At 42.6% G+C, this 230,686-nt stretch carries 118 protein-coding genes and 2 pseudogenes (1 of these 120 cut by a window edge); 64 read left to right on the top strand and 56 right to left on the bottom strand.

All coding sequences use genetic code 11. From position 1 onward, the window contains the following. Positions 1–169, top strand: the final stretch of a protein-coding gene (locus tag I2I13_RS03155; RefSeq protein ID WP_195648741.1) for an AraC family transcriptional regulator. It extends 698 nt beyond the left edge of the window; the window shows 169 of its 867 coding nt (coding positions 699–867); the start codon falls outside the window, past its left edge; the stop codon is at positions 167–169. A gap of 6 nt (positions 170–175) precedes the next feature. On the opposite strand, the gene I2I13_RS03150 is transcribed toward I2I13_RS03155, so the two are convergent. The 9 genes and pseudogenes from I2I13_RS03150 to I2I13_RS03115 form a co-directional block, all read right to left on the bottom strand. Beyond that, positions 176–2,746 (bottom strand): glycoside hydrolase family 2 protein, encoded by a 2,571-nt coding sequence (locus I2I13_RS03150; protein WP_195648740.1) that lies wholly within the window; start codon positions 2,744–2,746, stop codon positions 176–178. Between the two features lie 871 nt (positions 2,747–3,617). Next, complete coding sequence (locus I2I13_RS03145) at positions 3,618–6,134, bottom strand: glycoside hydrolase family 31 protein (protein ID WP_195648739.1); 2,517 nt, start codon at positions 6,132–6,134, stop codon at positions 3,618–3,620. Between the two features lie 177 nt (positions 6,135–6,311). Beyond that, positions 6,312–8,090, bottom strand: a complete 1,779-nt coding sequence (locus I2I13_RS03140) for a glycoside hydrolase family 66 protein (RefSeq protein WP_195648738.1) — start codon at positions 8,088–8,090, stop codon at positions 6,312–6,314. Positions 8,091–8,104: 14 nt separating this feature from the next. Then, positions 8,105–9,619 (bottom strand): SusF/SusE family outer membrane protein, encoded by a 1,515-nt coding sequence (locus I2I13_RS03135; RefSeq protein WP_195648737.1) that lies wholly within the window; start codon positions 9,617–9,619, stop codon positions 8,105–8,107. 36 nt (positions 9,620–9,655) lie between these two features. Further along, complete coding sequence (locus I2I13_RS03130) at positions 9,656–11,119, bottom strand: RagB/SusD family nutrient uptake outer membrane protein (protein WP_370540795.1); 1,464 nt, start codon at positions 11,117–11,119, stop codon at positions 9,656–9,658. A gap of 42 nt (positions 11,120–11,161) precedes the next feature. Next, positions 11,162–14,161 carry a TonB-dependent receptor gene (locus I2I13_RS03125; RefSeq protein ID WP_148367766.1) on the bottom strand — a complete coding sequence of 1,000 codons (3,000 nt, stop codon included), beginning with the start codon at positions 14,159–14,161 and terminating at the stop codon, positions 11,162–11,164. Positions 14,162–14,372: 211 nt separating this feature from the next. Continuing rightward, the gene (locus I2I13_RS03120; RefSeq protein ID WP_148367767.1) at positions 14,373–16,022 is read right to left on the bottom strand and encodes a DUF6377 domain-containing protein; all 1,650 of its coding nucleotides are present in this window, start codon (positions 16,020–16,022) and stop codon (positions 14,373–14,375) included. Between the two features lie 219 nt (positions 16,023–16,241). Next, positions 16,242–16,367, bottom strand: a pseudogene (locus I2I13_RS24405) (ISAs1 family transposase); the annotation flags it as partial. A 201-nt stretch (positions 16,368–16,568) separates the two neighbouring features. Continuing rightward, on the bottom strand, positions 16,569–18,530 hold the full coding sequence (locus I2I13_RS03115; protein ID WP_195648735.1) for a sulfatase: 1,962 nt from the start codon (positions 18,528–18,530) through the stop codon (positions 16,569–16,571). A 239-nt stretch (positions 18,531–18,769) separates the two neighbouring features. Between I2I13_RS03115 and I2I13_RS03110 the strand changes: the two genes are divergently transcribed. From I2I13_RS03110 to I2I13_RS03065, 10 genes are all read left to right on the top strand, one after another. After that, entirely contained in the window at positions 18,770–20,668 is a 1,899-nt protein-coding gene (locus I2I13_RS03110) for a hypothetical protein (RefSeq protein ID WP_195648734.1), read from the top strand. Positions 20,669–20,705: 37 nt separating this feature from the next. Next, the gene (locus tag I2I13_RS03105; protein ID WP_148367770.1) at positions 20,706–24,743 is read left to right on the top strand and encodes a two-component regulator propeller domain-containing protein; all 4,038 of its coding nucleotides are present in this window, start codon (positions 20,706–20,708) and stop codon (positions 24,741–24,743) included. A 12-nt stretch (positions 24,744–24,755) separates the two neighbouring features. Beyond that, positions 24,756–25,877, top strand: a complete 1,122-nt coding sequence (locus tag I2I13_RS03100; RefSeq protein ID WP_148367771.1) for an aldose epimerase family protein — start codon at positions 24,756–24,758, stop codon at positions 25,875–25,877. Between the two features lie 29 nt (positions 25,878–25,906). After that, positions 25,907–26,350, top strand: coding sequence for a cupin domain-containing protein (locus I2I13_RS03095; protein ID WP_148367772.1), 444 nt, complete (start codon positions 25,907–25,909; stop codon positions 26,348–26,350). Positions 26,351–26,597: 247 nt separating this feature from the next. Next, complete coding sequence (locus I2I13_RS03090; protein ID WP_148367773.1) at positions 26,598–29,804, top strand: TonB-dependent receptor; 3,207 nt, start codon at positions 26,598–26,600, stop codon at positions 29,802–29,804. 23 nt (positions 29,805–29,827) lie between these two features. Then, positions 29,828–31,594 carry a RagB/SusD family nutrient uptake outer membrane protein gene (locus I2I13_RS03085; protein WP_195648733.1) on the top strand — a complete coding sequence of 589 codons (1,767 nt, stop codon included), beginning with the start codon at positions 29,828–29,830 and terminating at the stop codon, positions 31,592–31,594. Between the two features lie 172 nt (positions 31,595–31,766). Then, positions 31,767–33,056 (top strand): DUF4995 domain-containing protein, encoded by a 1,290-nt coding sequence (locus I2I13_RS03080; RefSeq protein ID WP_148367775.1) that lies wholly within the window; start codon positions 31,767–31,769, stop codon positions 33,054–33,056. 20 nt (positions 33,057–33,076) lie between these two features. After that, positions 33,077–35,074, top strand: coding sequence for a heparin-sulfate lyase HepC (hepC, locus tag I2I13_RS03075; protein ID WP_148367776.1), 1,998 nt, complete (start codon positions 33,077–33,079; stop codon positions 35,072–35,074). Positions 35,075–35,086: 12 nt separating this feature from the next. After that, positions 35,087–36,694, top strand: coding sequence for a sulfatase (locus I2I13_RS03070; protein WP_195648732.1), 1,608 nt, complete (start codon positions 35,087–35,089; stop codon positions 36,692–36,694). Positions 36,695–36,812: 118 nt separating this feature from the next. Beyond that, entirely contained in the window at positions 36,813–39,419 is a 2,607-nt protein-coding gene (locus I2I13_RS03065; protein WP_195648731.1) for a DUF4962 domain-containing protein, read from the top strand. A gap of 772 nt (positions 39,420–40,191) precedes the next feature. Here I2I13_RS03065 and I2I13_RS03060 read toward each other — a convergent pair. The 5 genes from I2I13_RS03060 to I2I13_RS03040 all read right to left on the bottom strand — a co-directional run bounded on the left by I2I13_RS03060 (position 40,192) and on the right by I2I13_RS03040 (position 48,014). Next, positions 40,192–40,653 carry a hypothetical protein gene (locus I2I13_RS03060; protein ID WP_148367780.1) on the bottom strand — a complete coding sequence of 154 codons (462 nt, stop codon included), beginning with the start codon at positions 40,651–40,653 and terminating at the stop codon, positions 40,192–40,194. A gap of 778 nt (positions 40,654–41,431) precedes the next feature. Next, positions 41,432–43,636 carry a glycoside hydrolase family 2 protein gene (locus tag I2I13_RS03055; RefSeq protein ID WP_195648730.1) on the bottom strand — a complete coding sequence of 735 codons (2,205 nt, stop codon included), beginning with the start codon at positions 43,634–43,636 and terminating at the stop codon, positions 41,432–41,434. 5 nt (positions 43,637–43,641) lie between these two features. Beyond that, the gene (locus I2I13_RS03050) at positions 43,642–45,309 is read right to left on the bottom strand and encodes an arylsulfatase (protein WP_167511915.1); all 1,668 of its coding nucleotides are present in this window, start codon (positions 45,307–45,309) and stop codon (positions 43,642–43,644) included. Then, entirely contained in the window at positions 45,306–46,436 is a 1,131-nt protein-coding gene (locus tag I2I13_RS03045; RefSeq protein WP_148367782.1) for a family 43 glycosylhydrolase, read from the bottom strand. Before I2I13_RS03045 ends, I2I13_RS03050 begins: the two co-directional genes overlap by 4 nt. Positions 46,437–46,466: 30 nt before the next feature. Then, complete coding sequence (locus I2I13_RS03040; RefSeq protein ID WP_195648729.1) at positions 46,467–48,014, bottom strand: sulfatase; 1,548 nt, start codon at positions 48,012–48,014, stop codon at positions 46,467–46,469. A 358-nt stretch (positions 48,015–48,372) separates the two neighbouring features. Here I2I13_RS03040 and I2I13_RS03035 point away from each other — a divergent pair, with 358 nt between their 5' ends. Continuing rightward, the gene (locus tag I2I13_RS03035; RefSeq protein WP_195648728.1) at positions 48,373–52,383 is read left to right on the top strand and encodes a hybrid sensor histidine kinase/response regulator transcription factor; all 4,011 of its coding nucleotides are present in this window, start codon (positions 48,373–48,375) and stop codon (positions 52,381–52,383) included. Positions 52,384–52,459: 76 nt separating this feature from the next. After that, the gene (locus tag I2I13_RS03030) at positions 52,460–53,836 is read left to right on the top strand and encodes an ATP-binding protein (protein WP_195648727.1); all 1,377 of its coding nucleotides are present in this window, start codon (positions 52,460–52,462) and stop codon (positions 53,834–53,836) included. A 132-nt stretch (positions 53,837–53,968) separates the two neighbouring features. Here the strand turns inward: I2I13_RS03030 and I2I13_RS03025 are convergent, their stop codons facing one another. From I2I13_RS03025 to I2I13_RS02980, 10 genes are all read right to left on the bottom strand, one after another. Then, positions 53,969–54,871, bottom strand: coding sequence for a BT_3987 domain-containing protein (locus I2I13_RS03025; RefSeq protein WP_195648726.1), 903 nt, complete (start codon positions 54,869–54,871; stop codon positions 53,969–53,971). 29 nt (positions 54,872–54,900) lie between these two features. Beyond that, positions 54,901–56,697, bottom strand: a complete 1,797-nt coding sequence (locus I2I13_RS03020) for a RagB/SusD family nutrient uptake outer membrane protein (protein ID WP_195648725.1) — start codon at positions 56,695–56,697, stop codon at positions 54,901–54,903. Between the two features lie 25 nt (positions 56,698–56,722). Further along, positions 56,723–59,809, bottom strand: coding sequence for a SusC/RagA family TonB-linked outer membrane protein (locus I2I13_RS03015; RefSeq protein WP_195648724.1), 3,087 nt, complete (start codon positions 59,807–59,809; stop codon positions 56,723–56,725). 22 nt (positions 59,810–59,831) lie between these two features. Further along, positions 59,832–61,718, bottom strand: a complete 1,887-nt coding sequence (locus tag I2I13_RS03010; RefSeq protein WP_148367789.1) for a RagB/SusD family nutrient uptake outer membrane protein — start codon at positions 61,716–61,718, stop codon at positions 59,832–59,834. Between the two features lie 20 nt (positions 61,719–61,738). Beyond that, positions 61,739–64,924, bottom strand: a complete 3,186-nt coding sequence (locus I2I13_RS03005; RefSeq protein WP_148367790.1) for a TonB-dependent receptor — start codon at positions 64,922–64,924, stop codon at positions 61,739–61,741. Between the two features lie 140 nt (positions 64,925–65,064). After that, a complete protein-coding gene (locus I2I13_RS03000; RefSeq protein WP_195648723.1) occupies positions 65,065–66,051 on the bottom strand; it encodes a glycoside hydrolase family 43 protein in 987 nt (328 codons plus the stop codon). A gap of 33 nt (positions 66,052–66,084) precedes the next feature. Then, positions 66,085–67,716: a DUF1735 domain-containing protein gene (locus I2I13_RS02995; protein ID WP_195648722.1), complete on the bottom strand. Its 1,632-nt coding sequence runs from the start codon at positions 67,714–67,716 to the stop codon at positions 66,085–66,087. A gap of 21 nt (positions 67,717–67,737) precedes the next feature. Continuing rightward, positions 67,738–68,142, bottom strand: a complete 405-nt coding sequence (locus I2I13_RS02990; protein WP_148367793.1) for a hypothetical protein — start codon at positions 68,140–68,142, stop codon at positions 67,738–67,740. Positions 68,143–68,163: 21 nt separating this feature from the next. Next, complete coding sequence (locus tag I2I13_RS02985) at positions 68,164–69,822, bottom strand: hypothetical protein (RefSeq protein WP_148367794.1); 1,659 nt, start codon at positions 69,820–69,822, stop codon at positions 68,164–68,166. Positions 69,823–69,935: 113 nt separating this feature from the next. Next, positions 69,936–71,462: a sulfatase-like hydrolase/transferase gene (locus I2I13_RS02980; protein ID WP_148367802.1), complete on the bottom strand. Its 1,527-nt coding sequence runs from the start codon at positions 71,460–71,462 to the stop codon at positions 69,936–69,938. 308 nt (positions 71,463–71,770) lie between these two features. On the opposite strand from I2I13_RS02980, the gene I2I13_RS02975 reads away from it, so the two are divergent. Further along, positions 71,771–73,630, top strand: a complete 1,860-nt coding sequence (locus I2I13_RS02975) for a BACON domain-containing protein (RefSeq protein WP_195648721.1) — start codon at positions 71,771–71,773, stop codon at positions 73,628–73,630. Between the two features lie 134 nt (positions 73,631–73,764). On the opposite strand, the gene I2I13_RS02970 is transcribed toward I2I13_RS02975, so the two are convergent. Beyond that, positions 73,765–74,535, bottom strand: a complete 771-nt coding sequence (locus tag I2I13_RS02970; RefSeq protein ID WP_195648720.1) for a hypothetical protein — start codon at positions 74,533–74,535, stop codon at positions 73,765–73,767. Between the two features lie 30 nt (positions 74,536–74,565). Further along, complete coding sequence (locus tag I2I13_RS02965) at positions 74,566–76,014, bottom strand: hypothetical protein (protein WP_195648719.1); 1,449 nt, start codon at positions 76,012–76,014, stop codon at positions 74,566–74,568. Between the two features lie 261 nt (positions 76,015–76,275). On the opposite strand from I2I13_RS02965, the gene I2I13_RS02960 reads away from it, so the two are divergent. The 13 genes and pseudogenes from I2I13_RS02960 to I2I13_RS02900 form a co-directional block, all read left to right on the top strand. Then, positions 76,276–80,352, top strand: a complete 4,077-nt coding sequence (locus tag I2I13_RS02960; RefSeq protein WP_195648718.1) for a hybrid sensor histidine kinase/response regulator transcription factor — start codon at positions 76,276–76,278, stop codon at positions 80,350–80,352. A gap of 565 nt (positions 80,353–80,917) precedes the next feature. Beyond that, a complete protein-coding gene (locus tag I2I13_RS02955) occupies positions 80,918–84,067 on the top strand; it encodes a TonB-dependent receptor (protein ID WP_195648717.1) in 3,150 nt (1,049 codons plus the stop codon). A 12-nt stretch (positions 84,068–84,079) separates the two neighbouring features. Further along, entirely contained in the window at positions 84,080–85,690 is a 1,611-nt protein-coding gene (locus I2I13_RS02950) for a RagB/SusD family nutrient uptake outer membrane protein (RefSeq protein WP_148367671.1), read from the top strand. 47 nt (positions 85,691–85,737) lie between these two features. Further along, on the top strand, positions 85,738–88,578 hold the full coding sequence (locus I2I13_RS02945) for a beta-glucosidase (RefSeq protein WP_195648716.1): 2,841 nt from the start codon (positions 85,738–85,740) through the stop codon (positions 88,576–88,578). A 5-nt stretch (positions 88,579–88,583) separates the two neighbouring features. Continuing rightward, positions 88,584–90,965: a glycoside hydrolase N-terminal domain-containing protein gene (locus tag I2I13_RS02940; RefSeq protein WP_195648715.1), complete on the top strand. Its 2,382-nt coding sequence runs from the start codon at positions 88,584–88,586 to the stop codon at positions 90,963–90,965. Positions 90,966–90,973: 8 nt separating this feature from the next. Further along, positions 90,974–92,224, top strand: a complete 1,251-nt coding sequence (locus I2I13_RS02935) for a glycoside hydrolase family 88 protein (protein ID WP_195648714.1) — start codon at positions 90,974–90,976, stop codon at positions 92,222–92,224. A 60-nt stretch (positions 92,225–92,284) separates the two neighbouring features. Further along, positions 92,285–93,496 (top strand): alginate lyase family protein, encoded by a 1,212-nt coding sequence (locus I2I13_RS02930; RefSeq protein WP_148367675.1) that lies wholly within the window; start codon positions 92,285–92,287, stop codon positions 93,494–93,496. A gap of 174 nt (positions 93,497–93,670) precedes the next feature. Then, complete coding sequence (locus I2I13_RS02925; protein ID WP_195648713.1) at positions 93,671–95,086, top strand: alpha/beta fold hydrolase; 1,416 nt, start codon at positions 93,671–93,673, stop codon at positions 95,084–95,086. A 186-nt stretch (positions 95,087–95,272) separates the two neighbouring features. Continuing rightward, positions 95,273–96,415: an MFS transporter AraJ gene (gene araJ, locus I2I13_RS02920; RefSeq protein WP_148367677.1), complete on the top strand. Its 1,143-nt coding sequence runs from the start codon at positions 95,273–95,275 to the stop codon at positions 96,413–96,415. Between the two features lie 65 nt (positions 96,416–96,480). Further along, positions 96,481–97,584, top strand: coding sequence for a redox-regulated ATPase YchF (ychF, locus tag I2I13_RS02915; RefSeq protein ID WP_195648712.1), 1,104 nt, complete (start codon positions 96,481–96,483; stop codon positions 97,582–97,584). Between the two features lie 47 nt (positions 97,585–97,631). After that, entirely contained in the window at positions 97,632–98,540 is a 909-nt protein-coding gene (locus I2I13_RS02910; RefSeq protein WP_195648711.1) for a ketopantoate reductase family protein, read from the top strand. A gap of 49 nt (positions 98,541–98,589) precedes the next feature. Further along, positions 98,590–99,423, top strand: a complete 834-nt coding sequence (gene lgt / locus I2I13_RS02905) for a prolipoprotein diacylglyceryl transferase (protein WP_148367680.1) — start codon at positions 98,590–98,592, stop codon at positions 99,421–99,423. A gap of 36 nt (positions 99,424–99,459) precedes the next feature. Next, a pseudogene (locus I2I13_RS02900) lies at positions 99,460–99,582 on the top strand (CatA-like O-acetyltransferase); the annotation flags it as partial. 68 nt (positions 99,583–99,650) lie between these two features. Here I2I13_RS02900 and mutS read toward each other — a convergent pair. Then, complete coding sequence (gene mutS / locus I2I13_RS02895) at positions 99,651–102,239, bottom strand: DNA mismatch repair protein MutS (RefSeq protein WP_195648810.1); 2,589 nt, start codon at positions 102,237–102,239, stop codon at positions 99,651–99,653. 385 nt (positions 102,240–102,624) lie between these two features. Then, on the bottom strand, positions 102,625–103,506 hold the full coding sequence (locus I2I13_RS02890) for a DMT family transporter (protein ID WP_148367681.1): 882 nt from the start codon (positions 103,504–103,506) through the stop codon (positions 102,625–102,627). A gap of 129 nt (positions 103,507–103,635) precedes the next feature. Between I2I13_RS02890 and I2I13_RS02885 the strand changes: the two genes are divergently transcribed. Further along, positions 103,636–105,387, top strand: coding sequence for an AAA family ATPase (locus I2I13_RS02885; protein ID WP_195648710.1), 1,752 nt, complete (start codon positions 103,636–103,638; stop codon positions 105,385–105,387). A 58-nt stretch (positions 105,388–105,445) separates the two neighbouring features. Further along, complete coding sequence (locus tag I2I13_RS02880; protein ID WP_195648709.1) at positions 105,446–106,363, top strand: HEPN domain-containing protein; 918 nt, start codon at positions 105,446–105,448, stop codon at positions 106,361–106,363. 334 nt (positions 106,364–106,697) lie between these two features. Here the strand turns inward: I2I13_RS02880 and I2I13_RS02875 are convergent, their stop codons facing one another. Further along, positions 106,698–109,268 carry a family 78 glycoside hydrolase catalytic domain gene (locus I2I13_RS02875; RefSeq protein WP_195648708.1) on the bottom strand — a complete coding sequence of 857 codons (2,571 nt, stop codon included), beginning with the start codon at positions 109,266–109,268 and terminating at the stop codon, positions 106,698–106,700. A 689-nt stretch (positions 109,269–109,957) separates the two neighbouring features. On the opposite strand from I2I13_RS02875, the gene leuS reads away from it, so the two are divergent. The 4 genes from leuS (at position 109,958) to I2I13_RS02855 (ending at position 115,316) form a co-directional block, all read left to right on the top strand. Beyond that, entirely contained in the window at positions 109,958–112,792 is a 2,835-nt protein-coding gene (leuS, locus tag I2I13_RS02870; protein ID WP_195648707.1) for a leucine--tRNA ligase, read from the top strand. A 103-nt stretch (positions 112,793–112,895) separates the two neighbouring features. Then, positions 112,896–113,813, top strand: a complete 918-nt coding sequence (locus I2I13_RS02865) for a YitT family protein (protein WP_148367686.1) — start codon at positions 112,896–112,898, stop codon at positions 113,811–113,813. 47 nt (positions 113,814–113,860) lie between these two features. Next, positions 113,861–114,442 (top strand): non-canonical purine NTP diphosphatase, encoded by a 582-nt coding sequence (locus tag I2I13_RS02860; RefSeq protein ID WP_195648809.1) that lies wholly within the window; start codon positions 113,861–113,863, stop codon positions 114,440–114,442. 31 nt (positions 114,443–114,473) lie between these two features. Further along, positions 114,474–115,316 carry an OmpA family protein gene (locus tag I2I13_RS02855; RefSeq protein ID WP_195648706.1) on the top strand — a complete coding sequence of 281 codons (843 nt, stop codon included), beginning with the start codon at positions 114,474–114,476 and terminating at the stop codon, positions 115,314–115,316. A gap of 68 nt (positions 115,317–115,384) precedes the next feature. Here the strand turns inward: I2I13_RS02855 and I2I13_RS02850 are convergent, their stop codons facing one another. The 8 genes from I2I13_RS02850 to I2I13_RS02815 form a co-directional block, all read right to left on the bottom strand. Next, positions 115,385–117,592: a GH92 family glycosyl hydrolase gene (locus tag I2I13_RS02850; RefSeq protein ID WP_195648705.1), complete on the bottom strand. Its 2,208-nt coding sequence runs from the start codon at positions 117,590–117,592 to the stop codon at positions 115,385–115,387. 10 nt (positions 117,593–117,602) lie between these two features. Beyond that, the gene (locus I2I13_RS02845; RefSeq protein WP_229128555.1) at positions 117,603–119,789 is read right to left on the bottom strand and encodes an alpha-galactosidase; all 2,187 of its coding nucleotides are present in this window, start codon (positions 119,787–119,789) and stop codon (positions 117,603–117,605) included. Positions 119,790–119,792: 3 nt separating this feature from the next. Further along, on the bottom strand, positions 119,793–121,727 hold the full coding sequence (locus I2I13_RS02840) for a sialate O-acetylesterase (protein ID WP_195648704.1): 1,935 nt from the start codon (positions 121,725–121,727) through the stop codon (positions 119,793–119,795). A 28-nt stretch (positions 121,728–121,755) separates the two neighbouring features. Continuing rightward, complete coding sequence (locus I2I13_RS02835; protein WP_195648703.1) at positions 121,756–123,768, bottom strand: alpha-galactosidase; 2,013 nt, start codon at positions 123,766–123,768, stop codon at positions 121,756–121,758. 144 nt (positions 123,769–123,912) lie between these two features. Beyond that, complete coding sequence (locus tag I2I13_RS02830; protein WP_195648702.1) at positions 123,913–127,971, bottom strand: hybrid sensor histidine kinase/response regulator transcription factor; 4,059 nt, start codon at positions 127,969–127,971, stop codon at positions 123,913–123,915. A gap of 93 nt (positions 127,972–128,064) precedes the next feature. Further along, on the bottom strand, positions 128,065–130,827 hold the full coding sequence (locus tag I2I13_RS02825) for a GH92 family glycosyl hydrolase (protein ID WP_195648701.1): 2,763 nt from the start codon (positions 130,825–130,827) through the stop codon (positions 128,065–128,067). An 81-nt stretch (positions 130,828–130,908) separates the two neighbouring features. Continuing rightward, on the bottom strand, positions 130,909–132,570 hold the full coding sequence (locus I2I13_RS02820; protein WP_195648700.1) for a RagB/SusD family nutrient uptake outer membrane protein: 1,662 nt from the start codon (positions 132,568–132,570) through the stop codon (positions 130,909–130,911). Positions 132,571–132,591: 21 nt separating this feature from the next. Continuing rightward, positions 132,592–135,591, bottom strand: a complete 3,000-nt coding sequence (locus tag I2I13_RS02815; RefSeq protein WP_195648699.1) for a TonB-dependent receptor — start codon at positions 135,589–135,591, stop codon at positions 132,592–132,594. A gap of 301 nt (positions 135,592–135,892) precedes the next feature. On the opposite strand from I2I13_RS02815, the gene I2I13_RS02810 reads away from it, so the two are divergent. Together I2I13_RS02810 and I2I13_RS02805 are read left to right on the top strand one after the other, a co-directional pair. Further along, complete coding sequence (locus tag I2I13_RS02810; protein WP_195648698.1) at positions 135,893–138,292, top strand: glycoside hydrolase N-terminal domain-containing protein; 2,400 nt, start codon at positions 135,893–135,895, stop codon at positions 138,290–138,292. 8 nt (positions 138,293–138,300) lie between these two features. Further along, positions 138,301–139,983, top strand: coding sequence for a right-handed parallel beta-helix repeat-containing protein (locus tag I2I13_RS02805; RefSeq protein ID WP_195648697.1), 1,683 nt, complete (start codon positions 138,301–138,303; stop codon positions 139,981–139,983). A gap of 51 nt (positions 139,984–140,034) precedes the next feature. Here the strand turns inward: I2I13_RS02805 and I2I13_RS02800 are convergent, their stop codons facing one another. Then, a complete protein-coding gene (locus I2I13_RS02800) occupies positions 140,035–142,356 on the bottom strand; it encodes a GH92 family glycosyl hydrolase (protein ID WP_195648696.1) in 2,322 nt (773 codons plus the stop codon). A gap of 272 nt (positions 142,357–142,628) precedes the next feature. Then, positions 142,629–143,567: a quinolinate synthase NadA gene (gene nadA / locus I2I13_RS02795; RefSeq protein WP_195648695.1), complete on the bottom strand. Its 939-nt coding sequence runs from the start codon at positions 143,565–143,567 to the stop codon at positions 142,629–142,631. Positions 143,568–144,068: 501 nt separating this feature from the next. Here nadA and I2I13_RS02790 point away from each other — a divergent pair. Beyond that, on the top strand, positions 144,069–144,596 hold the full coding sequence (locus I2I13_RS02790; protein WP_115483856.1) for an RNA methyltransferase: 528 nt from the start codon (positions 144,069–144,071) through the stop codon (positions 144,594–144,596). Positions 144,597–145,038: 442 nt separating this feature from the next. Here I2I13_RS02790 and I2I13_RS02785 read toward each other — a convergent pair whose 3' ends face one another. Then, positions 145,039–146,991, bottom strand: coding sequence for an NPCBM/NEW2 domain-containing protein (locus I2I13_RS02785; protein ID WP_195648694.1), 1,953 nt, complete (start codon positions 146,989–146,991; stop codon positions 145,039–145,041). Between the two features lie 333 nt (positions 146,992–147,324). Here I2I13_RS02785 and I2I13_RS02780 point away from each other — a divergent pair, with 333 nt between their 5' ends. From I2I13_RS02780 to I2I13_RS02765, 4 genes are all read left to right on the top strand, one after another. Continuing rightward, positions 147,325–148,605 carry a hypothetical protein gene (locus tag I2I13_RS02780; protein ID WP_229128554.1) on the top strand — a complete coding sequence of 427 codons (1,281 nt, stop codon included), beginning with the start codon at positions 147,325–147,327 and terminating at the stop codon, positions 148,603–148,605. 200 nt (positions 148,606–148,805) lie between these two features. Then, entirely contained in the window at positions 148,806–150,617 is a 1,812-nt protein-coding gene (locus I2I13_RS02775; protein WP_195648692.1) for a glycoside hydrolase family 105 protein, read from the top strand. A gap of 35 nt (positions 150,618–150,652) precedes the next feature. Further along, entirely contained in the window at positions 150,653–154,285 is a 3,633-nt protein-coding gene (locus tag I2I13_RS02770) for a hypothetical protein (RefSeq protein ID WP_195648691.1), read from the top strand. A 35-nt stretch (positions 154,286–154,320) separates the two neighbouring features. Next, positions 154,321–157,569, top strand: a complete 3,249-nt coding sequence (locus I2I13_RS02765) for a glycoside hydrolase family 2 TIM barrel-domain containing protein (protein ID WP_195648690.1) — start codon at positions 154,321–154,323, stop codon at positions 157,567–157,569. Positions 157,570–158,238: 669 nt separating this feature from the next. On the opposite strand, the gene I2I13_RS02760 is transcribed toward I2I13_RS02765, so the two are convergent. From I2I13_RS02760 to I2I13_RS02745, 4 genes are read right to left on the bottom strand one after another with little or no spacing between them, the layout of a single operon-like run. Further along, entirely contained in the window at positions 158,239–159,876 is a 1,638-nt protein-coding gene (locus tag I2I13_RS02760) for a glycoside hydrolase (RefSeq protein ID WP_195648689.1), read from the bottom strand. Positions 159,877–159,880: 4 nt separating this feature from the next. Beyond that, entirely contained in the window at positions 159,881–161,647 is a 1,767-nt protein-coding gene (locus I2I13_RS02755) for a hypothetical protein (protein ID WP_148367696.1), read from the bottom strand. A gap of 2 nt (positions 161,648–161,649) precedes the next feature. Beyond that, a complete protein-coding gene (locus I2I13_RS02750) occupies positions 161,650–163,260 on the bottom strand; it encodes a RagB/SusD family nutrient uptake outer membrane protein (RefSeq protein ID WP_148367697.1) in 1,611 nt (536 codons plus the stop codon). 18 nt (positions 163,261–163,278) lie between these two features. After that, entirely contained in the window at positions 163,279–166,341 is a 3,063-nt protein-coding gene (locus I2I13_RS02745; RefSeq protein ID WP_195648688.1) for a TonB-dependent receptor, read from the bottom strand. 413 nt (positions 166,342–166,754) lie between these two features. On the opposite strand from I2I13_RS02745, the gene I2I13_RS02740 reads away from it, so the two are divergent. Both I2I13_RS02740 and I2I13_RS02735 read left to right on the top strand, forming a co-directional pair. Next, the gene (locus I2I13_RS02740) at positions 166,755–169,034 is read left to right on the top strand and encodes a GH92 family glycosyl hydrolase (protein ID WP_195648687.1); all 2,280 of its coding nucleotides are present in this window, start codon (positions 166,755–166,757) and stop codon (positions 169,032–169,034) included. Continuing rightward, on the top strand, positions 169,034–169,948 hold the full coding sequence (locus I2I13_RS02735) for a DUF4380 domain-containing protein (RefSeq protein WP_229128553.1): 915 nt from the start codon (positions 169,034–169,036) through the stop codon (positions 169,946–169,948). The genes I2I13_RS02740 and I2I13_RS02735 overlap by 1 nt, the downstream gene beginning before the upstream one ends. Before the next feature lie 33 nt (positions 169,949–169,981). Here I2I13_RS02735 and I2I13_RS02730 read toward each other — a convergent pair whose 3' ends face one another. Continuing rightward, positions 169,982–170,560: a DUF4294 domain-containing protein gene (locus tag I2I13_RS02730; protein WP_195648686.1), complete on the bottom strand. Its 579-nt coding sequence runs from the start codon at positions 170,558–170,560 to the stop codon at positions 169,982–169,984. Positions 170,561–170,705: 145 nt separating this feature from the next. On the opposite strand from I2I13_RS02730, the gene I2I13_RS02725 reads away from it, so the two are divergent. From I2I13_RS02725 to I2I13_RS02680, 10 genes are all read left to right on the top strand, one after another. Then, positions 170,706–172,754, top strand: a complete 2,049-nt coding sequence (locus I2I13_RS02725) for a helix-hairpin-helix domain-containing protein (RefSeq protein WP_195648685.1) — start codon at positions 170,706–170,708, stop codon at positions 172,752–172,754. Between the two features lie 44 nt (positions 172,755–172,798). Beyond that, positions 172,799–173,308, top strand: coding sequence for a sigma-70 family RNA polymerase sigma factor (locus I2I13_RS02720; RefSeq protein ID WP_148367703.1), 510 nt, complete (start codon positions 172,799–172,801; stop codon positions 173,306–173,308). A gap of 32 nt (positions 173,309–173,340) precedes the next feature. Next, on the top strand, positions 173,341–174,474 hold the full coding sequence (locus I2I13_RS02715) for a FecR family protein (protein WP_148367704.1): 1,134 nt from the start codon (positions 173,341–173,343) through the stop codon (positions 174,472–174,474). A 132-nt stretch (positions 174,475–174,606) separates the two neighbouring features. Beyond that, complete coding sequence (locus I2I13_RS02710; protein WP_148367705.1) at positions 174,607–177,957, top strand: SusC/RagA family TonB-linked outer membrane protein; 3,351 nt, start codon at positions 174,607–174,609, stop codon at positions 177,955–177,957. Between the two features lie 16 nt (positions 177,958–177,973). After that, the gene (locus I2I13_RS02705) at positions 177,974–179,497 is read left to right on the top strand and encodes a RagB/SusD family nutrient uptake outer membrane protein (RefSeq protein WP_195648684.1); all 1,524 of its coding nucleotides are present in this window, start codon (positions 177,974–177,976) and stop codon (positions 179,495–179,497) included. A gap of 9 nt (positions 179,498–179,506) precedes the next feature. Further along, a complete protein-coding gene (locus I2I13_RS02700; protein ID WP_148367707.1) occupies positions 179,507–180,187 on the top strand; it encodes a DUF4843 domain-containing protein in 681 nt (226 codons plus the stop codon). 16 nt (positions 180,188–180,203) lie between these two features. Then, positions 180,204–181,871 (top strand): PKD-like family lipoprotein, encoded by a 1,668-nt coding sequence (locus I2I13_RS02695; RefSeq protein ID WP_195648683.1) that lies wholly within the window; start codon positions 180,204–180,206, stop codon positions 181,869–181,871. Positions 181,872–181,886: 15 nt separating this feature from the next. After that, positions 181,887–184,229 carry a zinc-dependent metalloprotease gene (locus tag I2I13_RS02690; protein WP_195648682.1) on the top strand — a complete coding sequence of 781 codons (2,343 nt, stop codon included), beginning with the start codon at positions 181,887–181,889 and terminating at the stop codon, positions 184,227–184,229. A gap of 31 nt (positions 184,230–184,260) precedes the next feature. Continuing rightward, positions 184,261–186,375 carry a DUF5117 domain-containing protein gene (locus I2I13_RS02685; RefSeq protein WP_148367710.1) on the top strand — a complete coding sequence of 705 codons (2,115 nt, stop codon included), beginning with the start codon at positions 184,261–184,263 and terminating at the stop codon, positions 186,373–186,375. 117 nt (positions 186,376–186,492) lie between these two features. Then, the gene (locus I2I13_RS02680) at positions 186,493–187,266 is read left to right on the top strand and encodes a radical SAM protein (protein ID WP_148367711.1); all 774 of its coding nucleotides are present in this window, start codon (positions 186,493–186,495) and stop codon (positions 187,264–187,266) included. A gap of 72 nt (positions 187,267–187,338) precedes the next feature. Here the strand turns inward: I2I13_RS02680 and I2I13_RS02675 are convergent, their stop codons facing one another. After that, positions 187,339–191,310 (bottom strand): hybrid sensor histidine kinase/response regulator transcription factor, encoded by a 3,972-nt coding sequence (locus tag I2I13_RS02675; RefSeq protein ID WP_195648681.1) that lies wholly within the window; start codon positions 191,308–191,310, stop codon positions 187,339–187,341. Between the two features lie 98 nt (positions 191,311–191,408). Beyond that, positions 191,409–192,842: a sialate O-acetylesterase gene (locus I2I13_RS02670; protein ID WP_148367713.1), complete on the bottom strand. Its 1,434-nt coding sequence runs from the start codon at positions 192,840–192,842 to the stop codon at positions 191,409–191,411. A gap of 267 nt (positions 192,843–193,109) precedes the next feature. On the opposite strand from I2I13_RS02670, the gene I2I13_RS02665 reads away from it, so the two are divergent. Genes I2I13_RS02665 through I2I13_RS02635 form a run of 7 tightly spaced genes read left to right on the top strand, consistent with a single transcriptional unit; the run spans position 193,110 to position 205,763 of the window. Continuing rightward, complete coding sequence (locus I2I13_RS02665; protein WP_195648680.1) at positions 193,110–196,382, top strand: TonB-dependent receptor; 3,273 nt, start codon at positions 193,110–193,112, stop codon at positions 196,380–196,382. A 29-nt stretch (positions 196,383–196,411) separates the two neighbouring features. After that, complete coding sequence (locus tag I2I13_RS02660; RefSeq protein WP_148367715.1) at positions 196,412–198,223, top strand: RagB/SusD family nutrient uptake outer membrane protein; 1,812 nt, start codon at positions 196,412–196,414, stop codon at positions 198,221–198,223. Between the two features lie 20 nt (positions 198,224–198,243). Next, positions 198,244–200,058, top strand: a complete 1,815-nt coding sequence (locus I2I13_RS02655) for a heparinase II/III family protein (protein ID WP_195648679.1) — start codon at positions 198,244–198,246, stop codon at positions 200,056–200,058. Positions 200,059–200,079: 21 nt separating this feature from the next. Continuing rightward, a complete protein-coding gene (locus I2I13_RS02650) occupies positions 200,080–202,011 on the top strand; it encodes a heparinase II/III family protein (protein ID WP_195648678.1) in 1,932 nt (643 codons plus the stop codon). A 14-nt stretch (positions 202,012–202,025) separates the two neighbouring features. Next, positions 202,026–203,207, top strand: a complete 1,182-nt coding sequence (locus I2I13_RS02645; RefSeq protein ID WP_148367718.1) for a glycoside hydrolase family 88 protein — start codon at positions 202,026–202,028, stop codon at positions 203,205–203,207. A gap of 12 nt (positions 203,208–203,219) precedes the next feature. Then, positions 203,220–203,693 (top strand): hypothetical protein, encoded by a 474-nt coding sequence (locus I2I13_RS02640; RefSeq protein WP_195648677.1) that lies wholly within the window; start codon positions 203,220–203,222, stop codon positions 203,691–203,693. A gap of 30 nt (positions 203,694–203,723) precedes the next feature. Next, positions 203,724–205,763, top strand: coding sequence for a fimbrillin family protein (locus tag I2I13_RS02635; protein ID WP_195648676.1), 2,040 nt, complete (start codon positions 203,724–203,726; stop codon positions 205,761–205,763). Positions 205,764–206,544: 781 nt separating this feature from the next. Here I2I13_RS02635 and I2I13_RS02630 read toward each other — a convergent pair. After that, positions 206,545–208,224, bottom strand: a complete 1,680-nt coding sequence (locus I2I13_RS02630) for a SulP family inorganic anion transporter (protein WP_148367720.1) — start codon at positions 208,222–208,224, stop codon at positions 206,545–206,547. Between the two features lie 247 nt (positions 208,225–208,471). Here I2I13_RS02630 and rbr point away from each other — a divergent pair, with 247 nt between their 5' ends. Further along, positions 208,472–209,050, top strand: coding sequence for a rubrerythrin (gene rbr, locus I2I13_RS02625; RefSeq protein WP_148367721.1), 579 nt, complete (start codon positions 208,472–208,474; stop codon positions 209,048–209,050). Positions 209,051–209,249: 199 nt separating this feature from the next. Here the strand turns inward: rbr and I2I13_RS02620 are convergent, their stop codons facing one another. From I2I13_RS02620 to nadB, 8 genes are all read right to left on the bottom strand, one after another. After that, entirely contained in the window at positions 209,250–213,203 is a 3,954-nt protein-coding gene (locus tag I2I13_RS02620; RefSeq protein ID WP_195648675.1) for a hybrid sensor histidine kinase/response regulator transcription factor, read from the bottom strand. A gap of 118 nt (positions 213,204–213,321) precedes the next feature. Then, positions 213,322–215,025, bottom strand: a complete 1,704-nt coding sequence (locus I2I13_RS02615) for a hypothetical protein (protein WP_195648674.1) — start codon at positions 215,023–215,025, stop codon at positions 213,322–213,324. 59 nt (positions 215,026–215,084) lie between these two features. Beyond that, positions 215,085–216,638, bottom strand: a complete 1,554-nt coding sequence (locus I2I13_RS02610) for a RagB/SusD family nutrient uptake outer membrane protein (protein ID WP_148367723.1) — start codon at positions 216,636–216,638, stop codon at positions 215,085–215,087. 24 nt (positions 216,639–216,662) lie between these two features. After that, positions 216,663–219,731 (bottom strand): TonB-dependent receptor, encoded by a 3,069-nt coding sequence (locus I2I13_RS02605; protein ID WP_148367724.1) that lies wholly within the window; start codon positions 219,729–219,731, stop codon positions 216,663–216,665. A gap of 17 nt (positions 219,732–219,748) precedes the next feature. Continuing rightward, the gene (locus I2I13_RS02600; protein WP_195648673.1) at positions 219,749–221,482 is read right to left on the bottom strand and encodes a hypothetical protein; all 1,734 of its coding nucleotides are present in this window, start codon (positions 221,480–221,482) and stop codon (positions 219,749–219,751) included. Then, positions 221,466–222,728 carry an MFS transporter gene (locus I2I13_RS02595; protein ID WP_148367726.1) on the bottom strand — a complete coding sequence of 421 codons (1,263 nt, stop codon included), beginning with the start codon at positions 222,726–222,728 and terminating at the stop codon, positions 221,466–221,468. Before I2I13_RS02595 ends, I2I13_RS02600 begins: the two co-directional genes overlap by 17 nt. Then, positions 222,728–223,786: a glycoside hydrolase family 130 protein gene (locus I2I13_RS02590; RefSeq protein ID WP_148367727.1), complete on the bottom strand. Its 1,059-nt coding sequence runs from the start codon at positions 223,784–223,786 to the stop codon at positions 222,728–222,730. Before I2I13_RS02590 ends, I2I13_RS02595 begins: the two co-directional genes overlap by 1 nt. A 365-nt stretch (positions 223,787–224,151) precedes the next feature. After that, entirely contained in the window at positions 224,152–225,723 is a 1,572-nt protein-coding gene (gene nadB, locus I2I13_RS02585) for an L-aspartate oxidase (protein WP_148367728.1), read from the bottom strand. Positions 225,724–225,829: 106 nt separating this feature from the next. Between nadB and I2I13_RS02580 the strand changes: the two genes are divergently transcribed. The 4 genes from I2I13_RS02580 to dacB all read left to right on the top strand — a co-directional run bounded on the left by I2I13_RS02580 (position 225,830) and on the right by dacB (position 230,412). Then, positions 225,830–226,282, top strand: coding sequence for a PH domain-containing protein (locus I2I13_RS02580; protein ID WP_148367729.1), 453 nt, complete (start codon positions 225,830–225,832; stop codon positions 226,280–226,282). Between the two features lie 41 nt (positions 226,283–226,323). Beyond that, positions 226,324–227,667 (top strand): dihydrolipoyl dehydrogenase, encoded by a 1,344-nt coding sequence (lpdA, locus tag I2I13_RS02575; protein ID WP_195648672.1) that lies wholly within the window; start codon positions 226,324–226,326, stop codon positions 227,665–227,667. A gap of 89 nt (positions 227,668–227,756) precedes the next feature. After that, positions 227,757–228,959 (top strand): TlpA disulfide reductase family protein, encoded by a 1,203-nt coding sequence (locus tag I2I13_RS02570; protein ID WP_148367744.1) that lies wholly within the window; start codon positions 227,757–227,759, stop codon positions 228,957–228,959. 46 nt (positions 228,960–229,005) lie between these two features. Further along, a complete protein-coding gene (dacB, locus tag I2I13_RS02565; protein WP_195648671.1) occupies positions 229,006–230,412 on the top strand; it encodes a D-alanyl-D-alanine carboxypeptidase/D-alanyl-D-alanine-endopeptidase in 1,407 nt (468 codons plus the stop codon). The last annotated feature ends 274 nt before the right edge of the window (positions 230,413–230,686 follow it).

Here is a 230,686-nt window from a genome sequence, read left to right as displayed (position 1 = left end):
AGCCCGTGCCTGTCAGATGCTGACTGAAACATCACACACGGTAGCAGAAATCTGCTACTCGTGCGGATTCAATAATTTATCAAACTTTATCCGGATATTCAAAAAGAAGAAAGGAAACACACCTAGTGAATACCGTACGATTCTGCAACAGATGTTGATTAAGTATTAAGCGCCTTTAATACCCATCGACCAACGATTTGATTTTCAGCTGTCGGGAGAAGTCAGTATGTGAGACTCTGGTACGTACTTTCACTATTTTATCTTTTCCCGGCATCATATCAAAATAATTATCTTCAAAGAAATTATCAATTCCATCAAGAGACAAGTATACAGCTCTTGCAAAACGGTCTGCTTTTAAAGTCAATTCATATCCGTCAGGCAGTGACTTTAACTGATACGATATATTCACTTTCGGATATAACATCTCTTTTTGCTTTACCAAGAAGTAATTATTCGTATAAACCTCTCCTTTGAAATCGGTAAGGGTCGCAGAAATCACTATCTGATTTTCCGGCTGTGATTTTATGAATGAATCCAACTTATAAGACACAACAACCTTACTTTCATTGGCAGGAATAGTCACTGATTTTCTGGTCGAATTAACAAGAGTTCCTCCCATGTCACAGACTTCCAGTTCAAGTGTAGCCGCAGTTTTCCCTAATCTATCAGATACTATATATACATCAAGCCTGCCATTATTGACTATGAGAGATACAAGCACGTCCCGAAAAGCTGTTCTGGCAAAATAATGCTGTGCTTTCCAACGTCCATAGTAATCACGGCTCGACCACGAAGCAACCGGCCAACAATCGTTATGTTGCCAGAACAATGTTCCCATACAGTAAGGCATATCCCTGCGATGTGCTTCAATAGCTGTTTTAATAGCATCCCCCTGCAATACAAGGTTCATATACAGAAATGATTCGAAATCTTTAGGTTTACGATATTCATTCAGCAAATAGTCTTCAATCAGTTTATTCGCGAACTCACCTCCTCGTTGATGAGACATCATTACCTCGGAAGTTATTTCCCAGTCTTCAGGGTGTGGAGCGTACATTTTGACTGACTCAAATTCGGGAAAAGATTGAAAACCATATTCACTGAAGAAACGACTACGCACCTTATTATATTCGGAGATCGGCTTTTTTGCATGCCATACAGCCCAATAATGTGTATCTCCTTTATTATTCTCGGAAACTCCATCATAACGGCTGAAGGGCGATGAAGGCCAATAAAATGTTTCAGGGCTGTTTTCAGTCACCACATTCGGTAGCATTTTATGAAACAGGTCTTCGTACTGCTTCCAGATAATTCGGGCATACTCCGGATCCTGCTTCGCATAGTTTTCTTTCCAATTCCAACCAAACCAAGCTTCCAGACATTCATTATTTCCACACCATAAAGCAAGAGAAGGATGATTGCGCAAACGACGGACATTATCAATTGCTTCCTGACGAATATTTTCCAACAATTCACCTTCGGAGGGATATACGCTGCAAGCAAACATAAAATCCTGCCACACAAGAATACCATATTTATCACATAATTCGTAGAAATAATCATCTTCATAAGTCCCTCCACCCCACACACGCAAAGTGTTCATATTAGCATTGACAGCATCCAAGATCGTTTTCTCATACAGTTCCTTCGTCACACGAGGCAGAAAATTATCACAAGGGATATAATTAGCCCCTTTGGAGAATACAGGTATTCCATTAAGCTGAAAATAGAATGATCTTCCCTCTTTATCCTCCTTACGTATAACTTTTAATGAACGTATCCCCGTAGAAGTTATAAGACAGTCCGAATCCTGTCCGTTTGCTTTTACTTCAGTCCTGAATTCATATAGATTGGCTTTTCCAAGTCCATTGCTCCACCACAAATTCGGATTCTTTATAAAGAAGTTTACAGCAATCTTATTCAATCCTTTTGTCAGGCAAGTAGTAGTAGCACCATAAATCTTTCCAGTTTCATTATCCCTGACTGTAACTTCAGCCTTCTCAATATCTTTATCGGCTAGTATTTCTACAATATTACTAATGTCGGCTTGTTTATAAGAAACCTCTTTTTGCCGGATAAACACATTTTCTATCCGAAAATCATCCCATGCTTCTAATAAAACAGGCCTCCAGATGCCAGAAGTTACCAAGCGAGGTCCCCAGTCCCAACCATAATGATAACCTGCCTTACGGGCAAAAACACTAACCTTTTTATTAAATATTCCTCCATTCTCCGACTGGTCGTTGATTGCCTCATAGTGAAAAGGCAGTGCATCCCATTTAGGCATATCCCGTTTAATAGGAGAATGGAAGTATATCCTCAATTTATTATCCTTTGCTTTCAGTTTATCTTTTACAGGAAGTTTCCATTCACGAAACATATTGTCTGCTTCCAATATCTTTTCTCCATTCAAATAGACGTCCGCATAAGTATCAAGTCCCTTCAAATAAAGCCGTATATTGTTTTTATTCATCAATTCGGATTCTACATCGAAGGTTGTTTCATAAATCCAATCCTCCTTATCAACCCACTGTACACCTCTTTCATTTAAGCGATAAAAAGGATCTTCAATGATTTTATTATCAATCAAGTCAGTGTGTACTACCCCCGGAACTGTAGCAGGATACCAGTTTGAAAGACGAGCTTGTTTAAACCTCCATCCCGAATGGAGTTCTTTCTGAAGTGTATTGGCGGATATATTACCATTCAGAGTGGAAAATGTAGTGACTATAGCTAGTGCAACCATCTTTAAATAAATTATTCTTGTTGATTTTCTCATAACAACTTTATTGTGTATTAGATTTCCATTTAAAATAACGTTGCAAACATAGGCAATTGCCAATCAATATTTTAATACTATATTACTTAATCATTGTACTTTCTTGAAAAGGTTAATATGAATTTATTTGATTTAAATAGACAACTGCTTATCGACTTGATAATATATACCTTTCAATGTTCTATTTTTAATATTCTACAAGGAAATAGCTAATTAGAAAATAATGAACCAGAAAATAAACTGCATAAATAAATGCATGAGCATACAGAAAGATGCCTAATATTGCATAAAAGCAAACAGAATATGCATCTTTCTCTATTCAGAAACCGTTCATTGCTTTAAAACCAATGAAGTGTTCCTCGGTGTGCATCGACTTGTTCTTCACCGAGGAAGCTATCGCTCCTCGGTGAAGAAGATAAAAATGGACTATTAAGAAGCATTTTTTCTCTAGTTTACCATAATATATCGGAAAGGAAAAAACAATAAAATGATTAGTTATTCGGGCATCTACTCGCCAAATAACAAAAATAATCAAAAATCTACCGCAGCTCGATTGGTATATTTTCGAAACAGCAGAAATAAAAAATCGTGTAATTACAAATGCTGGACATTTTCCGGCTTTTCTTTACCAAACTGCAATTCACGTACTTCTCCAATGATTAAATATTCCTTTTTTAAGAATCATCATTTTTTAAGAAGGCTACTGATTTCTTCAGAAGGCTCCTTCAACTTTTATCCTTCAATAGTTCTTTTGTCTTATCCGCCAGTGCGAATCAACACATTACCCATATAAAACGAAAGAAAAACGCTGGATATTAGCTTGCCAACAGCTCCCTGTTTATTTAAAAGTAATCATCAACTGTTCATCACCCCCCTTATCAGGTATTCGCACACTACATACACCGGTTTCTTTATCCCAACTCCATAATATAGATTCCGTATCATTCTCTAAATTTTCTTCCAAGCGTTCCGGTTTTACCTTTTTTATCTTCTTTCCTTTAACAGTTACCTCTTTCGGAGCTTTCGCAGAATAAATACGGAATAATAGATTTCTCGGACCAGGGACAGTGTAACCTTTTCCTTCACGGGCAGAGACAGTCAATTCATATCCATTCGCCAAAGTATTACAAACAATCGGCGTTTTGACAAATTCATCACGCTGATATCCTAAGTCTTCCCCTTCATCCTCGTAGAGAGTAAAAATAGCCTGTGCACCTTCCTGTGCAGGAAAGACTTCAAAAGTAAGTGGATATACCGGTTTCTCATAAGTGTAGTTCATCACCGGCATGGTGGGGATGATAGAACCTTGCTTCACAAACATAGGAACAGAAGACAAGGGAGCATCAACCGTAGTCCACTGCTCTCCGGTGTAGACTGTCTGCTTGTTGTTGTAGTCTATCCATGTACCTTCGGGAAGATACACGTTCTTTGTGCGGGCACCTTTCTTCACCACAGGGGCTACCAGTAATTCACGACCGAACATAAATTGAGCATCCGTAGAAAAAGTTTCCATATCCATTGGATATTCGAGAAACAGAGGGCGCATGATAGGCAATCCTGCATCATAAGCTTCACGGGCATAAGTATAGATATAGGGTAATAAACGATATTTCAACTCGATAGCCGCCTTTGCGTTCTTTTCTGCTTCGGGACCGAAAAGCCACGGTTCCACCGGATTATCTCCCTCATGGTGAATACGGCTCAAAGGATTGAATGCCCCGAACTGTATCCAACGGGTATAGAGTTCCGCCATAGCCGGATAATCCTCAATATCTCCACAGTAACCGGTAATATCACAGGAAGAAAACGGTATCAATCCTAATCCGGCGGAAAGCATTACAGGAATCTGATTGGCTAACTGTCCCCAACCTTGCAGTACATCGTCTCCGTTTCCGCTATCACCCGTCCAGCCGAACGTATAACGTTGCAGCCCTGCATAAGCAGCACGAGTCATTTGGAACACACGACGGTCCGGATTCCTCTTTTCAAATTGTTCTTTCACCACTTTATCCCAAGTCAATCCATAGACATTATGGATTTCATCGTGCATACCCAGATGGTGTTTCATGACGAGACGTTCCGTCTGCTCTTCGTTACTCCAGGCAGGTTCGCCCATGTCCGTCCAGAAGCCGGAGATACCATCGTCAATCGGTTTCTGCTGATAGGTTCCCCACCAGTCGGCTACGGCAGGCAGGGTGAAATCCACTACTCCACAGTTACCACCCCAAGGCCAGGGCATATCGTAGCTTTTACCGTTCGTACTGTCCTTTACAAAATATCCCAAACGATCTGCTTCTTCCCATTGCTTTTTGTTGGCTTGTGCAATTACCGGATCTTGAGATACAACTACCTTAAAACCCATCCCTTTCAAATCCGAAAGCATCTTCTTCGGGTTCTCATAGTTTCCCTTGCGCCACTCGAAATCCTGCAAGTATTCCGTCCAGCCGATGTCCTGATAGATAATATCACAGGGGATTCCACGTTTCCGGTAACCCTCGGCTATTTCGCGGCTTAGTTTTTCGCTTGTCAGCAGACCACGGCATTGAGCAAAACCCAGCGCCCATTTCGGCGGCATGATAGGTTTGCCCGTCAGCCCGACGTATTGGCTGATAATCTCCTTATAGTCCTTGCCGAAGATAAAATAGTAGATCATTTCACCGTTCGGAGCTTCAAAGCTGTAATAGTCACGACTTTCCGTACCGAACTTAAATTCCGTTTTGTACGTATTATCAAGAAAAATACCATACCGATAGCTGCTCATAAAGAAAGGAATACTCTTGTAGAGCGGATCTTCCACTATACTGTAACAGGGCTTGTCACTATTCCACATCTTATAAGATTCGCCACGACGGTCCATTTTTCCTGTCTTTTCTCCCAGTCCGAAGAAATGCTCGTCACGACGGAGCACTTTATATTCCGTCTTCTTTGTTCCTTCACTCACATGCCCCTTGTCGGCATAATCACTAAACAGGAGTTTCTGATACTTATCAAATATCTGAAGACTCAACGGAGATTTATTTACCCGAATACGCAATTTCGGAGTAAAGATCTCATAACAGGCTGCCTGTTCGTCTACATGGACGGTTCCTACATCTTCCAACTCTTCATTAATCACTGCGAAAGAAGCATTCTTTCGTTGCAGTTGTCCATCGGGCGAAAACCAAACTTTGACTACCGAAGGACTACAAAGCTGTAACTGCAACGCAGCACTGTCCGTCAGGTGAAAAGTCACCTGACGGCCTTGTTGTGTAAAAGAAGTGCATGTGCGCGCTGCACTTTCCGCCCACACCAATGTCGGGAATACCAAACACAACGCCCATACCCAGAATTTATATCTCATCTTCATACTTATCATTTTAGTTATTCTATCTACAGCCGCTTCATGCATTATTGCTCATATAGTAAATTAAGGCACGGATTACACGGATTAACGCTGTTGTTTTACATACTCCATCATTCTAAAAACCGTGAAATCCGTGTAATCCGTGCCTAATAATATAAGATTAGTTTGCTAGAAGACTTACAATCATTTTTATTCAGCCACAACCATTGTCCAGTATTTCAGAGACGGCAATGTGAAAGAAACAACTCCGTTCTCCTGCGTAAAAGCCAGTTCCTGCAAAGCGCCTCCATGTATATCCGGAGAGGCTACCCATAACTTATTCACTTTGGCCGGCAGATTCATTTGTAAAGCAGCTTTCGTAATCAAGGTCGGTTCCGGCATCGTGCCGTCCACATCTCTCCAGCTAAGGCTGTTTGCCTGCGAGAAGTTAAGAAGATGTATCACCTGCTTGTTGCCTACCTGCTTGGTATAAGTAGTGACCGAACCTTGTTGGGGAGGCCATACATTCAGACTCATTTCCCCGTTGATACAATTCATGGTGATACTATTCTCCGTACCTCCGTCACGAAGCAGATTCTGATAAGAAGTCAGGAAGTCATAATAATGAACCATCGCTGTTTTCAGCTCTTCGCTCATTGTCAGATTCTCATTCGGGAAGTACTCTTTGCACAACATGTGATCGCCTCCCAATTCCAGATGCGAACCGCCCAAAGCAAACATAACAGCATCCGTCAGCAGAATACCCGGCGTATTAAATTCCCCCCGGTTATCCGCCTTGTTATAATTCATATAAGCTGCAAAAACCGTATTCAACTGATAATCGCCATATACTCCATTTTCATAAAGAATAGCTTTCAGATCGGTAAAATCAGCCTCATCCGCCCATACTTCATTATAGAAGAAATCCACTTTATCCGTCTCCCCTATCTGACGGGCACCGTAACGGCTCACCGCATTCATCACCAAACTCTTGTCCGGATGCACCTGCTTCATTACATCTATAAAAGAGGCATATCCCTCACGCAAGTTAACAGGAATACCACTATAATTATAAAGCGTGCTACGTCGTCCCAACTGGTCTATCTGATAACCGTCGAAAGCAAAGTTTGCATATACATCGTCATTCCTTTCGCCCAGATATTTCTGCCATTCCTTGTTAGAAGGGTCTACCAGATAGATATTACTTTTCCATCCGCCCGGCAAGTCATGGCTATCCTTAGTAGTGTGAGAAGCATCCTTAAACAGATACCATTCCTCCTTCACTCCATCCGCAGCAGCATCCTTCAACGCTCCGAAACAAAGATTATAAAACATAGACTTCATACCGAAACGATGCTGCGCTTCAATGTAATTCTTCACCGAACTTGTATAAACCTCCCGGTTAGCGATATCCATATATACCTCATCCAACTGTGCACGTGTACCGCCCAACGGCCAGTGATGTTTATTATGCCAATCCTGAAACTGCACCCAGTTGATATGATGACGGTTCAGATACTCCATCTCTTCCTGTGTCTTTTCGGCTGTCTTCTCCTGACTGAAATCAGCGACAAAACCATAACGCGGGAAACGTGCCGGATCACTGGATACATCTACCGCAATCGTACCGACTATTACATCCGTTCCGTTCTCCTGACGATAAAGCTCTGCCATGTACCCTTTAAAATCAGTGGTAGGCGGTTGCCATGTCCAGCTCGTACCATTTACCGATTCTTCTCCCACCGTTTCACCCGAAAGGCGATAACGTACTTTAGTTCCGGCAGGCAGAGCGTCATCCACTGTAAACACCACTTTCTCTCCCGGTTTGTAGAAAGCCTTGTCTGTCGACAGGTCTACACTCAAATCCGATGTTACCGGAGTCACTTCGGTGACACCGCCCGAAGCTCCTCCATTCTGTTGGTTCGACTCATTATCATCACTGCAAGCCATACACAGGAAAGCAGCTACCAGATATATTATTTTTTTCATCTTGAATTCTTGTTTTATTGTTTCACAATCGAGATCGTCTCTTTCAACTGGTCAATCGTAATCTGATAAGAACCGGCCTCCTGAATATTCCACTTATAGTCCAGACCACCCAAATCTGCATCCGGATACATACTGCTCAACTCTGCATCCGATTTAGTGACAAACAAAGCTGTTTCCACTTCACCCGTCGGAGTTTTATCGTTCTTATCCGCCATAAACCAGTCTCCGTTCCAGTCAGACTGCTTATCGCAGGAAATCTTCATCTCACCGGCTTTCAGTGTACCGCTCCATGTGAAGATATAAGGACTGTCGACACTCTTAGTCATCGGCGTAGCATTGTCCAAACTCCATCCGTTCGGAGTCGCCTCACCCACCAGATACAATCCTGCGTAAGGAGTGAACGGACGCATCAGCATCTTTTCTTTTCCTTTGCCTGTATAGAAGCATACTTTATAAGGTTTGCCACATTCAGCCTCTTTCATTTGCCATTTATTATCGTCGCCTCCAAGCACTACTGACGTCGAAGTGTACGGAGCATTTGCTACGGCAGGATGGAAGAAAGCATCCGACTGGCCGAAGTCCGCCACAGAGCTAAACTTAAATTCTCCGTCTGCTTCCCAAGGAATCACAGCTCCATAATGGAACAAATCCATCTGAACAGCATCTTTAGACAGTGCCTCAAATCCCCAGCCACCATTTCCGGTGAACGAACCGACAATGAAGAACTCGTCAAATCTCCAACCGATATCTTCCGTTTCAGTCAGTGTCAACGTCAGATTGAGCAGATCTACTTTTACAATATAGGTTGCCCCTTCATCGATTACAAACGGCTCATCCGGCTGGTCACCCGATGTACGGTAAGTCAGCTGGAGTGCTTCCCCGGCAGTGGCGTCACGGTTGTACGACGGCAAGAATTGTCCCAATGTCGTTATAAATTTCAATGATCCGGCGTTCAGTTTTCCTGTCCATGTAAACTGTCCGTTATCCGTACGCTCCATCGCTGTCGCATTGTCGGCAGCCCATCCATTCGGAGCAGCCTCACCGATCAGGTAAAGCGTAGTAGTAACCGGCTGGTATGTAGTCACTGTAAAAGCAGTCGTCGCACTTTGTTTCTGCTCTTCCATTCCGGCAACAACCGCTGTGATACGTGCCTCCAACTCCGCTTTCACAGCATAACCGATACCGAACTGTGTATTCAGGAATTGGTTGAGTTCTTCCACTTTCTTAGTCCATTGATACGTTCCCGTACCTAAATCCAACGAATAAGCATTTGCAAAGTCCGTTCCGGCTTTTGCCAGCTCCAGCGTATAAGAGATACGGTTACCACTTCCATAATTCGTTCCGGTAGTCCATGAGAGAGCGAGTGCTTCCTGACTATGGTTCTTTTCGTTCAACACCAAGTCCTGCTGATTCACCGAAAGAGTGAGGGTATCATGTCCTTTATTTGTCTCCATATAATCTTCGGCACAGGCAACCATCGTTCCGCCGATGAAAAGAGAGCATAACAACTGATATATATATTTCTTCATGATATTATTTATCTAAATGAATGATTATAAAACAGATTAATAACCGGGATTTTGAGTCATCAGATGATTGGAGTCCATCTCTGTCTGCGGAATAGGCAACAGGAGACGTTCCTTGGTCACATTATTCTTGCCGATGGATTTCAGGAATGTCAATGCATAATTTCCATTATCCACACGGATCATATCAAACCAGCGGTGTCCTTCAAAGGCAAGTTCCATCCGGCGCTCATGAATAATCTTCTCCCTCATTTCAGTCTGCGTCAGAGTAGTCGGCACATCTGCCAGTCCGGCACGTTTACGGACGATATTCAATGGTTCGGCAGCCTGGTCGGGATGTCCCTGCTCGTTCAATGCTTCCGCTTTCTTCAATAGAACATCTGCATAGCGATATACTACGAAGTTGTTGGGATTGGTATTATACTCCGGAGAAACAGTCTTCGACACAAGGAACTTGCGCACATTATAACCTGTATTCGACCAGGAACGTCTGTATTCCATACCGTCAAAAGCAGGACAACCTTGATACAAGACAGTTACGTCTTTCCGCAAATCACCGTCCTCATATTGCTTGAAAAATTCTTCCGTAGGCAGGTTCCATCCATAAGCACCGGCCACCAGACTTGAGTTACGAGGTCCCATAAAAGTCGACAGCCAGGATGATTGGTTATCACCGCCCCAGAAATCATATTCCGTACTACCGGAATATTGTACTTCGAAGAGAGATTCTGCACCATTATTGATCGTAGCATTAAAGTTATCGGCATAATTGCATTGAGTCAGATCATATCCCATTGCAGCAATGTTGTCACACAGAGTTACTACTTCATTATAGTATTCGCGATGATTGGGCGCCAGTGTCAGATAAATATCCGCCAGCATAGCCATTGCAGCTTCTTTGCAGGCACGTCCTCTATCGCTGTCTCCATAACTGCTTTTCGGAGGAAGCATGTTTACCGCATTTTTGCAGTCAGAAAGAATCCGGGCATATACCTCATCTACCGTATTACGGGCAATATCCGTAGATTCTCCCGGTTCAAACGGCGTTAAGCGCAAAGGCACACCTCCATACAGACGAACCAGAATATAGTAGTAATGTGCACGCAGGAAATAAGCCTCACCCATGCAACGAGTCTTTACCTCATCGGAGATAGCTGCCGAAGGCAGATTGGAAAGCACAATGTTACAACGTCCGATACCTACCCACGGAGAACGCCATACGTACAAAGCAAAGCCATTATCACTCTGGGCTATGAAATTGGAAGCCTGCACAGTTTCCAGTCCGTCGGTTCCCCCTCCGGCGCCTACCTCACTGTTACCTGCGATAATATCGAGGCTCCAGATACGCTGATTATACATATTGGATGACTGAAGAGTCTTGTAGCAGGCAGTAGTCAGTGCCACGGCAATCTCGTTCGTTACTTCCGATTCGGGATCGACGCCATATTTAGGATATTTATCTAAGAAATCGTTGCATGAGGTCAATGCCAATATGGCAAACATCATTACCAAAGTTGTTATCTTTTTCATATTCTTCCTCCTGATTTAAAAGTTAAAGTTCAAACCCATGCTGAACGTACGTGAGATAGGGTAGCGGCTACTGTCGATACCATTAACGTCAACCTCCGGGTCAAAGCCGGAATATCCGGTGATAGTCGCCACATTCTCGCAAGAGAAAGAGATGCGGGCATTTTCCAGTTGAATCTTTTGCATCCACTTTTTAGGCAGTGTATACGAAAGCGTAATGTTTTTCAGACGGAGGTAGGAACCGTTTTCCACAAATCGGTCGGATACACGGCAGTTCTGATTCGGGTCTCCCCAGATAGCACGCGGCATGGAGTTGCTTGTTCCTTCTCCCGTCCAGCGGTTCAGTACGGCTGTGGTCTGGTTGTAAGCGGCTGCCATTCCTTCGTTGTCTACATTGTTGGCATTATAAATCTTGTTTCCCGATACGCCTTGCAGGAACACGGAAAGTTCCCATCCCTTATAAGAGAAATTATTGCTTAGAGAGAAGAACCAGTTCGGGTTCGGGTTGCCGATAACGGTACGGTCTTCATCGTTAATAACTCCATCGTTATTCAAGTCCCGGAAACGGATATCACCCGGAGCAGCGCCCGGTTGGGTAGCATGGCGGTTCACTTCATCCCAGTTCTGGAAAAGTCCGTCGGTTACGTATCCGTAGAATACGTTAATCGGATAACCGGCTCTAAGCATAGTCACGTATGAGTTCCCCATCTGGTTGATAAACATCGGAGTTTCGCTGTTCAAGTCCTGAATTTCGTTCTTGTTATAAGTGGCTGTTAAGGCAGACTCCCAAGAGAAAAGCCCTTTCAAATTAATAGTACGCAAGGTCATTTCCACCCCTTTGTTGCGCATCTTGCCGGCATTGGTGAAAGTTTCGGTAGTATCTTCAAAACCGGAAGTGATAGGAATGGAAGCCTTCACCAACATATCTGCTGTCTTCTTGATATAAGCGTCCAGCGAAAGGTTGACGCGTGAATTGAACAGGCTCATGTCTACACCAAAGTTGGTCTGGCGCACTTCTTCCCAATGAATATTCGGATTGGAGAGAGTAGTAGATACCAGAGCGGTGGAGTTGTTGTTGCCGAAAGGATAGACTCCTGTGTTATAGGAAGCAACAAAACCATAGTTACCGATTTCCTGATTACCGGTCACACCGTATCCGATACGCAGTTTGAGGTCATTCACCGGGAAGTTGTCTTTCGGAAACCAGTTCTCCTGGGAGATACGCCATGCCAGCGAAACGGAAGGGAATGTTCCCCAACGGTTGTTTTTACCAAAACGGGAAGAGCCGTCACGACGCACAGTAGCTGTAAGCAGGTATTTATCTTCGTAAGAATAGTTGAGACGTGCCATCAGAGAGAGCAGTGCCCAGTCACTCTGGCTACCGCCAAGACTGTACATCTTCTCGCCGTTGTCCATTTCGTGGATATTATCAAACATGAAGATATTCTTTTGAGCATTCAGGTAATCGTAGTTATTCCACTGGGCGGAAGAACCTGCCATCACCCCTACCCGATGTTTCTGCGCAAAAGTGTGGTCGAATACAAAATAATTATCCCACAAATAGGTAAATGCTTTGTTATCGCTCTTATAGCGGGAAGATTCTTCTACCGGATTCGGTTTCCAGTTGTAAGCCGGAGTAAAGTTGTCGACAAACCAGAATTTGGCGTCATAACCGAATGTACTTTTCAACTTCAGCCATTTGGTAAAGGTGATCTCTCCGGTGATATTTGCCAGGAAGTTATATCCTTTTGTTTCATTGGTCATCATGTGCAGTGTACCGATCGGGTTACGGATGCTTCCGTACCATTGCGCCTCCTGTCCGGGACCGCTCCAACTGCCGTCCTCATTCTTCACCGGTTGGGTGGGGAGTGCTTTCATTGCATCACCGATGCTATAAGTTCCTCCTTCTTTCACGTCCGTACTGAATGTCAGGTTGGTAGTGAATTTCAGCCATTTATTAACTTGGGCATCGCTATTTGCCTGAAAGTTGAAACGACGGTAATTAACGCTTTCCACAATACCGGACTGGTCAAGGAAACCACCGGACACATAGTAATGTGCTTTTTCCGTACCACCGGAATAGCTAACCGAATAGCTTTGCTTCACTCCCGTGCGCAGCATTTCATCCAGCCAGTTCGTTCCTGTTCCCAATAAAGAAGGGTCTGCCCAATAAGGGTTTGTATTATCATCATTATTAGACAGCATATCATTGCTCAAAGCGGCATATTGCGCAGCATTCAGCATATCGGGCACTTTAGTGGCATTCTGAATCGCCCAATTAGCGTTTACCGTCACCTTTCCGGCACCCTCGGCACCCCGTTTGCTGGTAATCATCACCACACCGTTCGCACCACGCGAACCATAAATAGCTGTTGCCGAAGCATCTTTCAATACGTCCACCCGCTCTACATCGGCCATATTCAAGGAAGACAATCCCAAGTCGGTAGGTATTCCGTCAATGACAATCAGCGGGTTACTATTGTTGATTGTTCCCAAGCCACGGATTTTAATGGTGACATTATCACCCGGCTTACCGGCATCGATAATCTGCACACCGGACACCTTTCCCTGCATTGCCTGACCGATATTGGCCACCGGAGAGTCTTTAATGTCCTTCACTCCGACAGAAGATACCGCTCCGGTCAGATCGCTCTTTTTCATCGTTCCGTAACCCACTACTACAACTTCGTCCAATACTTCCGTATCTTCCTGCAAGGTTACTTTCAAAGCGTTTTTCCCGTTCACCGGAACTGTCTGCATTTTATAGCCGACAAAAGAGATAGTCAGCGTGCTGTTAGTCGGAACGCTTAATGAGAAATTACCGTCTACATCGGTAATTGTACCATTCGTTGTACCTTTTTCTACCACACTGGCACCGATCACCGGTTCGCCCGTGGCATCTACGACATGTCCTTTTATTGAAATCTGTTGTGCGAATGCACTAAGAGATAGGAACAAGCCCCACATTATTAATAAGAGGCGGCGTTCAAAGCCTTTCGACTTCATACTCTGTTTCATGTACATTAATTTAAAGTTAATATTAGGGTTACTTTTGTTTTACTCTCTGTGTCATTGCTGGAATGACCGTGAAACAAAAGTATCCACATTTCATACTGCTTCTTAAAGCAGATAGCAAAAATATAGTGATTTATACAGTATCCCACAGTATAAACCACTAAATATAAGAATGTTACAAAATAGAAGTCGGGCTAAAAAAGTAGTGGTTTTCTTATTCTTCCACCTTCCCTATTTGCATTACTTTAGCCTCAAATTCATCTCTTTCTCCCACAGCTTTGTTACGGACACGAGTCCGGTAATTATAAATGGTAGTGACGGAGTAACGAAGGAATTGCGCTATCTTAGTACTGTCCGTAATTCCAAGGCGGATGAGAGCGAAGATACGAAGTTCGGTATTCAGCAGTTCTCCCGGTTTGGGTTGCATCGGTTCGGTAAGCAGGGCATTAAAATCCTCCACAAAACTGGGGAAGAGTTGCAGGAAAGTCACATCGAAGTTCGCATAAAACTCTTTCAGTTCTTCATCAAGAAATTGCGAAGATTTAATAGCCTTATATAGTTCTTCCACCCTTCCGGCAGCAGCAATCTTATTCAGGGAACGGCGGTATAAATCCATCTTGTCGAGATAAGTGGAGCATTGGTCCATATATCTCCCGATATATTCCTCCTTGATATAGTTGGCTTCCGAAAGCGTATGATTCATTTCTTTCAGTTGCGAATTGGAATCGTGAAGTTCTTCGTTCAGTTCTTGCAGGAGCGTATTAGTGTCGATCACTTCGCGACGTGCGGCAGCAACCTTTTTCATCTGCTTGTAAACGAAGAAAATGGCGACTAACAAAAATACGGAAAGCAAACTGATACAAATCAATGAGACTTTCATCTCCTGCTGCTGACGTTTGGTTTTTAATTGATAGGCCTGGTCGATGATAGGAAAAACCTGTGAGATTTCCAGGGTACGAAGACGGGCATTGCAAAGGGTGGCATCCTCCAGGGAACATTTCAGATAGTTGTAGGCACGGTCGATGTCTCCTTCTTCATAAACAAGAGAAGCGAGTTTGCGCAAAGACACATATTCTTTTACCGCTGATTTCAAATCGGCAATGGCCGAAAGAGCCAGGTAATGTTTTTGCCCCTGCTTATCTCCTTTCAACCGATAGCCTTCGGAAATGGTATAAGTAATCATTGCCTGTGCATGATCATCTAAAGACGGTTTACTGTAATATTCCATCAGCATATCAATCGCTTCATCGTATCGGGCATGAACGATGCACTTATCTGCCATCACCAATGCGTGCCCCAGAGAGTCGGAAGCATTGATCTGTAACAGGGAATCCCGGTATAAATCCGTCATCCGGTAATATTCTTTCTTGGCTTTCTCCGTAACGGCATAATCACCCATCAATCCATAAATAGTGCGGTACAGATGATAATAATAGCCATATAGATAGTCGGGCAGTGTTTTCTTATCAATTTTCCCCAATAACTCAAGGGCTTCTTTATACATTCCGGTAGTTCCCATCACTTCCGCCATATTCATGGCAGAATCATCCAAGTAGTCCAGTTTATTTAAACGATGTGCCAGTTCCTCTTTCCGTTGGGCATAGACAAAAGACGAATCCAGATTATAAGCCCGGTATTCATCGAAAAGACGTCCGCAAAAACCATATCGCTGCTCATCGGAAGCAGCCTCAACCAACAATTTCTTCAAGTCAGCAATTCGTGCCTCCTTTTCCGCTCCATAAGTCTGGCGGTTTTTAATGATACCATCAATCTCACGAAGCAACGCATCGGTACTCTTATTATCTTTTGCATAAAGCAGACCAGAAAGGACGATTGTCACAAAAATCAGAATAACTTTTTTCATAGTGCCGTATGTATTATATCTGCAAAGATAAAAGTCTTTCAGAAACTTCCGGCTTTCAGGAGAAGATTATTGCAGGTAGAAAAAACAATCTTTTTTAAAGAGAGGGCAAAACAGATTTATTATAAACACAATAATTGTATTTATAATAATCAATATGCAGTCATTGTTAATTCTTTTATTCCGGTCACTCCTTACTAGAGAAAGTATTGAAAATTTTTATTCTCTATTATTCACTTCTTCCATGCCCTTGTTTTCCCCAAAGTATCTTTTTGTGTGATATAAATAGCATCTCGTATCCTCACTAAGATTAAACTCTATTATATCCTGGAGTGCTTCGCAATTATCTTAGGCATATAGGCAGTCTTATCCTCTATTCATTGCCTAAAAAAAATACCTGCATTCCATTGTAAGGGTAGCCATTCCCATATCAATGCGTGTGGCATATGTACTTTGCCATGTCCGAAGATGTAACTTCAGACATGGCAAAGTACATACGAAAATCAATAAAATTACTATCTCGATTACATTACATATAAATTTATTCTTTTAGTTAGGTAGCGGCACTATTGGCCTGCGACCGTAATTTAACTTCAGACCTCTTTGATAAGCTTCGGGACCATGAAGGTTGTTGATATCCATTTCACCCAAGTTTACGAGGATCCCCCGTGCCATGAGACCGGCATCTTCGTTTTCAAGGCGTGGCAAGGTTTCCGCAGCTTCTTTTAGATCCGGCAGGAAAGGACGGATACAATCGCGCATGTTAGGATCTAATGACAGGCATTCCAGTGATGAATAAGCTATTTTTCTGTCTTTTTCCAAAACGGGAGTAATCAGGCGTGAAACACCTTCTTCGGCTTTGCCCAGATAGGCAACGGCATAGGCAGCCTCAGAAGCGATGTAAGGATTGTCATCTTGGAGGAGCGCCAATAAGGTTTCCGGACAAGTCCCAATTTGTTTTTCTCTAGCAAGTTTGGCATATCCCACTACTCCCCAGAACCGCATTTCCGGCAGAGAGCTTGCTATTGCTTTCTCCAATAAAGGAAGGGAAGCGGTAGTTGCCGTTCCAGCTGTCTCGACAAGGACATACAAGTCATCCAACGGATATTTCTCTTTCCGTACTTTATCATAAAGTATATGTCCGATACGTGAGGTAGGAAGGAAAAATCCCAAGTCACAGGTAGTGCGGATATGGTCAGACAGTGCTTGGCGCATTTTAGTGAGAATTGCTGCATATTCGGGCACATCGGACAAATCATGTAATTCACCCGCGTCTTTTTCAAGATCAAACAACATTTCTGCCGGATGGGCTTCAAAAGCCTGCCCCCAATCGGGGTTGGTATTGTGTCCTCCCAACACCAGCTTGTCCCAGGCTTTATTGGATGGCATCCCCCATTGGTAATAATTGCGTAAGGCAAACTGACGGTAGGGGATATAGCTGCGGATGTACTTGAATCGTCCGTCAGTAACGGCACGTACCGGCATGAAATGATGTAGCTGGTTGGCTGCCAACGCAAATTGCATTTCACGTTTTTCTTTATTTGCAAACTTGCCGTAAAGTGCTTTGCCCTGCATCTGTTTGGGTGGCTTTATCCCTGCAAGACTAAGTACAGTAGGTCCCAAATCCGTGAAGTTGACCAAACTGTACTCTTTGCCTGGAGCCTGATTCGCCAGATGTTGCCATTTGGGTGGAAAGTAGGCTATCAAAGGTACTCTTAGACCGCTTTCGTACAAATATCCTTTACCACGGGGTACGCAACCGCCATGATCACTGAAGAAGAAGATAATCGTATTTTCATCCAATCCTCTTTCTTTCAAATCTTTCAGGAAGAGGCCCAGCCAAATATCTACGTCTTGTACTGCTTCCAGATGACCGGCATAATCGGAACGTACTTCCGGCAAATCGGGAACATAGGAGGGCAATGAAAGTAATGTCGGGTAGATACCTTCCTGCGTGTAGTCTCTTCGTCCGTCGGTGTGGAAAGTACGAATGCGTCCCATATGTGAAGTTACCGTATTGAACACGGCGAAGAAAGGTTGATCTTTTCCCCGTTTTGAACTGTTGTAGGAAGCCTTGTTGTTGCACTCGTCCCAACATATTTTATTGTCGGTGGTGGAATTATAATGTGTCTTGCTGTTGTTCGTACAATAATATCCGGCTTCACGCAATTTCTGGGGAAAGAAGATGTCGGCGGGTGTATCATAGGGTACGGGATGGATATCCATTCCGTAGGTACTCGAGTAGCATCCGGTGATAAGTGAAGAACGGGCCGCCGAACTTTGGGGAGCTACAGACCATGCGTTCATGAACTGTATGCCGCGGGAAGCAAGACTATCCGCATTGGGGGTATGTACCCCTTTGTTGCCATAGCAACCGAATTCGTATGCACTGGTATCTTCAAAGGTGAGCCAAAGAATATTTGGCCTCTCGTTTTTTTTGTCTGCTGCCTCTGTAGGTGCGGAATACAATCCGTAGAAGGCGGTACACATTAATAAAGGTAAGTGTCTCATAAAATGTTAAGTATATTTGTTTCTTTCTGCTAAAATAGCCCGTTTGTGTCTAACGGAGATTTTCTTATGTTCAAAAGTGTGTTAATATTGTCTCGGCAAATAATTTTTCAACAAAATTAATATCGATTCAACAATATTGCAAGACGCTTAAACATCTATTCATATGATATTGGATAAAAAAAGATAAGAGACCGAGGATAAAATTTTAATTTTAAATATTGAAATCTAACGCAAAAGATATGAGAAACATGTTTTTTATAATGATACTATTTTATGTATCATTTTTGTCAGGACAAGCACGAAATGTGAATGGAAATTCTTTTGATAATTCACTACGCTGTGAAGCAGATAAGCTGTTGACGAAATGGATGGACACCTTTTTGACCTATCAGTGCATCCATCCTGATTCCGCACTTGACGGAGGCGTCTTGTGCCCTGCATGTGCCCGCATGCACGGGCGAATAGGAGATGCCGTACTTCCTTTAATGTATCTGGCGGAAAAGACTGGCAACCACAAATATCTGCTCGGAGCCAAGCGCCTAATGGCGTGGATGGAGAATGTGCACCGTCCAGATGGTTCATGGATGAATGATGTACATATTTCGGACTGGAACGGTACTACGGTATTTGCGTCTATTGCCCTCTACGAGGCCTTACATTATCATGGGCACTTACTGGATGACTCGACCCGTAACCATTGGAAGCAACAATTATTGAATGCCGGTGAGTTTATAATGGACAATCCTTTTATTTATAGCCGCAAGCGGAAAGGTATGCGGAATATGAACGTCAATTATTCAGCTTCTGCAACCTATGCCTTGTACGCTATCGGTGAACTGTGTAACCGCCCTGATTTCAAGATGGAAGCCCGAGAGATAGCTGCCGGACTGAAAAGCTATTTCACGGGAAATAATTGCTTCCTATATGGTGAAGGACCGAATATCAGTTCTGAAACTAGCAACGGCTGTCGTCCGGTCGATTTACTTTATAATATAGAAGAATCCCTGCCCAATATGGCATATTATGCAGTGATGGCGAATGATACGGAATTATTGTCACTCGTAGAACGTTCCATGAATACCCATCTGGAATTTATGTTGCCCGACGGTGCTTGGGATAACAGTTGGGGCACACGCAGTTTTAAGTGGACATACTGGGGTGGACGTACCAGTGACGGATTTATGGGAGGCTATTATCTGATGGCTGCCCGTCATCCGGAATATTTGGAGGCCATTCACCGCAATATCCGTTTGCTGGATGAGGCGACTCATGGCGGTCTTCTTTATGGAGGAATGCATTATCTCGCATCCGGTATTCCTCCCTGTATTCATCATACATTTGGACACGCCAAAGCATTAGCATCTTTCTTGGAACTGCCTCCTGTGAAGATAAATTCCTCGGGTAGCCTTCCCCGGGATGCTGTTTATGGCATGAAGTATTTTAAAGATATTCGTACTTGGCTTCTGTCCCAAGGAGCTTGGCGTGCCACATTTACCGGATATGATGCTGAATATAAGGTAAAAGGGACTCATCCTATGGGAGGTGCCCTCTCTTTGCTGTGGCATGCGCAAGCAGGGCCTGTTTTTGCTGCAACTATGAATCAATATAAACTGATTGAAGCTCCTAATATGCAGAGCAATACCCGTAAATATCTGATGGGAGGTACTCCCCGAGTTGAATTAATTCAAGATGGGGTTGCATATAGTAATCTGGATGATTTGGCCACGGACATCACTTGTTTTACCGGAAACAAAATCTGCCGGTTTGATGTACAGACTCATTTGGTTGATATTAATCAACAGTCTCCGAAACAAGGAGCAGTATCTGTAGTGATGGGTTATGCGTTCTCGGAACAAGGAGTCAGCATAAGTGTGGAGCATTGCAATGAATCGGCTTATCTTATGCTGCCGGTTATCGCATCGCCTGAAGAAAAGGTGGAAATAACTGCCCGTGAAGTTTGTATAAAGAAGAACAAAGGTGTATTGCATATCACCTGCGAATCTGGAAATATACAAGTGGCACCGACCGATGGAGATGGACGAATCTTCAATCCGGTTCCCGGATTTTCTTTTATACCTTTGCAAATAATACCGAAAGGCACTGATAAGAAAATACAGATAAATATCTATTTTTGCTAATATATTTCATCTATTTGCTTCATAATGGATTAGAACTATGAAAACACTGCAATTTTTGTTAGTACTTTTAGGAGGATTGTTTCCCTGTGTGCTGAATGCCGGTGTAACCGAAGATATTTATTTCTCCCATATTGGTCTGAAAGAGGGCTTGTCACACAGTACAGTTTTTGCTATTAATCAGGATAAAGAAGGAAATTTATGGTTTGCTACGTATGATGGTGTAAATAAATATGATGGTTATAATTTTACTGTATATCGTCATCAATATACAAATTCCAGTAGCATTGCCAGTGACATCTCCCACTGCATTGCAGTAGATGATTCAGACCGGATATGGGTTGGTACTCGTGAGGGATTATCTCTCTACAACCATCAAAAGAATGCTTTCTCCAATTATTATTATAAAAAGAATGGCTTGAATGTAGCTGTAACCAATATTGTATCAATTAAAAAAGACTGGTTGATATTGGGAACTGCCGAAGGTATCTTGCTTTTTGATGTAAAGAAGGAATGTTTCCTGAATGATACATTGTCTTCTTCCTTGCATAGATTGCAACCTACTGCCTTGGTACGCCAGGACGATTGCATTTATATAGGTGCCGAAGATGGCGCGTATATTTATACTCTATCAAGCGGTGTTCTGGAGAAGCTGGTGAATATACCTGCCGGTGTGAAAATACATGCTATATTGTGCCAGATGTTTAATAAAATATGGTTGGCAACAGAGGGAGATGGGCTTTATTTATATGACGTGAAATCAAAAGAATGGAAAAATTACCGTCATGCAGATGGTAAATCCGGATTAAACTCAAACTATGTGCGTTCTTTGGCATTGGACACGGAGAATCGTTTATGGGTGGGAACTTATGGAGGATTGAATATCTACAAGGAAGGTACAGATAACTTTTCGTCTATAAAAAGTTCGGAGATTCAGGAAGGAAGTTTGTCACAGAATTCAGTCCGAAGCATTTTCAGAGATTCGCAAGGCGGTATGTGGTTGGGTACATACTGGGGAGGATTGAATTACTATCATCCTTTGTGTAACCGCTTTCAACGTATCAAGCATGTTCCGTTCTTAAATTCACTTAGTGATAATGTAGTCAGTTGTATTGTTGAGGATAATATGCATAACTTGTGGATCGGTACGAGTAATGGCGGGTTGAATTTCTATGATAATATTTCGCAACAATATAAGAATTATTTATTTAATTTGGGTAATGTGAGTGCACCTTTTAAAGATATTAAAACAGTATATGTGGATGAGGCGCAAGATAAGGTCTATGTAGGAGCACATGCCGGAGGAATGATGGCCTTGCACCGGAAATCCGGTCATGTGGAATATTATAATAGCCAGAACAGCAATTTGCCGAGTAATAATATTTATTCTATAATCTCTGATGGACACGAGGGACTTTGGGTGGCATCATTGGAGTGTTTATTCCACTTTGATATGGTTAAACACAGCTTCACGATTGTTGATAAAGATAGGAACGGGCATAAATTGCAGCAAGATAACCGTTTGTTGTTTCGGGATTCCAAGAAACGTATATGGGCCGGAGGAAAAATGGGAGTCTCGGTTTTTAATCAGATAGGTACCTCCTTACTCATTAATACAGATTTTCAAATAGTTTCTATACTGAAGCAGGCATTTGTGAATTGTTTCTACGAATCTTCTTCCCAATATATATGGATTGGAACCCGCAACGGTTTATTTGCTTTGAAAGAGGGTGACAAGCAATTTTTGCAATATACAACAGCAAACGGTTTGCCGAGCAATGTTATTTACGGTATCCTGGAAGATGCCTACGGTCGTTTATGGATAAGTACGAATCAGGGATTGAGTTGCTTGAATCTGGAAAGTGGAAAATTCCGTAATTTTACGATTATGGACGGATTACAAGGTAATCAGTTTAATGCAGGAGCTTACTGCAGAAAAGACGATGGTTATATGCTGTTTGGAGGAGTCAACGGCATTACTTTATTCCGTCCTGAAACATTGATCGATAATCCTTATACCCCTAAACCCGTAATCAATAAATTATTTGTCTATAATAAGGAGGTACTGCCGGATGATGAAACCGGTATTTTGAAAAAGAACATTGCGTACGTTGACCATATAACTTTGTCGTCATCCCAGAATTCATTTTCCATTTCGTTTGTCGTCTCCAATTATATAGCAGGTAAGCATAATACTTTTGCTTATAAATTAGAAGGGTATAATGATGTATGGTATAAGCAAAATGATATCAGTCTTGTTTCTTACTCCAATTTACCGGCAGGAGACTATACTTTCTGCATAAAAGCGGCGAACAATGATGGAAAATGGAATGAGGATCCCACTATGCTTCACATCCGCATACTGCCGGTTTGGTATTGTACTTGGTGGGCACTTACTTTATTTATTCTGTCGTTTGCCTTGCTGGTATTCGGTAGTGTACGGTTCTTTTGGTTGCGCAAAAATATGCAAGCTGAAATACGCATGGAAAGACTCGATAAGGAAAAACGGGAAGAAATCAACCAAATGAAAATCCGTTTTTATGTAAATATCTCACATGAATTACGAACCCCGTTGACCTTGATTGTTGCGCCATTACAGGAATTACTCAACCATATCAACGGGCATTGGGAACATGAGCTATTGTCCTATGTCCAGCGGAACGCCAACCGTCTACTGCACTTGGTTAATCAATTGATGGATTTCAGACGTGCAGAATTAGGAATCTTTGAACTCAGAGCTGTGTACTCCAATGCTTCTAAACGGGTACTAAACTGCTTTATGAATTATGAAAGTCTGTCTAAAAGAAAAGATATAGACTATAATTTCTATACAGAACTACAAGTTGAAAATGTGCTTTTCGACGAAAACTATTTGGATCTGATTGCAAATAACTTGCTTTCGAATGCCTTTAAATACACCAAAGTCGGCGGAAGCATAACCGTGAAACTCTATAAGGAAGATAACAACCTTGTATTACAAGTAGCCGATACTGGTATTGGCATTCCGCTCGAGAAACAGGAGAAGATTTTTGAACGTTTCTATCAGGTGGAGAATGGTTGTGAAGGAAGCGGTATCGGACTTTCTTTAATTCAGCGCTTGGTTGAACTGCATCATGGGCGGATTGTTCTTCAGAGTGAAGTAGGCAAAGGGTCCATTTTTACAATTTATCTGCCGCAGGATAAATCTGTATATACCCGGGAGGAACTGTCTGGCAGAAGTGGGGACGCAGGAGATCAACGTGTATATTCCACCAATGCAAATGACATCTATATTAGTGATGATGAGAAGTTGGAAAAGGAAGAAAATACAGATGATGAAGGCGGTAAACGCGGCACCATCCTAGTGGTAGAAGATAATAGGGAGCTGAGACAATACATAGTAAACAGTCTGTCTGCTTTCTTCAATCTCTTGGAAGCGGAGAACGGACAAAAGGCATTGTATATATTGAAAGACCAGGAAGTCGATTTGATTATTACAGATGTCATGATGCCTGTAATGGACGGTGTGAAATTATGCAAGTTAGTGAAACAGAATTTACGTACCTGCCATATTCCGGTTTATATGTTATCAGCCAAAGTGGATGTCAAGTACCAGTTGGAAGGCTTGCAGGTAGGAGCTGACGATTATATCGCCAAACCATTCTCTATGGAAGTGTTGAAGGTTAAGATACTGAATATGCTACGCACACGTTACCGCATTTTCGAGCGGTATTCCAAGATGATGGAAATTGAACCGGAAAAACTTGCGAATAATACAATGGACGAGGAACTGTTGCGAAAGGCCATTGCTGTCATTGAGAAGAACATGGATAATGTAGAATTCTCTACGGAACAGTTTGCACGTGAAATGAATATGAGCCGTTCAAATCTTCATCTCAAATTAAAAGCGATAACAGGAAAATCTGCCATTGATTTTATTCACAAGATACGGTTCAACCATGCATGCCAATTATTGAAAGAAGGAAAATATACTGTTTCCGAAATCAGCTTTATGGTAGGGTATAATACACCTTCTTATTTTGCAGCACGCTTCAAAAAATATATCGGATGCTTGCCGACAGAGTATGTAAAGAAATGATATTTATTACTTATGAAAGTACACCTTATTTTAGTTTTGACAGCAGTTTTAGTTCTATCGGTTTCGTGCAGTCAATCGGCTTCATATCAGTTGTCAGTATCTAAGAGTGATAGTATTCGGAGTGGAGACAAACTTATAGAGCTTTTCACCTTGGTAAATGGAAACGGAATGTCTGTTAAGGTGACGAATTACGCCGCTTCTCTGACTGATATTTCCGTTCCCGACAGGCAAGGAAACTTTGAACATGTAGTTCTGGGGTTTGATAGTTTGAAATATTATTTAGGAAAACATCCTAAATTAGGTGCTACGGTGGGAAGGTTTGCCAACAGAATCAAAAATGCCGAATTCAAATTGAACGGGCAGACATATCATCTGGAAAAAAACAATAAAGGCCATTCCATCCATGGAGGGGCAAAAGGATTCAATAACCGGATTTTTGAAACGGACACATTCTATACAGTAAAAGATACGGCCATCGTAATTTTTAAATATAGAAGTGCGCACCTGGAAGGGGGATTTCCCGGAAATCTGAATCTTTCAGTAGCTTATAAACTTACTAATCAGAATGAGATTATCTTGGAATATACAGCTACTACAGATCAGCCTACGGTAATCAATCTTACGAACCATAGCTATTTCAACCTGACAGGCTGTAAAGAACCGGTGTTGGACCATATTTATAGGATTAATGCAGATTCCATAACTCCGGTCGATTCTACAGGCATTCCTACCGGAGAGATACTGGCCGTAGCAGGAACTGTATATGATTACACTACTCCACAACGGGCAGAAAAACGAATACGGAAAATGGGGAAAGGATATGATGTCAACTATAAACTGAATAGGTATTCAGATTCTTTGGAATTGGCGGCTATTGTGGTAGAACCCATATCCGGCAGAGTTCTGAAAGCATACACCACTGAACCAGGTATGCAGTTTTATATTCCGAATTCGAACATGGATTATCTTGCCGGACATGACGACAAGAAGTATGGCCGGTATTATGGCTTTTGCCTTGAGATGCAGCATTTTCCAGATGCTCCTAACAATCCTCAATTTCCAACTACAAGCTTGTTTCCGGGAGAAATATACCGCCAAATGACTATTTATAAATTTGAAACTATATCAGAATAATATATTTAATCAACTAAAACTTATTAATTATGAAAATGAAAGTATGGAAGAAATGCATGTTTATAATTGGAGTGCCTCTTTTGGTGATAACGAGTTTATGTGCCAATAACAAAATTCCCGACAATTCTGTAAAGAAAACAAGAAGTGGCACTTTTATTTATGAAAAGGACAAAGCATGGGAACCCGCTGGTGAAGGCGTGACCAGGCAAATCATGGGTTACGACGGGCAACTGATGCTGGTTAAAGTTAAGTTTGAGAAAGGGGCCATAGGAACTCCCCATACCCACTATCATACGCAAACGACTTATGTAGCAACTGGTAAATTCGAATTTACGGTAGGTGATGAAAAGAAAATTGTGGAAGCAGGAGACGGTATTTATATTGAACCAGACATCTTACATGGCTGCATTTGTCTGGAACCTGGAGTTTTGATTGATTGTTTTGCTCCGATGCGGGCGGATTTTCTGAAATAAGTACTGAAAAACAACCTAAAGGGCGTGTAATCAGATACATAAATTTACTATTTGATTAAAACAACACCCTGTGTTTTAGGTATCTATAAGGCTGTTTTTGCACAAAACTATTACATGGTGAACAATATTGATATGAAAAAAGTGGAAAAATGGGGAGATTAAAAACAATACTTTTACCCTTTTTTTAGCACTTGTCGTATGTTTGTTATCGAAAAATTCTAAAGTTAAACCTTAGATTTATTTATGTATGTACAAATTAAAAGAATTATTTTTAATGTTTGTCCTCGCTTTTGTTAGTATGGCTGCATACGCACAAAGTCTGACAATAACCGGTAAGGTGGTTGATAGCGAAGGATATGAACTGATTGGAAGTAGTGTTACTATTAAAGGTGCTGTCGGGGTTGGAACAGTTACCGATATAAATGGTAACTATACTTTAAAAGTAAAAGATGCATCTAAAGATGTGCTGATTTTTTCTTATGTGGGGATGACTTCACAGGAAGTGAAGGTCAATAATCAAAGTGTAATTAACGTAACTTTAAAGGCTGATGCTGTGATGCTGGACGAAGTTGTTGCTATTGGTTATGCTACTGTAAAACGTAAGGATTTAACCGGTTCGGTAGCTTCAGTAGGCGGACAAGAACTTTCTAAAATTCCAGTTAGTGATGTAACACAAGCTTTGAGCGGACGTATGGCTGGTGTGATGGTACAACAAAGTGAGGGGGCTCCAGGTTCTACTGTTTCCATACGCGTACGTGGAGGAATTTCAATTACCCAGAGTAATGAACCACTTTATGTTATCGATGGATTTCCCAGCGAAGATGGTATGGCTAGCCTAGATCCCGCTGAAATAGAAACGATTGACGTACTGAAGGATGCTTCCGCCACAGCTATTTACGGTGCACGTGGTGCCAATGGTGTTGTAGTGATTTCCACCAAGAATGGTAGTAAATCCCACGGCAAAGCAACAGTCACTTTTGATAGTTATGTAGGCTTCAAGACTTTGGCCAAAAAGCTCGATGTACTTTCTCCTTACGAGTTTGTACGACTGGATTACGAACGCACCTTGTGGAGAATGAGTACAGGTGATGCTGGTGCTGACGGTATGACATCATGGGAGAAAAGATATGGTAAATATAGTGATATCGAAGCCAACTATGCCAATCGTCCCGGAATTAACTGGCAAGATGAAGCACTGGGACGTACAGCTTTAACACAGAACTATCGTGTTGCAGTCTCCGGAAAGACTGAAAAGATGAATTATAGTTTGGCTTATTCGTTCTATAATGAAGAAGGAGCTATGGTGTATAGTGGTACTAAGAAACACAATATCTCTTTTAACATGAATCATGAAGTTAACAAATGGCTCACGGTAAATTCTCGCATCAGTTATGACCAGAGACGTGTAGAAGGCATGGGAACTTCAGGAGATAGCGACCGTTTCAATAAGATGCAACATATCCTACAATACCGCCCCACAATCGGTATTCAAGGAACTGATGCAGAACTTCTGGCAGGTGAAGACCCCATTTTAGCTGATGACAGTGGTAATGTAATGCAGAATCCTCTAATTTCTGCTGCCGAAGAAATTAATGATAGAGAGTGGCGTACTTTCCAAGCCAATGGAGGTGCTACGATTAAATTGCTAAAAGGATTGTCGTTTCGCAGTACAGTAGGTATGCTCTATCAAACTCGTCGTAATGATGTGTTCTATGGTGCAGAATCGCAAACAGCTAAGCGTTCCAGTATCAAAGGTACTATTACGAATCTCGAAAATAATAGTTTTCAGACTTCCAATGTTTTGACTTATGCTTGGAATAACAAGATACATGATATCACTGCAATGGTTGGCCACGAGTTTATAAGCAAATGGGCACGTTCGTTCTCAGCAGGTGCTACTCAATTTCCGAATGACGAAATCGGACTGGGCGACCTTTCATTAGGAACACCAAGTACTCCTACTTCTTCTGAGAATTATGATGATAAGCTGCTTTCTTTCTTTGCTCGCGTAAACTACAGCTTGTTGGATAAGTACCTGTTTACAGCTTCAGTACGTGCCGATGGTTCTTCAAAATTCGGAAAGAACAATAAATGGGGATATTTCCCGGCATTTTCTGCTGCATGGCGTTTGAGTGAAGAAAAATTCATCAAGAATTTGAATGTCTTCTCTGATTTGAAACTCCGTGTCGGTTATGGCTTGGCAGGTAATAACCGAATCGACAGTTATCAGAGTCTGGCAATCATGAGTTCTGTTACAGCTGCTAATGGCAACGGCGCACAGGCTGGTTATGCTTCCAATCAAGTTCCTAACCCCGATTTGAAATGGGAGGCTAACAAGACGTTCAATTTAGGTATGGATTTTGGTTTCTTGAATCAACGTGTCACTTTCTCTCCGGAATTCTACATCAACCGAAGTAGTAATTTGTTGTTGGCGGCCAAATTGCCTTACTCATCTGGTTATCAGAATATGATTATTAATGCAGGCGAAACTCAAAATATCGGTATCGACTTGACTATTAATACAGTGAACTTCACCAACAAGAATTTCTCATGGAATACGACTGTTACATTATCTCATAATAAGAACAAAGTCAACAAGCTGACAGGTGAAGACGTACAGTTGTATTTGGCAAGCTTTGGTTATTCTGGTGCCGGTGCGTCCCATCAAATTGCAGTTGGACAACCCTTAGGACAGTTCTATGGCTATGTTACAGATGGTCTGTATCAGGTAAGCGATTTCGATTATGATGCAACGACTAATACTTATACCTTGAAGGATGGGGTTCCTTATCATGGAGACAAAAAACAAATTCAACCGGGTTATTGGAAATTTAAGAATGTGGATGGTAGTGAGGATAATTTGATTACGGAAAATGACAAGACTGTTATCGGTAATGCATTTCCTGATTTCTATGGTGGTATTAACAATACCTTTACTTGGAAAGATTTTGATTTGAGCATTTTTTTGACCTATAGCTACGGAGCAGAAGTACTTAATGCCACGAAACTGACTAATACAAAAACAGCTTTGACCAATAAGAACGTGTTGGCAATAGCCAATGAAGCTAACCGTTGGGTAACCGTAAACAGCAATGGAGAATTGATTAAGAATCCGGAAGAACTGGCGGCTGTAAATAGGGGAAAAAGCGTTGCTGTATTTGGTGACAACGGTTCGAACAATACATACATTCATTCGTGGGCTGTGGAAGATGCTTCCTATCTGAAACTTAGTAATATAACCATCGGATATTCATTCCCTAAAAGAATGATTAATAAGCTTGGTTTAAGCAAATTACGTATATACGCCACTGGAAACAACTTGCTGACATGGACACCTTATACAGGTTTTGATCCAGAGGTTTCTACAATGAGCGATGCTCTGACTCCGGGCGTTGATTTCGGTGCTTATCCCAGAAGTCGGTCTTTCGTATTTGGTGTTAATGTAGCATTTTAATTAGGATAAAAAAAGGGAATACAATGAAAAATAAAATGATATATGCGCTTGGCGCACTGATGGTGATAGGATTTGGTTCCTGTGATTTAACGGAAAAGCCTACTTCATATTATGAGAAAGATACTTATTTCGTGACAGAAGACAAGGCCCGAATGGCAGTTGTAGGAATCTATGACTGTTTGGAGACCGGTGAATATTACGGCCAATACATTATGCCTTTCTTCGGTTCGGATGATATGTTTATGGTAAGAGGGGTTGGTGGAGATGGAACTCGCCGTGATTTGTCTCACTATATGTATACTTCTTCGAATACATGGATTGCTTCCGTTTGGGAGTTTGCCTATCAAGGTCTTGACCGTGCCAATCTAGCAATTGCTAGTATTGAGCAGATGGAAGGATATGAAGGGAATACAGCTTTACAGGAATTAGTTGGACAGGCCAAATTTCTTCGGGCATTCTTGGCCTTCGATTTGGTAAGATTCTTTGGGGATGTGCCATTTAGCGTAGATTATACAAGCGGCTATGAACAGACTTCCAAACCTCGCATGGATCGTGAATTGATATACGATCAGATAATTGACGATTTAAACTTTGCAAAGGAACATTTGTATGTAGGAAGTGCAGTTGCTTCTTCTGAAATTCCATGTAAGGGGGCGGCTCGTGCATTATTGATGAGGGTGTATTTGCAACGGGCCGGCTATAGCCTAAGCAGCACTACCGGAAAGTTGACCCGTCCGGATGATACTACCCGCAAGAGCTATTTTGAAGCTGTGATTAGGGAATGGGAGACATTCAAGGTAGAAGGTTATCATAATTTCTATGGTGGCGGTTACGAGCAACTCTTCAAAAACTATTCTCAATTGATTCTGAATAATCAGGAAAGTTTGTGGGAGATTGCTTTTGAACCCAATCAAGGACAAACAGACAATTCTGGAATGTGGGCTACTTACAATGGCCCGATAGTAGATGCTCCGGGTAGTTATTCTGGCACGAGTTCATACATGGGACGCGCCAATGCTTTCTTTACGGTATTACCCTACTGGAAATCATTCTATGAATCGAATGCGGATGGTAGTCAGAAGGATGTACGTCGGGATGTAAATTTCGTGGATTATGCGTATGTATGGAATGCTACTACCGAAACTCAGGATAAGTCATATACGGCCAGTTCTATAGCCAAGAGTTTATATCGTTATCCGGGTAAATGGCGCAGAGAATGGATGGCTTTGGGTTTTGTGGATCCCAACAATACTGGTGTGAACTATTGTCCTTTGCGTTATGCAGATGTTGTATTAATGGCTGCAGAGGCTTATAATGAGACTAACAATGCAACAGAAGCCTGGAAGCTACTGAACGATGTACGCCAGCGTGCAGAGGCTACTCCTATTACGAGTGCCAACTATGCAAGTCTGATGAAAGCTCCTAAGGTGTATAATTTGGATTTTATTGATGATAGTGACGATGCTGGGAAATTTCGTACAGCTTTGTATTGGGAACGTGGTTTTGAACTTTGTTACGAGGGACAACGCAAGTATGACTTTCTTCGGTGGGGATGTCTGGGTGATGCTTTGAGAGCTGCACAAGCTTACATAGAATCCTGGTATCCAGATGCTAATGAATACATTAATGCAAGTACACTACAAAGTTGGGATCCTGTTTCATGGGCATCAAGCAATTATGTGGCTGGACATAACTTTGTGGATGGCAAACATGAATTGTATCCCATTCCGTTAGCTGAGATACAGTCGAATGCAGCTTTGAATGGACAGAACAATCCGGGATTTGAATAAAAACCCTCCGTAGAGTATTTCACAGGTAATAAAAAGAATATTATTCTGTCATAAAACAGACGTAATAATCTTTTTATTACCTGTGAAACTTCTTTCCATAGAATCGTGTAATGAGTTTTTGATTTGTAGGCAATTTTGCATATAGAAACAGTTATTTATAAGACATATTTTTATGAAGAATATTTTATTGTTGGGATATGTAGTTGTTACGTTATTGGAATGTTCTAGTTGTGCGTCTCCTCAGCCCGAAGAAGACTATGGTTGGCTAAAGAGTGCAATAGATACATCTGTCAGGCAATTGGAAGAAACTGTAGCTGATATAGGTGATTCTGTTTTATTGCCTCGTTCCATCTGGACTGGTTATGATATAGATTTCCTATGCAGCCAACTGCAACAGAATCCTATGACCTTTAAGGACTCCTTACGGGTAAAACCCGTGACGGAAGTATTGGGTACTCGTCGTTATTGCACTTCTATCTATGACTGGACAAGCGGATTCTTTCCCGGCAACCTGTGGCTAATCTACCAAATAACAGGCAAAGAAAATCTGAAGGACGCTGCCATACATTTTACAAATTTTCTCTATCCAGTAAGGAAATATAAAGGTACGCATGATATCGGATTCATGATGAATTGCAGCTACGGCAATGCCTATCGTTTGGCTCCTGCAGACAGTGTACGTCAGGCATTGATACAAACCGCTGATAATCTGTGCGGACGTTTTGATTCCAAGATAGGATGTATTCGTTCGTGGGACTTCGGACGGTGGAATTTCCCCGTTATCATAGACAACATGATGAATTTGGACCTTTTGTTTTATGTATATCGACTTACTGGTAATCCGCAATACAAAGAGATTGCTCTACAACATGCTCGCGTAACACAACAACATCAGTTTCGGGAAGACTATTCCTCTTATCATGTGGTGAGCTATAATGACGATCGGAGTGTAGAAGAGAAATGTACTCACCAAGGAAAGAATGACGATTCAGCTTGGGCACGCGGACAAGCTTGGGGTGTATATGGATACACATCCTGCTATCGCGAATCGAAAAATACGCTCTTCCTGCAACAAGCTAAAAACATTGCAGCAATGATAATGGACCGTGTGAAGACTGAAGACCTCATTCCTTTATGGGATTACGATGCCCCCGATACTCCTGAAACACCCCGTGATGTATCAGCAGCTTCTATTACAGCCTCGGCACTAATAGAACTTAGTACCTTGACGGAAAATGGACAAATATATCTGAATTATGCTGAAAAATTACTTCATTCACTTTCTTCAGATGCGTATTTGGCAAAAGCCGGTACCAACCAAGGATTCCTGCTGATGCATTCAGTAGGCTCACTACCTAATGGTTCGGAGATCGACACCCCACTGAATTATGCCGACTACTACTATCTGGAAGCATTGCTGCGATACATGCAGGTAAAAAGATTAGACTACGAATCGCTTTAATTGAATAGAATATTACTTTTATGAAAAATTTGAAATACATTTTGAGCATTGTTTTATTAACAGTGTCCTTTTACATTCAAGCGCAGCAACTCAAAGAAGAAGCTTTCAGCCTCTTAAATCTGGACTATCAGGGTATGCAGGAGGTTAAAGCCGCCTATGCTGCACAAAATTATGACGAAGCTGCCAAAGCACTGTTGAATTATTACCGGCATCGCACGGGAATCTTCCATCCTGATATTGATTTGAAGAACATTCAAATTTCAAAAGAAGAGCAAAAGTGGGCGGATGACGCTTTGGAACATACATTCTTTGTACATAAAGGATATCAACCTTCTTATAATTATGGCAAAGACATCAACTGGCAATATTGGCCGGTGCAAGACAATGAACTACGTTGGCAACTGCATCGCCATAAATGGTTTACTCCTATGGGAAAAGCCTATCGCCTTTCAGGTGATGAGAAATATGCCAAAGAATGGGCATACCAGTATATGGATTGGATTAAGAAGAATCCTTTGACACAGGTGGAACCGGAAGAATATGAACTGGTCAGTGCCGGTGAAGTAAAAGACAATGCGGAGAATGTACGTTTTGCCTGGCGTCCATTGGAAGTCAGCAACCGTTTGCAAGACCAGACCTTGCAGTTCTTGTTGTTTGTCGATTCACCGTCGTTCACTCCAGAATTTTTGACTGAATTTCTAGTGAATTATCATCGCCATGCACTGCACATTCTGAATAATTATTCCGCTCAGGGTAATCACTTGCTTTTTGAAGCTCAGCGCATGGTGTATGCAGGAGCCTTCTTTCCAGAGTTTAAAGAGGCTGCCTCTTGGAGGGAAAGTGGCATCAGCATTCTGAACCGTGAAATCAAAAAGCAAGTTTATCCGGATGGAGGTCAGTACGAGTTGGACCCTCATTATCATTTGGCAGCAATCAATATCTTTTGTAAAGCTTTGCGCATGGCGGATGTTAACGGTTTCCGTCAGGAATTTCCTGCTGAATATGTGAATACGGTAAAGAGCATGATCGAATTCTACTCAAATATTTGCTTCCCTGATTATAGCAATCCTTGTTTCAGCGATGCCAAACTGGGTAATCGTCCGGCAGAAATTAAAAATTATAAGGAGTGGCTCAATATTTTCCCGGATTGTGAATGGATACGCTATTATGCAACCGAAGGACGTGAAGGCACTCCGTTGCCTAATCTGTCTCATGGTGCTTTGACTTCTGGCTTTTTCACTTTCAGAAACGGGTGGAAACAAGATGCTACAGTAATGGTGGTGAAAGCAGGTCCGAAGGGCGAATGGCACTGTCAGCCCGATAACGGAACTTTTGAACTTTGGTTTAATGGCAAGAATCTGTTTCCCGACAGCGGCTCGTATGTGTATGCCGGAGATGATGAAGTGATGAAGCTTCGCAACTGGTTCCGCCAGACTTGCGTTCATAATACACTGACATTGGATGAAAAGAATCTACAAACCACGCAGTCTGTCACTAAACTTTGGAAACCAGAAGGTAATGAACAGATCCTGGTAACGGAAAATCCGCATTATGACGGGCTGAAACACAGGCGTTCCGTATTTTTTGTTGACCAGACGTATTTTGTCATTGTTGATGAGGCAGTTGGAGATGCCAAAGGAACAGTGAACCTGAACTATCATTTCTGCGAAGGAAATGTCAATGTGGATGAAAAGAATAATATACTGACCACCGCTTTTGACGGACCGAACAATGTGAAGCTGCAATGCTTTGCCGAGAAAAAAATCTCTACCAGAGAAAAGGAAGGCTGGAGTTCGATTGCTTATCGTCAACGCGTAGCCCGCACTTCCGTATCATTCGATATAGTCAAGGAAAGTCCGGCCCCGGTACGTTACATCACAGTTATTTATCCGGTGAAGGATACAGCTTCTTTCCCCTATATCAAGGCGAAATACCTGAATAAAGAATTCGATGAAAACGGTGTGAAGATAGAAGTATCTGTCAATGGTAAGAAACGCCAATTAGAGTATCATTTATAAGCGGCAGTGGTTATGAATCGACTATCATTTTTATTTTTGCCCCTCACAGCTATTGGAGTATCTGCTTGTAGTTCAGGTAAACTCAAGGAAGAGGTGAAACGGCCCAATATCATTTTTATGATGACGGACGACCATACTACACAAGCTATGTCGTGCTACGGAGGTCGTCTTCTCCAGACTCCCAACATGGATAGAATTGCCAACGAAGGTATCCGCATGGACAATTGTTATGCGGTCAATGCCCTGTCCGGTCCGTCAAGGGCTTGTATCTTAACGGGCAAATTCAGTCATGTCAACGGATTCACGGACAATGCCAGCACTTTTGACGGCAGTCAGCAGACTTTCCCTAAATTATTGCAGTCAGCAGGCTATCAGACTTCAATCGTTGGTAAGTGGCATTTGATTACAGAGCCTCAGGGATTTGATTATTGGTGTATCCTGACAGGACAGCATGAACAAGGGGATTATTATAATCCTGCTTTCAACGAGAATGGAAAGCAGATTGTAGAACAAGGATACACTACTGATATTATAACAGACAAAGCTATCGAGTATCTGGAGAATAGAGATAAGAGCAAGCCTTTTTGTATGATGTATCATCAGAAAGCGCCACACCGCAACTGGATGCCTGCTCCCCGTCATTTGGGTATGTTCAACAATACGACTTTTCCCCAACCGGCCACATTCTTTGATACCTATGAAGGCAGAGGTTCTGCAGCCAAAGAACAGGATATGTCGATTGAGCATACACTTACGGACGATTGGGACTTGAAATTGCTGACTCGCGAAGAAATGCTGAGAGATACGACCAACCGTTTGTATCAGGTTTATAAACGTATGCCTGCCGATGTACAAGACAAGTGGGATTCCGTCTATGCACAACGCATTTCCGAATATCGCAGCGGCAAACTGCAGGGCAAGGAACTTATAAGTTGGAAATACCAACAATATATGCGCGATTATCTAGCAACGGTAGTGGCTGTGGATGAAAACATCGGACGCATACTCAGCTATCTGGAAAAAAAGGGCGAATTGGATAATACAATCATTATCTACACTTCAGACCAAGGTTTTTTCCTGGGTGAGCATGGATGGTTTGATAAACGCTTTATGTATGAAGAATGTCAACGCATGCCGTTGATAATCCGATATCCGAAAGCAATAAAAGCGGGTAGTATTTCGGATGCAATTGCAATGAATGTGGATTTTGCTCCTACCTTGCTGGACTTTGCGGGAGTGGATATACCAGATGATATTCAAGGTAAATCATTGAAACCTATTCTGACCAATGGAAGCAAGACTCCTGCCGATTGGAGAAAGGCGGCTTATTACCATTATTACGAATATCCGGCAGAACACTCGGTAAAGCGGCATTACGGTATTCGCACGGCTGATTTTAAGCTGATTCACTTCTACAATGATGTGGATGAGTGGGAAATGTATGATTTGAAGAACGACCCGAATGAATTAAATAATATATTCGGCAAATTAGAGTATGCTGATAAGCAAACAGAACTAATGTCGTTACTGAAAGAGGTTCAAAAACAATATAAGGATGAAGATCCTGACGAAAAAGAGAATGAACTGTTCAAAGGTGACAGACGGTTCATAAAGAACTGATGCCTTGCAAGCATGAAATATAGTACATTTATAGGGTTTTGAGCCCCTTTTAATCAATAATAAGACAGTCAGTTTGAAAGAGTTGGTTACTTTCAACAAATAAAAATAAGATTCAAAAATGAAAAAGATATTATTAGGTTTACCTGCCTTTTGTCTGTTGATGTCATGTAACAGTTCCGGACAAACAGCCGTTATAAAAGTCGCTGAAAAAACGATGATGCACGAAGTCCGTGCAACTCCTTCACCGTTGAATGACGCACATGTTGCGGTGAATCCGCCGCGTTTTATGTGGCCGGACAAATTTCCGCATTTAGGTTCCGTTTTAGATGGTGTACCGGGGCAAGTGGACGAAAAGCCGAAAGTACTTTACCGGATTCGTATTTCCCAAGACAAAAATTTCCAAAAGGATGTTCTGACGGGAGAACGTGCCTGGGCTTTCTTCAATCCTTTCCAGTGTCTGGCTCCGGGAAAATGGTATTGGCAACATGCTTATGTTACTCCCGAAGGTAATGAAGAGTGGTCGCCGGTTTATCAGTTCTATATAAATAAAGATACACCGGAGTTTAATCCACCTGCTTTAGAGAAAGTATTGGCGGGTTACCCTTCCCATCATCCCCGTGTATTGTTAGATGCCGATGATTGGGAGGAGATCATAGCAAAAAATAAAAATAATCCGGAAGCTCGGGCATATATAGACAAGGCTGTCCGATGCATCTCGCATCCGTTGAAACATCTTTGGGAGGAGATAGATACAACGAATGTGGTTACATTGACCAACCTTGTACAGCGTAAGTCTGCCCTTATACGGGAAAGCCGTAAGATTGTGGATAGGGAAGAAGCTAACGTAGAAGCATTGGTACGTGCCTACCTATTGACGAAAGATAAAAAATATTATCGGGAAGGTATCGACCGATTGAGCGAAATTCTTTCCTGGCAAGAAAGCAAATACTTTGCAGGCGACTTTAATCTATCCACTTTATTATCTATGAGTACATCTACATATGATGGATTCTATGGCTTGCTGTCTCCTGAAGAGAAACAACTGCTATTGGACAACATTCGCAATATTGGCGATAAGTTCTATAATGAATATGTCAATCATCTGGAGAACCGTATCGCCGACAACCATGTATGGCAGATGACTTTCCGTATTCTGACGATGGCGGCATTCGCTACGGTTGGTGAGATACCGGAAGCATCAGTGTGGACAGATTATTGCTATAATGAATGGATTTCCCGCCTTCCCGGTCTGAACAAAGATGGTGCCTGGCATAACGGAGACGCTTATTTCCATGTAAATATACGCACCTTAATAGAAATTCCGGCCTTCTTCTCACGTATTTCAGGCTTCAATTTCTTTGCTGATCCGTGGTATAACAATAATGCATTATATGTCATCTACCAGCAACCTCCTTTCTCCAAATCCGGAGGTCATGGCAATTCGCATGAGGGACAGCATACTCCGAACGGAGGCCGCGTAGGATATGCTGATGCCATAGCGCGTGAATGTAACAACCCGTGGGCGGCAGCCTATGTACACGAAATCATGCAAGAAGACCCCGATATCTTCTCGAAAGCTTTCGAAACCAAACCGGCGGACCTGACGTGGTATCGTTGTATTACTAAAAAGGAAAGACCTGCTTATAGCATGCGCTTGTCGGATTTACCGGCATGCAAAATCTTCAGTCAAACGGGTACTGCTTTGATGCATACCGACATCGGACACCATACTAACAATGCGATGCTTTCTTTCCGAAGCAGTCCTTACGGTTCTACTTCTCATGCCTTAGCGAATCAGAATGCTTTCAACACCTTCTTTGGCGGTAAAGCCATCTTCTATAGCAGCGGACATCGTACCGGGTTTACAGATGACCACTGCATGTATGCCTATCGGAACACTCGTGCCCATAATTCCATATTGGTAAACGGTATGGGACAAAAGATAGGAACAGAAGGTTATGGTTGGATTCCCCGCTATTACGAAGGTGAAGAAATCTCTTACGTTGTAGGTGATGCTTCCAATGCCTATGGCAAAGTCATTTCTCCGTTATGGCTGGAACGCGGACGTTTGTCCGGCACTCGTTTTACTCCAGAAATGGGTTGGGATGAGAATAAACTGGATTTCTTCCGCAGGCACATTGTCCAATTAGGACGTTCGGGACTATTTGTCATTTATGATGAACTGACAGGTAAGGAACCTGTAAAGTGGAATTATTTACTGCATACGGTAGAACTTCCGATGGAAGTGGTTGAAGAAGGGGGTGGACTGCGTATTCTGGGAAAGAATAAGGTAGACGGAGTATCTGTAGCCCATTTGTTTTCCTCACAAAAGATGACTTACGCACAGACAGATACCTTCTTTGTGGCTGCTGTTGATTGGAAAAAACGACTTGGCAAGACACTCCCTAATCATTACCATTTCACAGCAACCACGTCTCCCAGCAATCAGGTCTGTTTTTTGAATGTGATTGATGTACATGGGAATAACCGTGCTGATGCTGTGGTGGATCGTGAAGGAAATCGCATAACTGTAAAAGAATGGGTTATTGAATGTAATTTAGATGGTGGAGAGAAAGCATTTCTCCGTATAGAAAATAAAAAGAAAGGTGTTTCGCTGAACTTTGATTATGATTTGAATAATGGTGCTACGACTATTGTAGATCAAGTCGGTGGTAAGCGTGTGGAAAAGAAACTAGTTGATACCTTACCGGATTTAGAGATATAGAAAGCATTTCTCATATTCTCATTAATTCACATAAACATCAGATAATCAAACAAATATCTTATGAGAAATACTTTTCAATACGGTATTTCTCATAAGATATTCTCTATTTTAGCTTAAATTTCAGCTTATTCTCATAACATTTCAGGGTATTTCTCATAGTCAGCTTACCCTCTCTTCCCTTTTCTTGGTTGAAGATAAGCAGTATTTCCGATTGTATTCACATATATAAATTTAGCAGTTCCTATTGCCAGTCTATTATTTAATGATTTGTCCTCCCGTATTATCCTCAATCCATCCAGCCTACTTACCTTTTGTGACAAGTCCCCATTAAACAAACGTTATACAGCTGTTATACTTCCATTATCCCATAACCATTTGTCCATTAACGTGCCGATATCGCTAACTTCCCACGGCCGTGGTAACTTCTTCCCACAGCCATGACGAGATCCTACCACGGCCGTGGGAAGATCTCGTCACGACCGTGACGAATTAAAGATACCGATACTTTAATGTAACTATACCGGTATCCCAACATAACTATACCGGCTACTCTTCCTATAAAGTCCCACTTGATTAATCTTAAAACAAGGCACTTGACAAGAAATCAAGGCTGACAATAAAAGTGCAGATGTTTTACTGTCAGCCTATTATCAGCACCTATTGTCAGGCAGTATAAAATTGATATTCAAGCACTTGAATGTCATCCTGACAGATTGACAATAAAAAGAGTACAAATCGCTAAGTATTAGCCTAAACAAAATAAGATGATTGCTCATTTCTGCATCTTTGTGGACCAATTCTGTTTTATTCTTTTGATTCTTATACACAGCTTTTTTAACGGGCATTTATAACAACTACCCCGTCCTAATTCAAGTTCTATTTCTAAATCCCGTGTCCGTTCGTTTAGCTCTATCCACATGCCCCGTAATGCATCCCGCTGTGATTTGGCTTCCCTGTACATTTCGAGTTCCTTGTCGCGTGCCCCTAAGAGAAAAGCATATGCCGAACACACTTCAGATTTACTGATGCAAAGCTGCTCCAAGACTTTCACGTATTCCGGGCTAATTCCTTTCTCCCTAATCTTCAGGAATCCACGGAGACTCTGATCGTTTACGACGGTTCTGTAATCCTTGAAATATGACATGATTACCTGCATATCCACCCAAAGTTGGATATACTCTTTTTCGATACCGTATTTCTTGGCCGCTTCTTCTATGCTAATCCATTCTGACATAGTGTTCGTTTTTTTATGTGTGATACAATGAAAGAGGGATACTCTTTTTATTATATTAGCACAACGGGCATCTACGCTTCCTGCAGTCCGGTGGCGGGGATTGGTCAGATTATATTGGGGTATTATGAATAAACCGACCGGATACAAGAAAGGCGCAGATGCTGTTGCACCATTATCCGTCTATGAGGCTTAGCAATACCCTTCGGAAGATAATGATAACAACAGACACCCACGCCAATCGTTTATATATAACACATCTCTGACGGATATGTTGATATACACCGTTCGCGTGGAGTATCTGCTGAATCACCTCTCTCCTTTAAAACTGCTAATTTTCATAGACGAGAGATAATACGCTTTTACTCTATTAAGAAATAAAACCACTTTCCACCAGTTCCATCACGCTGATGGGCGGAAAGCGTGTGACAAAGATAAATGATTTATTTGGAATATATTGGAAATAAGGCAATAAATACAAGAAGTTTTGCACTGAATGTTTATAAAATCAATGCCTTTGTGGGCATGTTCCACCATATCTAGCAGTTTTGATATAATACCAATGGCATTTGTATTTTGTATCCATTCTTTTGCGCTAAGGCAATAACTGTTCAATCCCACTTTTAATTATGTCGGATTCTACACAATTAAAAGTGGGATTGTTCAGCTTCTCCCAGATACCAAAAAATTCTACAGTGTTTCGATTCCTAAGCCAATTCGGGAAGAAGAATACAAAGGTAAGTACCTTATAATAGAAACAGACAAAAGAAAAACAATTCCGTTAATAAGCTCTCAACCCATAATCGAATCTCATCTTCTTGCTATCTTTCACTTCGATTTTCAACAGATTGCTCCCTTTCCGCAAGTAACGGCTGTAGTCACTGATATTGTATTGATTATATTGCCTGGTCTGCTTTGCTTCCTGCGCAAAGACTTCCACTCCATTCAACCACACTTTTGCTTCTCCGGCAACATTGAGCCACAAAGACAGGTGATTGAAGCCCTTATCTACATTAAAAGTTGCTTCAGATACTATTGTGGAACGAGGGGAACATTCGAAAGGCAAAGAAGTCATTTTCAGTTCCTGACCGTTCACACCGACAAGGCGGGTATTCTTGCTTCCATTCTGACTGTCCGCAATCAAAGTAACCGCATTCACGGGGGTGATTTCATACAAACGGTTGTGCATCAGGTGCAATAAGCCTTCCGGTATTTTAGTCACTTTCCGGTCATAAGTAATCAAGCCGTTCACTTCCCCTTCCACATCGGTGGTTTGTGTATAGACTGCCGCACTCAATCCCTGGGCAATCAGCGTTTCCAAATCATATAACAGGCGACCGTAGCTATCAATCAATGCCATTGCCCCGTCGATATTCTTATACCCCCAGTTTCTCATATTCGGATTCCAGATATGCTCCTTGATCGCCCAGCCATAACCGCCGAACTCTCCCAATACGGAAATACGGTTACCGTTATTCTCCGGCAGAATCATGGAAGTGACAGGATAATTATGTACGTCGTACATATCACCTACGCCTCTATCCGTCCACCCGGTCACCCCGTTTATCAGACGTGTATCGTCGTACTTAATCACTTTATTCACGATTTCCACCGTATTGTGCTGTCCCCATCCTTCATTGAATACAACCCAGGTAGTGATACAAGGATAAAAACGGAGACGGTCAATCATCTCGAACATTTCTTTTTGCCATTGGCGGGTATGTTCTTCGGGAGCATTCCAATCGGCAGTAGCCGACGGATTAACGTGTTCCTCTTTCTTCCTTGATGTAGCAAAACCGGATACCATATCCTGCCACATCATCAGACCGAGAGAATCGGCGTAATAATAATATTGTTCCGGTTCTACCTTGATGTGTTTACGGATCATATTAAATCCCATCTTCTTCAACTGCACCATGTCCCACAGCATCGCTTCCTCGGAAGGAGGAGTCAGCAATCCGTCGGGCCACCAGCCTTGATCGAGCGGACCGTATTGGAAGATGGGTTGATTATTCAGGCAAATGCGGTTATATCCGCACTCATCTTTCCGTACATCTACCTTTCTCAAAGCAAAGTAACTCTTTACCTGATCTAAAACACGCCCTCCATTGGATAAGGAAATATTCAGATGATACAGTTTCGGAGATTCGGGAGACCATAAAGCAGCATCCGGAACATCTATCTCAATCGCATCACGCAACTTCTGTTCCACCGTCCTGATTACTTTACCATCATCCAATACTTCTATTTTTACCTCTTCATTGCCTTTAGCTCCGGCTATGTCGAAATTCAGTTTTACAGACTTCTTCTCAATATCAGTGGAAGGAAGCACCTGACGGATATAAGTTTTATCTACCGCTTCCAGCCAGACTGTCTGCCAAATACCCGATACGGGAGTATACCAAATCCCTTCCTGATTGAGTTGCTGTTTGCCACGGGAAATAGATTCCGTATCTGTCGGATCGGTTACAGCTACCTCAATGCTTTGAGGCCCGCTTTTCTTCAAAAACTTAGTAATATCAAACGAGAACGGATTATTCCCTCCTTTATGCGTGCCGGCCAACCGGTTATTCACCCACACCTGACATTCATAATCCACTGCTCCGAAATGCAGGATAGTAGATTTATTCTTCCAGGAAGGATTTAGTGTGAACTCACGTTGATACCATAGTTTATCCGTAGGAAGAAATGTTTTCTGCACTCCGGACAGTGACGATTCAATCGCAAACGGAACAAGGATTTCCCCCTCAAAGGAAACATCCTTCCGGGGCGTGTTCTGATCCGTTACGGCATATTTCCACAATCCGTTCAGATTGATCCATTCTGCCCGTTGCAATTGCGGTCTGGGATAACTTTGCCACACATTTTCCGGCGTCACCTGTTCAGCCCATACTGTTTTGATTTTGTCTCCTTTAGGCTCCCATGCATGGGCAAACACCTGCGACATGGCTCCTAAAGCCAGAGTAAACAAGATTCTCTTATCCATAAGCGTTAGCGGGTTTTATATTCTTTAAAATCTTTCCGTCGATTCTTATTGTAGGTATTCCACATTTTCTGGAAATACAGGACATCGCTCTTGTCTGCCCATTCGAAATAGGCCGTTTCCAGTTCTTTTGCCATTTCAGGATATTTGCCGATCAGGTTGTGCTGCTCGGTACGGTCTTCCTTGATATTATACAATTCCCATTCATCTCCCTTAAAATTGGCCGAAACCAGCTTCCAGTCACCTTTACGCACCATGCGGTTGCCTTCATGTTCCGCATAGATATACCTTTCGGGCATCTTCTTTCCTTTCACAATCGGGAGGATGGATTTACCTGCCGTGGGCAGAATCGCTCTTCCCTGATATTCTTTCGGATAAGTGGCTCCTGCCAGTTCCACACAAGTAGACATGATATCGGAGAATTGTGCAGGCTGATGATCCAGTCCGCCTTTATTCTTCACATGATTGCCCCAGGAAATGATGCATGGGGTTGAGATACCTCCTTCGTGAGCATAATGTTTATACAGCGTGAACGGCGTGCAACAAACATTCGCCCAGCCTGTGCCGTAATGATGATAAGTTCCGGGCAAGCCCATCTGGTCGAGTTCGGCTCCCGTATGCGTATGATATTCGACTCCGGTCTGTTTGTCGAAACCAAATTCATGCCATTCGGCACAAGCTCCGTTATCAGACATAAACATGATAAATGTATTGTCCAGCTCACCGTTCTTTTTCAATTCATCCACTACCCGGCCGATATTCGCGTCCATCACATCCACCATCGCTGCAAAAATAGACATACGGCGTGCCAAGTCGGTCTGCTGATCTTTCGTCAATGAGTCCCATGCCGGCAACGGATGCGTTTCATCTTCAAACAGACTTTCGGGAACCACGCCGCGCGGACTAAGTTCCGGTTTGCCTTGCATCAGTTTCAGGTCAACAATCCGTTTCCAACGTGCGTCACGAATCTTGTCCCATCCCTGCATATAGAGAGACATATATTTATCAGTCACTTCTTTCGGTGCGTGCAAAGGAAAATGGGGAGCATTATAAGCCAGATACAGGAACAGCGGTTTCTTTTCCTGATGTGCCTGGTCGATGAAGTCAATCGCATAATCCGTTATCACATTCGTTGCATAGAAAGCCCCTTCTTCATAGTGTCTGGGGGTACGGTCTTTCGGCAAACGGGTATATACCGCCGGATTCCAGAAAGAATTGAATCCGCCCAGCAACCCGTAATACTCTTGAAAACCACGAAGAACAGGATTCGACTTGTTCCCCAAATGCCACTTTCCCGACATAGCCGTAAAATATCCGGCATCTTTCAAGACTTCCGCAATCGTGACATTATCCGAATTGGAACGGAATCCCGAATATCCCTTCGGCCATGCAGGGTGACTGCCGTCCATGTGTCCCAGTCCTGTTTGATGGGGATAAAGTCCCGTCAACAGGTTGGCACGGGACGGGCAACTGCGTGCACTGTTGTACATTTGCGTCATACGGACGCCATTCTCCGCCAGTTTATCCAATACCGGTGTATGAATCTCACCACCGAAGCAACCGAGATCTGAAAATCCCAAGTCATCAGCCAGTATAATTATAATATTCGGCTTGTCCTGCGCATAAGCCATCGGAACCAGAGCCAGACTGCCTGCTATCAATAAAGAAGTTTTCATTTGGTTTTATAATTAAAGTTGGGTTTGAATTTACCATTCTCATAGATCATCGGAATCAATCCGGGACGGCACGTCACTTTATACTCTGCCGCCTGTGCCCCGCGTGGATTGAAGAACATGGTAGCCCACCAGTTTCCAGCCTTATCCTGAAAAAGATTGTTGTGTCCTCCTCCCGTGATGGCATTGTAGCGCTCACTATATGGCCCATACACATTATCGGCTGTCGATATGATACAGTCATAACTATAACGTGTTTTCGGCGAAGTCACTCCCTTCTTCTCGATATAGGTATCTCCCTCTGCCGTACGGTGCGACCATATTGCTTGTACCAGATGATACTTGTTATCGTATTTGAAAATAAATGCTCCCTCAATATACGGTTCCGGATCGTATTTCTTTTCTTTCAACGTTTTCAGTTCCTCGGCCAATCCGCTCATATCCGGTTTCATACGGGCGATATAATGGTTGTGCCCGACAAAATAAACTGTGCCGTCCGTATCTTCAAACAAACTTCCGTCGATGTTCGGGAAGATGGCTTTCTCTTTGTTGCCTTCGATATTCTCGTACGGTCCTTCCGGTTTTCCGGTCTTACTGCGCAAAATAAAAGAACCTCTCCCGCCTGCCGACTCATTCATGCAGGCAACAATAAACCAGTTCTTCGCGCTTTTGATATAATGCATTTCCGGAGCCCACACTGCATGAAAGCGGTTGTCCATCGGATCACCGTTGATGGATTTTTTCTGATATTTCTCTCCTGCTTTATATACTTTCGGCTTCTTTTGCCAGGTGCCGTCTTTTTCCATCGACCAGATTTGTCCCATAGCTTCCCACGACTTCATATCTTTGGAACGCCACAGGTACAAACCGTCATTCCAGTCCCAGCAATGTTTCTGTCCCGGAAAATGACGATCGGGGGTAGAGGTAGTTCCTGTGATATAATAATAACCGTCAGGTCCCAACGTAGCCCAGGTGTCCCTCATCCAATAATCAAATGCCGGCTTTACAGATTTCGGAACACGTAGTTCCGGAGCGTTTGTATTTGCCGTTCCATATAACTGCGCTGATGCTGTACAGATGGAAATAAATCCTGTAAGCAAGATCAATCCTAATCGTCCAATCAATTTCATATATTCCTGTTTTATGTTTACGTATTCTTCCTATTTAAGATAATTAAACGGGTTCTGTTTAAAATGATAGCGTCTTTGCGGAAGAGGTAGTGGGTCCTGCAAACGTAATTCCCATGCCAGCAACCGGGTCAGAAGTTCCGTTTGAATTTCGCTATATTTCTTCTCGCCAAACAGATTATGAACTTCCGAAGGGTCTTTCTTCAAGTTGTAAAGTTCACCGTTTCCATAATGATTCATCACCAGTTTCCAGTCATCCTTTCTTATCATGCGTGAAGTGCCGCTTTGCGTCCAGGTGTTCAGTTCGTCAAAGTGGGCTATCTTGCCGGGAGTCAATGCGCCTTCCTGTTCGAAAGTCAGGGAAGCGTCCAGTCCGACGTCAGCCCCGCCGAAGCCTTGTTGAACCACTATACTGGAGAATTCTTCTTGGGGATAAGCCTTCCCGGTCAACATCGGCCACAAGCTACGTCCCTGAACGCCTGCCGGTATTTCGGCACCGATGGCAGAGCAGAAAGTGGGGAAAAGGTCGGCTATCGACACGTGGCTATCCATAGGTGCAGGCTGATTCTTGATCTGATAGCCCGCCCATACCATCGGAATACGTGCCAGGCTCTCGGAAAGTCCGGCTCCTTTACGGATTAATCCGTATTCTCCCCAATAATCACCGTGGTCGGAGAGTACAACAAAGATGGTATTTTCATATTGTCCGCCGGCTTTCAATGATTCGATCAATCTTTTGATCTGATCGTCTATCAACCGGATCATTCCGATATAGTTGGCACGGATTCGGGGCAGGTCCTGTTCCAGATTGGGGCAGGATGCATCTTCCAGTTCTGCCAGAATACGGTATTTCTCTCCTTTCTTTGCCAAATCCTTGCGCGATGTCTTCAATACGGGAAGTTTGTCTGGTGAGAACATGGAGTAATAGGGTTCGCATACCTGATAAGGGTTGTGGGGGTCCGGGAAAGATACCCATACGAAGAAAGGATTTTCTTTCTGCTTCTCAATCCATGCCAGTGCTTCGTTCACGATTTTGGTGGGATGCTGCTCTTCCAGGGAGATTGGAGAGGGTTCGAGCCATTGCCCTCTGGCTTGCTGATTCAGGAAACGGGCAGTTTCTTTCTCGGCGGGAGTCGCCTTTTTGTTCTTTCCCCAGTGTCCGTATTCAGACCAGAAGTCCAGGTCGGCAGGTTTCAGGTAAGCATGATTCTTGCCGACCAATGCTGTCTGATATCCGTTTTCTTTCAATACTCCTACCAAATCCTGTTGATAGAAGATGTCGGGGATATTGTGGTTCGTACGTACGTGAGTGGCAGAAGGGAAACGTCCGGTGAACATGGAGCAACGGGCGGGGGAACTGGCAGGCATCACGGTATATGCCTTGTTGAACCATACATTCTCCTGTGCTAGTTGGTCTACATAAGGAGTCACGTCAAGAGGGAACCCCTCTCTGCCGCAGAGATCGGCACGCTGCTGGTCGGTCATGATAACCACAATATTCGGTTTACCGTTCTGCGCTGTGACCGACAGAGGCAATCCCTGTATAGCTAGTCCTGTGATACAAAAGAGTGTATTTTTCATATTTGCTTATTTTAATCTTATAGTCTTTTATTCAAAACGGTGTACAATCATGGAACCGACTTCATATCATGTCCCATCGTTACAAAAATTTTCTGCATACCTTCCATATCCTTAATCGCCGCATCCGGACACACATCAAACGTGTGATCCTTTTTCTGACTTTTAGAGTTTCACCTTGCAAATGTGGTCTTTTCTATCCAAGAAAAACAGAAAAATAGTATTTAATACCTGCAATCATGTATAAAAATCAGTTGTCGGGCAACAAACTGAACATTAGTACTGTCCGTTTGAACAATCCTACGACCGTCCAAAACAAAAAAAGACGTATCTTTGGTCGTGAAAATTAATCAGAAAAGCCATGAGAACCACATCACTTAAAATCATCCTCTTATTTAGTCTCGTGCTCTTAAACATAAACCTGTCTACGGGACAGATACAATATACCAACATACGTTTCAAACAGTTAAGTATAACCGAAGGACTTCCGCATAACACCATTAATGCAATCACACAGGACAATCACGGATTCATCTGGTTTGGTACACGCAACGGCTTGTGCCGGTTTGACGGTTATAATATCAACCTGTTCGCACACAATGAAGCCGACAGTACCTCACTCTGCCATGACTTCATCACCCGTCTGTACAATGACTCACTCCGCAACGTTCTATGGATCTCTACCGATCAGGGCATCTGCAGCTATGACTACCGGACGGAAGATTTTACCCGTTACCGGATCAAAGGGAACACCAAAGATGATGTTTGTTTCCTGAACACCAGCGACGGTATGCTCCTGGCGGCCTGCAGCAACGGACTCTACCGTTACAATGAACAGGACAGCCTGTTCGTCCCTTTCCTGCTCAATGAAGAGAAGCCCCATGTGAGATACCTCGCAGAGGACGGAGACAAAACCCTGTGGATAGATACCAACAAAGGACTGATGCGATACAGTCTGGAAAAGAAACAATTCGTTTCCCTCCCTACTCTCATCCAGCCTTTTGCACAACAATGTAACAATGCTGTCCTGATCTCGTCCAACCAGCTTTTGTTGAATACTAATAGTGATTTCTTCGTCTACCACATACAAAGCAACACCCTGTGTAACCTCTCGAAAGACCTCGAAGTGAAAGATTTCCGGTGTGCGTCAACCGACTATACCGGAAATATATGGGTAGGAACGGAGTACGGCATCTTCGTGTTCAACAAACTCTACCAACTGATTGCGCACTACGAACAATCCGAACGGGATTTAAGTGCCCTGAACGATTCGCCCATTTACAGTCTTTATCAGGACAAGGCACATAATATGTGGGTGGGAACCTATTTCGGAGGAGTCAACTATTATATATTCGGCTCCGACCAATTCCAGATATATCCTTACGGAAGCAGTTTCAACCATTTGAGCGGAAAAGCTGTCCGCCAGATTATCAATGCTCCGGACAACGGCCTGTACATCGCTACGGAGGATGGCGGATTGAATTACCTGAACAGTAAAAAAGAGATTACCCGCGCCGAACGGCTTCACAAACAGATGCAAATCTACGCCAAGAACATACACTCTCTATGGCTCGACAAAGATAACAGCCTATGGCTCGGACTGTTCCTGAAAGGAGCTCTTCACTATATACCGCATCTGAACCGTACGGTGAACTATAATCTATTGTCGGAAGAGGTCTCGTCCGGCTTCTGCATCATCGAAGACAAAAACGACCACGTTTGGTACGGAGGTCCTTCAGGCTTGTTCCTGATCGACAAGAAAAAAATCAATGCCCGTCCGGAAAAGGTCTCACCGCTGCGCGTCTTCAATCTGGTACAATTCAATGACAGCATACTTTGGGCAGGAACCCGAAAAGGCAGTATGTTCCAGATAAACACCCGTACACTGAAAGTTACCTCGCTCCCTATCTTACCACACACCGATCTCTATGTAACCTATATCTACCCCGATTCGCACCAACGGATATGGATAGGGACAGACAACAACGGGCTTTATGTATCAGACCGCAACGGCAGCATCATCGCTTTTTACAGCAAAGAACAGTTGGGTTCCAACGCCATTAAAGGCATCATTGAGGATGAAATGAGTAATATCTGGGTAGGAACCGGAAACGGACTCTGCTGTATCAATCCCCAAACAAAAAATATAGACCGGTATACCACTGCCGACGGATTGCCCATCAACCAGTTCAACTACTCCTCCGCCTGCAAGAAACCTGACGGAGAACTGTATTTCGGAACCATTAACGGCATGATTTCTTTTTATCCGGAACAGGTACGCTCCGTCAATCCCCATTTCAACATTGCCCTGACTGCTATATGGAGCAACAGCGAATATATGTCACCCAATAATGAAAAGGCGTCCATCCCTTCCTCCATCTCCGAGCTGACAGAGATTACCCTGACACACGACCAGGCCCAATCCCTGCGTCTCGAATATTCCGGACTGAATTATCAATACACCTACAACACCCAATATGCCATGAAAATGGAAGGTATCGACAAAGACTGGCAGTTTGTAGGCAACCAGCATCAGGTACGTTTCTCAAACCTGCCTTCAGGAAGGTATATCTTAAAGATCAAAGCCAGCAAAGACGGCATCCACTGGGATGAAACGGGACAAAAAGACCTTGCCATCAGAATCCTTCCTCCCTGGTGGCTCTCATCGGGAGCATACCTTGCCTATGCGCTACTCTCCCTGTTAATCATTTACGCCGCATACAGATATACCAAAACACGTATCATCCTGCTCATGCGACTGAAAACAGAGCATGAACAGCGTGTCAACATAGAAAACATGAACCAACAAAAGATCAATTTCTTCACATACATCTCCCATGACCTGAAAACACCGCTAACCCTGATTCTGTCACCTCTTCAACGGTTGATCCAGCAGCCACAGATCAACAACAACGACAAAGAGAAGCTGGAAGTCATCTACCGCAATGCCAACCGGATGAATTATCTGATTAACGAATTACTGACGTTCAGTAAAATCGAAATGAAGCAGATGCATATCAGCGTCCGCAAAGGAGACATCATGCATTTTCTGGAAGAGTTGTCTCACATCTTCGACATCGTAGCCGGAGAACGGGAAATAGACTTTATTGTCAATCTGGAAGACACCGAAGAGGAAGTATGGTTCTCGCCTTCCAAACTGGAACGGATTCTTTATAACTTGCTCTCGAACGCATTTAAATACACACAACCGGGAGGATATGTCAAGTTGAGCGCCAAACTGATAAAAGAAGAAAAAGAGACATTTGTGCAAATCTCCGTGAAAGACAGTGGTAGAGGCATCCCTAAGGAAGCCCAAGAACAAATATTCGAAAGCTACTACCAGGTAGAGAAGCGTGACCACCGCGAGGGATTCGGACTAGGGCTGTCGCTCACCCGTTCGCTCATCCACATGCACAAAGGGGAAATACGGGTAGAGAGCGAAGTCAACAAAGGTTCGGACTTTATCGTCACCCTGAACGTATCGGAGGATGCCTACGCACCCGACGAACGCTCTTCCGAAAACATCACGACCGAAGAAATACAAAAATACAACCAGCGAATCAAGGAAACAATCGAACTCATCCCCGAAAAGCTGACCAACAAAGAGAAAGACTCCGGCAGAGAATCTATCATGATTGTGGAGGATAATAAAGAAATGAATGATTACCTCGCCAGTATATTCGGCGAGAAATACGACATCATACGTGCCTACAACGGAGCGGAAGCCTGCAAGAAGATAGCCAGACAACTGCCGAATCTGATTATATCGGACTTAATGATGCCGGTGATGGACGGACTGGAATTCACGGAACGCGTCAAGCAAGATGTAACGACCAGTCATATCCCCGTCATCCTCCTGACTGCCAAGACGGATGAAAACGACCATACAGAAGGCTATCTGCGGGGAGCGGACGCCTATATCACCAAACCTTTCAACGCCAAGAACCTGGAGTTGCTGGTACAGAATATCCAGAAGAGCCGGAAGCAGAATATCGAGCACTTTAAACAGGCGGAGGAACTGAACATCAAGCAAATCACCAACAATCCACGGGATGAGGTGTTTATGAAAGAACTGGTAGAGCTGATCATGGCGAACCTCACCAAGGAAGATTTTGGAGTAACTGAAATCACAGCCCATCTCCGCATCAGCCGTAGTCTGCTGCACATGAAACTGAAATCACTCACGGGATGCTCCATCACACAGTTTATACGTACCATCAAGATGAAGGAAGCCAAAACCCATTTACTGAACGGCATGAATGTTTCCGAAGCTTCATTCGCTGTCGGTATATCAGACCCGAACTACTTTACAAAATGTTTCAAAAAGGAATTTAATATCACTCCGACAGAGTTTCTCAAGCAATTGAAGTAATTCGCCGGAACTGGCACTTGTAAATCTCCTTATACTCTACAAAGTTTGAAAAAGAATATGTAACTTTGTAGTAATTATGAGTGAAAGTCAGAATATTGAATATAAGGAATCGTGGAGAGACGAATATCTAAAGTGGATTTGTGGTTTTGCAAATGCACAAGGTGGACGTATCTATATCGGTATAGACGATAACCAACAAGTGGTTGGTGTAGCAGACACCAAACGACTAATGGAAGACATTCCTAATAAGATTGTTAACTACCTGGGCATTGTAGCTGATGTAAATCTTTTGCATAAAGAGGGTAAAGACTACATCGAGATTGCCGTGCAACCGTGTAATTTGCCTATCGCTTATCACGGTATATATCATTATCGCAGCGGTTCTACCAAACAGGAGTTGAAAGGTGCAGCCTTGCAACAGTTTTTGCTTCGCAAAATGGGGCATTCGTGGGATGATATTGAAAACGAAAGAGCTACATTGGATGACATCGACCGCCAAGCTATTGATTTCTTTTTGCGTAAAGCCGTCGATGCCGGACGTATGCCAGTAGATTCATTGAATGAAACTACGGAAAAAGTACTCTCTAATCTGAATCTTATCGGTGGGGAAGGTAAGTTGCGCAATGCTGCTTTACTTCTATTCGGCAAAAATCCTGCAAAGTTTTTCACCAGTGTACAATTTCGTATTGGGAGGTTTGGTCGTGATGAAGCCGACCTGATGTTTCAAGATGTAGTGGATGGAAATATCATTCAGATGACCGATCGCGTGATAGAAGTATTGAAATCCAAGTATCTCATTTCACCTGTCCATTATGAAGGATTGCAGCGCATTGAACCTTTAGAAATTCCAGAAGATGCATTGCGGGAGAGTTTATTCAATAGTATTGTGCATAAGTTGTACACGGGAGTACATATACAAATGAAAGTGTATAATGACCGCATCCGCCTTTGGAATCCGGGGACACTTCCCGAAGGTATGACTATCGAACAATTATTAGGTGACCACGCTTCACAACCCCGGAATCGCCTTATCGCCGAAACTTTTTACCGTGCCGGATTTATTGAATCATGGGGACGAGGTATTCATAAAATTTATGAGGGTATGACGAAAGCAGGGCTCCGCAAACCGGAGTTTATAAATGAAGCCGGTGGCGTTACACTTATCATATATAGACCTAACAGAATTAAGAACGATGACCCTTTAAATGATCCTTTAAATGACCCTTTAAATGACCCTTTAAAACTATCATCATTAGAGAAAGATATATTAAAATTGATAGTAAAAGATAATCAGTCAACATATGATAATTTAGCCATATCTTTATCTGTTTCCAGTGCTACGATCAAGAGAGCATTCCGCAACTTAAAAGTGAATGGCTGCATTATTCGAAAAGGCTCGAAAAAGATAGGTTATTGGATGATAACAGAAAAAGGAAAATCTATTCTAAAGTAGAGTCGTAAGCTAATTTAAGCGATATAAATTTAACAGAATGTCTAAAAATATCACCGGTAATCAGCCTGCAACATCGTTGATTCAGCTAATTACCGGTGACAGATAGACACCTATAATCGACTAATACCTATTCTACCATTCCTGGAAGCGTAAATCGGCTTCCGGATTCTGACGACGAATCAATTCTTCATTGACTTGATAAGTAACACCGCCTTTCGTGTATTTATAAGAAAGTGTAAACTTAGGCTGTTTCCCTACAAATTCCAGTGATTCGGCTGCAGGATCTAATGTGGCGGATGCATCTGCGATAGCGACACTTCCCCCGGCCTCGATAGTCACACTTCCATCTGAATTGACTGTCAGATTCACCGATTCATTGTTTTCCAACGTTTGTCCGAAGCCCGGTCTGCGTACCTTGTTCCTGCCTAATGAAACAAAGTCGCGGGTCATATTCTGACTCAAATCCTTGTTATTGTATTCAGTCACCTGCTGGGTGGATAAGTTGGTTACTTTCCCTTTCACAAAGTAGGTGCCGTGATACTGGCTGACAAACTTGACAACTACAATACTGTAATCCTTCAAATTGCCATTCACGTCGGTACTTACTTCATCCTGATTGTGATTGACCAACCGGAAAGGGATGGCATAATGCTTATCCAAAGCGGCATCGTCATTATAAAAAGCATCGGAGAAAGTCACTTTCACATCTGCGATTGCCAGGTTCGGGTTGCTGATCGTCATCTTGTTCGGATCAGCCAACTGATAATAGTTTTCCGGCATTAGTGTCAAGCCCGTACCATCCAATAAAGACGGATCGATCTCGAACGTAGCCCAATCATCGGTATGCACTTCTCTTTTGCCGCCAATGGCCACTCCTACCTTTATCGACATATCTGTGTCGGCTACCAGTGTCCGCAAAGGTTTCTGCGAAGCAAAGTACACCGTACTCTTATCGTAGTCCTTTTCATAATCATCATAACAAGCAGTCATCAGAACGCTTATCAGCCCTATCCATAATATATTTAGTTTCTTCATTGTAAATAAGTATTTATATCAACCACATGTTATTCCCAACCCTGATTATTAATTAGATTCTTATTCTTTTCCAGCTCTGAATATGGCAGTGGAGTGAAATAGTTTTTCACTTCATATTTCCGTTGCTCCACCTTCTGTACTTTGAAGCTGAATGTACCGTCTTCATTGCGGGTGACGGCAACTCCTTCCACCTCTTCGTTCAACGGCAATACCCAGCGCCGCATATCAAAATAGCGATGATTCTCGAAAGCAAACTCCAAGCGGCGTTCATTCTGAATCAGCTTTCTGAACGAATCCTTACTTTGAGCTACTTCATCCAGATAAAGATCAAAGTTAATACCTCCTGCCTGCAAACGGATCGTTTTCATTATTTCATAAGCAGAATACAGACATCCCTCCCCTTTCACCGTCGGGTTGCCCCATGCCTCATTGGCAGCTTCGGCAAAGTTAAGAAGAACTTCCGATTTCCGTAATAAAGGATTGTAATGAACCGAACTTAACGTCTGGATCGGATTCAGCATAGCCGATTTCTTAGATACGAATTTAGCCAGGTAATAACCGGAACGTGTAGCATTCTCACTAAACGACGGAGAATCTTTTCCACCCTCGGACATATCCAGTGACTGACCGGAATCACCAAATGTAGCACTGTGGTAATAAACATTCAATGCAAAACGATTATCCAGTATGGCATAAAGCTGCATCATATCAAAGTCTGGATCAGACAAGTCGATACCCGAACGGACGTCAGTTGCCGGATAACCGTTCTTCGTATAAAAAGCCTTTACCAGATTATGAGAAGGAGTGGCACGGGCACTTCCATAATAGAACGGCGGGAAATGAAAACCTTCCAGCAGGTTATTATTAAAATACCTGCGGAAAGCATAATCGGAACTTTCCGTCTGAACATCGGCTATGGAAGAAGCCGTGACAGGAACAAAAGTACCGAAACCTTCCATACCCAGAATCTTATTAATCTCTTTAGCTACCGCTTCCCATCTTGCCTGATAAACTGTAGGGTTCAGTATTTCGAATTGTCCCATACCGGTAATCTTCGTCACGTCATCATCCTGCATGGCTGGGCTGGCGCTATATAAAAGCGCACGGCTTTTCAGAACAGCCGCAGCAGCTTTCGTGGCACGCCCGATTTGTGTATTACCAAACTCCAGGTCATCTCCCTGATATGCGTTCGGCAACAGTTCGATGGCATTATTCAAATCGTTTACAATAAAATTGACTGTTGCCTGATATGTAGGACGGAGGAACTCACCATTCTGCGCAGCTTCTTCCTGCGAGATAAAATGATCTGCCAACGGAATACCCAATGCTTTTCCGTTCTTACCCTTTCCACCGTACATCTTCAATAGTTCGAAATGCCACCATGCACGCAGGAAATACGATTCACCTTTCAGACGTAACTTGATTTGCTTGTCCACTTCCGGATCGGTACGGTTGTACTGCACCTGGTCGGTCAAGCCGTTTTCGAGGAAAGAGTTTACATAATTCAGCATGTTGTATGCATTGCTCCAGTTTCCAATCGGATTGTTAAACGCTGTCATACCGCCCATGCTTAATTTATAGACAGAAGAGCTACGCAAATTGGTCATTGCATTATCAGTAGCACAATCCAGAAAGTTATCTTCGAAGCAATCCGGACGGTTGGCTATGCCATTATAAGCTTTATATAGTACGCCTTGAGCAAGCTCCGGAACTCTCCATGTATCGGAGTCTCCGATCTGCCACGTCACCTTGGTATCCAATGTGTCGTCACAAGCACAAAAGAAAAACAGACCTGCTAAAACGCAACTTCCTAATATATGTTTCATATTGCCATCTATTAATTGTTCAAAATTAAAATACAAAAGAGACTCCACCTGTAAAGCTACGTGTCACCGGATAGTTGGTCACACCGGCATTCAGCAGTTCAGGATCCAGATCCTTCACGGAAGAAAGCACGAACAAGTTGGCACCACGGGCAAAAACCTTGATCTTTTTCACCACCGAACTCGGAGAGAACTGATTGAACGTATAGCTCAACTCGACATTCTTCATACGGAAGAAACTTGTATTCTCCAGCCAAAAGGAAGAATTACGGAAGTTGTTCTCACCGGCAGTTGTTGTCAGACGAGGATAGCTTCCGGTCGGGTTGTTTACCGGATGGTAACGGTCTAATGCCAGTTTGGAGTATTTACTTTCTCCGTTGTTCCAATAATAGGCATTCGTTGCCCAAGTGTGAACACCCAGTTCGGAGTATCCCTGAAGATACAGCCCCCAACCTTTGTAGCTTACGCTGAAGTCAATACCCAGTGTAGTACGCGGGAATGAGTTTCCAAGTTCTTTCACATCACGACCATCGATAACCTTATCACCGTTCAGATCCCGGTAGGCAATGTCGCCCTCCTGATAATCGGCAAATGTCTGGGTTGCATGTCCGTTGATAGCTACGTCCTTACCAAATAATCCTTCGGCAACCAATCCCATCATAGCATCGGTAGAGCGTCCTACGGTGTAGCGGTATTCTTCACCATGTTTCACCTGATTCCATTTCAATACTTTGTTCTTTGACCATACGAAATTGGCTCCTACCGAATAAGACCAGTCGTTGACGCGGTCGCTCCAGGTGAACATTCCTTCTATACCGTGATTCAAGACAGAACCCATGTTATCCTGGTAAGTAAAGTTGCCTGTATAATCCCCGTAAGATGCATCGACAGAACCGATGATGTCTGTATGTTTTTCACGGAAATAGTTTATTTCGGTATATAAGCGGTTGTTCAGGAACAGACCTTCCACACCGATGTTCCATTCTGCCGCCTTTTCCCATTTCAGGTTCGGATTGCCTGCACGGACAAAAGTAGAATAGTAAGCCGTAGCACCGTTGTTCGTTGTTCCGAATCGGAAACTGCCGTCTTGTGCCCAGGCACGTTCATACAATAAATGTTCCGTGCTTCTGTCATATCCCAGAATACCGGCACTGGTTTTCAGTTTCAGGAAGTTCACGTATTCATTGTCTTTCAGAAAATCTTCATTGCTTAGAATCCAGGCAAGCCCCCCCGCAGCCGAGAAGAAATATTTGTTTCCCGGTTTGAAACGGTTGCTTCCCATCAATGCCATGTCGGCTTCCACAGCATAACGGTGGTCGTACATATAGTTCAGGCGCAATGCGTAGTTGGCATTGATGATGTCTTGGGTCACTCCCTGATTGGTTGTTTTCGAGTACATATAAGTCAGGCGTGCCGATACATCGTGTTTTTGATTGAATGTATTCTCATAACCGGCAAAAGCATTCCATCCCAATGTCTGTTGCAGGGTAGTCGACTTCCGGCTTTGTGAAGTGGCTACATCTGTTTTCTTCATCTGGGTGTACATGATTTTTTCCTCACCGGCAAAGTCACGGTATGTCTTGATGGCATACGTCGGATAGACTTTGCTCAAGGAAAGTTGCAGGTAATCATAGTTGTCGAAAGAGAGGAAAGCTCCGGCTTTCAATCCTTTCGTCAGCATATCAAGATCAAATTTCAAACCGATATTGGTCTGGCTACGCGTATAGCGTTCGTCTGTATATCCTCCGTACATGGTTTCCGCATAAGCATTCATCGGCTGCCGGAGGCTTGCACCGAACAAAGGAATCCCGTCCGAACCGCCTGCCAGTCCGGTTTCTTCCGTTGACATTGTCAGAGGGTATTCATTCGGGCGGTGAGTAGACAAGGCCGTAAATACCTGTCCACAGTCCAGTTGTCCCCATTTGCGCATTTCCATACGTCCGGCAACGTCTGCGGATATAGTCAGGAAATCCGTTACGTTAAAGTCGAGGTTTCCGCGAAGCGTCAAGCGGTTCAGTTGTGGAGTATAGGCAACGTCTTCAAATCCGCTACCTCCTACATATCCGGCAATCAGTGCGTAACGCACTCTGTCGGTACCTCCCGTCATATCGAATGATACTTTCCGGTAATTGGCATTCTTATTCAACAACTGATCATATAAATCAACGTTCGGGTATAACAGGTCATTGGCTCCTTTGGAGTTTTTATATCCTTCCAGTTGCTTTTGGTTATAGTAAGGAGTCATCCCGTCATTGGCACGCGCTTCATTATACAGATTAGCATACTGATAGGAATTCAGGAAATCCGGTGTGCGTGTCATCTGCACCACTCCCACCTCGGCAGTGGCATTATAAATACGGCGGTTGGCCTTTCCTCTGCGGGTAGTTACCCAAAGTACTCCATTCGCTGCACGTGCTCCGTAAAGAATCTTAGCAGTGGCATCTTTCAGCAACTCGATACGTTCAATTTCTTCAGGAATCAAATCCGCAACCGGACGTTCCACACCGTCGATAATAACAATAGCCGTATTTTCCGACATACCGTGCTGGCCACGGATATATAAATCAGGCGTATTATTTCCCAATCCGCTGACCGTAGAGCGGACCTGCAAACCTAACATTTTACCTTGCAGCATATTCGTCAAAGTCAAATCCGGAAACGTTCCGAACTGCCCGTTCTCCAGTACACTCGTTGCACCTACTTCATTCCCTTTATATGTCTTTCCGCCATCGGCTCTGTTCACCAAGGATTCTCCGGTCAGGAACAGAGGCTCTTTCTTCAGGACAATCTTTTCAGGAACGATATTGCTACCTGTCAGTTTATACACTTTATCCTCGTATCCCAAAGCTTCGATCATAACGGTTGCGTCATTCTCCACTTTCGTCTGAAAACGTCCCTTTTCATCTGTATATAGAACGACTGCACCTTCTCCACAAATGATAGAAACATTCTTCAGCGGACTACCTTTCTCGTCGGTAACAATAGAAACTATTTCCACCAAAGGCTTCTTCGCCGACTTTCTCTTTGATTTATTTTGTGCGAAAGTCAGGCTAGAGCCAACGATAAGGACAAATATGAGCCCTATCAGTCTTATATATCTAATCTTGTTTCTCATATACTTTTCTTTATTTTAGGTATCACCATCCGGGGTTCTGTTGAAGATTATCCAAAGCCGCCACTTCATCCATCGGCAACGGATACCAATAATTACGCTTGTTAAACGTCCGCACGGCTGTCTTTACCGGAACATACTCATAGGTGAAGTCGGTCAACTTATAAGTGCAGGCTTTTTCCACTTTCAACTGGTCGGCGGTATAAGAATGGTTGATCGGGGTAGCTTTAACGCCCATAATCGGATATTCACCCTTAAACAAGTCTTCAGCAATCATCCAACGGCGGATATCGTACCAGCGGTGTCCTTCGAACATCAATTCCACACCGCGCTCCCGACGATAAGCTTCTCTAAAGTCCACTCCATCCGGCAGTTCACCGATTCCGGCTCTTACACGGATTTTATTCAATGCCTGACGGGCCGACATCGTACAACCTGTCACTATTGCATCCGGATCACCTGTTGCTTCGTATGAAGCCTCTGCCATATCGAGGTAAACCTGTGAAACACGAATGTATACAGCCACCAGACGATATAATTGGAAACCTGCTTCGCCAAACAAAGGCACACTTGCTTCCGGCCAGATAAACTTCTTACACATATATCCGGTCTGCTGGGAACCTCTCGTAAACTGGTTGGTAGAAATGAAGTTCTCGGAATAACCGCCCGAATAAGTGGTTACATAATAAGGAACACCCTGCAAGTTCTTTCCCCACTGTTCACCGGGGACAAGGATATTGTTAGTGAAACGAGGATCTCTATCCGAGTATGGATCGGTAGTCTTCACCGCATCATAACCGGAACGCGGATCAGTGATCGGATAGTACTTACCATCAGTTCCCATGCGTTCGTACATATCTACCGCATTTTGTGTCGGAGCATTATAAGGAGTACCTTCGGCACCGGTCTTGTTATCATAAGGTTGTGTCAACCACTGCGCTCTGACAAAAGCCGACCAGTTACCGTGATGCCAGCGCAGAAACCATAAGTATTCCGGTTGTGCGAATTGGTTGGAATTAGGCATTAACTGAATACTGCGGTATTCGTCATGATTCATCAGGCGATAATATTCGTGGCTTTCGATAGCGTTGATAGCCTTCTGCGCACTGCGGGCAGCCTCGGCAGCCATTTCTTTTCCATATCCTTTGTTTTCAATGGTATTCAGGTCATTCTGCATCAAAGGACTGGCCGCATAAAGCTGCGTCATTGCTTTTAATGCCATAGCACCTACTCTGTCAGGCCGACCGTGCTCTACATCCGACCAACTTAATGGCAAATATTCAATGGCTTTATCCAGATCAGTCTGCATCCATGCATTGGATTCCTGATAAGTTTTACGGGGAAGATCGAAGTTGTCTGATGCTCCCCAAAGCTGGTCAAAGATAGGCATTCCGCCATATCGTTTGATGATTTCAAAATAGAAGTAAGCACGCAGGAAGTGAGCCTGTCCCAGCAATTTTCTTTTCTGGTCTTCGGTAATCGATTTCACCTGGTCGACTCCGTTAATCACACGGTTCACGATACGAAGTCCGGTATAGGCACGCGAAATAGCACTTTTGAAATTCGCTCCATCACTTTTACTTCCTATTTCGAAACGTGTACTCGCATTCTCCAGCCAGTTGCCTGCATTGACAAACTTCGACGGGTCATCATCACGGACAGATGCATATTCATCGGACAAATTACCTACCGTTACATACGTATTTGAATAGGAGTTGATGCCATGTGTGAAGATCAATATATCACCATTCAGAAAAATGCGGTCCATGAACCCTAACAAGCTGTTATAGTCTTTATAAACATCATCTTCGGAAAGTCCGTCATCAGGGGAACGGTCCAGGTAGTCCTCACAACTTCCGAAAAACAACCCCAGCATAATGATCCATATCCAATTCAACTTATGTCTTCTCATATCAGTAAATTTAAAGTGTCTCATAATCCTAATCTAAAACCAATATTATAACGTCTCACCATCGGATACACATTCTGTCCCGAATGCTCCGGGTCACGACGTGAATCGCCTTTCGAGAATGTCAGCAGATTGGTACCGTTGATATATATCTGCAGCTTTGTCAGATGCACAGGTTGTAACCAGCGTTTCGGAATCTCATAATTCACTTCCAGATTCTTCAGACGAAGATAAGCATGGTTGGTATACGTATAAGTACTGCCCACCGAGTTGTAATTTCTCTGTACATGAATACTAGGGCGGACGGCTCCGCTCTGAATCGGGGCATCGGCTGTCCATGTGTTCAATGTATTGGGTTGAGCTTTGATGTTACCTGCAGGGAAATCCCACAAGTAAGACGGTATCGCTTCCTTATAAACATCCATGGCACTGTACCACAACATATTGAATCCAAATCCTTTGTAAGAACCTCCCAGCGTAAATCCGAGGGTAGTTACCGGATAGTTCAGGTCTTTCATCGGAACCATATCTTTAGCATCGATCATACCGTCTCCGTTGTAATCAATGTAATACAAGTCACCGGGAATCAGTGTGTTGTGTGCACCGTTGGCAATGGTAGACTGCGCCGAGTTATAAATGTCATCCAACGACTGGAAGTTACCTGTTGCCAGGTACTTGTTGACGTATCCGATTGATTTCCCGGCTTTCTTCAGATATTCACTCTGATTCTTCGGGTCGTCAATAAAGACGACACGGTTCTCGCTAGTTGCAAAATTAAACTTTGCATAATAATTAAACTTTCCGATACGATCGTTCCAAGTAACATCCAGTTCGAAACCATGATTTTTAGTTTTACCCAGATTCACCTGCGGGAAAGCAATACCACTGTCCGCCCAAGACGGAATTGTATTACGAGTCATCAGAATATTATTTCGCTTTTCATCGAACAAGTCCAACGTAAAGTTCAATTTGCCCCACAAACCTATCTCAATACCGATATTCTGTTTAACGGATTCTTCCCAGGTGGCATCCGGATCGGCCAGTTTGCCTTCTTTATATAAAGGTCCCCAATTACTGGTCTGGTATTTACCGAACTGTGCGTTATCGGAGAGTTGCTCGAATTTCTGAATATAGTTGAAACGGGTAGCCCCTTTATCATTACCCACCACACCATACGAATAACGCACTTTCAGGTTGGTCAGTATTCCTTTGGTCCATTTCTTCACCCAAGGCTCTTCACTGATACGCCAACCGATAGAAGCGGACGGGAAGAAACCGAAGCGATGTCCCGGAGCAAATTTTTCCGAGCCGGTATAAGCACCGTTAAACTCGGCCAGGTAACGTTCTTTGAAGTTGTAAGTCACACGACCCACCCAATCTTCTTCGTAAGCCGGGAAGTTCATGACGGCCACATTATCACTAGTCGACTCGTTCATCTTACGGTTGAACACAAACAAGGCACTTACATCATGGTCGCCAAACTGACGGTTGTAATTCAATGCCACTTCATAATACAACTTACGTCCGTAAGCCTTGAATCCGTCATAAGCACCGCCGACAGGTAAATCTCCAGGGGCGTTTTCATCCGGATAGCGTTTCTCCGTATAATTATAAGTAATGGTTCCATCGGGATTGTAAATAGGATTGGCATAATCATACACACGATTGATACGAATATGCGTACGTTGAGCAACCAAATCATCTTTACCCAGAATCTTACCCGGCATAATCTGGGTACTCCATGATGAAGAAGTGGTATAAGACAAGGATGCTTTCAATGATAATCCTTTAGTGACAAAGTCCAGTTTCTGATTCAGGATCACATCATAGAAACCTTGATGTTGCTTAATGTTACGACTCCCCCCTTCTGTCATCAGACAGACAATGTTCTGATCGGAACTTAACCCGTCTCCCCATATTCCATTGCTGTATTTAATCGGAAACTCATTACTCGGAGCCGTGAAGAACGTTCCGAAAAAGCGTTCATCCGGAGAATCGACATTCTCATAATAAGAAGGTTGATTCTGATACCCCATCTTACCGGCTACATTAAATGACAGTTTGGTAGTATTCGTTATATTGAAGTCGAAATTACTACGCCAGTTATAGCGGCGATAGGAGAAGGAAGGATCAAATTCCTCCTGTTTGGTCGTATTAAAGATATCACCGTCATGCAAATAACCCAAAGAAACGAAATAACTCATTTTCTTTGTACCACCTCGTACATTCAGGTTGTAGTTCTGCTCGTAACCTACATTCTTTACCATTTCTTTCCACCAGTCCACTTGCGGGAAAGCATCATTGTAAGGACCATAATTTCCGGTAGCATACGCATTTTCCCATGCAGCAATGGTAGATTCGGGAACCAGTGCCCCCCAGTTGGCATCATTCGCCTGGGCTCTGTTATACTGTTTCATGGAAGTCACATAATCCGCCCATTCGGGAGCGGCAGACGGTTGTTTGAAGCCAAAGTTGGCAGTGAACGAAATCTCCGGTTTCTGTTCCAGTCCCCGCTTGGTGGTAAGCAGGATAACGCCGTTTGCACCTTTCACACCGTAAACCGCAGTGGCCGAAGCATCTTTCAATACAGAGATGGATTCTATTTCATTCACATCGACATCATTGAAATCACGCTCGATGCCGTCCACCAGTACAAGCGGCGCAGCTTCTCCCCAAGTGGACTTACCGCGAATCAACAAAGAGGCCTGATCGGCTCCCGGCTTCGAAGTGGAGTTGATGGCAACCACACCGGGCATCTGACCTTGCAAGGCTTCGGACACAGAGTTCACACTACCTACCTTTAACAAGTCGTCTCCCTTTGCCGTAGCAATGGAACCAACGCTAGATACCTTTTTCTGAACACCATATCCTACCACTACCACTTCCTCCAACGTTTCCGCATCTTCTCCCAAAGAAATGACTCCCAGCGTCGTCTTATTCTTTAAATCCAGTTCCAGAGTTTTATAGCCCACATAAGAAATGACAAGTATGTCTCCTTTCGATGCTTTCACGGAAAAATTACCGTCAAAATCAGTAATCGTACCGCTGCCTGTACCTTTCACGCGAACGCTGACACCTATCATCGGCTCACCGGATACTGCATCCTTCACTTGTCCCTTCCAATAGATTTGTTGTGCATGTACGCTCAATGTACAAAGCAAAAAGCAACAAAGACAGAAGAAAGAAAAATAAAGTCTGTTCCTTTTCATAAACATTATTTTTAACTGTTAACAAATTCTTTATCTCATAGCACAAATTAAGCGGGAAAATCTTCAAATGAAAGGGAAGAATCTCCTTAAAACCCGTACAAATGTGCAAAATAGATTTCTCTACTACATTTCTGAACAAATCATTTCCACATTGGCTTTATGACGTGATCTTTGTCTACGGTGATGCTATATACGCCGTCATTTCCTTTCTCCAGCATAAGCGGAACAATACGCGTTTTACGAGGTTGCACCGTGGAGTCCGAACGATGGACATGATAGACATAATAGTATTTTCCATCCAACCCCTTAAACACATCTCCATGTCCCGATCCGTTTTCTCCTACGAGACTACGATGTATGATCGGACTGTTCGGATGTTTCTTCCACGGACCAAAAGGGGAAGAAGCAGTAGCATAGCCCACCGAGTAGTCAATATTCATAAAATGATTAGCAGAATAGAACAGGTAATACACTCCGTCCCATTTCATAACCGTCGGTCCTTCCATTACTGGTGCGGACTTGTAATTCGGAGTCTTTTCCCAAGGCTCCGTGCAGTCCATACATTGTTTCAACGTTTCCGGTTTGATGCCTCCCTTCTTCATGTCAAACTCGGCTACCCAAAGGTAATTTCCTTTATTAAAACGAACATGATACAGGTAGTATTTCCCATCATCATCCTTAAACAGGAATGAGTCGATATTTTTGGCGGAAGCGTCTATCGGTCTGACTTCTTTCTGACGGAAAGGACCGAATACCGATTTTGAAGAAGCAATCACCGTTTGCTCATTGGCGGTATAAGTGAAATAATAGGTTCCTTTCTCCTTAAAATATTGAGGTGCCCAGAAGCCTTTTTCACCGTACGTACGGTCACCTTTCCGAAGAATCAGTTGCTGGGAACTGCCGTCGGGAACCGTCCAATGCTCCAAATCGGTCGATTCGAGGATGGAAAAGCCCAACGGTTCCTGGTTGCGCGTACCGGTGAGGTAGTACTTTCCATTTTCCACAAAGATAGTGGGGTCGGCAAAAGATATTTCTTTCCAATCATCAGCCTGCAGTTGGGAGACAGATATGAATGTCGCTCCCAAAGCAAGTGTCATTCGTAAGAGGATTTTATTGAATGTATTCATCAGTTTATATCTTAATTATTATATCACTTCTTATTAATCCAGTTCCCATGCCAAACGGGGTTGTTCACCGTCAAGGTTCCATATAGAGTTATCCCAGTCAAGAGTACGGACAGCTTCCATCAAGTTATTGATGGTAGTCAGGCCATTGTAACGGTCTACCGTAATGACAGCGTCCACGTTTACGCTGGCTTGGTCAGGCAACATGGGATTATTGGGGAACACACATTCCATAGCAGGATTAGCGTAACAGGAATAAGCGACGTTCTCGCTGTACCGTCCGCATACCTTACCCGATTTGGGCGCAGCTTGAGAGAATAAATACGTATTCCATGCCACGCAGTGATGAACAGTAATACCGCTCCCGGTAGTATTGTTGGCATTACCCATAATACCTCCCACCTGGTTTTGTGCAGATACATCGCAGTCGCTCCAGCAGTAGGATATGGTAGAGGTTGTAGAAGCACCGGACATAGGTTGCACCCATCCTGCTATACCACCACCCGGATTAGCCACCACCATGGGAACCGCTTTCATCACTCCGTGTGAATAGCAGTGGGAAATTTTGCTTCCAAGCAACCGGCTGGCAATACCACCGACGCATGACTGGGTAGTGATATCACCTATATGATAGCACTGTTCTATAGCAGCTCCCTCACGCACTTCACCGCAGATACCACCTGCCGACCACAAAGCAGTAATCTTCGTTTCCGAACCACATTGATAAATCTTACTGTCTGCTCCATGAAGTCGTCCGCAAATACCACCCGCCTGACCGTCGTCCCATGCGGCATTACCCGAAGTCAGACTGATAGTACCTGACACCCGAACATTCTCTACTATACCCGCACCGGAAACATTACCCGCCTGACCAGCAACAATACCCGCAAGTTTCTTATCAGCGGTAACTTGCGCGTTCGTAAAGGTCACATTGGCACACCGTCCTGTCAACATACCGAAGAAGCCTTGATAACCGGATGAAGAAGATGTAATTTTCAGATTATTGATAACGTGTCCGCAGCCGTCGAAATCCACAGGTCTGACAGCAGTGGCTTCCACCGGAGTCCAGTCCGTTCCTTGCAGGTCGATGTCCGCACCCAGACGTACGTAAGTAGTCTGTCCGTTTTTGAGATATTCACCAAGCTTGGCCAAGTCTTTGGCCGCAGTGATGATGTACGGATTACCGATACCACCTTGTTTTTGTTGCAGATAGAAAGTCATGGTACTCTTTTCTTCATTGACGGCAAGATCGTCAGACTTCAGTTTCAGACCAAGCACGTATTTTTTGGTGTTGTCCAGTGTAGTAAGATCGTGGAAACGCAGACCCACAGCATGCAACACATCGTCACCTTTAAAGTCGAGACTGTTGGCATCCAGGTCATAGTTAGCCGCAGGCAATAGCGTGTATTCCTCGCCAAACGAATGAGCATCGACTACTGCAAATTCCGCTTTCGCTTCCTTTTCGCAATGGCTCTTCTCTACCATAATGGTATATTCATATTCAGGCTCATCCAGATATAGGTCATACTTGCCAGTCTGATTAAGTGACAAAGTGATACCGGAATAAGTAACTTCCGCCTTTTCCGGCTGCGTCAAATCCATGACTTCACCACAGGAAACCAATGAAAACGCCATCAGCGACGCTACAATAGGAATATATCTTTTCATAATTCAATTCTTTTTTAATGATTAAAAAACAGGGATTACCATACCAACATTGTCACCTGACAACCACACTTTTCCACCATCTATCCGAACGACCTCCATTTCCATCTCTTCTTTGAGGAAAGAAACTCCCCGGAATGAGAACGCTGCCTTTATTTTCTGACCGATAGTTGCAGGTTTCCCGGTAAACTTCACATGAATGTATTGGCTTTGATCCGAATTCTGTAAACGATAGGTCAGGCGCTTGGAATTGATTGCAGTCTGAACTTGTTCCTGCTCTGCAAAAATACAAACTCCATCCAAACTATAAAATCCTATTTCGGTATATCCCGTTATATCCTTTCTATCAACGCCGTTTTCAGCATAATCCGTTTTTGCGCAAGAGGCGAAAACCAACAGGTATGCCAATAATACATATATTACTTTCATAAGCGAATAAATTTAAGATCATTACTTTCTAATAGTTGCCGACAATGTTTCTACCGATCCATCCTTATAAGTCACTTCGGCCGTAAGCACTTGCCCGTTCAGGTTCTTATTCACTATATCGATTTCCTGTCCATCCACCTTTAGCTTGTAAGAAGCGACATCAGCCGGCAAATTCAACAGTTGCACCAACGCATATCCATCCACTTGCTGATATTTCAACAGAGGGAACTCTCCCGTCACAAGCTTAGTTTTGACATCATCTTCCCACAACACACTGTCATCCGACTTCAGCAACGCTACATGGTATGTTGTGCCGGGAACAAGATTTTTAACCAGCGTATAATCGCTTTCCGAATCAAGCGGCTGACGCACTACCTCGGTCCCGTCCTTGTCTGTCACCGACAACACTCCCGTCTTATCAGCTCCGTTACCCCAACTAATAAATAACTCCTGTTGTCCTTCGACAAGACTGGAAATTGCCAGCCCATTTTGAGCAGCGATGAAATCAGGATATAATAATGGATTGGGATTGTAGAACCCGTTTGCATCCAGTCCTAAATAACGGGAAAAATAAATTCCTCCAAGCTCCCACATTTCAGTATTCGCATCGTAAACAGCTCTCGCCCCACCGGGAACAACGCTAAAACGCCCGGTAATGGCATACGTATCATATTTCTTGAATACCTCATAAAAAGTCTTATACCAATTCTTCGGATACCAGGAGTAACTCTCAAAAAGACTCTTGAACTCGGCAGCACTAACCGGTGTACCGGCATTCGCCTTTTCAGCTATCAGATTAAGATATTCGTAGATTTTCATTCCGGCTGTATAACCATTCTTGGTTCCCCATTCTCCCAACGCATCGGCCACATGAGGATTCAAAGCACGCACCATAGAGAATTCCGTGCAAATCAGTTTTTTGGTTACACCGTACTTATTGCGGATGATCCGGAAATCATCTTCCGCCTGATTGATATTCAATGCGTGAACATGCAGGTCGAGTCCCACCACATTAGGATTATTATTAACCACAGAGACTACCGCAGGAACCGTTTCGCTCTTCGGCAACTCGGAAACACGGTTCAATGCCCCTGCATAAATGTCAAATGTCCAGCCATTCGCCTGCTTCCAAGTAGTCAGCCGATTGGCAAACTCATTCAGGAATGCCCGGTAATCATCACCGTCGGCATGACAAAGATCGGTATCCAATGCATTTTCCCACTCCGGTTCGTTACCCATAACCAAAATGTCAATGTTCTGCGCCATCTGATAAGTTTGCAATAACACTTCCGTTGCCCGGAATATGTACTCCATCTCCTTCGTCCCTACTTTGGGAACCGTATCGGTATATAATTCAAAAGGTATTTTCAGGCTTAATATGAACTTCACGCGGTCGCCCAACGCTTTCTTGGCCTGGATAAATTTCAGTGTGGGAATATGTGTCTTAATGGCTTCTTCTTTCACGCCTACAATTTTCCCGTTTTCATTTTGAAGAAACAGAGCGGGGACATTGACAAACCCTCTCACCCAATTCACTTTCGACTGCTTCAGCATCTCTATTTCCGTAATCGGGTAGTCTATATTTTCATTATAGTTCGCCCCCAAATCCTGCGCCTTTGTTCCCATTGAACATAAGAACAGCAATACAAACATTAAAAAAGCTTTCATTTTCATATACATACTTCAAGGTTAATTGTCCGACATCGAACAGAACAAAGGTAGAGAAATAAATCCCGGTAGAATAGAACGATTGTTTTATCAACGGGATTTATGTTCAGAATAAACATTTGACCTTATTTTAATGGTTCTTCTTCTACTTCACTGCGATAATAACCATCCACTTCGGCAAAGAAATTTTGTTTCAGAGAATCCAGAAGTTCGGGGTGTTGGGCCGCCTCGTTCTGATGTTGAGTCCGGTCGGCTTTTACATTGAACAATCCGTATTCGCCCAGGTTGCCTAATTCATTTCCGGTCAGGTTGCGTTCGGAACCTTTATAAGGAGGCATCATGATCCAGTCGCCCGAACGGTAAGCCATACGTCCCTGCGCTTCCAATACTACATCTTTGCGGGCAGTTGAAGCTTTTCCGAAGAAAGCATCGAGGTAATTCCGGCTATCCAGCCCTTCCGGCAAATCGGCATGTACCATTGAACCCAAAGAAGCAAGGATATCCACCTGGCAAACCAGCGCATCGGATACAACCGGCTGAATCTTTCCTTTCCAATAAACAAACAAAGGGATATGCGTACCGCCATCAAACAGACTGTACTTGCCTCCGCGAAGTCCTCCTGCAGGAAGATGATTGCCTGCCAACTCCGGAGCACCGTCTTTGTAGCCGTCATTCAATACAGGACCGTTATCGCTGGAGAAGATAATCAGTGTGTTTTCCAACAATCCTTCTTTCTCCAGGTGAGCAAGCAATTCACCGACACACCAGTCCGCCTCAACGATAGCGTCACCACGAGGCCCCATGGTTGTTTTGCCCACAAAACGCTGGTGGGGAGCGCGGGGTACATGAGGTTCGTGCAGGCCGTAGTACAAGAAGAAGGGAGCATCCTTGTGTTCGGTTACAAAATTCTTCACCTTATCTACAAAATAGTCGGCCATGTCCTCGTCTTTCCAACGGGCTTTCTGGCCGCCTTTCATATAACCGATACGGGGTATTCCGTTTACTATGGAGTTATTGTGTCCGTGTGCCCACTGCATCTTCAACATCTCCGGGTGAGAGATGGCAGTCGGTTCTCCTTCAAAATTCTTCTCATAACTTACTTCGATGGGATCAGCCGGATCGAGTCCCACGACATCGCCGTTTTCCACGTAAACGGTCGGCACACGGTCATTGGTTGCCGCAATCAGGCAAGAGTAATCGAAACCGATTTCCCTGGCACCCGGTTTGACGGTTTCATTCCAGTTGACATTCCCGTCGCCCATACCCAAATGCCATTTTCCGATAGCTCCGGTCACATAACCACATTGCTGCATCATCTTCGGCAGAGTGAACTGATGCTCATTGATGATAAGAGGAGCATCGCCGGGCAGGATTTTTGCATCCTTATTTTTCCACGGATACATTCCGGTCATCAAGGCATAACGACTGGGAGTGGAGGTCGCCGAAGTGGCATATCCATTCGTGAAGCAGACTCCTCCATGAGCCAGACTGTCGATATTCGGGGTATGAATGGTAGTCGATCCATAAGCGCTGACATCGCCAAATCCCAGATCATCAGCAAGAATCACAATCACATTCGGTTTTTCTTCTACTTGCTGCGAGGTACAACCTACCAAAGACAATGTAGGAACAAGATAGATTAATTTTTTCATCATATTATGCAGTTAATAACGATGCAAATTTAGCCACCGCTTATCTATTTATATAGAACAAATGTTTAATAATGGGGAGTCATGTCCATCCTATACTTATTCCCCCGAAAAATACATCTTTTACCTCATGAAAATACCCAAAAGAGGGTGTCAGTTCTTCTTTGGGATATTATTGCAACTATTTGGTTCAATATCAAAAAACAGTCTCTATAAGATTATCTACCTTTGTTTCTATCAAAAACTCCTACGAATCACCGTCCGGAAAAGAAGAATTATCATCATACTATTTACTCAAAAAACACACTATCATGAAAAAACTCATTCATACTTTGGCACTACAAAGTATAAAAGTAAAACTCTTGGGGCTATTACTCTTTTTAGCGGGAAACTTACAGGCCTGTTCCGATGAAGGAACCGCATCCATTCAAGTCAATGCGGATGTGCTCTACTTTAACGGTACGGGAGAGACGCAGGAACTGCAGATAGAATCTTCAGGGGAATGGACCGTCACAGTGGCCAAAGGGGGAGAATGGTGTCATTACAAGATGAAAGAAAATGCACCCTCTGTCCTGTCCGTATCCACAGACGCCAATCAAACCGGGAAAGAACGCCTGACCCGGTTAATCATCTCTTCCGGCTCCACAGAAAAAAGAGTGGAAATCTATCAAAGGGCAGCCTCATCCTCCACCACCCCCACTTATCCGCAAGTGGATTCAGATCTGCCTCTTTCTTCATTAACCGATGAACAGGGGAATATTCTGCCTGATTTCAGTAATATCGGCTATATGGGTAGCGAGCAGGAGATTCCCGATGTAAAAGTGGTAGAAACCATCGAAGCGCCCGCAAACGGGGCAGATGCCACCCGGTTAATCCAGAATGCGATCGACAAGGTAGCTCAAATCACTTCCGCAACCAATGGTTTCAAAGGAGCCATCCTTCTGAAAAAAGGACGTTACAGCATTTCAGGAACGTTGAACATCCAATCATCAGGAATCGTACTTCGTGGTGAAGGAGAAGATTCTAAAACGGGAACCGTATTGATTGCCGCAGGAAAAGGACAAAGAACTCTCATTAAATTCGAGGGTACGGGTTCTTCTTCTCCCAGTAGTCCTTCTCTATTCAATATAAAGGATGATTACGTTCCGGTAGGACAGTTCTGGGTGAGGGTTTTAAATCCGTCCTCTTTTCAGGTAGGGGATGAAGTGACCATCTACCGTCCCGGAACCGCCCAGTGGATCAGTGATCTGAAAATGAACCAGATTCCGGAAAGAACCACCGGAGACCCTATTGTGCAATGGACTCCCGAAAGCTACAACCTAAGTTACGAACGCACCATCACTCATATTATAGACGATGCGCTGCACTTCGACAATCCCATCATGATGGCTATGGAAACCCCATATAATAAAGGTGCCGTATTCAAATCGAGCTTCAAAGGAAGAATCAACCGGTGCGGAGTTGAGAATATGCTGATAGAAAGCGAATATACGTCTGATACCGATGAAGACCACGGATGGGTTGCCATAGAATTCAATAAGATGGAGCAGAGCTGGGTGCGTAATATCACTTCCAGGTATTTCGGCAACGGACTGGTTAGTTTGAACTCCGGAACCCGGTATGTAACAGTGAAAGACTGCAAATGCCTGGATGCAAAATCCATCATTACCGGTGGAAGACGCTATTCTTACAATATGAATCAGGCACAGCAGTGCTTAGTGATAGACTGTGAAGCCACCGAGGGACGCCATGACTGTGTTACGGGCAGCAAGGGAGTCGGTCCAAACGCATTTGTCAGGGTCAATATACGGAATGCACATGGGGACACAGGCCCTCACCAGCGTTGGAATGTAGGCACGCTCTATGACAACATCAACAGCGACGGTCCGATCAATATACAGGATCGCAGTAACTGGGGAACAGGACACGGCTGGGCCGGAGCCAATCAGGTACTCTGGAACTGCACCGCCAAAGAAGTATGTGTTCAGAATCCCTGGGTATCGGCGAAGAATTATAGTATAGGAACTAAAGGAACCAAACATGCAGGAGACTTTAAGAATCCGGTTCGTCCGGACGGTATTTGGGTAAGGGCCAATGCCACCGTATCACCTGCCTCTCTTTTCGAAGCACAACTGGAATTACGTAAGCGGACGGGAAGACTTTATCATTAAAGAAGTTGCACAAAAGAAGTTGACGCATTATCTGTCAATTACATACAACAATCCCCTTATTTCAACCCTGTCTTATCAATTAAAAGGGAGAAATAAGGGGATTTTCTTTAGAGGAGTTTCAACCTGTGAGATGTCTATTTACCGATTACCGCATCCCAAGTCGTTGCAAAACGGAAGTTACCGATGTTTCCTTTATAGTTCTTGCGATACCTGTAATAGATTGACTTCAGCCCGTTTTTCAATTCATCTCCTTCGGCATTTGCAACCAGCCCATTTGCCGGTTCGCCCTGACTCAAATCCGGATTGACATACAAAACAGCCTGCTTCTTGTCATAATCCACTTTCAATACCAATAAATGCGTCTGATTATAATCGTAAGTTTCAGTACCCTCGGTACAATCCGTACGTACCGCCACACCGAATTTAATCTTGTCTTTCCCTTCACCGGCCACAAACACTTTGCCGCGCACGGCCCTGCTAAGCGGATTAATATCCAAGCCTGCAAAATCATAAAACTTAGTGGAACCCAGTTTCTCGAAATTGACCAGAAAAGCCAGATAATACGCACCACGGGCATACTCCTTATTGCTCTTCGTCAACGGATAAACACTCACCCGGTTCAACTGCCCTTCGCCCGCCAGATTAATCGACGGTCCGCCCTCATTGTAACCTTTATAAGAAAGCGGCTCACCGATAACAGGTCCCTCTTCCACTTCCACCGCTTTCGCATTGAACGCACCATACCAGGTATTGAAACGCGGTGTATTCTGATCGCTCGTATAAACTCCCTTTTCCAACTGATCCCCGGGTTTATACCCTTTCAACAAATTATTCCTCAAGGATTGTGCATGCCCCATCAGAGCAACAGCAACCATGATTACCAATAAACATACTTTCTTCATCATTCGATATTTTATTTAGTTTGGATAAAACACTTATTTCTGATAATAAAGGTCGAAAACGATGGTAGCGTCGGCAGCATCATTGGAGCCATCCAGTTCATTGATCTGACGAATCAGCATAATACCTATCTTACCGTTCTTCGAACTCTTGAAAACAACTACGCCATTCAGATCGAACCGGTCTCTTCCCACAGACTCACCAGGCTTGATGCTCTGCACAGTGATACGGTCTATCTTCGAAGTTCCATCGAACAAAGCCGGAGTCGCCGTTTCCGAAATTTCCGCCAACTGATCGTTTCTGACTAAATCTATAATGTTCTTCTCCTTTTCGATGCTTTCCTGAAGCACGAGAAATTTAGTCTGAATATCGGCATATCCCGGGAACATCGTGATAGCAGTCTCTTTATCCTTGGCATCATCTTTGGACGTTGTGAAAAGATTCGTCCCGTTACATCTGAAGTTCCTAAGATTATGAGCAATCTTATCGAAATTACCCAAAGCAAAAGCAGGACCGGAATAAGTGTTTGCAATCAAATCTATTTCCGAACGGCGTTTCTTGTTCTCGTCGGCATTTAATGTAGGATCGTCGTTCATGTAGCAGGCAGTCTGTATATCCAACTGGCCGGCATCGGTCACTGTCAACAGACAGCCGAAATCACGATTCTGCGCACTTCCCATCATTTGATTTTTGAACACCAGCACTTTGGCTCCGGGTTCGGGAGGCGTCACTTCTTCTTTCACCGTGCAAGTCACCGCATCAAACATCACCTCTTTCGCTTTGCCATTCATCGTGTAAGCCACTATCAAAGAATAAGAGCCTACCGGCATATTCTCCGGAACGGTGAAAGTCAGATTTCCACTTGCCAGACTACTGTTGGTCATCGGAGTATCTTCGATAGTAAGCTGCTTACGCAGGCTGACTTTCGTTACCACCACCTCTTCCCAGTTACTCATTCCCACCGTTACCGAAGCACCGGCTTTCAAACTACCCAGAGCGGCTTTTGCAGCATTCACGTCTGCAAGCTCAAGTTCCTTTTCTTCGGGTTCCGGCTCCGGTTCCTGCACTTCAACAAACCGCTGATAGGTATATGTTTTCTCCGTTTCCGGACTGCCCGTATCATATCCGTAAGTAATCTCTACCGTATTGCCGTCCTCACTTAGTTTGAACCGGTGCTTGTCTCCGCTCTGATAAATCAATACCGATTCATCCACCACACGATATTTGCCCTGCAAATCCACATGTTCGAGTGCCTCCGTCTCTATATTATAGGTACAGATGTACGAAGTGTGATCGGCATTGAAGGTCGCTACAAACTTCTGTGATGTGCTTTCGCGTGTCCAAATTCCCTCCAGCAGGTTATTTCCCAAGTTCTTGTCCCAGTCATCGTCCTTGTCGCAGGATACAAACAGGCAGGACGTAAGAGACAGTAATACATAAGACACCAGATGCAGTGTCCGATTAAAAAGAATGCTTTTTTTCATAATAATATGTTTTTCAATTCAACAAATTCTACGATGGTAAAAATAGACACTTCCTTTCCAATCTATTTTCTAATATGCACCAAAGAATTGCAGATTCCTTTTCGCACTTATAATTTTCCGTCGAAACCTTATAAGAATCGTTCAACTATCTATCTGATAGGGAAAAGGGTACAAAATAATGGGAATCTTTGGGAGGTATTTTACTGTTTTTTGCTATTTTTGTTGCAAGTAAAAACACTCTTTCCTTAAAATCATCCACTTATGAAAAGACTTTTTTGTACATTGCTGTTTGCTATTTCCGTACAGTTTCTTTTTGCCAATCAGCCTTATCATTTCTCTCATTTGTCTGTCAAAGATGGATTATCCCAACTGAACGTCACCTGTATCTATCAGGACAAATTAGGATATATATGGTTTGGTACACGCAACGGACTCAATAAATTCAACGGAAATTCCTTCGAGGTTTACTGGAACCATGCCGACGATCCGCACAGTATCAGTAGCAATATCATTAATTGCATAGCGGAAGATGCAGAAGGCAACCTGTGGATAGGCACAGAAAACGGCCTGAACAGGCTCGACAAGAACAAGAACGAGTTTAAGCGGTATTATATCAACCAGCAGGAAAACAAGGACAAGAACAAGATTACCTCACTTTGTCTTGACCAGCAGGGTACCTTATGGGTAGGAGCCGCCTCTGAAGGACTGTTTGCCTACACTCCCCAAGGAGATTCCCTGAAAAACATCTCCACCAAAGAGCTGAAAGGGAACTGGGTAAATGACATTATTGAAAGAGACCACAAACTCTACATCGCCTCCTACAACAGAGGACTGCTTATCTACGATTTACAGCAGCAGGCAGTAGTCCGTTCCTTTCAACAGAATTCCGAATCACTGCCTATCCCGTCAAACCGGATCAGAAAAGTGCACATCGACAGAAAAGGAAATATATGGCTGGGAAACGACACACACGGCGTCTATGTCATCAAACACGATCCGGCGGAAGTGGTATGTTACAATACCCGGAACGGACTATCCAACAATAACGTCCGTTGCATCAACGAGTCTCCCTCGGGTGAAATATGGATAGGCACTTTCGACGGTCTGAACATCCTCAATCCGGTGACCAACCGGATACAAACCTATCGCTACGGCACACAGGGCACATTGAGTCATCATTCCATCTACAGCATTCTGTTCGACCGGATGCAAACCATCTGGATCGGAACGTATGCAGGAGGTATCAGCTACTATAACCCTTACGGACATCTCTTCGACTTTTACAGTCCCAGCTCGTCCCTAAACAAAACTCTGGGTATCTTAGGTCCTGCCATCGAACACGAAGGGACTTTATACATCGGAGCCGAAGGAGGAGGATTGATTACTTTCGACCTCGAACAGCAGACTTTCCAGCAATACATACTCCCGCACAATCCCGGTGAGTCGATGCAAAGCGTCATTAAAACCGTCTATTACGACAAGAACCGGATTTTATGCGGAACGAGCATCGGGGAAATCTATGAATTCAACCTGCACAATCACCATTTCTCACTGATCTTTCAGAATAATGACCGGAATCCGATTTACCACATCAGTAAAAGCATTTCCGGAGAACTGGTTGTAGGTTCTACAAGTCCGAAAGAGGGACTGATGTTTATTTCAGATACCCCATCGCTCCATGTGCAGACCGAATTTGCCATAAAAGGCGAGGGCACTTTCCGTTTTGCCAGTGTCATCTGTGTATGCGAAATCAGTAACGATGTGTTTCTAATCGGCACTAAAGAGAAAGGCTTATTCTTTTATGACAAGATCAATCACTCCCTGCTTTCCTACAACCACACCAACGGACTAACCGCCAAACATATCAGCAGTATTCTAAAGGACCGTTCCGGCAGGATATGGATCAGCAGCATGGATGGCGGACTAAGTGAATTCAACATCACGACCGAGCAATTCACCACCTACAATGAGAAAAGCGGCTTGCAAAGCAATCAGGTTTGCAAAGTGGTGGAGGGAGCCGACAACAGTTTATGGATCAGCACGCTAAACGGCATTTCGAGATTGGACCTCCGTACCCGGAGCATCACCAATTACAACAAAGAAAGCGGAATACAGATACAGGAGTTTTCTCCCTGTGCAGGATTCCGCCTGTCCGACAACCGGATTTTCTTTGCCGGCAACAACGGTTTTACCCTGTTCAACCCCAATGATATTGTCACCAACCCCAACGTCCCTCCTATTATATTGGACAAACTATATATCAACAACAAACTGGTATGCCCCAATGACGAAGAGAATGTACTGCAGGAGAACATCTCCACCCAAAAGAAGATCGTACTCAATCATAATCAGACCAATATAACCATTGAATACTGTGCGCTGAACTATATCTTCAACAGCAAGAACGAATATTCCTACAAACTGGAGGGATTCGACTCTGACTGGAACAAGGTCGGCAACCGACGTACTGCCTACTACACCAATATTCCGGCCGGAACTTACCACTTCATCGTGAAAGGCTCCAACAACGACGGAATCTGGAATGAACAGGGAGCCACACTGGAAATCGTTGTCTTGCCTCCCCTGTGGAAGACCTGGTGGGCTTACTTGATATACAGTGTCGTCGCCATTGCCCTGATCGCTTTCATTATCCGCTATTTTACGGAGAAGAAACGCCTGCAAAACAACATCAGGCTCAAACAAATGGAAGCGGAAGTGCACGAAGAGTTTTATCAGGAACGAAACCGCCTCTTCACCAACTTCTCACACGAACTGCGTACGCCGTTGACCTTAATCATGGCTCCATTGGAGGAATTCGTAAAGCGAACGGATCTGGTGGATGATGTCCACTACAAATCCCAGCTAATGCTGCGCAACGCGCAGCGCCTGCTCCGTATCGTCAACAACCTGATGGATCTGCAAAAGAATGAAAGCGGAACCATGAAACTACAAGTTTCCGAGCATGACATCGTCAAGTTCACACACGAAGCGGTAAGCTCTTTTCAGGATCTGGCACTGTACCGGAACATCCATTTAAGGTTCAAACATGCCGTAGACGAGCAACCGGTGTGGTTCGACTGGAACCTGCTGGAAAAAGTTTATTTCAACTTTCTCTCCAATGCTTTCAAGAACGTACCGGACGGAGGTTCCATACGAGTGGAACTGAATGTGAAATCACTCTCCGAACTTGCTATCTTCGTGCCTGCCAGACTGAACAAGTATAAGGACCCGGAAATAAAATACCTCACCGTATCCATTCAGGACAACGGTGTCGGCATTGATCCCGACGAACTGGAGAAAATCTTCCGTCCTTTCTATCAGGTAGCACAAAACGAACATTCCAAATCGGGAACGGGCATCGGACTAAGCCTAAGCAAAGCCATTATAGAAATGCACCACGGAGTGATATGGGCAGACAACGCTCCCGACTCCGGCGCAGTCTTCCAATTTGTCCTGCCTATCGACAAAAACGGTTTCGACCCGGAAACGATGGTAGAATCATCCGCCAATGAAACCGTATTATTTAATGTGGAACTTCCGGACACTGCTTTCGAAGCCGAGCATTCGGGCAAGAAGCAGGCCACGATTCTGATAGTAGAAGACAATCGCGACCTGAACAACTATATCTGTTCCTGTCTAGCGGATAAATACAACGTAATAGGAGTGACCAATGGTGAAGAAGCGCTCGCCAAGGCCATCAACCTGTTGCCAAACCTGATTATCACCGACCTGATGATGCCGAAAATGAACGGTATCGAACTGATCCGGCAACTGAAGAAAGACATGAATACCAGCCATATCCCTATCATCATGGTCACTGCCAAGACGGGTACAAACGATATTAAGGAGGGATACGCCGCCGGAGCGGACGAGTACATCACCAAACCTTTCGACGCTTCGATATTGAAAGTCAGAGTGGACAACATCATCCAAAGCCGAGAAAGGCTGAAAGACCTGTACAGCAAAAACTTCTCGCTCGAATCCCTGGGAGTGGATATGACATCTGTGGACGAGAAATTTATGCAGAACTTGTATGCCACTTTGCAGCAGAACATTGCCAACTCCGACCTGAACCTGGATGCTTTCTGCAGAGAACTCGGTTTAAGTAAATCGAACCTCTACCGGAAAATAAAACAGATCACCGGATATTCGCCGAATGAATTTATCCGCAACTTCCGGTTGGAAACTGCTGCCAAGATGTTGAAAGAAACAGATATGACAATTACAGAAGTATATTGTGCGGTGGGTTATAACAGTCTGGCCTATTTCTCCAATTGCTTCAAGGCATTGTATGGCGTTTCACCAACCGAGTTCAAGAACAAAGCGGAGGGAAAATAACGCCTACTGTCATCCTTCAAAACGATTAAATGTTTGATTGTTGCACCGTAACAGATTATTATTTCATCGTTGTATCTAAGGTTTTTCAGTGCAGAGATTAAGGATTTTCAGTGCAGGAATTAGTGAGTTTTTATGCAGTCGGGTAGTCGTCCTGTTATAAGGGGATAATAGTCACCTTATAGAATGATAAATATCACCTTATAAGATGACATTAGTCACTTTATAATATGACTATCTGTCTTTAGAAGGATGAGAAACTCTAAAGATACAAAATTAAACAGCAAAAAGCAAGAGGGAGACTGGAAATATTGCCTCATCGGCGGAACGGATGGATTGCATTTCCGCACGTTAGTTTGTAATATTCCACCATACGTTTGTAAAATGACGTATTTTTCAGGGAGTGTCCGTTTTTACAAGCATTAGAATAGCCTGTGTAATCGACTCTCGTCGGAACGTCCTATTTTTGAGTCAGAAAAACATCGTCGGAGTTTTATCTCTGCGATCGAAGTAGTTATCAGAAATAGAACAGAAATCTTTTATTTAACAATTTATTAAACTAATATTTATGAAACAGAAAGTAGCTTTCATGCTATTGGTTATTTCGTTCTGGTGTGCATCTGCTATTCAAGCACAGACGGGAAACCAAATTACAGGTAAAGTTGTCGATGCCTCCGGGGAACTCGCAGGAGTCAGTGTGGTGGTAAAAGGAACAACAAATGGAGTGACTACAAACATGGACGGCGAATTCAAATTGGGAAACGTAAAATCCGGCGACGTTCTGAAATTTTCTTTTGTAGGTTATAAAACCCAGGAAGTGAAAGTGGGCAATAAGAAAAGATTCGATATTGTAATGGAAGAAGATGCCCAGACATTGGAAGAGGTAACTGTAGTGGCTGTGGGTTACGGTGACGTCAGAAGGCGGGACCTGACCGGTTCTATCGGCAAAGCTAATATAAGCGATATGACGAAAACCCCGGTAAACAATATCGCGGAGAGTCTGGGTGGCCGTATTGCCGGTGTACAGGTGACTTCTACCGACGGAGCTTTGGGGGATAACTTCAATATCGTCATCCGCGGAGCGGGTTCGCTGACGCAAAGCACGGCTCCTCTCTATGTAATAGATGGATTCCCGCAGGAAAGTTCCAGCATGAGCGCCCTCAATCCGAATGACATCGCATCTATCGACATCTTGAAAGATGCGTCCGCCACAGCTATTTACGGTTCGCGCGGTGCCAATGGTGTCGTCATCATCACCACCAAACAGGGACAGGCCAGCAAGGCGAAAGTGACTTATAACGGAAGCGTCAGCATAAGCAAAGTCAACAAAACGATGGATATGATGAGCGGTTATGATTTCGCTTTGTTACAACAGGAAATCATGTCGGCAGACGACTTCTCCAATTATTATCTGAAGAATGGCGTCACTCTGGAAGATTACAAAACTTTTAGAGATTATGACTGGCAGGATGAAATCTACCGTACAGCCGTCAGCCACAATCACTATGTGGGATTGAACGGCGGTAGCGACAAAATGAAATATTCGGCTTCGCTCTCTTACAGCAACCAGCAGGGTATTGTTATCAATACGGATTTGAGCCGTTATCAGGGACGTTTCAATTTCAGCCAGCAAATCAATAAGAAGATAAAGGTAAATGCGAATGCGAATTTCGCCAGTAACGTGCAGAACGGAGTCAGTCCGTCGGCACAGGCTTCGTCGATGTCTCATTCCTTATTATACAGTGTTTGGGGATACCGTCCGGTTTCTCCGTCGGGTTCCGACCTGTTGGCGGCCATGTACGATGAAGATGTGTCGATGAGCGATGACTATCGTTTCAATCCGGTACTTTCCGCACGGAATGAATACCGCCGCAACACGACTAATCACCTGCAAGCCAACTTAGGAGTGGAATGGGAAATCATCAAAAACCTGAAATTCAAGACTACCGCCGGATATACGGGACGGGACATCAAAAGAGAAGAGTTCAACGGCAGTCAGACCCGTACAGGTAACTCGCATCCTAAGAATACACAAAGCAAGGGTATCAATGCCAAGCTGACTCAACAGGAAACCAGAAATTACCTGAATGAGAATACGTTGACTTATCAGTTCAACAAGAACAAACACAGTTTCAACGCACTGGCCGGTCTGACTTTCCAGAAATACTCCGATTATACGACCAGTATCACGCAGGATTACATCACGAACGAATCTTTCGGCATGGCAGGTATCGGTAAGAGTGAAGCTACTCCGACGACCACTGCATCGCTGGGCGACAACGCTATGATGTCTTACTTTACCCGTTTCAATTACAATTATAAATCAAAATATTACGCAAACTTTACCATACGTGCCGACGGCTCTTCCAAGTTTGCCAAGGATAATCGCTGGGGATACTTCCCATCCGGTTCGCTGGCATGGACTTTTTCACGTGAGAGTTTTGTAAGCGGGAATCTTCCCTGGCTATCAAACGGTAAATTACGCGCAAGCTGGGGTCTGACGGGTAACAACCGCATCGGAAATTATGATTACATGGCGCAGCTGATTACACACAGCGACTACTATAAATATCCGTGGGACAGCTCTTTCACTACCGGTTATGTACTGAGTTCCATGGCCAACCCCAGCCTGAAATGGGAGACGACCGAACAGTTCGACCTCGGTATCGATCTGGGCTTCCTCAAAGGCCGCATCAACCTGACACTGGACTACTATATCAAAACGACCAAAGACCTGTTATTGAACGCGGAAGTTCCGGCAAGTTCGGGTTATGCCACAGCAACACTGAATATCGGTAAGCTGCGTAACAAAGGTTTTGAAATCACCCTGGAAAGTACCAATATCACAACGAAAGACTTCACATGGAGCTCTAACTTCAACATTGCATTCAACAATAATGAAATTATCGCCCTCAACTCCGGACAGAAAGAAATGCTTAGCTACGTCAGATGGGATAATGCCTACAACAATATGCCTGCTTATATCAGCCGCGTAGGTGAATCTGCCGGAAAACTGTATGGTTACATCTACGAGGGTACTTACAAGTACGACGATTTTAACCAGACCACTAATTCGGACGGCTCCATATCATACAAACTGAAAGACGGAATCCCCAGAATCTCCGACAGTGTACAACCGGGTGACCCCAGATACAAAAAACTGTCCAACGACGGAACCAACAAAATCACCGACGATGACCGTACCATTATCGGCAACGGACAACCGAAACACACGGGAGGATTCACCAACAACTTTGTCTATAAGAACTGGGACTTGAATATCTTCCTACAATGGAGCTATGGAAACGATATTCTGAATGCAAACAGAATGGTTTTCGAAAATCCGAGCAACCGGACCAATACGAATATGTTCGCCTCTTACAACAACCGCTGGAGCGCAGCCAATCCTACCAGTGACATGCCGAGAGCGCAAGCTCTGGACGCCAAACATTACAGTTCTCTGTACGTGGAAGACGGCTCTTTCCTAAAGTTAAAGACCATCTCTTTAGGATACAACTTAGGAAGAAAAGCACTCTACAAACTGGGTATTCAGGCAGCCAGAGTGTACTTCTCCGCTGAAAATATAGCCACCCTCTCGGGATATTCCGGTTCAGACCCGGAAGTTTCCGTCCGCAACAGCGTATTGACTCCCGGATTCGACTGGTCTTCCTGCCCGCGTTCATTCAATGCATCATTTGGCGTAAACATAACATTTTAAAGAGTATTCAACATGAAAAAGATATATCGCAATTTAAAGACCGCTGTACTGGCATTAGGATGTATGTCCTTATTACTGTCATCCTGTTCAGACTTCCTGGATAAAAACCCGCATGATTTCGTCTCTCCCGAAATCTTCTACAAAAATGAAAGTGACTGTATGATGGCACTGGCCGGAGTTTATTGGACACTGGCTACCGACCATGTATACGGTGAGAGGTACTCGAATATCCTATCCAATACCGACGACTTGAGTTACTATGCCCGCCTGAACCAAAGCGGTCAGGTTTATACCAACTCACACAATTCAAGTAATAATGATATTTACCAGACGTGGACGCAGCTCTATTCCGGTATCAACAACGCCAACGTATTATTGGACAATATCGATGCAGCCAACATTCCGGATGCAGCCGTGAAGAACCGCATTAAGGGGGAAGCCAAATTCCTGCGTGCCTACTACCACTTTCTGCTTGTACAGAGCTGGTATGAAGTACCCATCCGCACAGAAACCGTGACCGACATCAATAACAGCTCCCTTGCGGCAACTCCGCATGCAGAAGCCATTGACTGGATTATCAAGGAGATGGAAGACTGCATCGACCTGGTGGATGACTCCAAATACGACCTGTCTCCATCACACGTCAAAAAGACGACTGTTCAAGGCATATTGGCACGCGTCTGCTTATGGCGCGCCGGATCGCCCTCCAATGGCGGCAAGGAGTTTTATGAAAAAGCGGCCAAGTATGCCAAGGCTGTGTATGACTCGCATAAGCACAAACTGTATCAGGGAGACATCTATGCGATCTGGAAAAACATCGCTTCCGACAAGTATGATACGGAATACAATGAAAGTATGTGGGAAGTGGAATTCATCGGTACCCGCGTAGACGGCAAGTTTACCTACTCACGCATAGGAAACACTATCGGAAACTGGCAGGAAAACACCTCTTCCACCGGTAAGGGATATGCCTACGGGTTCTATTGCGGTTCACTGATCTTATGGGATTTGTTCGAGAAAAACCCCGGTGACTTACGTCGCGACTTATCAATGGCTACTTACAAGCTCGACGCCAGCGACGCCGCGGTATACTGGAAAGATACGGAAATCGTGACACGCCGTTGCGGCAAATACCGCAGGGAATGGACCACTACTTCTCCTAAAGAGAAGAACAACGACCAGATCAACTATCCGGTGCTGCGTTATGCCGATGTGCTGCTCATGCTGGCCGAAGCCGAGAACGAAGCCGGTAAAGCTCCTACTGACCTGGCCTACGATGCAATCAATGAGGTACGCGAACGTGCCGGAATCGATAAAGTGGAGAACCTGTCATACGCGGAATTCCAACAGGAAGTGCGCGATGAAAGAGCCCGCGAACTCTGTTTCGAGAGTCTGCGCAAGTACGACCTTATCCGCTGGGGAATCTATTATGATGCCGCTCATAACAAACTAACTGAAGCCACGAACGACAAACGGTGGACTACCAGCGGGTATTATAAAGCAGCTAAAGAATATGCAGCCAATACGGAAGAAAGGCATCAGTTCCTGCCTATTCCGATGAAAGAATTGGGAGTGAACTTACTTCTGAAACAAAACTCTTATTGGAGTAACGCAGCAGAATAGTCTTATCTCCCCGTTTTGAGAAACATTATACCCCCAACAGAAAAACCATGAAACAGCTATTAATTACAGTCCTTTTGTCAGGAAGTTGCGGATTTCTTGCTGCACAGAAAACAGTTAAAACACCTGCCATATATAAACCTGTCCGTACCGAGATGTATAAAAAGGGATGGATAGACTTTAACAAGAACGGGGTGAAGGACATCTATGAAGATCCTTCAGCACCTGTCGATGCACGCATCGAGGATTTGCTCAAGCAGATGACGCTGGAAGAAAAGACCTGTCAGATGGTCACTCTGTATGGATATAAGAGGGTATTAAAGGATGATCTGCCCACTCCCGAATGGAAGAACCAGTTGTGGAAAGATGGTATCGGAGCCATTGACGAGCACCTGAACGGATTTCAACAATGGGGACTTCCTCCATCGGACAATGAATATGTCTGGCCTGCTTCCCGTCATGCGTGGGCGTTGAATGAGGTGCAGCGGTTCTTTATAGAAGAAACCCGGTTGGGTATTCCTACCGATTTCACCAACGAAGGGATTCGTGGGGTAGAAAGTTACAAAGCAACGAACTTTCCTACTCAACTCGGATTAGGACATACCTGGAATCGGGAACTCATCCGCCAGGTCGGTGTCATCACCGGACGGGAAGCCCGTATGCTGGGGTATACCAATGTTTACGCGCCCATACTCGATGTGGGGCGCGACCAGCGGTGGGGACGTTATGAAGAAGTGTACGGGGAGTCTCCTTATCTGGTAGCTGAACTGGGCATTGAAATGGTGCGGGGGATGCAGCAGGATTATCAGGTGGCTGCCACGGGAAAGCATTTCATCGCTTACAGTAACAACAAAGGCGGGCGTGAAGGTATGTCCCGCGTCGATCCGCAGATGTCTCCGCGCGAGGTTGAGATGGTTCATGTTTATCCTTTCAAGCGGGTGATCCGTGAAGCGGGATTGCTGGGAGTGATGAGTTCTTACAATGATTATGACGGGTTTCCTATCCAAAGCAGCTATTACTGGCTGACTACCCGCCTGCGCGGAGAGATGGGATTTCGTGGGTATGTTGTTTCCGACAGTGATGCTGTGGAGTATCTTTATACCAAACATAATACTGCCAAGGATATGAAAGAGGCGGTAAGGCAAAGCGTAGAAGCCGGATTAAATGTCCGTTGCACGTTCCGCTCTCCCGATTCTTATGTATTGCCGTTGAGGGAATTAGTGAAAGAGGGAGGATTGAGTGAGGAGGTCATCAATGACCGGGTACGGGATATTCTGCGTGTCAAGTTTTTAGTCGGACTGTTCGATCATCCGTATCAGACAGATTTGAAAGGGGCGGATGAAGAAGTGGAGAAAGCAGAAAACGAGGAAGTCGCCCTGCAGGCTTCCCGGGAATCGATCGTACTGCTGAAAAACGATCAAGACGTGTTGCCGCTGGATATTTCAGGTATCAAGAAGATAGCGGTTTGCGGACCGAATGCGGATGAATGTTCTTATGCATTGGGACATTATGGGCCGTTGGCGGTAGAGGTGACTTCCGTACTGAAAGGTATTCAAGAGAAGACGGACGGGAAAGCGGAAGTGCTTTATAGCAAAGGATGCGAACTGGTAGATGCGAACTGGCCGGAATCGGAATTGATTGATTTTCCGCTGACAGAAGAAGAGCAAAAGGAAATAGACAAAGCTGTCAGTCAGGCAAAAGAGGCGGATGTAGCGGTAGTTGTATTGGGAGGCGGACAGCGTACGTGCGGAGAGAACAAATCCCGCAGTAGTCTCGATCTGCCGGGGAGGCAACTTGACCTGTTGAAAGCAGTAGTGGCTACGGGCAAACCTGTCGTACTGGTGCTTATCAACGGAAGACCTTTGTCTATTAACTGGGCTGACAAGTTTGTTCCCGCCATTCTCGAAACGTGGTATCCGGGAGCGAAAGGTGGAAAAGCGGTAGCCGACGTGCTTTTCGGAGATTATAATCCGGGCGGTAAACTAACTGTCACTTTCCCGAAAACAGTGGGACAAATTCCTTTCAATTTCCCGTGCAAACCGTCTTCTCAAATTGATGGGGGGAAGAATCCGGGAATGGATGGCAATATGTCACGTGCCAACGGTGCATTGTATGCTTTCGGATATGGCTTGAGTTATACCTCTTTCGAATATTCCGACCTGAAAATAACTCCGGCAGTTATCACTCCTAATCAAAAGACGTATGTCACCTGCAAAGTGACGAATACAGGCAAACGGGCAGGAGATGAAGTAGTACAGCTCTATGTGCGCGATGTGTTGAGCAGCGTCACTACGTACGAGAAGAACCTGGCCGGATTTGAACGAATCCATCTGAAGCCGGGCGAAACAAAGGAAGTTTCTTTTCCCATTGACCGGAAGGCATTGGAATTGCTGAACGCGGATATGCATTGGGTAGTAGAGCCCGGTGATTTCACACTGATGGTAGGGGCTTCTTCTACGGATATTCGTCTGAACGGCACGTTAACGGTGGTTGACTGCATAAACGACTCTACTCCGCAAAACAAGGAAAACGAAGCTCCGATAAGTGCAAGTACGAATCATGAAACGGTGAATAACGTGGTGGATAACAACCCTACCACTTTCTGGGAGGGAAACAAAGGGGATTACATCACCTTTGCCTTACAGAACGAAGCGAAAGTGGATGGCATTTCCATTGCCTTTCATCGGGACAACGGACTGGAAACCGATTTTGAAATACAGCTTTCCAGTGGTGGCGGACAGTTCCTGACGGTGTACTCCGGCACAGTGAAAGAGTATCATAAGCTGTTGAACTTTCCTTTTAAAGGAACTACTGCCAGCGACCTGCGTATCGTGTTAGGCAGTGACAGAGTGGGCATTACAGAAATCAAATTACCTCAAATTAAAAAATAAGATATATGAAAACCAGACTATTCCTCTTACTTATTATGTGTCTGTTTATTCTGCCGTCGGCATCAGCACAACAGAAAGAATATTCGTTGTGGTACAGTCAGCCTGCACCTAATGAAGGAGCTGAAAACATTGTAAAGAGTCGCGGATTCCCTTATGACAAATATTGGGAGAGATGGTCTTTACCCATAGGGAACGGATATATGGGGGCTTGCATATTCGGACGCACGGATACGGAGCGTATTCAGTTGACAGAAAAAACATTCGGCGTCAAAGGACCGTACAAGAAAGGGGGCATCGGCAACTTTGCGGAAATATATATAGAGGGTATTCACCATGACCAGCCATTGAACTACAAACGTTCACTGCGCCTCAACGATGCCATCTCTACGGTAAACTACCAATACGAGGGTGTGAACTATACAAGGGAATATTTCGCCAACTACCCAAGCAATGTAATCGTCGTAAAGCTCAAAGCGGACCAACCCGGAAAGATTTCGTTCACTCTTCGTCCCGTGCTTCCTTACCTGCACGAATATAACGACGAAGGAACCGGACGTACAGGCAAGGTATCAGCACAGAATGACTTGATTACCCTGACCGGAGATATACAGTTTTTCCGGCTGCCGTATGAAGCGCAGATTAAAGTAATTCCCAGTGGGGGACAGCTAAAAGCGATGAACGACGAATCGGGAAACAACGGAACCATCCGCATACAACAGGCTGACAGCGTAGTGTTACTGATTAATGCACAAACAGCTTATCAACTGAAAAGTTCGGTATTCACGGCATCTCCGGAAAACAAGTTTACCGGAAACGAGCATCCGCACCGTGCTGTCAGCCAATGCATACAGAAAGCGGCCGACAAAGGATATGAGGCATTGTGCAAAGAGCATATAGCCGATTATCAGTCTCTCTTCAGCCGGGTGGACTTGCGTCTTTGTGATGAGACTCCCGGTATACCGACTGACAGCCTGTTGCACGACTATCAGAGAGGAAAAGAAAGTTTATATATGGATGAATTATTGTTCCAGTACGGACGTTATTTATTAATCGCTTCGTCGAGAAAGGGTTCGTTACCACCCCACCTTCAGGGAGCATGGAGCCAGTATGAATATGCGCCCTGGTCCGGAGGCTACTGGCATAACATCAATATACAAATGAATTACTGGGCTGCCTTTAACACGAATCTGGCGGAAGTATTTATTCCTTATGTGGAATACAATGAAGCTTTCCGTCAATCGGCCAACGAGAAAGCGACAAGTTATATCAAAAAGAATAACCCTGACGCCTTATCGGCCATCCCCGAAGAAAACGGATGGACCATCGGAACGGGGGCAAACGCTTTCTCAATAGATAGCCCCGGCGGACATTCGGGACCTGGAACGGGAGGATTCACCACCAAATTATTCTGGGATTATTATGATTTCACCAGGGATGAGGATATACTGAAGAAACACTCTTATCCCGCCATGCTGGGTATGGCCAAATTTCTTTCGAAAACTCTGAAACCGACAGAGGAAGGATATTTGCTGGCTGATCCGTCTTCTTCGCCTGAACAATATCATAACGGTACGACCTACCAGACGAAAGGTTGTGCATTCGATCAGGGAATGATTTGGGAGAGTTTTCATGATGTATTGAAAGCAGCGGATATCCTGAAAGAGGAGTCGCCTTTCCTCCGGACGATAAAAGAGCAGATTGGCAAACTGGATGCCATCCAGATCGGAGAATCGGGGCAGATAAAGGAATATCGTGAAGAAAAAAAGTATAGTGACATCGGAGATCCGCGCCATCGCCATATTTCGCATTTATGCGCACTCTATCCGGGTACGCTGATTAATGCGGAGACTCCCGAATGGTTGAAGGCGGCTACCGTAACTTTAAACAACCGGGGAGATAAATCGACAGGATGGGGTGTCGCCCATCGTTTAAACTTATGGGCACGGGTAAAAGACGGGGATATGGCGTACCAACGATACCAGCTGTTATTGAAGAAATACATCCTCGAAAACCTGTGGAATATGCACCCGCCTTTCCAGATTGACGGAAACCTGGGAGGGACTGCCGGAGTAGCAGAAATGTTGATTCAAAGTCATGAAGGGTATATCAACCCTCTCCCCGCCCTGCCGGCTGCATGGAGAGACGGAAGTTATGAAGGTTTGGTAGCCCGGGGAAACTTTGTAGTTTCCGTTTTCTGGAAACAGGGACTCATGACTCAAATGGATGTCTTATCCAGAGCGGGTGGCGAATGCGTCATTCAATACAAGGATATTGCCAATTTTACAATCAAAGACGCCAAAGGAAAGAAAGTGAAAACTATCCGGGAAAGTAAGAACCGCATCAGATTTGCCACCCAAAAAGGAAATACCTATTACTTAAACCATTAATAAAAGATATGAGACTGAAAAAACAAATAGCGATTCTGGCACTGGGAGCAGGGTTCGTCGGCTGCACTCCCCAACCGGCAACCAACCTCATTGAAGATAACATGGAGTTTGCACAGCAACAACTCCGGTTTGCTTTTGATGAGATAGATTATGCCATCGTCAATGAGTCACCCGAAAGCCGCGCAAAACGGGAAAAGAACGGTTGGGGAGAATTGACCAACCCCCGCAATTCGGAACCGGACGGGACACTGAACTTGGTGCCGTCCAAAGACTGGACAAGCGGATTCTTTCCGGGAGAACTTTGGTTCCTTTACGAATATACCCAAAACAATTTCTGGAAAAAGAAAGCCCAGCAACATACTGATATATTAGAAAAAGAAAAGATGAACGGAAGTACTCACGACATGGGTTTTAAAGTCTATTGCAGCTTTGGCAACGGATACCGTCTGACGCAAGATGAACACTACAAGGAGGTATTGCTGCAATCAGCACACACGCTCGCTACACGCTTCAAACCGGCGGCAGGGATTATCCGGTCGTGGGATCATAGTACGGCCAAATGGGTATGTCCGGTGATCATTGATAATATGATGAACCTTGAACTGCTGTTCTGGGCTACTAAGGAGAGCAAAGACTCTACGTTTTACCGGATAGCGGTCAATCATGCAAGAACTACGATGAAGCATCATTTCCGGCCTGATTTCAGCAGTTATCATGTGATAGATTATGATACAATTACAGGGCAGGTATTAAAAAAGAATACTCATCAGGGCTTTGCCGATGAATCTGCCTGGTCACGCGGACAGGCATGGGCGCTCTACGGATATACGATGTGTTATCGCGAAACCCGGTTACCGGAGTTTTTGGAGCAGGCACAAAACATAGAGAAGTACCTCTTTACTCATCCCAATATGCCGGAGGATCTTATTCCTTACTGGGATTTCGATGCGCCCGGTATACCCGACGAGCCGCGTGATGTTTCAGCGGCTACGGTCATCGCTTCGGCACTTTATGAACTTAGCCTGTATGATCCTGAAAAGGGGGAACGCTACAGGAGCAATGCGGATAAGATCATAGAGAACCTGACGAAGCATTATCGCGCTACGCTAAAGAAAGACAACGGTTTCCTGTTATTGCACAGCACGGGTACCAAACCGACTAATACGGAAGTGGACGTACCTATTGTCTATGCAGACTATTATTTCATAGAAGCGTTGATGCGTAAAAACAAATTAGAAAAAACGGGTAAACTGTTTTAATATTAAATCATGTCGGTAAGAAAACGGAGTATTTAATTGTTTAAACTAACGGATAAAACCATGAAGAAATCTACTAAATTATGGATGGTCATTCTCTTCCTATTCACCGGAGCAGGAAGGGTAACTGCTCAAATTCCATCTACCAGAATATACGACGGAGAGAAACTGGCTAAGGTAAAAGCCCGTATGGAGTCAAAAGAATATGCATCTGCCATCACTAAATTGATGAATGAGGCGGACAAAGCCCTGAAAAGTAAACCTGTCTCCGTGATGGATAAAACGATGGTTGCGGGTAGCGGGGACAAACACGACTACATTAGTATGGGACCTTACTGGTGGCCCGATCCGACGAAACCCGACGGTCTGCCTTATATCCGCAAAGACGGAGTACGCAATCCTAATGCAACGAGTGACTGTACGAACATCGGAAAGACAATTAATGATATATCGACTTTAGGAATCGCCTACTATTTCTCCGGCAATGAGAAATATGCAGCCAAAGCTGCTGAACTCACCCGCATCTGGTTTCTGAACCCTGAAACTCGCATGAATCCCAACATGAATTATGCACAAATGATTCCGGGTCATAATGGGAACAAGGGCAGAGGGTTCGGCATGATTGATGTTTATTCGTTTATCAATTTACTGGATGCAGTAGAGATGATGAATACTTCCACCGCCTTTACAACAGCAGACCGTTCCGGTCTGAAAGATTGGTTTACCGATTATCTGGAATGGATTCGCACCAGTCCTGTAGCCGACGAGGCACGGACATCTGAAAATAATCATGGGGTATCTTTCGACGTGCAACAAACGGTATATGCGCTCTTCACCGGAGATTCTGTCCTGGCACGGAAGACAATCAGTGAGTTTGCAAAGTTACGATTGTTCCCACAAATCGAACCCGACGGCAGGCAACTTAGAGAACTGGAGCGCACCAACGGACTTAGTTACACAAACTACAATCTGGCTCTTATAATGGATATGTGTGCAATCGGCCATACATTAGGTATAGATGTCTACAACAGCACTTCCAAAGACGGGCGTTGCATCGCGAAAGCATTGAAGTATATGGCTTCTTTTATCGGCAAGCCACAAAGTGAGTTTCCATACCAGCAAAGCAGGGATTGGGAAAAAGAGTTGCAAACAAGTTGTTGGATATTGCACCGTGCTTCTTTCTATGACAATAAATCGGGTTGGGAGGAGATCTGCCAAAAATATCTGAAGCCATCCAGCACGGACAGAAGGCGATTGTTATATAGTTTAGAATAATTCAATAGGTATATTATAAATATTACACGACATCGGAATAGATTAAGATGTTTCTGAATAAGATATTACCAGATTCTGACAAGATTGGGTAATGTCTTATTTTTATAATGAGGAAAATTGTTACCTTTGTTATATCTTATATTTGCAATAAGATCAAATCTAATTTTTCCTCTTATGAAAATAATTAAAGCCGCCCGCATCGTTATCCTCATTACCGGACTAGTAGTAGCCGGAGTGTTCTTTTCATCCCCTGTTTCTGCCCAGGATATTTCGGGAACCTGGCATGGAAAACTTTCCATTCCCACCGGTTCATTGACTATTGTATTCCATATCAGTCAAACAGAACAGGGAACTTATGTGACGACATTGGACAGCCCCGACCAAGGAGCTAACGGCATAAAGACGCAGACTACTTCTTTCAATGATTCTATATTGACAATCCAGATACCCATTATCCATGCCTCTTACAAAGGAAAATTGGATAGTAATCAAACAATCAGTGGGACGTTTATACAGGGAATGCCTATTCCATTGAATTTGGAAAAGGGAGAAGCCGGTCGCCCCAAGCGCCCGCAGGAGCCTCAACCGCCTTTCCCTTACAAAAGCGAAGAGGTCATTGTGAAGAATGAGCAGGATGACATCAATCTTGCCGGAACATTGACTCTTCCCCAAAAGGGAACTAAGTTTCCGGCAGTGGTTATGGTGACAGGGAGCGGTGCACAGAACCGGGATGAAGAAATCATGGGACACAAACCTTTCCTCGTCATCGCCGATTATCTGACCCGGAACGGAATTGCCGTACTTAGGTGTGATGATAGGGGAACTGCCGCTTCACAAGGTAATCACGCAACAGCTACCAATGAGGATTTTGCCAGAGATACGGAGGCTGCTATCAATTATCTGCGCAGCAGAAAAGAAATTAATGCAAAGAAAATCGGTATCATCGGACATAGTGCGGGCGGAATCATTGCATTCATCGTTGCAAAAAAAGATCCGTCGATCGCATTTGTCGTTTCATTGGCAGGGGCCGGTGTGAAAGGTGACAGTCTGATGTTGAAGCAGGTAGAGTTAATATCTAACTCCCAGGGAATGCCGGATGCAGTCTGGCAGGGGATGAAACCGTCTATACGAAACAGGTACGCCATACTGCAACAAACGGATAAGACTCCCGAAGAGTTACAGAAAGAATTATATGCAGACATTACCCAAACAATGTCTCCCGAACAGCTGAAAGATTTAAATACCATCCAGCAGATATCTGCACAAATCAGTTCGATGACTTCTCCGTGGTATCTGCATTTTATGCGATATGATCCGGCCGAAGACTTGAAGGAACTAAAATGTCCGGTTCTGGCACTAAACGGAGAAAAAGACATTCAAATGGATGCCGCCATGAACCTGACCGCCATCCAAGAAAGAATCACTGGAAATGGAAATACAAATGTAACTATCAAAGCCTATCCCAACTTAAACCATCTGTTTCAGACTTGCGAAAAAGGAACACTGGCAGAATACGGGCAACTGGAGGAAACCATCAGCCCGGAAGTTTTAAAAGATATCGCGGAATGGATTCTAAAGCAAACGAAATAGTCGCTTTATCCATCTTCCAACCTCCCGGCAATCATCTTGCTACACACTAGCATTGTATAAATTGATTTAAATCAAAATCGTCCGGTCTGAACTCACCTTGAAAGATTTTGTTTTACCTTTGCAGCCGAAATAAAAAAAGCGGCAGGTAAAAAGGTAAAAAGCAACAGGTATTAGGTAAAGTTTAGTATGAAGAAGAGTCTTATTGCATTGGCGTTCGGTACACTGGGATTGGGTATTGCCGAATTTGTGATGATGGGAATTTTGCCCGATGTGGCAAAAGATTTAGGTATTAGTATTCCTACCGCAGGGCATTTCATATCTGCTTATGCATTAGGAGTCTGTGTCGGTGCCCCTGTACTGACATTGGCCCGCAAATATCCATTAAAACATATTCTGTTGGTATTAGTTACCTTGATTATGATAGGTAACATCTGTGCGGCTATGGCTCCCAATTACTGGGTGCTACTCGTTGCCCGTTTCATCTCCGGCTTACCTCATGGCGCATACTTCGGAGTAGGCTCTATTGTTGCCGAGAAACTGGCCGATAAAGGTAAAGGCTCGGAAGCCGTCTCCATCATGATTGCGGGAATGACCATTGCCAACCTATTCGGTGTACCTCTGGGAACTTCTTTAAGTACCATGCTTTCCTGGCGTGCCACCTTCCTCTTAGTCGGCATTTGGGGAATTGTTATCATGTACTATATCTGGCGATGGGTTCCCCATGTAGAAGGTTTGCAGGACACCGGCTTTAAAGGGCAGTTCCGTTTTCTTAAAACTCCGGCTCCGTGGTTGATTCTCGGTGCTACAGCCTTAGGAAACGGCGGTGTATTCTGTTGGTATAGCTACATCAATCCGCTGCTTACCCATGTGTCCGGCTTCTCCACAGAAAGCATTACGCCTTTAATGATCCTTGCCGGTTTCGGTATGGTGATGGGAAACCTGATTAGTGGCCGTCTCTCCGACCGTTACACTCCCGGAAAGGTGGGAACTGCCGCACAAGCACTCATCTGCATGATGTTATTGCTTATTTTCTTCCTTTCTCCATACAAATGGGCAGCCGCCCTGTTAATGTGCCTTTGTACGGCTGGACTGTTTGCTGTATCCAGTCCGGAACAGATATTGATTATCCGTGTAGCAAAAGGAGGAGAAATGTTGGGAGCAGCCTGCGTACAGGTTGCGTTCAATCTCGGAAACGCCATCGGTGCCTATGTAGGCGGACTGGCTGTTAGTGGCGGATACCGTTATCCTGCCCTGACAGGTGTACCGTTTGCCTTGATCGGATTCACTTTGTTCTTGATTTTTTATAAGAAATACCAGGCAAAATACTAAAACTCTATCAAAATACCTATCTTTGCAGTCAGATTATCGATAACTAAATAAAACGAAATAGATAAATGGCATTGCAATGTGGTATTGTCGGACTACCGAACGTGGGTAAGTCGACTCTTTTCAACTGTTTGTCGAACGCAAAGGCACAAGCGGCAAACTTCCCTTTCTGTACAATTGAACCGAATGTAGGTGTAATTACCGTTCCTGACGAACGTCTGAACGCACTGGCTGAATTGGTACATCCCCAACGAATTGTTCCTACAACTGTAGAAATCGTAGATATCGCCGGACTGGTGAAAGGCGCAAGCAAAGGTGAAGGACTGGGAAACAAGTTCCTAGCCAATATCCGTGAAACAGATGCAATCATCCACGTGCTCCGTTGTTTCGATGACGACAACGTGACACATGTAGACGGTAGCGTAAACCCCGTCCGTGACAAAGAAATCATCGACTACGAACTTCAATTGAAGGACTTGGAAACGATTGAAAGCCGTATCCAGAAAGTACAGAAACAGGCGCAGACGGGTGGAGACAAAGCTGCAAAGTTAGCTTATGATGTACTTGTCCAATACAAAAATGCTCTGGAACAGGGTAAATCTGCACGTACAGTGACTTTCGAAACGAAAGACGAACAAAAGATTGCTCACGAACTGTTCTTATTGACCAGCAAACCGGTGATGTACGTTTGCAACGTTGATGAAGCAAGCGCAGTGGGTGGCAACAAATACGTAGATATGGTGCGTGAAGCTGTAAAAGACGAGGATGCTCAAATCCTGATTGTTGCAGCCAAGACAGAAGCGGACATTGCCGAACTGGAAACGTACGAAGACCGCCAGATGTTCCTTGCCGAAGTAGGCTTGGAAGAATCAGGTGTAGCACGCCTTATCAAATCAGCTTATAAACTATTGAATCTTGAAACCTATTTCACAGCCGGCGTGCAGGAAGTACGCGCCTGGACTTACGAAAAGGGATGGAAAGCTCCTCAATGTGCTGGTGTTATCCATACTGACTTTGAAAAAGGTTTTATCCGTGCCGAAGTTATCAAATACGAGGACTATATTCAATACGGATCGGAAGCAGCTGTGAAAGAAGCCGGAAAGCTGGGTGTGGAAGGAAAAGAATATATAGTGCAGGACGGAGACATCATGCATTTCCGTTTCAATGTGTGATTATCAATAATCACCAACGACTCATTAATTATTAATTCGCTAATAACATGAAGTATCTCATCGCAGGAACTGGAGGTGTAGGCGGCAGTATCGCAGGATTTTTGTCGCTGGCAGGCAAAGATGTAACCTGTATTGCCCGTGGTGCTCATTTGCAAGCAATACAAACGGATGGTTTAAAACTGAAGTCGGATTTAAAAGGCGAACATACGCTCCGGATTCCGGCAACTACCGCTGAAGAATTCAATGGAAAAGCGGATGTGATATTTGTATGCGTAAAAGGTTACTCGGTCGATTCTATTGTAGAACTCATTCAAAGAGCCGCTCACAAAGACACGGTTGTCATCCCCATACTGAATGTGTATGGAACAGGACCGCGGATACAGAAACTTGTTCCGGGAGTTACCGTTCTGGATGGTTGCATCTATATTGTGGGGTTTGTATCCGGCACAGGAGAAATCACCCAGATGGGGAAAATATTCCGGTTAGTGTATGGCGCTCATCGCGGCACTATCGTTAAAACCGGATTACTGGAAGCCATCCAACAGGATTTGCAGGAAGCAGGTATCAAAGTAGACCTTTCACCGGATATCAACCGGGATACATTTATCAAATGGTCGTTTATTTCTGCAATGGCTTTAACAGGGGCATACTACGATGTTCCGATGGGTGAAGTTCAAAAACCGGGAAAGATACGGAATACATTCATCGGACTCACTACAGAGAGCGCTGCTTTAGGAAAGAAGCTAGGTGTGGAATTTCCGGAAGACCCTGTCACTTACAATCTGAAAGTCATCGATAAACTGGATCCCGAAAGCACTGCTTCCATGCAGAAAGATCTGGCACGCGGACACGAATCCGAGATACAGGGACTGCTTTTCGATATGATTGCAGCAGCCGAAGAACAAGGGATTGACATACCGACCTACCGGATGGTTGCAGAAAAATTCAAAGAATAGCCACTAGAGAAAGAATGAAACCTATTAAATAAATAATACTACCAAGCCTATGTATTCACTTCTCAACATCAACTGGAACCCGAATCCCGAACTATTCAACCTGTTCGGTATTTCTATCCGTTATTACGGATTATTGTGGGCAGTAGGAATATTCTTTGCTTATGTTATTGTTCACTACCAGTTCCGGGATAAAAAGATAGAAGAAAAGAAGTTTGATCCGCTTTTCTTTTACTGTTTCTTTGGTATTCTGATCGGCGCCCGTCTGGGACACTGTTTATTCTATGATCCGGGATATTATCTGTCACATTTCTGGGAAATGATTCTTCCCATCAAGTTTATGCCGGATGGAAACTGGAAGTTTACCGGATACGAGGGATTGGCCAGCCATGGTGGCACACTAGGATTGATAGTCGCACTTTGGCTGTATTGCCGCAAGACAAAGCTCCATTATATGGATGTATTGGATATGATTGCCGTAGCCACTCCAATCACAGCCTGTTTCATCCGCCTTGCCAACCTGATGAACTCCGAAATCATCGGCAAGCCGACTGATGTACCCTGGGCGTTTATATTCGAGCGTGTAGATATGCAGCCCCGTCATCCGGGACAACTTTACGAGGCTATCGCCTATCTTATCCTATTCTTCATCATGATTTATCTGTACAAGAATTACAGTAAGAAACTGCACCGCGGCTTCTTCTTCGGACTTTGTTTGACTTACATCTTTGTCTTCCGCTTCTTCATCGAGTTCCTGAAAGAGAACCAAGAAGCATTTGAAGACCACATGATGTTCAATATGGGCCAATGGTTAAGCGTTCCATTTATCATCATAGGCGTTTATTTCATGTTCTTCTATGATCGGAAGAAAGTAGAAAAGAAATGAAACATATCATAGATATAGAAACTTGGGGAGCGGACAGGAAAAGCAATCACCAAAGAAGGCAAATTAGTAATGCCTATCGCTATGACCATTCATCATGGATTTATAGACGGGCACCATCTTTCATTGTTTTACAGGAAAGTAGAAGAGTTACTAAAATAAAGCACAAACAAGGATTAGCATTCTCCCCCATTGCTTCATATTACAGATTTTAAATTAAGGGGAAATAATTATTTCCCCCTGACTATCTTCTTGATATCATTCAGCTTATTCAATGCTTCAATCGGAGTGAGATTATTCACATCCAAATTCAGAATCTCATCACGAATCTGGCAGAGAATCGGATCATCCAGTTGGAAGAAACTTAACTGCATCCCTCCACGGTTCTCGCTCACTTCCGTCAACGGTTTACCGGAAATTCCTTGTTGGCGATTGTCAGATTCAAGCTGCTTCAGTATCTCATTGGCACGTTTCACAATACTTTTCGGCATACCGGCCATCTTTGCCACGTGAATACCGAAAGAGTGCTCACTACCACCCCGCTCCAGCTTACGAAGGAAGATTACCTTATTATCAACTTCTTTCACCGATACATTATAATTCTTGATACGTTTGAAGGATTTCTCCATCTCATTCAACTCATGATAATGCGTAGCAAATAAGGTACGTGCTTTAGCTTTCGGATGCTCATGGATATGCTCTACGATTGCCCAAGCAATGGAAATACCGTCATAAGTAGACGTACCACGACCCAACTCATCAAACAACACCAGACTTCGGGAAGAAACATTATTTAGAATATCTGCCGCTTCATTCATCTCTACCATGAATGTTGATTCTCCGACCGATATATTATCACTCGCTCCTACACGAGTGAATATCTTGTCTACCAAACCGATGTGCGCACTCTCCGCAGGAACAAAGGAACCGATTTGAGCCAATAGCGTAATTAATGCCGTCTGACGTAAAAGCGCAGACTTACCGGCCATGTTTGGACCTGTAATAATAATAATCTGCTGCGTAGTATTGTCCAGCATTACATCATTAGCAATATACTTCTCGCCGATAGGAAGCTGTTTCTCAATCACCGGGTGACGCCCCTGGCGAATATCCAATACATCATTATCTTCAATAATCGGACGGATATAACGATTCTCACGAGCCACATTGGCGAATGACAACAGACAGTCCAGACGGGCAATCTGATTCGCATTAATCTGTATCTGGGGAATAAACTCCGTCAATGCCTGTACCAAATCCGTATATAGCTGCGTTTCCAGCACCAGAATCTTATCTTCCGCCCCTAAAATCTTCTCTTCATATTCTTTCAATTCCTGCGTGATATAACGCTCTGCGTTGACCAACGTCTGTTTACGAATCCATTCGGGCGGAACTTTATCCTTATGTACATTACGGACTTCAATATAATAACCGAACACATTATTGTAAGCCACTTTCAAACTCGGAATACCCGTCCGTTCGCTTTCGCGCTGCTGTATCTGAAGCAGATAATCCTTTCCCGAATACGAAATCCGGCGTAGTTCGTCCAAATCCGCATTCACCCCGTCTTGAATCACTCCCCCCTTATTAACAGCCAACGGCGGGTCATTCTTAATCTCTTTGGCAATCCGGTCGCGAATAGTGACACAAAGGTTCAACTGCTCCCCTATCCAGTTCAGACTTGCGTTATCGGCCTGGATACATGCCAACTTTATCGGCTCGATAGCCTGCAAAGCCACCTTCAACTGAACCACCTCACGAGGTGATACACGCCCTACAGCAACTTTGGAAATGATACGCTCCAAATCGCCTATCAGATGCAGCTGCTCTTCAATCAGTTCCTTAAAGTCCGGTTGACGGAAGAAATACTCTACCACATTCAACCGTTCGTCAATCGGCTTCTTATCCTTCAAAGGAAAGACCATCCAGCGCTTCAGCAAACGTGCTCCCATCGGGCTGATTGTCCGGTCGATGACATTCAGCAAACTGCTTCCGCCATCATTCATATTGCCAATCAACTCAAGGCTGCGCACCGTAAACTTATCCAGACGAACGTATTTGTCTTCCTCAATACGGGCCAAAGAAGTGATATGTCCAATCTGTGTATGCTGCGTCATCGTCAGATATTGCAGGATAGCACCGGAAGCAATGATACCATTCTTCAAGTGTTCCACGCCGAAACCTTTCAGGTTCTTCGTCTCAAAATGCTTCAGCAACTTCTCACGGGCAGTAGTCTCCGTAAATACCCAGTCATCAAGCTCGAAGGTAAAGAACTTGCTGCCGAAATTCCCCTCAAACATCAAACGTTTGCCACGTTCAAAAAGAATTTCCTTCGGGGCGAAGTTGTTCAACAGTTTATCAATATAATCAAAAGGTCCTTCTGCAGTTAGGAATTCACCGGTAGAAATATCAAGAAAGGCAACCCCACAGGAAGCTTTCCCGAAATGAACGGCAGCCAGGAAGTTATTTTCTTTATAATTCAGGACATTATCATTGATAGAAACACCGGGAGTCACCAGTTCGGTAATGCCACGTTTCACCAATTTTTTCGTCATTTTCGGATCTTCCAACTGGTCACAGATAGCGACACGCTTTCCGGCGCGAACCAATTTCGGAAGATAAGTATCGAGAGCGTGATGTGGGAATCCCGCCATCTCAACAGTCTTTCCTTTTCCGTTAGCACGCTTCGTCAATGTGATTCCTAATATTTCCGATGCAACGATGGCATCCGTAGAATATGTTTCATAAAAGTCACCGCAACGAAACAGCATCACTGCATCCGGATGTTTTGCCTTCAAATCCAGAAACTGTTTCATCATCGGGGTGAGGACGATTTCTTCTTCGTTCACGGTTCTCTCCTTTTCTTTTTTATTTAGGGTAAACAATTGCAATATCTTTGCAAAGATAACGGTTTTTCGGCAGAGAATCAATGGCATTCTCCAATTCAATTTTCACAATTAGTGTTGCATACCATCAAAAAAAGAGGGTTTATTTCTTAACAAGTAGGAGAAAAATATTAAAACGTGTTATAAAACATACTATTTTTCTTGGATAATTTGCTAATTTCCCAATAGTCCGTATCTTTGCAATGTGTTTTTCATAGTATTAGATTTAAGGTTAACAAAGGTTGGAGCAAGGCGTTGCTCCTTTTTTTATGTCCGTACGTTTCACTTCCCCATAAATTGCAGTCAAATCCTCTTTATTTTACCGAGCCTTTCTTTCTGCCTGATAGACTCCAAATATAATGCAACCTGCTCCCAATAATGTAATCCACGTGATTTGTTCGTGAAGAATGATTACGGATGCCACCATTGTCACCAACGGATTGAGATAGATATAATTGGAAGCTCTAACTGTTCCCAACTGTTTTAAGACCACATTCCAGAGGACATAACATATCAAGGAAGCCAGAACAGCCAGAAACAAAAGATTGGATAATACAATCGGTTTTAAAAGTATGTCAAGATCCGGTTGTAGCGGATGAAGAAGAAAGGCGGGAAGTATGGTCAATACTCCATAAAAGAATATCTTGCGAGTGATAAATACAGTGGGGTAACGCCCCGTCATTTTCTTTATCACCAAACTATAAAATGCCCACGACAGGGCGGCAAGTAAAGTAAGCAAATCCCCTACCGGAGATAATTTAAGTACAAAACTGCCGTTGAAGACCACCAGTCCCACTCCGATTAAAGCTAATATGGAACCATAAACCAAACCTTTGGTGGCTTTTTCACTCTTATAAAAGAGAAGGGAAAGAATGGTGGTAAGCAAAGGAGCTGTGCAAATGATGAAAGCGACATTAGATGCTTGCGTGATTCCCAAAGCTGTATTCTCGGTAAAGAAATAGAGTGAGCCACCGAAAAGACCTCCTGCCATCAACCAAAGTTCGTCTTTCCAATTACCCGCAAACAGACGTTTGGGAGAAATCACCCAAATGCCCAAATAAGCAATGAGAAAACGATAAAAGAATATCTCTTGAGGGGTCAGTCCGTGATTAATCAGTACTTTGGTTGATATAAAGGTCAGTCCCCAGATAGCAACTACAAGTATCGCAATCAGATGGTAATATCCATGCTTCAATTCCATAGTGATGGTGATGTTTTTTAATAGAGTGCAAAGATAGCGAGAAGTTATGGAATGTTTGTTTGGAGAAGTAACAAAAAGCCCGTACCTTTGTTTATGTTCAAAGAAAGCTCCTAAAATAAGGAATAAGTTATGGAAAAATATACAGCACCGGACAGGAAACGTATCCCCTATGGCATGATGAACTTTGCAGTAATCCGCCGCGACGACTGTTATTATGTAGACAAAACCCGGTTTATACCCATGATAGAAGAGGCGGACAAGTTTTTCTTCTTTATTCGCCCGCGCCGTTTCGGCAAAAGTCTCACAGTAAGTATGTTGCAGCACTATTATGATATACTTGCCAAGGATAAATTCGAAGCGCTGTTTGGCGACCTTTACATCGGAAAGCATCCTACGCGCGACCGGAACAGCTATCTGGTACTATACCTCAACTTCTCCGGAATAGTAGGCGAACTGCACAACTATCGCAAGGGACTGGACGCGCATTGCCAAACAATGTTCGACTACTTCTGCGATATTTATGCCGACTATCTCCCCAAAGGCATCAAGGAAGAACTCGACAAAAAAGAAGGAGCTGTCGAACAATTTGAATACCTGTTCACAGAATGTAATAAGACCAACCAACGTATTTACCTCTTTATTGACGAATACGATCATTTCACCAATGCCATTCTCTCTGATATAGAGAGCCTGCACCGTTATACGGACGAAACGCATGGCGAAGGTTATCTGCGTGCCTTCTTCAATAAAATTAAAGCCGGAACCTATTCCAGCATCGAACGTTGTTTCATTACCGGCGTAAGTCCCGTGACAATGGACGACCTCACAAGCGGTTTCAACATCGGAACCAACTACTCGCTCACACCGGAATTTAACGAGATGATAGGTTTCACGGAAGAAGAAGTCCGCCAAATGCTTACCTATTATTCCACCACCAGTCCATTCAATCACAGTGTAGACGAACTGATAGAAATAATGAAACCCTGGTATGACAACTACTGCTTTGCAGAAGAATGTTACGGTGAAACCACTATGTACAACTCCAACATGGTACTCTACTTCGTCAAGAATTATATTCAACGAGGCAAAGCCCCCCGGGATATGGTAGAAGACAATATCCGTATCGACTACGAAAAATTACGTATGCTCATCCGGAAGGACAAAGAGTTTGCACACGATGCCTCCATCATACAAACATTGGTGAGCGAAGGCTACGTCACCGGAGAACTGAAAAAAGGTTTTCCTGCCATCAATATCACCAACCCTGACAACTTTGTGAGTCTACTCTACTATTTCGGTATGCTCACCATTAGCGGCACGTATAAAGGAAAAACCAAACTCACCATCCCCAATCAGGTAGTCCGCGAACAAATCTACACCTATCTGCTAAGTACCTACAACGAAGCCGAGCTCAATTTCAGCAGTTACGAGAAAAACGAACTTGCCAGTGCCCTTGCCTACGATGGCTCTTGGAAAGCTTACTTCGGCTATATTGCCGACTGTCTGAAACGCTACACTTCCCAGCGCGACAAGCAGAAAGGCGAATTTTTTGTCCATGGCTTCACACTTGCCATGACAGCACAAAACCGTTTCTACCGCCCCATCTTTGAACAGGACACACAGGCAGGTTATGTCGATATTTTCCTTTGTCCGCTACTGGATATCTATTCCGACATGAAGCACAGTTACATTGTGGAACTGAAATATGCCAAGTATAAAGACCCCGAAAGCCGCATAGAAGAACTGCGACTGGAAGCTATTGCTCAAGCCAATCGCTATGCTGACACCGATACGGTGAAGAGAGCAGTCGGCACTACACAGCTTCATAAAATCGTAGTTGTATACAAAGGAATGGATATGCCGATATGCGAAGAGGTTTAATACAAAAAAGGAACTCTCATTACAAGCGCATCATGCAAAAAACAGATAGGCTAACAATATGAAAAAATCAATAAAACGTTTGCCCAAACGCACGCAAGAAGAGTTGGCGGTGCTGCAAGAACTGATATTGTCGAATCTTTCGAACGTGCGTATGATTATCCTGTATGGAAGTTATGCGCGGGGAAAATATGTCATCTGGGATGTAACATACGACGGGTGCGGAGGAGGTACTTACTACCAAAGTGATTTGGATATTCTGGTGATATGCGATACGGGAAATGCAGCTAAAGCAGAGAGTCATGCACGCGAGGTTATCGTCCCCAAATATGATACACGAATGGAAGGGAAACGGCATCCGGCGCCTCCTAGTATTATTGTAGAAACTCCAGCGACCATCAATCGAGCTATAAGAAGGAAGCATTATTTCTTTTATGAAATTATAAAAGACGGCATTCTGTTGTATGACGATGGCATGTTTCAGATTGGTAAACCGGAGAAGTTGCCGTATCGGGAGATTAAGAAATATGCAGAGGAAGAATATGAAGAATGTTTCGACATGGGAGAATGTTTCTTGGATTCGGGACACACTGCTTACAAAAATGGTAATTTTAAATACGGTTCATTTGAATTACATCAAGCCTGCGAACGCTTCTACAAAACATTTACGCTTGTATATGGCGGCATTCGCCCTAAATCTCATGAATTGAAAGTGCTGGGAGCAATGGCCAGAAGCTGTTCACGAGAATTCGCAAATGTGTTCCCTACCAATACTCCCGAAGAAAATAAAGCGTTTGATAAATTATGCAGGGCATATATCGAAGCGCGATACAACCGGCTATTCACCGTTAGCAAAGAGCAATACGAGTATATGCTGGCACGAACAGAGGTGCTGCGCGAAGTGACTATTCGGGAATGTGCCGCACGCATAGTATATTACGATGAGATGATAGAAAAAGAAGAGAAAGAAAAGATATAAACCGTATATCGTAAATATAGTACGATAACCTTTACAGTTCCCCATTCTTGTACAATTTGTTTTCCAGATATCTCCCTTTTTAAATAGTAAATACATGACATACATTTTGCCAAAACAAGAGAAAAAAATGTATGTCAAAACCTTTATAAATGAAGAATTGAGGGTGTGTCGAAACTCTCATAAACTTAAAATCACCCTCGCCACAGACAGTTGTAGCGAGGGTGATTTCGATAAAAGGGGAGTTTTTACACATTCCCAATCACGTTAAAAGAGAGTTTCGACACATCTCCTTACTATCAAATTCCTACATGAAAAACTATCGCAACTATATACTTTATTTGGTCACCTTGTAAGTTCCACTTCCATAGTCTTTTGACTTCATCTCTCCGGGAAGGGTTACGGTAGCGGTAACACCTTTAGGAATGGTGAATTCCCAAGTCCAAGTGTCACCCTCGTATTTCCAGGCGCTCTTGATGAGTCCGGCGGCGGAACGGTATTCGGCAGTTACGTGTCCCAATCGCTTGTCCGGAATGGGTTTCATAATGATATGCTTGAAGCCGGGGGTGGCAGGATCGGCTGCAATGCCGGCAACAGTTTCCCAAATCCATTCACATACGCATCCGTAGGCATAATGATTGAAGCTGTTCATACCGCGTGGTCCCATTCCCTTATCTATCATATAGCTGTTCCACCGTTCCCAGATGGTGGTAGCTCCATTGTCTACAGAATACAGCCAACTTGGGTTCTTACGTTGGAAGAGTAGTTCATAGGCAATGTCCTCCATACCATTCTCCGTGAGGGTGGCCATAAGGATAGATGTACCCAGGAATCCGGTCTGCAAGCAAAGGTCGTGTTGTGCAAAATTTTCGCGCAGACGGTCTATCATCTTCGCTTTGGCTTCGCCTTCCACAAGCTGGTTTTTCAAGGCGAACAGAGCAGGAGTTTGCATGGTATTAAGGATGGCGGTTTTGAAGGTGCCGTCTTCGTTGAGGAAGTTCTCTTTGATGTATGCTTTTGCCAAGTCACCCATCTGCTGGTATTTGGTGGAATTGCGACCGGTAGCGGTAGCCATGTCGCGCATCATGAAAGCATCTATCACCCAATAGGAAGCGCTTAGATAGTTCCAGTAGCTAATGGCATCAGGAAGCGGACCTTGGGGAGAGAAAGCCAGTCCGCTACAGCTTTCCAGCGGTTCGTAGCTTAGCCAGTCGGCCCATTGGTAGTTGCCGTTCTCACCGCAGAGAGTCTCGTGGTTATACTTGGTGTCGTTGATGTGGTTCATAAACAAGTCCATGGCGTTCCAGTTCTCCTCGATGATTTGCGTATCTCCGAATTGCTTCCACACCGTCCAAGGCACAATGATTCCGGCATCGGCCCACCCCAAACGCATTTTCTCATCACCGTATTGTGCCAAAGGAGCCACTCCGGGGAATCCGCCCAAACTGTTCTGGGTGTCGCGCATGTCACGCATCCACTTGTGAAAGAACTTCATGGTGTTAGCAAAGAACGTACCGGTTTCCGCAAACACTTGTGTATCTGCTGTCCAGCCCAGACGCTCGTCGCGCTGCGGACAGTCGGTGGGTATGGACAGGTAGTTGGATAGCTGTCCCCAATAAGTGTTGGAGATGAGCTTGTTCACAAGGTCGTTGCCTGTGGTGATAGTGCCGGTTTCCAGTTCCTTTGTGATGGAAGTGACGGGAATGGATTTCAACGACTTGATGGCGACATTCCCGGTGGCAGTTATGGAAACGTAGCGGTAGCCGAAAAAGGTGCAGTGAGGATAGTAGGCTACATAGTTATCTCCGGCAGCAAAGGTATAGTCCAGACGGATGCCGGTGTGGGGAATGCGCAGGTTTTCGCGGTGGCAGCTTCCTTCCGGACCGTCCATGCCACGAATCCTGGCACCGTTGCCGTCATTGAGCAACTCTGCGGGAAGACAGGTCAGCACTGTTCCCTCGGTGGCTTTGAATACAAAAGAGGGTACACCGGCACAGTTTTGCCCGAAATCCACCACTAACGTCTCTCCCGGACTTATGGTCATCTCCGTGCCCGATGCGAACTCACGGGCAATAATCACTTTACCGAACTCGTTCTCTTTCGCTCCTTCTATATCCTTCCAAATGTATGCTCTGACAGGAGCGAGGGCGAGATCAGTGCGCAGATAGACTTCCGCTCCGTCCGAAGGCAGAATGTCACCAGAAAATTCGGTATTCTCTTCGGGTGTGGAGAGTTTGTCCACACATTCGTAGCCCATCGGTTCGCGCGCATCATACTCTTCTCCGTCAAAGATGCCGGCATGTTTCACCGGACCGGCAATTCCGGCTTTCCAGTTTTCGAGGTCGGTACCGTAGCACTTCTTAGTTCCGTCAGAAAAAGTCAGTTCCAATACACCGCGGAAGGCACACTTTTTGCCTATCATGCCGTCATATCCTCCGGGGGTTATGATTTTGTCAGCCCACCATCCCGGTGTCACCTGTACGGAGAGCATGTTGTCGGCGTTTGGCTTGGTACGGATGACGTCTGTGATATCATAGGTGAAAGAACGTTTGGTCTTGGCATAGTGTGTGAAGCCCGGTTTCAGGAATTCTCCGCCTACGGGTTTCCCATTCACATACAACTCGTAAACTCCCAGTCCGGCGGTCATCCACTTGGCAGAGATGACTTTCTGTTCATTTTTCACGGTGGACACGAACCAACTGGCACCATCGGCTGCGCGACCGTTGTTATGTCCTTTCACTACAGGAGCGTCTACTGCTGAAATCCATTTGGATTCGTTCCAGGCCGACGCTTCCAATGCGTGAGTACGTTTTCCGACTTCAGTTGCGTTTATCAGTCCGCTATTCGAGAAAAGCGCGAAAATCATTACCGGAACAAGATTCGCAAAACAATGGAAATTCATTTTCATACTTATATGTATTTTTTAGTATTAAAAGATTAACTTAGAAGTGCTGTTTTATGGGACTTGCACAACAAAATTACAGAATTATATGATATGACAGACGATTTCTACATTTTTTTTGACTCAACAATGGTTTCTGTTCAATCTGAAGCTTTTTACGTTGGAGAATCGATTATCGGGCAAAACAACGACATATTGTAAAATAATATAATCAACGCATTCACTAGTTCTATTGTATCAATTATTTATCAAATAAGAAAAGAAGATGACGGTTATTCATTGCAGTCATTCTTTCTTCTTTACACGAAAACCTCGAAATCGAATAAACTCTATTCAAGTTTTTAATAAATAACGAAGGGGTTTATTATAAACGGTATCCAAGTTTATTATAAACTCTTTTTTGACGCTTTTAATACCTGAAATAGAATTATTGCAACAAAAATGGGCAAGAACCTTCACAGTTTCTTGCCCATTCGTTATCCTATGTTATGCATTTCGCACATCCACCTATTGAACTTATGTCACAATATTTATATCTTTCATCATTCGTTTTCTATTTTTAATTTCCCCAAATATACGAAATAAAAACAAGAAAGTCAATAGGGAAAGCGTGGTTATCTGAAAATAAACACGTAAATTTGTGCCTCGAATTAGAAATAACAGTATAAATCACTATAAATAAAAACTTTATCACTATGGAGTACAATTTCAGAGAAATTGAAAAGAAGTGGCAGAAAAGGTGGGTGGAAGAGAAAACCTACCAAGTTACGGAAGATGATTCGAAGCAAAAATTTTATGTACTAAACATGTTCCCTTATCCATCAGGAGCCGGCCTACACGTAGGACACCCGCTGGGATATATTGCTTCCGATATTTATGCCCGTTACAAACGACTGCAAGGCTTCAATGTACTCAATCCGATGGGATATGACGCATACGGTCTGCCTGCAGAACAGTATGCCATCCAAACCGGACAGCATCCTGCAATCACTACCGTCAAAAATATCGACCGTTACCGCGAGCAGTTGGATAAGATAGGGTTCTCTTTCGACTGGAACCGTGAAATCCGTACTTGCGACCCGGAATATTATCACTGGACACAATGGGCCTTCCAAAAAATGTTCAATAGCTACTATTGCAACGATGAACAGGAAGCCCGTCCTATCGAAGAATTGGAAAAGGCTTTTGCAATCTACGGAAACGAAGGATTAAACGCCGCTTGCAGCGAAGAAATCAGCTTTACTGCCGAAGAGTGGAATGCCAAAAGCGAAAAAGAACAGCAGGAAATCCTGATGAACTATCGTATCGCTTATCTGGGTGAAACCATGGTAAACTGGTGTGCTGAATTAGGAACTGTATTGGCGAACGACGAAGTAGTGGACGGAGTGAGCGAACGTGGTGGTTACCCCGTTATACAAAAGAAAATGCGTCAATGGTGTCTGCGTGTATCTGCTTACGCACAACGCCTGCTCGACGGATTAGATACAATCGACTGGACAGATTCTCTGAAAGAAACTCAAAGAAACTGGATCGGACGCTCGGAAGGTGCTGAAGTGCAATTCAAAGTAAAAGACAGTGATCTCGAATTCACCATTTTCACCACTCGCGCAGATACCATGTTCGGTGTCACCTTCATGGTATTGGCTCCGGAAAGCGAACTGGTGGCACAATTAACTACTCCTGAACAAAAAGCAGAAGTAGATGCTTACCTCGACCGTACCAAAAAACGTACGGAACGCGAACGTATCGCCGACCGCAGTGTTACCGGTGTATTCAGCGGCTCGTATGCCATCAACCCGTTCACAGGTGAAGCAGTGCCCGTCTGGATCAGCGATTACGTATTGGCCGGATACGGAACAGGTGCTATTATGGCTGTACCTGCTCATGATAGCCGCGACTATGCATTCGCCAAACATTTCGGACTGGAAATCCGTCCGTTGGTAGAAGGTTGTGATGTAAGCGAAGAAAGTTTCGATGCCAAAGAAGGGATCGTTTGCAACTCTCCGCGTCTTGATGTCACTCCTTATTGCGATCTTTCGCTGAACGGATTGACTATCAAAGAAGCGATAGAAACAACCAAGAAATATGTAAAAGAACATAATCTGGGCCGTGTGAAAGTGAACTACCGTCTGCGCGACGCTATCTTCTCACGCCAGCGTTACTGGGGCGAACCGTTTCCTGTTTACTACAAAGACGGAATGCCTTACATGATCGACGAAAGCTGTCTGCCACTGGAACTTCCGGAAGTAGCTAAATTCCTGCCTACCGAAACAGGTGAACCTCCATTGGGACACGCTACCAAATGGGCTTGGGACACAGTAAACAAATGTGTAGTAGAAAATGAGAAGATTGACAATGTAACCGTCTTCCCGCTGGAACTGAACACCATGCCGGGATTCGCCGGTTCTTCGGCATATTATCTCCGTTACATGGACCCACGTAATCATAAAGCATTGGTTGATCCGAAAATCGATCAGTACTGGAAGAACGTAGACCTTTATGTAGGTGGTACCGAACATGCTACCGGACACTTGATCTACTCTCGTTTCTGGAATAAATTCCTGCACGATGTAGGTGTATCTATCATGGAAGAACCATTCCAGAAGTTAGTAAACCAGGGAATGATTCAAGGTCGCAGTAACTTTATATATCGTATCAAAGACACCAATACTTTCGTTTCGCTGAACCTGAAAGATCAGTACGAAGTTACCCCTATTCACGTAGACGTAAATATCGTATCTAATGATATTTTGGATCTGGAAGCATTCAAGGCATGGCGTCCTGAATATAAAACGGCCGAGTTTATCCTCGAAGACGGAAAATACGTTTGCGGATGGGCAGTTGAAAAGATGAGTAAATCCATGTTCAATGTTGTCAATCCGGATATGATTGTTGAAAAATACGGTGCAGATACACTTCGTATGTACGAAATGTTCCTTGGACCGGTAGAACAATCCAAACCGTGGGATACCAACGGAATTGACGGTGTACACCGTTTTATCCGCAAATTCTGGTCGCTGTTCTACAGCCGTACAGACGAATATCTGGTAACGGACGAACCTGCAACAAAAGAAGAATTGAAGAGCCTTCATAAATTGATTAAGAAGGTGACAGGTGATATTGAACAGTTCTCTTACAATACATCTATCAGCGCATTCATGATTTGTGTAAACGAACTCTTCAACCTGAAATGCAGCAAAAAAGAGATTCTGGAACAGCTCATTATCACTCTTGCACCTTTCGCTCCGCATGTTAGCGAAGAGCTGTGGGATGTACTGGGACACGAAACTTCCGTATGCGACGCCCAATGGCCTGCATACAACGAAGAATATCTGAAAGAAGACACTATCAACTATACCATCTCTTTCAACGGAAAGGCACGTTTCAATATGGAATTTGCAGCAGATGAAGCTTCGGACGCTATCCAGGCGGCAGTATTAGCCGACGAACGTTCACAAAAGTGGATGGATGGCAAGACTCCGAAGAAAGTCATTGTCGTTCCGAAAAAGATTGTAAACGTTGTTGTTTAAAAACAAATTAGGCACGGATTACACGGATTACACGGTTCTGATTGACTCTAAATTCTAAACCGTGTTATCCGCGTAATCCGTGCCTAACATAATTATAAATCCTATGCATAAACTAACAAAAGCGGAAGTAATGAGAGAAGTGAAAGATTATATCTACATCACTCTCGGATTGATAAGCTATTCTTTGGGATGGGCTGCATTCCTGTTACCTTATCAGATAACTACCGGAGGAACTACCGGTATCGGGGCTATTATATATTATGCAACAGGATTTCCAATCCAATGGTCATACTTCATCATAAATGCAGTGCTGATGACATTTGCCATCCGGATATTGGGCCCGCGATTCAGCATAAAGACTACCTATGCTATTTTTGTGTTGACCTTTTTGCTTTGGCTTTTTCAGTTAATAGTAAATAACTACGTTGTAGCTCCGGATATGACGCCTGACGGCAAACCGTTGCTGCTCGGTGCAGGACAAGACTTCATGGCTTGTATTATCGGTGCGGCCATGTGTGGTGTAGGTCTGGGCATCACTTTCAACTACAACGGAAGTACGGGTGGAACAGATATTATCGCTGCTGTTGTTAATAAATACAGAGATGTATCACTCGGACGAATGATTATGATCTGTGATGTATTCATTATCGGTTCCTGTTATTTTATATTCCATGATTGGCGCCGGGTTATCTTCGGCTTCGTCACCCTGTTCATTATCGGTGTCGTACTCGACTGGATTATCAACAGTGCCCGTCAATCGGTTCAATTTTTCATCTTCTCCAAGAAATATGACGAAATAGCCGACCATATTATTAGAGATACCAACCGCGGAGTAACCATACTCGACGGTACGGGATGGTACAGTAAAAACAACGTGAAGGTGCTGGTAGTGCTTGCCAAAAAGCGTCAGTCACTCGAAATCTTCCGTTTGGTAAAACGTATTGATCCGAACGCATTCATTTCGCAAAGCTCCGTAATCGGTGTGTATGGTGAAGGATTTGATAAACTCAAAGTAAAATAACCGGTTGATAAGTATTGAACAACTCTGTTAAAACAAAAAATAAAATGATGAAACGCAAACTTGTATTTGCTACCAATAATGCTCATAAACTGGAAGAAGTTGCTGCTATACTGGGAGACAAAGTAGAATTGCTAAGTCTCAATGATATCGGTTGCCAGACCGACATTCCCGAAACAGCTGAAACACTGGAAGGAAATGCGCTATTAAAATCCTCCTTTATTTATAAGAATTACGGCTTGGATTGCTTTGCCGATGATACGGGACTGGAAGTAGAAGCCTTGAACGGAGCTCCGGGAGTCTATTCCGCCCGTTATGCAGGAGGTGAAGGACATGACGCTCAAGCCAATATGCTTAAACTTCTTCATGAACTGGAAGGAAAGGAAAACCGTAAAGCGCAATTCCGCACTGCTATTTCACTCATCTTAGATGGAAAAGAATATCTTTTTGAAGGAGTGATAAAAGGCGAAATAATCAAAGAAAAACGTGGTGATTCCGGTTTTGGCTACGACCCTATATTCAAGCCTGAAGGTTACGACCATACTTTTGCCGAATTGGGAAATGATATAAAGAACAAAATCAGCCATCGCGCACTGGCTGTACAGAAACTTTGTGAGTTTCTGCAACGCTGATTACGCATACTCACTTAAAATATAAAACACAATGAAGAAAATTACATTATTTACTCTACTGACGTTACTATTATGTACTTCGTGTGTAACGAAAAAGAAGTTTATGCTCGCAGAGATGGCAGCCACCACAAGCAAAGATAGTTTACAAAGACTGTTGACTGACTGCCGTGACACAGGTGACCAAATGTCAGCACAAATCAAAAACCTCCTGCGTGATACTACGAAAATGGGAAATAGTATCCGCCAATATCAAAGTATGTTGAATGTCAACATGACCGAACAGGAAAAGCTGAATGCACTGTTGAACCAGAAAAAAAACGAGCTTAACGAAAGAGAACGCACCATCAATGAATTGCAGGACATGATTAAAGCGCAGAACGATAAGGTACAAAACCTTTTGAGTAATGTAAAAGATGCATTACTTGGCTTCAGTACTGACGAGCTGACCGTTCGTGAGAAAGACGGAAAAGTATATGTAGCCATGTCTGACAAACTACTATTCCAATCAGGAAGTGCCCGCCTGGACAAACGTGGAGAGGAAGCTCTCGGTAAACTGGCCGAAGTGTTGAACAAGCAGACGGACATCGATGTATTTATCGAGGGACATACGGATAATAAGCCTATCAACACCGTACAATTCAAAGATAACTGGGATTTAAGTGTGATCCGTGCCACCTCCGTAGTCCGTATCCTGATCAAGAACTATCATGTGAATCCTTTGCAGATACAACCCAGCGGCCGTGGTGAATATATGCCTGTTGCCGATAATGAAACAGCAGAAGGCAGAAGCAAAAACCGCCGTACGGAGATTATCATGGCTCCGAAACTGGATAAGTTGTTCCAGATGTTGCAAAGTTCGGAAGAATCCAAGTAAAAAACATCTATAATAAAATAAAAGGCTGCTCAGAAGCAGCCTTTTATTTTATTCAAACAAAAATTAATTCATCTACCCCAATTAGACGGTTTCTTACCCATTTTAAATATCATTGTCCCGCCATTCGTTATATCCTGATGAGTAATGAAAAAATCCTTGTATTTCTTCCCGTTCAAGGTCACCGACTGAATATAAATATCTTCAGGTGATTTACGTATCGTCTGAATACGGAATCCCTTATTACCGGAAAGTTTCAGCGTACATTCATCAAAAACGGGAGTACCGATAATATATCGGCCGTCAGCAGGATTCACGGGATAGAAACCCATCGCACTGAACACATACCATGCAGACATCTCTCCGCAATCATCATTTCCCGCATATCCGGAGGAAGTGTTGTTATATAGATTATTCATGATATGACTGACATATTTCTGGGTCTTCCACGGTTGTCCTGCATAATTATAGAGATAAGCAACGTGATGACTAGGCTCGTTACCATGCGCATACTGGCCTACAAACCCGGAAGCATTGTCATTCAATTCGCCACTCTGATGATGAATGGTGAAAAACGTATCTAACTTTTGCTCAAAAGCTTTAGTTCCACCTGTCAGTCCAATCAATCCTTCGACATTGTGCGGCACATACCAGAAATACTGCCATGCATTTCCTTCCGTAAACGGATAACCTCCGTTTGCACCGTATTTATAAGGATCGAAAGGTTCCATCCATTCTCCCTTATCATTCTTCGACTGGAAGAAACGAGTTGCCGGATTAAAAAGGTTCCGGTAGAATTCAGAACGATGATAGAAACGTTGATAATCAGCCTCTTTTTTCAGCTTTGCTGCCAGTTGGGCCACACACCAGTCATCAAAAGCCTGCTCCAGCGTGATGGAAACCGATTGAGTCTGAATATTCTCCGGCATGTAGCCATACTTTTCCCATACTTCAAAAGGAGAGTTAGGATGCGAAGTGACCGAACTGTTATACACCGCTTCATAAGCTTTTTCTACATCAATTCCCGGAATCCCTTTCAAGATGGCATCTACAATCACAGGAATCGAATGGTTACCAATCATGCAATAATTGTCTTGTCCCCACAATTGCCAGATCGGCAGATAACCGTAATATTCATATTGACGAATCATACTCTTCACAAAATCAGTCACCCGTTCAGGCTCCAACAAAGTGTAAAGAGGATGCGCTCCACGAAAAGTATCCCAAAGCGAGAATGTAGTATAATGCGTCTCGTTACTGCCTACTTTACGGGTTGTATAGTCCGCAGCCATGTATTCACCATTCACGTCAGACATGGTATTAGGCTGAATCATTGTATGGTAAAGGGCGGTATAGAATATCTCCTTTTGCAGATCGGTTCCTTTCACGTCAATCTTTCCCAGTTCCTGCTCCCAGTCGGCATCTGCTGCTGCCACATACCGGTCGAAATCCCAATGGGGCGCTTCCTGTTCCATGTTCTGACGGGCGTTTCCCATAGAGACAGACGAAAGGGCTACTTTGCAATTAAGCGGTTTACCATCCAGTTTGCCAAAGCGGAAACAGCCGTGGAGATCGGTTCCATTAATCACCGCTGTGTTATCGTATGTACGCCCGCCGTCCCTTAATGTAGAGGAAAGAATCGGACTCGAAAATTCCATATAGAAATAAATCTTACGCAATTTGGCCCATCCTGTAATAATGCGATACCCCTCTACAGCATGATTGTTCAGAATACGGATTTGAGAGTTGATGATGCGACGCCCCCAACTGCCTTTATTGGCCGAATGGTCTAAATCCAGTAGTATCTCCGCATCCTTGTCTGTCGGATATTGATAACGATGAATACCGGTTCTCGGAGTCGTTGTGAGTTCGGCATTGATATTTTCATCTTTCAACATTACCTGATAGTAACCGGGACTGGCTTTTTCTTCTTCATGAGAGAACGCGGAAGAAGTGCGTCCGCTACTCGTCGGCATGATAAGAATATCAATCAGATCGGAAGCTCCCGTACCACTCAGGCGGGTATGACTGAAGCCATAAATGGTACGTTTATTATAATCGTAGCCCGAAGCATCTCCCCAGTCAGGAGCTTCATTGGTATCGGGTGAAAGCTGTACCATGCCGAACGGCGAAGTAGCACCCGGATAATTATTTCCGGAAAGCCCTCCGTTAATGGCTCCTGTACCAATGAAAGGATTCACATATTTAGTAGTCTCACCGGCTTGCAAAGTGGCAAAAACCAACGAAAATGCACAGATTCCTGTTATAAATTTATTCATAGCAATTGATTTATTCAGCAATGATTTCTACCACCCGGCTGTTCAGTTGTTGGGTAGTAAACACTTCCAGTCCCACATTCATCAGATACTCTCCTGAATACAGCTGACCGTTACCTTGAAGCGAAGAATGGTTACCCGGCATCAGATTGATTTCCTTCACACGATACATTCTATCAGCATCCAATCCCTGCAAACGCACCGGTAATACCTTTTCTGCATAACGCGGATGAATATCAAATGCATACAATACAGCTTTATTCTTCTCTTTATTTACATACATAGAAGAGGTATGGTTACTGCCATAAGGAGAAACTAAACGATACAGATCTCCATCAAGAATTACAGGTTTCAAACGATTATAATTTTCCACAGCCTGATTGCAATAGATATGGTCATTCTCGTTCATATCATCCAGCTTGATATCAAAACCCAGTTTACACATCATAGCCACATCCGTACGGAACTTGATGCTGGTTCCCCGGTTCCAGGTCGTAACATGTGCACACATCGTCTTACTAGGAAATATTTGTGAGAATCCCCATTGAATAAACAGACGTTCGATAGGGTCTGTATTGTCACTAGGCCAGAATTCCGTAAAATATTTCAATGCTTCGAAGTCAGAACGTCCGCCACCACCGGCACAAAGCATCATCGGTAAATCCGGATATTTATTTTTCACACGCTCCAACACTTTATACAGTCCGCGCACATATTCGATATACAGATGCGACTGTTTATCCTTCAGATAGGAAGAATAGATATTGGTGATGGGACTGTTACAATCCCACTTAAAGAAAGCGATTCCCGGATAGTTTGTCATCAATTTGTCTACCACACCGAATACATGATCCTGCACTGCCGGGTTACTCAAGTCGAGCACCAACTGATTCCTGAAATAATATTCATCCCGGTTAGGCAGATGAATCACCCAATCTTTATGCTTTTCATACAATTCACTTTTCGGATTCACCATTTCAGGCTCTATCCATATTCCGAATTTGATACCTTTCTTTTGTGCCTCTTCTACCAAACGTCCTACACCATTCGGCAGTTTATCCGCCGTTTCTTTCCAGTCACCCAGTCCTTGATGATCGCTGCTACGCGGATATTTATTACCAAACCATCCATCATCAAGCAGAAACATATCCACTCCCAGCTTGACAGCCTCATCCATCAATCCAATCAACTTATTCTCATCAAAATCAAAATAAGTAGCTTCCCAGTTATTGAGCAGTGTCATACGGGTCTGGTCACCCTTCTTAACCTGATACTTGCGTGCCCAGTCATGAAAGTTGCGGCTGGCCTCTCCCTTACCGTTCAGGCTATAGGTGAAATAAAAATCCGGTGTGCGAAAAGTTTCTTTGGCAGGAAGGTTGTATTCCGAAGCGTATGGATTAATACCTGAAATGACACGAAGTTCATTCTTGTTATCCACTTCAAAAGTAAAACGGAAGTTACCAGTCCACCCCAAAGTACCGACTAATACCTCTCCTGAATTTTCCTTCGACGGAGCACCCAGAGACAACTGGAAAAACGGAGAAACAAACATATTGGCACGCGCACCCAACTTGGTATCAATCGTTTTTTTACCAAATGCCAGTTCACGCTCGGCTATGTTGACCTCATGTGCCCAGTCACCGGAAAACTCCGTGAGAAAATACTTATCACGGTTAAAGTGAAGCATAGAAGAAGCATATTTGCTCAATACAACAGGCTTCTTCTCCTGATGACTGATTTCAGTGAATGTCTTGATGATATTTTCCGCAGCATACGTTATATAGTGCAATTTCACAGTCACAGGATATTTGTCATCCTTTAGAGTAATCACTGTTTCTACACTTCCGTCATTCTGCCGGCTACTACTATGTTCTACATATTTCAACAATAAAGACGGGTTTCCATCATTGTGAAGCACTTGAATGGCCGGCTCGAAATAATCCTCCGCCCCATGTGTGATATAAACCTCGGTTCCCTGCGGCAAGTAGGCAAAGTCCGATTCATGATTCAGTTTTTTCCCCAGATAACGCTGGTATAGACGACCATTGTCTCCCACTTGGAAGATCAGGCTTGTGCCATCTGTTTCAATCTTGATAATAGGTTTGTCAGTTGCCTTCAACATACAGGAGATGCTCAAAAGACAGCATAAGAGAATAGCTTTTACTTTCACGGTATATTTATTTAATGTGATTACAATCATTTTTTATTTATCAGTACGGAACGGAGCAACCGGAAGTCCGGCAGTTCCATAAAGATTACACTCCGGATTATCCGCCCATCCGTAACGTGCCGCAATGGGTATTTCCACTTCCGGCGATTCAAGGATCACCTCTTTTCCCCGGATAGTGGCAGTTGCCTGATGAAAAACTTGATCCGGTCCGGCCATAATGAATCCTTTGGGTTCGCCTGTTGCGGCCTTCACTTCACAATCGAAGCTAAGTATCAGTTTATTTCCCGAAATACGGTAGCCCTGAAAAGTCGGTACATCAAACGTACCCTTCTGATAAGTATTTGCCAATGACAAGAGGGCCAGGCGTCTTCCCACTTCCTGTTTGTTTTTAGGATGAATATCGTGCGCTACACCAAGGTCAATAGCCGGTACCATCCCCGTGCCTTCCATAGAAAGTGCATCAGACTGCGCTTCACGCAATGCAGCCCATTTCGAATCGGGTTGCACCTCCTGACTACGCAAGTAATTTGCCAACTGCACGAAGTAGAAAGGCAACTCCTGTTTCCATTGTTTCCGCCAGTCAGCTATCAGCGACTGAAAAAGAGGAGAATACTGCCGGTCACGACCTACGTTCGCTTCACCCTGATACCATATAACCCCCTTAACCGGAAAAATCGTGAAAGGATGTACCATCCCGTTATACAATACAGACAGGTAGCTGGAACCCTCCGGTGACATGGGCGCAGATGGCATTTCATCCAAAGTTAATCCGATGCGACAGTTCCAGCTTCCGGCCAATGATATTTTCTGTCCACCCATTTCCGCATACAAAGTTTCCGGTTTTCCATGAATACCGCCTTCTCCCCCAAAATCAGATACACGAACCGTAATAATACCTTTGCCGGCTTTCACTTCCGCAGCCGGAATCATATACTTCCGGAGGGTGGCAAACCCCGATCCCCTAGCTATTTCCTTACCATTGTAGTAAGTAATATCCTCATCATCTATCATTCCCAGACTAAGAGTGACCTCCTTTCCTGCCCATTCGGCAGGAATATCTATCTCCTTTTGAAACCAGACGATACCGTCCAGCCCATCCAGTCCTTTTTCCTCCCAATAACCGGGTAACTCCATAGACTTCCATTCTTTCCCAGTCTGTAAAGCCGAAATCCATTGCGGAGTCCCTTGAGCAAAACCGGCATCCCGGATCATAAACTGTTCACGCCAGTCCTTCATTTCTTGTTGATAAACAGCAGAAAGAGCTTCTTTATTAAAATTCAGTCTCCTCATTTTAGCTGTTTCTCCCTGAAAACCCATCACCTGTTGCAAGGTGCCGAAGCTTGTCCACGCTTCGGCCGGAGTGCCGCCCCAAGTACAATCTATCACACCAACAGGTACATTCAGTTCTTTCCACAATTGACGGGCATAAAAATAAGCGACAGATGAAAACTCCGGAACAGAGGAAGGGCTACATTCCTGCCAACCCCCTCCGTTCATTTCTACGTTATCCTGCGGAGTTAAAGATACAGTCTTTTTTACCTGTAACAGACGAATAAACGGATAATTGGCTTCCGCCACCTCCTGTTCATAATTCATAACCTTGCCCCATCCGGCAACCGGCATTTCCATATTGGATTGTCCGGAACAAAACCAGACTTCTCCCACCATTATGTTTCGCAAAGTCAGCATTTCGCCGTCTGAAAGGGTTATCTGGTAAGGACCTCCGGCGGCAGGAGTAGGTAACTGTAAAGTAAAACTTCCATCCACTCCCGCTTTGACTGTATATTTCCGGTTATCCCAACTCGTTTTTACGGTCACTTGCTTGCCGGATTTTGCCTTGCCGGGCAATGTCAAGGTACTCTTTTGCTGTATCACCATATGATCGGTGAAAAACGATGGTAAAGTGACTTTAGCCTGTGTACAAACAGCTATGCACAGAGCCACAAGAGTCATTCTATATTTATTCATTTTCGGTTAGTTAATTGATTCCGGGCTATTAATTAAATTCCAGTACTTTCACATCCTTGGCAGGTATGGTAATCTCTATCTGATTTCCGGCAGTAGTCCGGTTGCCACTCCATAATTCTTTCACCTGATAACTGCGTGCTTGCTCCAGCCCTATTCTATCCAACGAAAGTGTCACCGTCTGCTCCTGTTCCGAATAGTTGAAAAGTGCGCAATGGAATGTTCCATCTTTCTCCTTTCTTACAAAGATTTGTTCTGATTGAGCTCCATTTCCCTCTACCGGACGGAACACTTCACCCGTGGCAAGAGCATTGATATCAGGATTCGTCAGATATTTCAACGCTTTGTCTTTCCCGTCTTTTCCTCCGGCGGCACTAAAATCATCTCCGCCAATGTAGATACCTGTAATAACGCCGGAAGTGATACGCGCCCGATTTTCACCATCTGTAGCATCTCTCAACACAATATGGTCTGCATCATTGAATTGATAGATGTACTTCTGCCACCATCCATAAGACAATGCATTCAGCGTGTACTCGGTATCCTTGATTTTATTCCATGCATCGCAGGCAATTCTACGCGACTGGGCATATTGTGCCGGAAAAACAGGAGAAATAGAAAGATTGATATACATATCCCCAAAATATTTATCCAGCAACTGCATCCCATAATTATATCCCTGAATACCTGTCGTCACTTCAGGAAGATACCATTTATCAGCCTCCATCGCTCCATGGGTCATGAAATCCATTTTCACATACTCGAATCCTGTCCGATGAAACAAACCGGATGTCTTTTTCATCATTGCCTCTACAGCGGGATGAGTAGGGTCGATAGCATAAGCACCGTCCAATTCCTGTGGCTTTCCGTTAGCATAAAGGTAGATATCCTTGTATTTATATTCAGGAGCGGCATCCACCGTCCGTTCGGGATCACGCGCCCAGTCGGTAAACGGAGTCCAGTAGATACCTCCAATCTGACCATTTGATTTACATTTTGCAATGAATGACTTCAATTGTTCTTCATTCATACAGTCCCAACCGGAATCCAATCCGACATAAACCGTATGATCCGGATTGACAAAATGACGATTTTGAAGGTTTTGTTTGATAAAGTCCGAAACCTCCATCGCTTTATCATAAGTAAGGTTGAATTGCAAAGCCCCCCAACTGTTCCAACCGAACGGAACTGCTTTTCCCCACTCCTTCGGAGGTGCTATGATTGCATTCACCTTTGCATAAGTTTCCAGTCCGTCGCACCAGTTTTCAAAGAATCCCAGTAATATTTTGGGAGACTTGATCTTCTTGCCTGTCAATGCTCCGTGAGGTTTCACATCCCGCGTCAATTCATCAGCTACTCCACCGTAACAAGTCAAAGAGCCGATGTTTCTATGGTCTCCTTTACCTAACATTACAGCCGTTTTCCAATTGTCATGCTCCACAGAACCTACAACAAGTCCGCTACGCCCTTCATTATTAAAAACAGCCGTTACCTCATAACTGGTCAATGTGTCGAAATTAAGTGCATGAGACTGGTATCTGATCCATTTATCATTATCAAAAGGCATAAATAAAGCACGATTGTCACCTGCCGGAAGTAATTCAGCCATGCGGTCTACATTCACAGGTGCCATCCGATTGGAAGCGACATTATTCTTTCCTTCTATACTAAACTCCGTCAATATATACTCTTTATCCGGATAAAGATAAAAGTACTGTGTCAACTTAGGCAAAGATTTATCTGTATGTTCAATCTTATAAAGAGTTCCTTTACCGAAAGCATCTGATATTTTTCGAATACTAACCTTATGGCGTGCATAGTCACGCGTAGTAACCGTCTGCTCTCCCCATAGGTAAGAAGCATATAGTCCTTCACAAATATTTTTTGACTTTTTATAAAGTGAAACTCCCCCTTTCTGATCATCGAAGCGGATTTGCCAGCCGCCCGTCGTCAGACCTTTATATCCGGCAGCATATCCGGATAAAGTGAATAACAGGAACATAGTTCCGAAAATGATTTTAAACTGTCGAAGTCTGTTTTTCATATGGCACAATGAATATGGTTTTAAATAGAATAAAAGTGTTCCCCAAAGATAGGCATTGCCGGAAGTATGGCTTGGCGTAAACAAGTCAAAAAATGAAAGATTTACGGCAATATGCTTCACAATCTCTCTGAATCCGCAAATTTTCTATTTATCCGCATCATTTATAGTATCCGTATTCCTTATATCCTGTGGAATGATTGTTTGTTTTCCACTTTGATACTGTTTCTCGAAATCTTTCGGAGTCATACCAAACTGTTTCAAGAATAACTTGCTGAAATAAGACGGAGAATTAATGCCCACCATATAGCAGATATCTCCAATCCGGTATTTGCCTTCCTGAATATATTCCGCCGCTTTCTTCAGGCGAATCAGGCGAATGAAGTCGAGTGGGGAGAGATTAAATATCGTTTTGATTTTTCTCAACAAACTAGAGCGGCTCATACAGAGAATATCCGCCATTTTCTCTACTCCGAAATTATCATCGGTTATATTGTCTTCAATAATCCGGATCACCTTATTCATAAATTCCTCATCCGCTTTGTTCATCTGCATATTATCTACCGAGAAGAACGGACGTTTCGAGAATGCCTCTCTCTCCCGTCGACGGTTATTGAGTAATGATAATATCTGTTCTTTGAGATAACCGAACGAGAAAGGCTTCTCCACATAGGCTTCCGCCCCATACTTCAAGCCATTGATTTTACTGTCAATATCATTCTTGGCAGTCAGGAAGATAACAGGGATATGAGAAAGCTCAAGATCTGATTTGATTTCCTTACACAACTGATGGCCATTCATCACCGGCATCATAATATCACTAATGATCAAATCGACATGACTGCTTCTCAATATTTCGATTGCTTCCGCACCATTCTTCGCCGTCTCCACAGTGAAACACTCACATAACCTTTCAGAGATAAAGGCCAGCATACTTTCATTATCTTCTACCAACAACAGAGTGTATCCGTGCATATCTGTTTCAACAGAAGTTTCCTCATCCAACTCAACTATATCTTTTTGTACCGCTTTGCTATTCTCCAGACTGATACCTTCCTTATTTAAAGGAATGGTCAGAATAAAGACATTATCCTTTTCTCTTGTAGTATCCAAGGTAAGTGTCCCTTTGTGAAGAGATGCCAGCGAACGTGCTAATGAAAGTCCGATACCTACTCCGTTCTTAGGTGCTTCTTTCTTTTCCATTTGATAAAAAGGTTCAAAGATATATTGGCTCGCTTCTTCCGGAATCTTATTTCCGTCACTAATAACCCGAATCGTGAAATAAAGATCGTCTTTCTCCAGTTCCACTTGTATATGCTGCCAGGCATACTTCAATGCATTATTAAGCAAATTGCTCACAATCTTAGTTATTGCTTCTTTATCTACTGCCGCCCATATTTCCTCTTCAGTCAATTTCAGAACCAGTTCTTTGTTATTCAAATTGAAAGTTACTTCAAAACGAGCTACGATTCCTTTCAGAAGTGCCGTAATGTCAACACTTTCAAATTTCATGGAAAGCTTGTTGGCACCAATCTTCTGGAAATCGAGAAGTTGTCCTGTCAGTTCCAACAGCCGCTTCGTATTCTGTACTATTACATTAATATACTTCTTCTTTTTAGATTCCGGAAGATTCTCCTCCTGAATAGCCTCAAGCGGACCATTAATCAACGTCAGCGGAGTACGTACTTCATGAGCTATCTCCGTAAAGAAATCAACCTTCGATTCATACAATTCCTTTTCTTTCTCTATTTCAAAAAGTTTCTGACGTTCTTCCATCTGCCGCTCCTTACGATGCTTGTACCATAAAAACCAACAGAATACAAACAAGATAATAGCCAGTGCATAAACAATATAAGCCCATACGGACTGCCACCAAGGCGGCAAAATAACAATCGTCAACGAACGGGTTGAAGGATCGGATTTGCTCGCATGATGAGTTGCCTTTATTTGAAAAGTATATTTACCCGGAGGCAATTTAGCATACGATATATTCTTGTTGCTGGCAGCACGTATCCACTCTTTATCAAGCGGTACCATACGATAATAATATTGATTGGTCTCCGCAGTAGAATAACTAAGCATAGCTATATCAAAACTGATATTTGACTGATTATAAGGAAGTTCTATTTCATTGGTATGTACAATGCACTGTTTCAAAGGCGAATTCGGAGTATGCACAGTGATTTCCTTATTATAAATACTAAATTTGGAAATATAAACCGGAGGCAGCGATCCGCTTTCATCCTGAGTATTGGGATCAAAAGCAATCAGTCCGTCCACCCCTCCGAAATAAAACTTACCATCGCGTGCTTTAAGCGCCGAATTATAATTGAACTGGTTCCCTAATAATCCGTCTTTATTGGTGAATACGCTTACATCTCCACTTTCCGGATTAAAACGTACCAGTCCTTTATTAGTCCCAAACCATAAATTAGAATGTTCATCCTCCAGAATATCATAGCAGACATCGTCCGGCAATCCTTCATTAATTCCAAAAGAGGTAAAGTTATCCTGTACTTCATTATAGCGACAGATTCCGCCGCGATCAGTAGAGAACCATATATTGCCCTTACTGTCCTGCATAATGAAACTGACGGAATTGGAACTAAGCGTATTTTTCTTACCTGCCTCGTAGGCGTAGTTCTGATAGATCCCTGATTCGGGTCTGCATTTCCAGACTCCGTTTCCCATAGATGCCACCCAAATTGTACCATCTTTCGCCTCCATGATATTAAAGGCCCAGTTGTAACCGATAGCATCTACCCTGTGATACTCCTTTTCATTCGGTCCGGACATATAAAGTCCCCATCCGGTTCCTATCCATTTACGCCCTTTACTATCTATCATAAAGTCGTACACACTGCCTTCATCAATGCCTAACTCCCCTTCTGACAAACACCGGATCCGTTCATCAGGCAGACGGATTTCATTCATCCCCTGCTTGAATAATCCACAATAAATATGATTATTATAATGTCTTACACATAAAGTGATAAGATGCCCCGGTACATTATCATACACTTGATGTACTTCTCCGGTCTGAGGATTCAACACATTAATTCCGTTATCTTCAGTTCCAATCCAAATACATCCGTTATCATCTTCCGCTAATCCACGGATGCGTTTGGTATTCAAAGAATGTCCGTCGCTTCCGGGAACATATTTATCAAATACAAGACGATGTTTAGGCAGATAATTAACACCTCCAAACATTGTCCCAATCCAGATACCTCCTTTGGTATCTTTATAAATTGAATAGACAATGTTATCCGACAAACTGAACGAACGCATCAAATCTTCTTTAAGATGCAATGTACTGTTTTTCTTTTCGTTAATAATGAAAAGCCCATGATGAGAACCTACCCAAAGTTCATCTCCGAAACAGACCACATCACGTAAAAAAGTTTTCCGTTCTCCCGGAAAAGGAATAGTAGCCAGTTCACGAGACTGTGTATTATATTTTAATAATTCTCCTTCATGAATAGCAAGAATAGCGGTATCATCGTCCCGAAAACACATACTCATTATGTTCTTATTAGCCAATGAATGTCCGTTACGGTCTTCCATATACTGTTCAAACGCATCTTTCTGCGGATTATATTTAAATAATCCTACTCCGGAAGTTCCTACCCATACTCCACCTTTTTTGTCAATGGCAATACATTCGGGACTTTCATTTTTAAAATTACTTTTTCCCGTGATAGGATAATGGCTGACTTTCTTCGTTCCTTCAAAACGAAATAGTCCCTGGTCAGGAATAAGCACCCATACATTACCGACAGAATCAGCAAGTATTTCCGCCACCCAATTATCAGGTGTGATTTTATCCGGTGACTCTGGATTCAGGCGGGTAAAAATATCCATTGTGGGATCATACACATAAATTCCCCGGTCGGTTCCCACCCAAAGTTTACGTTCCTTGTCTTCGTAAAGAGCACTGATATTATGATTTCCGATTCCTGCTTTCAGGTCGTCACAGTTAAGTTGAAGAATAGACGTACCATCATAACGATTTAATCCGTTCTTAGTGCCAAACCACATGAATCCATAGCTATCCTGCAAGATTGCCTTGACATTACTTGCCGACAAGCCATTTTCACCATTAATATGAGTAAAGTAAAATTGAGAATATGCCTGTGCTCTGACAAATGTTGCGGAAAGTATCAAACTACACACTACCGACAATATGAGTATAGATCTTTTCATAGTATGGATAATATTATTCGTTACATACGCAAAGATACACGAATTTTCTTATATCGAACGAACGTCATAATATTATATATAAAATGAAATATATCAATCAGCAATTCCCCATTTCTTATTCGGAACATTTCCCAACCATAATTCGAGTACCCCGCCTTGAGCAAAATCAATGTGCGGGATTTGATAAGAATCATATTCTTTGCCATTTAGACAGGTACGCTGTATATAACAATTCTCTGTCGAATTATTATAAGTTTTTATCCTGAACTCTTTACCTTTATAATAAACTGAATCCAATTTTATAATAACCTCGTCAAATACCGGGCTTGTTATATCGTAAGCCGGATCACGTTTTGCACCACCGTCCAAACTGAAAAGTCCGATTGCCATCAAGGTACTCACACCTCCCATCTGTCCTTGATCTTCATCGTGCCCGCCATATCCTTTATCCGGTGTTATTGCTCCATAGGCTTGTTCCTTCACACGACGTACCCAATATTGAGTCAACCAAGGCTTACCCGCATGAGTGAAAACATGTGCATTAGAACATCCCGGCTGATTGGCATAACTCACATATCCACCACCGTAACCATAAACAAAATCTGTTGATCTGGATTGCTCAAAAGCATTATTCAACATATAGCATAAACTATCGCTACCACCCATAAGCTCCGCCAATTTAGGTATATCATGAGATAACCCGAATGTAGCTTGCCAGGCATTAGCTTCCACATATCCCGCACCATTCAAAGGATCGGTATGCAGCCAGCTTCCATCTTTTCTTCTAGGTAGGATAAGATTTACTTGTTTATTAAAAGATTCCGTCCAACCTGTCGACCTTTTATGAAAATAGATATAATCTTTCCGTTTACCCATTTTAGCAGCCATTTCTGCTAAAGCCCAGTCTTCAAAGGCCCACTGAATCGTCAATCCCGCATTATCAGGGCAATATCCGTTTTGAATATAAAAATCAAGTTCGTTATCCATATCCAACGCCAGCATACCTCCCTTGGCATGGTTTCTTTTCATCGCTTCATAACCTGCCCTTGGCGACCACTTTTTGGTTATGCCCCTTTGATATGCACTAGTGATAAGTGATGTGGCAGGACACCCAGTCATAATATATGAATATCCTCCGGCACAAGGACCACGGGGCAATAAACCACCATTGACATCGTATTGTATCAAAGACGCTGCAAAATCATCCAATACGGAAGGATATGCAAGTCCCCACAAAGTATTCAGATTCCATTGGGTCAACCAAAATGCGTCTGAATTATACATGTGATGAATCGGCTTACCGCGACTGTCTTTCTTCAATTTCCCAACCGCCAGTTTTACATTTACCGTATGTGATCCTTGCCGTATTCCGCCTTTTGTATAATCCGGATATTCGCCATTATAATCATCCAGTTTATGACGTCCCAGCAAAGTGTGCCACAAGTCTGTATATAATTTGATTCTTTGAGCATTCGTCCCTCCTTTTACTTCGATTCTACCCAGCCATTGATTCCATTCATCTTGTGACTCCCGGCGAACTTGATTAAAATTCCAATGATCACAATCTTCTTTCAGATTCTCTTTCGCATTAGCAATACTTACATATGAAATTGCCATTTTAACATTTATCTGATCTCCCGCCCGGACTTCATATTTTGCACTGACTCCTGATGTGGGAGCATCATGATAACTCCATCCCGAACTTATCCGTGGCGTACTTTCTGTAGTTCCTTGAAACTCCTCAATATCAGAAAAATAGTCTTTATCAGCCCAACCGTCAAGAGAGTCAAAAGGCTTGTCAAAATGAGCTACAAAAAATATTCTCACAATATCCGGTCCGCCCCACAAACGTCCCTTTGTATCAAAATATCCGGTAATCTCATTATTGCCTGTTTTATACACTTTGGAATTAACCATAGTGGAAGTGCCAACATACCCTCCCAGATTAAACAATATATTTGCTGATGCATGTTCGGTATATGTCAACCTGTAAAAACTAACCCGGTCTGTTGCAGTTTGCTCCACCCACATATTATAATTCTCCAGATATAACCGGTGATAACCCGGTTGTACAATCTCTCCATCGTGTGTAAAGTGAGATTTCCAATGTTGTTCACCTAATGTCGGGTTCACATTTCCAGTGGTAGGCATGAGTGATAAACCGGACAACATCCAACAATGTATCTGGGGAAAACCGAGTATATCGGTAGAGTTATAATTATATCCCCCGCCATATTGATTTTTATTCCGGGTTAAAGGAGCAGCACCTATCATCCCGAATGGCTGACTCCCCGTGACAAAAAAGAAATATCTCCCTCTTGCCGACTCGATATAGGGATCTACCCACGACACATAATCAGAATAATCTTCAGGAGCCGGAAAAACCTCAATTTCTGATAAGCCGAGATTCACCCCATCTCCGTCAGTTACCTCAAAACGGATCCATTTTGTCTTTCTTGCAGAAAATTCAACTACTTTCGGGCTACCATTATTAGGTATTTGGCACACATTTATACAACTCCCATCACTAAAATGCAATATACCGCCTGCGATATGTGTTTTTTCATCGGGACGGTCATACAAAACAACCTTGTTAACACATACCGGATTATCCCAGTCTAATTGTATCCAGGGATAATCAATCTGCCCCCAAAACGTCATAGTGCTTTTAGAAGCCCATTCTCCTTTGTCCGGTACACGGATTATCCGGTCAGTAACATTAGATGCTTCATACGATTCATTTAATGTAGACGAGGCCGATACACGACTATCAGGCGCAATATTATATGGGGAAGCGGATACTAGGCTAAAAGACAATAAAGTAATTAAACTTGTTAACAGGTGGTATGGTTTCATCTGATTTCTATTAATTATTACATTAACAAATGTAGTATTCTCCAATGAGAAATATAGTGTTTCTCATTGGAGAATAAAAGTTTACCAACCCGTAGGTTGACTTATATTAGGATTAGAAGTATCTTCCTTCTGCGGAATCGGCCATGAATCAAACTTCGGGAATGTACAGCGACGTTCTTCAAGTTTAATAAACGATTGTGTGTCAGGATTCCATGCTCCATAAATAGGACCGTTCATTACATCATTTCCAATTCCCCAACGACGTATATCATCATAACGTTTGCCTTCGAAACAAAGTTCTACACGTCGTTCACGACGATATAATTCACGTACCTTTTCCTCTGAATTATAAACCGTTTGATCCATTTTTGGCATTCCACTACGAACACGAATAGCATCAATATATTCCTTTACTTTCGGATCATCCCAATCACCGGTTTCAACCAAACATTCAACATAATCCAATAATACTTCCGCATAACGGTAAATAACGAAATCAAGACTGCCTTGTCCATTGTTGCCACGATCATCTTCAGTCATAAATTTCTTCACCATATAACCGCTGCGAATACCATCGTTCCTGCCAATATAATCACCACAATCCGGATTGAAAGGACTAAATGTATAATTGGAGAGTCCTGTATTATCACCCGGTACAAAAACGCTGACATTCAAACGAGGATCTCTTGCTCCATGATACGGATCTTTTTCATAAGCCTCTCTTTCAGAAGTGGATAAAGACTGAATTGTTTGTCCATCTATCGTTTCATAAGTATCTATAAACGATTTCAATACATTCATTACTCCTTGTCCGCCAAAACTTCCCGACATACAACGGGAAAATATACCGCTCGAACCGCCTCCCTTATATAAAATGCGTTCTTTATTCTGTTTACCCACATATGTAAATAAGTCGCGGTAGTTCTTACCCGGATTATTGTCGGTAGCAGTAGAATAATACAACTCAAATTCTCCACTCTTTATCAATTCCCATGCAGCCGCTTTAGCTATATCATATCGTTTGAATTGGAGATTTACATCCATTTTCAAAGTCAGGGCAATAGAACGGGACATGCGGTCACGTCTTCCTTCATCCCAAATAAACGGGAGAGCTTCCGAATTGATTACTTCGTCCAACTCTGCATTAATTCTATCCAGACATTCATTAACCGGAGTGCGTGCCATATAAATCTCCGAAGGCAACAAAGCCTTGTCTACATACGGAATACCATCATTTCTACCATACCAGTTTAATAAACGAATATGATACCATGCCCGCCATACTTTCGCCTCCGCTTTCATACGGTCGCGTTCAGACTCATTCGTAAAATAGGCATTATCAATATTATCGAGCAATCGACAGCAATTGCGGATTTTACGGTAACATTGGTTCCAGGTGTAAAACTGATATTCCCATGGACCGGGATTATTATTGTCGGCCGGAGGCACTAAAGAACCATTTCCCAACTGCTGGATACGCACGTCAAAGTTTCCTGTAAAATAAACGTTGTCTGACGCTCCGTCCTGAAAAACCATACCTATCTCATCTCCACCCCAATCACCTCTCAACCACAACTTGCAAGTACCAAGTGCCGATTCACATTCCTGTTGTGTTTTCCAGAAATCATTATCTGTCGAAGCATTCGGTTTATCTCTCGTCAGAAAGTCTTCACAACTACTGAATAAGCCAATGAGTCCGGCCAGAAACAAACCTTTAAAAATTATTTTATTATATCGTTTCATAATATGTCTATATTTTAATGATTAGAAGTTCAAACTAAGACCTACAGAATAAGTTTTCACCAATGGATAAGAACCCATCTGACCGCGGTTTTCAGGATCAATCATGCTTTCTTTGGCAAAAGTAAACGGATTCTGGGCATTCAAATATACGCGGATGCTGGAAATACCTACTTTCTTCAGTGACATTTGGTCGAATGTGTATCCCACCTGAATGTATTTCACACGGCAGTAGCTTGCGTCAAAATGCCAGTAATCGGACGCATGATGATTATTACCGTAATCAGGAGACGGCGTCAGTCTCGGATAACGCGCGCCCGGATTCTCCGGCGTCCAATAATCTAATTGTGCTTTCATAGGCGTCAAACCGTCTCCTGTCAAGTTCAGCCCGTTAGAAAAAGGCGCACTATAATAGGCATCCACACCTGTCACTCCCTGGAATAGAACTTCAAAACTCCATTTCTTATAATTAAAAGAAAGGTTTGCAAAATAGTTCAGGTCAGGCTGGTCATTTCCACGTATTACGCGGTCGTCAGTAGTAATCTTATTATCAGGAGTACCGTCAGGACCGGAAACATCCAAATACTTGATGTCACCCGGTTGTTGTCCATCAAAAATAACTACTCCCTCTTTGGGTATCCATTTGCCTGAAGCATCTTTCGTAAAGTCACTTTCCTGCAATAAACCATCAGTAGGATAAACATAATAACTATTTAACGCATAACCTATTTGGTTGATTGTAGACCCGTTATCATAAGGTGCTCCAAACAAATCTATGATTTTATTTTTATTTTGAGACAGGCCACCATGAATACTGAAGCCAAAGTCTTTAAACTGTTTGTCGTAATTTGCACTAAATTCCCAACCTCTGTTACGTACTTTTCCAGAGTTAATAGCAGTTGCCCAAGTACCACCGATAGAAGAAATAGGAGGAGTAATAAGCATTCCTGAAGTCGTTTTTTCGTACCAGTCGAAAGTCAGGCTCAAATCTTTGAACAGGCGAATATCTGCACCGATATTCAGCATTTTCACCTTTTCCCAGGTAATTTCAGGGTTACCATATTCTTTTTCCTCCCCATTACCCATATCAATAAAAGTCTGATACTTATATAATCCGATATTTTCGTTTCCAAGTAAACCATAAGAAGCTCTCAACTTCAATTCATTGATTTCGTTCTTTAATGATTTCATGAATTTTTCTTCATGCACATTCCAACCTGCAGCAATAGAAGGAAATACTCCGAACTTTTCACCGTCTCCAAAACGTGAAGAACCGTCACGGCGCACAGTACCTTCAATAAGATAACGTCGATCATACGTATAGTTAGCTTTAGCAAACATGGAAATCATTGAATAACTGTCCCAACTGTTCTGATGAGTCAGCTCCTGATTGTAACCTCCTATGACAAACAGACGATGATCGCCTTTATCATACGTATATTCAGCAGTACCACCCAGATAATAATAGGTATCATGATCTCTATAATCTGAAAAATCTGCTCCCCAAGTATTCAGTAAAGCATCTGTATCATAATCAAAGAAATTATATGCTTCCCGTTTGCTCTTACCTCCGCGACTACTGATACGATAAGAATACTGACCTTTCAGTACCAGATTTGGCAATACTTCCCAACGAGGAGAAATATTCACACTGATATTATCCTCATAATCTTCACGTATTCCCGCACGATCGATATAAGCTGCCGGATTAGTCATATTAGGTCTGTTGCCATAATAAGTAAAATCACTACCTGCCTTTTTCGGATAACGAGTTACGGTATTGGGCGGTGTCTTATACATCCATTCAAACAATGACTTATCAGCAGCGTCTGTTTTCGGTTGCTTCCGGTTGGTACGGTAAGCATTGAAGTCCATGTTTACAGACAGGTTATCCCGCAAACTGACAGTGGTATTGGCACGGATATTCAAACGGTCAGAACTTGTATGCTCTGTCAATCCCTCATTCTGCATATAGTTTACACTCAAAGCGAAACGTGCCAGACTACCACCACCCGAAACGGCCACTGAATGGTTTTGTACATATCCTGTGCCAAATAAGAAATCTGCCCAGTCTGTATCCGGATATTTATAAGGATCGGTACCGGCAATTGTATTTTTGATTAACTCGCCATCATACAACTCATCACCGCCAATATTCTTTTGGGCAATATTAGCCATAGTCATATATTCTGCCGCATTCACGAAATCAGGAAGATAAGTTGCTTTCTGAACACCAAAGTAACCGTCATACGATACATTAATCTTTCCTACCGTACCTCGTTTAGTTTTTACTACAATCACACCATTGGCTGCACGTGCACCATAAATAGCGGCTGCGGCAGCATCCTTTAAAATAGTAACGCTTTCAATTGTATTCGGATCCAGTTGGTTCATATCCATTGGAATACCGTCAACCAGAACCAACGGGTCATTATTGGTGTGTAATGAAGAGATACCGCGAATCTTGATAGAAGCTCCGTCTCCTCCCGGCATACCGGAGCTTTGAGTAACCGTCAGACCTGTGACACCTCCCTGCAAAGATTGCGAAATAGAAGTGATAGGCTTGGAATTCAGATTTTTTGCAATATCTAATGTAGATACGGAGGATATTGAATTTAGTTTCTTTTCTTCCGAAAAACCGGTAATTATCACTTCATCCAATGCTTCAGAATCTTCGGATAAGGAGACACTCAAGTTACTGATAGCACGGGATACTACAAATTCATAAGGTCGGAACCCAAGATAAGTGAACACAATAACATCTCCTTTTTGAGCTTTAATGGAGAAATATCCGTTCGTGTCACTTATAGTACCAATCGTAGTACCTTTAATAAGAACATTAACACCTGCAATAGGAAGAGGCTGTACCGAGTTTTCAAGTATTTGTCCCTGGATAGTCCAGTTTCGCTCCTTCGTGTCATTAGCAACAGCAGATGTTGGTTCCAAAGCTAAAGACTTTGTTGGAGTTCCCAACAATAAACAGGCAAATAATAAAGAGATTACCGCCTTCGAGCTTCTTTTCATGTAGTTTGAATTTATAGGTAAAACAAAATTGTATTTAATGAATCTCATGTTTTTTATTAGATCTAATATTTATCTTTAAACGCAATGCAAATATACCCGATATGTAGCAAGTAATTGAGTTATGAACGCTGCAAAAAATAGAATATTTGATTCAAATATCGTCCAGGCTTCTTGCAGGACGTATTCTTTCTATTTTATGAATCATTTGTATAGAGCAGATAAAATCACGATGGACTAATTTTGTCCTATAATAAAAAAACAACTCCTATTTATATATTAATCATTTAATTATATTTGAGCCATGAAAATTAAAACCATTAGTTTTTCTCTAGCCATTATGATGATATCCCTTTCCGGATGTACGAATCTGGAAGCAAAGGATAAAGTTGAACTATGGTACGAACAACCCGCAAAAGAATGGATGAGTTCTGTACCAATAGGCAACGGACGTATCGGAGCGATGGTATTCGGAGGTATCGAAGAAGAAACCATCGCATTGAATGAATCAAGCATGTGGTCAGGACAATATGACGAGAATCAGGAAATTCCTTTCGGAAAAGAAAGAATGAATGAATTAAGAAAACTCTTTTTCGAAGGAAAAATACAAGAAGGAAATCAAATTGCTGGAGAATTTCTACATGGTAATGGACATTCTTTTGGTACACACCTTCCTATCGGTGACTTGAAACTCACTTTCAGTTATCCGGAAAATACAGTCAGTAACTACCGTCGTTCTCTCGACTTAGGTACAGCTATCAGTACAACCAATTATACAATAGGTGACGTTAATTACGTGCGCGAATGTTTTGCAACCAATCCGGACGACGTTCTTGTATTACGAATGTCCGCCAGTAAGAAGAAAGCTATTAATGCAAAACTATCATTAAGTATGCTGCGGGAATCTGAAATTTCAACCGATGGTAATCAATTGATTTTTGAAGGAACAGTTAATTTTCCCAAGCAAGGTCCCGGTGGTGTCAGCTTTCAAGGCCGTATTGCAATATCCGCGCCTAATGGAACACTACAAGCTGAAGATTCTTCCATATCAGTGAATGATGCTGATATGCTGACTATTGTAATAGATGTACGCACGAATTATAAGAATGACGCTTATAAATCTCTTTGCAAAGAAACTGTTGTAAAAGCAGAAAAGAAGACTTATGAAAAACTGAAGAAAACTCATCTCAACGATTATGCTCCTCTGTTCGACCGTGTTTCCCTACAACTGGGAACAGGAGAATATGCCGGTCTGCCAACTGACAAAAGATGGGAACAAGTAAAAAAAGGCGGATATGATCCCGGCCTTGATGTATTGCTTTTCCAATACGGACGCTATTTATTACTAGCCTCATCGCGAGAAAATTCACCTCTTCCAGCCGCCCTGCAAGGTTTCTTTAATGATAATTTAGCATGTAACATGGGATGGACAAATGATTATCACCTGGACATCAATACACAACAAAACTACTGGATTGCAAACGTAGGCAACCTGGCAGAGTGCCATCTTCCCCTTTTCAAATATATCGAAGATTTATCTGTTCATGGAGCGAAAACTGTTCAAAAGATATATGGATGCAAAGGATGGACAGCTCACACCACAGCCAATATATGGGGATACACAGCTCCTTCAGGAAGCATCCTGTGGGGATTATTTCCCACAGCAAGCAGTTGGATTGCCTCGCATCTCTGGACTCAATACGAATACACACGTGACAAAGATTATCTAGCGAAAACCGCTTACCCTCTGTTAAAAGGAAATGCAGAATTCCTTCTCGATTATATGGTTGAAGATCCCAATACAGGTTATATGGTAACAGGACCAAGCATTTCACCGGAAAATTCTTTCCTTTACGAAGGTAATAATTTATGTGCATCAATGATGCCCACCTGTGACCGTGTATTAGCTTATGAAATATTCAATGCTTGTATTCAATCAGCTCAAATCCTGAACATTGATAAGGAGTTCAGTGATAGTTTACAACAAGCCATCAAGAAATTCCCTCCCATCCGTCTGCGTGCTAACGGAGGTGTACGAGAATGGTTGGAAGATTATGACGAAGCACACCCTAATCATCGCCATACTTCACATTTACTGGCTCTTTATCCTTACGAACAGATTACCCTTGATAAAACTCCCGAACTCGCCGCAGGTGCACGCAAAACAATCGAAGACCGCCTAGCTGCGGAAGGTTGGGAAGACACGGAATGGAGTCGCGCCAATATGATTTGTTTCTATGCTCGACTGAAAGATACCAAACAAGCTTATCAAAGTGTCCTTACTCTTGAGAGTATATTCACACGTGAGAACCTGTTGAGCATTTCTCCTGCCGGTATTGCAGGAGCACCCTATGATATTTTTATTCTTGACGGAAATACAGCCGGAGCGGCCGGAATAGCAGAGATGCTGGTACAAGGACACGAAGGATATATTGAATTCCTACCCTGTCTGCCCGAACAATGGAACGTAGGAAATTATAAAGGCCTGTGTGTGAAAGGAGGAGCGGAAGTTTCAGCAGCCTGGAATCAGTCGTTGATTAACGAAGCAACTTTAAAAGCTACTGCTGACAATACATTTACAGTAAAAGTTCCACAAGGGAAAAATTACACTATCACGCTGAATAATAAACGAATCAACCCAGTGATAAACAACGGACTGATTACCGTATCCATGAAAGCTAAAGATATATTGAAATTCAAATAAGTAAACTTATGTACAGAATCATTATTTTCTTCCTTTTCCAAGTAAGTGTATTCAGCATATTGTCGGCACAAGAAACTATTTATGTGAAAGCGCAACCCAGTGATGCAACTCCACGCCTACAAAATGCCATAGAACAAGCACGTCATTTGAAAGGGAAGAAAGTAGTGATTCAACTTGAACAAGGAAACTATGATCTATACCGCAACAGTAGTTCCAAGCAAGTTTATTTTATATCCAACACTGCCTCTAAAGAAGAAAATCCCGACCCTACCAAACACATTGGCCTTTGGATAAAGGATATGAAAAACTTAATTATTGATGGTGGTGGCGCACATCTGATTACACACGGAGAAATGACTTCTTTTGTTATAGACAAAAGTGAAAATATAACACTCCGCAATTTTACTTTGAAAGCTGCCGATCCTTCGGTTACGGAAATGAAAGTTATTGATACAACAGCTTATACGGCAACTTTCAGAATTCACCCCAAAGACCGGTATGAAATTGCAGATAAACAGATAAAATGGATAGGAACAGAATGGAGTTTTACCGGTGGCATTGCCCAAACTTTTAATCTACATACCAATATAACAAACCGTTGTAATCTGCCTACCGACCATGTCGTTTCTCTTACCGACATCGGAAATCATCAGATACACGCAACATACGACAAGAAAATAACTTTATATCCGGGAGAAATATTTCAGATGCGGGATGCCATCCGAGATGAAGCATGTGGATTTATTCATTTGAGCAAAAACATTATACTTGAACATTTGAACCTGCATTTTCTAGGAAACTTTGGAATTGTCGGCCAATATTCCGAAAATCTGACTTACAAATATTTAAACTGTGAACCGGAGTATGGCAGTGGTCGTACCTGTGCCAGTTTTGCTGACTTTGTTCAAATGTCCGGATGCAAAGGAAAAATCCGTATCATCAACTCTCGTTTTGAAGGAGCACAAGATGATCCGATCAATGTACACGGAACTCATCTGAAAGTTATTGCTTACGAACCGGGAAATAAAATAGTAGTTCGTTTCATGCATCCTCAATCTTACGGATTTGAAGCTTTCTTTCCTGGAGATGAAGTTGAATTTACAGAAATACATTCATTACAATGTCTGCATAAAGCATCAGTACTCAAAGTGGAGAGAGTAAACGACTACGATTGTAAACTTACACTGAATGGTTCCGTTCCTTCTATCCTACCACAACAGGAGGTAGTAATAGAAAATATCACTTGGACACCGGAAGTAGAAATCCGCAATAACTATTTTGCCCGGACACCGACAAGAGGAATACTTGTTACGACACGCCGGAAAGTTATAATCGAAAATAACGTATTTTATCGTACACCAATGAGTGCTATTGCTATCTCAAATGATGCTCGCAGTTGGTATGAGTCAGGCCCCGTACATGATCTTACCATCCGAAACAACCATTTCATAGAATGTGGAAGTCCGGTTATCAATATTGCTCCCGAAAATAACCGTCCGAACGGAACTGTTCATAAAGGGATCCGTATCGAAAATAATCGTTTTACACTGACACTGAAAGATAAACAGGCAATCTATGCCCGTTGGACAGATAATATCCGAATTTCAGGAAACTATTTTGATGGGATTTACCCTATCTCCACAAAAGAATCTGTTTTATTGGAACATTGTACAAATGTGGAGAATGAGTAAAATTACCATAGGATTCCAACCAGTAAAATAGTTCTGTGCTGTATTACCTTATTAATTGGATTGTCCGGATGATAGATTTCCTTTCAGTTGTTTATTAGGATATTTCCCCATTACAAATTCCAATACTCCTCCTTGAGTTATTTCCTGATGAGTAATCCATAAACGGTTTATTTTCTTGCCATTCAAAGTTATAGATTGTATATATACATTTTCTTCCGAATTATTCCGGGCTATGACGGTAAAACGTTTTCCTTTATAATAACGATTGTCTAATTCAATCGTAGCTTTATTAACAAGCGGTGATGTGAGTTCATATGTATTATTTCCGGGACAAATAGGATGCATCCCCATCGCCGCCAATATGTACCAAGCAGACATTTGTCCCACATCTTCATTTCCACAAAGTCCGTTAACTGTGTTATTATAAGCATTGCGGCATATCTTCCGTGTCCAATATTGAGTAAGCCAAGGTTGTGAAGTATAATTCAACAAGAAAGGTACATGATGATTAGGTTCATTAGGATGATTGTAATAGTCTCCCCATTTAAAATCATCATCCGCCCCATTGAAGAATTCGATTAATTCCTCTTCAAAATATTTCTTTCCCATTAATTGTATCATACCTTCAATATCCTGCGGAACGAACCATCCTTGCTGATAGTTATTACTTTCTATACAACCCTGCCAATGTACTTTTTTCCCTTTCCAAGGCAACCATTCTTCTTTTGACAGGCGTGCTCTGAACCACTTTACACTGTCACACCATACATTACGGTAAGCCTTTGATTTCTTCAAATAAATATCTGCTTCCTGAACACGATTTTGAGAACGAAGCAAAGTACCGACACACCAGTCGGAATAAGCATACTCTAACGTTTTAGATAAATCTCCGGAATCATATCCGTCTTCATTATTGCCAAATGTCCGTACGGTGTTGATAGCATACTGAATGGATTTATCTACCGGATAATTTTGTATTCCTTTCTGATAAGCATCAGTCAAAACAGATACAGCCGGATTGCCTACCATACAGCCGGAGTAAGCATTCAGAAACTCCCACCGGGGATAATACCCCTTTCCACTTTTCTCCGCTATCTGTATCAATGAATTAATTTCATCATTCACTAAATCCGGATTAATTATCGTTTGCAAAGGAAACTGGCTGCGAAACACATCCCAACCACTAAAAATAGTCCGGTATGTAAACGTAGAAGTCTGATAAACTTTATTGTCAGCTCCTATATACTTTCCGTCTATATCCGAAAAACAACGCGGATCAATCATCGTGTGATACAACGCAGTGTAAAAAGTAGTCTTATCAGATTCGTTTCCCTCTATTTTTATCTTAGATAATGCATCATTCCACATCTTCCGCGTGCACACAGAAACTTTGTTGAAATCCCAATCCGGTATATCATGTTCCAAATTCTTTTGTGCGCCTTCTATACTGACAAAAGATATACCGCATTTCATCAGAACCTGTTCATCTTTCCTGGTTGGAAATTGAGTATAAAATCCCAAATGTTTACCTTCCATCACTTTTGCCTGTGGATGAATAACAGCATTTCTGACATACTGATAATAATTCTCGTCATCATTCGATTCATTCTTGCGAGAAATACCTTCGGGAATGTCCGCACTCCAAATACCAAAATCCACTAAAGGACGGCTGAACAAACAATAGAAATAAATGGTATAATTTGCCTGGCCTGCACCATTTCCCCAGCCACCGTTTTCGGGTGTGCATTTCATCCATCCCCGAATTATATGATTATCAACAACTTCCACAAATTGTTCGGTAGAAGTCCCCCCTATACGACGTGCCAAGTCAATCTGGATACGCGATTCTTCATGTTCGGGATAAGTGAAGCGTATCATTCCCGAACGCGGTGCAGCAGTCAATTCCACCTTGATATCGTAGTCATCAAGTTTCACTTCATATTTATCAATATGTGCCGACTCCGTTTCATGAGAAAATCTGGAACGATAGCCTTCATCCGGATTTTCCTCTGTTCCTTTAAAAGTATGAAGTTTACCGGTAGTCGGCATGACCAGAAAATTGCCCAAATCGCCATACCAACCAATGCCACTCATGTGAGTAAAGCTAAATCCCTCAATAGTTGTATGATGATAAGAATATCCCGACCCATTATCTCCACCGGTTTTCGTATCCGGACTTAACTGTACCAAACCGAAAGGGGTACATACACCCGGAAAAGTTTTGCCTAACCCAAGATCTGTATTTCCTATGTTATCCAAAGTCGTCGCGCCAATCATTGGGTTCACATAATCAACTAGTTCATGAGCATTAGATAAAAAAATACGAATCGAGAATAATAGTACTAATACAAGTCGGTTTATTGTTTTCATCATTCTATATTTAAAAGGTTGTTATAGTTATTTCATCATCTACATTCATTGAAATATGAATAAAATCATCTTGCCCTATTATTTATGTTTTCCATATTACAATTATTAATAGCACAAAGATAGAGAAGAAGTGATGTCTACTAAAACACAAATACGCCTATTACTGATACAAATGCGTCATCATTATCTCTTTTACATAATAGTTTGCCAAAAATTAAGGCTGTTCCAAGCATCTTTGAAACAGCCTTAATTATAGATTATATATTCTCAATAGTTTATAATCCCAGTTCAGCCGAAATCTCCAACATCCGCTGAATCGGCTTCACTGCTTTCTTCGCTACTTCCGGATCTACCGTTATTTCCGGTGCTTCATTCTTCAAACACTCATAGAGCTTCTCTAACGTATTCAACCGCATGAAGCTACACTCGTTACATCCGCACGTACTATCGTTCGGAGGAGCAGGAATAAACGTTGTCTGCGGACACTTCTTTTGCATCTCATGCAAGATACCCGATTCGGTAGCCACAATATACGTGTTTTCCGGGTGGTTCACGGCATACTTCAACAAAGCAGCTGTAGCTCCTACCACATCAGCCAGTTTCAAAACTGTGCTCTTACATTCGGGATGTGCCAGCACTAATGCTTCGGGATGCTGCGTCTTCAATTCCACAATCTTTTCAACAGAGAACTGTTCATGCACATGACAGGCACCGTCCCAAAGCAACATATTCCGGTTCGTAACTGAGTTGATATAATTCCCCAGATTCCTATCTGGGCCAAAGATTATTTTCTCATCTTTTGGGAAACTTTCCACGATCTGCTTCGCATTGGTGGAAGTCACCACCACATCAGTCACCGCTTTCACCGCAGCTGTTGTATTGACATAAGAAATAACGGTGTATCCCGGATGCTCTTTGACAAACTGCGCAAACTGATCCGCCGGACAACTGTCCGCCAACGAACAACCTGCCGCCATGTCGGGCACCAGCACTTTCTTGTCCGGACAAAGCACTTTTGCCGTTTCCCCCATAAAGTGGACGCCACACATCACAATAATGTCCGCTTCCGTTTTGGCTGCCCATTGAGCCAATGCCAAACTGTCGCCAACATAATCAGCGATGTCTTGTATTTCCCCCTTCTGGTAGTAGTGTCCCAGAATGATTGCATTCTTTTCTTTCTTTAGCTCGTTAATAGCCTTTATGAGTTCATTCATAATAATATTCTTATTTCTTTCCTTTTAAAAAAAATCCTTTGTTAGTGATGATAGCCTGTTAATAATGTTAGCAAATAAATATGATTTTTCTTGCCAGATAAGTTATTAGTCCATACTTCTGTTTTATGAGTTGGTTATGAACTGATGTAAAGGACAAGATATTCTATCCTACTTACTTCATTATCAATGAAAGCATCGTTAAATACCATCAAATGGAAGTTTGCTATTAACTCCCTGTTGATAAAGTGCAAAGTTAAAAACTTTATGGATATAAACAGGCAGATAAGTGCTGAAAAATATGTTTATGTCTGTGTAGAAAGTTTTGGGTTAGTTTTTTGGAATGTTCATAACGAAGGCCTCTTATACCTTCTTTTGAATAATGCAAGAATTATTTTTCAAAATCTTTGCCGATAGTTTTGACAGGTTTTAAACCGTTATCAACACCTTGTTAACTGAAAAGAATTACCTTTGTGGACAAGAACATAATAAAAGAAAAGACGTATGCGTAAACTGAAAATAACAGAACTGAACCGTATCAGTGCCGAAGAGTTTAAACAAGTTGAAAAACTGCCTCTGGTAGTAGTGCTGGACGATATTCGTAGTTTGCACAATATAGGTTCTGTGTTCCGTACTTCGGATGCTTTCCGTATTGAATGTATCTATCTGTGTGGTATAACAGCTACCCCGCCACACCCTGAAATGCATAAGACTGCATTGGGTGCGGAGTTCACTGTTGATTGGAAGTATGTTAATAACGCTGTTGATGCTGTTGATAACCTCAAAAACAAAGGGTATATCGTTTATTCTGTAGAACAGGTGGAAGGAAGCATCATGCTTGATGAACTTCAGCTGGATAAAACCAAGAAGTACGCTATCGTAATGGGAAACGAAGTGAAAGGGGTACAGCAGGAGGTTATTAACCATTCGGATGGCTGTATAGAGATTCCTCAATATGGTACAAAACATTCGTTGAATGTTTCCGTAACTACCGGTATTGTAATCTGGGATTTATTCAAAAAGCTACGCTAGCAGCTTAAAACTCCATTGGTTAATAAAAGGTTGATAACTGGTGGATAATGTAGTTAATTTATTTATAATCAATAGATCTATAATTGTTCATAAGTGTAGAATCCAAGTGATGTAATGATGCTCTTTGCAGGATATATAGATGCTGTTTACAGAGGATATATATCCTGCGTATTGGACATATATGCGCTGCACATTGGATCTATAGTTCCTGCAAGTAGCATCTATAGCTCTTGTATATTGTTTATGTACGTCCTGTAAAAGCGGAATAAATATTGGTCAATCGAGTATAAGGAAGGTTATACCCCGACTTTACTAACTCCGGTTAATAAAGTCGGTTAATAAGTATTGAATGTGTAATTCAAATCTGTTTGTTCTTCACTATCAACACTAACACAACACGTTTTATTAGTTTGTCTTTACTTGCCAATTATATCAAGTTGTTTTATTTCACAGGTTCTATTTTTATGAAAAGTACACCATGTGAAGGTACGTCAGATTGGTATTTATTTATATAAACTCCTTTATCCTTTTGCTCCCAAAGATTACGCACTTTCTGTTTACCTTGAATATTCAGTTGATCCCAGAAAATAGATATGTCCTGTTTATTATCGGATAGATTGAATAATCCGACTGCTATGGAACCATCTTTTAATGGTTTACTCCATACTTCAATTTCTTTATTATTATCAGCATATACTCTGCTACCTTGTATACCGGCAATATCTTGGTTAATGGCTATTACTTCTCTGTTACTTAATAGATTCATTGTAAAATCATCCATCTGTTCCAGATCGCATCCTATCAGTAAAGGCGCCGCTAGAATACTCCATAAAGTGATATGGGTATATTGTTCATCAGGAGATAAATGTGTAGAATGTATATTTTTTCCCCAGCCAACCTTTCCTACAATGAGCATATCCGGGTCATTCCAACTGCCTGGTTTGGCAAATGGTTGCCACTTATCCTGAAGGAAACCTATGGTAGTCATACTACACCAGGAATCATAAATATCTCCTGTTGTCCGCCAGGCATTTGTTAGATTGCTCCAGTCTTCTGCCAGTTCAAATGGGGCAGCATTGGAGATGCTATATAGAATATCTCTTCCCGATTGGCGTAAAAGATATGATAGTTCTGCTGTATGGGCTATATCATTAGTTACCCAGTCGTACTTAATATAATCGAATCCCCATTCTGCCCATTGCTTTACGTCATTTTTAGCAAATGAAAATTCTCCATATCTGCGGCTTGAATTGACAACTTTACCATTACGTGTATCAGCACTGCTGCCAATGTATCCGGCAAAAGTTTGTACCCACGGAGAAGAATATATTCCTATTTTGAGACCTTTACTATGTACATAATCAACAAGACCTTTCATATCAGGAAATTTATCGTTCGGCATTATTGCATTGTATTTTCCTCCACGTACGCCTTGCCATCCATCATCGATATTTATATAAGCATATCCATAATTGACGAGTCCCAGTTCTACCATGCGGTCGGCCATCCTTCTTATTTTCTTGTCATCAATGTCTGCTCCGAAAATGTTCCAGCTATTCCAGCCCATAGGAGGAGTCAGACTTATCTTTTCCCCGATTTCAAGAGTTAAGTCTTTAGTAGTTTCTCCATATTGATTTTTAGCGGAGATATGAACAGTATAGGTTCCCGGATTTATCGCTTTTCCTGTAATAATGCCGGTATTGCTATCGATGGATAATCCTTCGGGTAAATTAGTTGCAGTTATATTTAGTGGTCTTTCTCCTGAAACAGGTACTGTAAACAGAAATGGATTTCCCGGGCGGGCACCATATATATAAGGAGCATTAATCATAGGCTGCCTTGCCACAGCAGGAGTTAGGATGTATTCCTGTTCACGTTCTTTTTTTACCGAAACAGGATCGGCACCTTTCACTTCAAACCTGGCATTTACCCAGTTGGTGCGATCTCCGGCTATTCCATCTCCTGCATGATCGACACGTAAGATTAGAGATTTTATACCCTTAACAGAAATATCTATTTGTTTTGCTTTTTCTCCTGCATGCATGATTCCACTTCGCCAGATGATTTTGCCATCTCCTAAAATTATAAATTCGGCACTGGCTTGTTTTAATTCGTGTTCGGGTGCGGAATCATCTATCCCTGCAGATGCCTTGAAGGAGACTGTTTTGCCGTCAAGTTTTATGCGGAATACGCTTGCGGCATGTGTACCTACACCCCGGTCAAATTTTTCTCCGGCGATAGAAAGTGGTGTTTTCCACATTGATTGATTGGCTATTGCTTTACCTGCAGATTGATCGACGTTAGAGAGATCTAATTCATCTAACCATACTATACGGGGAGCAGTTGTAAAGCTCGAAAGCAGTATGATTAATAATGCGGAGAAGTATTTTTTCATTGTATTTGAAATTAGTATTAAATAAATTCTTTACTGCAAAAGTATAGGATAGGATTGATGAAGTTGAATAAAAAAGAGAATAAAATGAAAACAAAATCCGGACAAAACGCAAATAAACCACTTTATGCTTGACAATTACTAGATTTTATTTGTATTTTCACAGCGGATTTTTATTTCTAAATAATTAGTTCGTGTTTAATTTTAATATAAATGATGGACGAATATAAGGATAAAAGGTACATAAAGGAAATAATAAAAGAATATAATATTTTATTAGAGTCGTGGGGTTCTTCGGAGTCCTGGGACTTAAATCAATTTAAAACACTGGAAAATATGATCTTCGAAACAACGAAGATCGATGTAAATGCTAATACACTTAAACGATTTTTTCAGCAGAAGACAGGCAATCCACAGTTGGCGACAAAAGATGCTTTATGTCGTTTCTTAGGTTATTCGGGGTATACCGACTTTGTAATGAAGAAAACGAAGAAAGAAGAGGCTATCAGTATCCAGACGGAAGACGTTGTTGAAGAAACAAAGGAGCATACAGATGACACAGAAAAAAATGTAAATAGTTCCCAGCTGGATAACACGTCGAATAAAGTGACAAAAGATCCGGAAGAGGTATCGAATCGTATCTATAAGAAAAATAAATGGTATGTAAATTTTACTGCTATACTATTATTGGCAATAGTCGGATATATGTTGTATACATATAAATTAAAGGATATGTATGTGGAATATCTGATTTCAAAAATAGAATTTACCACTTCACAAGTAAAAGGAATATGTCCGCTTACAGTCACATTCTCCTATCATATACCAGCTTCATTATTTGAAGATATCACTGTTGTATATGAAGAAGCTAATGGGGATGTATCCGAAAGAAAACTAAATGAAAATATAGATAAGATAAATGCCACCTATATATATGAAGGTGAAGCATTCTGTCATCTGAAGTATAAAGATAGAATTATAAAGACCATTCCGGTGGAGTGCCGCAAGACGGGGTGGTCGGTTTTCGTCCGTGAGGAAAGAAAGAAAATATTTCGAGTTTTTCCGATGGAGCAGGCTTACAATGATTCGGGATATGTAAGTTTGCCAATAGAAAATGTCCCACAAGAAGCGCATACTAACCACATGTTTGTCAGTTATGTGTTTTATAAAGAAAAGTTGATAGACGGAGATAATTTCATATACGAGGCACGCGTTCGCAATTCAAAAAAGGAGAATGCTGTTCCTTGCTCGGATATTATCATGTATATACATTCGGATACAGCTATGCATGGCTTTGCTATGAATGAAAACGGATATGCTTATATAAAATTTATCAGTGGAGAAAATACAATTAAGGGAGATGAGTACAACTTAAGCCGGTTTAATTTTAACTCTTCCGAATGGCATGTCATGACTATCAAAGTAGTGAATAAGAAAACTACCTTCTACGTAGATGGAGAAGAAGTGTTAGGAATGGATTATAATGAACCTTTGGGATATGCCAATGAACTTACGTTAAGATTTAAGGGATGCGGAGCTGTAGATTATGTGAAAGTCTACAATCTTGATGGTAAGGTTGTATATGAAGAAAACTTCGATTCAGATAAAAGAAAATAATACTCTCTTTTCTTACAACCATCTTATACATAGATGGTTGTCTTGTTTTGTTCATATTTTGTTCCTGTTTTGTTTTACCTTTTTCTCTCTTTTCTTAGCCTTTTGTTTGCATGGTTGCGGATGATTTGGGATAGATTTGCAATTGTTATCATTGTCCTGTTGGGCGCGTTAACTAAATCTATATAATCTGAAATGATCCGATGAAAAAGAAGAAATGGATATGCTTGTTATTATCTGCATTGTTGGGGGTAGGCACTGCTTTTCCTCAACAGAGCAAAGAATCACCTGTAGAAAAAGTAAAGAAGATTGGTGATAAATTGATTAGAGAAACTCCCTTTGCTTACAAGCTGGGACTTGCTTCTCGTAGTACTTCTTTCAACACGTTAAACTTTGTGGATTTCGGGCGTACCTTCGGTTTGGGACAAGAAGCTGTGGCCTATGCCTATACACAGCTATCGTTTCCCCGAGATACCACCATACGTGTAGAAACAGAGCATAACGATGCCTGTAAAATCTGGTGTAACGGACAACTGGTTTATGAAAATAAAGGGAAGCGGGATATTAAGATAAACCGCGGAGAACGAAGTATGCAGATGACTTCTTCATTCTTGCTTCCGTTGAAAAGTGGTAATAACAATGTGTTGATAAAGTCGGCCACTTTCGGCAAAGAATGGTGTGTGTTCTTACAACCGCCAAGTGATAATGATGCCGTTTTATCCACTGTCCGGAGTTATCCTCAAATAGGCTTAACCAATTTGAATAATGTTGATAAACAAGTGTCCAACCTTACCAACTGGCTCATTATCGGACCTTTTCAGGGTGGCATTGACGTAGTGCATGAACCGGAACAGGAATTCAAGTTTGGATATATGTATAAAGGACTTCATTGTCCGGTGACTTGGACAATTCCTAAAATAGAAGTACTCGGAGAAATGATAGATCCCGAAGTTTGGGGAACTACTTACCAATGGAATTACCATAATGGAGGTGTTGCCTGGGCCATGCAGCAACTTGGTGAACTGACCGGAGCAGATAAATATACCAAATGGGCAACTGACTTCTGCGACTATCAAATGGAAGGCATGCCATTTGTTGACTATCAAGTCAACAATTTGCGGGCATATAATTCAGCCAATGCGATGGTAATTAATTCCACATTACTTGATTTTACATTAGCTCCCTCACTTCCCATTCTATACCGTTTACGTACAGATAAGGATTTTAAGAATAGAAACATTTATCAGGCATACATTGATAAAATGACAAACTATGCACGTTTCGGGCAAATCAGAAGTGAAGGAATGACCAATTATACCCGTGATACTCCGGAAAAATATACAGTGTGGGTAGATGATATGTTTATGGGTATTCCTTTCTTGATACAAGCTGGATTGTATAGCAATTCACCGGAGTTGCGAAAGATATTCTTCGATGATGCAGCCAATCAGATTATAGATTTTACGAAACATGTATGGAACAAAGACACTCGTCTTTATATGCATGCTAATTATACATCACGCCCCGACATTAAACTACCTCATTGGTCACGTGCCAATGGATGGGCTATTTGGGCTATGTCTGACGTATTGATGGCATTGCCTAAGAGTCATCCCAAATACAAAGCAATACTCAAGCAATATCAGACTTTTGTCTATTCTCTGATAAAATATCAGAGTCCTGACGGATTCTGGCATAATGTAATCGATCGTAGCGATTCTCCCAAAGAAGTTTCGGGTACGGCCATATTTACAATGGGTATAGCACGCGGTATCAGGTATGGCTGGCTGGATAAGAAAAAATTCATACCAATTGCATTGAAAGGATGGGATGCAGTGGCATCCGAGATCGAAGACGATGGAACGGTACATAAAATCTGTATAGGAACCATGTGTACTGAAGATGTAAACTATTATATGAACCGTCCATTTTTCGATGATGATACACATGGATCGTTTGCCGTCATATTTGCAGGTATAGAAGTCCAGCGAATGATGGATGAATACGCCAAATAACTGATGTAAAAAAATAGATATCCAAATATAATATTATGAAAAAGATACTTGTACTAATGGCTTTGTCTTTCATGCTTGTCTCGACATTGGCAGCACAGATGAAAGACCCCCAAGACTGGGTAGGCTACGAAGAAATAATGGGTGTAAAAAATGGACTAAGATTTTATGATTTCGATGTAAATCTGATAGAATCGTCTGCTCCTGCTAATGTTTTTTGGCCGGAGGATGATATCCGGCTCAAGTTTCAGTTGATTAATAACACATCACAATCAATAGATATAGATGCGAAAGTACATATCTTTCGCTATGGAACGAAAGGAATCCCTAATGATATTTGGTTGCCCCAGATGATTAAGCTTGATTATGAGAAAGTGATTCCTGTTCACCTATCAATCTCGCCGAATGGCTATGTCAATACGTCTGTATCGGTAGACGATATTAAGGATTTTGGAGGATATGCCGTTGTGTTTGATCTTGGAAAGTACGGGCGTCGATTGGGTACAAGTTTTGTCTATAGCATGAAGCCGTCATTAGTGAAAATGCAATATCCCAAACAATCTTTGGATTATTTGGGAGTAGATTTTTTGAATAGAGTAGGTGTTCAGTCCATTCGCTACGGTATTCCTTTCGTATCGACTAATAGTTCGGATTATCAAGGATTCCGACAAGAGTTGAAGAGATTGATGAAAGATTTCATGGATAACAATATCACTGTTATGCTGATGTTTGGTGAGGGACGTATGGCACAGTCCATGCCTTTGGGTACTACCAGGCCGCATTTGGATGAGAATGGAAAATTTCTTCATACGAAGCAGGATTTGGTATGGCTTCCCGAATTGGATGAAGACTTTAAGAAATTCGTAAAAGAATTATGTCTTGATTTTGGCTGGCCCAAAGGACCGGTAACGGCTGTCTGTTTGTGGAACGAACCGTGGGAAGGAACTTCCATATCCGGTTGGCAGGCTGATATGATAAGATATAAAGAGATATATACGAAAATGGCTGAAGCGGTGCTTGAAGCCCGGAAGAAAAACATAGATGTTCTTGTGGGAGGAGGCGACTCTAATTCGAATGCGTTGGATAAGTTTTTTGCTGATGGAACAATGGATATGTTGCCAATCTTTGATTTTCTCTCCATTCACTATCAAGGTATGGAGGCACCGGTATTATATCCCGAGTGGAATAAGCGTAAGGATAACAAGGGGCGTGTGAAAATATGGGATACCGAAAGTTGGGTAGGAAATACCGACGACCGTGTGGGGCTTGTTATTGCAGCCAACCGTTCCGCCGGATATGACAGATCGATGGGTATATTTGGAGGTTATATGTATTCCGGGGATCCGAACCGGTCAGTGCGTAGTATGGAGGTTCGTACCGAAAAAGGAAAGGAGACAATGCCTAAACTCCACAATACATGGTCTGCGGCAGCTGCTGTGGGAGCAGCACAAAGTATGATCGGAGAAAGAGAGTTTGACAGGCTTCTTTTTAAAAATGGGTTGCCTTGGGTAATGATCTTTGATGGGTATGAAAATAAGAAAGACGACGGAACAATTGTGATTACCGGAGATTTGGGTGAAGCATTCGGTGCAGAGAATATCCTTTTCAGAAATGTGCGTAGCCTAAGCGAAGCGAGAAAAAAAATCGACTTGCATCATAAATTGAAAACATTACCTGCAAATAGTGCTGAACGTAAAAAGATAGAAAATGAACTGAATACCTACTATCCCATCACTGACGGGAAAATGATATTGAAAGCCAATCCCTCCTTCCTGCTTTATGATTTCTATGGAAATGTCATTGCTCCTAAAAATGGAATCTACGAAATCCCTCTTAATTATCAGGGATATTATATGCGTGTAAATGGTGAGAAGGGAGCTTTTGACAAACTTGTTTCTGCCATTAGTAAGGCAGACATCGTGGGGTATGAACCTATAGAAATAATTGCGAAAGACTTTACAGCTCCCATTGCCAGCAAACCGGAAATGGAACTTCAACTGACCAATATCCTCAATCGTCCGGTGAAAGGTGTATTGTCTGTTTCTATTGGTAATCTGGATATATCTTATCCGCAGAATGTATCGTTTAAGCCTAATGAGACAAAAATAATCAGAGTGAAAGTGGCAAATGGAACTGCCAGTGTAGACAATAACTATCCGCTTGAAGTTCATTTCGATGCCGGAAAAGATGGATTCGCCGTACATTGGGAAAATATGCATGTCAATTACATTGCAAAAAAAACAATGAAGATAGATGGTAATCTGAATGACTGGCAAAATATGATCTCACAAACGATAGAAGGTTCTTCCAAGGCCAGCATTTCTTTGACGGAAGCTGCATGGTATCCATATCAAAAGTTTGATAGTAATGCGGAAGGATTGGCACATACCTACCTGGCTTACGATGATGACTATTTTTATTTTGCAGCAAAAGTTGCGGACAAAACTCCCAATAAGGGAACATTGAGATTTGAGACTCGCAATGATGATGATTATTTCTATCCTGACACAGCTTATATGCAGACCATATATGCCATGCATTCTACCATAGTGACACAGCCTGCGGCAGAATCCGATCCAAAAGCATTGCAATTGCCTTCGGCAAAAGGGCGCATGATGAATTATATGGAAAATACATCTACTACTCTGTCGATGGGTATGGATATTCATTTGCCAAAAGATAAATATGTCCGCACTTCTCTTTATTTCCCAAGTATAAATCAGAATGGGCTATCTGTTACTGTTTATGACAAAGAAAGTGGCAAAGAATTACTTTCTACCAAGATAGACAAGCTATGGAATGGTACTTATCTGACATTGGATTTATGTGGTAATGTGCGCATACGTTGTTCATCTTATGGTTGGTGGTACACAACGAAATTATCAGGTATCTTTTTTGATTCATCAGACAATGTTGTTAACTCGGGTAATACCGGTGCTTCAGCAAAACTTGTAAACCGTGATTTTGATACTGTCGGAAACTGGATTGGTAAATACGGGCAATTAGGATATTATCTGATTGGTGCAGATTCTTCTTTGCCTCAAGATGTTACTTGCAATGTTGTTTCTCAAGATGATTTGGTTCCTTTGGTATGGCCGGAACAGGTACGTCGTTTCACTTACCGTAAACGCCCGACATTACCGGATGGCACCAATGGGATAGCAACGGATAATATACTTATTGCTTTCAATGTAATTCCAATCGGCGAAGATGGTATGGAAGCTGAAACGAAAGGCACCATGCCGCGTTACATCGGTTATAAATGCACAGATTATGAATACGCCTTGAATACTGTTGCTCCCGAATATGGCGGTGGTTTTGAAATATGGAGAATGCTTGTTCCGGGCATGCCGCGAAAACACTTCTATCCTCGCCAACCCAAATCTCCATTTGACGGGGCTGTAAAAGATGGAAAATTGATTACCACACGTGAAGGTAATACATTGTATTATGAATGTGCCATTCCATGGTCCGAAATACCCGATGTGAAAAAAGCCATTGATAAAGGCGATAAAATTAAATTCTCTGCCCGAATCAATGATGATGGCGCCGGGGCTGCTTGTATGGAAATAGCACGCGGACGAAGTGTTTCGAAGAAAAACTCCAGAGCATTCCATCCGGACTGGAAAGAGCATTGGGCAAACGAGGTTGAGTTTGGAGTAGAGAAATAAAGGCTATCGGAATGATAATTATTGAAAGTGATAGAATGAAAATGAAAAAACAACTAATAATCATATTTCTATTATGTCTGGCTGCTAAAGGGATTTCACAAATACCTTTTGATGGCAGTGATAGCTATGCTACGCCACCCATAGGATTCGGGCAAAGTGAATTTGAAAACCCTTTAATCAACAGTATTAACAGGGAACCATATGGTGCAACATCTATTTCATTTCCTACTGAAACAGAAGCGTTACAAGTAAAACGCTCTTCGTCCTCCCGGTATCAGTCATTGAATGGAACATGGAAATTCAAGTTTATTACAGATTGGGACAATCTTCCGTCTGATTTTATGAAAGTAGAGGCAAATGATGATTCCTGGGACAATATACCTGTTCCGTCTACCTGGGAAATGAAAGGATATGGTGATCAGGTTTATTGTGGACAAGGCTATGAATTTCGTCCTGTCAATCCTCCGTTTGTACCACGTAAAGATAATCATATAGCATTGTACCGGAAGACGTTTGAAGTACCTGCATCATGGGAGGGACAGAATGTATTGATTCATTTTGCCGGAGTCAGAGGGGCTTTCTATTTATATGTCAATGGGAAAAAAGTCGGTTATAATGAAGATGGCGGCACTCTGCCTGCAGTATTCGACATGACTCCTTTTCTGAAAAGAGGAAAGAATCAATTGGCAGTTCAGGTGTTGAGATGGAGTGATGGTTCCTATCTTGAAGATCAGGATCATTGGCGCTTTCACGGCATCACCCGGGATGTTTATATTGAATCACGCCCTGATGTTTTCATACAGGATTTTGCTGTAATTACAGACTTGGACAAGGATTATAAAGACGCAAAACTGCGAATACGCCCTGTCATATCCAGCAAGAAAACAGTAGATGTTTCGGACTGGGTGCTTGAAGCCAGATTATATACTAAAGAAGGTAATCCTGCTCTCGGAGTAGATATGTCAATGCCGGTCAAGACGATTACGACCGAAAAGTATCAACAGAATTTTTCATTGGCAAAATATCTGGAAACAAATGTAAAGGCTCCTTTATTATGGTCATCCGAAATGCCTAACTTATATATCATAGTCCTGACATTAAAGGATAATAAAGGCAACGTAGTAGAATCAAGAAGTTCCCGTATCGGTTTTCGCAAAGTTGAATTCAAGAACAACCATGAACTGTGCGTGAATGGAAAACGTGAATACATCTATGGAGTAAACAGGCACGATCATGACGCTTGGGAAGGAAAAACCGTTCCTTATGAAAGAATGGTACAGGATGTGACTTTAATGAAACAGTTCGGTTTTAACTCTGTAAGAACTTCCCACTATCCTGCAGATCCGGCATTCTATGATTTATGCGATGAATATGGCATTTATGTGATGGATGAAGCTAATGTGGAAACGTGTGGCGCAGATGCTGAACTTTCAAATAATGAGTTATGGCTTTTTGCTCAAATGGAACGTGTTGCCGGAATGGTAAAAAGAGATAAGAACCATCCGTCTATTATTTTCTGGTCGTTGGGGAACGAATCGGGTGTTGGAGCAAACAATGCCGCACGAGCCTCGTGGGTCAAAGATTACGATCCTACCCGCCTTGTACATTTCGAGGCCTATATGCATAATGGAGGTTCAAGGCAATATGGTTATGGCATCGATTTTATGAAGACCAACCGTCCGGCGGTGAATCCTCCGGAACCTCCGGCTGTAGATGTTGTCAGTACCATGTATCCGTCTGTAGAAGGGATTATAAAGCTTGCTACTCAAGAAGGTGAAACACGTCCGGTATTGATGTGCGAATATGCTCACGCTAAGGGTAATGCATTGGGTAATCATCAGGAATATTGGAATGCAGTGAAAAAATATCCACGCCTGATAGGTGGCTATATCTGGGATTGGGTGGATCAAAGTGTAATTAGAAAAGACGATGTAACAGGCAAAGAATATTTCTCTTCCCTCAACGGCACTAATGGGCTTGTTTTTGCAGACCGGAAAATAAAGCCGGCTATTAATGAATGTAAGAAGATCTATCAGCATATCCGTTTTGATTATAGTAACGGAGAGCTGACTATCAAAAATGAATATAATTATCTGCCGCTTTCCGCATTTAATTTTTCATGGAAATTAATGCTAAATGGTGAATTGATAAAAAATGGCGAATTGACCGATATTGAGGCTTTTCCGGGCACTTCTGCCAGAGTGAAAATAGATACCGGGTATCCTGATTCCGGACAGAAAGGGGAAGTCATACTCGAAATCAGTGCTTATTTAAAAAAGGGTACTATTTGGGCACCTAAGGGATTTGAAATCGCATGGGAGCAATTCACCTTGCAAGAAGGAAAGGTAAATCCTACGGTGGAAGGAAACACTGGGAATGGCGGAAAGCTGACTGTACAGAAGAAAGCGAATGAAATAGGTATTTATAATGATCGTATAAATATTGTGTTCAACAAGAAAACGGGGCTCATTCAAAATTGGATCGTAGGTGGTAAGGAATTTTTGGAGAGAGGTCCTCGAATCAATCTGTGGCGGGCTCCGACCCATAATGATGGCGGTTACCGTCCTAAAACAGAGAATGAAATTTCTCGTCAATGGGTAGAAGCCGGACTGGATAGTTTGCAACATAAATTGAAATCGTTTAAGCTGACTGAAGAAAAGAATGGTACAGTCAGTGTGGCAACAACATTTATTGCACAAAAAACGGGAAATAAGTCGTATGTGGAATATATCACTAAATATATTGTTGATTCTTCCGGAAAAGTACAGATAGATACTGATCTGAAGCCATTTGGCAATATAATCAGCTTCCCCTGTATAGGCTATACTATGACTGTAAAGTCTGGCAATGATACTTTTTCATGGTATGGCTACGGACCGTATGATACATATAACGACAGACATTCGGGAGCTCGTTTGGGTAAATTCTCCGGAACTGTAGATGAACAGTTTACGCATCATGCGTATCCTCAAGAGAATGGAAACAAATATCATTGTTCATGGGTTTCATTGACCGACAATGAGGGGATTGGACTTATTGCTGAAGGTATGCCATTTATTGAATCCAGCGTAATGCATTACTCCCTTGAAAACCTGTCTGAAGCTATAGATGAGAGCCAATTAAAGCGTACTGACAACGTCACGTGGAATATCGATTATAAAACATATCCGATTGGTAATAGGAGTTGCGGACCTCCCCCACTCGAACAATATGTACTTTTTGCAGAACCTGTGTCTTTTAGCTTTTGTATTTATCCGGTTCTTAATCAAAAGGCTGTCCAATAAGCTTTTAAATTTATAAAAGGGTCGTCCGAAAAGTCTTGATCTAATGAATCACCTTTGCTACAGCATATCGTAGCAAAGGTGATTTCTTTTTTCAGGAACTTTCAATCCTCTCGTCAGAATAAGGTGTAGCATTGGTCATTTAGAATTCAGTGATGAAAATGGCCAACTGTACACGGTCCTGAAAGTATATTTGTATAATAAATGGAATAGTGTGTATGTATCATAAATTTATCGTTTATATATATAGTACACGGTTGTTTGTTTCTTACGATATTTATTTTATTGAAATATCTTTATTGTTTATGCATAAACAGCTTTATCGTTTCTAATAGATTTTTGAAGAGTTTATTAGAAACGTTGTTTGAGTTTATTAAAAACTATATGGAAGATTTTATCGGCATTTATATTGAATTTATGTAACAAGAAAGGCTGCAGAATTCATAGAATTTCGCAGCCTTAGCTATTGACAGGATTTCTGTCCACTGTATTTTTATATAATTACTTAGTTTATTTGTTTCAATTTATTTGTTTTTAAATCCATACTTTATTCGTCTTTTTTGATTGATGATCTATATTCTTGTTCTACAAATATACAACATAAAAAGAGCGTTTCCAAATTTTTGCGATATACAGAATTAAAAGTATTCTTAGTGGTTTGTATTGAACACCTTACTTCTGAAATATTTCAGGGTATTTCCTGATAAAATAAACAGGCGTACAGCTCCAAGCGTGGCAATAGCTGTTGATAGGATAAAAATCGTATGGAGAAATAAAGTCGTTTGTAGGATCGTATGCCTCCCAAAATGTATCGGCTCCTTTGGCAATCATTCCTCCCCAGTAATTGACTAAAGCCTCTTTTGCTTCGAGGTTCATTCCGCAATCTATCAGCGACTGAATATAATAATGATACATATAAGGAGTGCCGGGATAACAAACATCCTGTGTTGTAGTCAATGCTGATAAAGCTTTTTTGCCTTCAGCTTTACTGGCAACTCCGCTTAAGATCATCCATATTTGTGAAGCATAGGAAATCTGCTTGTCGCCTGTTCCGACGAAAAAGCCGGTTTTCCGGTTGTATAAGTTTTTGCGGGCAGCCTTTATCATTTTATCAGTTAATTGAGGCAAGTCGGCAACTTCTTTTTCTTTTCCGAGCAGTTGAGCCAGCTTGTAGGATTCCTTTAGTGCGAATATGGATACTCCTTGTAAGGGAACCTCTTTATACAAATCCTCTTTCCAATCGAAAAATACCCACCAGTCTTTCTTTACTTTCTCAAAATCCATCAATCCGTCCGTCTTGACATTGGTACGGACAATATCCAGCTGCTTTTTAGCCACAGGCCACAAGTCTTTGACAGTTTCCATATCGCCTGTTGCTTCCAGGTAGTCTTTCAATGTTACATTATATAATAGCGCATATTCATAAAGAAACTGTTTGTCCTGGGCTCTTGGCACAGGATTTTCAATTACAGTAGCCAACAGATATCCGTTCAGATCGCTCAATCCGGCCAATAAATACAAACACCGTTTTGTAAGGTCGTGCTGCTTGTAAGAATAATTGTTGCCAAGAGCTTCCAGATATAAATCACCGATCCAAAGACGCTGATCTCTCTTCGGACCATCCTCGTAAACGGTTTGCATACATTCTTTCAGTGTATTGAGTCCGACACGATCTATTTTCCTTATCATGGGATCAACTGTCTGCGGAAGCTCTTCAGGTATGTTTCTGGCAGAAGTTTGAGCCATACATTTTATATCATGTATGTTGAAATCATAATAAGGGGAACTGCCCAGCAACTCTATTTTCACATAGCGGAAAGCCAGCCTGCGTGAAAGATTGACTGTTTGCGGCACATACATTACAGAAACAACTTCGTCCTGCAGCCATGCCCTGCTTAAGCCTTCTTTATAAGAATCAAAAGGGACAGCCACTTCCGAAGGAACTTCCCCGAAGGTCAATTTAAACCTTAACGGACCGTCGGCTGCAAGCCCGGTACTCCTTACAGAGAAACTGAAATATCCGGTCAGATGCTCTCCGAAGTCAATCGTAATTTCTTTTTTCAGTCTGAAAGGCATAGAGTACAAGGAGTCGATAGGACTGACATCTATTGCTTTGTATTTCTGAAACGATTGTGCGTCGGGTACAATATCTACTACTTTCAGTGGCTTTTTCTCTGTGATTATAAGTTTCGGTTTATATTGCTCTGCTTTTTGTAGCCACTGCTTACGGTTGTTCCCATAATAGTCTTGTGCAAAACAAGCGATTGTGATGAATACCAGTGTCAAGCTGAATAAGATAGATTTCGTCATATTATTAATCCTCTTTACTATCTGTCACGTTCCAATTTCTGAAGTCATACACGCGTGATTCTTTTCCATGCGAAACATTCAGGAAACGTCCGTTCACCGCTTGTTCCATCCATGGGTTTGAATACAAAGGCCAATTTTCATAATCCACCTTTTCTCCGTTGACGAAACGTCCGTAGTTGTAGATAATTTTTAGTGTATCACCGCTAAGTGAGTGATAAATGGTCTGTCGGTATTCCGGATTGGTAACGATGTATTCCAGTTTCGTTGTTTTCAGTATATCTTCTGCAAACAGGTCCAAAGCTGTTTGCGTTCCTGTAGGCTGATATTTATCCGGCAAACAGGTTTCTATGACTGCGGCAGTGCCACGTTGGTCACAGCGTAACATCTTATGTTTTACCCCGCGGAACATCCGGTCTTCGTCCCATGTGTATGGATGACAGAATTTTACGGCAAACAGAACACTTCCTCCGTCAAAGAATATCCAGCCGGATTTGTCCTCTTTCATTTGTTTTATTGCATCAATAGGCACTACTCCTGTCACATACGGATGGGGTTCTTCCGATTCTATTTTATACATGGCCAGCAACGTGCCGTTATGTTGTAATACTTGTTCGCGACAAGTAGCTCCGAAAAGGCTTTCGGCTGATCTACCATAATGACTGATATGAGTCAGGAAGAAAGTACTTGCGGGTGCATCCGATTCCCATACTAGTTTCCACCGGCGCATCTGCGCGCTCCATCCCAGACTGATTCCATCCCATTGACTGGCTAATCCATACGTTTTGTTGATATATGTATATTTCTTGAATCCCCATGGATAGTTGAGTTGTGCAAATGGAGTCATATCATGCGATTCTTTATGTACGTATGCATTTTTTCTATCCGATGCTATATGCTGTATAATCTCTGGTACACGATAGGAAGAAACGGCCGCCAGTACAGAGTAAAAGCCTTCATTGTTCACAATCAACTCTCCGTTTTCATACTTTTGCTCTAATACCGGATTGGGACCGCCACCAAAAAACAACCAGCCTAAAAGTGGATAAGGACTCATCATATGAGGAGAACAAGCAAAATAATATTCCCGTAGAGAGGAAGATATGAAATAACCATTCAACCATTCGGGTGCCATGTTGAGTAAATGCCATTCAAGAGTCATTTGTACCTGTTTCTTAAATTCAGCATCCTTGCTGTGGTCATACAAAGAAAGAAGGCAAGTGATATAGAATGTGCCGTACGTAGGAGAATCAAACTCTTTGATACCATAACGTACCGTCTTATCCATTACATCCATAAGTACTGAACGGCAATGTGCCATTACCGTGTCGGCTTTCCCCCAGTCGGGGAAAGCCAGTGCGGTAAGATATCCAGCTGTTTTAAACATCAGTCTATGATTTTCGGTACTTCCATCTGCCAAATAATCCTCGCTTGTCATACGTTTCCGTACCTTCTCTTTCAGCTCTTTCGGGTATACAGACTGAAAGCGTAGATACGCGTCGATATTCTGATGACAATCGAACATGTCGAAGGGTGCATCTTCCTGCATCCGGTTCAGCATATCCAGAGCATACTTGACATCTTTCTTTGTTTCCAGGCGAGCTAAAACAAATCCCATTGCTGTCTTGATGTCGTTATCTCCCCAATATTGGTCGTTTGGACGGGCTTTGGAGTAATAATCAAGGAGATATTTTTTCCGCTCGTCAAAAGAAGACGCAGAGGTGAGAGAGAGAAACAGAAAAGCAAATGCCAGTAAAATCAACAGCTTTTTCATACTTAATATCCTTTACTTTGTTTCATTAATGGATTCGTTCTCAATTCACTTTCAGGTATCGGAAGATAATAGTCTTGTGGATCGTAATGTACAGTTCCTGCCTTTGTTGAAGGATATTTGGCCAATTCCTGTTCCAATATTCCCCAACGGCAAATATCATACCAACGGATATTTTCAAAGAATAGCTCTTTGTAACGTTCTTCCTGAAGGATTTCCATGGTGACAGTCGAAAAATCTTCTCCTTTTGTACCGGGTACGTCGTAGTTACTTTCTCCCCATGCCCGGCGACGGACTTTGTTCACATATTCGGTGGCCACATCTACAGAGTTCAGTTTGAGCATTACTTCGGCATACATCAGATAAATATCCGCCAAGCGGATGATATCTACATTCTTGGTTGAGAATACAGGTGAAGACACGTTATAGAAGTCGGTATACTTACGTGCGTAATATCTGTAATCGGGCACATCCGTATCCGCCTTTATAAATGTAATGCCGGTAGTGGCTGTACTCCAAGCTTGCCATGTATAATCGTATAATGTAGCTTCATACAGACGTGGATCGTCTCCAAATCGTGCAGCAGTACGTTGATCGACGAAAAAGTTGTTCCAGGCACCCGGAGCTCCTCCGAAGATACGAACCAGGTGATGTTGGGGGGCATCATCATAGGCACTTCCTGACGAGAGGTAATATTGCAGGGAGAAGATACATTCGGGATTGTTGTCCGTATGCTGAATGTAATCTGTAAAGTTGACCGGTTTGTCCAATTTGAAGCGGCTGTCGCCTATCACTTTCTCAAATTCTGTCTTGGCATTGGCATAGTCGCTCATATACAGATACACTTTTCCGAGTAATGCATGTACAGCCGGTTTTTGGGCCCATCCCTGGTCTTTTGTATAATCAGTGTCTGTATAGCCGGGACCGGGTACTGCAGTATTGACCGGGATCTGGTTGTCTCCAATGCAGGTTTCGGCTTTTTTCAGATCCTTGATTATCAATTGATAACATTCTTCAATAGTTGATCTGGCTGTAATTGCATTACTAGCGTCTGCAATACCTTCCATCAGAATGATTCCTTTCGCATCCTTGTTGTTTGGATACATTCCCCCGAAAGAAGGTCCTTGTTCTCCGAACAGGCGTAATAGATCGAAATGTATGAATGCTCTTAAAAATAAACTTTCACCCTGGAAGTTCATTACCATTGTTTTTTTCTCTTCATCCAGCGCTTCCAAGTCTACATGGTCGATCAAGTCTAGCATGAGATTGGCAGAAGCCAAGGCTTTATAGTATTTTATGTAGGCCTCTTCTACATTCTTGTTGCTGGAAGTGAGCCCATTGATGGCCCATTGATTACGTTGTTCTTCGCCCAGCCAATCAATATCCATTTCGTGCGACATGGTTGACATATATTCCGTCTGTCTTCCATAAAGCATGATAGAACCTAGAGACCTGTAAGCGCTTCCCAAAAATTCGCCTAACTTTGCGGGGTTTTTTTGTATGATTTCTCCAATATTATCGTCTGATACAGACGTTGTTAGAGGATGATCCAGAAAATCACTGCATGCTGATGTCAGAAGCAGACATCCTGCTATGAACATATATTTAATTTTCATATTTATATTTTTATCTGATTAAAAACCAACATTAAGACCAAATGAAATAGAACGGGACTGAGGATATTGAGTTAAGCTATATACTCCCTGTTCGGCATTGTTATTACCTATAAATTCAGGATCAAATCCTTTGAATTTAGTGAATGTCAGTGCATTTTCTACTCCTACATAGATTTTCAGTTTTGATAATTTCATTTTAGATACTACCGATTTCTTAAAGTTATATCCTAGCTGAATGTTTTTTAATCTCAAGTATGAACCATCCTCAACCATATATGAGTTAGGCAATTGATAGTTGTGGGTAGCATTACCCAGACGAGGTTGGCTGGTTTGGGTATTGTTGGGTGTCCATGCATTCCACACATCCGGAGTTGAGTTCCAGTCAGCATTCATATTTTCAAGACATTGTTTGGTATTGTTGTATATATCTCTGTCAGCTACCCCCTGCCAGTTCATGTTGAACTCAAAACCTTTGTATTCCAAGTTCACATTGAATCCATATACATATGTTGGCCAAGGGTTACCTATTGAAGTCATGTCTTCATCATTGATACGTCCGTCTCCATTCAGGTCTTTAAATTTAATATCTCCCGGGCCTATATTTCCTGCATCGTATGCTACGCCCCATTTTTCCATTGATATCGCATTCAAGGCATCTATTTCTGCCTGTGTTTGATACAATCCGTCTGCTACGTATCCCCAAAATGCTGCTACCGGTCCGTCTACGAGTGTGCGATTGAAGCTTCCTCCGGACAAATAGCTGGCATTACCGATGTTTAGTACTTTATTTTTGTTGTACGAGATATTTCCACTTACGAGGTAGTTGAAATGATTGATTGATCCTCTGTATGACAAAGCCACTTCAATACCTTTGTTGCTGATTTCTCCTTTGTTCAACTTATAAGTACTACTACCAACACCGATATGTGAAGGCATTTTTTGTTCAATCAATGCATCGCGTGTTTTCTTGTTGTATAGGTCGATAGTGGCTGTAAAAGCATTATTCCATGCTCCAAGATCTATTCCGATGTTAGTTATTCTTGTTTTTTCCCATGTTACGTCTTTATTCGGAGTTTTCTGGGCCAACCAAGTACCATTCGTTTGTAATTTATATTCTTGTCTCCACCAGTTTTTGTCTATACTGTTGTTGCCAATTTCTCCGATACCAAACCTTAGTTTCAAGTCATTAATCTTTTCTACTTTAAAGAACTTCTCATTGGCTATGTTCCAACCAACAGACACAGATGGGAAGAAAGCGCTTCTTTTGCCCGGAGCAAATATATCAGTGGCATCATTTCTAAAGTTCGCTGTTAGCAGATAGCGGTTGTCATAAGCATAGGTAACACGTCCGAATATGGAGTAGCTACTTCCTGTAGCCCAAGAGTTGGTACCGTCTCTGTGATCGGTAAGAGCAGTACTTCTTAAGTCTTGAGCCGGTATACCCCATTCAGCATATCCTGATGCGTCATCATTACGTGATTCTCTTACTTCGAAACCGACCATTGCTCCAAGATCGTGTTTACCAATCAATTTATTATAGTTTACGTATGTATTCAACAAGTAGGAAGTACTTTGATTGTGAGAATAATCCAATTGGTGTCCTTGGATGTTTTTTCCTTCCACAAAGTCAATAGAGTTGGTTGATATGCCTCCAAATGTATTATATAAGAAGCTTGAAGTCGCATGATTGCTAAGAGTTCCTGTCAGGTTGGTAGTCCATACCAGTCCTTTTATCGGGGTGATGATTACTTGCAAATTTCCCCATGCAACGTTCCATTTCTCCCAATGATCTTTCAAGTCAGCGCTTTCCAATGGGTTTCCTCCCTGCCAGTCGATTGTTCCTGCAAATTCATCAGTGAAGTATCCATATCCTGTACCCATCGGGTTGGTGTCATCGTATACATTCATGGCTGGATTAGCGCGAAGGACGTGTTGCCAGTTCAATGCATTATGTTTTCTTTTTGAGTGACTGAAATTTACTGTCTGACTGAATTTTAGCCATTTCAATGGAGTTTGTTCGAATCGGGTTTTAATGGCCCATTTCTCGTAGTTTGTATTCACATAGGTACCCTCGTCATTCTCGTACATGGCAGAAAGGAAATAAGATGATCTATCGGAAGCTCCGGAGATGTCAATGCTATGAGAATGTTCTATTCCGGTGCCAAACATAACGTCTACCCAATCAGTATTAGGTAATTGCGATACTTCATTTGGAGTCAGGAAATAGAACGATTTAATATCATTAGTTGTAGGTTCGCCCTTATCCGGATTGTTGGACATCCATCTGGCCTTGTACATATCAATGTAACCTTGGGTTCCCAGCATTTCAGGAAGTCCGAGGGCATGGTTTATCTTTACGTATCCGTTGTAGTTCACGGCTATTCTTCCTTTAGCACCTTTCTTGGTTGTCACCAATACGACTCCATTGGCTGCTTCAATTCCATAGATGGCGGCGGATGCGGCATCTTTTAATAATTGGATAGACTCCACTTCATTAAAATTATCCAGTGGCATTCCAGGCACTCCATCGATAATCCAGAGTGGAGCGGCATTATTTAGTGTTCCTACACCGCGCATATATACAGAGGAACCCTCACCGGGTAATCCGCTTTTCCTTGATACATAGACGGGTGCTTTTCCTTGTAGGGCTTGAGAGGCATCATTGGTGGCCATCGTATGTAGGTCTCGTGTGCCCAAAGATGTAATAGATCCGGATACATTCGCTTTCTTTTGTACACCATAACCTACGACGATGACTTCTTCTAGCTGCTTAGAGTCTTCTGTTAATACAACTTTCAGATTTTTACTTTGGTTGTTTACAGCGATTGTTTGTGTAATGTATCCTACATAGCTGAAAGTCAGTTTCCCGGTAGCATTTTTCAGCTTAATCGAGAATTTACCATCTATATCGGTTATTACCCCGTTTGTAGTTCCCGTCTCGGTCACTGTAACACCTATCAGAGGATCATTCTGATCGGAAATAACAGCTCCATTGACGACTGCTGTACCCTGTGCGTTCGTATATTGTATTCCCGTCAGGAATATCAATATCAGAAGCTTAATTTTTAAGTACTTTTTCATTGTTTTAAATTTTAAAGTTATACAAAACGAATTTTGCTGTAAAAGTATTGCATTTAGATCAATGTGACCGAATGAAAAAAGCAATAAAGTAAAAACAAAACATGAACAAAATACAAACAAAAGTGCTTTGGCCAAGGGTTTGGCGGATAATAGAGGGTTTCTCTCGTCTTTGTTCAAGACAAATATATTCTATTATTGGATGACTGTACCGGAAATTTGTTTCTTTTTGGGGATGCTATAAATCAAATAGAGGTAAGGTTGGGAGCAATCGCTTATGTGCGTGGTCATTATCGTACTTTGTTTATGTTTTGTTCGCGTTTTGTTTTTCCTTTTTCTCTTCTTTCTTAGCTTTTTGTAGACATATATATGGAGATTTTGGGATAAATTTGCTTCATAAAAATCTAAAGAAAAAGATGAGAAAAATAATATGGACCATCATGGCGTTATGTGCCCTGTCCGGGTGCAGATACGAAAATAGTACTATCAGTGCAGATAGTTTGTTGGACTTTGTCGACCCATTAATAGGTACAGGTGGACATGGACATACGTTTCCGGGGGCAGCATACCCTTTCGGAATGGTACAATTAAGTCCTGACACAGGACTTGAAGGATGGGATTGGTGTTCCGGCTATCATTATTCCGATAGTTCCATCATTGGTTTTTCTCATACGCATCTTTCGGGTACAGGACGTTCCGATCTGATGGATGTGATGTTGATGCCTGCGACGGGAAATTTGAAATTGAATCCGGGATCGAAAGATAAACCGGATGAAGGATATCGCTCCCGTTTTTCACATGATGAGGAGTCTGCATCTCCGGGATATTATAAAGTAAGGTTGAAAGATTATGATATTATGGCTGAATTGACCGTATCTCCTCGATGCGGTTTTCATCGTTATACCTTTCCTGAAAGTAAATCTTCTCATATTATATTGGATTTATCTCATCATTTCGCAACTGATTCTGTTCTTTTTACTTCCATGAATAGGATAGACAGTTGTACAATAATAGGTGAAAGGAGGACAAAAGGCTGGGGTGAGCCCGGAGAAAAATACTGGAGTGAACAACAATTGTTTTTTGCTTTGAAAGTATCTAAGGCATTTGACTTGTCTGTTGCTGTGGATGATCTGTTTATTCAGGAAAAACAAGCTTCCGGCAAAAATATAAAAGCTATTCTTAATTTTGAAACTTCCTCTAATGAGATGGTGTTAGTAAAAGTGGGAATATCTGCTATAAGTGCAGAAAATGCACTTCAAAATCTTTCGGAAGAGATACCGCATTGGGATTTTAACAAAACGCTTAGCGAGACACAGTCGATATGGGAAAAAGAATTATCAAAGATTAAGGTAGAAGCTTCTGATAAGAATAAAATAATTTTTTACACAGCGCTGTACCATTCTTTATTGGCCCCTTATTTGTATAATGATGTGAATAAAGAGTACTTGGGCCTTGATAAACAGATACATACAGCCGAAGGGTTCAATAACTATACAGTGTTGTCGCTGTGGGATACTTTTCGTGCTGAGAATCCGTTATTAACGTTGATTGCTCCAGATAAAACGAACGATCTGGTACAATCTATGCTTGCGCAGTATGATCAGTATGGATTACTGCCGGTGTGGCCATTATGGTCGAGTGAAACAAATTGTATGATTGGCTATCATGCCATTCCGGTTATTGTAGACGCATACTTCAAAGGTATAAGAAATTATGATGTGGAAAAGGCGTATCAAGCCATGAGGACATCGGCTATGCAGGATAACTTTGGTGTGAAAGAGCTGAAACAATACGGTTATATTCCTTATGACATTTACAATAAATCGGTTTCTGCGGCTTTGGAATATTGCTATGACGATTGGTGTATAGCTCAAATGGCCAAGGACTTGGGTAAGATGGATGATTATAACTATTTTATAAGCCGGTCTTCCGGTTATAAAACATATTTTGACAAAGAATATAAACTAATGAACGGTTTTTCGAGCAAAGGCAGTTTCCGCCGTCCGTTTGATCCTTTCTTTTCATCTTATGGGGAATGTGATTGGGTGGAAGGAAATTCATGGCAATACTCTTTCTTTGTTCCTCACGATGTGCAAGGGTTGATAAATCTATATGGGGGCAGTGAGGAATTTGTCAATGCTCTCGATACCTTATTTTCCATGCCTATGGGTATGTCAGGCCATGATGTGCCGATAGATATAACCGGACTTATCGGCCAGTATGCACATGGCAATGAGCCTAGCCATCATGTAGCTTATCTTTATAATTATGCGGGCCAGCCTCATAAAGCTCAACAACGGTTGCATGAAATCATGTCTACTTTGTATACTGATCGGCCGGACGGATTATGTGGTAATGAGGATTGCGGGCAAATGTCGGCTTGGTATGTCTTCAGCGCGATGGGATTCTATCCTGTGAATCCCGCGGAAGGAATATATATTCTGGGTAAACCGATGGTAGAAAATGTTGAAATTACCATTGGAAACAAGCTCTTTAAAGTGAAAACAGCAGGGTGGAATGATGAGAACATATATGTGCAATCGGTGAAACTTAATGGTGAGGTTTATAATAAGCTTTTTATTACACATACCGATATAGTGGATGGAGGAATCTTGGAATTTACGATGGGTTCGGTTCCGGGTAACTTTGGGGATTCGGTTTTACCTCCGTCTTTATCCGAAATTCTAAGTGAATAATGAGAAGTCTGAAGCTCCTGTTATATCTGTTTATATCTTGCTTGTGTTTTGGTTGCAAGTCTTCTTTGCCCAAAAAAAGCCGGATAAATAAGCAAAATGATGTGTATGTTTTGTCTTTTGCTGACCTCTCTTTCAGCGTATCGGCAAAAAAGGGGGGACGGATTATTTCTTTTAAATGCAGAGATAAGGAACTGCTGACTTCTGATTTGGTACATAGTAAGTATTACGGAGCAACGTTCTGGTTATCTCCACAGTCAAACTATTGGCCACAATATCGGTGTGTCGATGAGCTTCCTTATAAGGCAGAGATAGACGGACAAATTCTTCGACTGGTGAGTTCGCCGGATTCTTTAAGCGGTATCTCTATCATTAAGGAGTTTTCTGTATCAGAAAGAGATTCATCTATATTGATTAATTATTCTGTTCGGAATGTATCTTGCCAGCTAAAGAGATTTGCCCCCTGGGATGTGGTGAGAGTGCATGGAGGTTTGAGCTTTTTCCCTGTAGGAGAGGCAGATCAGATGAATAAGTCTGATGTCACGGGAGCATATGAGGATAAGGGTATAATGTGGGTTCCATGTCCGGATGGTACCAATGAGAGAGGTCAGAAATTATACTCGACTGCTTATGAAGGTTGGATCGCTCATTATTATAAGGAGCTTCTGTTTATAAAATGTTTCCCGGACATTGGACCCGGTGAAGTTCCTCCCGGACAAGGTGAAGCAGAGATTTTCGTAGCACCGAAGGGGCGGTATCTGGAACTTGAAAATCACGGAAGATATACAGAACTGCCACCCGGAGAGTCTTTGGTATATCAACAAAAATGGTTTTTGAAAGATGTGTCCGACGGGAGAGTATCTGATTGGACCAGCAAATTGAAAAGATATATAGATAAACAAAAAAAACGTAGATAAAGCTTGCTTTTGCACCGGTAAGGACTTGTGGTATCAGATTTGTCTGTTCTCCACCATCAATACCACGCGTTCCGTTAGTTTGTCCTCACCTTGCGGATCATATTCTTTCTTTAAACTGGCCCCGAACAGTGCGGCAAATGCTTGATAGAACCCTGCCTTGAAAGGTCCCATAAACGCTTTTACCAGTTCATAACTAGTCTGATTACTTTGACGGTCCACAAGCTTTATCAACAATTTTCCCTGTGCAAAAGAGAGTTTCTTCATTCGGGCAGTATATTGATCTTTCAATCCTTTTTCAACCCGTTTGATATGTTTTTGGCGGGCTTTCTCATTGGGTAGAGTCTGAAGATATTCATAAGTTTCGATGATAGCCTGATTAATTTCTTTGGAAATAGGATATACCTTTTTCACGTTCCGAATCAATCGATAGTACTCCTGACGTTCCTTTTCATTTTTGAACTTAAGTGGTTTGAAGATATACACAGTCGGTAGTTGGATACTTGGGATTGTATCTCCATTGTAGATACACATCGGAACCAAATATCCATTGATGCTTTGTTTTTCCTGTGCCTGCAAATGTAGTGAGCAGCAAACAGTGGCAAACAGTGTCATTACTACTATGTTAAGCCTTCTTTTCACGATACAAAAATAGAATTAAAATTTTATTATTCAGACATATCTTTCAGACGTTAACCTATTTAAAGTATCTTTGCCCCCTTGTATGTAAAAAAGCGAGAAGATAATACACATTTTATTGATGAAAACTACTCAACTAATCCGGTTGATAAGTATTATAAACAGCCTGTTCATAATTCCTGCTTGTAGTGCTCAAAACCCTTCTGAAAGTCTTTTAGAGGATGTTCTTGAAGATTTATCTGTTAATAACGATATTAATAACTCTGTTAATACCTTGAATTGGGAGAATGAATTGGAAGAACTTTCCAATCGTCTGCAAGAACCTATTAATTTGAATGTTGCTACCCGTGAACAACTCGAACAGTTTCCTTTCCTTAGTGATATTCAGATTGAACATCTGCTGGCTTACATCTATATACACGGACAGATGAAAACTATCTATGAACTTCAACTAGTGGAAGATATGGATAAGCAGACAATCCAGTATTTACTACCATTCGTCTGTATAAAAGCTATTAACAATGAATCTTCTTTTCGGTGGAAAACTATGTTGAAAAGCGCAGCGAAGTATGGAAAAAATGAACTGTTAACTCGCTTTGATATACCACTTTATAAACGAAAAGGTTATGAACATACTTATTTAGGACCTTCTGTTTATAACTCTGTGAAATACAGTTTCCGATATAGTGACCGACTCTATGCAGGAGTCGTTGCAGAAAAAGATGCCGGAGAACCTTTGGGAGCTTTACACAATCGCTATGGCTACGATTATTATTCCTTTTATCTGTTATTAAAAGATTGTGGGCGATTAAAAGCATTAGCTGTTGGTAACTATCGGCTTAGTTTTGGACAAGGATTGGTGATTAGCACTGATTATCTGATGGGAAAAACAGTCTATGCCTCTTCTTTCAACAATCGTAGCAGCAGGATAAAGAAACACTCTTCCAGTGATGAATACAATTATTTCAGAGGAGTGGCTGCCACAGTTGCTTTATCTAAGGATTGGGACATTTCCGGTTTTTATTCGCATCGTTCATTGGATGGCGTGATAACAGATGGAGAAATTACCTCTATCTATAAAACCGGATTACACCGGAGCCGGAAAGAAGCAGATAAAAAGCATCTGTTCACTATGCAATTAACAGGTGGAAATGTGAGTTATCAACACAACCATATCAGACTGGGTATCACCGCTATTTACTACCTTTTCAACCGATCTTATGAACCGGAATTAACAGGCTATTCCAAATACAATCTCCACGGCAATAACTTCTACAATTTAGGAATAGAGTATGCTTATCGTTGGCATCGTTTCTCTTTTCAGGGAGAGACAGCGATAGGAAAACAAGGTTGGGCCTCTTTGAACCGTTTGCAGTATTCACCGGTTCAAAACACCCAAATCATGTTGATACATCGGTTCTATTCCTATAATTATTGGGCTATGTTCACCCATTCATTCGGTGAGGGAAGTACGACTCAAAACGAACAGGGATATTATATCGGATTGGAGACTTCTCCTTTTGCCTATTGGAAGTTCTTTGCATCATTCGATTTGTTTTCCTTCCCATGGAAAAAATACAGAATAAATAAACCCTCCCGTGGAACAGATGGTCTGGTTCAAGCTACTTTCACTCCACTTAGTAATCTATCCATGTATCTAAAGTATCGCTATAAACAAAAAGAACGTGATTGGACAGGTAGTAAAGGAACGCTAACGCTTCCTATTTTTCATCATCAGCTTCGCTATCGTTTGAACTATTCTTTGGGAGATGTGTTAAGCAGTCGTACAACTTTAGATTATAATCATTTTCATTCTCAGGACAGAGCTGCTAATAAAGGATATCAGGTTACACAAATGATATCCTCCCAACTGCCTTGGGCCAGGCTGTTTGCTGACGTTCAAGGCAGTTATTTTTTTACAGATGATTATGATTCGCGTGTATATGTTTCGGAAAGCGGACTGCTTTATACGTTTTACACTCCGTCATTTCAAGGGCGTGGCTTCCGATGTGCCGTTCGTTTAAGATATGAACTGAACAAACATTTCCTGTTGATAACCAAGTTCGGTGAAACTGTCTATTTCGACCGTAACGAAATCGGTTCCGGCAATGATTTGATCTGTGGAAATAAAAAAGCAGATGTACAAATGCAACTGCGTATCAAGTTTTAATGTATATTTGTCTGCCAAAAAATAACAGAAGAATACGATATTGAATGAAAGACCGGACTACTTTTGACAGAATGTTTAATGAATGGTATGCACAATTCGTGTATTTTGCATACTATTTTATAAGCGATGTTGAAGTATGCAAAGATATTGTAAGTGATGCTTTTGAATATTTGTGGCGTAATTATGATAAAATAGAAGAAGCTACGGCAAAAACTTATCTTTATACAATTATCCGCACGCGTTGTATCGACTATCTCCGTAAACAAAATATTCATGAAGAATATGTGGAATTTGCTTCACGATTAACCAATAAAATCATAGAGTCTGGTTCGCAGCAGACAGATACACGTATTTCTCAGATACGCAAGGCGATGGAAAAGTTGACTCCTTACAACTGCCATATTCTGGAAGCTTGTTATATTCATAATAAAAAGTACAAGGAGGTAGCTGAAGAATTAAATGTGAGTGTTGCGGCTATCCATAAGAATATAGTGAAGGCTTTGCGTATTCTTCGTGAAGAATTAGGCCGGAAAGGTAACCGGGATGGACTTTAAAACGTAAATATTATATATTGAATGAATTATTTATGGATGAGAAGAATATAAATATAAATAAGTCGGAAGAAGAAGCTTTGAAAATTATGGAGAATGTTTCCCATATAACTTCTGACCAATTACATGGCTTGGAGAAAGATGAAGAATGTTTCCAGGCATGTGTTGATATTGCAGAGGTTGTGATGGAGATGCGGCAAAAGCAAAATACACTGGCAATTAATGTTCAGAAAGAATTGGTAGACTTTCATAATAAACGTTTGAATAATAACAAAAAGAAGAATACGCGTATTCTGTGGACTGCTATTGCAGGAGTAGCGGCAACTGTCATTGTAATCCTGATTTTACGTACAATGATGATTTCACCGGAACCAAAACTGGAAAGTATTAAAATTTTTGAAGCAAACCATGCCATCGCACAAGCTACTTTGCAAATTGATGACGAAAAGGAAATAAGACCTTTGAAAGATCAAAAAATTGACTATCATCGTACTATTCAGACAGAAAATAAAGAGGTCGGAAAACAGAAAGTACAAATACATAGATTAAGTATTCCCAGGGGAGAAACATTCAAAGTTGTTTTATCCGAAGGAACTGAAGTCTTTTTGAATTCGGACAGCCGGTTGGTTTATCCTACCGTTTTTAAGGGAAAAGAGAGGATCGTTTCGTTGGAAGGGGAAGCTTATTTTAAAGTAAGTAAAGATGTCGAACATCCTTTTATTGTAAAAACCGGAAATGTGCAGGTTCGTGTCTTAGGAACGGAGTTTAATGTACGTGGATACTCTCCTGCCGATGTCCGTATCACATTAATTACAGGAAAAGTAGCTGTCAGCGATACCTGCGGAACTCATAACGTTGAAATGGAGCCGGGACAAAGTGCACAACTTTCTACTGACGGAACATTTGCTTTGAGTGAAGTTAATATAGAATCATTTTTGTATTGGAAGGAAGGATTTTTCTATTTTGATGATATCCCTCTGGCTGACATGATGAAAGAGATAGGGCGTTGGTACAATATAGATATAGAATTCCGCAACAGTAAAATTATGGATCTCCGTATGCATTTCTTTGCAAATCGTCATCAAGACATTTTTAATTTGATTGAATTATTGAATCGAATGGAGAGAGTTCATGCCTATTTTGAAACAGGAAAACTTATTATTGAATAAAAAACGAGCAAAACGTCATAAATCTGAATAGGAATACATATTTCTGAAAATAAATTCTTTTAAGGGTAACCATTCTTTTTTAAACTTCGTATACAATTAAAAGAATGAAATACTATTTAACTATTCAGGCTTATGAAAAAAAATCAGGCACAAAAGTTCATTGTTTTGTTCTTGCTTTTCCTTTTTGCGTATTCGTGGCGCATTGAAGCACAAACAGGTAAAGAAAAGCAAATAACGATGGAGTTTAAAAATGAAGGATTACCTTCTATTTTTAAACATTTGGAGAAAGTATCGGGATATAAAGTTCTTTTTATCTACGATGAGATTAGTTCTTATACTTCTACCGGGAAAGTTGAGAAAGCTACTATTGGTGAAGCTTTAAAGGTGATTATCGGGAAAAATCCATTGAAATATCACATTGACGGACAATTTATCAATATCACTAAAAAGAATCCTAAAAAGAATATTTCACAAGTAAAAGGAAAAGTGCTTTCCGAAGAAGACGGGTTTCCGGTTATCGGTGCCACTATTATAGTGGAAGATGCCAATATCCGTACCATCACAGATAATAATGGTAATTTCCAGCTTTCTGATGTTTCGGAAGATAGTCAGGTGAGGATTTCTTATGTAGGTTTGGAAACTCAGTTGTTGAATCCTTCAACATTTATGTCAGTAGTGATGAAGTCTGATACAAAAGCACTGGATGAAGTGGTGGTAACAGGTATGTTTAATAGGAAAAAAGAAGGATTTACCGGCTCTGCTGTTACTATAAAGGGCGAAGATCTGAAAAAATATAGTACGAATAATGTAGCTAAAGCAATTGCGGCTGTTGCTCCCGGGCTTCGTATCGTAGATAATATTAATATGGGGTCAAATCCGAATAATCTACCTGATATGCGTATGCGTGGTAGTGCAAATATGGATTTGAATGCACAAGCTACGGTAGACTTTAATTCAGCCAGTAATGACGTATTGGCGGTCCAAGGGGAATATGAGACTTATGCCAATCAACCATTGCTTATCATGGACGGATTTGAAATCAGTATACAGGCGCTTGCCGATATGGACCCCGACCGGGTTTCTTCCATCGTTTTGCTAAAAGATGCGGCGGCTACAGCTATTTATGGATCGCGTGCGGCAAATGGGGTAATTGTCATCGAAAGTAAGACGCCTAAACCGGGGCGTATCTGGGTAACTTATGGCGGTGAACTTCGTATTGAAGCTCCGGATATGACTGGATATAACCTGATGAATTCAAGAGAAAAGATAGATGCGGAATTACAGAGCGGGCTTTATACATACGGTGGTGAAACAGTTGAAAAATGGAGACTTTATCAATCAAAGTTGCGTGAAGTTTTGGCGGGAGTAAATACCTACTGGTTGGATAAACCTTTGCAGACTTCTTTTCAACAACGTCATACAGTTACACTGGAAGGAGGTGACGAAGCTTTGCGTTATCGTATGTATGTCGGATATAACAGTTCTCCGGGTGTGATGAAGGGCAGTAATCGTGATGTATTGACTGGTTCGCTTGATTTTCAGTATCGTCTGAAAAAAGTATTGTTAAAGAATAGCATTACATTGGATAATTCAGTGGCTGATGAATCTCCATGGGGAAGTTTTAGCGAATACACCCGCTTGAATCCTTATTTGCGTCCTTATGGAGAAAATGGAGAGATACAGAAACGTCTTGATAATTTTGAAGGACTAGGTGGTGAATCGAGTTATTTGAACCCCATGTATAATACAACGTTCAACAGTAAAGACCAGAGTAAGAATTTTACAGTGCGCGAACTTTTCAAGTTAGAATATAATCCTACTGAAGAATTGCGGTTTGAAGGTGCATTCTCTTTGTCCAAAAGTGTGGGACATCGCGATATGTTCCGTCCTGCGCAACATACTTTTTTTGATAATGTGACTGATCCTACGTTAAGAGGTGATTATCGCAAAAGCCAGAGTGAATCTGTCAAGTGGGGAATAGATTTGACAGGAAGCTGGAACAAACAGTTGAAAGATCATTATCTGACCGCTAATGCCCGTATGAGTGTATTGGAAAATAATTCGGAGACGTATGGAAACTATGTGACGGGTTTTCCGAATGATAATATGGACAACTTGTTATTTGGTAAGAAGTACAATGAGAAAGTAGATGGGTTGGAAAGTACAACACGTTCCATTGGTTGGGTTGTTGCCGGAGGTTATTCTTATAAATATAAGTATTCATTTGATTTTAATGTGCGTCTGGACGGTTCCTCCCAGTTTGGAAAAGACAATCGGTGGGCACCTTTCTGGTCGACGGGATTACGTTGGGATTTGAAAAAAGAGAATTTCCTGAAAGATGTTTCTTTCATCTCTGACTTGATTTTAAGAGGCACGTATGGTACGACCGGTTCACAAGGTTTCAACCCTTATCAGGCACATGGCTATTACACCTATTCCAATTTATTGCTTCCTTATTATTCATCCGATGCGACAGGATCGGAAATTTTGGCCATGCACAATGAAGGCTTAAAGTGGCAGACTACAAAAAGTACGAATCTTGCATTGGAATTAGGACTTTTTGATCAGCGTTTTACCGCACGTGTGGAATACTACCGGAAAGTGACAGACAATATGATTACAGATATAAGTCTTGCTCCTTCTCTTGGTTTTAGCAGTTATCCGGAAAATCTGGGAAAGATTGAAAATAAGGGTTGGGAACTTTCTTTTTCTGCTATTCCTTATAAGAACGTTGCTAAACAGGCTTATTGGACAATTATGGTAAACGGTTCTCATAATACAGACAAATTACTCAAAATATCGGAAGCGATGAAATATGTGAACGATCAGAATGCATTAAAACTAAAGGATACACCACTGCCACGCTACGAAGAAGGTGAATCTCTTTCTCGCATTTGGGTAGTGCGTTCATTGGGTATTGACCCGGCTTCAGGAGATGAAATATTACTGAAAAGTAATGGAGAAATGACAAATGCCACTAACTGGAATGCCAATGATGTAGTACCTGTTGGAAATACAGAACCTAAATGGCAGGGATATATTAATTCTTCTTTTACGTACAGAGGATGGGGAGCAGATGTTAGTTTCAGGTATCAATTTGGTGGTCAGGTATACAATCAGACACTGCTTGACAAAGTGGAAAATGCCAATTTGAAATACAATGTAGACCGGCGGGTGACCCAACTGCGTTGGATGAAGCCGGGTGACAAGGCACAATTCCGTGGGCTTAACCCTGGTGGATGGGAGACGAAAGCTACTTCACGGTTCATTATGGATGAAAATATATTTCAGGGAAGTTCATTGTCTGTTTATTATCGTATGGACCGTACTAATACGAAGTTTATCACTCATTGGGGATTGAGTTCTGCTAAGGTAACGTTTAATATGGAGGACTTTTTCTATTGGTCTACAGTGAAACGCGAAAGAGGTTTATACTATCCGTATTCCCGTCAGTTTACATTTGCTTTGAATGTTGCTTTCTAATTAAAAACATATTTGTATGAAACAGATAATATATATACTATTGACAACAACAATGCTGGGGCTTACGTCTTGCAGCGACTGGTTGGATGTATCTCCGAAGACTTCTATCCCTACCGAGAAACAATTTGAATCGGAATCAGGATTCAAGGATGCTCTTACAGGTATTTATTTGAAGCTGGGAACTACTACCTTATACGCCGGAGATTTGACTTATGCTTACTTGGATGAATTGGCCGGATTATACTCCGATTATCCCGGATATAATACCAATGCTGTTTTTGAACAGAGTATCGTATTCGATTATGAAAATATGTTCTTGAGTAAGAAAAATGCAATTTACTCGACTATGTATAATATCATTGCTAACATTAATAATTTACTGGAGTACGTAGACAGGAATAAAGATGTTCTAGTTACCGAACGGTATTACGGAACAATGAAAGGAGAAGCACTGGGGCTTCGTGCTTTTCTTCATTTTGATTTGTTGCGCATGTTCGGTCCTGTTTATAAGGAACACCCTGCATCAAAGGCTATCCCCTATCGAACTGCTTTTAATAAAGATGCCACCCCTGTTTTATCAGCCGGCGAAGTGGTTATCGCTATTCTTAAAGATTTGAATGAGGCTGAAGAATTGCTGAAGGAAAGTGATTCGCTTGATTTCTTCACAAACCAAACGGATGAGGAATATGGAGAGAAAAACCATTTCCTTGTTAATCGTGAGTTTCGTATGAATCTGTATGCAGTAAAAGCGATGCTAGCTCGTGTATATTGTTATAAAGGTGATGTTGAAAGCCGTGGATTGGCTACAGAATATGCAAAACAAGTGATTGCTGCTTCTAAGTATTTTACGTTGTACAAATCACAAACTGCTTCTAATTATAATTCCATACGTTACGCAGAGCAGATATTCGGAATCACTGTAAATGAATTTTCTAATCTGCTTATTGAAAACTATATGGATATGGAAAATACGAATACTCAGCAACATTTTTATTTGGATGGAGATAAATTCAGTCTCTTCTATGAAACAGCTGATGTAGGGAATACTGACTGGAGAAAAAATACGGAAATGTTTCAGGTCATTAATGGGGCAAGCAGCACAAACGTTTTCTGCAGAAAATATAATCAAAAAAACCTCAATGCCGGATATACCTATTCCGGTGCTGATGCTGTTCCTTTGATCCGTTTGCCCGAAATGTATTACATTGTAGCAGAATGTGCATCTTCTGCATCGGAAAGTGCCGACGCATTAAATACTGTGCGTTTTGCACGTGGTATCTCTTACAGTGATGAGATTCTGACTACCGGATATGATGATCTTGATATTATTTCGGAAGAAAATAAAGACCAGACTAAGCGTATCAATGAAATCATGAAAGAATATAGAAAAGAATATTTTGCGGAAGGCCAGCTTTTTTATTTTTTGAAAGCACATAATTATAGCACTTATTATGGTTGTGGGCTGGAAGCAATGACTGAAGCTCATTATCAGATGACATTACCGGATGATGAGTATATTTTTGGTAACAACTCTAAATGATGAAGTCTTATGAAACGTATTATATACTTTGTTTTAGCTATTCTTGTTTGCGGCATCTATGCAGGATGCAGTGAGAGTGAGATAGACTTATATAGCCAGACATCCCGTATTAATTTTTATGGAAGTACATATATTCGTACTTTGGTTGATACAGATTATGTGAAGACAGAACCTTATGCTATAGATAGTTTTACGGTAAGTATACAAGGAGACCTTTTAAAAGAAAATCGCGATTTCTGTGTGAAAGTAACTCCAAATAGTGATTATCGAAATCCGGTGGATGTAATATTGGAAGATAAGTATACATACACCAAACTGGACACTGTTTATCAGGTATTTTATTATAAGATCAATCGTCCGAAAGTAGAGTCAGGTAGAAACGTATATGGTTGTTATCTGGAATTTGATCTGGATAATCCTCTTCATCAGTTTGATAAAGGACTGGTGGAGAAGAATCAGGTGGTGCTGAATGTCAGATGGGAACTTAAACCGGCCGAATGGAGTGATTATGTAGGATTCGGCAGTTATAGTGATAATAAATATATGTTTATTATGGATGTGTGCCAGCGTGTGTGGGATGATTTGGAAGATGATGACGTGGTAAAAATCCAGCAGGCTTATAAAGAGTATATAGAGGCTGGAAATCCTCCCATTTTGGGTGACGATGGTGATGAAATTGAATATGAATAAGATTAAAGGAAACGTTATGAGAAAATATATCATCTGTATAGTAAGTTTTATTGGAGCAGCTTTGTTACAGACAAGCTGTTATGATGATAAGGGAGATTACGATTATCATGATGTGAATACAATGGACATCGTAATACCTGAAACAAAAGTGCGTATGCCAAAGGAGGAAGCGGTGGAAATTTCAATTATACCCGAGATTTCTCAAACTTTGGAGCAAAATGAGGAGAATCTAGTGTTTCAATGGAAGAAAACGATAAAAGGGAAGAAAGCAGGTTCGGACAGACTTAGTGATTATAAAGATTATTCCATAGGTAAAGAGTGTAAAGTAACAATCGAGGCTTATGAGTCGGAAAATATAGGTTTGATGTTGGTCATTACGGATAAAATAAACGGAACAACTTGGTATCAGACAGGTGAGGTTGTAATTATCCGTCCTTTGAATCCTTGCTGGTTTGTATTGCAGGAAAAAGAAGGAAAAGGTGTATTAGGAGCAATAGAAGGTACTCCGGAAGGATATTATGTTTATCCGGATGTATTTAAGTCAGAATCGAATCAATCTTTTCCGTTAGATGGGAAACCTTTGGCGGTAAGTGCAAGAAAAGAGTATGGGAATTCGCTTTTAAGTGGTATGCTGTCTTTTATGGGTTTTAAAGTAAGTCCGGCGTTAATGTTAGTGACGGATCAGGATTTGGCATTGTTGACTCCAAGTACACTAATGACGAAATATCCTTCAAATAAAATACTTTTTGAACCGGTGGAAAAAGGTGAACCGTTGAATATCGAATATTATAAGATGACTGCTTATGGTGAGTTGTTTGTAAATAGCGAAAGGGCATATTGTGCTCCTATGGATGGATTTTGCGTACCATTCTCTGTGAAAAAGGGGAGCGACTTTCCTGCTATTTCCGCTTATGGTTCGTATAGTGGTGGTATGCTATTTTTTGATCCTGAAAATCATTGCTTTCTTAGATCATTTATTCCAGGTGTCAGTGATTATATGATGAATTCAGCCACTCAAAATATACGTAATTATGGAACTAAATGGAGTGACCAGAAACCTGTCTCCACATATTCAATGTCAGATGAAGCTAATGTGTTTGATCCGGATGTGATTGATCCGTCTTTAGAAGTACGTGATATTGTTACAGGGGGAAACTGGGGAAATTTCGCTTATGCAGTTGCCGCTCCACGAAACGGGAAAGAATTGACTGTATTTAAATTCAGTGCGCAGGATGAAGATCCTGTTTGTGCTGCCCGATATATAATTTCTCTGCCGTCTGAAGTGGATGTAGAAACAGCAAAATTCGCCGCTTCTTATGCTTATACGGCAAATCTTATATTTATGACGTCAGGTAATAGATTGTACCGCATTGACCTTGATCGTGGAAGGGTGGTTGAACTTTATGCTTACGGGGCAGATCCGTCAGCACAGATAGCCAGTTTGAAATTTAAGGATCCTGAAAGTGTGAGAGCGGAAGATGATGATGAGGAGACAGGCAAATATAAGGAGAAAATAGGTATGTCTATCGGACTAGGTATTAATACTGCTGGTAAAGGTGTAGTTGTAGAGTTGCAACTGACGGTGGCGGGTGATGTTTCGCGTGAAGAGAATAGTATTTGTATGTACGAAGACACCGATCATCCCATTGGCAAGATTGTAGATATTACCTATAATTATGAATAGTATAAATCGTTTTTTATGTTGAAAGGAATTATCGGTGCAATATTTCTGGCTGTTGTCTGTACTTGTCTGTACGGTCAGCAGCCGGACATTGCTGCTTTTTTTAAAGAAGGGGCATCTGTAGAAGTGATTCCCGGTATGTTTACCACTTATCGCAGTAACGGTCGTATCTATTGGGAAGTTCCGGATTCATTGATTGGACGCGAGTTTGTCGTTACGACTACTATTCTGGCTGCTCCTGCCCGTCCGGATCGGGATATGGAAAAGAAATTCGGATATTCGGGTGATATGATCGGTCCGGTATTCTTCAGTTTCCGGAAACACGGGAACGAATTGTGGATGCTGGATCCACAACATGAAAGGGTGATAGAAGATCCCGAAGGAGTGTATGCAAAGATCGCCGCCCGACGTGGAAATGAAAGACTTTATAAAATATTGCCGGTCAAAGCAAAGAATCCGGAAAGTAACCTGGTAGAGATTGGTGAAGTATTAAAAGATTTTCCTTTGTTTACTCTTGATATTGTGTCTTTTGATTTGTTGATAGGTACACGTTTAAGGGAAAAAGACTGTATCAAGGAAATCAAAGGATTTGATAACCGTCTGTTGATACATGCGACACGAACTTATCAAAGTTCATCAATGGGAATGCGCGGTAAGCCTGTTGCCCCTCCTTATATAGGAGACTGGGATACAGGTATCTGCATAAAATTATTATCAAAAGAACCGCTGGATCCCGTTTTTGCTAATACCGAAGCGTATTTTGTAATCGACAAAAATTACTTTCAGGGCGATCAGCCTGCCGACCGGAAGGCTGTTATCAAACGATGGAGGCTGGAGATAAGGCCGGAAGATGAAGAAAAATACATGAAGGGAGAATTGGTGGAACCCATACAACCTATTATCTTTTATATAGATCGTAATACACCGGAAAAGTACATCGGCTGTATCATTGAAGCAGTGCGCGACTGGCGTCCGGCCTTTGAGAAAGCCGGTTTTAAGAACGCCATTGATGCGCGACTGGTTCCTACCGTTGAAGAAGATTCTGATTTTAGTATTTATGATAGCAGTTATCCGTTTATTTCATGGAAAATATCAGGGCAAAATAACGCCTATGGGCCAACGCCTTGCGAACCTCGGTCCGGTGAAATTATTGCGTGTCATATCGGAATTTTCAGCAGTGTCTTGAATCTGGAGCAGAAATGGTATTTTGCTCAATGTGGAGCGAATGATCCGCAGGCATGGAATATAGAGTTGCCGGACTCTTTGCAATACGAACAGATAAAAAAAGTGCTGACGCATGAAGTCGGCCACACATTGGGGTTGAAACATAATTTTCTGGGTAGTTCCCATTATTCCATAGACCAGTTACGTGATAATGATTTTTTGAGCCGGTATAGCATAGGAAGTTCCATTATGGACTATGTGCGGTGTAATTACGCTTTGCGTCCTCAAGATAAGGTTGATTTGACAAACAGGTGGGTACGTGTCGGTGAATATGACAAATGGGCCATTGAATGGGGATACCGCATATTCCCGGGTAAGAATGTTGCCGAAAGAGAGAAGAACAGGGATTTGTGGAATCAGGAAAAGCAGAAAGATTCTTCATTACATTTCTCGGGTGGAGTGGATGTACGGGCGCAGGCGGAAGATTTAGGTAATGACCATGTTGTGGTTAATGCACAGGGGATAGAGAATCTGAAATATTTGTGTGAACATCCTGATGCCTGGAAGGTGACGGATAAAACGTCTTTGCGCGTATTGCAGGGACGTTATGAAGCGGTATTAAATCATTATAAACAGTGGGTGCGGCATGTTTTGTCTCATTTGGGTGGGAAACGTCTTGCTGAAACGGAGGATGAGAATATTTATATACCAGAAAAAGCCGCTTACAATCAAAAGGTTATGAACTTTATACAGACTTATGTATTACAGCCTCCTGTGTGGATGTTTGATAAAACATTGACCACCAATCTGGAAATAGATGGTAGTCGTGAGTTCGACCGCTTTTATGAAGAGCTTATGTCAGAAATAATCCGCTCTCTTCAGAAAGTGGGGGAGACGGAGAATGCCTGCGAGGATATGTTGTCTGTAGATGATTTTCTGGAAAGCATACATAACGGATTATTTACCGAATGGGATGATAACGTTTTTGTAAGTGATGCCCGATATAAAGTGCAGCTACTTTATGTGAATAAACTTTCTAAATTATTGGATAGATCAGAAAAGGTAACTTCGTCGAGGTTATTGGTTTCCATTATGCAGACTTTGAATAGAATGAAGGAAGAAGGTCTTGATTATAGTCATAGAATTACGGATCCGGTTGCTAAAAAACGGGCAATGTTTCTCGTAGATAGTATTTAATTTTAATGATGAAAAGCAAATAAAGAAACTCATGAAGGAGAGAAAATATGTAATTTTTATATTGTTGTGTGTTGCAGCTTTGCTTCAGGCGCAGAATTCCGTCAAGCCATTCGATGAGTTTTGGGTTACCGGGATGAATAAGTTTGACGGTGTATTTCCGGTATATGTGGCGGAGAAAGAAGTCTATCTGGAAATACCGGAAAAATATATCGGTCGGGAAATCGAAGTGAATGGTCAGATAGATAGAGGGTTTGATTTACTGAATCGTCCGGTCGACGGACTGGGAGTAGTGCGTATTGTATCCCCTGATAAGGCTACAATCTGTTTTCAGAAACCTTTTTATGCAGAACGTATTCTGGATGAAACGAGCGCATATCAGTCATCTTTCTCTTTGTCAAACGTGCAACCTGCCGGTAAAAGTTATCCGGTGGTAACCTATTCAAAAGAGCGGGGAGCTGTTATCCGGATAACAGAGCACCTGATGGACGGTGATGATTGGTTCAGTTATAATAATTATGGTTTTATCCGTTCTCTGGTTCCGGAATTGTCGGAAGTAACGAAAATACATCCCTTCGAAGAAGGCGTATCGTTGACAATCAGGCGCTATCACGGAGCTGAATCGGAAAGATATATGTTTTCCAGTTCTACTGTCATATTGCCTGACGGCAGTATGCCTTTGGAGGTTACCTGTGTAATACGCTTACTTCCCCGGAAAAGGGATCGAATTCGTCTGGCAGATTACAGGATACCTTATCAAACATTACGTTTTAAAGATTATTCCCAAGATCCTTACTGTATGGCAGAAGATTCGTTGATTCTTCGTTGGGATATGTCAAAGACACTCACTTTCTATGTAGATACTCTTTTTCCGAAGGAATATTTTCAGGCGGTGAAAGAAGGGGTGTCGGCATGGAATACCGCATTCCGCAAGGCAGGCATCCATGATGCCTTGCAAGTGAAGTATGCAAACAAGAAGATCATTCCGGCGGAACAACGTGCTTTTATATCTTATGACTTGAAAATGCCGGGGATAAAAAGTGACCTTACACATCATCCTCGTACGGGAGAGATACTTTCATGTCGTCTGAATATCGGACATGGATTTCTGAAAGGGCGATTAGATGATTATCTGCTAAGTTGCGGTGCCTCGGATCCGCGTATTCTGGCTGACCGTTATTCTAAAGAAGTGGAAAAAGAGTTACTGCAAAATGAAATAACGGAAGAGATCGGGCATCTTTTGGGTTTGCGCGGAAGTTTGTCGGAAAGTTCATGTGGGACGACTTTAAAAGTTGGGGATGATGATTGTCTGGCCGTTTACTTTGGTTATCATCCTTTCAAAGGATGTGAGAACTGCTATGATGAACGAGAGCAGCTTCGCCAATGGATAGATCATCATTTGCCGGATCGTATTCGTTTGTTCCGATCATCAGAAGAAGAGAAGCTTGATACTGGGTTTTCAAAGGATTATGCAATAAGAATATCGGATTTGCAGACCGTAGTAAGCCGGTTGGATAAGATTGTATATAAAGGAAAAAAAGGAGATAGGGGAAGTTCACTCAATGATATATATAGAAAGGCTATTCGTTTGTATGGAAGTTATCTGGTGGAAATAGCGAAAGCGGTAGGCAGCTCTCAGCCGGCGGAGATACAGCATCAGGCAATGCTTGATCTGGATACATATTTATTTCATCCTGCTAAAAAGATGGAATGTGCTTATGTAAAAGAGAATTTGTTGGAAGTGAGGAACCATATCCTATATCCGGAATTGGTGAAATTGTTTAAGCAATTGTTGAGTGTTAAGACAATTTCGGCTCTTCGATTGCAGGCATTGCGAAGTGACAGGAAAGCCTATGATGATATTGATTTTTTCCAGGATCTTTATGAAGGGTTGTTCAATGGTTTTGATCCGTCGTCTGCCGTTACTTATGAACAGATGGATATGCAGCTGATATGTCTGGAAACATGGCTGGATATGATACAGGAAGACGCTAAACATAATGGTATGGCGAAACGTTTAAAGGATGAATTGTATCATCTGTGTGGTAGGTTGGAGAAGCTTAGTACAACACATCCCCAGGTGGAAGTGCGTGATATGTATATTTTGCTTGTGGAAAGAATGAGCCAATATTTCCATGTGGTTTCTTGAGTATCATTGAATAATGATGATTTATTGGGGATGATGAAAAAATGGTGGTACAGGTAGGATAACCTGTAAGTTTTGGGTTATCTTTGCAAAGATTTATGAAGTAAATGATAAAAAAAGATGACTATTATTTTTCCTTCACCCATCTTCGGTCCTATACATTCCCGCCGTCTGGGTGTTTCTTTGGGAATTAACTTATTACCGGGTGACGGTAAGGTCTGTTCATTCGACTGCATCTACTGTGAATGTGGTTTCAATGCCGATCATCGTGCAAAGAAGCCTCTCCCAACCCGTGAAGAAGTCCGTGCGGCTCTTGAAGAAAAACTGAAAGATATGCAGGCGAACGGTCCTGCCCCTGATGTGCTGACGTTTGCCGGAAACGGTGAACCGACTGCTCATCCCCATTTCCCGGAAATTATAGAAGATACGCTTGCGCTTCGCGATCAGTATTTCCCGAAAGCGAAAGTAAGTGTATTGAGTAACTCTACGTTTATAGACCGTCCTGCTGTATTCGAAGCACTGAACAAGATAGATAATAATATATTGAAACTGGATACAGTGGATGAAGAATATATTCATTTATTAGATCGTCCTAATGGAAAATATTCCGTTAAGAAGATCATCGGAAAGATGAAAGAGTTCAAAGGAAACTGCATTGTGCAAACGATGTTTCTGAAAGGAGGTTATCAGGGAAAGGACATGGATAATACATCTGATAAATATGTGCTTCCCTGGATAGAAGCAGTGAAGGAAATCGCTCCCCGTCAAGTGATGATTTATACGATTGACCGGGAAACACCCGACCATGACTTACAGAAAGCTACGCATGAAGAATTAGACCGTATTGTAGCTTTACTGGAGAAAGAAGGGATTTCGGCAACAGCTTCTTATTAGTTTTTTCATAAAATGCCGCCTCTTTTTGTTGAGGCGGCACAAATACATAAATATAAGTATAATAGAAGAATCTTATCCTCCTTTCTTCACATAATCTTTCGGCAATATCCCGAATTGCTTTTGGAAGCAACGGGCAAAATACGAAGGATTATTGAATCCGACAATGAAACAAACCTCATTAATCCGGTATTCTCCTTCACGCAGAAGTTCTCCGGCCGTTTTGAGCCGTATCAACCGGATATAATCATTAGGTGGCATTCCGGTCAATCCTTTCAACTTGCGTTGCAGATTAGAACGGCTGATTGCCATTTCTTCCGCCATCTTGTCGATGGTAAATTCTTCATTGGTGAAATTCCGGGTAATAATTTCATTAATCGTGGTAAGCCATTTCACATCCGTTTTATTCATTAATGTCTGGTCGTATGACATATTCGGCACGGTTGTGAAGTGATTGAACAGCATACGCCTGTTTTCCAGCAGATTATTGATAGTGGCTTTCATATGACTTAGGGAGAAAGGTTTTTCTATGTAAGCATCTGCTCCATAGTCGAGACCTGCAATTTTCGAATCGATGCTGTCGAGTGCCGAAAGCAAGATAAACGGGATATGGCAAAGCATATTGTCGGAACGGATGGCTTTTAATAATTCGAATCCGTCCATATGCGGCATGACGATATCACTGATAATAAGGTCTACTGTCGTTGTTTCCAGACATTCCAATGCTTCCTTGCCATTGGTCGCTGTGTGGATGGTATAGGCATTTCCCAGATTCTTAGCCAGAAATTCCAGCATATCCGTCGTATCTTCCACAACGAGCAGGGAGTAACTGCCGGATTCGGTTTCTTCTTCCGGAGCGGGACCTTCATCGGGCATAGAAGTGACGGCGTGGGTTGCCGGAATACTTTTCTCTAAATAAGGGATTTCCACACACACTTCGCAACCTTCGGCATAATTAGGGTTAATAAAAACTTTCCCGTTATGTTTTTCGACTAATAGTTTGACAAGGCTTAGCCCGATACCTACTCCCGATCCGTTATTGCCGGCATTTCCCACCTGATAAAAGGGTTCGAACACCTTGCTGCATTCATCTTGCGGAATTCCCGGCCCGTCATCGCGTACACAGATGGAAAGAGTACGTCCTTCGGCGGACAAATGCTCGTCCAGAATCACCATAATACGGCTGCGGGCATATTTCATGGCATTCGTCAACAGGTTACTGACGATTTTCGTCAGTGCTTCCTGATCTACATTATATTGCAGATGTTCTTTCGGAAGAGAGACACTGAAGGATATTCCGGTCAGCGAGATGGCCCGGAAGCGGTCGATGATTTCCTCGGTCATCCGGTTGATATTTACCTCATTGAATGAAAGCGCATATCCTTCCTTATCCACTTTGCGGAAGTCGAGCAATTGCTTGATAAGTTCCATCAGGCGGTTGGTGTTTTTCCGTATCACCGACAGGTTACTCTCTACTTCACTGTTCCATTCATGTGTTTCCAAAATAGCTTCCAGCGGAGCTTTGATAAGGCTTACCGGAGTCTTGATTTCATGCGCAACCTGTGTAAAGAACGTTATCTTTGACTGGAACAATTCCTGATTCTTGATTTGTTCCATCTCTTTCATCTTCCTTAATTTCACGGCTTGTTGCTTACGCAGATAAAGCCTTACCAGAAAATAAGTGAAGCCACATGCAATTAGTAAATAGAAAATCTTGGCGTAGATCGTCTTCCAGGGTGGAGGAAGAACTTCAATATGCAGACAGCAGTCGTCATTGCTCCAATATTCATCGTTGTTGCTGGATTTCACACGGAACGTATATTCACCCGGAGGCAGGTTGAGAAAGGATACATTATGTTTATCCGTGTATATCCATTCCTTGTGGATGCCGTCCAGTTTGTAGGCATATAAATTCTTGCTGGGAGCCACATAACTTAGACTTTCAAATGTGATGTCGAACGAAACTACCTGATAAGGAATGGTAACCTGTCCGCTAAGGGCAGGAATGCGTTTGCTAAGGCTCACCTTATCATCGGGACTGTGCATATACACTGCCGAAATAGATGCCGTGGGCTTTACCTTATTGATCGATAATTTGAACGGATAGAAACTGTTGAATCCGTTCACCCCACCGAAATAAAATTTCCCGTCACGGGCTTGCATGGAAGAACGGAAGTTGAACTGGTTGCTTTGCAATCCGTCCTCAATGGTATAAAGTTGTGCCCGCTTGTTTTGCGGCTCATAACGGATCAGTCCCCTGTTGGAAGAAAGCCAATAGTTACCCGATTGATCGTCCAGTATGCCGTAAATGATATTGTTCGGCAGATTCTCTTTGGTAGAGAAATTTTCAAAATGGTCCTCCTGATAGTGATAACGGCAGATACCGCCTCCCTCGGTACAAAACCATAGATTCTGTTTATGGTCGATATACACACGGATAACCCAGTTGCTACAGGGAGAAGCAGGGTCAGCCGGATCGTTACGGTAGTTGTGCAGCTTACCGGTCTGGCGATTATAACGCCAGATGCCGTCCCTTTTACTTGCCAGCCATAAGTCCCCATACTGGTCTTCCACCATATCGTAGATAAAGATATGACTTAAAGGTTCCAGTGTCCGGAACGAATCACTGTTCGGATCATACTGGCAGAACCCGGACAGAGTGCCCAAATAAATACTGCCATCTTTCGTTTGATAAATGGAATAGATATGATCGTTAGGAATGGAATGCGGGTTAGTACGGTTGTGGCGATAGTTCTTCGTTTTTCTCGTTTGGATATCCAGGATATATAACCCCCGTGAGAAACTGCCGATCCACAGCTTTCCTTCGTTGTAGAGCAGCGCATGGATATTGTGATAACCGATATTGGGATTATTGCTTCTCAATAGATGATTCTTAAACTTCTTCGTGCGGGGATCAAAGAGATTCAATCCGCCGTCTTCGGTAGCAATCCAGATGTTGCCGTCGGGATCTTCGCAAAACTGGCTGATAACATTTCCCGAAAGAGAATTCTCCGTACCGTTGGGATAATACCACTCGATATCCTTATGCTTGGGAGACAGGTAACTTACTCCACTGAAATATGTCCCGATCCAGATTCCCCCTTCCCTGTCCTGATAACAGGCATAGATACTTTCTTTGCTTTGTTCATCGTCGGTCGGCAGACACTCTCCTGTGGTGGTGTTGAATGTGTAAAGTCCGTCATCGGAGCCGAGATAGAAAGAGTTGGCTGTCCGTTGAAACAGGGTGCGGATGCGTGGGATGGTGAGTGTGTCCCCTTCTCCGAAGTAATAGCGGAATTGCCCTGTCTCCTTATTGAAACGTGCCAGTCCTCCGTACCATGTACCCGCCCATAGCACTCCCTGCGAACTTTCCATCAAAGAAATAATTTCGTTGCAGGCAGGACGTCCGAAAGAAGTCTCTTCGGATATATACCCTGTGAAGTTGTCCGTGCGCTGGTTGTATTTCGCAAGGCCATTCCGCGTGCCTATCCAGATTGTCCCGAACGAATCATTGCAGACCACCCACACATGGTTGTCCGGCAATGAGTGGGGGTCGGAGAGAGAATGTAGATACTGCTTCAATGTTCCCCTTTTCTCGTTGTAGACAAACAATCCGCTGGCTGTTCCGATCCATAGCTGTCCGGAGTTGTCATAAGCCATCCCGAAGACACTGTTGACTGTCACTCCATCTTCTGTCCGGCGGTCGAATACGGAAAATTTCTCTTCCCGCGAGTCGAATAAATATAGTTTTTCCGTGCTTGCCACCCAGATCTGATTGTTATCCGGATGTCGGCAGATGGTTACTATATTCATATAACTGTTTCCGCCGTTTTCTGACGAATGTCCGTAGTTGGTAAACTCGATGCCGTTGAAACGATTCAGTCCGTCCTGTGTGGCAAACCACATATATCCGATGCTATCCTGAAGGATGCTCCGGACACAATTGCCCGATAGCCCCGATCTAACGTCATATTTCTTGTAGATATTGGCGAAGACCAGAGAGACCGATGCCAGCAGTATGCATATGGATAAGACGGACCGTTTCATAATTTCCTTTCTTTGTTATCAGGTTCGGTTCATTTATATGCTGTTTACAGGAGATATAGATCCAGTAAACAGGGTAACTATCCCCTCTGTAGAGGTCTCTACTTCACGTCGTCCCACGTATCTGTACGGAATGGGAAAGCACTCAATCCGAAAGTATTACGCAGGGTGATGTTTCCTACATAATTACGGAAGGCATAGCGCACGGCAACCGGTTGGGCAACTTCTTCACTCCACACTTCTACCGTGTTGGTGCGTCCTATAATCTTTGCCTTTGCCGGATAGAACTTCTTGTCGGCTCCCGCTATCTCGAATCCCTCCAGTTCAGAGAAAGTGGGGAACAGTCCGGCAGGAGCGTTATTGAATGTCACTATGGCCTTGTTGCCGGAATAGTCTACTTTGGTCATCACCGGACCGGTAGATGGCAGCCTGCGCACACCGTAAGTTTTGGTTAGTGCAAGTGTAGCCAGGCGGAGGCCCACTACTTCTTTCTGGGATGGGTGGATGCAGAATTCGTCACCGATATCGGTGGTCGGTATGATGCCGGAGTTGGGAATTGTTTTCAAGGCTTCCATTTGTGCCTCCCGCAATAAGGCGGCACCTGTGTCACGGCTGTCTTTATATTGGTGAGGGGCAATCTGTACGTAATAGAAAGGCATATCAGGAGCTTCCCATACATTTCTCCATAGCTGCACCATAGCAGTCATCATCGGGGCATAGAATTGGTAGTTGGATATATTCGATTCTCCCTGATACCAGAGGAAGCCGCGTGCCGTGAAGTTCTTTACAGGCCATAGCATGGTGTCGTACAGTCCCGATAACCGCTGTGACATACTTAATTTAGGATTGCCGGCTGCTTTCACGTTCATACCTTCAACGGAAGCCAATGTTTTCTCGTCCATCCATGCTTCGATTCGTGAACCACCCCAACTGTTGATAACCAGTCCTACGGGGATATGAAGGCTTTCAGTCAGTTGGCGGGCGAAGAAATAACCTGCGGCACTGCAATCAATGGTTGTTTCAGGAGCGGGAACTTCCCATTTCCTGTCTTCGAAGTCTGCCCGCTGTTTCTCGTCTTTTGTTCTCGGGACAGTGATAAAACGGATTCTGTCGCGGTAATTGCTTGTGTTCAGAAGCGTTTCAAGCGAGTTGTCAATGGGCTGTGCGGCATTTCCCATCATGCGCATTTCCATATTCGACTGTCCGGAGCAGATCCACACCTCCCCTATCAGTATATCCGAGAGAGTGACCGGAGTTCCGTCGCTGATTGTAATAGAATAAGGTGTATATCCTCCTTTGGGAGTATCTACTTTCACCAGCCATGCCCCGTCTTTGTCGGTAGATGCCTGATAAGTCCGGTTGTTCCATGAAGTAGTGACGGTTACTTTTTTGCCGTCTGCCCAACCCCATAATTTAACGGAGCTGTTCTGTTGAAGTACCATGTGATCTCCCATCATTGCGGGAAGTTTTACTTTGCCTTGTGCAAGCGGTAGGAATAAAAGTGATAAAATCAGAAGTAGAAATTGTTTTTTCATACTGTTTTTTATTAGATATTCGACGAATAGTTATTAGGTATCGGGCAAAAATACAATCTATTTTTAAATATGGAATAAGAATAGCTGGTCATTTTCTGATAAAAGCTAGTCGAAATCTTAAAAGCTGGTTTTTCCTTTTCATTCTCGGCCGAATTTTCTTAATTAGTGGCATCAATCGCCTAAACAGTATTATTAGGTTGGTTAAATATCCCATTTCTTTGCACTGTGAGTATTTAACAACCTAATTGTTTCATTAAATCTAATCAAATGGAAAAGAAGCATTATCTATTATTTTTATTGGCTTCGCTCTTTTTACTGACAGATGTGGTGTGGGCACAGACATCTGCTACAGTAAGTGGAGTAGTGATCGATGAGAATGGAGAAACCCTGCCGGGTGTTTCCGTCGTCGAAGTAGGTACAACGAACGGTGTCTTGACAGATTTGAACGGGCACTACACCTTAAAAACAACTTCTGCCAAACCTTCTGTTTCTTTCAGTTACATTGGTTATCAAACCACCACGCTTCCCCTGAACGGACGCACGAAACTCGACATCCGGATGAAGGTGGAAACGAAAGTACTGGATGAAGTAGTGGTAGTGGGTTACGGTGTGCAGAAGAAAGTGAACCTGACCGGCTCCGTGACTTCCATCAACTTTGCCGACCAGACGGAGGGACGTCCCATCATGAGTGTTTCTTCCGCTCTTTCGGGACTCGCTGCCGGTATGAACGTGACGCAGGCTTCGGGACAACCCGGATCGGACGGCGCCACCATCCGCGTGCGTGGTAACGGTACGTTTAATACCAACTCCCCATTGGTACTGGTAGACGGTATTGAATGGAGCATGGACAACGTGAACCCCAACGACATTGAAAGTATCTCCGTACTGAAAGACGCTGCCTCAACAGCTATTTATGGTACGCGTGCCGCTAACGGAGTGATCCTCATCACCACCAAAAGCGGAAAAGGCAAACCGCAAATCTCCTATTCTTATTCGGGAGTCGTGCAAATGCCTTACAACAACCTCTCTTTCGTAAGCGACTACGCCCGCTATATGGGACTGGTCAACGAGGCTTGCGAAAATGTGAATACCAAAGGTATTTTCTCGCAGGAAAGCATTGACCGCTGGAGGGCTGCTTCTGCCGATCCGAACGGACTGAACGAATACGGAGTGCCCAATTACGTGGCCTATCCGAACACGAACTGGTTCGACGAAGTATTCGACACCGGATATTCGCAGGAACACAACCTCTCTGTCTCCGGCAGCTCCGAGAAAGTGAAGTATATGCTTTCCTTGGGCTATCTCGACAATCAGGGAGTCATGAACCGCTGGAACCTCGATTCAAGTACGCAGAAAATCAATTTCCGTACCAATCTGGAAGCCAAGATTGTGAAGTGGATGACCGTCGGTACCCGCCTTTACGGACAAAAGCAGGATTACGGGATGGCAAACATCAGCAATGGATTCAAGTATCTCTACCAGACTACTCCGGGTGTATATCCGGGCGAACCGAACTACTGGGGACGTCCCGCACTGGCAAGTGAAGAATCTTCCAATGCCAATAATATCTTCGGGCAGATGGCGGGAGCTACCGGTTTCAATACCGTATGGCGTCTCAACGCTTCAGTCTACGGAATTATCACTCCTTATAAAGGCCTCAACATCGAAGGTACATTCAACTATTCGCCAACATTTACCGACAAGTCTTCCTATAGCCGCCAGAATGGTTATTGGGACTACGTGACCGACCAACGTGTCAGCGAAAGCGCACTGGAGAACGCTTCCATTACCAATACAAGCGCGCGCACCTGGCGTCAGAGTGCCGAAATACTGGTACGCTATCATACCACCATCAAGAAAGACCACGATCTGGGTGCATTACTCGGATATTCCGCACAGGAATATTACAGCAAGAGCTTTGCCGTTTCCCGTAAAGGAGCTACTGACTGGACACTGAACGAATTGAGCACCTATGAAACGCTCGTCAGCTCTTCCAGCTCGGCACCTGCCAAATGGGGACTGCTCTCCTATTTCGGCCGTGTCAACTATGGATATAAAGGACGCTACCTCTTCGAAGCCAACCTCCGTGCCGATGCCTCTTCCCGTTTCGGTGTGAACCAGCGTTGGGGATATTTCCCCTCGTTCTCCGGTGGATGGCGTATCTCGGAAGAATCGTTCATGCAGGGAGCATCCGACTATCTCTCCAACCTGAAACTGCGTGTTTCGTGGGGAAAGACAGGTAACAACTCTACGGGCAACTACGACTGGCAGGCAAATTATGCCACAGGCAATGTTGTAATCGATGGTGAAGGAACCAAAGGACTGGTACGTAAAAAACTAAGCAACGACAAACTGCATTGGGAAAGTACCGCAACAACCGACATCGGACTGGACTTCGGTTTCTTCAACAACCGCCTGACGGGTGAAATAGACTACTATAATAAATATACTTCAGACATTCTCTACCATCCCGAACTCTATCTCTCGATGGGTGTTGTTGGCTCTGCTCCCGAAAATCTGGGTGAAGTGCGCAACCGCGGTGTAGAATTTACCCTGAACTGGAACGACCGTATCGGAAAAGATTTTGAATACCGGGTAGGCATGAACTTCTCTTTCAATGCCAATAAGGTAATGAAATTCAAGGGCGATCTCCGGAAATACTGGACGTATGATGCACAGGGAAACAAAGTCAGCTATGTCAACAACTTCAGTGATGTGTCCGAATCCGGATTCGGAGGATACATCTGCGAAGGTCGCCAACTGGGTGAAACCTATATGTATAAGGTGTACAGAGGTTCTGGCGAAGGCTATACCGGAGGTGCGGTGGACGTCCATGCCGGACCGAAGGACGGAATGATACGTACGAAGGAAGACATGGTATGGGTACAGGCCATGATTGACTCCGGTTATTCATTCGGAGGAATGAAGACGATTGCCAAAGACCAGCTTTGGTATGGTGACATTCTCTATGCCGACAGCAATGGGGATATGAACTATGGTGATACGAACGACAGGGATTTCTCCGGTCATACCAGTGTGCCGAAATTCAACCTGGGCTTCAACTGTGCTTTCTCTTACAAGAATATTGATTTCTCCATGTTGTGGTCGGGAGCTTTCGGACATTACCTCAACTGGAATACGGATTACTACAACTCCACGCTTGTGAGTCACGGATATGGCATTATCGAACATATTGCCGACAATCATTACTTCTTCGATCCTTCCAATCCGGACGATTCGCGCACCAACCAGTCGGGCAAATACCCCCGTCTGACGTATGGAACTACGTATAATAACAGAATCCAGAGTGATTGGAACGAATATAAGGCCGACTATTTCAAGTTGAAGAATATCCAGATAGGCTATACATTGCCGCAGAGGATTTCCAGTAAGTTCTTTGTAAGCAAGCTCCGTGCTTTCGTGTCGATGGATAACATCCTGACGATTACCAGTTACCCGGGACTTGATCCGGAAATAGGAACTGAAATCGGCTACCCATTGATGCGTCAGATCTCTTTTGGCGGACAGATTACCTTTTAATGATGTAGAACTAAAAAACAGAATCTGATATGAAAAAGATATTAATGATTTTAACGATGGCTCTGGCTGCTACCTCCTGCATGGATATTCTCGATGTAGCCCCGGAAGACCAGATCGCAAGTGAAAACATGTGGACTACGGAGGAGCTTGCCGACAAGGGAATGGCAGGACTCTACTATCCGTTCTATGCCACCCAACTCTCGTCTACCCAGCTCCGGCGTGCCGACGGTTTGAACCGCCAGGGAATCGAAGCCATGAGCTTCGCAACCGATTATTATTCCAACAACTATCCGGTGGAACTGCTTTCGCTGGCTACCAAACCTGCCAATGACTTTCAGGTGTGGTATGAATGGAAGTTCTGTTACACCATCATCCATGCGTGTAACGATGCGATTGCCAATCTGCATAAAGCGGATATGGCTGCCGGTAAACTGGCGCGTTATCAATGCGAAGCCCGTTTCCTCCGTGCGTGGGCCTACAATCGGCTGAATATGCTTTATCAGGGTGTTCCCGTTTATCTGGAACCCATCAATAATGAAGACTGTACGCGTGGTCAATCTTCGGTAGATGAAGTCTGGCAAGTGATTCTGGACGATTTGACGTATTGTATCAATAATCCCGATTTCCCCCATAACACGCTGAACGAAAACTACGGACGCCCCTCCAAGGGAGCTGCTTATGCGCTTCGTGGCATGGTGTATATGTGGAAGAAGCAATACAAGGAAGCAGGCAATGATTTCAAAGAAGTGGAAACCTGCGGCTACGGCTTGTGGACAGGCGAATATGCCGACTTCTTCAAATATGAAAACGAGAAAGACAAAGAAATGATTTTCTCGCTCCAGTTTAGCGAAGAAACCGGTTACTGTGACAACATTCAGCAAATGACCGGTGCGCGTGATACGTATGACGGATGGACGGAAATAAAACCTTCCGCAGACTTTGTAGACTATTATAAGAATGCCGACGGATCGGACTTCAAATGGTCGGAAGTAGACGGTTTGGAAGATTGGGACTTATTGACTCCGCAACAACGTGAAATCTTCTTCTGCCGTGACGGATTGGAATCCATGTCCTCACAAAAGAATGCCCTTATCAAACGTGTAGGCGAAGATATTTATCAGAAATATTACCTGAACAGCGGTAACGAAGCCCGTATTAAAAAGGCGTATGACAACCGCGATCCACGTTTGCAACAGACAGTCGTTACCCCTTATATCCCGGTAGATTGCTACAAGCCTAACTATGCCGGAGATGCCAACCAAATCGGTAAACAACTCCGCTGGCCGTTGAAGGAACAAGGCACGAATGGCGGAGACTTCTGGCTGGATAAACGTACTTCCGCTTTCTACTGCTATCGTAAATACAATGAGTTTGAGAAAGGCCGCTTGATTAGCCGGAGCCGTTGTCATACCGACTGGCCGTTGATTCGCTATACCGATGTATTGTTACAGTATGCGGAAGCATTGGCACAGACCGACCAGATAGGAGAAGCCATCCGCTTGGTGAATAAAGTACGTACCCGCGCCCATATGCCTGTGTTGACAGAGGGCGGAAGCGGTCCGTGCGCAGTGAACGGAAAAGAAGACATGCTCGAAAGAGTGCGCTATGAACGTCGCGTGGAATTCTGTCTGGAAGGAATCAACTTCTTCGACGAAGTACGTTGGGGAACCTATAAAGAAACCAAATTCCAGGGAAAAGACGTGAATGGAGGTAAGTCCTGGTGGGGCGATATGGTAGAGTATAACTGGTATTACACCGAATCTATGTGGCCGTGGACTGCTCCTATCTCTGAAACGCAGAAGAACCCGAACCTGACTAAACGAAGCGGTTGGGCGTATTAATCATAAAGATTTGAATAAGGATGAAGAAAATACTTTTACTATTACTCATTTTTGTATTCGGTTGCACAGGTGCGTTTGCACAACAGTTTGATTATGGCAAGATAGCGCCTCATCCCCGTCTGTTATTGCCGGAGGGCGGAGAAGAAGCTATTAAGAAAGCTATTGCGGAGTATCCCCCGTTGGCAGCAGTTCACCAACGGATTATGGAACTTTGCGACCGGACACTTACAGAACCACCTGTGGAACGTATCAAGGAGGGCAAACGCCTGTTGGCGATTTCGCGCATCGCATTGAAGCGTATCTATTACCTCTCATACGCTTACCGTATGACGGGAGATAAGAAATACGCTCACCGTGCGGAACAGGAGATGCTCGCTGTCAGCCGTTTCACGGACTGGAACCCTACTCATTTCCTGGATGTAGGCGAGATGGTAATGGCATTGGCTATCGGTTACGACTGGCTCTATGATTCTTTGCAGCCCGACACCCGCCGGGTGGTGCGTGAAGCAATCATCGAAAAAGGATTTGATGCGGCAAAGAATACCCGTCATGCCTGGTTCTACACTGCCAAGAATAACTGGAATTCCGTATGTAATAGTGGATTGGCGTATGGTGCGCTGGCTCTTTTCGAAGAGATTCCGGAGATCTCGAAAGGTATTATCGAGAAATGCATGGAGACAAATCCGAAAGCGATGGTAGGCTATGGTCCTGATGGAGGTTATCCCGAAGGATTCGGATATTGGGGGTACGGGACGAGTTTTCAGGTAATGCTCATTGCTGCGCTCGAAAGTGCTTTCGGCACAGACAATGGGCTCTCCCAAGCCCCCGGATTTAAGGAGTCTGCCCGTTTCATGCAGTATATGACGGCTCCGAGTGGAGACTGCTTCTGTTTCTCGGATTCTCCGGTAGAGGCGGAATGTAACATGATGATGTTCTGGTTTGCAGGCAAGGAGAAAGACCTTTCCCTGTTGTGGATTGAACGTCAGTATCTCGACCGCCCGGATATGCAGTTTGCCGAAGACCGTTTACTACCCAGCCTGATGGTGTTCTGTTCACAGCTCGACCTGAACCGGATCGGAAAGCCGAAGAAAAACTTCTGGTTTAACCGCGGAGATACGCCTGTGTTTATCTACCGTGGCGGATGGGACAGTAAGAAAGACACCTATCTGGGAGTGAAAGGAGGTTCGCCCTCTACCTCTCATGCACACATGGATGCCGGGTCGTTTATCTTCGAGAGAGACGGAGTGCGTTGGGCGATGGACTTGGGGATGCAGAGTTATATCACACTCGAAAGTAAGGGAGTGGACCTGTGGAATATGTCGCAGAACGGACAACGCTGGGAAGTATTCCGGTTAAGCAATATCGCTCACAATACGTTGACGATTAACGGAGAACGCCATTTGGTAGAGAGCAATGCCCCGATTACCCGTACTTTCGAGTCGAAGAAACAGAAAGGGGCGGAAGTAGACCTGTCGAGTGTGTTTGCCAACAGTGTGAAGAAAGCTGTCCGCACCGTGATATTGGACAGGAAAGACCATTTGGAGGTAATAGACCGGTTGGAGACGGGCGATAAGGAAGCTACCGTATCCTGGATGATGGTCACCCCGGCAGAAGCCAAGATTACGGGCAAGAACCGCATAGAATTGACTAAAGACGGACAACGGATGCTCCTGACAGCAGATACCGGTACGGAAGTAGAAATGAAAATCTGGTCCAACGTGCCCCCGCATGAATATGATTTCCGCAATCCGGGAACCATCCGCGTTGGCTTTGAAACGGTGATTCCTGCCCATTGTGCCTCGCAACTGAAAGTACGACTTATTCCTTTGAAGTAATACAAATAAATTCATTGAACCATGAAAACGATTCTTTTTAAAACAATCATCATAGCTTTCTTCGTAGGAACAGCCGTAAGTTGTTCCGATGAGGATGAGAACAGATTCCGTCCGGGATCTACCCATGAGAAACCGAATCCTACGGAGCCGGAGGGTGGACTGGATTATTCCAAACTGACTGCGGATAACCATCCCCGTCTGTTGATGAACGCCGAGGCTTTCACTGCATTGAAAGCCAAAGTGGATGCAAATACGAGTGCCAATCTGACCTTGCTGCATAACACCATTATGGGAGTGTGCAACAGCAAAGGGATGAATGCAACGGCACTGACTTATAAACTGGATGCCAGCAACAAACGTATTCTCGATGTTTCCCGTGATGCTCTATTGCGTATTTTCACCTGTGCTTATGCCTACCGGATGACTGGCGATGCCAAATACCTGACTAAAGCGGAAACCGATATCAATGCTGTATGCAACTTTCCCGACTGGAACTCGAAACGTCATTTTCTCGATGTGGGCGAAATGGCTACGGCCGTTGCTTTCGGCTACGACTGGCTCTATAACGAACTAAGCGCCTCCACCCGTACGAAAGCAGCCAACGCATTGCTGAAGTTTGCTTTCCAACAGGCACAGAACAAGAACTGGAACCTGAACTTCTATGAAGCTACCAACAACTGGAACCAGGTTTGTAATGGCGGACTGGTCTGTGCGGCACTGGCTTCTTATGAAAACAATCCTTCCGAAGCAAAGGACATGATTGAAAAGGCTTTAGCATCCAATAAACCTGCATTGGAAGTGATGTACTCTCCCGACGGCAACTATCCGGAGGGCAGCGGTTACTGGTGTTACGGCACACTTTATCAGGTGTTGATGCTTGCCGCCCTCAACAGTACGCTTGGCACGGATAACGGACTTTCCGATACACCGGGATTCTCCAAAACGGCAGAATATATGTTGTATATGACAGGGCTGAACAGCAAGTTCTTTAATTATTCGGACTGTGCTCCCTCTTCTACCGCAGCACTCGCTTCGTGGTGGTTTGCCGATAAATACAGTAACCCGTCATTGCTCTATAATGAACTGAAAATGCTGAAGAACGGTGAATATGCTTCCTGTGCCGAAAACCGCCTATTGCCAATGATTATGGCTTTCGCCAATAATCTGAATCTGGATGCGATCTCCGCCCCTTCCAATAAGCTATGGAGTGGAAAAGGGGAAACGCCCGTCGTGATGGTGCATACCGACTGGACATACACGGATACGGATAAATACCTCGGTATCAAAGGCGGCAAGGCCGGTTCTAGTCATGGACACATGGATGCCGGTTCATTTGTATACGATGCGTATGGAGTGCGTTGGTCGATGGATTTCGGTCTGCAAAGTTATACAACTCTTGAGTCGGTACTGGCCGGTTTGGGTGGTAATCTTTGGGATATGGGACAGAATTCGATGCGTTGGGATGTATTCCGCCTGAATAATCTCAATCATAGCACGATCTCAATCAATGATGCCCGTCACCGGGTGGACGGTGCGGCTACCCTGACCACTACCATCAACACTGCTACGGAATTGGGAGCCACTTTCGATCTGACAGAAGTAGTGTCCGATCAGGCCGCATCCGCTACCCGTACCGTGAAAATCGTGAACGATAAAGATTTAGTGGTCATGGATGAGATAAGGGCAAGAACGGATAAATCCGCCAAAGTGCGCTGGTGTATGGTGACCCCTGCCGTCCCGACAGTGGAAAGTAACCGCATCGTGTTGACTAACGGAAGCAAAGTGATGTATCTCACAGCCAGCGGAACCGTGAAGCCTACCTACAAAACATGGAGTACCACTAGTGAAAACTCTTATGACCAGGCTAATCCGGGTACTTATATGGTCGGCTTTGAAGCAACGGTCACAGCCAACCAGACTGCCACATTTACTACAACCCTGTCCCCCAAATAAAATGAATTGAACGTATGAGAATCTTATTATTATCTATACTAGGGCTTCTAACATTGGCATCCTGCTCCAGGCAGGAGCCGATGGAGGTGCTGATTGACCGTGTGTTTACCGTTGCAGAGCAACAATACACGAATATGGATACCCGCCTGACGGAAAAGACACTTCCCCGCACGCTCTCTGCCGAGGGTGAGTTTGTCCCTTCGAATATCTATTGGTGGTGCAGCGGGTTCTATCCCGGCTCCCTCTGGTATATCTATGAATATACCCGGAACGATGCCGTGAAGGCGCTGGCCGAGAAGAATACGCTGAAACTCGACTCTATACAGTACGTGACCAGAGATCACGATGTAGGTTTCCAGTTGAACTGCAGTTATGGGAATGCTTTCCGGCTGACGGGCAATGAGGCTTATAAACAGGTGCTCTATCAGGGAGCCAAATCCCTGTCAACCCGCTTCCAACCTACCGCCGGTGTAATCCGTAGCTGGGACTTTGTGCGCAAAGGTTGTGACTGGAAGTTTCCGGTGATTATTGACAATATGATGAATCTTGAATTGCTGTTATCCATGTCGAAAGCCTATGCCGATGATTCTTTGCAGAACATAGCCTGCACGCATGCCAACACCACTATCCTGAATCATTTCCGCGATGATTACTCTACGTATCATCTGGTGGACTACGATCCTGAAACCGGAGAAGTGCGCGGCAAGCAGACAGTGCAGGGTTTCTCGGACAATTCTTCTTGGAGCCGCGGACAGGCATGGGCCTTGTATAGCTATACGATGATGTTCCGCCTGACGGGTTATCAGAATTATCTGTTGCAAGCCGGACATATTGCCGATATGCTGCTCCGCCGTCTACCTGCCGACGGTATTCCTTACTGGGACTTTGACGCTCCGGTGGAAGAACACTCCTATCGGGATGCTTCTGCTGCCGCTATCATGGCCTCTGCTTTTATCGAGCTAAGCCGCTATATCCCCGGAACGGAAGCCAAGGAATCTTATCTTGCCATGGCGGAAAAGCAACTCCGCACGCTTGCCTCGAAAGAGTATCTGGCCGAACCGGATACGAACGGGAACTTCCTCCTGAAGCATAGCGTGGGCGCACTTCCAGATAAAAGCGAAGTAGATGTCCCCCTGACGTATGCCGATTATTACTTTTTAGAAGCATTGCTACGGTATAAGAATCTACAAAAATAAAACTAATACAATATGATTATGAAGAACTTACATATAAGCATGGCATTTATCTTCGTATTACTGCTGATAACTGCCTCCTGTTCGGACAAGGATGATTCGGCTCCACGTGTCATCCCTACCATGAACCTGATAGTTTCGGAGATTGCAGACAATACGGCTCTGATTACTTCCGAACAGCAAACAGGTACTACGTTCGGAGCGAAAGTCATTGATTTCTATCCGGTGGCCGACATCGGCTTTGACTATAACATTGAAGTGAAGCTGGTGAAATTCGTAGAAGAAAACGGAGAACCGGTATCTCTGCCCTATACGCGTAAAGTCACCGAAGGATTGCGTCCGGGAGTGAATTACATTAGTGCTATCATTGCCTATAATGCCGAGGGGCGTGCCGTGTGTTCCGCTTTTCAGACTTGGAAAGCGGCAGGAACAGAAGGCGCATGGAGTGATGGCGGTTCTGCCGGTGATCTGGAAGAGAATGAATGGTAAACGAGGATGTAACCTAAAAGAATGAATGGTATGAAAAATAAATTATATGCAATAGGTGTAACGATTCTGATGATGACAAGTTGCACACAGGACGAGCTTATTTCGTCCGATAACGGCCGGGAACCGGTAACGGAAGGTTCATGTCTGACGCTGGTCGGACTCTCGTCTCCGCAGACGCGTGTTTCTATCGGTGATAAAACAGGTGATGTTTATCCGGTGCTTTGGAGTGAGGGGGATGCCTTGGGAGTTTTCTCCCGTACGGCAGGGACTGATATTCACAATGTGCAGTCTTTGTTAAGTGATGAATCGATTGGGCAGAATTCTGGTGTCTTTACTTCAGACGATGTGAAGATGGCGGAAGCAGGAGCTACGGAACTTCTTATCTATTACCCGTACCGGGCAAGTACGGAACTGGCCGAAGACGGGAACAAGATTACTTCTTCCTTGTCTGTAGAGCAGGAGCAAAGTCGTCCGGGTGATAGTCATCATATTGGGAAGTATGGGTTTGCATTTGCCAAGGCAACAGTCAGCGGTCCGGACATGCTTGCCAAATTTACGTTGAGTCATGCGATGGCTTATGTGAAGTTCAGCATCTCGTCGCAGGAACTTTCTACGTACAGGCTAAAGAGTGTTTCCCTGTACGACAAGGAGACGAAAACGCCTCTTTCCGGTACGTTTACCGCGAATCTGGATACGGACGAGTTGACATACGGCACGGATGTCAAGCCGTATGCCACTGTTTCACTGGCTACTCCCGAGTTGCTGGCTTCCGCACAGGATCTATATCTGACTACGTATCCTGCTGATTTAAGCGGCAAAGAGGTGTATATTGTGGTCACTCTGGAGAATGACCGGCAGACGGTTACGATTCCTATTCTAAAGGAAGGAAAGCAGTTGAAAGCCAATGCAGTCAATACGATTGCTATTAATAACTTGAAACTTTCGGATAATTCCTGTGAATGGTATGAGCCTGTAGAGACACGTCTGCTGGCAGGCGGATGGGCTTATGGCGAATCCAACTGTCTGATGACGAATATTTCGGCCAGTGGTGTGAGCAATACGATTAGTGTGAAGGCACGTGGTAACTTCATGGAAGTGGAAGAACCTAAGTATGCAAAGACTATTCTCGGGTGCGATTTGAATGTTAATCATAAGATGATTGCTGTGAATGGTTCTACTACGGACATCACTCCCGTTGGCGGTGATTACAATATTACGATCAATACCTATAAGGTAAGTGGAGGTTATGACGGCGGTTGCGGTCAGGTGGCTATCTATGGAGAGGATCAGACTACTGTTATCTGGAGTTTTATTATCTGGATGACCCCTACTCCGGCAGAACACCCTTATGGTAATACAGGATATGTAGTGTTAGATCGTAATTTGGGTACTTATATGACATGCGAAGGAGACAACTGGAAACAAAACGGTGTTTACTTCCAGTGGGGACGTCCTACGCCGGTGGGCTGGTCGGGAACCGTGGGTACTAACATACCTACTCAAGCCACCAATGTCCGCTTCTCTATCGAAAATCCTCGTGCATTGCTTTATACCAATGAAGTGGAGAATACAAAATCCGACTGGTATCTGGGTGCATGGACCGGTGCACGTACCGACCGTAAAGATGACTTCTGGGGTAATCCGAACGAATCGAGCACTTATCTCAATCCTTCTGACGGTCATAAATCTATTTATGATCCTTGTCCGAAAGGGTATCGGGTAGTGTCTCCCCGTGTATTGGATGAGATAGAGCAGAAAGGTGAATTTGTGAAACAGAGCGCAACTGCGGTATTTAAATATTGCTATGATGGTACAAACTATGCTTATTGGCCGTTAGCAGGTTGTAAGTGGGGATCTAATGGTGGAAATAATGGTAATAATACGGGGCTGGATGCTAGCAAGGGTGCTGCTTGCTATTGGTCCAACTCATCGGCAAGTAGTTATGGAAATGATAAGGATCAGGGAGCTACTTCCTTGTATTATAAAGTTTCCGATAAGACGTGGACTCACTCTTCCGGTCGTTCTCATGCATTCTCTGTACGGTGTATGAAAGATACCGAGAATCGTTAGGCTTATGGGGCTGTATGAGGAAATAGAGTTTTCCATCTCTGTTCCATTTTTAAGATTCAGAAGAAAACCGGAATAAGATAAAAGGACCTAATAGAAGAAAAAGTGCATATTCAGTTGCAAGAATATGCGCTTTTTCTTTTTATATTGCATTTATTTCCTTGAAATATGCAATATATGGTGTCACTAAACCATCGGTTTGGTGTAATCAAAGCTTCGGTTTGTTTAAAACAAACGCTCTCTTTGGTATAAACAAACCGTCGGTTCCTTTTAAAGGAAGCGAAACTGGGTTTTGGGAGAGCAGAATTAGAGCTGGTTGGTCTTTCTTTTCTGTTGGTTTGTAAATAGCAATCTGATATGTGTCTGACGATATAGTGACTTTTTATACTTTTGAAAGGTCTGCTTTACTGCAATTTGTCTAGCAATAATAGGTGTTTGGTGCCGCTTGCGAATTGTGCTGTTTTAAATTGCAGGCGTTTTTTCTGATTCAGAAGAGAGGAGCTCGAATTATGAGGCACAGAATAGATAAAATATGCGTTTCTTCATATTGATTCCGTCTGTCTCCTGCATACGATTTATTGAATGCTCATCTTCATATAAACGATGGTATCTTTGCCACGAGCAAAGGTTTGTTTACTACTTGTGAAACTTAAATAAATGACATCATACTCTTTCTGTTTTTAATTTAAAGAAAGAAGGGCTGCCGGAGAAGTGATTCTGTAGCAGCCCGTTTTGTTGTAAATTGTTTTTGTGTAATACGTCTTTTACGCTTTCAGTAGCTCATTTATTTTACAAGGCTCTTCGCCCTCTCCAACGCTACATTGATATTCGGACAGATATTCTCTTTTCCAAGCAGTTCGTAGAATCCGGCTTTTTCCAGTACGTTATGCACGTTCTCGTTTACTCCGGAAAGGATAACGGTGGTTTTTTCCTTTTGTGACATCTCGCAGAGGGTGGTCAGATTATGAATACCTGTGGAGTCGATGAACGGAACCTTACGCATACGGATAATACGTACTTTCGGACGGTCTCCCAGTTGAGCCATGGTTTCTTCAAATTTGGTAGCGATACCGAAGAAGTAAGGACCATTGATTTCGTATACCTCTATGCCTTTGGGAATCATCAGATTTTCTTCGTGTACGGTAATATCCGATTCTTTATTAGGGTCAATCTCGTCGGTAATCACCGAGATTTCGGTAGTCTCCATGACACGCTTCATGAAGAGGACGCAGGCAATCACCAATCCTACCTCGATAGCGACAGTCAAGTCGAAGATTACGGTCAGGAAGAAAGTAATCAGCAATACGGTGACATCTGATTTCGGGTTCTTCAATAAAGCTCTGAACACACGCCATCCGCTCATGTTATAAGATACGATGACCAGTACCCCGGCAAGGCACGCCATCGGGATATATTGTGCGAGGGGCATCAGGAAGAGCAGAATCAGAAGCAGTATCACTGCATGGATAATTCCGGCTATCGGTGTTTTACCTCCGTTGTTGATATTCGTCATGGTACGGGCAATGGCTCCGGTAGCGGGAATACCTCCGAACAGGGGGGCTATGATATTGGCTGCTCCCTGGGCGATCAGTTCTGTATTGGAATCGTGGCGGTCGCCTATCACACCGTCGGCTACAGTGGCGGACAGCAGGGATTCGATGGCTCCCAGTACGGCGATGGTGATGGCTACCGGAAACAATTCTCTGATAGCTTCCCAATTCAGTGCAGGCACAGTGGCATCAGGCAATTCCGATTTGATGGTGAAACGGTCGCCGATGGTCTGGATGCAGTCGATTCCACCGAAAGTTTTCATCAGATAAACGGCTACTGTGACAACGATGATGGCAATCAGTGAGCCGGGAATTTTCTTTGAGAATTTCGGAGTGATGGCGATGATGATAATGCTGGCAAAACTTACGATGGTATTCCACCAGTTGATAGTATCGAAATGACGGAAATAGATCATCCACTTCCCGACGAAGTCCCCCGGCACTTTCTCGTCTCCGAAAGACAGACCGAAAATATCGGCGATCTGGGTCGTGAAAATAGTGACAGCAATACCGCTGGTAAAACCGACGATGATAGGATAAGGGATGAACTTGATAACCGCTCCGAGCTTGAACACTCCTAATAAAATAAGGAGTACACCTGCCATGAGTGTGGCTACAATCAGTCCGGCTTCGCCGTATTGCTGGATGATGCCGTAGATAATGACGATAAATGCTCCTGTCGGGCCACCGATCTGGACTTTGCTTCCTCCCAACAGGGAAATGATGAATCCGGCAATGATAGCGGTAATAATACCTTTTTCGGGCGATACCCCCGAAGCAATACCGAAGGCAATGGCTAATGGCAACGCAACGATCCCTACGATGATACCTGCCATCAAGTCGGCCATGAACGTTTCTTTTGAGTAATTCTTTAAACAAGAAACCAGTTTGGGTTTAAATTCAAATAGCTTCATTATTATTAGTTGTTATGTATATATTCAGCCCTTTTGTAAAGTAGAGGTTGCAAAATTATATAAAATAATCGAAAGAAGTGTGTTTTTCAACATACTATTTATTTGTTGATAGGTTTTATCGATGAGCTGATAGTTATTATTAATTGAAGAAAAGGTGGTTTGTTATGAACAAATCGCGTATATTTGTGTTATAAATGGTACGACAAGTTACGTATGGTAATCAACCAATTTAAAATAGATTAGAATTATGGCTAAGAGTATTAAAGGAACTCAAACAGAGAAGAATCTGTTGACTTCATTCGCTGGAGAATCACAGGCAAGAATGCGTTACACTTATTTTGCAAGTGTAGCAAAGAAAGAAGGTTACGAACAAATCGCTGCCATTTTCACAGAAACAGCTGATCAGGAAAAAGAGCATGCAAAACGTATGTTCAAGTTCCTCGAAGGCGGTATGGTAGAAATCACTGCCAGCTATCCGGCTGGTGTAATCGGTAATACGCTTGAGAATCTTCGCGCTGCAGCAGCGGGTGAACATGAAGAATGGTCACTGGATTATCCTCACTTTGCTGATGTGGCAGAACAGGAAGGTTTCCCGATGATTGCTGCTATGTACCGCAATATCTCCATCGCTGAAAAAGGTCACGAAGAAAGATACCTTGCTTTCGTGAACAACATCGAAAATATGACTGTATTCGCTAAAGAAGGCGAAGTGGTATGGCAATGCCGTAACTGCGGCTATATTACTGTAGGTAAGGAAGCTCCTGAAGTTTGCCCGGCATGTCTGCATCCGCAGGCTTATTTCGAGGTGAAGAAGGAAAACTATTAATCTGCGGATTGATTAAATAAAAAGGCTTTCCGAAAAAAGTACTATTTGCTATCATTTTGCTCTGTCATCCTGTTTGTGGAAGAATTCGCGCTTTATATTAAAGAAGAGATGCTTCACAATATTTTGACCATGCTTTGAACAAAGTTAATGACAGATTGATAGGATTTATTTATTTTTCGGATAGCCTTTTTTATATTATCTATTGATTCCGGTAATCCTTTGGAGATACACCGTATTGCTTTAAAAATTCTCGATAGAAATAAGATTTATTAGAGAATCCACATCTGAACATAATCTCGGATACAGTCAATTTAGTTGTCCTTAGTAGTTTGGCTGCATATTCCAGTCTGATGCCTCGTACAAACTCACTCGGAGTTTTATCTATTATTTCTTTGAACTTCCGATATAAAGTAGCTTTACTCACTCCTACGAACTCGGCAATAGAAGAAGGGCTTAATAACTCATCATCTATATTCTTTTTTATGAAATCTGTTACATTCTGTATTAACTCTTCGTCTTCTGGATGAAGCACAATCCCGTCTTTTACTTTCACAGAAGACATGCTGGAATTGAAGTAGTCCTTTAAAAGCATCTGCCTCGACAGCAAATTCTCTATTGCGGATATAACCTGCCTTGGGTGAAATGGTTTGACGATATAAGCATCTGCACCATGATTAAAGGCATTAATTTGGTCTTCTACGGAAGCTTTTGCCGATATTCCTATAATTGGAATATAGCTTGTTTTCAAATCGGATTTCAACTTATGAATTAGACTTAAACCGTCCATATTGGGCATGACAATATCACTTATAATAATATCAGGATGATTGTGTTCTATCTCTTTCAAAGCCTCCATCCCGTCTTTTGCTTCATGTATCACATAATTGGAGAGGACATCTTTCAGTAGGTCCCTGATGTTCTTTTCATCTTCCACTATCAGTATGACAGTGTCTTTGCGAGGAGATAAGTCGTCCTGCTCGTTTTTTTCTTTCTGCAACGAATCCTTTTCATCTGTTACAACAAGTGAATGATCGGATGGTAAAGGAGGAATTACAACTGAAAATTCTACATTTTTTCCTAGCTCACTGTTTACGCTTATCTGCCCACCTAATAATTCAACCAGGCTCTTTGTTAGATTTAAACCTATGCCATTACTTACAGAGTTACCCAATTTAGGAGTATCAAATATCTTATACTTATCAAATATCTCTGCCATCTGTTGCTCTGTTAACCCCTTACCTGAATTTCTTACAATCAGATATAAGGTTTTATCAGGTTCATTCTGTGATATTTCAACGTGAATATATCCATAACGAGGAGTATATTTGAAAGCATTCGATAGCAGATTGAATATAATTTTCTCCAAAGCATTGCGGTCGGAATATATCTCTGACGTATCATGCGTCTCTACCTTGAAGTCTATTTTATTCTCTTTTAGTATATCCACATAATTATTGGAAGCATATTCCATTAATGTTTTCACGTTCACACTTTCAGGATGCAAATTCATATTGCCCGATTTAGTTTTACGGAACTCCATTAACTCACTAATCAGCTTCTGCATCCTTTCGGCATTATTCTTTATTATTTGAAGATACTTCTTTGTGTTACTATCTAGCCCATTCTGTTCCAATAAGTGTTGTGCAGGTGTATAAATCAAAGTCAGTGGAGTAAAGAACTCATGTGCCACATTAGTGAAAAAGTTTAGCCGGGATTCATATATCTTCTGTTCATGCCGTTTCTCTATCTGGGCTATAAGAATCTGACGGCTTAACCGTATACGGTTTTTGATAACAGACTTTGTAATATAGAAGATAATAACGCATAATATGGTATAAATAATCAATGCCGGGACACTAAGCCACCACGGATAACCTACTTTTATGGTTAAGTGATAAATGTTATCTCCCCATACTTTGTCTCCATTCGTGCTCTTCACTTCAAATTGATATTCACCCGGAGGAAGTTGGGTAAAAATAATATTCGGATTATTACCCATTTCCACCCAATCAACCGAATGGTTCTTCAAGCGGTAAGCATATTCACAGTTTTCATTGTTAATAAAGTCTTTGGCTATGAAATTGAAAGTCATGAATCTTTCTTCGTAGCTAAGTTTCAACACTCCTTTTTTGATTCGTTCATTAATATCCTGCACCGTATTATATATCTTCAAACTACTTAATATAAGTGGAGGATTAAACTTGCGCAAATGTATATTTTGAGGATTGAAATAACTAAACCCGCTTACTCCTCCAAAATATAAGAAATTACGTTTATCCTTGAAGAAAGCTCCATCAGAGAATTCATCATTCTGCAATCCATCATTCAAAGTATAATTATCTATTTTATTGCTTCTTATATTCAAGCTGGACAACCCCTGGTTGGTACTGATCCATATATTTCCTTCATGATCTTTTAATATTCCGTGAATCGTTTTATTATTCAATTTCTCGTCGGCATATTGTATCAGATGAAAATCATTCTCCTCCTTTTTCAATTCGTTCAGTCCATAACTTGTCCCTATCCATATACCGGTATCATCACGCAGTAAACACAATACATCATTATTGGTGAGTAAAATCCGACTGTCTATATCCTCCAATGATTTTATGCCGTTATTTTTGATATTAATACAGTTTAAGCCTCCGCCACGTGTGCCAAACCATAACATATTGTCTTTCGGGTCGGATGTAATGGCATAAACAACATCGTTATTCAATGAGATATTCTTATCTGACGAGTTATATTGCCGGAATCCTTTAACGTGGTAGCGACCTTGTTCTCTGGAAATATTTATTTTGATTAAGCCATACCCTGATGTACCGATCCATAAAAGAGAATCATTATTCGTAAAATAAATGTTGTATACAGCCTTGAAGGGCGGGTATTTATCAGGTATCTCTAGTTTTTCCAATCGTCCTGTAGCGGCATTCAATATATTAATTCCGGTTCCTTCCGTTCCGATAAAAATATCATTGGCTTTATTTCTTTTCAATGCATAGACGGAATTGGATATCAATCCTTTACTCTCATTCAGATAATCTGCCAACTCTTTAGTTTCAGGATTCAACAGCTTTATTCCGCTTCCTTTTGTGCCTATCAGAATATTACCATCTTCATCCTCACAAAAACATCTCACAGGGTGGTTAGTGTGAATGGTTTCAAACAAAGAATCATAATGATAAAGCTGAATTAGTCCTTGTCCGTCCGTACCTATCCACAATATATTCTGGCTGCCGGAATAAAGAGTGAAAACTGACAACTGGTTGGAAAGTTCGTTCAGATAGGTAAAAGTATTCTTTCTTAAATCATAATTAATACAGCCACCTTCTATAAAGCTGACGAACATATTATCCTCTGCTAAAATAGCTTGCGATACAGGTTTGTTACTATCCAGTTCAATGTCTTGGGAAACTGTAAAGTCGGGATTCAAAAGGAAAATCCTGTTGTCTTTATTCAAGATAAATCTGCCTTCCGACAGAAATATTTTATCCACAGGAGTATGTATGCCGACTGTGCGTAAATCATCCTGCTTTCCTCCGTTCACAAGTAGATTATAACTCAAATATACAGAGCTTCCATTATTTAAAAGAAAAAGCACATGATCAGAATCACTCACAGAATAATCCTTTACATGACTTGCAAAGTCTGTGTTAATCGGATTAAACTCATCTTCAGAATCATTATAAACAAAGAAACCAAGCCCTTTTATAAGACAGATGATATCTCCTGCCGCACTCTTTCCTAAAATAAAAGACTTTTCCTGATTAGGTACTTTATTGTCTGTTCTCAAATAATACCTTGTTATCTGACGAGTTCGTTTATCTAACCGATTAACTCCATTATCTGTTGCTATCCATAAACTACCCTTACATTCAATAATCTGTCGGATAACGTTATTACTTATAGAATTCGGATTGTTTTTGCTATATCTGAATGTTGTAATTTCTCTTCCATTATACGCATTTAGTCCATCCCATGTCCCAATCCAGATCGTGTGTTCCTCATCTTCCAAAATACAGTTTACCGAGTTATTTGTCAGTCCGTTAACATTTGATATGTGTTTTGCTACATTAAATGCATAAGACTTTATGGGAGTAACAAATGCAATAATCAGAATAAAAATTATTTGTACGTATAAGATGTTTCTCATGTAAATGAATGTTATTTATACGGTTAGGATGATAGCAAATATAAGGAATTTATTTTATTCCACGCATATTTTTATCGGTAACAGAGGATTTATAAAATTATGGAATAATCCACCTGAACTACAAACGATAATCTATGATTTCACCGTCAACAACCAATTTTCCATGCTTCTTTATTTTCTTTGCCGAAGAAGGAATACAAACAATAGTGACGGCATTATCAGGGTCTAGGATAATGCTTGTTTCACCCATACAATTCTTCTTTATGTATTGCTTGGATACCAGATCATATAAGTCCGTAGGTTCAGTAAAGTGTTGATTCAAGGTTACTTCTTTGGCCTCAAAATAAGGATTGAATAAAAGATAAGTAGGATATTTTCTTGTGGAATAAAAGTCTGTGACATTGCAATCCAGTTGGAGAATACATTTTACATTAGTAGTATCTACAATAGAAGCTAACATGCCTACCCAAGCCGAACCATACAAGCAAATATCCGTAGCCGAAGACATGGTTTTTACTTGATCCCCAATAGCATAGGGGCCCTCATCGGACAATAATCCCTGGAACGGTTCAAAATGGTTGCCATGATACAAGTCCTTCCTCAATCCTTCATAGCAAATGACATGTTGAGGATCGCCTTCCCAAATGGAACTTGACTGGCGGTTGCGGGGGTGCTCGTCTGCATAAAATAAGCGACAGGCGTTTGCCAGGTTCAGCATCCATTTACCTATTGTGGAAGCATAAGCTGGGTTGTATTTTACAATTGGAACAAGTGCGGCAGCTTGTGAAAAGGTGTTCATGGCAAAAGCATATTGTTCATCCTTTTTTTGTCCTACCAATCCGTGTACGTCGTATTTGTTCCAACGCTCGCACATCACTCCCCATCCGTCACGGTCAGAGTTATTACCGTCAAAGCACCAGTTAAGCATTTTCAGTTCATCATAAGTGGTTCCAAGTTCCGCATTCATACGTACTGCCAGGTAAGCTCCGTAGGGCATCATTATCTCATAGAAAGTGCCTTCTTTTGAGGGACGGTTCTGCAAGAATGCCATGCATTGACGTGTAGCATTCAGATATTTTTTATCTCCGTATTTAATCCAGGAGATGTATTGCAACCAAGCAAGTCCTGCGGCTGCATCTGGTTCGCGCCATACTTTATTATGATACCCTTTGCGGTTCTTAAAGTTGAAGGCGGTGAAGTTGAAGTCCGGATATTCCCTGCCTTCACTCAAGTCTTGGATAGCAGAATACCAGTTGTCAACAGTGATCTTCATCGGCTCCTGCATCTCTGTTTTTTGAGGATATAAATCTACCAGCATAGAATAAGCCATTGCCGGCCATATCTCATACCAGAAACTTTCTCCGGCTTTTCTGTCGAGTCCGTTCAATATAAGATTTGTTCCATTCTTTTTGTTGAAGAATTGGCGTATCATCGATACATAATCTTTTCCGTCATCATTGCTTTTGTCTACTCCTATCAGACTTGCACTAATGAGTGATCCCATAGTGGGAAGAGACTCATAAGAGTTTCCTCCCAAACGTCTTTTATCTACGTAGCTTGGAAGTCCGAAAGTGCGGAATGGAAAGTTTATTTGAGAGTCGTCCCACCAGATAAGAGGTAAGTTCTGTCCTTTGGCGTTGAAATCGTAAAATAGTTTATCCTGCTTCGTTGTTATATCTTTCCAATTTTTCATTTTATAAGGGAAAGGTATGTTAGGCATATACTGTACTAAATGGATATCTTTTTGCTCTATCGGCTTTTGTGCTGACAGGTTGTTGAGAAAGAAAAAACCTGTTATGAGAAATAATAATGTCTTTTTCATGGTCAGTTGGTTGTTAAAAGAGGGCGGATTTTATAACCCGCCCCCTCATTTTATTCATATTAATAACCCGGATTTTGGGAAAGAATATTGTTACTCTTATCCCTTTCACCTTGTGGTATAGGAAACAGATAATCTCTGTCGTCCCTAAAATTGGCACCTTTCGATGTATTATATTTTGTTGCATAAGCACGCATCACGGTTCCGAAACGTTTTTGCCTCATTAGGTCATCCCGTCTCCAGCCTTCCATAGCCAATTCGCAGCGACGCTCCTTCCAAATGATTTCTTTTAGACGTTCTGGGTTCGTTTCTGTTATGTCGGGCAGGGTATTAGCTGTTGTAGCAGGAACATACGTCTGTTGATCTCTTCTCGGATCTATCGGATTAGTTTTGCGGGCTCTTTCTCTTACATCATTTAGGTAAGGAAGTGCAAGCCCTGGTTTTCCATTTTCGTTTAATACTTCGGCATACATTAAGAGGACATCGGAGTAACGGATCAAACGAATGTTGTAACTAATCATCCAGACGTCGAAACCTGTTTTTTCTATTGCTGGTACAGTCATTTTGTAATCATGATAACCGCTTGGAGATTCAGCGTTGTCTTGCGCTTCAGTATCACCTTTATATCTGTCACCAGTTTGTGTGAATACGTAGGTAATACGTGGGTCATCTGCGTCAAAGGCATTATAGAGATCTTGAGTCGGTACGTGAAATCCATATCCCTGATAACCGGAGATGCGTCTGCTTGTAAAGAAGTGGGGAACATTGGTACCTGTGGCAATGTTTTTATCATATACTTTGTTGGCAATCTCAAATACAGATTCCGAGCTGTTTTCATATTCAGTACGCCAGTTCATGCCGTAATCGCTCAACAATGTATAGTCTTTGTCTACTTCAATAATATCATGAAGTACAGTTTCGGCAGAGGCAAAATCACCTTTGAACATATATGTTTTAGCAAGCATTGTTTTTGCAAAGCCACGTGTTACACGATAAGCATCATCATCAGAGTAATCTCCTTTTGCGGGAAGTGCGGAGGCATCGGTTAAATCACTCACAATACATTCATATACCTTCTCCAATGGGGAACGGGGTATTTGCAGTATTTCAGCGGGTTGCATTGGCGTAGTGATTAAAGGAACTTCTCCGAATGTACTGACCAGGCAATAATAACCGAATGCTCTCAATGCTTTTGCCTCGTTTGCATAACGCGTCAATAGTTCTTCATTTCCTATTGCATTAGGGGCATAATAAATCACATCGTTACAGCGATTAATCAATCTGTACAGTATCTCCCAACGACGGCCTACTTCGCCATTAGTTGTGTAGACAGTAAAGTCGGACAAGTCGCGTACTTCGGCACGGTCACCGTCATTACCTCCTCCTTTTAGGGCATCATCAGTGCTACAATCACCTACAAAATAATGATTTAATGCATATTCATTCCAAGTTGTACGTAATTGAAGATAAGCTCCTGTCAAGGCTTGTTCAATATCGCTTTCCTTCTGATAATAATTATCGCTTGTGGTTTTACCATAACTTGGTTCGTCGAGAGAGCAGCTATATAACCCCACTCCGGCAAGAGCCCAGCATATTATATATAATATTTTTCTCATAATGTAATGTCTTTTTAGCTAGATTTAAAATTGCAAATTAACTCCAAAAGTGAATGTACGTGAAGACGGATAACGTGTAGTATCCACTCCCATATCCAATGGGTTATTGATACCCAGTTCCGGATCAAGCCCGGAATAACCGGTTAAAGTAAATATATTCTGACCGCTCACATAGAATCTACAACTTGAAAACAGTTTACTCTTCTGGCAAATGTGACTCGGCAGTGTATAACCTATTTGCAGATTTTGCAAACGTAGGTAAGAACCATTTTCCACATAGAAAGAAGAACCTCTCATATTATTGTTAGAATCAGAGTTGGTTATGCGTGGATATACAGCATCCAAATCTCCGTCTTTTGTCCATGCTTTTGTGTAAGCATCAGCCAAAGCGTTCTGACGTCCTGCTGAAGCAAGGCTTCCTTTAGCAACATTCCAGATGTCATTCCCAATAGTTCCCTGGAATGCCATACTTACATCAAAGTTCTTATAACTAAATCCTAAGTTGAAACCATAAATGAGGTCCGGATTAGGATCACCGATAAAAGTACGGTCATCATCATCATTCAATTCGCCTGATTCTCCTAATTTGGCAAATTTAAAATCACCCGGTTGTGCATTAGGTTGAATCTTGGTACCGTTCTTATCCACATAATTGTCTATTTCTTCCTGATTCTGGAATATTCCTATTTGCTTGTACCCCCAGAAACGTCCGATAGGACCTCCTACATAAGTACGGCTAGTATTCCCACTCAAATATTCCGATGTAAGTCTGGTTACCTCTGTTTTATAAGTAGACATGTTCAGTCCTACGTTGTAATTAAAGTCTTTTCCTATCTGGTTACGGTAGTTGACTACTATTTCAAAACCGGTATTCTTCAAGTCTCCCGCATTAAAGAAGGGGCTGTTAGGGAAGGCACCAAAAGAAGGAATAGGCATATTCAGCAACATGTCACTTGTCTTCTTTACATAAAAGTCCATGCTTACATCAAGACTGTTTCTAAAGAAGGACATATCTAAACCAACATTGGTTTGCTGACTGGTTTCCCATTTTATATCTGCATTTCCTACATAGGTTGGAACGTAACCTTGTGAGTATCCGTTTCCAAAGTACCACTGATTTTCATTATTGGTGCCAATCAACGTAAGAGGTGCGTCTCTGTCAATTCGTTGATTACCATTTTGTCCCCAACCTACACGCAGTTTTAAATTGGAAATTGTATTTTCAATGTTCAGGTTCTTAAAGAATTCTTCATTGCTCACTCTCCAACCTAATGAAACAGATGGGAAATAGCCCCAACGGTTACGTTTGGCGAATCTTGAAGAACCGTCGGCACGAAAATTGACTGTAGCAAGATATCTATCATCATATACATAATTAATACGTCCTAAGTACGACAGCATAGAAGATGTTTCTTTACCTCCTGAGGTGTTATCTCCAGCAGTTTGTGCATCAAGTATCTGATAGATTTCATCGTTACCTAAAGCCTTTCTCTTAAATGCATTAATACCTTCGCTGCTGTTCTTCTCATAGGTCATGGCAACCATTGCATCCAGTTTATGTCTGCCTATTGTAGTGTTGTAGTTAAGGCGTTGTTCCACCAGATAATTAGAAGTTACAGCGCTATTATTATTCAATTGAGTTTCTGTATTATATTTACTTTCCTGATTCGCTAAATTGTCCTCCGAAAAAGTAGATGAATAGACAGGACGGAAGTCTTTGAAAGTATCATGGTATCTTTCGAAGCTATACTGTACCCGATAGCTCAATCCTTTATACAATTTGATTTGGGCAAACACATTACCAAATACATTGAATATGTCATTGTATCTGTTAGGAAGTTCGAGCATGGCTACCGGATTAGGGTCATAAGACCACTCGGTAGGAGCATATTTGTTATATTCGTAATTTTCAGAAGACGGATCTACCAACGGGCTGATAACAGGAGTAAAAGGATCAGCTTTTTGAATGAAATCGAATGAAGGAATTGCTCCTGCATCACGCTTTCTTATCTTTGCCAGATTGACATTGGTGCCAACCGTGATAAATTTGTTGATATCATATTCAAGATTCGCCTTAAGTGAAAGTCTCTTGAATTCAGTAGTAATGATCGCACCTTGATCATCTACATATCCTAAACTAAAAGAAGATCTTGAATTATCTGTTCCTTTACGAATACTCAGATTATAGTTCTGGTTAAAAGCTGTACGAGTTACTTCATTCCACCAGTTGGTATTATAACCCTTCTGATACTGATTGGTAAACTTATCCTTCATTGAATTTTGAAAGCTTTCATCTTTTTCATATGCTTTCATTATGAAGTTATAATATTGGTCGCTGTTCATCATGTTCAATGCTTTATAACTGTTTTTCACACCTACATAAGCATCCAATGTTACAGTTGTTTCACCTTTCACCCCTCCCTTCGTAGTAATGAGAATAACCCCATTGGAGCCTCTTGAACCGTAAATAGCGCAAGCTGAAGCATCTTTTAATACTTCCATACGTTCAATATCAGAGGGATTCAAACTGCTAATGTTATCCATGAACTGACCATCAACTACGTACAATGGATTGTTATCATTTACAGTACCTAAACCTCTCACGCGAATAACTGCATCCGATCCCGGTTGGCCGGAACTGGCGGCAACAAATACTCCGGCTGCCTTACCTGTAAGTAGTTCAGAGGCATTAGATACTGCATAGTTCTTAATATCCTTACTACTTATAGAAGCCAAGGCACCGGTAAGGTCACTCTTTCTTTGAGTACCGTAACCAATAACTACAACCTCATCCAATTTATTATCGGACAATAGATTTACATTGTACGTTCCGCTATTTGTTACATTTACAATTTCAGTTTTAAAACCTACGTATGAGAATGAAACCTTATTTGACGATACTTTCAATGTATATCTGCCGTCAAAATCTGTGATAGTACCATTGGTCGTTCCCACTTCAAGAACAGAAACTCCAATTAAAGCCTCTCCGGTATTACTGTCGTATACCACACCTGAAATACTCTTGGTTTGCTGTGCAAAGACATTTGTGCAAACAGCAAGAATAAGAATTAGTAATAATAAATGCTTACTCATAGTTTATACACTTAGATTTAATTATATGAAATGATATTTTGTTTATTCGCAATAATCTTACCATCTTTCAGTTCTAATTCTGTTCCGGCGGGAAGTTCCACAATAACTCTTGCGTCATTGGCCGGAATCTCAACAGAACCATTTGCCTTTATATTTTTTGCTATATATTCTTTGGCAACAATATCAAACAAGTCACATGGCTGGGTAGCCTGATAAGTAATGGTTTTGGCCTCTTTATGAGGATTATAATAGAGATAGACCGGATAAGGTTTCTCTACATAGAAGTCTGTGACATTGCAATCCAGCTGGAGAATACCTTCCACATTTGTTTGACAAACAATTGCGCCCAAAATGCCGACAGGAGAAGAGCTATAAACGCTAAACATACTTTCCGTCGGATTACCTTTTATCCATTTGGGACCATCGCCAATTGCAACCGGGCTAACCCCTTTTAATGACTCTTTCCCATAGTCATCCGTCTTTCGTAAACCTTCATAAGAAACATTGTCATACGTAATGTCCTTCAATTCTGGAGCCCATTGATGTTTTTCATCTATTTCCCCCGGATAGAATAAACGACACGCACTTGCATTGTTCAGCATCCACTTGCCGATAGCCTTTGCATATTGAGGTTGATATTTCACCATCGGAATGAAGGGCCAGGCGGGTTTGATACTGTTCATGAGGAATGCATATCCTCCGCTGTCTGTGATGCTTCCTTGCAGACCACTTACATCATATTCACCCCATTTTCCTACAATAATTCCCCAACCGGTTCTTCCCGCAGGGCTTTTACATCCGTCAAATACCCAATCAAGAAGTTTGGATACATCATAGTTGGCTCCCTCTACCGCATTCAAATAGGCTGCCGTATAAACTCCAAGTGGTAAAAGAGCCTCGTAAAAACGACTTTCTTTTTGGGTAAGGAGGGCTTCGATGGCACTCTTACTATGTTGTAGATAACGTGGGTCACCAAACTTATGATAAGCGCATAACAATACATAAGCATGACCACCGGCGGCGTCTTGTTGCAATGGAATATTATTGACCATTCCCTTCATTTGTGCATAATCAAAATAAGAGTAATCGTAATTTCCATTCAATACCGAATCTGCTTTAACAAATTGTTCCGCAATGCTTTTTTGTATCTTCTCTGCCCCGTCTACATCGGGGAAAACATCACATATAGCATAATATAAAGCATTGGGTAATACATCATACCACCAGTCACGACCATAGCCTCCTCCTAAAAGGGCTACTGACGGAGTCGTATTGTTCATTACTATATTCCATCCGTTATCAGAATTGAAATAATTCTGCACCATTTTTACGTAGTTATATCCGTCTTGATTAGTCTTATCAATCCCTACAAGACCAGCACCAAGAATAGCCGCCAATGAATTCAGACTTTCATGGAACTCTCCGTTATTGACATCCTTTCCCTGACGAATATCTTTAATGGCGGTATATAAACCAAATGTAGTTTGGTCAATATTTCTGCGGGCATCATCTAACCAAATTAATGGTCCGACTTCGCTTTTATTATTCCAGTCAAAAATAAACTGGTCATACATTTTTGCTTTTTGCTTCCAGTCCAGCATTTTATAAGTTTCAGGCATATCAGGCATAGAGTCTACCCTATGGATGGAAACCTGTTCTACCTTTTCTCCAAAGTTATTTCCGTTGCTTGAGCAAGATGCCAGAAAACAAACGGCGATAAGTAAAAAAAGACCTTTACTTCTCATTCTCATGTTCAATAATATCTGTTTGATTAGTAATATTCTTAGCTAAAGGATATGCCGCTAATTGTAATCCGGCAACAATCACCAGCGCATATTTTAATGCAAAATCTTGCGATACACAATAAGCAAGGAAGATAAACAGTAGTAAGCCGAAAGCTCTTCCAAGGAAAAGACCGAACTCGTGACTCAGGATATATGCATACTCGTTTCTATTCTCAATCTTTGCAACTGCATCAATTGTTCTCATCATAATGGGAAAATAAGCCAAGTCGAACAAAGGTTGGAATATCACTTTGCAAAGCACAAAAAGGATCACTCCTGTAGCAGAGAAGAGAACGCCGTTAAATAGTGTACCGACAAAGAATATGATTAATCCTCCTACAAAAATTTTCAAACGGTCTTCCGGGCGGGCCATACGTCCTAATACATACACCAAGACAGCAGTCAATGCTCCGCTAACTCCCTGTATCAATCCCAAAGCTCCTTCATTTCCTACCAGCTTCAACACTAATATAGCTGGGGCCGTTACTAAAAAACCTTGTACCATTCCTTTCAATGCGGCTAGCCAAAGCATCTTTTTCCAAAGAATGTTGAAGCGGAAATAGAGGAAGTTCGTTTCTTTGGGGTTCTCAAATTTACCTTTCCACAGTGTCATACAGGCGATAACAGTAACAACTACTGCTGCCATAGTAACCACACAGTAAGAAGTATTGATGTTGAAGAGGAATCCAAAAACTTCTTTTCCATCTATCTGGCTGATAAATGCACCAATAATTAAAGGAACACCGATGGAGCTAATAGAAAAGAAGAAAGACTCTAGTCCGAAGAAATAGTTACGGCTATTATCGTTGGTATTATAGAGAGCCAGTAAGTATCGGTTGGTCCAGAAGAAACCTGAAGCTGCTCCCATTAAAAAACCGGCCAGACCAAGTTCTATGAAACCAAGTGAATTAATAGCCATCATACCGAACATGGAAATGCCACTTACTAAGATTCCTACAGAATAAAGCGTCTTCACACTGTATTTTTTTAGTAGATAACCGTTAACAAAAGAGGTCGTAATGATACCTATATACATTGCCAGCTGATAAAAAGCAACCATTACCGGATCGCTCGTGTTCCTCATGATATAGGCTCCCACAAAGATTTCTACTATCGGTAGTACCAATGCATAAAGCATATTGGTAACCAACAGTGTTCTCATGTTAGGTTCCTGTTGCTTAAAGAACAGATATTCTTTTTTCAGTTTATTCATTACTTCTCTTGTGTCTGTTTTAATACATTTAATATCTCTGAAATAGAAAGCTCTGCTTTGCAAATCACTTCATCGCTTGCTCCATAATACATGGTTATCGTATCGCCGTCCACGAAATGACCATTAGTGAAAACAACATTTCCGAAGAAACCTGTTTGCTCATAAGCTGCGATAGGTTCCATGATAGGTTCTTCACTTCTTGCAATCACTTGCGACGGATCATTTAAATCGAGTAATAAAGCTCCCAAGCAATAACGGTGATTAAAATCGGCTCCATGATAAATCTCCAGCCAGCCTTCTTCTGTCTTTATTGGAGCAGCTCCTGCCCCTATACGTGCACAATCCCACATTCCGTCACGAGTGGTTGCTACACATTTGTGGTTTCCCCAGTGCAAGCGGTCGGGCGATTCTGCCAACCATATGTAATTGCCACCAAGTTCAGGACTACTGGGGCGATGAAGAGCAAAATACTTGTCACCTATCTTCTGTTCAAACAATGCACAATCTTTATTATGCGGTGGGAATATCATCCCATGCCGTGTATAGTTTTTCCAATCATTGGTGTGAATCAGTCCAACCCCTACAGCTACCGATGATACTTCTGTGAAAGTAAGGTAAAAGCCATCTTCGGTTGTTGCAACACGACAATCCTCAATGCCGAATGCTTCCAGCTCTCCTTTTCCGAAAATAGGTGGAAATTCCGGTTCATCTTTGAAGTGAATACCGTCGGTACTTGAAACCAGACGTAAGTAAGACATCGTGGTCAGGTAATTCTTTCCTTTGTAACCGATAACGCGTGGGTCTGAAGCATCCAAATCGGGATCATTCTTTAAAAACGAAACCACTTCTATTTTTCCTTTTTCATTATATATAGGAAAACTGATAATTCCTTCTTTCTGTATAGGTCTTTCTGCGACGCGTAAAAGTAACCAAATTTTGCCTTGATATTTGAAAACTCCGGGATTTAACAAACATGTAATTTCCATTCCGTTGATTCCCGCTTTTAAATCTTTTGGAGCCAGTAGGGGGTTCTGCTCACATCTTTTAGCTATATCCATAATATTTCGATTAGTGATTATTTCTGTGAGCAAAAGTATGGGATGAGAGACAGGAAAGCGTTTACTATATTCTCAAAGAAGTGTACACATGCTCAAGAACATGTTTTTAAGAGAGTGATATTCAGGGACAATTTTAGAATAGACAGAGATATTCGTACTTACATGCTATTGTTGCGTAAATGCTTGTTTTACAGTTTGATAAGTGGCGTTCTGAAGTGTATTATATTCTCATAAATGTATAGTATAGTTTCTTTGAGGAGTGAAAAGAAACGTATCAAGATAAAAAGACAAGAGGCTAAACTCAAAAATATAATTTGAGAAAGCCTCTTGTTTCTTTATTTTTAATAAGAATAATACTGTAAATTCTATTTCTTTGCATGCGGATAATCAATCGTATAATGCAATCCGCGACTCTCCTTACGCTCCATTGCCTGACGCATAATCAGATAACCCACGTTCACCATATTACGCAATTCGCAGATTTCTCTGGACGCTACGCTGCGCTTGAACAAGCTTTCAGTTTCCTCGTAGATAATATCCAGTCTGTCCCACGCCCGTTTCAGACGGAGGTCGCTGCGGACAATACCTACATAAGTACTCATAATCTGGTTCACTTCCTTCATGCTCTGCGTAATGAGCACCATTTCTTCCGGTGAGCGGGTTCCCTCATCATTCCATTCGGGAATATCTTCATTATAAGAATATTGATCGACCGCTTGCAGACTGTGTTTGGCAGCAGCGTCGGCATATACCACTGCTTCAATCAATGAGTTTGAAGCCAGGCGGTTACCTCCGTGTAATCCCGTGCAGGAACATTCTCCCACGGCATAAAGACGTTCGATGGAAGATTGTCCGTCCAGGTCGACAAGGATACCTCCGCAGAGATAGTGAGCGGCCGGGGCTACCGGAATATAATCTTTAGTGATGTCGATGCCCAGGCTAAGACATTTCTCGTAAATATTAGGGAAATGTTTCTTTGTTTCTTCGGGATCTTTGTGGGTAACATCCAGATATACATGGTCGTCTCCACGATTCTTCATCTCGTTGTCGATGGCACGTGCCACGATGTCACGGGGAGCCAGGGAAAGACGGGGGTCGTATTTCTGCATGAACTCTTTGCCATCCATGGTGCGCAGTACGCCTCCGTAGCCGCGCATCGCTTCCGTTATCAGGAAAGAAGGGCGATCTCCCGGGTGATACAGGGCGGTAGGATGGAACTGTACAAACTCCATATCCTTCACCGTACCTTTGGCACGATACACCATAGCGATACCGTCTCCGGTAGCGACTAGCGGGTTAGTGGTCGTTTTATAAACGGCTCCTACTCCACCGGTAGCCATCAATGTCACTTTCGCAAGATACGTATCTACTTTTCCCGTTTTCGGATCGAGGATATAAGCGCCGTAGCATTTAATATCCGGTGTCTGACGGGTTACGGTAACCCCCAGATGATGCTGTGTCAGGATTTCAATGGCAAACTGGTTTTCGATGACCGTGATATTCGGATGCCGTTGCACGGCTTTAATCAGACTGTCCTGAATCTCTGCTCCTGTATTGTCTTTATGGTGAAGAATACGGAACTCCGAGTGTCCTCCTTCGCGGTGCAAGTCAAATTCGCCTTTCTCGTTTTTGTCAAAGTCCACTCCCCATTTAATCAGTTCTTCAATTTGTGCGGGAGCTTCGCGCACTACCTTTTCTACTGCGGCACGGTTGCTGATCCAGTCGCCTGCAATCATCGTATCTTCGATGTGCTTGTCGAAATTATCCACCAGAAGGTTGGTGACGGAGGCTACCCCTCCTTGGGCGAAGTACGTGTTGGCCTCCTCCAGCCCGCTTTTACAGATAAGAGCAACTTTACCTTTGTGCGCCACTTTCAGCGCAAAACTCATACCGGCAATTCCGGAACCGATAACGAGGAAATCGAATTTTCTTACCATAATCTTGTTATTTCTCACCGCAAAGCTACAAAATAAGTTACTTCGTTGTACTTTTCGTTGTCACTAATTCATAAAATTGCTACCTTGCAGGCAAAAATCTGACAAAATGAATCGAATTTTCCATGCCCGCATCGCCTGGTACCAATATTTCCTGTTGGTAGTGCTTACTGTGAATGCCGTCGGCGCATTGTGGTGTAAATATATCTTGGTAGCCGTACTGTTCATGCTTATGCTGATTGTAGTAATCGAGCAGATTATACACACTGCTTATACATTGACTACAGACGGTAATCTGGAGGTTTCACGCGGCCGTTTTATTCGTAAGAAGGTAATTCCGCTTTCCGAAATCACCACAGTAAGGAAATACCATTCCATGAAGTTCGGTAGTTTTTCGGTGACGGATTATATCTTGATAGAATATGGAAAAGGGAAGTTTGTTTCGGTGATGCCTGTCAAGGAACGGGAATTTGCGGAACTGCTCGAAAAGAGAATGTTCGCAAAGAAGATAAAAGGGCTGGAGACAATAGACTCTGTAGATTCTCAAGAGGATGAACCATAGCGTGTTTTGATAATAATGAAAAGATTAACTGATTATATACTATGAAATATCAAGTAATTATCATCGGTGGCGGTCCTGCGGGATATACGGCTGCCGAAGCTGCCGGTAAAGGCGGTTTGAGCGTATTGCTTATCGAAAAGAATAGTCTGGGAGGTGTCTGTCTGAATGAAGGCTGTATTCCTACGAAAACGTTGCTGTATTCGGCAAAGACTTATGACAGTGCAAAACATGCGTCAAAGTATGCAGTCAATATCCCGGAAGTCTCTTTCGATTTGCCTAAGATTATAGCACGTAAAAGTAAGGTAGTGCGTAAACTGGTGCTGGGAGTGAAAGCAAAGCTGACTGCCAACAATGTGACGATCGTATCGGGAGAAGCACAGATCATTGATAAAAATACAGTTCGTTGCGGAGAAGAGACTTACGAAGGGGAGAACCTGATACTTTGTACAGGCTCGGAAACCTTTATTCCCCCTATTCCCGGAGTGGATGCAGTGAACTACTGGACGCACAGGGATGCTTTGGATAGTAAGGAATTGCCGGCTTCTCTCGCCATTGTCGGTGGCGGAGTGATCGGGATGGAGTTTGCATCGTTCTTCAACAGTTTGGGAGTACAGGTGACGGTGGTTGAGATGATGGACGAAATTCTGGGTGGAATGGATAAAGAGCTTTCCGCCTTGCTCCGTGCGGAATATGCCAAACGAGGTATTAAATTCCTGCTTGGTACGAAAGTTGTCGGCTTGTCGCAAACGGAAGAAGGAGCTGTTGTCTCTTATGAAAATGCAGAGGGAAACGGTAGTGTCGTTGCAGAAAAGCTGTTGATGAGCGTCGGTCGCCGTCCTGTGACGAAAGGTTTCGGACTCGAAAACCTGAATCTGGAGAAAACAGAGCGTGGCACTATCAGAGTCAATGAAAAGATGCAGACTTCTGTATCGGGTGTGTATGTGTGTGGTGACCTGACAGGATTCTCTTTGCTCGCCCATACGGCCGTTCGTGAGGCAGAAGTTGCCGTACATTCCATTTTGGGGAAAGAAGACACCATGAGCTACCGGGCTATTCCGGGCGTAGTCTATACCAATCCGGAGATTGCCGGAGTGGGTGAAACGGAGGAATCGGCCTCAACGAAAGGAATCAATTATCAGGTTATCAAACTTCCGATGGCTTACTCCGGCCGTTTTGTGGCGGAGAATGAAGGTGTGAACGGAGTTTGCAAAGTACTGCTGGATGAACAGCAACGGGTGATTGGCGCTCATGTATTGGGAAATCCCGCTTCGGAGATTATCACTCTTGCGGGGACTGCCATTGAACTCGGACTGACGGCAGCACAATGGAAAAAGATTGTTTTCCCGCATCCCACGGTAGGAGAAATCTTCCGCGAGGCTTTATAAACGGATTCTGATATCTGACATTGTGCATTGATTAAGATACTTATCTGATTCATGGACTAGGATATCTCACTTATAAAATCGAATAGATGATGAAAAAATATATAATCACTCCGGTCTTATTGACAATAGCTTGTATGGTGATGTGTCATTGTACATTCAACCGTAAAGCGTCAGTTGCTGCAAATGAATATTTGATTCAGGGCGAACTGGCTAATCTTCCCGACAGCATTGTGATTGGTCTGTATGAGGAAGACGGAAGTATTCTCAACTGTGTATGGAGAGATACGCTTATGAACGGGCAGTTCTCTTTCCGCGACACGGTTTCTACCACGCGGAAAATGCTGATTATGTCTGATAACCGGGGCTTCCCGGGTACATGGCTGGAAGTGTGGATCGCACCGGGAGAATACATCGAAATCAAAGGGCAGGACAAACTAGTGAAAACATGGGAAGTAGTAAGCGATGTGCCGGAACAGCAGGAAGAAAACCGCTTTACGGCTTGCGCGATGGCCCAACAGAAAGAACTGATGCAGCACATGGCGGCAGAATATGACTGGCAACGGATGATGTTCATAGATCATCCGGGCGACCGGGAGTTTGAAAGTCAGGCCTGGGCCAAGATAGATTCTATCCGGAAACTGTCAATGCCGTTGCAGCAGGAAATCTGGAAAAAGGAAATGGAATACATGGAAGAAGCGCCCGTCTCCCCGGTATGGATGGACAGGTTATTGCTATTTGCTTCCATGATGAAATATGAAACCATCATGCCTTATAAAGAAGAGGTGAAAAAACTCTATGCCCGGATGTCGGAAGCCGATAAGCAAACGGATGACGGACAGGAGATTACAGCCTATGTTTTTCCTCCCTCTACGGTGGGAATTGGAGATATGATGGTGGATGGGGACTTGTATGATGTGAATGGTTCTCTCCGTCATATTTCAGAGTTCAAGGGGAAGTTCATCTTGCTCGACTTCTGGAGTAGCGGGTGTAGTCCTTGTGTGGAGTCGATACCCGAAATGGAGAAGGTGATGGATCTGTATAAGGATAAAATGACTGTGATTAGTATTAGTGAGGACCCGAAAGCACGTTGGAAAGAGTATATCAAGACGAAAGGAATGGGCGGTAACCAGTGGAACGAACTTCGTAAAGGACGTACCGGTCTTGCCCTGAACTATCAGGTACGGGGAATCCCTCATTATGTATTGATTGCCCCTGATGGAAAAATCCAGGATGTATGGTCCGGCTATGGCTCCGGTTCGCTTCTTGGACAGGTAGAGAAAAACTTGAAATAGATAGATGTAAGATACTATCATTTGTTGATGTCATAAACAGTGTTGTATGAAAAAAAGTTTTTTGTTAGTCGCCCTTTCTGTTTGTTTGTTGCCACTTTGGGGGCAACAGAATTTCTCCCGGATAGATTCGCTTATCAAGAAGATGCTCCCCGAAGCATCCGAAGTCGGCATATCCGTCTACGACCTGACGGCTAAGAAATCGCTTTATAACTATCGTGCGGAGAAACTTTCCCGTCCTGCCTCTACCATGAAGCTGCTGACGGCCATTACCGCACTCTCCCGCCCCGAAGCCAACGAGCCTTTCCGCACGGAAGTATGGCACGATGGCGTGATAGAACATGACACCTTGCAAGGCAACCTGTATGTGGTAGGCGGATTTGATCCGGAATTTGACAGCCAGTCGATGGATTCATTGATAGAAGAGGTAATCACTTTTCCTTTTTCGGTCATTAACGGTCAGGTATATGGTGACGTCTCAATGAAAGACTCCCTTTATTGGGGCAGCGGATGGGCCTGGGACGATACGCCTGCGGGTTATCAGCCTTATCTCTCTCCATTGATGTTCTGCAAAGGGACTGTACAGGTCTCCGTAGTTCCCTCCACCGTGCAGGGCGATGCGGCAAGTGTTTCCTGCCAACCTGTATCTTCTTATTATACAGTAACGAATCAGACAAAGACACGCACTTCTTCTGCCGGGAAATTCTCTTTCACGAGAGATTGGCTGACGAATGGAAACAATCTCCTTGTTTCGGGCAATGTCACTTCGATCCGGAAAGATGATGTCAACATCTACGATTCCCCCCGTTTCTTTATGCACACTTTCCTGGAACGCCTTCGTGGGAAAGGAATCACCACTCCCCAGTCGTATGGCTTTGCCGAATTGCCTCGCGACAGTGTGAGAGTGGAGCGTATGGCTTGCTGGAACACTTCCGTGCAGAAAGTGCTGAACCAGTTGATGAAAGAGAGTGATAACCTCAATGCGGAAGCATTTCTCTGTCGCCTGGGAGCGCAGGCTACGGGAAAGAAGCAAGTAGCTGCCGAAGATGGCATTGTCGAAATAATGAAGCTGATCCGCTGCCTGGGGCATGATCCGAAAGACTATAAGATTGCCGACGGTTGCGGATTGTCTAATTATAATTACCTCTCCCCTGCTCTGCTGGTCGACTTTCTAAAATATGCGTACTCGCAAACAGAAGTGTTTCAGATGTTGTATAAATCACTTCCCGTTGGCGGGGTGGACGGAACTTTAAAATTCCGGATGAAAGGTACTCCTGCTTTCCGGAATGTTCATGCCAAAACAGGCTCGTTTACGGCAATAAATGCGCTTGCAGGCTATCTGAAGATGAAGAACGGGCATGAAGTGGCATTTGCCATTATGAACCAGAATGTGCTTTCGGCTGCTAAAGCGAGAGCGTTTCAGGATAAGGTGTGTGAGGTGATTATCGGGCGATAATCGATAGTGGTCGTGTCAATTATTGCTGTCAATGATGAATAGACAAATTACGGCAGCAACCGAACCTGCCTGACCCGAATGTTGAGTGTCATGCTGCAAAACGGGATGACCGTTGCAGCGGGTAAATATCTCTGCATCTGCTGGCAACTACGTCTAGCAGGTAAATGTTTCAGAGCGGCTGGATAAAAAATGTATTCTGTTATGTAGGTCGGCGGCATTGCTGCCGCTTTCCCCATTAAGAACTGTACGTGCGACTTTCACCGCATACAGCTCC

This window comes from Bacteroides sp. D55t1_190419_B8, assembly GCF_015558905.1.
Lineage (GTDB): Bacteria > Bacteroidota > Bacteroidia > Bacteroidales > Bacteroidaceae > Bacteroides > Bacteroides vicugnae.
This window is presented reverse-complemented; position numbering and strand designations above follow the sequence as displayed.

What these genes read in the sequence shown, in the direction of transcription:
- I2I13_RS03150 (WP_195648740.1), bottom strand. Translation starts at nt 2,746, where the DNA reads ATGGTTGCACTAGCTATAGTCACTACATTTTCCACTCTGAATGGTAAT.
- I2I13_RS03145 (WP_195648739.1), bottom strand. Translation starts at nt 6,134, where the DNA reads ATGATAAGTATGAAGATGAGATATAAATTCTGGGTATGGGCGTTGTGT.
- I2I13_RS03140 (WP_195648738.1), bottom strand. Translation starts at nt 8,090, where the DNA reads ATGAAAAAAATAATATATCTGGTAGCTGCTTTCCTGTGTATGGCTTGC.
- I2I13_RS03135 (WP_195648737.1), bottom strand. Translation starts at nt 9,619, where the DNA reads ATGAAGAAATATATATATCAGTTGTTATGCTCTCTTTTCATCGGCGGA.
- I2I13_RS03130 (WP_370540795.1), bottom strand. Translation starts at nt 11,119, where the DNA reads ATGTTTGCCATATTGGCATTGACCTCATGCAACGATTTCTTAGATAAA.
- I2I13_RS03125 (WP_148367766.1), bottom strand. Translation starts at nt 14,161, where the DNA reads ATGAAACAGAGTATGAAGTCGAAAGGCTTTGAACGCCGCCTCTTATTA.
- I2I13_RS03120 (WP_148367767.1), bottom strand. Translation starts at nt 16,022, where the DNA reads ATGAAAAAAGTTATTCTGATTTTTGTGACAATCGTCCTTTCTGGTCTG.
- I2I13_RS03115 (WP_195648735.1), bottom strand. Translation starts at nt 18,530, where the DNA reads ATGAGACACTTACCTTTATTAATGTGTACCGCCTTCTACGGATTGTAT.
- I2I13_RS03110 (WP_195648734.1), top strand. Translation starts at nt 18,770, where the DNA reads ATGAGAAACATGTTTTTTATAATGATACTATTTTATGTATCATTTTTG.
- I2I13_RS03105 (WP_148367770.1), top strand. Translation starts at nt 20,706, where the DNA reads ATGAAAACACTGCAATTTTTGTTAGTACTTTTAGGAGGATTGTTTCCC.
- I2I13_RS03100 (WP_148367771.1), top strand. Translation starts at nt 24,756, where the DNA reads ATGAAAGTACACCTTATTTTAGTTTTGACAGCAGTTTTAGTTCTATCG.
- I2I13_RS03095 (WP_148367772.1), top strand. Translation starts at nt 25,907, where the DNA reads ATGAAAATGAAAGTATGGAAGAAATGCATGTTTATAATTGGAGTGCCT.
- I2I13_RS03090 (WP_148367773.1), top strand. Translation starts at nt 26,598, where the DNA reads ATGTACAAATTAAAAGAATTATTTTTAATGTTTGTCCTCGCTTTTGTT.
- I2I13_RS03085 (WP_195648733.1), top strand. Translation starts at nt 29,828, where the DNA reads ATGAAAAATAAAATGATATATGCGCTTGGCGCACTGATGGTGATAGGA.
- I2I13_RS03080 (WP_148367775.1), top strand. Translation starts at nt 31,767, where the DNA reads ATGAAGAATATTTTATTGTTGGGATATGTAGTTGTTACGTTATTGGAA.
- hepC (WP_148367776.1), top strand. Translation starts at nt 33,077, where the DNA reads ATGAAAAATTTGAAATACATTTTGAGCATTGTTTTATTAACAGTGTCC.
- I2I13_RS03070 (WP_195648732.1), top strand. Translation starts at nt 35,087, where the DNA reads ATGAATCGACTATCATTTTTATTTTTGCCCCTCACAGCTATTGGAGTA.
- I2I13_RS03065 (WP_195648731.1), top strand. Translation starts at nt 36,813, where the DNA reads ATGAAAAAGATATTATTAGGTTTACCTGCCTTTTGTCTGTTGATGTCA.
- I2I13_RS03060 (WP_148367780.1), bottom strand. Translation starts at nt 40,653, where the DNA reads ATGTCAGAATGGATTAGCATAGAAGAAGCGGCCAAGAAATACGGTATC.
- I2I13_RS03055 (WP_195648730.1), bottom strand. Translation starts at nt 43,636, where the DNA reads ATGGATAAGAGAATCTTGTTTACTCTGGCTTTAGGAGCCATGTCGCAG.
- I2I13_RS03050 (WP_167511915.1), bottom strand. Translation starts at nt 45,309, where the DNA reads ATGAAAACTTCTTTATTGATAGCAGGCAGTCTGGCTCTGGTTCCGATG.
- I2I13_RS03045 (WP_148367782.1), bottom strand. Translation starts at nt 46,436, where the DNA reads ATGAAATTGATTGGACGATTAGGATTGATCTTGCTTACAGGATTTATT.
- I2I13_RS03040 (WP_195648729.1), bottom strand. Translation starts at nt 48,014, where the DNA reads ATGAAAAATACACTCTTTTGTATCACAGGACTAGCTATACAGGGATTG.
- I2I13_RS03035 (WP_195648728.1), top strand. Translation starts at nt 48,373, where the DNA reads ATGAGAACCACATCACTTAAAATCATCCTCTTATTTAGTCTCGTGCTC.
- I2I13_RS03030 (WP_195648727.1), top strand. Translation starts at nt 52,460, where the DNA reads ATGAGTGAAAGTCAGAATATTGAATATAAGGAATCGTGGAGAGACGAA.
- I2I13_RS03025 (WP_195648726.1), bottom strand. Translation starts at nt 54,871, where the DNA reads ATGAAGAAACTAAATATATTATGGATAGGGCTGATAAGCGTTCTGATG.
- I2I13_RS03020 (WP_195648725.1), bottom strand. Translation starts at nt 56,697, where the DNA reads ATGAAACATATATTAGGAAGTTGCGTTTTAGCAGGTCTGTTTTTCTTT.
- I2I13_RS03015 (WP_195648724.1), bottom strand. Translation starts at nt 59,809, where the DNA reads ATGAGAAACAAGATTAGATATATAAGACTGATAGGGCTCATATTTGTC.
- I2I13_RS03010 (WP_148367789.1), bottom strand. Translation starts at nt 61,718, where the DNA reads ATGAGAAGACATAAGTTGAATTGGATATGGATCATTATGCTGGGGTTG.
- I2I13_RS03005 (WP_148367790.1), bottom strand. Translation starts at nt 64,924, where the DNA reads ATGAAAAGGAACAGACTTTATTTTTCTTTCTTCTGTCTTTGTTGCTTT.
- I2I13_RS03000 (WP_195648723.1), bottom strand. Translation starts at nt 66,051, where the DNA reads ATGAATACATTCAATAAAATCCTCTTACGAATGACACTTGCTTTGGGA.
- I2I13_RS02995 (WP_195648722.1), bottom strand. Translation starts at nt 67,716, where the DNA reads ATGAAAAGATATATTCCTATTGTAGCGTCGCTGATGGCGTTTTCATTG.
- I2I13_RS02990 (WP_148367793.1), bottom strand. Translation starts at nt 68,142, where the DNA reads ATGAAAGTAATATATGTATTATTGGCATACCTGTTGGTTTTCGCCTCT.
- I2I13_RS02985 (WP_148367794.1), bottom strand. Translation starts at nt 69,822, where the DNA reads ATGTATATGAAAATGAAAGCTTTTTTAATGTTTGTATTGCTGTTCTTA.
- I2I13_RS02980 (WP_148367802.1), bottom strand. Translation starts at nt 71,462, where the DNA reads ATGAAAAAATTAATCTATCTTGTTCCTACATTGTCTTTGGTAGGTTGT.
- I2I13_RS02975 (WP_195648721.1), top strand. Translation starts at nt 71,771, where the DNA reads ATGAAAAAACTCATTCATACTTTGGCACTACAAAGTATAAAAGTAAAA.
- I2I13_RS02970 (WP_195648720.1), bottom strand. Translation starts at nt 74,535, where the DNA reads ATGATGAAGAAAGTATGTTTATTGGTAATCATGGTTGCTGTTGCTCTG.
- I2I13_RS02965 (WP_195648719.1), bottom strand. Translation starts at nt 76,014, where the DNA reads ATGAAAAAAAGCATTCTTTTTAATCGGACACTGCATCTGGTGTCTTAT.
- I2I13_RS02960 (WP_195648718.1), top strand. Translation starts at nt 76,276, where the DNA reads ATGAAAAGACTTTTTTGTACATTGCTGTTTGCTATTTCCGTACAGTTT.
- I2I13_RS02955 (WP_195648717.1), top strand. Translation starts at nt 80,918, where the DNA reads ATGAAACAGAAAGTAGCTTTCATGCTATTGGTTATTTCGTTCTGGTGT.
- I2I13_RS02950 (WP_148367671.1), top strand. Translation starts at nt 84,080, where the DNA reads ATGAAAAAGATATATCGCAATTTAAAGACCGCTGTACTGGCATTAGGA.
- I2I13_RS02945 (WP_195648716.1), top strand. Translation starts at nt 85,738, where the DNA reads ATGAAACAGCTATTAATTACAGTCCTTTTGTCAGGAAGTTGCGGATTT.
- I2I13_RS02940 (WP_195648715.1), top strand. Translation starts at nt 88,584, where the DNA reads ATGAAAACCAGACTATTCCTCTTACTTATTATGTGTCTGTTTATTCTG.
- I2I13_RS02935 (WP_195648714.1), top strand. Translation starts at nt 90,974, where the DNA reads ATGAGACTGAAAAAACAAATAGCGATTCTGGCACTGGGAGCAGGGTTC.
- I2I13_RS02930 (WP_148367675.1), top strand. Translation starts at nt 92,285, where the DNA reads ATGAAGAAATCTACTAAATTATGGATGGTCATTCTCTTCCTATTCACC.
- I2I13_RS02925 (WP_195648713.1), top strand. Translation starts at nt 93,671, where the DNA reads ATGAAAATAATTAAAGCCGCCCGCATCGTTATCCTCATTACCGGACTA.
- araJ (WP_148367677.1), top strand. Translation starts at nt 95,273, where the DNA reads ATGAAGAAGAGTCTTATTGCATTGGCGTTCGGTACACTGGGATTGGGT.
- ychF (WP_195648712.1), top strand. Translation starts at nt 96,481, where the DNA reads ATGGCATTGCAATGTGGTATTGTCGGACTACCGAACGTGGGTAAGTCG.
- I2I13_RS02910 (WP_195648711.1), top strand. Translation starts at nt 97,632, where the DNA reads ATGAAGTATCTCATCGCAGGAACTGGAGGTGTAGGCGGCAGTATCGCA.
- lgt (WP_148367680.1), top strand. Translation starts at nt 98,590, where the DNA reads ATGTATTCACTTCTCAACATCAACTGGAACCCGAATCCCGAACTATTC.
- mutS (WP_195648810.1), bottom strand. Translation starts at nt 102,239, where the DNA reads ATGATGAAACAGTTTCTGGATTTGAAGGCAAAACATCCGGATGCAGTG.
- I2I13_RS02890 (WP_148367681.1), bottom strand. Translation starts at nt 103,506, where the DNA reads ATGGAATTGAAGCATGGATATTACCATCTGATTGCGATACTTGTAGTT.
- I2I13_RS02885 (WP_195648710.1), top strand. Translation starts at nt 103,636, where the DNA reads ATGGAAAAATATACAGCACCGGACAGGAAACGTATCCCCTATGGCATG.
- I2I13_RS02880 (WP_195648709.1), top strand. Translation starts at nt 105,446, where the DNA reads ATGAAAAAATCAATAAAACGTTTGCCCAAACGCACGCAAGAAGAGTTG.
- I2I13_RS02875 (WP_195648708.1), bottom strand. Translation starts at nt 109,268, where the DNA reads ATGAAAATGAATTTCCATTGTTTTGCGAATCTTGTTCCGGTAATGATT.
- leuS (WP_195648707.1), top strand. Translation starts at nt 109,958, where the DNA reads ATGGAGTACAATTTCAGAGAAATTGAAAAGAAGTGGCAGAAAAGGTGG.
- I2I13_RS02865 (WP_148367686.1), top strand. Translation starts at nt 112,896, where the DNA reads ATGCATAAACTAACAAAAGCGGAAGTAATGAGAGAAGTGAAAGATTAT.
- I2I13_RS02860 (WP_195648809.1), top strand. Translation starts at nt 113,861, where the DNA reads ATGAAACGCAAACTTGTATTTGCTACCAATAATGCTCATAAACTGGAA.
- I2I13_RS02855 (WP_195648706.1), top strand. Translation starts at nt 114,474, where the DNA reads ATGAAGAAAATTACATTATTTACTCTACTGACGTTACTATTATGTACT.
- I2I13_RS02850 (WP_195648705.1), bottom strand. Translation starts at nt 117,592, where the DNA reads ATGAATAAATTTATAACAGGAATCTGTGCATTTTCGTTGGTTTTTGCC.
- I2I13_RS02845 (WP_229128555.1), bottom strand. Translation starts at nt 119,789, where the DNA reads ATGATTGTAATCACATTAAATAAATATACCGTGAAAGTAAAAGCTATT.
- I2I13_RS02840 (WP_195648704.1), bottom strand. Translation starts at nt 121,727, where the DNA reads ATGAATAAATATAGAATGACTCTTGTGGCTCTGTGCATAGCTGTTTGT.
- I2I13_RS02835 (WP_195648703.1), bottom strand. Translation starts at nt 123,768, where the DNA reads ATGAAAAACAGACTTCGACAGTTTAAAATCATTTTCGGAACTATGTTC.
- I2I13_RS02830 (WP_195648702.1), bottom strand. Translation starts at nt 127,971, where the DNA reads ATGAAAAGATCTATACTCATATTGTCGGTAGTGTGTAGTTTGATACTT.
- I2I13_RS02825 (WP_195648701.1), bottom strand. Translation starts at nt 130,827, where the DNA reads ATGAAACCATACCACCTGTTAACAAGTTTAATTACTTTATTGTCTTTT.
- I2I13_RS02820 (WP_195648700.1), bottom strand. Translation starts at nt 132,570, where the DNA reads ATGAAACGATATAATAAAATAATTTTTAAAGGTTTGTTTCTGGCCGGA.
- I2I13_RS02815 (WP_195648699.1), bottom strand. Translation starts at nt 135,591, where the DNA reads ATGAAAAGAAGCTCGAAGGCGGTAATCTCTTTATTATTTGCCTGTTTA.
- I2I13_RS02810 (WP_195648698.1), top strand. Translation starts at nt 135,893, where the DNA reads ATGAAAATTAAAACCATTAGTTTTTCTCTAGCCATTATGATGATATCC.
- I2I13_RS02805 (WP_195648697.1), top strand. Translation starts at nt 138,301, where the DNA reads ATGTACAGAATCATTATTTTCTTCCTTTTCCAAGTAAGTGTATTCAGC.
- I2I13_RS02800 (WP_195648696.1), bottom strand. Translation starts at nt 142,356, where the DNA reads ATGATGAAAACAATAAACCGACTTGTATTAGTACTATTATTCTCGATT.
- nadA (WP_195648695.1), bottom strand. Translation starts at nt 143,567, where the DNA reads ATGAATGAACTCATAAAGGCTATTAACGAGCTAAAGAAAGAAAAGAAT.
- I2I13_RS02790 (WP_115483856.1), top strand. Translation starts at nt 144,069, where the DNA reads ATGCGTAAACTGAAAATAACAGAACTGAACCGTATCAGTGCCGAAGAG.
- I2I13_RS02785 (WP_195648694.1), bottom strand. Translation starts at nt 146,991, where the DNA reads ATGAAAAAATACTTCTCCGCATTATTAATCATACTGCTTTCGAGCTTT.
- I2I13_RS02780 (WP_229128554.1), top strand. Translation starts at nt 147,325, where the DNA reads ATGATCTTCGAAACAACGAAGATCGATGTAAATGCTAATACACTTAAA.
- I2I13_RS02775 (WP_195648692.1), top strand. Translation starts at nt 148,806, where the DNA reads ATGAAAAAGAAGAAATGGATATGCTTGTTATTATCTGCATTGTTGGGG.
- I2I13_RS02770 (WP_195648691.1), top strand. Translation starts at nt 150,653, where the DNA reads ATGAAAAAGATACTTGTACTAATGGCTTTGTCTTTCATGCTTGTCTCG.
- I2I13_RS02765 (WP_195648690.1), top strand. Translation starts at nt 154,321, where the DNA reads ATGAAAATGAAAAAACAACTAATAATCATATTTCTATTATGTCTGGCT.
- I2I13_RS02760 (WP_195648689.1), bottom strand. Translation starts at nt 159,876, where the DNA reads ATGACGAAATCTATCTTATTCAGCTTGACACTGGTATTCATCACAATC.
- I2I13_RS02755 (WP_148367696.1), bottom strand. Translation starts at nt 161,647, where the DNA reads ATGAAAAAGCTGTTGATTTTACTGGCATTTGCTTTTCTGTTTCTCTCT.
- I2I13_RS02750 (WP_148367697.1), bottom strand. Translation starts at nt 163,260, where the DNA reads ATGAAAATTAAATATATGTTCATAGCAGGATGTCTGCTTCTGACATCA.
- I2I13_RS02745 (WP_195648688.1), bottom strand. Translation starts at nt 166,341, where the DNA reads ATGAAAAAGTACTTAAAAATTAAGCTTCTGATATTGATATTCCTGACG.
- I2I13_RS02740 (WP_195648687.1), top strand. Translation starts at nt 166,755, where the DNA reads ATGAGAAAAATAATATGGACCATCATGGCGTTATGTGCCCTGTCCGGG.
- I2I13_RS02735 (WP_229128553.1), top strand. Translation starts at nt 169,034, where the DNA reads ATGAGAAGTCTGAAGCTCCTGTTATATCTGTTTATATCTTGCTTGTGT.
- I2I13_RS02730 (WP_195648686.1), bottom strand. Translation starts at nt 170,560, where the DNA reads ATGACACTGTTTGCCACTGTTTGCTGCTCACTACATTTGCAGGCACAG.
- I2I13_RS02725 (WP_195648685.1), top strand. Translation starts at nt 170,706, where the DNA reads ATGAAAACTACTCAACTAATCCGGTTGATAAGTATTATAAACAGCCTG.
- I2I13_RS02720 (WP_148367703.1), top strand. Translation starts at nt 172,799, where the DNA reads ATGAAAGACCGGACTACTTTTGACAGAATGTTTAATGAATGGTATGCA.
- I2I13_RS02715 (WP_148367704.1), top strand. Translation starts at nt 173,341, where the DNA reads ATGGATGAGAAGAATATAAATATAAATAAGTCGGAAGAAGAAGCTTTG.
- I2I13_RS02710 (WP_148367705.1), top strand. Translation starts at nt 174,607, where the DNA reads ATGAAAAAAAATCAGGCACAAAAGTTCATTGTTTTGTTCTTGCTTTTC.
- I2I13_RS02705 (WP_195648684.1), top strand. Translation starts at nt 177,974, where the DNA reads ATGAAACAGATAATATATATACTATTGACAACAACAATGCTGGGGCTT.
- I2I13_RS02700 (WP_148367707.1), top strand. Translation starts at nt 179,507, where the DNA reads ATGAAACGTATTATATACTTTGTTTTAGCTATTCTTGTTTGCGGCATC.
- I2I13_RS02695 (WP_195648683.1), top strand. Translation starts at nt 180,204, where the DNA reads ATGAGAAAATATATCATCTGTATAGTAAGTTTTATTGGAGCAGCTTTG.
- I2I13_RS02690 (WP_195648682.1), top strand. Translation starts at nt 181,887, where the DNA reads ATGTTGAAAGGAATTATCGGTGCAATATTTCTGGCTGTTGTCTGTACT.
- I2I13_RS02685 (WP_148367710.1), top strand. Translation starts at nt 184,261, where the DNA reads ATGAAGGAGAGAAAATATGTAATTTTTATATTGTTGTGTGTTGCAGCT.
- I2I13_RS02680 (WP_148367711.1), top strand. Translation starts at nt 186,493, where the DNA reads ATGACTATTATTTTTCCTTCACCCATCTTCGGTCCTATACATTCCCGC.
- I2I13_RS02675 (WP_195648681.1), bottom strand. Translation starts at nt 191,310, where the DNA reads ATGAAACGGTCCGTCTTATCCATATGCATACTGCTGGCATCGGTCTCT.
- I2I13_RS02670 (WP_148367713.1), bottom strand. Translation starts at nt 192,842, where the DNA reads ATGAAAAAACAATTTCTACTTCTGATTTTATCACTTTTATTCCTACCG.
- I2I13_RS02665 (WP_195648680.1), top strand. Translation starts at nt 193,110, where the DNA reads ATGGAAAAGAAGCATTATCTATTATTTTTATTGGCTTCGCTCTTTTTA.
- I2I13_RS02660 (WP_148367715.1), top strand. Translation starts at nt 196,412, where the DNA reads ATGAAAAAGATATTAATGATTTTAACGATGGCTCTGGCTGCTACCTCC.
- I2I13_RS02655 (WP_195648679.1), top strand. Translation starts at nt 198,244, where the DNA reads ATGAAGAAAATACTTTTACTATTACTCATTTTTGTATTCGGTTGCACA.
- I2I13_RS02650 (WP_195648678.1), top strand. Translation starts at nt 200,080, where the DNA reads ATGAAAACGATTCTTTTTAAAACAATCATCATAGCTTTCTTCGTAGGA.
- I2I13_RS02645 (WP_148367718.1), top strand. Translation starts at nt 202,026, where the DNA reads ATGAGAATCTTATTATTATCTATACTAGGGCTTCTAACATTGGCATCC.
- I2I13_RS02640 (WP_195648677.1), top strand. Translation starts at nt 203,220, where the DNA reads ATGATTATGAAGAACTTACATATAAGCATGGCATTTATCTTCGTATTA.
- I2I13_RS02635 (WP_195648676.1), top strand. Translation starts at nt 203,724, where the DNA reads ATGAAAAATAAATTATATGCAATAGGTGTAACGATTCTGATGATGACA.
- I2I13_RS02630 (WP_148367720.1), bottom strand. Translation starts at nt 208,224, where the DNA reads ATGAAGCTATTTGAATTTAAACCCAAACTGGTTTCTTGTTTAAAGAAT.
- rbr (WP_148367721.1), top strand. Translation starts at nt 208,472, where the DNA reads ATGGCTAAGAGTATTAAAGGAACTCAAACAGAGAAGAATCTGTTGACT.
- I2I13_RS02620 (WP_195648675.1), bottom strand. Translation starts at nt 213,203, where the DNA reads ATGAGAAACATCTTATACGTACAAATAATTTTTATTCTGATTATTGCA.
- I2I13_RS02615 (WP_195648674.1), bottom strand. Translation starts at nt 215,025, where the DNA reads ATGAAAAAGACATTATTATTTCTCATAACAGGTTTTTTCTTTCTCAAC.
- I2I13_RS02610 (WP_148367723.1), bottom strand. Translation starts at nt 216,638, where the DNA reads ATGAGAAAAATATTATATATAATATGCTGGGCTCTTGCCGGAGTGGGG.
- I2I13_RS02605 (WP_148367724.1), bottom strand. Translation starts at nt 219,731, where the DNA reads ATGAGTAAGCATTTATTATTACTAATTCTTATTCTTGCTGTTTGCACA.
- I2I13_RS02600 (WP_195648673.1), bottom strand. Translation starts at nt 221,482, where the DNA reads ATGAGAATGAGAAGTAAAGGTCTTTTTTTACTTATCGCCGTTTGTTTT.
- I2I13_RS02595 (WP_148367726.1), bottom strand. Translation starts at nt 222,728, where the DNA reads ATGAATAAACTGAAAAAAGAATATCTGTTCTTTAAGCAACAGGAACCT.
- I2I13_RS02590 (WP_148367727.1), bottom strand. Translation starts at nt 223,786, where the DNA reads ATGGATATAGCTAAAAGATGTGAGCAGAACCCCCTACTGGCTCCAAAA.
- nadB (WP_148367728.1), bottom strand. Translation starts at nt 225,723, where the DNA reads ATGGTAAGAAAATTCGATTTCCTCGTTATCGGTTCCGGAATTGCCGGT.
- I2I13_RS02580 (WP_148367729.1), top strand. Translation starts at nt 225,830, where the DNA reads ATGAATCGAATTTTCCATGCCCGCATCGCCTGGTACCAATATTTCCTG.
- lpdA (WP_195648672.1), top strand. Translation starts at nt 226,324, where the DNA reads ATGAAATATCAAGTAATTATCATCGGTGGCGGTCCTGCGGGATATACG.
- I2I13_RS02570 (WP_148367744.1), top strand. Translation starts at nt 227,757, where the DNA reads ATGAAAAAATATATAATCACTCCGGTCTTATTGACAATAGCTTGTATG.
- dacB (WP_195648671.1), top strand. Translation starts at nt 229,006, where the DNA reads ATGAAAAAAAGTTTTTTGTTAGTCGCCCTTTCTGTTTGTTTGTTGCCA.